Genomic DNA, 211,165 nt, shown 5'->3' with positions numbered 1-211,165 from the left:
TCCTTTGGAACCACTACATCATAAATGGCCATATGAGGACTAAAAACCATAGACGTTTGTTTTTGAATCATCGTACTCACCCACATAAATTTATTTCCTTGATTATAAAACAAAAAAAGGTAGATTTCCTCAGAATAAACTGAGAAAATCTACCTCTATTGGCCCGAAGGGACTTTTTCAGTGCCCTCTGCCCTACAGGGTCTTTTTTTGTACAATGAAATGACTACAGGCAGAGGAGAACGGAAAAATGGCTAAAAAGCTCTTTACGACAAAAGAAATAGAGATATTGTCAACCAATCCATATGTGAAATCAGTCAGTACTATCTTTTTTACGGGAATAGCCAAAAGGCATATTTATCAACGTTTAAAGATGCATCTACTAATAAGATTCTGGCTTATCATGTCTCAGACCGCATTACCATGGATATCGCTACCGATACCCTTAACAAATTGAAGAAGAATAGGAAGATTAAGTTGGCTAAAGGTGCCTTTATCCACTCCGATCAGGGAACCCACTATACACACCCAGACTTTCAAACGTTAGTGAAGAAATATAAATTGGGCCAGTCTATGTCCAGAAGGGGTAATTGTTGGGACAATGCCCCACAAGAGTCATTTTTTGGCCATTTTAAGGACGAGGCTTATATAAAGCCATGCCAGACTTTAGAGGCGTTAAAAAGGGAAATAAAAGAGTATATGACTTATTACAACCAGTATAGATACCAGTGGGATTTAAAAAAGATGACCCCTGTTCAATACAGAGATCATCTTCTAGATCGGGACACCCTCCTTTCATTTGCAACATTCTTGCAGTACGTTCTTTAGAACAAAAGTTCATCTGGATTGCTTCCGAACCGCTCATTTTTATTCAAGGCATCTATTTGATTCATTTCGTTAAGGCTTAATGAAAAGTCAAATACCTGTGCATTTTCCTCTATACGGGACGGCGTAATCGATTTAGGTATTACGACGAGATTATTTTGCAGATGCCATCTAATTAACACTTGTGCTGAACTTTTCCCATGCTTCTTCGCTATATGATTAATTGTCGGCTCTTCCAAAAGATTTCCTCTGCCTAGGGGGCTCCATGATTCTACCTTGATTTCATGTTTTGCACAGTACTCACGAATTTCGACTTGAGTCAAAAGTGGATGCAATTCGATTTGATTGACGACCGGTTTCACTTCACTGTTTGCAAGTAAATTCTCCAAATGATGAACATGGAAATTACTTACACCGATTGATCTCACTTTTCCATTCTTATAAAGCTTTTCCAGCGCCTTCCAGGTTTCCAGATATTTATCTTTACCCGGCCAATGGATCAAGTATAAATCCAAATATTCCAAGCCAAGACGATTTAAACTATCATCAAATGCCTTGAGTGTCGCTTCGTATCCTTGCTCCGTATTCCACACTTTAGATGTAATGAACAATTTTTCACGAGGCACACCGCACTCCCGAATCGCCTGTCCAACTCCTTCTTCATTTTCATAAATAGCTGCCGTATCAATTGCACAATATCCTACTTCGATGGCTTTTTTGACGGACTCAACGGTTTCATTGCCGTTTTTAACTTTAAATACACCGAAACCCAACTGTGGCATTTGGACTCCATTATGTAAAGTGATCGTTTCCCCAATATTTGTAATCATTCAGTCATTCCCCCTTTACTTTTATTTACCAATTATACATCGACCGACCTTCTATTTCTAACCAAAAGCCTCTGGATTAAACGGCTTCTAAAATGAAACCGAACTCTTAAATATCCATTTATATATAACAAAATGAACAATTTCCCATTTAATCCTTCACCAAATTAAATATTTTGTAAAAAAATGACGAAACATCTATCCTTATAGATATAAAATTCGTTACAATTGAATAGCTGATTTAAAACCAAGTAAAAAAGAAGGTGCCATCTTTAAAGAATAATCAAACGTAAAACTTCCATTCTAATTAATGAAGAGTCGCAAATTGTCTTGTGCCAAATTCAATGGCCACAATCCAAAGTTACATTACATACTTGAAATTAAGGGAGTCTTCCATGTATGAATAGCATATTCATCTTAACCGCGCTAATTATTATTTTTGCTTTGGTCTTTGACTTTATCAATGGTTTCCATGATACGGCTAACGCCATCGCTACAGCAGTATCGACCAAGGCTCTAAAACCACGCCATGCAATCATCATGGCTGCGGTCATGAATTTATTAGGAGCGCTGACGTTTACTGGTGTAGCGCATACCATTACGAAGGATATCGTTGATCCCTTCACATTAAACAATGGCTCTTATGTTATCCTTGCTGCTCTTATTTCGGCAATAACATGGAATTTAATCACTTGGTATTTTGGCATTCCAAGCAGTTCATCCCATGCAATCATTGGTTCAATTGCGGGAGCTGCCATCGTGGCAAGTGGCTTCGATGCAATTAAATGGAGTGGATTCACTAAAATCATCCAGGCATTGATTCTTTCCCCTATCCTTGCCTTTACGCTTGGATTCATTGTGTACAGTATCTTCAAGGTGATTTTTAAAAATAATAATTTAGGAAAGACCAATAAGCGGTTCAGGAGAATACAAATTCTCACGGCCGCCATCCAGTCTTATACACACGGAACGAATGATGCTCAAAAATCCATGGGTATCATCACGATGGCATTAATCGCTAACGGATATACCTCTAACTCGGAAGTCCCTTTCTGGGTACAATTATCCTGCGCAATAGCCATGGCGCTTGGTACATCAATCGGAGGCTGGAAAATCATCAAAACGGTTGGCGGTAAAATCATGAAAATACGGCCGGTAAATGGGGTTGCTGCAGATATGACTGGTGCAGCCATCATTTTTGGTGCCACCTTCCTGCATATGCCGGTCAGTACGACACATGTCATTTCTTCTTCCATACTTGGGGTCGGTTCTGCACACCGCATTAAAGGGGTAAAATGGGGAACAGCTAAAAGCATGTTGATCACTTGGTTCATTACCTTGCCGATTTCCGCTTCATTAGCTGGAATTATTTATTATTTCATTGCTTTATTTTTATAAAACCTTGAGTCTTTCCATATCGGAAAGGCTTTTTTCTACGGTTGCAAGTGTAACTGTTTACCATTTTTTACTTATCCTTGTTTTTGTATGTAAAGTTTTATTAAGATTTTGTAAATTTTCGTCGAAAAACCTTCCCTGAAACTACATGAATTCGTTACAATCAATTTGTTAATACTAAGCGTACGACTAAAAGTGCGCAAATTTGCATGACTAATTGGGAGGCTTTAACATGGCTTTTAAATCAAAAAAAGACAAATTCGCAGTAATGCTTTTCAACATCGCTCAAAACCTTAAAGAAGGTGCTGACTATTTCGCGGATTATAAACTGAAAAACATCTCCGATCTAAAAGTATTTTCAGATACGATGAAAGACTATGAGCATAAAGGCGATTCAATGGTTCATAACGTGATTAAAGAGCTGAACAATGCCTTCATCACTCCTATCGAGCGCGAGGATATCCTTGAATTAACCATGAGAATGGATGATGTCATAGACGGTTTGGAACACTGTTCCGCATTATTCGAAATGTACTCAATTGTCAATGCAGATGAGTATATGCTTAAGTTTGTGGATGCAATCAAAGAGTGTACATACGAGATTGAAATAGCTGTCGATACACTATCCACAAAAAAATTGCCAATGATTCGTGAAAATGCAATCAAAATTAAAGATCTTGAATCCGTTTGTGACGGAATCCAACGTCAATCGATCAAAAACTTGTTTACGGTAGAAAAAGATCCAATCAGGATCATTCAATATAAAGAAATTTACGAAAGCCTTGAAGACATCGCAGATCATTGTCAAGCAGTGGCCAATACACTTGAAACAATCATAATGAAAAACGCCTAAGGAGTACCAATAAATGGATACTTTATTAATTTTAACAATATTAATCGTTTTCTTTGCTTTAGCATTTGACTTTATCAATGGTTTCCATGATACAGCCAATGCAATAGCGACTGCTGTTTCAACAAAGGCCATGAAGCCTCGGCATGCCATCATCATGGCGGCCATCATGAATTTCGTCGGAGCCATGACATTTACTGGGGTGGCAAAGACAATAACGAAGGATATCGTGGATCCGTTCACGCTTCCGAATGGTTCATATGTAATATTGGCAGCTCTGCTCGCCGCAATCATATGGAATCTTCTTACCTGGTATTACGGAATACCAAGCAGTTCCTCCCACGCATTGATCGGTTCGATTGCAGGTGCGGCAATTGCTGCAGCAGGATTCGCCGGCATTAAATGGGAAGGATTCTTGAAAATTCTTCAAGCTTTGATCTTCTCCCCGTTAATTGCTTTTGCAATCGGGTTTATCGTATACAGCATCTTTAAAGTCGTCTTTAAAAACAATAACCTGACAAAAACAAACCAAAAGTTCCGTACTATACAGATTGCTACTGCAGCGCTTCAATCATATACCCACGGAACGAACGACGCCCAAAAAGCGATGGGTATCATCACGATGGCCCTTATTGCAAATGGGTATGCAAACAGTTCTGACATCCCCTTCTGGGTTCAATTTTCCTGTGCGTTAGCGATGGGGCTTGGAACTTCCGTTGGCGGATGGAAAATCATTAAAACAGTTGGCGGTAAGATTATGAAAATCCGCCCTGTCAATGGTGTTGCAGCGGATTTAACCGGAGCCTTAATCATTTTTGGCGCGACCGTGATACACTTGCCAGTAAGTACGACCCATGTTATTTCTTCTTCGATTCTTGGAGTTGGTTCAGCCCACCGTGTGAAGGGTGTAAAATGGGGAACGGCTAAAAAAATGATTATTACCTGGTTCATTACCATTCCTATCTCGGCAACACTAGCAGGTTTGATTTATCGTTTGATTAATTTTCTATTCTAATATAAAAAAATCCCTTCCGGTTCCCATCGGTAGGGATTTTTTGTTTTCATCCAAAAAGCATCTTTGTAATTTAAGGATTTATCAATGCTTATTCATAAGAAATCGTATAAAATTCAAGGAGAAGGAATTTTTTTAAGCGAGGGGCAAAATAAATATGAAGGAATTCGAAAAAAATAGAGATATTTTTAAAGACCTTTATGGAGATATGATGGAGTTTGCCGATAGAGTCAGTTCTGTTTTAGGTTGCCCCATTACAATCGAGGACGGTAACCACCGCTTACTTGCATATAGCACACATGATGATACTACGGATCAGGCTCGTATCATGACCATTATCGGAAGACGTGTACCCGAAAAGGTCATCAACAGTTTATGGAAAGATGGTTTCATCCCAGCTTTATTGAAAGAAAATGCCCCCATTAAAATAGGGGCCATCAATGATGTTGGTCTAGGTAACAGGGCTGCGGTTTCCATTCGGAAAAATAATGAAGTCCTTGGATTCATTTGGGCCTTGGAAGTCAATGAACCTTTCTCCGGAGAAGATATGGAATTCCTGCAATTCGCTGCCAAGGAAGCAAAAAACCAATTACAGCAATTGCAATTGAAAAAGAAAAGGAAAGAAGCGGGGCATCAAGAGTTCCTTTGGCGCATGTTGACTGGACACTACCAAGAAGAATCTGAAATAAATGAAAATTTCACGAAATTCTCCATCCATGTTCCCGTAGTTTTTTCCATTTTGGTATTCGAATTTCCTAAAGAGATCAATCGCGAAGTGGAACGCTACATTTCATACATGTTAACGACTACGCAAAAGATAAACAGTTCCTTATTTGCCATTGACCATAACAAGCTCATTCTTTTCGCAGGAGCCAACCAGGAAAATAGCCCTTCTTTCACTGCATCGATTTATGAATTCATTCCTTTTTTCATACTGGAAATGAAACGGCGTTTCGGAGTTGAGCATATCCTTGGAACGGCTGGCAATATGTATAAAAACTTAATGGATGTTAAATCAAGTTACGAAGAAGCACAATACACCCTGAAAATGAAGAATATTTTCCCTGATGACATGAAGCTCATTTTACATTATGAAGAACTTGGAATGTTTCAAATGATTGAAGCGCTCGCAAGCAACAAACAACGTCATGTTCATCCTTCCATATTGAAGCTAAAAGCATACGACATGAAAAACCAGACGGAATTGCTGCAGACACTCACTGTCTACCTAGAGAAAGACTGCAACCCAAATGAAGCTTCTAGAAATCTTCATATCCATGTGAATACATTGAATTACCGATTAAAACGAATCTCAGAAGTGGGAAACATCCGGTTAAAGGACCCCATTCAAAAAATGTCCCTGTTTCTTAACATAAAACTTGAACAATATGATGAATTTTTCAAGAAAAATTAATGATATATTCCTTGATATGGAGTTGATCATATGAAACTTGAAACAAAAGAAGAACTTGAAAAAGAATTAAAGATCATAGAAAAATGGGAAAAGGATCAGAAAGGGCTATGGTTTTGGGAACGGATTGGGCGAATCCCCTTCAAACTATTGGACAAATTGACACCGGATTTCATTCAGAAAAAATTGGGTGTCATGCTTGATGAAATCGGCAGCTACATTCAGAACGGCGGAAAATATCTAACGAAAGAAGCTCATATTCTAAGTCAGCTACAGGCCAAGAATCCCGAGGTGAATATTACTGCCCTGGAAGATGTTTCAGGCATCCCCCTCCATACCATGGATAGCGTGAGTCAAGAAATTAAAAATTCAGGCAGCAAATTGGCAACGGTTCAAGGCGCCACTACCGGTATTGGCGGAATCTTCACCATAGCCATCGACATCCCGCTTCTTCTCGGCATGTCGATCAAAACACTTCAGGATATCGCCATCACTTATGGCTTCAATCCAAGTGACCGTCAAGAGCGTATTTTCATCGTCAAATGTCTGCAATTCACAACTTCGGATGTTGTCGGCAAAAAGGCCCTATTAAATGAATTGTCGAAAATGAACCTGCCTGATTCAGAATCAAAAAGGGAAATGGCATCCGAGCTGCAAGGATGGCGAGAAGTCGTTTATACATATCGTGATCAGTTTGGCTGGAAAAAGCTTCTGCAAATGGTTCCGGTTGCTGGAATTATCTTTGGTGCCCTGACCAATCGTTCCATGATTGCCGATATGGCCGATACGGGAATCATGCTTTATAAGAAAAGACGAATTTTAGAGCGCATTCAAGAACCTATAGCAAAGAATTAGAATTCAGCGTTATATTTTCTCACGTTTATAATTTGAATCAAGTACCTTGGTACTAGGTAAGTCCATCTTTTTTGAAACTGCATTTGTGGAATTCCACAAATACACCTTTTTCATTTATCTGATTTCCACATACTAACTGTTTCTTTTTCCAACTATACTTGAGATACAAATAGTAAAACATATTATTGGAGGGATTAAGATGAGAATAGGAATTCCAAAAGAGATTAAAAACAATGAAAACCGTGTAGCTATCACTCCAGCTGGGGTTGTAGCATTAGTCAATGCGGGGCATGAAGTATTAATCGAAATGAACGCAGGTCTAGGAAGCAGTTTTACAAATGAATCATACCAAGAAGCTGGCGCTGTTATAGTCGAGGACGCTGCAAGCGTTTGGTCAAGCACAGAAATGATCATGAAAGTAAAAGAACCTATCTCATCTGAATATAAATATTTCCGAAAGGATTTAATCCTTTTCACATATTTGCATCTTGCGGCTGAACCCGCACTAGCTCAGGCCCTAAAAGAAAGCGGTGTCTTGGCCATTGCTTATGAAACAGTTGCAGTGAACCGCACACTACCTTTATTGACACCAATGAGTGAAGTGGCTGGACGCATGGCTGCACAAATCGGTGCTCAGTTCCTTGAAAAAAATTACGGTGGCAAAGGAATCCTCTTAAGCGGAGTTCCTGGAGTGAAACGTGGTAAAGTCGCTATTGTCGGCGGAGGTATGGTTGGAACGAATGCAGCTAAAATCGCTATTGGATTAGGCGCAGATGTTACCATTCTTGACTTAAGCCCTGACCGCCTTCGTCAACTTGATGATATTTTCGGAAATGAACTGACTACACTCATCTCCAATCCTTATAATATTGCAGAAGCAGTCAAAGATGCTGATTTAGTAATCGGTGCTGTATTGATTCCAGGTGCTAAAGCGCCTAAACTCGTTACAGAAGAAATGGTTAAATCGATGTCCCCAGGTTCAGTCATTGTCGATGTTGCAATCGATCAAGGCGGTATCTTTGAAACGGTTGACCACATAACAACACATGATAACCCTACTTATGTTAAACATGGAGTAGTGCATTACGCAGTAGCGAATATGCCAGGAGCGGTGCCACAAACCTCTACAGTTGCTTTAACTAACGTAACAGTACCATTTGCACTGCAAATCGCAAACAAAGGTGCAATCAAAGCGATCCTTGAAAATAATGCACTTGCAAAAGGCGTCAACGTGGCAAACGGTGAAATCACGTTCGAAGCAGTTGCAACAGACCTAGGCTACAATTACGTAAGTGTTGATAACGCATTAAACCCAAATAACATTAACGCTTAATATAAAATAAGAGTCCAGACACACATCGTGTCTGGACTCTTATTTTTTGGACGGGACTCCCCTTAAGGATGTCCCTATTCGTACAAAATTTTTAATAAGTTGGATTTTCCTTCGTTTCGGTCGATTTATCTGGATGAAGGTCGGAATTTTTAATGCAAATTAAGATTGATGTTATACTAATCAACCATAATAGACTATTCCTCTAGTCTGCGAAAATTTTCCCGGGATTCATTATTCCTTTAGGGTCCAATGCCTTTTTGATGGTTTTCATCACTTCATAAGCTGCGCCATGTTCCCTTCGCTGATACTTTGATTTTCCAAGGCCGACTCCATGTTCACCAGTACATGTACCGCCTTTCGTTAACGCATATTCAACGATTTCTTCATTTAACCTCTTCGCTTCATTAACTTCTTCAGGATTATTTAGATCGATCATGAACAACACATGATAATTCCCGTCACCTACATGTCCTACAATCGCTCCCTCCACTTTTGATTGTTCGACTTTCTCCCTTGTATCCAATATGGCATTCGATAATTCATTAAGTGGCACACTTACGTCGGTCACCATCAGTTTCTTACCAGGGGCACTGTGAATGAATGCATACGCGAGATTATGGCGGGCTTCCCAAAGTGCATTCCGTGCTTTTGAATCCGTTTCAAACTGAATATCCCCACTTCCAAAATCACTTACGATTTCCTTGGCAAATTTGACGTCCTGTTCCAGTCCTGCAAAATTACCATGAAACTCCAGGAATAAAGTTGGTTTGACATCATAGGATTTGTCCATGAATTGATTAACTTTTTTTATGGACTCGGCATCAACTAATTCAATTCGTGCAATCGGGATTCCAGCAAGCATGATTCCCTTAACCGCAGATACAGCCTGTTCTACGGTTGGAAATGAGGCTCTTCCTGCCATGGTGACTTCAGGAATGCCGTATACCTTTAATGTCAGTTCAGTAAATACACCTAGCGTACCTTCCGAGCCGACAAACAAGCCATTCAAATGAATGCCTGAAGATGATTTTGTCGCTAAACTTCCGGAATGGATCACTTCACCGTTTGCTAAAACCACTTCCAAATTCCTGACTTGATCGCGCATAATCCCATATTTGACCGAGGTCGTCCCACTTGCATTCGTAGCTGCCATCCCTCCCATTGTTGCATCTGCGCCAGGATCGACGGAAAAGAACAAACCGTATTTTTTTAATTCTTTATTGAGGTGCGTCCTTGTCACACCTGGCTGAACCTTCACAAGGAAATCATTTTCCCTGATTTCCAATACTTGATTCATCAATGACAAATCCAGGGAAATCCCCCCTTTGACCGGAACGACATGCCCCTCCAAACTTGATCCTAATCCAAAAGGAATGACCGGTATTTCATGCTCATTCGCATAACGCACGACTGCACTGACTTCCGCAGTATCTCTTGGGTATATGACCATATCCGGTAAATGCGGAGTATGATATGATTCGTCATGGCTGTGCTGTTCCAATAAAGTCTTATTCACTGTTACTTGTTCTTCCGTCAGTATCTTCCTTAGATCCTCTATATAGCCATTCATTCTGCATCTCCCTCTCTTTCACTAAACATTCTGATAATAACATGTAAAAAAGGAGATTGCCCGCTTGGAGGCAATCCAGCCTTCTTTACTTGCCAAACCCTTTCGTTTTATCCGTGCAGGCCTTCATTGCTTGTAAAATGCTGGATCTAAGCTGATTCTTCTCTAAAGACGCTACTGCGGATATCGTTGAACCACCCGGGGTGCAGACATCATCCTTTAAAGAGGCTGGATGTCTTTCCGTTTCAAGTACCATTTTAGCAGCTCCCATTACAGCCTGTGCTGCCATTCGATATGCTTGTTTCCGTGGTATGCCATCACGGACCCCTCCATCTGCTAGTGCTTCGATGAGCATGTAAACATAAGCAGGTGACGAACCGCTGATGGCTGGTACAGCATCCATCAAATCTTCATGCAGGATTTCCGTTTTACCGAAGCTATTCAGCAGTGCAGTCACATCCTCTATATCAGCACCCGTAATTTCATCATTAATGCTCATAGCCGTCATGCCTTCACCGACAAGCGAAGGGGTGTTTGGCATCGTCCGGATAACCTTCACTCTTTTTCCGAAGCTATTCTCAACTAGAGATATAGTGATTCCAGCTGCCATTGTAATGATCACAGCGTCATCTTTAACATGGTTCTTCATTTCTTCAAGCACTTGCTTATGCATGGAAGGTTGAATCCCTAGAAACAGAAAATCGGCAAAACCGGCAACTTCTTTATTCTCCAAAGTTCCTTTAACCTTATATTTCATGGTGATTTTAGTTTTAGTTTCGACACTCGCTGTACTGACCATGATTCCATCAGGGGAAATGACCTCTGCATGCAACATGCCCTCAAGCATTGCTTCCCCCATTTTACCGCATCCAATAAACCCGATTTTTTTATTCATATCTTACACTTCCAATCATAAGTTCATCTATATTCCTTCTTATTATATCGGATATGGTAAATGGAAACACACTTGCGGGTATTAAGTCAGGAAGGATTTAGTGGTTTCTGGTCGAATTACTAATATGATATGAATGAAACTACCTTTATATTAAAGAACTCACTCCTTCATGCAACATTTTTTGCAAAAAAAATGTTGACTAATTGGTCACTTCAGATTTATAATTTTGACCTACTAGTCACAACCTAATAAATGAATATAGATTAAGGAATGGAGAAATAGTATGCAAATTGAGAAAAAAGCGGTCAATACCAAGCTTGTCTTAACAGGATTGATCATTGGAATGTTTTTCAGTTCATTGGAACAGACGATTGTCGGGACGGCAATGCCGACAATAATCGGGGAATTGAATGGTTTTACCATCTTTGCATGGGTAACGACTGCCTATTTAATAGCCTCAACGACAGTTGTACCGATTGTTGGAAAGCTATCTGATTTATATGGCAGACGTTCCCTTTATCTGCTTGGTACGATCATTTTTACTATCGGTTCGTTTTTATGTGCCACTGCCACTTCGATGGAGCAATTGATCATCTACAGGGGTTTGCAGGGAATCGGCGGCGGAATGATCATGCCCTTGTCCCAAACGATAATCGGCGATATATTCTCTGCGGAACAAAGGGCCAAATGGCAGGGTGTATTTGGAGCCCTTTTTGGTTTAAGTTCTGTCATAGGTCCTTTTCTGGGCGGCCTGATCGTTGACCATATCAGCTGGCATTGGATTTTTCTGATCAATGTACCGACGGGCTTATTATCTGCCATTTTGATTTATCTCGGCTTGAAACATGAAGGCATTCGAAAATCTGAGAAAGTGAATATCGATTATCTTGGTATTTTCACCTTGATTCCTGGTATTGTCCTGTTATTATTGGGCTTAACATTCGGTGGTGATAAGTTCGAATGGAAATCACTTGAATCTCTCTTGATTTTCGGCAGCACCCTCGTCTTCATTACCCTATTCATTATTTTTGAAAGAAAAGCAGTTGAACCGATCCTTGATTTATCCCTCTTTAAAAATAGAGTTTTTGCCACCACGAATATTTTGGGATTCTTGCTGGGCCTTGGCATGTTCGGGGCAATCATGTTCGTCCCACTGTTCATGCAAGGCGTACTGGGAGTTTCACCGACAAAAGCGGGATCAACCATGACTCCGATGATGATTGGTATGATTCTTTCCAGCGTCATTGGCGGGCGGTTACTGTTGAAATTCCGATTTCGTACCGTGCTTACCTTTGGAATGGCCTTTGCGACGCTCGGCTTCTTCCTAATGAGTACGATGGACGATAGTACGACTATTTTCACTGCTTACTCATTCATGGCTGTCCTTGGGATCGGAATGGGTCTTGTCATGCCGACATTGATGATTGCCGTTCAAAATGAATTTCCAAAATCACAGCTAGGGTCTGTTACAGCGGCTTCGACCTTCTTCCGATCAATAGGAGGTACGATGGGCATCACAATTTTGAATGCCGTCATGAACCATAATCTTCAGCAAAATATGGATGATGCGGTCGTAAGTCAAAAGAACCCTGTATTGCATGAGGCACTGAAAGCATTAGCCGATAAAACGGATAAGTTATTCAACATCATGCTTTATCCTGAACACCTTAAAATGCCGGCAGAGGTCAGCAATGTCCTTTTAAAAGCAATTGAAAATGCTTGGATTGATGCATTTTCCAGTGTTTTCGTCACAGGTATCTTTTTTGTTTCCGCCGGAATATTAGTGGCACTTTCCGTGGGTTCGGGCCGAATCAAAAAAGATCAAGAAACGGAAAAAGAATTAGGTTAAAAATATGCCCGGGACCGGCTGATTATATCAGCCGGCCTTTTTAATTTCCCCACATTCCTATGTTTCTTTTTCATCGATAAGGGAAATTTACCTGTAAGAGACTAAATGGAGTGATACTATGAACATGATAAACCATTCGATTTTGCCTGCGGACTTTTATCAGCAGCCCACGCTTGAACTGGCAAAATCCCTTCTTGGCTGCCTGATTGTAAAAGAAACTGCGGATGGAACCGCTTCTGGATTCATTGTTGAAACAGAGGCTTATATGGGACCTGTGGACAGGGCCGCACATAGTTTTGGAAATAGAAGGACTAAACGGACGGAAGTGATGTTCGGTGAGTCCGGTTTAATTTATACATACGTCATGCACACACATACACTGGTCAATGTCGTAAGCGGCGGGCCTGAAAATCCGGAGGCCATTTTAATCCGGGCGGTTGAACCCTATTCAGGATTTCAGTTAATGCATGAAAGACGCGGGATTGCCGATATTCATAAATGGACCGATGGACCTGGGAAGCTAACCAAGGCACTGGGCATCACCATGGATGATTATGGTCGGTCCTTTACTAATCCTCCTCTATATCTTGCTGCCGGAAAGCAACCTGAACACATCTCTAGCGGGCCCCGCGTCGGAATTGATAACTCCGGGGAAGCAAAAGATTATCCGTGGCGTTTTTGGGTTACCGGCAACCCCTTCATATCCCGCAAGAACCTAATTAAAAAAGGATGACCGGAAAATCTCGGTGATGAAATCCCCTCTAAGTGAATGGTGTAAAAGGCTACAGGTATTCTGTGGATGTTACCCTAACACTTTGAGGGGATTTTACTATGTTCATAAGATATCACTTCTTAGTAAAAGACAATCGATTTTACTAAGAGGAGTAATTTCTACCAGTCGGAGAGTTCTTTCCCAGACGGTCTGATTAATGGGCAGCGGGGAAAAGCCGAAAAAATAATGGGCTCCTCATCTCGAAATCCATTTCAAAAGGTTGTGGATGAAAGCACTGTGAATGTATGTAGAGTCAGTCGATGACACATAAGGAACAAAGTGTTAGTTGAAGTAATTACTAATCCTTCTTTTATTAGTGACAACTAATAACTTGTCACAATTCCGTCTCCTTTTTCTTCTTTCAAAATAATTCGTTACATTACAATTAAATTTATTTACAATTTTCGCCTAAACATTCAACTTCCAGCCTATTACATCAATAATAATTAATTGACTTCCTTATATTACGAATCTAATATAGTTAAGTCAGCAACATGGAAGGTGGTTTATGATGAACGTTCAGGCCCTTTTGCAAATGAATACAATTTTTATTAGTATCCTAATTGAATCCCTTCCCTTCATTCTTCTGGGAGTCCTTATATCTGGAATCATCCAAATGTTTGTGTCAGAAGAAATGATCGCAAGGATTATACCGAAAAATCCGATTTTATCAGTTCTATACGCAATAGGTGCAGGGGTCTTTTTTCTTGCATGTGAATGCGGGATCGTCCCGATTACCCGCCGGTTGATTGCTAAAGGGGTTCCTCTTTCAGCGGCCATTGCCTTTATGCTTTCTGCGCCTATTCTGAATCCGATCGTCCTGTTTTCCACCTATATTGCGTTTGGTAATAGCTGGAGCATGGTTTTCTATCGTGGCGGCATTGCATTAGTGGTCGTCTTGATCATTGCATGCATCCTATCGTTTCAATTTAAGACAAATCAGCTTAAACAGGAACTAATCGAACATACACATCACAATAAACATACATTTAAAGACAAGATAACGGGGATGTTTAAACACTCGATTGAAGAGTTCTTTTCTGTTGGAAAGTACCTAATCATTGGTGCACTTCTGGCAGCTGCCATTCAAACCTTTTTGAAAACATCCCTATTGCTAGAAATTGGTCAAGGTAAATTATCCGGGAATGTAGTCATGATGGCTTTGTCTTATGTCATGTCCTTGTGTTCACAAGCAGACGCCTTTGTTGTAAGTTCTTTTAGAAGTACCTTCTCGCCCTCTTCACTAGTTGCTTTTCTTGTATTTGGGGCCATGTTTGATATTAAAAATACGATCATGCTTTTAGGTACATTCAAAACAAAATTCGTATTATGTTTGATGGCTTATATATTTATTTCCGTCCTGGGTTTAACTTTATTGTTTATTTCTTAAAGAGGGTGTTTTATATGGGAAGATTATTCATATTACTTGGACTTACATTTTTATTCATGCATCTACACGCCTCAGGGAATATATCGAAATACATTAATATGGAATATTCTTATGTTTCACAGATTGCTATCTATGTACTGGCTGTTTTCACTTTGATGGGATCTTACTTATATTTTAAAGAAGGAAATCAAGAAGAGTGTGAAGATTGTCAGTGCGGTCATGATCACTCCCATGAAAACAAGAAATGGAAAAAAAACCTTACTTACACGCTATTTTTAATTCCCATTTTAACCGGCCTCTTTTTGCCTGTTGCCACAATGGACTCCAATATCGTAGAAAAAAAAGGATTTCATTTCCCCGTGTATGATGACTCAGATGAATATAGCCAGCATCAATTTCTGCAGCCGGATACGAGTCTTTATTATGGCAAGGATGACTATTTAACTTTAATGGATCACTCGCTCAAAAGCTTGGTCGATCGTGATAGTCTTCATTTAACCGATGAAAACTATCTTACCGATTTAGAAGCCATCTATTACTCCCCTGGAAAGTTCACCGGTAAACAAATTACTTTAACCGGATTTTCGTACAATTCAGATGAGCTAGCCAAAAACCAGGTATTCCTGTTTCGTTTTGGGGTCATTCATTGTGTCGCAGACTCTGGGGTATTCGGTATGCTAATCGAATTTCCTGAAGGAATGCATCCTAAAAATGATGAGTGGTATTCCGTGACGGGTGAATTGGAATCCATTTATTATCAGCCGTTTAAGAAAACCATTCCCATACTCAAAGTATCATCACATAGCAAAATCGTTGAACCTGATGATCCCTACGTTTATAGACAATATTAAAAAATTAATCAAGGAAAGGTAAGGATATGTATTCTTACCTTTCTTTTTAATTACCCGGCCCTAAACTTCCATTTTATGCAACGAACTTCAAGGAGAATTGTTATCCATTCCTACGGCCATATCCTGTATTTTTGAAACTATCTTTGAACCACCCCAACCTACTTTCTTCAATTAATATAATCTGAATGTGCCCTATTTCATTGCATTTGAATCCCACTCGAGGTGACTAGACCACATTTACCTGCAACAGGATAACCTGAAAAAGGCGAATTTCATTTATTTTCTGAATGAACTTTTTTTTATATTGTCATGTTTTTTATATTTCATAGCCTTATAATATAAATGCTACATATTTTTTTACCACATCAGGAGGAACTTTCCTAAATGAACAATTCGAAAAACTCTTTTATTCTTGCAGGAACTATTATAGGTACCCTTGTGGCAGGAACTTCTGCTTATGCTGGTTCTTATCAAGTCAAATCAGGGGACACCCTTGATAAAATTTCTAAAGCTAATAATACAACTGTCCAAGAGTTAAAATCTCAAAACCATTTGACCAGTTCCCTTATTTTTCCCGGCCAGGTCTTGAAGGTCAATAGCCTTAACAACCATACAGATAAAAATATAGACAAAACCGAAAAATATGTGGTTAAACTGGGGGATACTTTATCTAAAATTGCTAAAAGATATAACCTTTCCCTTAGTGCTTTGCTTAAATTAAACACTAATATTTCTAATTCTGATCGTATTTATATTGGACAATCCATCCGTGTTTCCGGACAAGCTCCTGCATCTAGCTCTACGGCTAAAAACAGTAATTCAAGTGATACATACACAGTCAAATCAGGGGACACCCTAGACAAAATTGCTAGGGTCAATAATATGACTATCCAACAATTAAAGTCTAAAAACAATTTGACTAGTACTCTTATTTTTCCCGGACAAGTTTTGAAGGTTAATACCCTTAACAACTATACGAATAATAGTAAAAATACAACAGAAGTTTATGTGGTTAAACTAGGGGATTCCTTATCGACCATCGCTAACAGATATAATCTTTCCCTTAGTGCCTTACTTAAAATAAACCCTAATATTTCTAATTCAGATCGTATTCGTATAGGCCAATCCATCCGTGTTTCCGGGAAAGCATCTGCATCTGCAACTAAAAACCCGTCCAAATTGTCTTATTCTGCCAAAGCGGATCAAGTTTTGGCTGCCGGCGCAAAATATCTAGGAGCCAAGTATGTTTACGGTGCGAGCACTTCACGTACTGACATATTTGATTGCTCTTCATTCACATTAAGAGCGTTCCAAAGTGCAGGTATTTCCTTGCCTCGAAATTCAGTGGCACAATCACAGGCTGGTACGGCTGTATCTCTGAAAGCCCTTCAAAAAGGGGATTTAGTGTTTTTTGATACCAATAATAATGGTGTAATTAATCATGTAGGAATTTATGCCGGAAACGGTCAAATGCTGAATGCTTCCACATCCAAAGGTGTTTCCTACGCTAACATTAACAATTCTTACTGGGGACCTAGTTTTGTAAATGCTGTCCGTGTTATTAACTAAATGATGATGGCAATAACTATTGTTGGTTAAACATTCACTTAAAAAAAGTTTATAACAAATGGAAAAAGCGTGTTTTGATAAAAAGATCAAACACGCTTTTTTGATCCAACATTACCATTTATCACCGGTTACAAACGTTCAATCAATCGCTGTCAATTGTCAACGGAGGAAGCTGTTAAAGCCCAGAAGAGTGATTTCTGAACACTGGCTTTCAGCACGTACCAGTTGATTCAAAGTAATCATTTCAAGTTGATCTCGCTGAATAGAATCATGTTTAGAAAGCATCCTAATCACCTCAAGTTTTAATACTCCTATTTTAAAACAAAAAAGAATGTAGGCAAAAGCGGTTATATTTAATTGTTAAAACAAAGTTGATTGGAACGGGTGTGCGAGACTCCTGCGGGAAAAGCGCGTCCTATGGAGACCCCACAGGCGCAAAGGCGCCGAGGGCGGACCGCCCGCGGAAAGCGAGTGCCCTACGTTCCAATCAACGTTCGAGTTTTAAAAACTCTCAAAAAAAATGTAGACCAACTCGATTTTCATCGAATTAGTCTACATTCTGAAGCCTTCTCCGATAGAAGGCCTATTGGTATTAATTTTGTTTTTCCTGCTTCTCAAGATACTGCCTCATCTTATTAAGATACTCTGGTCCATCCATTTGATCTTTTACGATCATTTCTATAAGGCAAAGTTTTTCGGCGTTCATGTCCTGAGCCTTTTTGATGGCATCATCCAGTTCACCATTCGTCCTGACTCTTGCAGTGAAAGCCTCCTCGCCAAATGCTTCGGCTAGCTTTGTATAATCCCACTCTGGTATCTCGTTATATTTCTGTTTTTCTATATCGACTTTTACGTTTAAGAATTTTTCTATCGTATAGCCGTTATTGTTGAGGATAAACACAATGGGTTTGCAGCCGTTCTCCAACATCGAGCTTATTTCCTGTGCTGTCAGCTGTATCGAGCCGTCACCAGTAAACAAAAGTACACGACGGTTTCTATCCGCTATACAAGCCCCAAAAGCAGCGGGTGTCGCATAACCAATACTCTGCCAGCCTCCCTGAGCTATATAGGTCGCCCCTTTTGGCAATCTAACCTGTGACATACCATAAGAGAATGTTCCTGTTTCAGTGACCACAATGTCATTTTCCTTCAACATTTGCTGAATTCGAGGATAATAAGAGGCCGCCTCCAGTGGTGCTGATGGGTCTTCAACCATTGTGTCATACGGAAACAAGGTTGTTCCAACAGATTCTTTCTGCCGGTAGCCAATTTCTTTGAGAGCATTTAGAATATCTTCAGCATTGACATTCATATAACTGGCAACTCCCACTTTTAATGAGTCAGGTTGAACCTCTATCATTTTCAGTGGATTAAGCTTTGCTGTACCTTTGGATGTATTGACGTCTGACCAAACAGCTCCAACGGCTATGATGAAATCCGCTTCTTCAACAGTCTGGGTTACATCCTTACTTCCGAAAGCTCCGCCGTAAACACCAATATACAGGGGATGACTCTCATCAAACCCGCTTTTCCCCTGCATTAACGAAGCGACTGGAACATTTAACTGCTCAGCCAGCTGCTGCACGGACCCTTGCAAGTTATAACGGAGTGTTTTCATATCTACAAGCAGGACTGCTTTTTTTACATCCTCTAACATTTTCCTTATATTCTCCACTGCTGACTGCAATGCATCGTCATTCGTTTTGGTCTTATTTTGGGAAGGCTCGGTGTGGGAAATCACCGGCTTTGTAACGAGATCGATGGCCACTACCAAATAAACGGGCTTTTTCTTTTCCTTCGCAATTCTGATCGCTTCCGGTATCTCCCTAGCCGCGTTTTCTGGTGTAAGAATCGCCGTATAACTGGTGATATGCTCATAAACCTTACGGAAAACATCGAAATCTCCATTCATTAACGTATGATGGACAAGCTCCTTCTCCTTTTGCATCATGGACTTTGGCGAGCCGACAATATGAATGAGCGGCACATTTTCACTGTACGCACCAGCGACTGCATTGCATGCACTCATCTCACCAACGCCAAAGGTGGTGATTAGTGCCGACATGCCCTTCACCCGGGCATAGGCGTCCGCTGCGTATCCAGCATTGAGTTCATTTCGTCCATTAATGAACTCAATCCCATCGTAATCTTCCAAAGTATCTAGCAATGAAAAATTATAGTCTCCGGGCACACCAAAAATCTCTGTAATGCCCTCTGCTTTTAGGCAGTCGTATAAATATTGTCCCAAGGTTCTGTTTCCAGCCAAGTTAATCACTCCTTCATCGATTCATCTCTACTTTATTAATACCCAAACATAAGTAGGTTAACCGTATAAGTATCCATTTAAATAAGAGCTGCCTTCGCTAATCTATTAATCTAATTTCAACTTTGATAAATGAAGCAGGTGATATTGTCCTAGAATGGCGTGAAAATCTTTAACCACTCAAAGGGAAGAGGATGCTTTTGAAGGCGTTGAAGAAAATTTATTATGCCCCAACCATTCAAAAAACGAACCGCTACCCTAAAGCTACTGCCTACTATAAAAATACGGATTTCAAAAAAATGATTCAATTCCAAATCAAAGAATCTGAAAATTCTTGATTTCACCTCTAATATTGATTTATATTTGAATCAACCGAAAAAGCGTACAAGGGGGAAAATAATGAGTGAAAACAATGTAAAAAGAGTTTTGGAAACCATCATCAGCACATCGAATAATAATATTACCGTGACTGATGAAAAAGGCTTCATTTTATTTACGAATCCTAACCATTGGTGGATTTATGGAATTGAACCCGACCATTATCTTGGAAAATCCGTTTACCAGCTTGAAACGGAAGGAATCCTTACTCCTTCAATATCTGCCATGGTATTGAAAGAGAAAACACCTGTCCAAATCATGCAGCATACGAAGACGGGAAAGATCGTCATGTCGACTGCCTATCCCATCTTTGATGATGATGGTGAATTGATTCGTGTCGTCAGTTATGCCCAAGATCAAACTGAAATCAGGAAACTTCAGGACCAGTACGGCCAATTGGAGAAAAAAATTCAAGAATATCAATCGGAGGTCGAGGAACTCAGGGAACAGGAGGAGCTGATCTATCGCAGCAAGGAAATGCGGCAAATCGCCAAAACGATACTCCGTGTTTCCACAACGGATGCCACTGTCATGCTTCTTGGGGAATCGGGGGTGGGCAAGAGCGTTTTCGCCCGCCGGCTCCATAATCAGAGTTACCGCAGCAAAGAGCCATTTATCGAAGTCAACTGCAGTACCATTCCAGAAAGTCTCTTTGAATCTGAAATGTTTGGATACGAGGCGGGATCCTTCACCGGTGCGCAAAAGCATGGAAAGCAAGGGCTGATCGAACAGGCAGATAATGGAACCTTATTTCTGGATGAAATCGGGGAGCTCCCCCTGGATATGCAAGTGAAATTATTAAATGTCCTGCAAGAGAAGACTTTTAAAAGGGTGGGCGGAAAAAAAGAGCATAAAATAGATTTCCGGCTTGTAACCGCAACGAATCAAAACCTTGAGGAAATGGTCGAAAAGGGAACATTCAGGCTCGATTTGTATTACCGCTTAAATGTGATTCCCGTCCAAATACCGCCTTTACGGGAAAGAAAAGAAGATATTGCCATCTTAATCAATCATAATCTCGAAATCATCAACAAGAAATACAAAACAGATAAGAAGTTGCATCCTTCCACTTACGAAATCCTGATTCAGCATAAATGGTCAGGGAACGTGCGTGAATTGGAAAATCTGATTGAACGGCTCATTCTGACCTCGGAAGACTCCATCATTTTCCCAGGCTTCCTCCCCTCCCATTTACATGGACAAGTATCTTTGGAGAAAAAAGATGATACCTTAATGATCGACCAAATGATGGTTGAGGATCGTGATCTCAATACCGCTCTTGAACAAGTGGAAAAATGGATGATGATGAAAGCGAGTAAACAATGTAAATCCACATATGAAATGGCAAAATTCTTAGGTATAAGCCAGCCTTCAGTCGTTAGGAAAATGAAGAAATATAAAGGTCAATTACCCATTAAGTAAAAGTAAACTAAAAGAATATTTCACTGCAACCTAATAGGAGACCTTCACATGAAGGTCTCTTATTTCTCTTATTTATTTGACACGCCTGCCGATTCAAATGTTGCCATTTCTTTAAGGACCAATGTCGCTGCCTTTAGGATGGGGTATGCCACTGCGGCCCCTGTTCCTTCTCCGATTCTCATTCCCATATCGAGTATCGGCTCCTTACCAAGCAATTCTATGGCTGTTCTATGACCTGGTTCAGCCGATCGATGTCCAACAAACATATAATCTGCTGCATGTTCGGCTAGGAGGTTGGCCAATACAGCGGCCGTGGTTGTAATGAAACCATCAACAAGAATGGGTATACGGTTATTCGCTGCAGCGATCATGGCCCCAGCCATACCTGCAATTTCGAATCCACCGATTTTCATCAAAATATCGATTGGATCATCAGGACTAGGTTTTCTTAATAAAATCGCTTCTTCAATTATTCTTTGCTTATGTAAAATGCCTTCAGACTTTAAACCTGTTCCCTGTCCCACTAGCAATTCGGAGCTTTTCCCGCTTACGACGGAGATTATGGCGGAACTGGATGTCGTATTTCCGATTCCCATTTCACCAAGAATCAGGCAGTTCACTCCACGGGCAATCATTTTCTGTGCACGATCATATCCAATTTCAAGCGCTTGAAGTGCTTCTTCCTTTGTCATCGCATCTTCTTTATAAAAGTTTCTAGTTCCACGGCGGACTTTTCTCGAAGTTAATTCCGGAGCCTCAATATCTCCATCGATCCCGATATCAACAATGTCCAAGTAAGCATCTATCGCACGGCTGAGTACATTGATGGCAGCTCCATCATTCAGGAAATTGAGTGCCATTTGTTCCGTCACTTCTTTTGGATATGCCGACACCCCTTCTTCCGTAATTCCGTGGTCGGCTGCAAACACGATAACACCCGGTTTAGAAATGTCCGGAAAGGCCTCTCCTGTCATCTTGGCCAATTCGATTATCCATTCCTCAAGTCGCCCTAAACTTCCCTGAGGAAGCGTCAGTGAATCGACATGGCCTTTTACCTGCCGTCCCATATCTTCATCCAGCATCGGGATGGAAATGGCGGTTAACCCATTCGTCATATTAAAAACCTCCATAATCCAAAATGAAAAACCTTAACCATCGGAAAAGGTTCTTACCCATCATTTTCTATAAATACAACTTAGTCAATCTAATTATCCTCTAAACTAACTTGTGACACACTAAGATCATTTACTTCGGCACTCCTATTTCATTTAATGGATAGATGCGAAATTCCACTTTGCCCACAAGTGATTCCTCTGAAATAAAACCAAATCTTCTTCCATCCCAACTGTTCCTGCGATTGTCCCCCATGACAAATAAGTGACCAGCAGGTACCTTGGATTTCCCAAGTAAATCATTCAGGGTGAAATTCTCCGTCAGATTTTCTTCAGGTGGAATTTTCTCTTTTTTCGTTTTCAAATATGGTTCTGTATACTTTATTCCATTAATAAACAGCCTATCATCTTTCATTTCGACACTGTCACCTGGTAAACCGATCACCCTTTTTATATACTTCTCATCTGCGTCCGGTGCATTAAATACAACCATATCGAAACGTTCTGGCTTTCCGATTTTAGTTACCACGAGCCGGTCATTGTTTTCATAAGTCGGCTCCATTGATTCACCCTTGACGGTAACTGGCGTAAATAAAAACTGTTGGCAAATAAACACGATCATGAAAGCGAATAAGATAGATTTCAACCAAGAGAACACTTCAGTTTTCATATCATTCTTCATAAGGACTCCTCCCATCCATTTTGAACGGCTAACATTTGAAACCAATCCATGAAGCGTCAAGACCAATTTTTCAGCTCTGTTAATCCCTTAATGCTGAGTTTTGCCGGTCGGTTCTTAGAGGAGATATTCAAAAAGAATTATCTGGAAAAATTGTAACATATCCATTTATCGCTTGCGAGAATTAATCATTTTTATTAACTGGAGCGCAGAGCAAATCTAAAAGTATATCGAAAAAAGGATAGCGAATTTTAGCTATCCTTTTACTGGTATCCAATCCTTGCTCCAATGTTGAACCTTAGTATTTATTCCAAGTCAATAAAGTATCAAGTGGCAAACGTACTTTTTCAAATCCTGCTTTCATTCCTTTTCCAAGGGAAATTAACATGACGGGTTTGAAGTTTTCAGGTACATTGAATGCATCCACAAATTTGGCTTCATCGAACCCTCCCATTGGGACTGTATCATATCCTTTTGCTTTTGCCGCTAACATGATCTGCATAGAAACCAAGCCACCGTCAATCATGGCTACACTTAAAGCCTTTTCAGCAGAAAAATTACCGTAATTATGCATGATCGAAGCCACATATGGCTCTTTGATTTCATTCTTCATGATTCCTTTATTCACCAATTCACCATAAATCCGCTCAGCATTTTTGTAACCTTCTATATCAGCTAAAACGGCAATGACAGTAGAGGCATCAACAATTTGTTGTTGGTTTTTTGCGATGGGCAGCAATTCTTGTTGGGTTTGCTTATCTTGAATCACAAGGAATCTCCATGGCTGTAAGTTGGAAGAAGACGGTGCTTGAATCGCAATCTCCAGGATTTCTCTAATTTCTTCTTCAGTCATCACGTATTCAGCATCGTATTGGCGAACAGATCTCCGTTCTTTTGCTACCGTAATGAAGTCTGTATCAGTAAGGACCTTCGGCTTTTCAAGCGGTATATTCAATTCTTTCGATTTATTTAGGTACTCTTCTTTACTCATTATATTTTTTGTCATGTATAATGACCTCCATTTAACTGTGTTTATTACAGGAACAGTATATTACGAATACTGTTCTTTTGTCAAACACAGTTAAAAAAAACGAAACCCTATTAGTTTCGTTTTCTCAGGTTTAAGATTTTGATAGTAAATCAGCAATCGTCTTTTGTTCCAAGCCCTGTATAATCCAGCTCTCCATCTCGTTTTTCAAACCGCATAAAGCTTGGCGAGAAGAAGGTTGAAAGCATTTTTTATCATTCACATCAAGGAAGCCCTTTGAAAAAGGTTCGGATTTAATTGCTGCGTATATATCTGCAAGTATGATTTGTTCGGGATTTTTGGCTAGTGAATATCCACCATCCCTGCCTTCCTTCGCTTGAATCAGCCCTGCCTTAACTAAATTACTTAATATTTTTCTGAGAAAACCCGACTCCGAATCAAGCTTATCGGCCAATTTAGTACTATTACATAATCCATCCTGATCAGCAAGAACAAGCAGAGCTTGTACTGCAAGACTAAACCACATTATACTGGAAACCTTTTCAGACATTTCTTTCACCTCTCTTCTACTTTAAACTATTTTTCAAATGCCCGCTTCCTTTTTTGGCTTTATTATGGAGAAGCATTTCCACAGTGGTTTGAAAGAAGGGCGAATCGGTGAAAAATTATTTCCTAAGCATCCTTTTTTCCTTTCATTTAATTTCCAATTATAATAGATAAGTGAAACTTATTAACATGATTATCCATGAAAAATAAACAATCGGAGGTAATGAAGATGAAAGTTGTTGCAATAGTGGGAAGTATTCGGAAAGAGTCTTACAACCTAAAGCTTGCCAAATATATTCAAACTAGATATCAAGATCGTTTTGATCTCGAAATCTTAAACATTCGGGACCTTCCTTTTTATGATCAAGATATTGAAAATGATCCTCCTGCAGTCGTTAAAGAATTTAAAAGCAAAGTGGCTGATGCAGACGCAGTCCTATGGGTAACACCTGAATACAATGCGACGATTCCAGGCGTATTGGGCAATGCCATCGATTGGTTGTCACGTGTGGATAAAGTCTTGATCGGCAAACCTTCATGGATCATGGGTGCATCAATGGGGCAATTAGGAACGGTTAAAGCTCAATTGCATTTACGTGAAATCCTATTCGCTCTAGGCATCTCCTCCCCGCTCCTTCCCGGGAATGAAGTATACGTTGGAGCCGTGCATGACAAAATCGATAACGAAGGCAGTCTTACACATGAGTCGACTGTCCAGTTTATCGATACGGTCGTCGATAACTTCATTAGCTGGTATAATCACCATACTCGTTAATGCTTTTAAGACAAGAATCCCAGCAGATCGATCCTGCTGGGATTCTTGCTGCATCATTCATTAGTTAAATGGGCCTTGATGGCAGCGTTCCCCCTACCTTTTCCTAGCGGATGCATTATCCTCTTCCAGCTTGGAACGAAGGATATTTGGTCATTCCGCCATCAGCGAATAGAGTGATGCCCGTTACATAACTGGATTCTGAAGAAGCCAGCCATACAGCAACCGCGGCAATTTCCTCTGGCTTTCCGATATACCCCATTGGAATCATGCTTTCCAGATCCTTTTTCTTTTCGGGATCTTCAAGCTTGTCAGCATTTATTGGCGTGGCTATGGCTCCAGGCCCAATGCTGTTCACACGAATTCCTTTCGGTGCATACTCAAGCGCCAGGGTTTCCGTAAGCAACTTCACACCGCCCTTGCTTGCTGCGTAGTGAACGAATAAGGGCCAGGGAATCATCTCATGTACACTGGACATGTTTATCACATTCCCTTTAACATTGTTCTCGACAAAATACTTGATTGCTTCACGGCAGCCTAAGAAATTACCTGTTAAGTTGGTATTGATGACTCTATTCCAGTCGCTTAACGGCATTTCGTGCGATGGTACAGGATTTTCTATTCCTGCATTATTAATGAATATATCGAGTTTGCCGAATTCCTTTATCGCAGATTGAACAAGGTTAATCATATCTTCTTCAACCGTGACATCGCCTTTCACTGCAACAGCTTCCCCACCATTGGTTTTGATTTCTTCCAATACACTATCCGCTTCCTCTGATTTATTGCGATAATTAACCACGATCTTTGCCTTTTCCTGTGCAAAGCGAATCGCCATCGCTTTTCCCAACCCAGTGGATGAACCGGTTATCACAACGACCTTACCTTCTAAATCTGTATACATTTCATCGCCCTCCAATTAACTTTTTGCCAGTCCGAGCATAATCCCGGCTATGATGATCAAGATAATTCCAATAACGATTCCAATCAGTTGACGTTTTGTTTTCTTTTCACGTAAAATGATGATCCCGCCAAGAGTTGAGATGACTATGCCCATTTGAGATAGGGAAAAACTCGTTGCGACTCCCACACGAGGCTGGGAAATGAATAAAAACATGTTACCTGCTGCCCATATCAATCCGGGAATGATATTGCGAATCGCATATTTGTTAAACGGTTTATGTTTAAAAGTCAATAACAGACCGCCTATTACCATACCAATCGCTTGGGGGAACAACGCCGACCAGCCATTAACATCAAAAAGACGGGCAACGACCACATAGACCAAATAACCAAACGTCGAGATGAGGAGAATAACAATTCCTTTTTTCAAGTTTCCCTTTTTCCCCTCTTTTGACTCTTTATCTTCCAATGAAGTCAGGACAATACCAATAATAATGAAAACTAAGGCCAAGACCCCTAAAATGATCGATTTCATTGTGGACCATTCGTGAAAAACAATGACTCCGAATAAGGTGGTTGATATGAGCTGCATTCCGGTTGAGATTGGCATCGTTTTAGATACGCCCATTAAATCAATGCTCTTAAGCTGATTAGCTTGTCCAACAGCCCAAAAAAGACCAGAGACAACCCCTACTCCAAACACCAAAAGAGACAACTTAATATCAGCAAAAATAAAAACCCCAATTGAAAAGATCAAGGCACCAATCGTTGTACCTAATGTTTGACTATAGGGTCCCCCACCTAGTTTCACATTGAATAAAACGATGCTTCCCCAGAATAATGCCGGCAAGAGAGCTAATAATATATCCATCTTCAACCCCCATATGTAAGTTCAAATCCAAAGCAGGAAATTTTTTATCTTCTTTTAATATGTTCGCATTCTTTGAATTGAGTCTTGGTAATTTTATGAAGTATCCTTTGGTTGAAGGAAGGATTGATTTAGATACATCAGTCGCAAAAAATGGTCGATACAAAAAGGGCTACCCTCGCAGTCCTCAGACTGTAGACAAACTCGATGAAAATCGAGTTTGTTTACATTTTTTTATGGCTTGTACAATTTGAACATTGATTGGAACGTAGGGCACTCGCTTTCCGCGGGCGGTCCGCCCTCGGCACCTTTGCGCCTATGGGGTCTCCCTTGGACGCGTTTTTCCCGCAGGAGTCTCGTACCTTCCGTTCCAATTAACTTCGTTTTAACTTTTTTGGTTATGGTTCAGTTTTACACTCTACACGTCCACGAACAAAAGAAGGATTCTTCTGCAAACATGATTATCCATGAATGTAAAGAAGTTGGACAATTGGACATGGCAAGGTCCAAGAATGGCTTATGCACGATAACTGGCCTTGTAATTGGCTTTTTCACTTTTAGCAGGAATAGGGATAAGGACGTTAAAAAGGAAGCTACAGAATCGGCAATCTCAAGTGCAAAGTTAGATAATATTGGACAATCAATTGATTCAATTAGAATTGATTTTAAGGCAAGTGATCAACGTTGGACTGCCTTATCTGAAAGAGTTATTCGAAATGAAGAAAGTGTGAAACAAGCTCATAAACGAATTGATCAATTCGAAAAAAAGGAGAGATTTGATATGGATAAAGCAAAACAATATGTAGCATTGATTGGCGGTGCATTGGGTGCACTGCTTTTATTTTTTCAATCGCTAGGTTATCAGGTTGAATGGTTCAATGAGATTACAATCAACTCATTTATCAACTTCCTTACAGCTGCCGTTCCCTTGTTTTTGCTTTATATGGTGTTTATAAAAATCAATATTTAGTAACTAAGAAAGCTCAAAAGCAAGAAGAAGTTTTAAAAAAACAAGGATTAAAATAGGCTGCCCATCGGGTGACTTTATTTTAAATTAAAAGGAGACGATGAAAATGACAGTAGCATTGCAAACTTTATTAGATCGTTCAATTAAAAACATGGGGTCCGGTATCAATTTAATTGTGAAAGCCTCTGCATTAGAGATGATTAAAAGGGCTTATAAAGAAGGAATTTACACTCAAATCAGCGCAGGTTATCGCTCCATGGAAGAACAAGCTTCACTATACGGTCAAAGACGTCTATATTATAGTTACCACGGTAACAATTATGGTAATCTAGCTAAGCCAAAAGTGACAAACGCTTTGCCAGGACAATCTTTCCATAACTTTGGTGTAGCGATAGACTATTTCCTTGTAAGTGATGACGGAAAAACACCCTTGTGGACCATTAATACTAAATGGAAACGTGTAGCTGCTATTGGTAAAGAATTAGGATTTAAATGGGATGGAGATTGGACAGGCATTAAAGATTATCCTCACTTGGAAATGACGGGTGGATTAACCTATTCACAGATGCAAGCAGGCAAAAAGCCAAGTCTTTCTTTAAAATTCAAAGCTGATGCTGGAACTATTGTTATTGATCCACCAAAGAAAGAGGTGGCATCTGAGGTTAGTAAAGAATCTTCCAAGAACAAAGGGGATAAGCACTATCGTTTCCATTCAAAAAACATTAAATAGTCGTTATAAAGCTGGTCTTGTTGTGGACGGATATAATGGCCCTAAAACCAAATCAGCACTTATCAAAGCTTTACAAACGGAACTTAATAAGCAGTTCAATAAAAAACTTGTTGTGGATGGTAAATGGGGAGCTAAAACTAAGGCTGCCATTGTCACTTTCCAAAAGGGTGCAAAAGGCAACCTCACATGAATTCTACAGGCTACGCTTTACACCAAAGGTTACAACCCTGGATCACTGGATTCCATCTTTGGAAAAGGTACTGGAACGGCATTAGAAAAGTTCCAGAAAGCTAAAAAGATACCTGCAGATAAAAAGGCAGGTAAAGCAACTTTCACTAAATTGTTTGCTGCATAAAAAGAACGTTCAGATTTGTTTTTTATTATTCAATTTAATAATGAGTTTAAATATAATAATAATTGACATTAATATTATTATACCAATCAAAGTTTTTTGACCAAAATCGAAGAAAATCATACTTAATAATACTATAAGAACCAAAAGAGTAATTCCATTGCGTTTAATAAATTCCATATATAAAGACCTCCTAATAAAGTTGAAAAGTAGTAAAAAAGATATATTTTTGATAATATTACCATTTTCATTCTATATACACCACTTGATTTATACGAAAATCCTCACTGGAGCCCATATTCTTATTAATCTGTTGGGTCCATACATATGCGGAAACTGCAGCTGTCCAGTCAGGATCTTTCTTGAAATCTGAATTTAGAACTGAGAAACTTTCACTCTGTAAGAAATTAGTTTCTTTTGAATGCAAGTAAACTTTGATATTTATGTTCATTTTTTTACCTTAAAGAAGGATCGTACCAGCGTTCACCAATGATCATATTCTCACCTTTCCTTGTATAAGTGAATTTCGCTATATTTTGACCTTCTAAATGATAAGGTGCTTCCCAGAAAATCGTCACCTCACTGATATCGTCCTCTTTGGCAAGATTAGCTGCTAAATCCTCACTATACATCTCAAGTAAGTTCTTAGTCCTCTTTTCGTTGTTCATAGCGTCAAATTTCAAATATGGTAAAACTATATAACTCCCATCATTTAGACCTAAGTTTTCGTTAACTTCCATATCACTAACAGTCGTTTGGCTATAGTTCTTATCTATAATGCTGTTAATTGTTTCTTCGATTTCGTCTTCCCTGGTCGTTTCCGTATCGGGAAACCATTCTTCCTCTAAATCTTCTTCCTGGCTTTCTTCACTCTGTATCGTCTCGTTAGTTGAAATAGAATTTTTTTCAACTACAGGTTCTTAAGTAATCCTAAAAATCTCAACATTTCTTTCCCCCATCTACTTGATCATGTGATAATTCCTCATCGTCTTCATATAAATCATCGACCTTCACACCTTTAGCTTATCTGTAAGATATTTCAATTTTAGGATATATTCCTATATTTATCCATATGGAGATTTGGAATGATAGAAATCCTATAGCGCCAGCTGCATATTTACTTTCTAGCTAATATTAAAAGGAGACCTATAGTATTACGGTCTCCTTTTGTGTTCTATGGAACTAACGCACCAGTTAGTTGATGAACAAAATAACAAATACTATATGTATCCTCACTCTAACGGTTTCCAATTTGGATCCTTTATATCGGAATGATTTGGTTTTCTTACGTTTTCCGAAAAATCTAGATCGCTAACGCCAAATTTTATAAAGTTTTGTTGTGACTCTCTAAAAGAAATTTTATTTGCACCGTCTTCATCTGGATATTCATATTGGTAATTATCATCTTCCCAAAAACAAATTCTACAAATATCATATGTTCCTGGGGGTTCTTCATCTAATGTTTTATATCCACAAAAAGGACAAGTATATTTCATACAATCACCTCGACAATTCTTATGAATTTGAATTCTACTATGATTTCTTATGCAACTATCCTGCCCCCATAAGAAAAAGAGCTGCTGAAGCAACTCCCTTATTGAAGTAAAGCACCTTTTAGTTTTATAAGAAAGGGAACCTTCTTCAAGAATCTCGCCCTTTAGCTGAAGATGCATGTTTTTCCAAGTTAAAACGATGCCTCATCATTCCATTGGACAGGGGTAACCATACCCTTCTCAAAATCACTTCGTAATATCCCATAACCGATGGAATCCAGATATTCATTCGATTCAGTCTTCCAACATGCTCTATAGTGGGCTTCCTTAAGATAGCCACATGTACGAAAAACCTTCCTCATCGGTATATTGTCTTGCCTTGTTTGTCCTTCGATACGGATGATTTTTGGATAGGTATTGAATACATGTTCAGTAAGCCAACAAACAGCCTTTTTGCCAATCCCTGTTCCTCTGTTTGCAGTCTTGATTCGCAAGTCAAACATAGCCGACTGATCTAACAAGTCATAAACTCGAATAAGTCCCACATTTTTTATTGTTTGCGGGTTTTGAATCCAGAATGTACGACTCTCATCGCTATGATAATTACCTTCGTCGATAGCAGAAATGATTCGATCTCTTGTAGGAACAGGATTTACGTAATAATCCCATCTGTCTGATGTCAACCAATCAATAAGCTGCGTTTTTTCGTCAAGTGTAAACGGAACGAAGGTAAGTGCTTCTGTGCTATAACTAGACATTCAACAACCTCCCTATATTTTAAGGATGCAATGTTTACTAATTATCTCAGCCATATTAGGTTGAGTAAATAGTTTCACAATCACCTCCAAAAGTTAACACAGATTTTAAAGGCTGGCTCAACAATCTGGCCCAATTGTTGAAGAAAGATCAAACAGCACTCTTCAACTATCCTGCCACGTTAGTTCCATAAGAAATAAGATCCATGGCTAGGAAAAACCCTATCTGTGATTAATTAAGATTGTCCATAAAATCAGCATCAAAGTAAAGATCATTCATAAGCTTATTCACAATACCATACAGTGGGTTCGTAGAGGCCAATCTCTTAATCTTGAGCAAGATTCAAAGGGAGTTTCAAAAGGGGTTCGGAATGTCTTAATTCCGAACCCCTTTTGTCTACAGTCTGAGGGCTGCCATCTCCGCCCTTTTTGATAAGTGAAAATGTTATTCCTCCATGGCCCCATCCAGTTATCCACCATGTTGATGATGATGCATGTCCATTTCCGGATCATTCCCGACCTTGAAAAAATCGCTTTCCCAAGCAGCAGTCGTTCCGATGATGAGGATGGATAACAAGAGAGTCAGGAAGAAAGGAGCAAGTTCCCTCACTCTTTTTGTTGGATCCATCTCTTTTACATCCTGCCTTTTTATAAAAAATGTCACAAATAATATACTGGCAAGATAAATTAGATCCATCGAAGCGAGCATGAAAGTTTGTGAGTCAAGAGGCAGCATGACCCCAAGCATGGCGCCCATCATCGCCCCCATCAGAGATGTTGATAGAGATTCCATTACCGCAGTTAAACCGAATGGCCTTCCAATGATGAAGGCTGCCACGGCACATATTGCGATGGCTACAACAGTTAAAACCGCCAGCATTCCGGGAAACAAGAATGCTAGGATTAAACTCAAGGTTAAACTTGTCGTCATGCTTAACATCATGACCATGCATTTACCAAGGCTCGTGCCAACATTATCTTTATTCCGATTGGCTTTTTTGGAAAAATAAAACGTATATGCCCCGACTATGATAAAACTGGTAAGCAGCAACATTTGATTCGCTTCCCTTCTAGTAAGAGCTATTTTTGTGGGACGGCTGATTCTTTAATGACAGGAAGAGTTATTATCCATATGGCAAGCCGATTTTTTTGGTTTTGATGGAGGCACGTCAAGAGCCGGATTCCGATCGAAAAAGCCTACTGGTTTCAAAATGAAGCTAATATATGCAGTCGGCATGACCGGCCAATCCTCAGGTCGGGTTATATGATGGTGACCCATGTTATACCAGACCACAACGTCATCTTTTTCAATGGAGCGATCGGCTTTAACCCACTCTTCCAGCCCCTCTCCCCCTGCATGTTGGTTCGGATACCGTCCTGATGCAAATTGTTCTTCCGGATCGAATGGCGTCACCCAAAAATGATGTTTTAAGAATCCAGCCCGTTTTAAAAGGGGCGAATCATCATCGGCGAACGGGAAACAATTTTCACCTGCGAACAATTTATAACCAACAGGTTCTCCCATTCTATTCGTTTTTGATGGATTGACAATCTTCCAGAAGCGCGCAGTTCGCAAATCCAGATCTCGAACTGCCTCCGATTCATGTTTTAGCAGAGTCGAAACCGGGAAGAAACCATTGCCATATGGGTTGTCCGGCCCCTTCTCCATCCTTTTTGTATTGACCTCATAGACTGAATTATTACTTCCGTCAACCATCATATCCAGCCTCATATTGAAGAAATGCTGATGATGTGCTGCAAATAATTGAGGAGCAACCAAATTGCCGTGTGGATGCTTTTGGCCTGGTTCGATGGCTTGTGTATGCAATATGCCTGTCAATTTCACTTCAAACTGTATCGTCCCGTCTTGAAAGAAATACCAATAGAATCCATATTCATAATTTCCGACTGTCGAGATGCTTGATAAGACCAGTCTTCTTGAACGGCGGACTTCAACATGACCGGTCCTCCAATCCGTATGTTTCCAACCAATTCCAAAGTCCTCCTCATGTAAGCAAATGGCATTTTTGATATGAATGACTTCCCCTTTACTATCCACCAGATTCGCATCAAAGTACTTGATCTCACCTAGACAGTCACATCCAAGTTCCAGTGAATTAGCCAACATGCCGATTCCGTATTCCCCTGCATCGAAAGCATTGTTCCTGTTCACAGGATCTGTTGGGTCACCATAAGGCACCACCATTTCGGATAAAGATGCTCTATAGAGGATTGGTCGCTGCACTCCGTCATCATTGTAACTGACCGTATGAAGGACAAGACCTTCACGAGAATTGAAACCAAAGCGAATCTTCCATTTTTGCCAATCGATCACATGGCCTTTTGTCGTGAAACTCGGACCTTGCGATTGGATGATTTCTAAAGGCTTTACATCCTGCCTCATTTTCCCGACCTGATCGGGTGTATAATTTCCATCAAGCGGCGGAAACGGTATGACACCTTTATCCATAATCTTGATGACTTCCATCTTATTTAAATCTACTAGGACATATAACCCTGAAATGGGGCGTGCATACCCATTATCATATAATGATGTACGGTAATAGCATAAAGCCCTTACGATTCGAACGTTCTCTTCTTCTTCAATACCAAAATTCCCCGCAGACCATGGATCTACCATAATATTGTCCATATTCGTAAGCCCCCTTTTAGCAAAGGCCTCTATCATCTCCGGGTGGCTTTTAACGACTTCTTGACACTCCATGAATTCATCTGCCATAATGGATGGCTGCACCCCCGGAATCAGTTTCCATGATTTTATATTGCCTTCCGTTAAAGACACGACAGCCTCATATGTCTTTCCTTCTTTATTATGGAGAACGATACAGAATGCTTCTCTCTTGATTTGTTCTTCATCCTGATAATTCAAAACAATGGATTTTGCCGGTTCCAGTAAGCTAATGTTAGCAAAACGGTATTGGTCATCCATTCCTTTATCACGTTTTAAAATCTTGACCGTCAACTCAAGTTCTTCTGCCGATAATGGATCAAGCGGATGATTTTCCCTCGTTACTTTCAAGTTTGATGTTTTTTCCATCGTACCCTCTCCTTTTAGGTAAAATATCGTTCTATCTATTTCGGTCATCTTTTCTTTCAAACTGACTTCCAAATTCCAACGTTTTTTATTTGCCTATTGCATCCTTTTTTTCGATAGTTGGCGTTAGCTCATTTCCTATCTTTTCTCTTTCTTTTGATTCTGCTATGAATATTGAAATAATTAATAATACAGTAGCAATGATATCTACCGTTCGTAATTCATCACCTAGGAATAACACGGCATATAGCATCGCAGTAATCGGAATGATTGCCGTTGCCATCCCTATGGTGCTTGCTGGTACCTTTGGAATTCCTAAGTACGTAAATACATAAGCAAGCACCCAACCAAGCAATGAGTACGCAATGACAGCACTCCATAAACTGGGCGTCAGTTTTCCCCAATCAAAAGATATTGCCTCATAAGCAGCCACTGGCAAAGTAGTTAGCAGCCCCATTAAGCATAGTCCTGCTGCCATCGTCACCGGGGGCACCTCCACTGCGAATTTTTTTGCATATACAAAAAACAATCCCAATGAAACAACCGCCAATATCATGAAAGTAATCCCTAATGCACTGGATTCCCCCTCCGTACTCGCACCTGCGAGCTCCATTATCAGAACAGCTGAAACAGCTAGTATGATGGATAAGCTCTTACGAATGTTCAAGCGCTCTCCCAACAATATGAAGGAAAGAACTAAAGTTACGGCAGGCACCATGCTATTGATGATTCCAGCAGCTATTACACTAGAGTATTTCAAACCATATAGGAGGAATACCGTATATAATGTCACCGTAAAAAGAGATTGCATGAATATTCCAAAGTACGTTTTATACCCGAACTCTTTCCACTTGATTTTCTCGTAAATTTTCGCTGATGGCAGTAAGATGATACAAGCGATGGCAAGCGTTATGGCTGTAAACAGCCATACGGGAATGGTCGCCATTGCGACACTGCCGGCCGGGATCGAGAGACCTAAAACAATCATATTCAATATGATGAAGATATAGCCAATATTCAGTGAACCCCACCCCATTCATACGGTTTATCAAGCGGAATCCTGGAAAGGAAACTTAGTTAACCTGCAAGCGAGGAAGTGATGAATAGAACGCTCACTCCCCTTACACCCCATACCAATTCAAGCCTTGCTCGTTCAAATCGATCCATACATTTTTTGTTTCCGTGTACATATCCATCGCATGGATACCCAGTTCCCTTCCAAAACCGCTTTGTTTCCTTCCGCCAAAAGGAGCTGCGCTATCAAGCATGCTAAACGTGTTCACATATACCGTTCCCGCTTTAAGCCCCCTTACCATACGATGCGCTCTTTTTAAATCATTGGTCCATACACCTGAAGCCAACCCATACAACGTGTCATTTGCCTTGTTCAATGCATCCTCCTCATCCTTGAACTTGATCACCGACAAAACCGGACCAAATATCTCTTCACGGGCGATTGTCATATCATTTGTGACGTTCTCAAAAACAGTGGGCGTGAAGAAATAGCCATTTCCTGCCTCCCTGTTTCTTTCGCCGCCGATGACAAGATTAGCACCCTGTTCCAGACCAGCCGCTACGTATTGTTCAATTTTGTCTAATTGTTGTAAAGAAACTTGCGGACCCATTTGGGTCGTTTGGTCTAAAGGATTCCCTACACGAATCGATTGTGCTTTCTTCACGAATGAATCCATGAATCGATCATATATGCTTTCTTGCACAAAAAGTCTTGTACCGGAGGCGCAAACCTGACCTTGGGCGAAGAAGATGCCAAACATGGATCCATTCACTGCATTTTCAATGGAAGCATCATCAAAAACTATATTTGGTGATTTGCCCCCTAATTCAAGGCTTATCGGTTTTAAGTTCTTACTTGCTGCTTGCATGATGAGGCGGCCAGTATGAGTTGAGCCCGTAAAAGCGATTTTATCGACGTCAGGATGGGAGGAGAGGGCCTCACCCGCCACCTTCCCATATCCAGGAATGACATTGATGACTCCATTTGGAATTCCGACTTCCTGAAAGATTTTAACCAATTCCAGAATGCTTACCGGAGTTTGTTCTGCTGGTTTGATTACGATCGTATTGCCTGCCGCTAAAGCAGGCGCAAGCTTCCACATCGTCAACATTAGAGGAAAGTTCCAAGGTACTATGGCTCCAACGACGCCGATGGGCTCCTTCAGGGTAAAATTGAACCGGTTATTAGGAGAAGCAAGGGTGCTCCCCTGGACTTTATTTGCTAATCCTGCATAAAATTCAAGCACATCTATCATGGCTGGCATTGCAATGAATTTCGTTTCGTTGATTGGCAACCCGTTATCCTGTGATTCAACTTCGGCTAGCATTTCGGCTTTTTCCCAAAGGGCCTGTGCCACTTTATTTAGCAATCTCCCTCTATCTCCCGGTGTCATTTCAGCCCACAGGCCTGATTCAAATGCCTTTCGTGCAGCTTTTACTGCCAAATCAACATCTTCCGGACCAGCCTCAGCAACTACAGCATTCACTTCATCCGTTGCAGGATTTAGTGATTCAAATGTTTTTCCGGATAAAGAATCAACCCATTTCCCATCAATGAACAATTGATATTTCTTCCCCATCATCATTCCCCTTTCGAGTGGAAATTTCTTAAACAGCCATTTCTATCTATTAAAACAATAAGGCTACACACTTTATTTTTATTGTAAAAATCGGAACATTTTGAAAATTTATAACACAATAAAAAACCAAACAAAATAGATCCTCGTCATCTTGAACGGGATCTTGTCACTAGAATCACTATATATACCAGGAAACAAAATATTGAACTTAATTGGTTTGATCAGACAATTTCTTTGAGACGGTATGCATGAATTTATTAGGAGTCAGATAACCAAACTTTTTAAATTCATTAATTAAATGTGATTGATCATAAAATCCATTCTCATTAATTACATCCCATACTGTAAGGAACTGTTTGTTCAATATCATATGCAGGGAGTTCTGGAACCTCACTATTTGGCTAAATAATTTTGGCGGCATTCCTACATGAGCATCGAATTGCTTTCGCAAGTATCTTGTAGAATATCCTGTCTCAACAGCCAACTGGTTCATATTTACATTTCCTTTAGTAGAATATATTTTATTCAAGGAATAATCTATTATTGCAGGCAAATCATTACATGCAAATATATTATTCCCTATTTCTTCTTTGAAAAGTTTTATTCTTCCACGAAAACCCTGTTCATTTATTAACCTTTCCATAATGGTAGGTTCAATTGTGATCATATCAGCTAATGGAATTTGGCAATCAATCACTTCCTTCATGGAATATTTAAAATGCTGGGTTTCTTGTTTAGGTAAAAACCTCACACCGAAATATTCACAATTAGCCTGAAAGTTTATCTTTTTGTACTTTAGGACAGTCCCACATACATTTGCGGCGGGTCTAACGGGATCGCAATAAAATAATATATCTATGCACCCATCTGGAATAACGGACATGGGATCCATTAAATCTTGATTAATTTTAAATTGATAGAATAATGTAGTTGAATAGTCTGAATTTCTTTGTTTATATTCTATATAGTAATCCGTAAGTGTCTCGAATTCCGGTTGAAATGGAAAGTAATCAAAGTTTTTGAAACTCTGAATGATGCTCAACAATCATCACGCTCCTATTATATTACATTATCAGACCAGAAAACTGGAATTCTTAATTCGGAGTACTTACCTATTTTCTTTTTGCGGATTTACAACGGTTGAATGGTATCTATATACTTCACATTTCAGGAACTTTATCATTATTTCAATGCCTGGCATTTCCAGCATGAGCGTGTTGTTTTTATGTTTTCGACAAGCATTTCCAAAACCCTTTTAAGTGATAAAATTTATTACATATACTGCTTTGAACTACGGTAAACATGAAAAGAAGCAAACCGTGTAAAGGTTTGCTTCTTTTCATTTAGATAATAATGGAAATTACTTTTTCAAATGATAGGGCACTGTCGCAACAACTACATTTCTTCTATAAAGTAAGTAGGCGCGGATCAGTAAACTTGATTGGTTATGAAGAATATTGTGCCAGGCCTTCTTCGGAATGAATTGCGGGATGATCACTGTAACTCTATAGTTGGATTCACTCGCCTTATGTTCAACTGTATCCACAAATTTAGTTAATGGCTGAATGATACTTCTATAATAAGAGTTAAGTGTGACGAGTCTAACATCTGGCTGCCACTTTTTCCATTTTTCTTCAAATTTCTTTTCATCTTCTCTTTCAAAAGCAACATAAACGGCAATGACCTGATGTGCTGATAGAGATTTAGCATAATTTAAAGAGTTCTCAACCACATGAGTTATACCAGCCACAGGCACAATAATGATATTACCTTCTATTGGCAAGATGGGCTCACAAGTTGTAATCCTTAGCTGGTCACCAACTGCTTCATAATGCTTCCTAATTCGATGAAAAATTAATATGATGATAGGTAAAAAAATCAAAACAGGCCAAACGTGAGTAAATTTGGTTAAAAAGAATATCATCGTGACGATAAAACTAATAGTGGCACCAATTGTATTAATGGTTAATTTCATGACCCAGCCTTTTGGCTTTTCGCGAATCCATTTGACAATCATCCCGGTCTGGGAAAACGTAAATGGAATAAATACCCCTACCGCATAAAGTGGAATAAGATTTTCTGTATGTCCCCCAAATGCGACTATTAAGATGATGGATGCAAGTCCTAGTATGATAATTCCATTGGAATATCCTAATCTGTCCCCTCTAATCGTAAACGCCCTTGGTATGAATTTATCTTTTGCAAGATTCACCGCAAGCAAGGGGAAAGCGGAATAGCCAGTATTGGCAGCAAGTATCAGGATCAATGCAGTCGTACCTTGAATGAAGAAATACATGAAATTCCGACCAAAGATTACTTCAGCAATCTGCGAGACGACCGTCACCTTTGCGCTAGGAACAATGCTTAAATAGTAAGCTAAGAATACGATTCCCGTAAATAATACAGCCAGTAAGGAACCCATAGCTATTAAAGTTTTTGCAGCATTATTCGGGGCTGGATCTTTAAAGTTTGGAATTGCATTGGAAATCGCTTCGACTCCTGTCAACGCGGAGCTTCCTGATGCAAATGCTCTTAGCAGTATGAATAAACTGATGCCCGCTACTGGAGTCCCGATTGGCGCGTGTAATTCCGGTGAAACTCCTCCCGTCAGGATCTTGTAAATTCCTACACCAATCAAGATGAACAATGCTAAAACGAATAGATAAACCGGATAGGCCAAAACAGAGGCCGACTCCGTAACCCCTCTTAGATTAAGGATGGTAAGCAAAAATACAAAAATGATGGCTATGACTACATTATATGAATGAAGGCTGGGAAAAGCGGACGTGATGGCATCCGTACCTGCAGAAACACTTACAGCTACAGTTAATATATAATCGACCAATAAGGATCCTCCAGCTATCAACCCTGGATTGATACCTAAATTGTTTTTTGAAACCACATAGGCTCCCCCGCCATGGGGATAAGCAAAAATGATTTGTCTATAGGACAAGATCAAAGCAGCCAACAGTAACAAAACTCCGATGGCGATGGGTATGGAATACCAGAATGCGGCAGCACCGACCGTGATCAGAACGATCAATATTTGCTCCGGTCCATAAGCAACCGAGGACAAAGCATCAGAAGATAATATCGCCAAAGCCTTTGTTTTGTTAAGCTTTTGATCACCTAGTGCATTTGATTTTAAAGGTCTTCCTATCAAAAACCTCTTTATAGAAGATAACATAAGAATCCACCACCATTTTTAAGTTATAAGTTTATGTTACACAGCTATAGTAAAAACCAGAAAAACGGAAAAATGCCTACAAGTCATAACTAAATAGACCTGTAGACATCCATTTTTTTGTCTAACAAGCTCCACCTTCCTTCTCATATAACGCTTACGAGGTTAGCTGTCGGATTCGGACCTAAGAGTAGCCCTACCTTGAAAGGATTCACCCCTTGGATTATAAATAATCCCAATAACGGGTCCCCCGTACCATAAGGTTTAAGCGATTTAGAAATACGAAACTGTTGATTATCATACTCCCGTGAAATGGAAAAGTAAATAAAAATTTTGCACAGTAAAATTTTCATTTATTGTAAGTGAGGCTTTGTTCTGACGTAAATAACATAAGTGATCCAAGCGCATGATTCGAAGGTAGGAAAAAGGTGAATAACTTGTTTAAAAAAGAGAAACTTCCCAATCAATTATTAAGAAATCCATGAACAAAACGGTGATACTTGAGGAAAAGATTACCGAATTACGAAACTGTTTAAATCTCTAATTTATCAACGGTTCACCTTTCTTATTAAACGGATCTGCCCCCATTCGATAGGTTTACAATAAACTCCGTGCTGAAAATCAAAAATTCGCTTCTCGGAATCCACTTTGATTTCCATCCATTTTAAAAGGGGCATTCTTTGATTCTAATTAGTTCCTTCCTTCTTGAATTGTTCCTAAATTGCTTTTTTTAAAGACAAAGTATTTCTGGCCAATATAGTTCAGTACTGTATAAAAGATTGTTCCAATAAGTACAGCCACATTTTGCTGTATGGAAAAATGAACGGATCCTTCCAAGGATTTTGCGATGGCTTGGCCTAAAGAATATGCGGCGGAATAACAAATAAGGATGACGCAAAAGAAACGGGCAGCCCCTCTCCGCCAATCTATATCGCTTCTAAAAGTAAAAGTCCTGTTCAACAGAAAACTCGTTACTGCTCCCGTACCATTGCCGAAAAAGGTCGAGAGCCAGTAAGATAATTCAAGAACATTCATGAGAAAAAGCATGATGGAAAGTCCAACCCCTGTATTGACTATTCCAACCAATAAAAAGCGGATAAAGGAGTTAGTGTGTTTTAGATAGTTTTTCAATACTTGTCCGTTCATTATCTAGTTGCTCCCGTTTTTTTAAATCGAGCGGATTAAATAAATCCAGATCCACAATATATTTAGGCCGGCGTTTAGATTCATTATAGATTTTACCGATATATTCCCCAATCAAGCCGACAGCAATCAACTGAAGTCCGCCGATCAACCATATGGAGGTAATTAATGAGGTCCAACCAGTTTCGGTCTGCCCATAAAACTTTAACCATAAAAAGTATGAACCAAAAAGTAAGCTAATGAAAAAGGAAAGACATCCTAGCCATAATACAAGCCGGATCGGTGTGACTGAAAAGGAAGTAATGCCATCAAGAGCAAAAGCAACCATCTTCTTAAATGGATATTTCGTTTCTCCAGCCAATCTTTCTTTGCGGTCATAATAAACAGAGTCCGTCTTAAACCCAATAAGCGGGACGATTCCCCGTAAAAAAAGGTTCGTTTCTTCAAATCGTTCCAACTCCACGATTGCCCTTTTGCTCATTAGCCTGAAATCTGCATGATTATAGACAAGGTTGACCCCCATTTTGTTCATCATTTTATAAAAACCAGTTGCAGATGTTCGTTTAAAAAATGAGTCAAGGTCCCTTTTCTGGCGCACGCCATATACAATTTCACATCCTTCAGTGAATTTCCGAATGAATTCAGGGATGACTTGAATATCATCTTGCAAATCTGCATCAATTGAAATCACACAATCCGAGGCTTCCTTAGCTGTTAACAATCCGGCAAGGAGTGCATTTTGATGGCCTGCATTCCGGGAAAGCTTTAGCCCACGAACAAATTCATTGTTAATCGTTTCCTTATATATGATCTTCCATGTTTGATCTTTGCTTCCGTCATCAACCAATAGAATTTTACTTTGACCAGAAACTACATTTTTTTCGACTAACCCCTTCACCAATCCACAAAGCTGGGAAATGGTATCCTGCAAGACACTTTCTTCGTTATAACAAGGTACAACAATCGTCACTATCGGTGAATTCACTATATCCCCCCCTTTTTCAAATGACTCTGTATAAATGAATTTTCCATACGGTCCCTTTCTTTGTGAAAATCCTATCCAATTCCAACCCGTTTGCCTTCGCGTTATTGATTGGTATGGCAGAAAAAATATACTTGCCGCCTAATCCTTTAAACGCATCTACATTAAGCTCCAAATTATCCAACTCTTTCTTCGAGCCTTTTTTGAACATATAATGCTTACCAAGCTCATCAACAAATAGGTAACAACGTCCTCCCCATTCATCAAAGTAGATTCTGATGTTTTTATTCTTAGCCAATTCGTTTTCAATTATTTGACGAAATTGATGTTTGTATGTAAGCGGATAGAAATTGTTATAGCTATCGAGCGTGTAAAACCCATTAAATTGGGCGATAGCAGGATGTAGACCAATGCTTGCAACCCGATATTCTTCTTGTGGGAGGCCAATATGCTCTTCTATATCCTGAAAAAGGCTTTCTGCATAGAACTCTTTAAAAGATGGTTTTTTATTGTAAGTGATTTCTTCATTGAAACCCATTAAAACCATAACTTGAACGGCAATGAAGATTGAAAGGGTTTTCTTAGCAAATTCACTGTGTTCCCAGATGATTTTTATGGCGAGCGCAAACCCCAAGTAAATCACCATCGGCCTTAAAAAGTGAAATCTGGCAAAATTAAAAGTATCCAAGGTGTGGAACCTTTCTGTTAAAGGAAGCCATCCTTTATAAAACCAAAATGCATACCACGCGGAGAGCATAAAATTCAAACCGAACAAAAAAACAAAAACCTTTTCCTGTCTCCACAGTTTTTTGATCAAAATAATATAAAGGGCAAAAGCTGTTATCGGCAGGATGATAAGTGCATGTACAGTCATGACATGCGTATGTCCAAGAACGAAATTTTTGAAAGTAAGCTTGATGACCCACTCGAGCGGTAGCTTTGCGTGAAAATATTCATCCCTGCTGTTTGGCTCCGAATCAAAAATGAAAGAAGCGATCAAACGATACTCAACAAGACCAAAAATGAAGGTCATATAAACGATTGAAAGAAAAAACTTTAAATTCCATCCTTTTCTCCTAATCACATCCGTTATCCAAAGAAAGCCCATTGCAACAAGGAAAAAGAAAAAGCCAAGCACGATGCTTGAATAAAGAGGTAAAAGTGTAAGGACCAAATAATTCCTCCACGAGTGGTCCTTGTTACGGATATTCAAAAAAGCCCAAAGGGCAAGCGGCATCCCAAGCGTACTGAGCATTCCTGATGGCCAAAATGGAGTAAGGGAAAAGGCTAAGGATGTTCCTACCCTAATCCACCCCGATTGGCGCCCTGTAACGAAGTGTTTTTTTAATAGGATATACATACCAAAAAAAGCAATAAATCTTGTTAATGCCTGACTTATTGCATATGCAACCATTGTCGGAAAAAGGGCATGCAGCCACACGATAATACTGAATTCACTGCCAAACGCATTTCGGGGCAGCCCATTCATAATCTGTGGAATTTTGGCATTTATTGAACCAAATAACTCACCGCTTTCTGTAAGCACTTTATACCAGGCAAGGTTGGAATCCAAATTATCATGTACACGAATATGCGCATTTTCTCCAAGGATGAATAGGGGAGAGAGATATAAAATAATGACGAGTAAAGCATAAAGGATTTGTTTTCGCTCTTGTTTTTCAATTGGCAAAATATACACCTCTTGACGAAATTCATATATCCATAATATTTGCTTCAATGGTAAATCTATTCTTTTTCAGAAATTTATTTTCACCTTTTTTTGATATAGGTCAACCAATGACTACATAAAATGAAGGGTAGAACAAAAAGCGGAATAAAAGAACCTTAAAAAGGGGCTGGGCTATGATAAAGAAAGCCGTGATTCCAGCAGCCGGTTTAGGAACACGATTTTTACCTGCTACAAAAGCTCAACCAAAGGAAATGCTGCCGATTGTTGATAAGCCGACCATTCAATATATTATCGAGGAAGCGGTACAATCGGGGATTACAGATATTATCATCGTTACGGGGAAAAACAAACGTGCCATAGAAGATCATTTCGATAAATCCATAGAGCTTGAAATGCTACTACAAAAGAAAGGACAAAATGATCTGCTTACAATCGTGGATAACATTTCTAATATGGTGGATATTCACTATGTAAGACAAAAGGAACCATTAGGTCTGGGGCATGCAGTTTTATGTGCCAAAACTTTTATTGGAGACGAACCTTTTGCCGTCCTGTTAGGTGATGATATCGTGGATAGCCGTGTCCCAGCCTTGAAACAGCTAATGGAACGGTATAACAAGGTTCGAGCGAGCATTATCGGGTGTAAAGAAGTGTCACCTGCCGCAGTCTCAAAGTATGGGATTGTAAATTTCCAAGAACAATATGAGGATTTATTTCTGGTACGAAACTTAGTGGAAAAGCCAAAAGTTGAGGAGGCTCCATCAACACAGGCTATTATTGGCCGATATATTTTATCACCTGCCATTTTTGAAACCCTTGAAACCGTACAGCCCGACTGTAATGGGGAAATCCAGCTTACCGAAGCTTTAGACCTTTTGCTGGAGAAGGAACCAATATATTCTTATATCATCGAGGGAAATCGATATGACGTCGGGGATAAATTCGGCTTTCTTCAAGCTTCAATAGATTTCGCCTTGAAACGACCTGAACTTCGTGATCAGCTAATTTCTTATTTAAGACAGTTGTTTCCTTAATAAGGAGAATAAAAGCCTATGCCCAATTACCAAGAGGTGATTGGGTTATTTTTTCATAACTTCTTGCATTTTTCATTCGATTTCTTTGATAATGAATGATTTTTTGAGTTTAGTCAGCTCCATTATATGACCCTAATATTGAACAGAAAAAGAATAATTTATTGTAAGTGAGGTTATGTTGATAACATATATCAAACACATGAGATCCAGAAAGGATTGCAGAGAATCACATGCATAAAAAAAATAATCCGATAATATCCGATGAATTTTTAGATAGTGTGGTTAAGGAAATCAATGAACTATTTGGTGGACCCATTAATGAAAAAAATGATTGTTTCCAGGATGGGGACGATGAAGAAAGAAGTTAAAGCGTCCTTATCCACAACAAGGAGTTTCCTCTACTGGGAAATTATCGTACATCTTCTGAACCTAGGCTCAAAAAAACTCTGGCGCTTTTATCCAGAGTTTTTTTATGGCTAAATGCAGGCTCACTTCCCTTCTTTTCCTTTATATAGCAGTAAAAAAAATTTAACTGCCCTTTCATTATGACTTGTCCAAACCGATTTAGCTTATCCTCATAGAATGATTACATATATTACTTTAAAGAAAGGGGTCAAACAACATTGAGCCACACTGATGATGTCTCCTTCAATTCTCAAAAAGTGCCAAAGGGAAGGCTGATTTCCGGACATACAAAGGAGTTTCAAACAGATGCCCTTGGCTTTCTTACCCGATTGGCCAAGGAATTTGGGGAGGTTGCAGAATTCCGTTTAGGACCATTCCAAAATGTTTACCTCGTTTCCAACCCTGATTTAATAAAACAAATACTAGTAACAAAACAAAAATCCTTCGTTAAATCAAAGGACTTCAAAGTTTTAAAACCACTTATCGGTGAAGGTCTGCTTACAAGTGAAAAGGACTTGCATATGCGCCAGAGAAGGCTTATTCAGCCCTCTTTCAAAAAGAATCATATTAGCCATTATGCCAAGGATATAATTGATACCACAATGGCTAATATATCAACTTGGGAACATAATGATGAACGGATAATTACAAAGGATATGATGGACATCACTCTGGGGATAATCAGCAAGACCATGTTCAGCATGGAATTCACGGATGGCTCTAAAATTGTAGGGAAACCGCTGGAAACTGTATTAAAAGTTGCAGTCAAAAGAATGAGATCGCTTTTCCGTTTGCCATTATGGGTACCAACTAAAATCAACCGTGAATATAAAAAGGCGATAAAAAGCCTTGATAAAGTGATTTACAGCATTATTGAAAAACGGAAGACCGACACAGTAAAACATGAAGACATGCTTGGAATCCTGATGGATGCTCGTGATGCCGAAGACGGATTAGGAATGACAAACCAACAGATACGTGATGAGTTAATGACCATTTTTCTTGCAGGTCATGAAACGACAGCAAATGCTCTTTCTTGGGCACTGTACGCACTTTCAATGCATCCTGAAATTCAATCTAAGCTTTTCAGTGAAGTAGATAGCATAATTGGTCGTAGGACACCCAGCCCTGACGATTATATGAAATTACCATACACTCAAAATATCATACATGAAACACTTCGAATGTACCCGCCAAGTTTTATGATATCCCGGGATGTGGAGGAGGATGTCGTTTTAGGAGGATATCACTTTAAAAAAGGCGATATGGTTGTAATAAGTTCTTATGTGATGCAGCATGATCCAAAGTATTTTGAACAACCGGATTCTTTTATTCCTGAGCGATTTGAAAACAACTTTTTGAAAAACCTGCCTATGTTCGCTTACCTTCCATTTGGCGGAGGACCCCGGGTTTGTATCGGCAATCATTTTGCCATGATGGAAGCAGTGCTTGTCCTGGCTTGCATTTCTCAACGATATAGGATAAAGCTTGCACCTGACCATCATGAAGTAACCCCACTTCCGTCCCTTACGCTCAGGCCTAAGAGTGGGCTGCGCATGGTCGTAGAAGAAAGAGATGCAGAAGCCTTCGAACCTGGATCATCCAACTTTTAAATGAATATGAATGATTCCCCATAACAAAACATTATGATTCTCTTTTAAGAGACTGGCCTATTTTTTGAAAGGAGGGATCAAAAATGTATATGCACCATTCACCAATGATGGGTATCATCCACACTGAATTACAATATTTAGGGATGGCCTCGCAGGTATATTCCGGCTATTTAGAATTTATAAGGGAAATTGATCCGGTACAAGAATCCGAAGACCAACAGCCGCTTCCTCTCCCCTTTTTATATGAGAACGAATAGTCCCATTAGTCATTTCCCACTCTAAACCTTATCTGTTATAGAAAAACCGACCTATCAAGGTCGGTTTTTTGTTATTCAGCAGTATGTTCCATATCCGTAACCCTGGGCGCCCCCTCCGCCAAATCCTCCGCCGCAAATGCTAGCTCCCACAATCACTAAAAGAATAAACAAAACGACTATAAAGGCGAAACCTCCGCCAAATCCAAAACCGCCATCACAACCACAACCTGACATATATGAACATCTCCTTATTCGTTTTTATAAAAGGACTTGAACTGGTTACATCATCTTATTCACTACCAAACAAAATGACAGTGAAAATGCAATTTAAGATAATTTTTTTTACTCTCGTTCAATATGTATTTTTTTAGAATCGATGCAAAATCAGCTTTTTCCAATAACCTCCGATATTTTAAATAAAATTGCCCACATAATTTTTTTCATTCCATTCATAAAAAGTCACTTATTAGACTTTATTTCATAAAATTCAAATACTTTTAGATAATAAAGAAAAGTATTCTTTGCTGATGTTCACTTTCCGTATCCCTGTTTAAATTGACATTTTCCCGAATCAGGATATATTAACAAAGTTTTTATACATAAAAGCGTTCAATTGTATAAAAAGAAAGGCATGAATAAATTGGAAAGGACTCATCAAGATTTAAAAAGGGCCTATGCCAAGGCATTATTTATTGTAATGGCAGCATTAGGGGAGATGGCAACCGCTTTTCCAAATTTGAACGTACAACATCTCATTATCGCGATCATAGTAGAAATAGTCGCGGCAGAAAGCTTTCTACAATATTGGTTTCCTACCATTATGGTTATTAAGTATACTTGGCGCTTCAGTAATAATAGGAATAAATTTGTCTCAAGTAAAATACTATGGGGAGCTCGAGTTTTGGTTTGCAGGTATTAAAATAATAACTTTAATAGCTTTTATTATTTTAGGAGCTTTGATCATGCTAAATTTTTCGAACCAAATGGTTCGCTGGCACCAGTTGATCTAAAGTAATCAACGCTGAATAGAATCATGTTTAGAAAGCATCCTCATCACCTCAAGTTTTAATACTTCCATTTTAAAACAAAAAAGACTGAAGGCAAAAGAGGTTCTAAACTCAATTTTCATCGAGTTTGTCTACAGTCTTAATCCCTGAATTTATTGATTTCAGGGATTTTTTCTTTTTCAAATTCTTATGGGAAATTGAAATTTGATTTTACAAAATACTCTTATGCAACAACATTCTTTATATATATTAAACATACATATGTTAAAATAACCAATGACCCGATCATCCTACAAATTCGAGGTGTATATATTGTCCATATCTAAAACAAATCGCTTATCACTTGTAGAGCAAGTGGTTTCCCAAATCGAATCGTTAATCGAATCAGGTGAATGGGAAATTGGCAATCAGATTCCTCCTGAAATGGATTTGATCCAACAATTCGATGTAAGCAGAAATACATTAAGAGAAGCTGTACGATCGCTTGTTTATGCAGGGCTTTTAGTGACGAAACAAGGAAAGGGAACATTCGTAAAGTCATCCAGTGCCTTGGGGGCGGCATTTCAAAGAAGGATCCAGCAGTCAAGTTTATTAGAAACATTGGAGGTCCGTCATGCCCTTGAAAGAGAGGGAGCTCAGTTAGCTGCACTAAGACGTAACCAAGGAGATATAGAAAGATTGCGGTTTTATATAACAGCATGCAGTAATGCTGCAAAAGCAAAGGATATCAAGGCTTACGAAGAAGCGGATATACAGTTGCATAAATCGATTATGGGTTCATCACATAATGATTTATTGATTGATTTGTACGAACATATGGAAGACTCCCTTCATGATTCCATCCATCAGATAGTCGAGATGAGTTCTGATGCAAACCTTCATTTGAACATCCATTGCAACCTTGTAGATGCCATCATCGAGCAAGATGTGAACCGGGCAATCGAAACAGTGAATGAATACATTGCACAATTCAAAAAATCTTTAGAGTAAGTACGGAGGAAATTATGGGCATTCATCAAGCGGCAAATAAACTGGAACAAACAAAAATGGATATTAAACCCCGGTTGGGACTTCTCATCATCGGGATCATTCTTCTTGGAGCCAATCTACGTGCTCCCTTAACATCTGTTGGCCCCCTTGTCACTTCGATTCGGGATAATTTAGGAATTTCCAATACACTATCAGGTTCCTTAACGACATTGCCTTTGCTTTCTTTCGCATTATTATCACCATTTGCGCCTAGGATAGCACGCCGTTTTGGAATGGAGCTCACCCTTTTCCTTTCCTTGATATTATTAACAATCGGGATTGGGATACGCTCCCTTGGCGGCGTATGGACATTGTTCATTGGGACCATTTTAATCGGGTTGGCCATCGCCATGGGCAATGTATTGTTACCCAGTCTGATAAAACATAACTTTGCTAGGAATATCGGTTTGATGACAGGGACATATGCAGTTTCCATGAATTTATGTGGCGCAATAGGTTCCGGGATCAGCATTCCCATTGCTTCTTCATCGGGTATGGGTTGGGCCGGTGCCCTTGGATGCTGGGGAATTCTATCTCTTATTACGGTTTTCTTTTGGATGCCGCAATTAAGACGGCCATTCCATTCAGGTAAGGATGTACAAACGGCTCAAAAGGTTAAAAACATTAACTTATGGCGTTCTGGGCTAGCCTGGCAGATTACTTTTTTCATGGGATTGCAATCGTTTATCTTCTATACAGTAATTACCTGGATGCCCGAAATTCTGGAGCAAAAAGGCCTTAATGCTGATGAGGCTGGCTGGATGCTATCCATCATGCAGCTTGCCGTCATTCCTATAACATTCATTGTGCCAATTTTAGCTGGTCGATTACAAAGTCAGCGCCTGTTAGTGGTCCCACCTGTCATTTTCATTATTACCGGGATATTTGGCATATTGTACGGAAGCCCTGTATTCATACCAGTATGCATGATCCTGATCGGAATTGGCGTCGGAACCATTTTCAGTTTATCCATGATGTTCTTTAGTCTTCGAACACAAAGTACCCATGAAGCGACAGAATTATCAGGAATGGCTCAATCATTCGGTTATCTCTTAGCTGCCATTGGACCGGTATTATTCGGATTACTTCATGACGTTACACACAGCTGGACAATTCCCTTATTTATGTTGGTCGTTATTTCGGCACTTATTTTCATTGCTGGAATGCGTGCAGGAAAAAATGAATATGTAACAACTCATGAAAGTCTCTAATTAAATTTTGTAAAAAAGACCCTACTTACAGGATAAAGAACCTGTGAAAGCGTTAGGACAACGTGTTATCGAAGTAACGAAACGAATGATATAAGTTTCGTGTATATGAAAAAAGCCATTGCTCCTGTTGAGCAATGGCCTTTTCGTATGTAATTCCTGAATCTTCAAAAAAACCAATCATTAAAAAAAAGACGTACAATGTGAATCGCACGCCTTTTTAGCCTACAGTTATAATGACTTGAAAATCGCCATCTCCACGTTCCCTTTTTTATGCATACTTCTTACTTTCCTCGTCTTTAAAAAAGCTCTTCATTGCGTGGAAAACATCTGCCTTTTGCTTAAGGATATAATATCTGAATTTTTCATTTTCGATATTCTTATAGGCTGTCATCAATGTAAAATGACGATTGTATTGATTGACCTGTTAACCCTATATACAATATGATTACCTATAACTAATACCTTTGCTCCTTGCATCCCACTAAGTTCATTACCTTAATACACCATACACAACTTCAATGTTAAATATTCTTTAACTCCAATCCTAAAAGATATTATAGGATGAAAAAAATATATAGTGTGCTTCTTCGACCAATAATTAACAAGATTTTTTGTTTAATGAAATATATAAGCCTGCTTTTCATCATCATAAGAAATAATTCACGTAATTTACAATTCCTTATAGATATACCATCCAATCCAAAATCAAGATTACTCTATGATGTTACTTGAGTGTGCTCCCGCTTAATTAATATTTTCAAACGCGATATTAATTGATCAGCAATAATTTTTGCTTCTTCTGATGTTTCTGCAACAGTAATAACATAACCTAGTCTATCATCTGAACTCTGAGGAATCAAAATACGATCACCTGGATTACATGTTATCTCTAATCTAGATAAATTTTCATGTTCTAGAACTTCTTTGTCTCCAATAATCTCTAATAATTCTCCCTCTACTTCACTTGTTAAATAGGCAATTGCAGACCCCTTTTGATGTTTTTTAGAGAGATCAATAGGTGAATCAGTATAGTAATTCACAGTATTCTCAAAAACATCTAAACCAAATGAGAGTTTCAACAAATCAGATGATATGTTGTCACCTCCGGGTCTACCATTTACTTCTATTATTTTAGGTCCATTGCTTGTTACTTTAATTTCAACATGACTAGGTCCATTTACTAATCCAATAGCTTCAAGAGCTTTTAATGCTGTTAAAGTAATTTGTTCTTCTAAGTCCTCGTTAATAGGTGCAGGCAAAACATGCATTGTCTCAACAAAGTACGGTAAATCAGACGTTTGCTTTTCCGTTACTACACTTAGAATAGGTTTTCCATCCAATAAGAAAAGTTCTACACTAAATTCATTTCCATCTAAATATTCTTCTATTAGATATTCATCTCTAACATTGAAGTCCATATAGGTATATTTAAATTCTTGAATTTTCTTCATGGAGTTGTAAAGATTTTCTTTATCTTTTATAAAAAAAACATTCTGACTACTTGCAGCATTAGTAGGCTTTAAAACTACGGGAAATCCTATACTTTCTGCAGCAATTAAGGCATCATCATAAGATTGTACCTTTTTAAATTTTGCACTGGGTACACTATGCTGTTTATAAATTTCTCGAGCATAATCTTTATTCCTTGCTAGAAATGCAGCGTTATAGGTTACATTTTTCAAACCTAACTCTTCAGCTACTTTAGCAGTAATAGCGGATGCGAAGTCAGTAGCCGGTATTAAAGCATCAATTTTATTGTAATAAATGGACTCTTTAATAGCTTTTAATACCGAATTCACATCTCTGATATCAGCTTCAATGAGATCATGAAACACATCTTCATATCCGTATACTGTTGGATTTTCTACTGATGACACTACACATACTACTTTATATCCTTTCTTATAAGCAGCTTTTGCAAAACTAACACCATAAAAACTTGGCTCGACTAACACAACTGTTTTTCGATTCATAGCACATTCTTCCTTTCATTATAAAATATCTACATAGTTAATAACTTTTTTTCATTTTGTATTTCACGAAGTTGTGCAAATGCCTTCTCATTACTAAAGCCAAGTTCCTCTAAAACTTCAGTATGGGTTCCTCCAAATGAAGGCCATGAATTCCCGCAGTCATGCGAATATACTTTACAATCAGGCATTAATAAAGATAAATAAGAAGCTGTGCTACCTGTAGCTCTATGTTCTTCAATAACAAGAAATTTCTCAGAAACACTTCTCAATTCATCAGTATAACTTTCTAAGTTTTCCCTATCTACATAACAGAGATGTGCATGAACAACATTATTAGCATTATTATATAATTCTTTTGCTATTTCAGTAGCCTGCTCACCAACTGATATAATGCATAAATCTGTTTTACACCTCTGATTATCTTGATATAATATTTTTTCACAACTATCCTGCTCAGGTCTTGTCATACTTTTAAAGGTATCGTTTCTAGATAATCTAATATAATAAGGATCTGGAGAAATAGAAGCTTCTTGAATTACTTTTCTTGTTTCTTCTTCGCCATGAGGACAGGCAATTTTGATGTTTTGAAATGACTGTATTATAGCAATATCTTCTAGACTATGATGAGTTGATCCAAACCATCCCCCAGAGACTCCCCCATAAGCTGCAACAATCTTAATATTCTTTTTCATATAACCCATAGCTAATTTAATACTCTCGGCTGCTCTAAGAGCAGAAAACGATGCAAACGTTGAGAAAAAAGGGATTAAATCCTTTTCAGCCAATCCTGCAGCCATATCTATACTAGCCATTTCAGCAATTCCTAAATTAAAAAACCTATTAGGTATTTCATTTTGAAATATATGATCTTTCCCACCTAAATCTGCTTCTAAACATACTATTTTTTCATTCATCCTAGCTATATTAGTTAATTCATCTCTATAAGCATCTCTTCCTGATAAGCTCATCTTATTCCTCTTTTCCATCTAGATGATAGATCACTAGATATCTTTGCATAATGGGCATTAGGGTTTCCTTCTATAGCTTTAACACCTTTACCCTTTACTGTTTTAGCAAGTATAGCTAGAGGCTTGTTAGAATTAGAGTAATCTAGAGATTCAATAATTTGTGGAATGTTATGTCCATCGATTAGTAAGACATTGAAACCAAAAGATTCAAATCGTTCTTTAAGATTATTTATAGGAGAGATATCATGAATGAATCCATCATTTTGAGCTCCATTACAATCTACAATATATATTAGATTATCTAAAAACTTCGCCTGGATAACTTGCATAGTTTCCCAGCATAGGCCTTCCTGTAATTCTCCATCTCCTCCAATTACTATAGCTTTTCCTTTTGTCCCTTTAATCTTCTGTGCAAGGGCACAACCAGCACCATAAGAAATGCCATGTCCTAAACTCCCTGTAGAAAATTCAATATTCTCAATTTTATGATTAGGGTGTCCTGTGAATAAAGAATCCTTCTCCCCATAAGATTTCGAAGGATCATCATTTATCTTTTGAAAAACATACATTGCTGCGTATAAGGCTGCAGCAGCATGCCCTTTACTTAAGATAATGGAAGAATCCTTATCTTCCCCATATTGTGCGTAAGCTCCTATCAATAAATCAATTACAGATAAACTACCTCCGATATGGCAACCTTTATTAGAAGCTGCCATATCTATGATTAGTTTTCTAGCTGTTTTAGCTTTATCGATTAAATCATCAACCTTAAAACTAGTTTCTAGATCTTTTATGATATTCATCATACCTCTCCTTGTAATAGAAACCATTTATCAATAGAATCTTTAAGAATTTGTCTAGTGTTTAGAATTTCAGTATTCTTAACAAATTCTTCAGAAGTATGATCTAAGCTAGAATCTCCAGGACCATACGCTACCATTGGTATACTGTTCCAAGATACAGCTAATGTATTCATATCACTTGTTCCACGCTTCTTTAAATAATTTACCTTTTTTCCATTTTTAGAAAAACCATATACAAAAGACTTAACTAACTTACAATTTCTAGCATTAGAAAACCCAGGTGTCGCTCTTAATATTTCAATATTTACAAATTCACCAAAATCAAAATTTAATTTTTCGTTATAGTTCTTACCTGCTTCTGGAGAAATTCTAAAATTCAGAATTCCTGTAGCATAATTAATTCCTTCTTGTTGATAACTGTTAATCTTAATTAAAGAGGATAGATTTTTAGAATCAACCTTCTCAACTTTCTTTCTTATATTATCTACAACAGAATATAGTAAATCTACTACACTCATAGCGTCTTTTCCTGCAGTATGTTCTTGTGGCTTTGTTATAGTTATTTTAAGTTTATATAATCCATAGTAACCCAGTGTCAAATTCCCTTCTCCACTAGGCTCCCCAATAATAACAGCATTAGCTTCATAATTGTCTTTAACAAAATGTGCACCCTTTGAAGAAGAAACCTCTTCCTCAACTGCACCAATTACAATTAAACTTCCGTCTTGTGGTACATCAACTTTTTCTAGCATATATAAAAAATTTACAAACGAACTCTTGGCATCTACTACTCCTCTGCCATGAATACCATCTTCTATATTCTTGACTTTCCAATTATATGGAACTGTGTCTATATGGCCTAAAAGCATTAACTTATTAGGACCATTCCCTTTTCGAAAGACTAAATTTCCCACCTTATCAATTTCTCCTGTGATGCTATCATGTTCTATATTATCAAGAACAAATTGCGCAAATTCTCTCTCATTATGAGAAGTTGAAGGAATCCTAATACATTTATTTAAAAGTTCTAAGTCCCCTAGATTTTCAGGCATATCCCAAAACCAAGTCTTTCCTTTACCTTTTAATGTATGAGGGCCAACTATACACACATCGCATATTCCATGTTTTAAGCTCCAGTAAGCCGCACGGACTTTTTGTTTCATCTTACCTCTTACAGATTTTAATTCCTCATCTAAATAAATATTTTTTATTGTCGAAGAGTGATCATTTATATCTTGTAAAATTCCCGGAGTTGATGTAACAAAACGTATATGCTTAGCTTTCATATCTGTAGCTAAATGAGCTGCCAACATATCAGCGTCAATATTTATATAACAATGATGATCTGTATCATATATAGGAGGGCTAACACACACTACATCGTAAGCCTTTAAAAGAGAGTACAATAATTCATTGTTTGATTTCTCATAGTTTCCAAAAAATGAGTCCCTTACAATAACAGCTTTATTATTAAGTACAGCCTTCAAAGGTTTAGCTTTCTTTCCAGTAATTACTTTATTTTCACCTCCCAATTGAGTGAACACACTTAAATTATATTTACTTAACTCTCTTTTCACTTTGGGAAATATAATATCTCTATAAGAATCTAATATGATAGGCATTTCGGTAGGAGAACAGTATCTTACCTCATCTCCATTAGGCAAAGTTAAGAATGGCATCTTTCGTTGCATAAGATTATATTTTTGTTCAATTGCATCCGCTCCTCCTGCCACAAGCAAAACCTTATATCCATCATCTACAATATGTTTAATTTCTTCAAAAATAGAATCATCTTTTAAAATGGTACTACTCCCTAATTTGATGACAAAAATATTATCCATCAAGGCCAAACCCCCTCTGCTTGCAGATTTAATCCCATTTCTTCAGGTAAATCAAAGTATAAATTTGCAGCTTGTACCGCTTGTCCAGCTGCACCTTTTAATAAGTTATCAATGCTAGCTACTGAAACACAGTTTCGATCTTCTATATAAACTCCGATCTCGGCATGATTTGTTCCAACTACAGTTTTAATCATGGGAGAATTAATACCAACTTGGTTTGTTTTAAAATACTGTATAAACTTATGCTCATTATAAGATTTATAAAAAGCTTTTCGTACATCCCCCTCTGTTACATTTTCTTTTAACTTAGAATATGAGCTAACCATTATTCCTCTTGGTAAACTTAGACTATAAACAGAAAAAAACAAGTCTAATTTTTCATTTGATAAATAATGGTTAAAAGCATATTCAATCTCAGGTTTATGCCTGTGTCCATGTAATTTATGGGGTCTAAAGTTTTGTGCTCTTTCAGCATGGTGTTCTTTACTATTTTTACCACCACCACTAGAACCAGTCTTAGCATCTATAATTATATTACTCTCTACCAAACTTTCTTTTACAAGAGGATACAAAGAATAAATAGACGCTACGGCCATACAACCTGGCAAATTAATAATTTTAGCATCTTTTACTATATCTGATAGTTCAGGAATAAAATAATGCGTTTTAAAATCAGTTGCATATTTATGGGTTTCTGGATAAAAAAGGTGGCTCAATTCAGTATTACCTAATCTATAGTCTCCACTAATGTTAAATAAATACTTGGTTTTAGGAATAATGTTCTCAATATACCGAGGAAGCACGCCTGTTGGAAGACAGGCAAAAATAGCTTCGTAATTCCCTTCAAGATCCTTTATACTATTAAATCTAAGCTTTTTAGATTTGTAATTGGCGAAAGACCGCATACTTTTTTCGACAGACTCACCAGATTTTGATTCAGAAGAAATAAATGTAACTTCAAAAACGGGGTGTTTTTCTAATATTCTGTATAATTCCATTCCAGTAAACCCGTTGCCACCTATAATTGCTACCTTTAACTTTTCCATTTACATTCACCCTAACCTAGCATCTTTTTCATAAGATTTTTTTGTAGAATCATACTTTGCTACTAGTTCACGGATAGCTTCTGGGTTAGAATCAATTTTTTTAAATACTAAAGCATACGATTGAATTCTCTCATATTCAATCGGCGATCTTAGTTCTCTACAAATGGTTAAAGTTGAACGTAACATTTGCAGAGTAATAGGAAATTCATTAATATCATAGTTATCTCGATTTGATAATGAGAAAGGATAGTTATTACCAAATCCTTTTTTATTCTTAAATGGCAGGTGACCAGGAATAGGGGTATTCTGCCACTCCCTTGCAAAAACGCCTTCTTCCATTAGAAGTTCTTGGACAGCTTCCTTAACTTTATAGTCTTCTAAGTCCTCCAATCCTAATCTTTCCGGAGTCAATTTTATTCTATACATATTATAACTATGAACATAACCTTCAGGAACAAAAGGTCCTTTGAATAATTTTGTTTCTGATAAAGCTTTTGTTAGATATTTTGCATTCCTAGCTCTAATAGCATCATAGTAAGGCAACCGTTCTAACTGACTAATACCAAAAGCGGCAGCAATCCATGACATTCTGTAGTCTATACCAGAATCATTCAAAAAGTCTAATGCTCTTTGATAATCTTCCTCGTACTTAAAAAAAGCGATACCGCCCTCCCCACCTACAGGAAAGTTCTTATCAGCCATTAAGCTTTGTCCGGCACCGTCTCCCATAGAACCACAATACTGATTATTGATTGACGCCGAATGGGCATGGGAAGCATCTTCTACTAATCTTAACGAATGTTTATCACAAATAGATTTAATTTTATCAAGTGTAGCTGGTAATCCATGAACATGTACTGGCATAACTGCTTTCGTTTTCTCAGTAATAGCCTTTTCAATTGCAGATGGGTCCATACAATATGTTACTGGATCAATATCAACAAATACAGGAATAGCTTTCGCTGCAACAACTGCTTGGGCCGTGGCAATGAATGTGAATGCTGGAACAATTACTTCATCACCTGGTTGTACACCAACCCCTACTAATGCTAAATGTAAACTGGAAGTACCACTTGCTGTTGAGATAGCATAATTAGCTCCTACGTAATTTCGATATTTCTCTGTAAATTCATTAATCACATCTTTAGGGTTTCTTTGTATAGAGATTTGCATTTGTAGTATGTCTTCTTTTGTAATTACAGGGAAAATCGTTTTTCTTAACTCCTCTGGTATTATTGGTGGCCCACCTTTTAATGCAAGTTCGTTATAAATCCATTCTTCTTTCGGTAGCTCTAATGGTCTTTTAATAAAATCAGTTTTCATTTACTTGGTCCCTCCTTAATATTGCTAGCTTGACACACCCGGCAACTAACGGGCTTAATCTATAATTAAATTGAACTCCTGGTTGTACTTCTAATTCTGTCTCTTCTTGTGTCCACATTGTTTTTAAATCAAATGCTCCAAATATTTTTAGCCTTTCGGATTTCTTCCATGCAAGCTCATCATTAGTTGCTAAAGCTGCACAGGGCCCAAACCCTAATCCAGTAAAATCGATAATAATTACATCTGAATCCAATGATGATACCAAAGTATCTAGATCCTTTAAATTATCCCAATCTATATAAACACGTTCAAAGGAATTCTTTTTATTATCTTCAGTAATAAGATCAATCCCTAGCCAGTTTATGAACCTTTCTTCTTGTAGAGAAGGTTTACTTAAATATGATTTTTCACCATAAATTATATCTTGCCCCCATAGGGCCCCATTAATTGCTCCTGTATAACTATTAAAAAGCACTGCATATTTTTTATTTAAGATTTTTTTAACGCTATTTTCTAACCCTTTAAGTTCATTTTCATTCTTTTCGATACTCATAATAACACCACTATTTAATACTCTTGAGAGTACAAAAGAAATAGAAAAGTAATGTTCTTTTGTAAGTGTTTTTTCTGTTGTACCTAACTCATAATGCAATGTTTTCTCTCCCAACATTTTTCTCCTCCATAACTGTATTTATATTTAATGATTCACAATATATTTGAATATACGAAGCTATATACTTTGCTACATCTATACCATGTATTTTCCATGATTGAGCGAACTCTGGGTTGTGATTAACTTCACAAATTTTGTAAGTAGAATGTTGAAAATCATAAAATAAATCTATTCCATAAATTCCTTCACCTAAGATATTACAAACTTTCTTGCAAATAGCTTGCATTTCTTCACAAATATTTATAGGTTCAATTTGTGCTCCTAAGTGTGTATTTGTAATCCAGGAATCATTGGAGATTCTTTTAAAAGCTACTATTGGTTGATCCCCAACTACGACTACCCTGATATCGTAATCACCTTTATGAATATATTCTTGCGCTAAAACTGGGAAATTATTGTTACTGATATCTGTTGATTCTCTAGCTGCCATCCATACATCGAGATTTTCTTTCGTGTCAATTTTGGCAATTCCTCTTCCCCATGAGGAACTTATAGGTTTTATCACAAAACCATCCTGAAAATAAGTTTGGGCGTTTTTCAAATCTTCAAAAGTAAAAGCAATCTTATATAATGGCTGAGGTACCCTATTCTTTTCAAATAAGATCGCTTGTTTAGCTTTATTGGTACATATGGAGATTGAATTAGCGGAGTTAACTGTAGGAATTCCAGCTAACTCCAATAATTCAGCTCTTTTTAAAGCTTCTTTTTGGGATAAGTTTCTTAATAAAGCAATATAATTATTTTTTTGATTAATATTTAGAGGTAAAGATGCTGAATCCAAGCAAATTTCAACTTCGAATCCCAAAGTTTCTAAATAGAACTTTATTCTCTTTTCCTCTTCTCTTAATCTTGTTACACATAACAAGATCTTATTATATTTTTGGTCAAACATAAAATGATTACTCACCCCATGTTTCTTCAATTTCTGGAGCTAGACCAATAGAGATATTCTCTCCTACTGTTTGAACTTCATGTTCTTGTCCACAAGATGTACACTCTACTATTTCTCCTACTATTACATCTTCTGCTACCTGTAAATCATCATTACAAACTACACAATTTAATTTTGACATTATAAAAACCCCTTTAATTTATATTATTTTTAATATGTAGATCTAATCTATTAAGTTGTTCGAATAAATTCACTTTATTCATTGCTTCAAAAACTGAGAAAGTATCTATCTTTTTGATTGAACAATATTCATGGATTTTATGTATAGGGAATAGTACTTCATCTTCAGTTTTTCCTTCTAAAAAGCTTCTTTTGTGAGAGTTAAACTCTTTTTTAGAAGCTCCCCATGTCACAGAAAGCATATACTGTTTATTAGCAAGAAGCCCTCCCTGGCCGAAGTCATTAGATTTTCCAAAGAAAATTCCTGGTTTGTATACATCATCTATATATTTTTTTAAAATACCTGGTATGGAGAACCAATATATAGGGGTCTGTATGATAATGATATCAGCATTAAGAAACTTTTTAATTTCAGTATTTACTTCATATCCATCTAAAACTTTTGTATAGGCTACAGTGTGCTTGTCTTGTAAGTTTGTAATAATCCTCTCACATATTACAGACGATAGATTCCCTTCTGCCCTATTTGCATAAAAATCATGCCCATTGATAATTAAAATATTGCTCAATGTATTTCCTCCTTTCGAAAAAGAAACAACTTAAACAACACACCTAAAAAATCCCATAATATTACTTTAATTGAAATTTATGTATCAACCTCCCTTTTCATTTGTCACTTTATATCATTTTTTTGAAATAGTAAAGATTAAATTTCCATTATTTTTCTCTAATACCTAAATAATCATATTCGAATCCTAGTTATATCAAGATTTATATATATTTTATTTTTTTTGTTTTTTTTTAATACAAATAGACCTAATTAGGTATTTTTTGTATTTTTTTGTAAATATATAGCATTTTTCACTTAGCCATTGAGGATATATTCAAACATATAAACAAGGGAAATTCCGAAGCAGGTGTTGATTAATTTCGTTGCCGTAAATTTTAAGAAGTTCGCCCATTAGAAATATAGTGAGCGGTTAGAGTTACTCACTTAACCTGAGTAAGATTAAAGAAAATTAAAAGGGGTTCGGAATTAAAACATTCCGAACCCCTTTTGTCTACCACTAAAAATACGGGTAGACCAATATAAGTCATAATTGAATTTTTATATACCGTCACCAAATAAAAATGCCGTTACACTTTGAAAATTTTTACTTTTAACAGAAAAGTGATCTCGTGTTAATTCCATAAAAGCTTGTAAAGGGACAGATATATATTTATCTTTGTGTACCACCATTTTTGTTACTAATAAAGGTAATTCCTCATCCCATAAAATTTCGACTAATTCCCCTTTTTCTAAATCATCCTTCACGGTCATCTCTGGGAGAAGTGCAATTCCTAAGTTTGCACTTACACATTTTTTTATCGCCTCAATACTAACGAACTCTATGGTTTTATCTAAAGATAGGCCTCTTGAATGAAGTAATTGTTCAAAAATCATACGGTAAGAACATCCTTTTTCTGTTAAAAGAAACGTTTCGTTTTCTAAATCTTCTGGATTAATTACAGTTTTTGTAGCTAAAGTGTTTTGAGGAGATGAGACAAGGGTCAGCTTCTCCTCTAATAATGTTTCAGTGTGCAATTGTTGGTTTACCTTTACTGTATCTATGAGAAAGGCTATATCTATCTTCCCTTCAACTAAATCTTCAGTAGCTTTTGTATCAGAATGAGCCGGCTTAAATATTAAATTAAGTAATGGATACTGAGTTTTAAACTCTTTTAATAGAGAAGGTAGTCTGTAAGTACACTGACTCTCTTGAGCACCAATTGTGATAGTACTTGCTAATTGATTCAAAGAAATATTATTCTTGGCTTCATGCGATAACTGTAAAATATTATCCGCGTAACCTTTTAATTGCTGTCCAGATTGGGTTAGTATCAATCGCTTCCCTAATCGTTCAAATAAAGAAGTTCCTAATTCAAGTTCTAGAGACTTTATCTGAGCTGTAACACTCGATTGAGCATAATTTAATATTTTAGCTGTCTGGGTGAAATTAAGAGTAGTACAAGCAACTTGAAAAGTACGTAATTGTTTTATTTCCATGTAAGCCTCCTGTATATCTTCGATCAACTATTTCGATTGATACCATTTGAATTTTCAGCTTTTAAAAACTTTCACTCTATTTTATCATGATTCTAAAGGGGATGAAGCTTTAAGGATATTATTGGGTGCGTTGATTACATTAAACATAAAAGTCAATTAGATAGTACAAAAAACATAATATAATTAAATATAAACAAAGGAGTTTAAATATGGTATATAACATGTTGAAAGGAAAGAATTTTAGGAATTTTTTCCTTTCAGATATAACTCAAGGATTTGGAGTTGGGATGAGCACGATTGGAGCTAACTGGTTTCTACTAGATAAGACAGGTTCAGCTACTGCCGTTGGTTTGCTACTGGCAATTAACGTAATCGCTGGATTTTTAGTATTTCCACTGGTAGGAACATTCACAGATAAATTCAATCGAAAAGTAATTATTATGTGGACCCATTTAACAAGGGCAGTTCTAATATTTATTCTGACAGCCCTATTTTTCATAAGTGGCTTTCATCCGATTTACTTATATATATTTACAGTTATTAACGGAATTGGATGGACTATTTATATGTCTGCATCAAGAAGCCTGATACAAGAGATACTTCCTGAGGATGAATACTTTAGTGGTAACTCATTAATAGAGATTAGTTTGCAGGTAGGTATGTTTATGGCTGGGGCTGCATCTGGCTTCTTATATAAATACTTTGGCTTTGAAATTATTCTTCTTATCAATTCGATTGCTTTTATGATAAGCAGTATAGCCCTACTAAGAGTTACTTATAAATCAGAGATTGTATCGGAAGTAAATGAATCCTTTCTTAAAAGTTTCAAGGGAGGATTATCTTACTTAGGTGGTAAGAAGCTTTTATTTATATTTGGCATAGTTTCAATAATTCCTCTAGTATCCACTATGATTTTTAATGTTATAGTACCCAGCTATGTAAATGATTCATTAAATGCAGGATCTGTAGCTTTTGGTATAGCTGACATGTTTTACGGTATTGGGGGATTGGTGTCAGGATTTTTAGCAGCACCTTTGGCTAAGCGTTTTTCCTCTAAATATATAATATTTTCCTTCTTCGGAATAGCAATTATTATTATGACCGTTTTAACTATAAATAAATATATAACTATTTTATTTATAGGCAGTTTTTTAATTGGTTTATCAAATTCCTCCCTAAGGATTCTCATGAATTCTTTGTTAATGAAAATGGTCGATAAGCGTTTTATGGGAAGAGCAATGTCAGTTTGGATGGCTATGTCGTTACTATTTCAAGCGATCCTAGCCTATTCTCTAGGTAGATTAGTTGATTATTTTTCTCCAGCAATTGGATTTTTGTTCATGGGGGTACTAATGCTTGTAGGTTTTATTCTATTTAATTTAATTATAAACTCTTCATTTCTAAAGCAAATAAATGAAAAGGCAGAAGATACAGCTTCATAACAATAGAGTCTGATCCAAAATAGTTTTTTTAAAAAAAAACACAAGGATATGGATTTAACAATATTCTTGTGTTTTTCATTTTATAAAGTTTCACTTCAATTTTTTTAGGAAGTTTCTTTTTTATCCAAGTATCTTCTATTTTATCCGAGTTTCTTCTATTATATAAGAAAAAAAAAATAGCTTCTTCATTCCTGATATATAGTTTGTGCAAACTCATTCATCCCCATTTTTTTATTTCTCAACATATAGCTTAATTAGACACCTGATATATATATTAGCTGTGGCAGAATCAAAAAGTAACGAACTCAATAACTTGCCAGTTTTCCAGATGCGAAAATTATAATTATGACTCTCGATAACACTCTTCTACCGCAAATACCGTTTATTATAACACTTTATTGCCTTTTTCCAATATTGAAACCATTTTTTCTCTATATTCATATACACAAGTGGTGAATGGATAACTATAGTAGTGTCCCCATATTAGAATTTCTTTAAATCTGCCCCCCTTGATACATCTATATTCGATAATAAAGATGTATGTGTCAATACCGGTTTACTTTTCCCCATTTTCATCGGAATAAAAATCCCCATTTCTATCGATTAATTAGATATTTTCGATGGGATTATTCCAGCTTTTTTCTTTTCTTTGAGACGATAAGACTCCCCTTTAATATTAAAAGTAACCGAGTGATGAAGGAGACGATCTAGAATCGCTGTGGCCAATACATCATCACTAAATACTTTTCCCCATTCCCTGAAGGATTTATTAGACGTGAGGATCATCGCTCCATTTTCATATCTTTTAGATACTACTTGAAAAAATATATTGGCAGTAAGTTCATCAAAAGGAAAATACCCTACCTCATCGACGATGAGTAAATCGGGACGGCTCCATTTGTTAACTAGGCGGTGAATTGTCCCTTTAGATTCTGCCTTTCGGCATTCTGATACCACTTCATCAGCTGTTAAAAATAAGGAAGAATATCCTTGTGTAAGGGCTTCAATAGCGAAAGATATGGCCAAATGAGTTTTCCCTACTCCTGGCGGGCCTAATAGAATCCTATTTTCCCCGTTTGCGATATACCGACAAGTCAGGGTTTCTTTTACACGTTGCTCACTTACACTAGGTTGAAAGGTGTAGTCAAAATCATAAATGGTCTTCGTATAAGGAAGCTTGGCACTCTTCATTCTTTTATATAAGAGATTCGTCTGTCTAGCTTCAAAACGACGCAGCCGCAAGGTTTAAAATTTCTTCTCCAGCGTTAATTTGGACGTGAAGAAAAAATTTTCATGCTTATGGATTAGATGCCCTAATAAAAAGGGAGATCATCCATGAAAAAAAGGAACCCATCCATCCAAACAAGTCGAAGGTTCTGTTGAATCGCTTGAAGAACGAATTAAACAACTGGAAATGGAGAATGCGTAATTAAAAAAGTTGAATACTTTAGTTCAAATGCAGGAAAAATTATAACCAAAATCAAAGCACAAATAATTTATGAACTAAAGTCCATTTATGAGGTCGTGGCCTTAATTAAAGTCGCTGGTATTCCACGTACTATTATTGAAAAAACGCTTGAATCGGGAAGATAAGTATTCAAAGGTAAAAGCCGCTATTCAGTCTATCTATCATGACCATAAAGGACGTTACGGGTATCGTCGTATCACAAAAGAGTTAAAAAAATATGGTTTTTCTCACAATCCAAAGACCATCAACCGCCTCATGAACGAAATGGGCGGAAAATGTTTATTCCGAATGAAAAAGTATCGTTCTTATAAGGGGCATGTTGGTTGAATTGCCTCCCATATTTTACAACGTGATTCTCAAGCAGAGAAAATGAATTAAAAATGGGTAACGGACGTAACAGAGTTTCATTTATTTGGGGAGAAACGCTACTTATCCCCTATCCTTGATTTATGTAATGGTGAAATTATTGCCTACAAAGTGATGAAACGGCTCGTACCAGAAGATACAGTCATCCTTCATTCGGATCAAGGATGGCATTATCAAATGAAGAAGTATCAAAAAACGTTTAATGACTCCCAAATTCTACAAAGCATGTCCCGTAAGGGAAATTGTTTAGATAACGCAGTCATGGAAAACTTCTTAGGCTTGTTAAAATCCGAATGGCTTCATCTCCAAGAATTTGATAGTATGGAGCACTTTGAAAAGGAATTAGATGATTGTATTTATTACGATAACCACAAACGAATGAAGGTAAAATGAAACGACCTGAGTCCGATAGAATACCGAACTCAGGTCTTAGAAGCTGCTTAAACTATATGTCTAACTTTTTTGGGTCAGATCACCCCGCAGGCGCTAGCCGAGGGCGGACCGCCCACGGCTAGCGAGTGCCCTACGTTCCAATCAACGTCCAAATTGTACATCCATAAAAAAATGTAAACAAACTCGATTTTCATCGAGTTTGTCTACAGTCTAAGCCATTGCTCCTGTTGAGCAATGGCCCTTTCGTATGTAATTACTGAATATGTAAAAAACCGATGATTTGAAAAAAGACGTACAATGTGAATCGCACGCCTTTATAGCCTACAATTATATTGACTTGAAAATTTCCTTCTCCACGTTCCCTTTTTTATGCATACTTCTTACTTTCCTCGTCTTTAAAAAAGCTCTTCATTGCGTGGAAAACATCTGCCTTTTGCTTAAGGATATAATACCTGAATTTTTCATTTTCGATATTCTTATAGGCTGTCATCAATGTAGAATGACGATTGTATTGATTGACTTCCCCATACCCGAACATATTGGAAACCTTCATTAGTTCTTCAACAAGCTTAACGCATCGAACGTTATCTGATGTGAGGTTATCACCGTCGGAAAAATGAAACGGATAAATATTGAACTTCGCAGGGTCATATTTATGATCAATAAGTTCTAATGCTTTTCGGTATACGGACGAACAAATCGTACCCCCGCTTTCCCCTTTTGAAAAGAAATCCTCTTCCGGAACCACTTTCGCTTCAGTATGATGGGCAATGAACTCGATTTCAACCGTTTCATATTTTGTCCGCAAGAAACGGTTCATCCAAAAGAAAAAGCTTCGAGCCATATATTTTTCCCACAACCCCATACTTCCAGAAGTATCCATCATTGCCAGCACGACTGCTTTAGAATCAGGTTTCTGGATCTCATTCCAGGTTTTGAATTTAAAGTCTTCCTTATAAATAGGATGAAAACCTGGGTCCCCGCTTAAAGCGTTCCGTTTGAAAGCCGATATCATCGTTTTCTTTTTATCGATATTTCCCATTAAGCCTGTCTTGCGGATATCGTTGAATTCGATATGTTCAAGCGTGTGCTCTGCCTGTTCTTTCTTCTGGAGATTAGGCAGTTCCAATTGGCTGAACAGGGCTTCCTCTAATTCCATCATCGATACTTCGGCTTCATAATAATCCTCACCGGCCTTATCACCTGCACCCTTGCCCTTTCCGGCCCCGGCATCGGACGGTGAACCATCCCTTGCAACCACATCCCCCACTTTACTGTCTCCATCGCCTTGCCCTACATGTTTGTTTTTATCATAGTTATAACGAATTTTGTATTCATCCAAGGAGCGAATGGGAATCTTGATAACATCCCGGCCATTAGACATTATGATGCTTTCTTCTGAAATTAGATCAGGCAAATTATTCTTGATCGCTTCCTGCACCTTTTCCTGATGACGTTGTTGATCATCATAGCCTTTCCGATGGAGGGACCAATTTTCCTGTGAGATAACATATTGTTGATTATTCTCTTCCGACATTCTCTTCCCCCCTTAAAAATGTTTGCACGCTTTTCATCATTCCTTCATATAATAAATTAGTGTGGAAAGCCCACATCATTCCGGTTTCCCAATGAAAAATACTATGCAAAAAAACGGATTAAAAGAAAAGTATTACTCTATCTTATGCAGCGGTGCAGGATAATTTACCACAAAATTCAATAATGGACGTTTGCCTAGGAACTAGACAAGTCATGACATGGACATAGGATCAAATATTTTTTCTAATGTTACTGTAAAATAAGTATTTATAAAACGAACAGACTTAACAGTCTGTTCGTTTCAGTTTGTAGACAAAAGGGATTTTAATTTTATAACAAAGTTGATGGAACGGAAGGTACGAGACTCCTGCGGGAAAAGCGCGTCCAAGGGAGACCCCACAGGCGCAAAGGTGCCGAGGGCGAACCGCCCGTGGAAAGCGAGTGCCCTACGTTCCAATCGTTCGAATTGTACAAGCCATAAAAAAATGTAGACAAACTCGTTTTTCAGCAGGCTTCATTTGTCAGATTGGTTATTAATGAGGTAACTTAAAATATCTTTTGATGTTAGCCGGGGTACAAAATTTAAAAGCAGAGACATATAAGTACATATCAAAAATAGCAATGAACATAACAAAAGGGTGCTCCAGTAATTTTTCTGGACACCCTTTTACACAGATAGAATGATTCTGGTTGTGATATTCGTCAATCTTTATCTGCCTCAATTTCATGTTGAACTGTACCTGGGCGTTTATCCCACTCTTTCAATTCTTCATTCGTCCTTTGATTTTCCATCTGCTTCCCCAGTTCTTTCATCTCTTCATAATCCTTGGCCATGGAGCTGTTTTCCGGAACATGTTCTTTTTTCAATTCCTCTTTACTCATTTAACATCACCCCTACTTATTGATACCCAATATTTCCAAATCCAAAACGTAACATATCCAACGGGAAGATGGGGTATAGATAAGACATTAGGAGCAAATCTAAGGAGGTGCAAGAATTATGCAAACAACTACACTTTATGTAAAAGAAGCAACGTCAGAAGGTCCGATTTTAAATCTAGAGTCCATACTTTTAAAAACGGAAGGCGTGGATCGTGCGATCATCGATGTTGATGATGGGGAAATTAAAATCGATCATAGCGAAGACCAACTTTCACCCGACCAACTTATCACACTTATTGAGCAGTATGGCTTGAATGTAACTAAATAGGAATCAAAAATGCCGGGCTCAGCAAGGCCCGGTATTTTTTTGATTTTAAAATATCCGATGCCGCCTTAACCTTCAGCAGTTGAAAGGAATCGTCTAGATTTCCTCCTAATCCACTTTTCAAGCATTTTACCTTTCCTAAAAAAGGATATAAACCCCCACCCGATAGGGGGCAGGGGCAAGAAAGTATGGATTTACCGATTTAACAAGCTGCCCACATAGCGCAGCAAATCATTGGCTGAAGTGGAATTATAACCGTGCTCATCGATAAGTCTCGTAATGACTTCGTTCACCTTCTTCAGTTGCCTTTCGTCTGGTGTTTTCGTTGAAGTAGTGATCTTGACGACATCCTTCAAATCCGCGAATAGTTTTTTCTGGATCGCTTCCCGTAAACGATCATGTGAATTATAATCGAATCGCTTGCCTTTACGCGCATATGCAGAGATACGAATCAATATTTCTTCGCGGAATGCTTTTTTGGCATTCTCGGAAATTCCAATTTGCTCTTCAATTGAGCGCATCAATTTTTCATCCGGGTTAATTTCTTCCCCAGTCAAAGGATCGCGCAGCCTTGATTTATTGCAGTATGCTTCGACATTGTCCAGATAATTATCCATAAGGATTTTCGCAGACTCTTCATATGAATAGACAAATGCCTTTTGCACTTCATTTTTTGCAATGGCATCATATTCTTTACGTGCAAGGGAAATGAAATTCAAATACCGCTCCCGAAGTTCGTTCGTAATGGACGGATGCTGATCAAGACCCGCTTTTAATGACATAAGTACATCCAATGCATTTATGGATGGATTTTCCTTACGAATGATCGTAGAGGAAATTCGGTTAATCACGTAACGTGGATCGATTCCGCTCATGCCTTCGTCCTGATACTCTTTCTTCAATTCATTGATGTCTGCGGAATTAAAGCCTTCCACATTTTCCCCATCATATAGCCTCATCTTTTTCACTAAATCTATATCGCCCTTTTTGGGGTCCTTCAAACGGGTCATGATGCTGAAGATTGCCGCCACCCGTAATGTATGCGGAGCAATATGAACATCTGAGACATCACTTTCATGAATCATTTTTTCATAAATCTTTTCTTCCTCGGTAACCTTCAGATTATACGGAATAGGCATGACAATAATCCTGGAATGCAATGCTTCATTTTTCTTGTTGGAAATGAACGCTTTATATTCCGTTTCATTCGTATGGGCCACGATAAGTTCATCTGCACTGATCAATGCAAAACGGCCTGCCTTAAAATTCCCCTCTTGTGTCAATGAAAGCAAATGCCATAAGAACTTCTCATCACATTTCAGCATCTCCTGGAACTCCATCATCCCGCGGTTCGCCTTGTTCAGCTCGCCATCAAAGCGATAGGCACGCGGATCCGATTCAGATCCATATTCAGCAATCGTCGAAAAATCGATGCTGCCCGTCAAATCAGCAATATCCTGTGACTTAGGATCAGAAGGACTGAATGTTCCAATTCCAACACGCTTATCCTCTGAAAGGAAAATACGCTCGACCATCACATCTTCAATCCTGCTTCCATACTCCTGTTCTAACCTCATTACATTCAGGGGCGATAGGTTTCCTTCAATCCGGATGCCGTATTCCTCATAAAAATCATCCCGTAAATACTGCGGAATGAGATGCAGTGGATCTTCATGCATCGGGCATCCTTTTATTGCATAAATGGCACCAGAATCTTTTAAAGAATAATTTTCAAGTCCACGCTTCAGTAAAGAAACGAGTGTAGACTTCCCTCCTGAGACCGGACCCATGAGAAGTAAAATCCGCTTACGGACATCCAGCCGCTTTGCCGCCGGATGGAAATATTCCTCGATGAGCCTTTCCAGTGAATCTTCAAGCCCAAACAACTGACCGCTGAAAAAATTGTATTTCTTTGACCCATTTACTTCCTCTATCCCTGCATCTCTGATCATGTTGTATACACGTGAATGAGCAGATTGAGCAACTAATGGCGTTTCTTTCAATATTTCTAAGTACTCTGCGAAGGTGCCTTCCCACTTCAGCTTCTGTTCATCTTCTCTAAATTTTTCGATTTTCTTTAAAATATCCATTTAAGGATCCTCCCCCTGTCACTTTCAGAGAATACTTAAATCTATGCTCCAAGTCTGACAAACATGTCAGACTTTAAAAAGTGTCCGGGCATTGTTTAGAAAGCTCCTTCACGCTCCATATATCGAAAAAGGCTTCATCAGTGAACAATTGATGACAAATCGGCTGACAAGAAAAATAGTGTGCACTCCTGCTAAAAATTAGGGTATACTAAGCCTATACTTAAGTGGGACAATATGGGTAAAGGGAGGTCACATTATGGGCACAATTATTATCGTTGCAGTTGCTATTACATTTTTAGCTGCTATCTTCACTGCTGGTTATGACGATAAACCAGGTGTGAAATAAAGAAAGTTTTAAAGCCTTTCTTACTTCCAAAAAAGGGGACAACAAATTAAATTTGCTGTCCCCTTTTTTTTGCACATCCATCCATATAAATAGAAAAAAGTCCTTTCGAACCTGAACTATACCCCGGAAGGATTCTTTATCTTTTAAAATAAATTATCAATGAAGTGTCTTCAAATTTTATACAGCGTTCTTTTTTTCCGTTTGAGATACGATGTCGTTCTTCAATGATCTCAAGTCGTCGTTCACTTTTTTTCCTTGTTCCAAATATTCTGTTTTGAATCCACTTTTTATTGCCCAGCTATAAAACACTAGTGATAAACATGTAATGATGACCATATCCCAACCAAATGGAATTACGTTTAGTCCACCAAACTTTTCACTGCCTAAGTATGAAATAGTCATCATACAGATTAAATAAACAACCATCCAAAGCCCTGCTGAAAAGTTTTGACGGAATCCCTTCCATTTAATTTTTGCTTGATAATAGAAATAAACGGGAAGACCGATCATTATGATAAATAATACTTGGCCTGTCAGTGGCCATCTTGCCCAATATAGAACCAAAGAAGCAAAAACAAAACCAAGTGGTGCAATGATGCTTAATCCTTTTAGACGAAATGGCCTGTACAAGTTATGACCTGTGCGCCTTAATGTCATAACAGTAACTGGACCTGTAATATAAGAGACTAAAGTGGCAACCGAAATAACCTCGGCTAGTACGCCCCAGCCTCTAAACATGAATAAAAATAAGAAAGATACACCTAGATTTAAAAACATGGCTTGACGCGGGATACCATAAAGAGGATGCAGTTTTCCAAACACGCTTGGTAAATATTTATTCTTTTCCATTCCATAAATCATTCGTGACGTTGTCGCCGTGTATGTTATTCCTGTTCCTGATGGAGACATAAAAGCATCAACGTATAGTAAAATAACTAACCAGTTTATGCCTAAAACAATTGCTAAGTCAGCAAACGGAGAATTGAAATTCAACTGATGCCATCCGTTCACAATCATCGACGGATCAACTGCTCCAATAAACGCAATCTGTAATAAAACATAGATAACCGTTGCAATTAAAATGGAGCCAATTACTGCAATTGGGATCGAACGTCCAGGATTCTTTGCCTCGCCTGCCATATTAATCGGACTTTGAAAACCGTTAAATGCAAAGATAATTCCAGAAGTCGCTACAGCAGTAAGTACACTTGCCCAACCATTAGGTGCTATACTCCCTGCTGATGTAAAATTGGATGCATGAAAACCAGCAAATAAAAGTGATCCAATCGTAAGTCCAGGTATAACAATCTTAAAAACTGTAATAAATGAGTTAGCTTTTGAAAACAAACTAACTGTCCAGTAATTTAATAAAAAGTATACAATCAGTAATGCAGAGGCAATTGCCAAGCCTCCCCCAGTAAGACTCCCATTTTCTACTAAACCATGTGTCCACTGCGCCCATTCCCATGGCCATGAGCTCATATATTGAACAGAAGCAATCGCTTCAACGGGAATTACAGAAACAATTGCAATCCAGTTTGCCCAACCTGCAAGAAACCCTATGAACGAACCATGAGAGTATTGCGTATATTTCACCATTCCCCCAGCTTCAGGAAACATTGCCCCTAATTCACTGTAAGAAAGTGCAATAAATAAAATAACAACCATTCCTATAATCCAAGAGATAACGGCAGCTGGACCTGCGATTTGTGCCGCTCTCCAAGCTCCGAATAACCAACCTGATCCAATAATAGATCCGAGTCCTACCATCGTTAAAGAGAACGTTCCCATCTTACGCTGCAAATTATTCATATGTTTATCACCATGCTTTCCAAAAATTCATTCCTTTAAATAACGTTTTAAAGTAACTGCATTAATGATTTTTGCTAGTGTCTAAATACAGCTTAATGTAATCGCCGCGGTTAGATACCTCTTGTTAGAGCCTAGTCATTTGATGGGGAAATCTTGAGGGTGCCCCCTTTATGAGAACAAATTATTTCTGATTTTCAGAAAATGCTTAGATCCCATTCTTGCGCCATGTGTTTCAATAACATAACACCTGTCACGCTATTCCCATATTCATCAATTGCCGGTCCAAAAATACCAATGCCACATCCATCTTGAAAAGGCATTCCGCTTCTGGCACTTGGAGGAACTAGTGCCATAATCCCACCGGATACTCCACTTTTGGCTGGCACCCCAACAAAAGCCGCAAATTTCCCCGAAGCGTTGTACATTCCACAAGTAAGCATTAACGCTTTAGCTAGTTTAGCCACTTTTTTAGGGAGAACTTGTTCTTGACGAATAGGATGGTATCCATCTTGTGCGAGAATCAGTCCAAACAGGGCTATGTCTTCTGTGGTTACTTCTATGGAACATTGCTTCAGGTAAACCTCTAAAGCTTCCTCTACATCGGATTCTAAATAATTCATCTCTTTTAAATAGTGCGCTAAAGCTCTATTTCTGTGAGCGGTTAGCAACTCAGATTGAAACACTTCCTCATTGATGATTGGGCGCTTTCCTAACAAATTTTCAAATAATGCGAAGAGAAATTCTATTTTTTTTTGTGAAGACTCCCCCGGGAGAAGCGAAGCTACAGTAATCGCTCCAGCATTTATCATCGGATTAAACGGTTTTCCTGGCTTATGCATTTCTAAACGAATGATTGAATTGAAAGCATCCCCAGTTGGTTCCACATCGACCCTATCCAACACATAAGGAATGCCGCAACCCAGGCATGCGGCTATAAAGCTAAGCACTTTTGAAATACTTTGCAACGTGAAAGGGACTTCCCAATCCCCTGACTTTATCATCGTTCCACCTGGCTCTAGTATGCAAATACCTAACTGCGATAAGTGTGTATTTCTCAACGCAGGTATATAATTGGCGGTTTGTCCTTCAGTAGCATAGGATCTGTAATTTGCTACCCATTCATCTAAGCAGGCTTGCTTTGGACTATTAACATGAATGTTAAAATCTTTTGTCAGTTCTCCAACCACATTCTTCCACCTCTTCAATTGTTGTGCTTTACTAATGGATTAGATGAAAACATAATGAATATTCTAAATATTATTAAGCGCTTTCAAAAGTTTTTACCTACCTTTAATTTAAAACGGGAACTACAGAATCTTACAAAAATCTACAAAAATCTAAAAAATAAAAATCCTTTAAAAGCAGTTACTATTTTTTGTGGATAGAATAAAAGATTGGTTTTTCCATAATTTGACCAAGCCGTTCTATTAAGGAACAAAGTAAGCATTGTATTGAAGCCGCTGAAACTGTATACTGATTTTTTTAAACAAATTGGGAGGTGAGCACCTTGAATCTCGGTACGTTGATGAAAAAAGAGGTCAATATCCTTGCTCTGATGTTGTTAACAGTGCCATTAGCAGGTGAATTGAGTTTTTATCCTTTAAATGAAACGTTTCGGATAAGTTTTGGCCCGCCTGCACTTTTCTTCTTTTTACTATTATTACAGAAAACACCTGCCATTTTATCGGGCGCCCTGACAGGAACGATGGTTGTGGTATTTCGTATCCTAATAGACTTCTTCATGCATGATAATTTTCACTGGGCGTCCACTTTTCAAGAACATTGTCCCAGTTTTTTCTTTTATTTCACCTATTCCTTTCTTTTTTATTTAGTGAAAATCAACCGCTTTCAAAACCGGTCTTTGATTATTGGATTTATTGGCCTCATTATCGAAATATTGTCCGACTCTGTAGAATTAATCTTTCAATATATTGTATTAGAAACAACAATTACGTTAGGTTCACTAAATGAGATGATCGTGATTGCATTCGGACACAGTTTTATCGTTTTAAGCTTTTTTAATATGATGAAACTTTATGAGGCACAATCAAGAGAAAGACAAATCAGAAAACAAAATGAACACATGCTGATGCTCATTTCCAATTTATATGAGGAAACGATTCATTTAAGAAAAACATTAGAAAATGCAGAGAATATTACAAAGGAATCGTATGATTTGTATCGCGATTTAAAAGAACGGGAAAAGCACCCCCACTTTCTTACACAGCAATATAGTCAAAAAGCATTGCGCATCGCGGGTGAAATGCATGAAGTTAAGAAAGATAATCAACGAATTTTTGCTGGTCTCTCTAAATTGATTTCTAATGAGAGTTTTAAGGATTATATGGAACCTGCTGAACTTATTCAATTAATTATCCGAATTAATGAAAAATATGCCTTATCACTTGGAAAGGATATTCAATTTGAATACTCTTTAGATGTAAACACCGATTCACAATATCATGTATATACCGTATTATCTCTTTTCAATAATTTAGTCGCTAATGCAGTGGAAGCAATTAAAGAAAAGGGAATCGTTAGTTTACGTTTGAGTGAACTTTACGATATCGTAGAATTTAAAGTTGCTGATAATGGACCTGGGATCCCTAAAAAATATCAGACCGTTATATTCAAACCTGGATTCACTTCAAAATATGATCATTTCGGGACACCTTCAACAGGGATTGGACTCTCATATGTTAAAGAAGTTGTGAAAGAACTGGGAGGGGATATCCTATTAGAGAATAAGATTGACAGCGGCGCTGTTTTTTCAATTAAGTTACCAATCCATAAGTTGATCCAGAAAGGATGATTTCATGCGTTTTTTTATAACTGATGATGATTGTGCTATACGTTCGAACTTAAGCCAAATAATAGAGAACGAAGATTTAGGAGAAGTGGTAGAGGAAGCGGAAGATGGCAGTCAATTAGAAGGACATATTTTGAATTTAAAACAAATTGATATATTATTTATTGATTTATTAATGCCCATCCGGGATGGCATCGAGACACTTCGTCATATAAAAAGTACATTTAACGGAAAAATAATAATGATTTCACAGGTTGAATCAAAAGAGCTGATTGGTGAAGCATACTCACTCGGAATCGATTATTATATTACTAAACCAATTAATCGCATTGAAATATTAACAGTTATCCGAAAAGTCATGGAACGTATTCATTTAGAAAGATCGATCACTAATATCCAAGCCTCTTTAAATAGTGTATTGAATTTTGAACAGCCAAAGGCTGATAAATCAAGTAATTTTAATGAAAAAAGTATAAAAGAGGTGGGAGAATTTCTTTTATCAGAATTAGGGGTTGTCGGAGAAAATGGGGCAAAGGATTTAATTGAAATGCTTCAATATTTATTCATGTATGAACGGACATTTACTTTTGAACAGCATTTCCCGACTCTTAAAGATATTTTTGTAGAAATCACAAAGAAAAAGCTCGGAACTTCAGCTTTGCAGGCTGATATCAATCGAGAAATAAAGGCTGCCGAACAGCGGATACGCAGAACGATTAACCATTCATTAAATCATTTTGCTTCCCTCGGTTTAACGGATTTTTCAAATCCGAAGTTTGAAAATTACGCTTCTAAATTTTTTGATTTCACAGTCGTTCGCCAAAAAATGAAAGAACTGCAAAATGATTCAACTATAGTTCTTACACCAACCCGGGTAAATACAAAAAAGTTTATTCAAGTATTTTATTTCGAAGCTAAACGATTGAATCCTGATGAAATAATTAGATATAGATAAACCGTGATTTTAAAAAAACTATGGAAGCACTCCAAAAAAGCATAAAATCCCCTGAGAATTATCAAGGGATTTTAGCAAGATCTTATTTTTTCAACAATAAATACATAAAATAAGGAGCACCGATCAATGCAACCATGATACCTGCAGGGATTCCCTCGGGTTCAACTATATTACGGCCTACCGTATCGGCAAGCAGCAATAGCCATCCGCCGATCAAAATGGCAACTGGAATGAATAATTGATTTCGAGGTCCGACCAAGGATTTTGCTATATGCGGGGCCATGAGTCCAATGAATGCAATTCCGCCTGTAACAGAAACGGCAGCCGCAGCCAGTGCGACAGCTGTGATTAGCAATACGATCCGTTCCTTTTCAATCGATACACCCACTCCAATTGCGACAGGTTCACTTAAACCAAGCAGATTCAAACGATTTGCTTTATATAAAGTGAATGGAATGAGGATGATTAACCATGGAAGAACCGCCCAAATGAAGGGCCAATCCGTACCCCATATATTTCCCGCCAACCATTTTGCAATGAAATCGACTTTTGCCCGTTCCGCTGATGAAATGAGGACAATCATCAAGCCTGAAAGCGCCATTGAAAACCCAACGCCAATCAAAACTAACCGAACGGGTTCAAGGCCACCCCTTCTCTTAAATGAGAGTATATATATTAAACAGGCCGTCAGTAACGCGCCTATAAAAGCGACAAGTGGGATCATGTAAACAAACGAACCTGCGTCAATCGGGAAAAACAAAAAGAAAGCGGCAATGGCAACACCAGCTCCTGAGTTGATTCCGATGATTCCGGGATCGGCTAAATCATTACGTGTGATTCCCTGTAAAATGGCTCCCGACAGTGCAAGGGCCATGCCTGCTAAAAGGGTAATGATGATTCGCGGTAATCGGACGGAAAATAAAATGAATTCCTCTTTAAACGTCCCTTGCCCGAAAAGCGTTGGAATCAGTCGCCCTAAAGAAAGATTCGAATACCCAGTACATGTCCCAATAATGATCGTTATGATTATGAGTGCGAATAATGCACCCAATATCAATCGCTGTTTTTTGATTAAAGCTGGCTGGATCATGAAAATGCTTTACCTCCTTTACGCACGATTAGGAGGAAGAAAGGTAAACCTATCATCGCAACAACCGCTACCACAGGTGTTTCATATGGAGAATTTATTGTCCGGCCAATCGTATCGGCAAGAAGCATGAACGTGGCACCTAAAATCGCTGACATCGGCAGGATAAATCGATAATCCGTACCAACGATTGCCCTAACCATATGGGGGACCATTAACCCGATGAATACCATATTCCCAACAAGAGCAACGGCAGCACCGGCTAGGAGAATGATGACTACGAAGAGGACCGCCTTTATTTGTGTTGTCTTTTGACCTAATCCTACCGCGACTTCTTCACTTAAGCTAAGTATTGTGAGCTGTCTAGAAAAGATAAATGAGATCAGGATGCCTATTACAATAAACGGGACGATTACACGGAGCTGCCCCCATGATGTTCCGATATTCCCGCCTGCAGTCCACATCGAAACATCCTTTGATACTTTGAAATAAATACCCACCCCTTCTGAAACGGCAAATAGGAATGCAGAGACTGCAGCACCAGCCAATACGATCCGTAAAGGAGAAAATCCTCCCTTTTTCATCGCACCTATGCCGAAAACCATGATAGCCCCCACTGCGGATCCAATAAAACACGCAGTCATGATTCCTAAGTTATTAGCTGAAGGAATAAATGCCAAAGTTATGGCGAGACCTGCATTGGCACCTGCCGTCAATCCAAGCAACCCTGGATCAGCAAGTGGATTTCTAGTCATTCCCTGCATGATGGCACCAGAAACGGCAAGTGCTGCACCAACAAAGATTGCACCCACTTCACGAGGGAACCGGATTTCCCGAATGATGGAAATCTTATCACCGGTAGCATTTGATGTCAGTGCTTGCCAGACATTTTTGACGGTAGCATCTGCCGCACCAAACGCCATCGAAATAAAGAACATGCCCATGAATACAGCAATCCCAATGATCAGTTTATATATAAATGGGATGAAACGTTGATTCTCATTAGTCATCTGTCTCTCTCATCTCTTTATTTATAGAATAAAAGGAGAGGAATTGGAATCCCTCTCCCTCGCTGTATTATTTGCCTAGAAAACTTTTGGAAAAGAAGTCTAATTGGTAATCTAATGTTATTGGATCATTGAAGTAGAATTCTTTCGCATTAGCTTCAAATAGTTGATTGTTTTTAACAGCAGGAATGTTTTTATACGTATCTGTTTGTTGGAATGAATTATCCTCATCTTTATTATTACTCAAAATCACATAATCACCAGCATAGTCTGACAGAACTTCTAAAGATAAAGCAAAGTAACCATCTTTCAACGCCACTTCCTTTACTTTTTCAGGCATGGCCAATTTCATTTCTTGATAAAGGATTTCCGTTCCACGGCCCCAATTATCGCCAAATACATAGAACTGTTTGTCAAACTTTTCGAATACGGAAACGGTAGTATCTTCACCGATTTTAGCTTTTATGTCTTCACCGGTTGTTTTTGCACGTTTTTTGAAATCATCCACCCAAGCTTGGGCTTCTTTTTCTTTATTCAAAAGCTTACCAATTTCTATGTGCTGTGTTAAATAGTCTACTTTTCCGTATGTATACGTTACGGTTGGAGCAATTTCATTTAATTTATCGACATTTTTAATCGTTGATAAACCAATGATTAAATCCGGATCCAACTCGATGATCTTTTCCAGGTTTTCGTCCGTCACTTCTTCGACATCCTTTAGTTCTTTAAAGTTCGGGTTCATTTTAGACCAGGAATCAACCCCTACAAGATTAACATCCAAAGCCATTACGTTACCTGCGAAAGAAGATAGTACGACTACACGCTTAGGATTTGCAGGCACTTCGATAGGCCCATTTTCAGATTGGTATGTGATGGTACCTGATTTTTCCTTTTTGGAATCGGAGCTTTTTTCTTTTTTGGTCGACTCATTACCACAAGCACTAATAATTAACACTAACAGCAGTATAAACGGGATCATTATCTTTTTCATTTGATGTCAAGTCTCCTTTTAATAAATTGTATGTGCTGCACATTGGTTTGTTCGTTCGTTGATCTCGTCCGATTACCGCATCAATATGGAATACTTCCTTAAGCACTTCATGAGTGATGACTTCTTCACAATCTCCCGCTTTGACTATTTCCCCGCCTTTTAAGGCAATGATATAGTCGGCAAAGCGTGCAGCTTGGTTTAAATCATGAAGGACCATAACAATCGTACGTCCCTGTTCTGCATTCAGCCTCTGTAATAGTTCTAAAACCTCTAGTTGATGCGCCATATCCAAATAGGTGGTCGGCTCATCGAGGAAGATGATTTCCGTTTCCTGGGCAAGGGCCATTGCAATCCAAACACGCTGGCGCTGACCTCCTGAAAGAGCATCCACCGGACGGAACTTAAAGTCTTTCGTACCGGTCACTTCAAGTGCCCAATCAATCACATCATAGTCTTTTTGGGTCAGACGCCCAAAACCTTTTTGATAGGGAAAGCGCCCATATGATACAAGCTCGCCAACTGTCAAACCACTTGCACTCTCGGATGTCTGCGGAAGTATGGCCATTTTTCTTGCAAGGATCTTAGTGCTTTCTTTTGAGATATTCACCCCATCTAAAACAACCGTACCTGATTGGTTTGGAATGATCCGGGTGATCGCTTTCAAAAGTGTGGATTTCCCACATCCATTTGAACCGATGATCGTTGTGATTTTTTTATCTGGAATTTCCACACTGAGATCTTTTACAATTAAATGTTCACCGTACCCAATATTTAAATTCTCTGTATATAGGCGAACCATTTTTTAACCTCCATTTACTGAAAACTAGGTAAGTAAAAACTCAATTGAAAATGATTATCATTCCCACTACCTTAATACTATAATTCTATCTAAATATATTGTCAATAGTTAGTTCATGGGTATATAAGAAGAAATCCTTATAAGATTTTTGGCTGAAACGTTTTACCAATTGATAAATAAAAACAGTAAAGATCCCGGAAATATTTCCGGGATCTTTACTGTTTGGCTCATGCTCAGGATTTTGAAAGATGTCCCTTATGGGAATGGCATAATCCTGATAGGTCATTTTCATCAATCAATGTTTCTTAAATCCTTGCTTCTCCACGTAATCTTTCATGTACAACCTGCTTTTCTTTCCAAGCATGCCAGCCATTTGCTCGGTCCAGGTGTCTTTTCGTTTACCTTTAGTCCGGCGTTCGTAATAACTGGAGATCGTTTCATTGTACTCTTCAAGTTGTCCGATGAACTCCTGCTTATCCTCCTGATATCCATTTTCATGATAGATATTGGACTGCGGCAAACGCGGCTTTTTATCCGAACGGTTTTTCGGATATCCAACCACTAGGGCGAATAATGGAATAACCCGATGCGGTATATTCAAAACCTCAGACACTTCCGGGAGATTATTGCGTATCCCGCCGATATAGCAAATGCCAAGATCCATCGATTCTGCGGCCAATGCTGCATTTTGAGCCGCCAGAGCAGCATCAATACAGGCAACCATGAATTTCTCCGTACTTTCAATCGATTCAGTCAGATCCATGTTTTCCATTTCGGAAACCATATCCTGACGATATAAATCGGCGCAAAAGACGAATAGATGTCCATTCTTCTCTACATAAGATTGTGGTCCGGCAAGTTCAGCAAGCTTGGCTTTCTTTTCCGGATCGGTTATCCCTATGATTGAATACGCTTGAATATAACTTGAAGTCGATGCAGCCTGGGCACATTCCACAATCATATTGATTTGTTCCTCAGACAATGGCTTGTCCTCAAAAGAACGAATGGAACGGTGATCTAAAATCTTCTCAATTATTTTATTCAAAGCTCTCACCCCTATTGAATATGTACAGTAAAAAACCCATCACCGGGGCTGAAATCCCCCCGATGACAGTAAGGTAGTGCTGACACTCAACCCTTTGTTTTCAAATCCAATTCACGGTAATTTTGCTGTCTTAAGGCTTCATAAATCAAGATGGCAGCCGTGTTCGATAGATTAAGGGAACGTACTTTATCCGTCATAGGAATCCGCAGGCACCGATCCATATTTTCTTGGATCAGCTCTTTAGGGAGACCCGTCGTTTCACGGCCAAAAATGAAGTATATCTCACTGTCTAGATCACTGTAATCGAAGCTGGAATGCGGCTGCTCTCCGAATTTCGTTAAGTAATAAAATTCACCGCCGGCATTCTTTTCGTAAAACTCTTCTAACGAATCATAATAATGGATCTTTACATTCTCCCAGTAATCGAGCCCGGCCCGTTTGAGCTGTTTGTCATCCGTTGAGAAACCAAGCGGGCGAATGAGATGTAAAGACGTATCCGTTCCTGCACACGTTCTTGCTATATTGCCTGTATTTGCTGGAATCTGTGGTTGATATAAAACTACATGTATTGCCAATTTTTTCACCTCGAACAATTAATAAACTCATAAAAGCCATTATATCAAGGGATAAGCGTAACTTCAATTAAGTATTTTTATCCCTTGAATACGGTTTTGAATACGGGTATTAAAAATTTACATATTTTGCGAATCTTTCCCCTGTATTTTTTTCGTGGTTAGGAGATACATGAGTATAGATATCCATAGTTACCTGTATATTGGAATGCCCTAGTCTTTTCTGCACTACTTTTATATCCGCTCCACTTTCAAACATTAGTGAAGCATGGGTATGGCGAAAACCATGTATAGTAATCTGTTTTAAACTAGGGAATTTTCTATATAATGAGCCTAGTCGATAATTTGGTCTATAAAGATAAATATATTTACTTTCACCAGTAGAGCAAACTCCATTAAAGACAAGCTCACTTCCGCTTGCTTCACGGATACCTAACATAAGTTTTTCCTTTTGTTGTTCAATTTTCCACTTCTTTAAAATTGCCAACGTTTCTAGATCAATACCTATTACACGATTAGAAGTATTCGTCTTTGGTGATTGAATTCCATGTTTACCTTTTATCCTTACGAGCGTTTTATTGATATTGATTGTACCACTCACAAAGTCTATATCATCCCAAGTTAAAGCTAGTATCTCCCCTTTTCTTCCACCTGTAAAAGCTAATAAGCGAAAAAAGGTAATCCATATTGGCTTTTCAACTTGCTGCAAACATTCAAAAAAATATTTAAGTTCCTCTTTGGTATAAAAAGCTTCTTTTTTTGCAGGAATTGGCTCTTTTTGGTCTTTTGGAATGACGACTTTATCAAAAGGATTACTATCACATACTTCTATTCGGATTCCTTGATTAAATACCATTTTTGCATATGTTCTAAGATTTCGAACCGATTTAGTTTTAAAGTCACCAGCCCACTTGTTGATAAGTTTTTGAAAAGCAACGTGTTTAATTTTTTCTAATTTTAAAGTTCCTAACTTAGGTAAGATATGATTGGCAAATAGAGCCACAACCCTTTCATATGTTGTTGGTTTTATTGTATGCTGATACTGTTCAATCCAATCCTCATATAAATCCTGAAAAGTATTAATATTATAGTTAACACGAAAGCCGTTCTTGTCCACATCTAGTTGCAACCTGGCTAGAGCGAGATTGGCTTCTTTTTCTGTTTTAAAACCTCTTCTTGTTGTTCTTTTCTCTTTACCTGTTAACGGGTCTACTCCAAGATACGCTTGAAATAACCACGCCTTTGTTCCATCTTTCTTTTCGTATTGTTTTGTTACTGCCATTTATTTTTTCCCTCTCTTTTATCCGTGTGGGACACTGAATAGAAGTAGAGGATTATTCATTAATATGAAACAACTTCAAAATTTGAGATACCAAGCTTACTCAGTTTCAAAGCTCATTATCGTTTGTCATCATACTTTTCATTTCCAAACAATACAGATGCAAGTTCAAGCACTTTTTTTATATCTTCTTTGTCTAAATTAGAAATAGTAACGAGTAAGTCTAGTTCATCTCGGGTACTTACTTTAATTTCAATAGGCATTATTGCCTTCTTAATAAATTCATCATCATTCATTGCGTCATCTAAACTTAAATACTTCACATTTTCGGAAACTCCCATAATGTAACCTTCTGTCACACCGAAGTATTCACTTAATTTAGTCCAAATGGCTGTATCTCTAGGAGTAGTACCTCCATTCTCGTAGTTCGTCAACATACTTTGCGAAATTCCTAATTAAAACCGATTAAATACGCTGGTATCCTTCACGACAAAGATATTGATGAGAACAATTCTCCAATAAAACCACATATCCATGTGATGCTGCAATTCGAAAACGCGAGAAGCATTGATAATATTGCAAAAATACTAGGTGACAAACCTCAATACATTCAACAGTGGAAAGGCGATTCTACAAATGGTTATTCTTACTTAATTCACGCTACAACTGCTGCACAAGAACAGTATCAGTATGATCCAAGTGAAGTAATCGCCAATTTTGATTATCAAAACCTAATGAAACAAACAAAAGCAAATATGAAATATATATCAACTGGAAAAGATGAGCTTATTATCAAAGGGCTTTTAGATAAATTATATAAAGATGAAATTACAAAAGAAGAAATAGAACAACAATTAACAGGCTCACAATACGCTAAGGCAAAAAATCGTATCGACGCTGTTCATCAAAAGCGTATGGAAATAAGAGCAGAAGAATGGAGAGAGTACCTAAGAAATAACGATTTATCCATAGAAGTGATTTGGATATATGGAGCTTCGGGAGTTGGAAAAACAAGGCTGGCAAAAGATATTGTTTCTAAGCATGATGAAGATTATTTTATTACCGGCTCTAGCCGAGACCCCTTCCAACATTATCAAGGTCAAAAAAAAATTATCTTGGACGAACTAAGACCATCTACATTTCAATACAGTGATTTACTGAAAATGCTTGACCCGTTTAATGATGATGTGATGGGAGCAAGCCGATATTTTGATAAGCCACTCACTGCAAATACAATTATTATCACTTCTCCATATAAGCCAAGAGATTTTTATATAAGATTGATAGAAGAAGCAAGGAGAGTGGACTTGGACATAGATTCTTTTAAGCAACTAGCAAGACGATTAGGTTTAGTTTTGTATCTTAGTAAGGAGTACATACAAGTTGCCTTTTATGATGACAAGCTAGACAACTTTATTCTTGAAAAGTCAAACAAAGAACCCAAACCCTTATATCACAGAAACAAAAGATGACATCATCTTACAAAACTTAAAAGCTGAAAAGCTGTATAAAAAAGTAATCAGTGGAATTAAAAAATAGCAAAAAAAGAAGAAAAGTGCAATTGAATGTTTATCTCTTCTAAAAATATTTTGTATTAAGTCCAATCATATAATTAAAAAACTCCAATATCCCACAAAAAACTTAGAAAATCATTTTTAAATTTTTTAACAAGTCTTATTTAGTATGGAATAAACAATAAAGCCTGTACAAAGATTTTAGGAATCCTGTGCAGGTTTTGTTGTTGTTATAAATATGTACTGAATAATCTTACTTTTCCAAGCCGTTTTCGATTCCATCAAAAAGCTCTGAAATCTCCTCTTTTGTACAGTTGAAAAGCCGAAAAAGTTTTGTGAGCATTTCTAGACTTGGTCTTGTCTTTCCATTCTCCCACTTTGAAACACCTTCCCGTGTGATATTTAGGTATTTTGCAACTTCCATCTGAGTATAGCCTTGTGATTCTCGTTTATTACGTAACCAGTTTTCAAATTTCATACCCCATCTCCTTAGTAAATAAAATTATAATTGTTTCTCATTGGTTTTATTGACTCAGGGGAAGTAGTTGTTCAAGTTATCAATTATGGAGATTCCATCCCTCCTGATGAACTGCCTCATATTTTTGATATGCTTTATACTGGTGACAAAGCACGTACTCATCAGGAAAATAGCACTGGACTTGGTTTATTTATTGCGAAGAATATTGTCGAGCAACATGATGGAACGATTACTGCTGAGAGTAGTATCATACGCACGATATTTGAAGTTCGTTTACCTATGGAAAGTTCACCAAACAATCAAATTTAAAATCCAAGTAAAAGATTTAAGAAAAATTTAATATTTACCCCACTTTTTATTTAAGTAATTTTTCCTATTCTATAAACATGTTACGCCAAGGAGGAAACTAAAAATGAAAAAGTGGGGATTTTTATTAATCTTGGCATTATGCCTGGGTTTTGTTTTTAATATATTACCATTATCTCAAGATAAAATAGAAACTCAAAAAGATGAACAAAACGATAGAGGTACATTGGATAATAGAACGGCATCCGAAAGCATCCAAAAGATTTCCCTTACGGAAGAACAAATCTATCAAGGGAATCTGCTTTTGGTTAACAGTGAATATCCTGTTCACCAAGTAGGTGTAAAATCGGACATCGTAAATTTATTTACGCACAAAGAATTAACGAAGGGCTATGGCTTACTTGATAACGAAATTAAATTGTCAGAAGAAATCGCTGAAAAATTTTCAGAGATGATAGCAGTTGCTAAAAAAAATGGGGTTAGTGATTTTTTAATTACTAGTGGCTATCGAGACTTTGATGAGCAAGCTAGCCTTTATGAGGAAATGGGCTCTGACTACGCTTTGCCAGCAGGTTATAGTGAACACAATTTAGGCTTGGCACTTGATGTAGGGTCTACTCTAATGAAGATGGAAGAAGCACCTGAAGGAGAGTGGATAGAAGAAAATTCTTGGAAATACGGTTTTATCTTACGCTATCCTGCATATAAAACGGATATTACAGGAATTCAATATGAACCATGGCATATTCGCTATGTCGGTTTGCCTCACAGTGCAATTATGCAGGAAAAGAATTTAGCTTTAGAAGAATATTTGGATTATTTAAAAGAAGAAAAGAGCATTTCTATTAGTGTTGATGGAAAAACATATACTATTTCCTATTATCCAATTTCACAAAACAATACCATTGAGGTTGATGTACCAGCGAATGGCGATTATGAGATATCAGGTAATAATGTAGATGGCGTGATTGTGACCACCTTTTCCTAAATTAGGATTTAAAAGTGAATAATCGGGAATATATTATAAGATTAAGTTAGGAGTTGTATTTTATATGCCTACCGCATTAGTGCTTATATGGCTATACCGTTTTATTTGTACAATTATTTTATGTGTGGTCTTTCAAGTTGGAGTTTTAAGAAAGGAAAAGCAGTTTTCCCTTAAACATTTTCTCTGGGTATATGTTTTTCTTTTCTATCTTACGCTCGTGTATATGATAACTGGAACGGGCTCTATATGGAGTATTGGAAATTACGAGACATTATTTCGCATGAGTGAAATCAACTTACACCTGTTTGATTCTGAAGGCATGACTACGTACATTTTGAACATTATTCTATTTGTGCCATTAGGTTTTTTATTACCAACTATTTGGTCGCTGTTTAGATCACTGAAAAAAGTTGCGTGTACTGGATTATTTTTTTCATTGGCTATTGAACTAAGTCAATTGCTAAATTCTAGAATTACAGATATTGATGATTTACTTATGAACACCCTAGGGGCGGTTGTTGGGTATTTAATATATCGTGTTTTATTTGTAATGGTGCTTAAAAGAGGAGAAATAAAAACTGATAGTAAATCCCCTTTAGTAGTAAAATACGAGCCTGTTTTTTATTTAGTTTGCTCATTTATGGGTATGATATTATTCTATTATCAAAATCTAATTTTCTATATTTTATTCAGATAAAATATAGAAAATTAGAAGCTAACGACCTTTCTATGGAGCAGATTGCTTGTTTTTTCTACCGTGCTTTCGCTTGGTGAACTTGCCAAAAAATTTATTTACCAATACGAGAAAACAATATATAAAGCAAAGTGGAGTCACCTACACAAAAAAGAGCTATAAAACTTATCAAATCAAGGTTTACAGCTCTTCCCCATCATCATATCCCATAAATTTATCTACATACTGCTTCATCATTTTATATACTTTTATTCACTGCCCCACACGGATAGTTTTTGAATACGGATTGAATACGGTTAGACGGATTCAAGTGAAATTCTATAGAATGTTAAAACTAAAAAGAAGTAAGAAATAATGCTTATAAAAGCCTATAAAATCACCATTTCCCCTTCCCTAATACTACATGTATTGCCACTTCATATTCACCTCTAGTTTAAACTTCACTTTAATTATAGCATTAAACAAAAAAGACTAAAAACCAATCACCCTCCATCCAAAATCACAAAGAATTTATAAACGATGTTCGGTGTATACCTACTCGAATCCTCATACGTCCAATACCGGTGACGGCTATTCATCGTATGGGCATTCACAAGCGGCATCCCATCCTGATCCTTCGCCGTTACGATCAAGTTATGATCAAACCTTCCGTCCCCTTCAAAATCTATACAGAGGATATCACCCAAATTCAATTCCTCTGCTGTCTCCACCTGCTTTGTCCTGATGGCATTCCCGGATTTTAGCAGATGATATAAGGAATGTGCCGTCGTCCAAGTGTAACTCCAGCTTTTTCCTCTTATCCACCAGCCCTTACTTTTGTTTGGCGCCCCCCACATCGGAATTCCTCCCGCATGTAGACATTGTGAAATGAAATTCGTACAATCATCAGTAAATTTATGATACCTTGGATTGAATTCATTCCACCAACGCTCGGCATATTGGACGGCCTTCATCCGCTCATACTGATATGCAAGACGATTTGCGCCGGCATCACATTTTGGTGGTGCCTCTTCCGTTTCAAAGCTGGGAAACACCTCACATTCATCCACTATATACCCATTTCGAAACCGAGCCTCCCTTTCTTCCATTTCTTCTTCAATATAAAATGAATCCTCCTTTTTCAATAAATATTGCAGGTGCACTTGATAAGACAGGACTGTATCCATGTCTTCCTTTCTCTTCGAATGAACCTTGCCTGCTGCATTTACCCGAACAATTTCCGCAGCACGGTTCCTCATCAATTCCTTTTTCAGATGTAATTTCCTTTCACTCCGTTCCTGATTATCGGACGTATAAAACTCCACTCTTTCTTGTAAAAGTCGTTGCAATTGATCCCTCAAGTTCATGCCCTCCTTCTTAACATCTATGCTAATGTGTATGTGCGAGGGTACTATTGATGACACGAATTATGGGAAAAAAGCAAGTAAGTCAGTTGACTTACTTTAACTATATTACAGGCATCACTATCGGCGCGGTGGCTGCTTCCATCACAATTGATACAAGTATTGATATAGCTGTCGCCTTCGTTCGTTTAATCGGTTGGTCAGTACTCACTATTCTTGTAAGCTTTATTAAAAATCTCCAAAAGCTCGTATAATACTTGACGGCGAACCTACAAATTGTAATCAAAGATCCTAGAGAAAATGTTGAAAGGGGAGAGATTAAACATGGATGACCTTAGCATGTTATTTCGAGAACAAAGCATATTCTCCATGCAAGAGGTAGACTATGCCGTTTTAGAACCCAATGGTCAATTGTCTGTCTTAAAAAAGTGGATAGCCAGAGTGTTTCCAAAAAGGATATTACTTATGTGAAACCAATTAGCAGCCCAATAATATCTCTTTTTAGGTACCCGCAGGTATATATAAATATATATAAAAACAAATAATTTCACCATAAGAAATAGCGTAGCAACTAGTTATTTAGAATGGCAAGAATCCGAAAGAAGTGGTGCTGCAGCTAAACCTTAAGTATGAATTGGTAGATACCGTAACAAATATACCCGTATCACGACAATCTTATTACGAGAATGTAAGTTCTGCTGATAGTCGATACTGGTTTTATCTGCTGTTCAATAATGTCGTTACTACTACAAAAGACTACTACATAGTGGTTACTAATCTTGGGAGCTATCCGGTTAACTTTAGTGGTAACGTCTAAAAAAGAGAAAGGGGCAGTCCCAAAAGTCATTTACGCCTTTTGGGACTGCCTCTCCATCTTAAATATCATTTTGTTTCCAAGGTAAACTGCAGTCCCTTTTCAATTTCCGCCAGTACCTCTTCATCTGTTTCCTTCATTCGTGCTTCTTCCAGAACGGAAACGGACTGCCCCCGACCAATTTTCCCAACCGCCCATGCCGCCGTTCCCCGTATGACGGGCCGCGGATCATCCTTCATGACCTGGATCAGTTCGGGCAATGCCGTTTCATCTTTAAAGTGGGCCAAAGCTAAAATGGCATTTCTTTGGATTGGTTTTTTACCGCGCCAAGAGCCAGATACATGGCCGTATGTCTCTTTGAAGTCCCGATTTGAAATCGTAAGCAGAGGTTTCAACAGCGGTTTCGCTAACTCGGGGTCGGGTTCCATTTCTTCATGAAAATGAAAATCCATTCCTTTGTTTTTCGGACAAACGGTCTGGCATGTATCACATCCATACAAACGATTACCTATTTTCGTCCTGAACTCATCCGGCAGGAAACCCTTTGTCTGGGTTAAGAATGCAATGCAACGCTTGGAATTTAGCTGGCCACCCTGAACGAGCGCACCTGTCGGGCAAACATCTACACATTTATTGCATGTCCCGCATTGATCCTCCATCGGTTGATCCGGTTCAAATGGCAGGTTGGTAATCATGTCTCCCAAGTATACATAAGACCCGAATTCCGGAGTGATGATCATACTGTTTTTTGCACTCCAGCCAATTCCTGCACGCTCAGCCACTGCCCTATCTGACAATTCTCCGGTATCTACCATTGACTTCACCACTGCTCCTGGCACTTTATCTTTAATGAAAACCTCAAGTAACTGCAATTTATTACGAAGAACGGTATGATAATCCGTTCCCCAAGAAGCCCGGCAAAAGATCCCGCGCCGCTCACTTTTTGTGCTTTGCGGAGCATCCTTCAATTTCGACGGATAAGCAAGTGCAATCGAAATAATGGATTGCGGTTTTTCGAATATCAATTCAGGCCTGACCCTTTTTTCTATATCGCCTTCTTCAAACCCTGACTGATAATCCAGTTCCTGTTGACGTATCAGGCGAGCTTTCAATTCGGCAAAAGCCGTGGCTGATGTAAAACCGATTTTATCGATGCCGATCTCTTTACTATATAAAATCACTTCTTGCTTGAATGCATTCATATCCATATTAATCACCTACGTTCATTCAGTATTCCAATCGAAGCTTGTATCCATTTCAAACCATTGCTATCTATGATAAACTAATTGCAATCATTTTTGGAGGTGAAACGCTTGGAAATTACCGTATCAGCTAATCTTAGCAGTAAAATCCCCCAATTCAAAGTTGGGATCATTACATATGAAAACATCGAAGTAGGTCCCTCCCCGCAAATGGTGAAAGGGAGACTTCAACTATTTCAGGAAGCTCTTTTCTTCGACCTTGAGGAAAAGGAATTGACCGACTTTTCCGGCATTAAAGTGTGGCGAGAGATTTTCAAGGCTACAGGGACCAACCCGTCACGGTATCGCCCCTCCGTGGAAGCCCTGTACCGCCGCGTAAAAAAACAGAATTACTTGACACCCATCCATTCAGCCATAGATTTGAATAACTTCTTCTCCCTATTATATGAAGTTCCGATCGGCATTTATGATGGGGAAAAGTTATCAGGAGACATCTTGATTAAGATTGGCGAAAGAACGGATGGTTATGACGGTTTGAACGGCCGCTTGAATTCCATGGAAAATATGATTACATCAGCCGATCATGAGGGCGCATTCGGAAGCCCCTACGTTGATTCAGAACGCACGAAAGTCACCGAAGAAACGAAAAGAGCCATCCAAATCATTTATTTACAACCCAATACTCCAATCACAGAAGCACATCAGCTAACAAAATCGTTGATGGACATGTTCCTTGAAATCCACGGTGGTGAAGGGATTTACTCGATTGTTGAAGGCTAATCAAAATTGAACGGAAATAAACCCTTTCCACAATCGGAAGGGGTCTTTTCATGATTTTATTCCGTTATGCTGAATAGCTTTGATTAACGCTTTTTTTCGGTATAAAATACATGGCAGCCATTGTAACAATTAGTATTATTATACCTTGGGATACGAATAACAATCTTGATGATATCAATTCACTCAATATTCCAAGCATGACCAATAAAGCAAATAATGAAACAAAGGTGTTATAAAAGGAGTGAACTCGTCCTTGAACTTCTATATCCACCTCATATTGTATAGTTGTTAAATAGGCAATACGGGTTTGAAATGTGCAACCTACCAAAAAATACCCTAAAATGCCTGTAAATAGATTAAATGATAAAGAGAAGAACAAGATACTATATCCTAAAATTCCAATTCCCCATTTTTTTACAATAACAGGTAAGATAAATCCCCCCGCTATCGCTCCTAGTGCAAAGCCTGCATCTATATATCCAAATCCGGCAGCCCCTACTTTTAGAACATCTTTTGAGAAGATCGGTAATAGAGAATTTATCGTTCTAAGGGAAAGTGGATAAGAAAGCATGATAACATAAAGAATCCAAATTTGTCTATTATGTAGAATATATCGGTACCCCACCTTTAATTCTGCAATGAATTGTTCGAAAAACTTGGTATCTTTTACTTCCATACTCTTTTTTTGTTTAGTTATATAGTTAGATTTCGGCATTAATAGCCGCTCATTTTGTTAACGCATTACTATAATAGTTTTTCATTACCTCTTTTGACCAATGGGGCTGTTTAACTTGGCCAATTGGACCAAATTCAGCCATATAAGGTTTAATATCCAAAACAGGCGTTTGATCAATGGCATCCAAAGCTTTGACAGTTATCTTTAGACCTTCTACTTTTATCAACTCACATCTTGACACACCAATCTGATTAGGCCGGGCCTTGGCCCTCTGAGAAAAGATACCCACCTTTGGCCAATCAGTTCGATTTCTTGGATGCCTTGCATTGAACTGAATTTTTTCAGGGTCCACTTTATTCATATAAAATATGACTTCGATATGTGAAAATTGTTCTAACCCAAACAGGCAATCTTCTTTGAATTTGGAACGATCCAAAATTATCTCGGAAATTACTTCTCCCCAATAATCATCTTCTAAATTGACTCTATTATTTTTGATTAAACCTATTGGTTCTAAAAGTAGTGACATTTCGCTTCCCCCTCTATATGCAAAATTTTAAATTTAAAATGGATTCATTGAACAACCATTAGTTCCCTTCCCACAATTCTCCTCTTACCATTAAATGACCAGGCTCTATTCGAAAACATGAAATATATATACTTTCTTTATCACAACTGCAAGCTTGGGTAATTACATTACTAATAATCTCTATAATCCCTTTTATTTGTTGTTTATTATAAGAATTTTTACAATAAATCATTATCATTAAATATCACTTAAGATATTTGTATCCGGGCAAGAATTTGGACTGTAGAGTTTAATGATGGGCATGATCATTTACCTTTTCAGCCAATATTAGGTTTGTTTTGATGGGAAAATAATATTCATTCTCGATCTTTTTAATACTCATTTCCTCCAAATAATTCAATGGAGCATCATTTAATGCTTCCTAAATGGCAAGTTCTGCCTGAATCCCTGAACTTGCTATTTCACACCAACGTTTTACCGGAACTCCTGTTTGAGATTCTGATTGATCCTTTTTTATTTCAACATCCTTAAAGTCGCTCTGATCAAATATACGCTTCCAATCTTCGGCACTATAACTTTTAATGTGAGTGGGGTCATGTAAAAGTTCTAGTATATGATTAAATTTATCAATCTCATGATTATCATATCCAGCTAAATCTATAATGATTACATGCCCTCCAGGATTTGAAATCCTTGTTCACATGCTTACCTCTAATCACTTTCTGTAAAAAGTTTTAGATGGAGACGAGTTATGAATTAAAAAACGATGGGTAATTTAAGGCTTTTTAGCAATTGTTAATGGAACAGTAGGACATGCCCAGCTTTCTGCCTTGGAGTTCTATAGAATCATTTTGTCATGAGTCTTAATTCACAAATTGGATGTGGTTTATTATGAATCACGTATATCCATTGTTTGGCCACTAAAATGATTCCTTTTAAATAGAGATGGAAAGGGCATTAAAGTCTCCCTTCCCTGAAGAAGACTAAAATGAGCGGGGGGACAGTAAAAAAGCATACACCTGTCCAAATTGATTCTACAAATGTAGGTAATCAATTTTGAACAAGTGTACGCTTTATGAATTTATTACCATTTTTTTTAGAATGGTAGGATCTTTAAAAAATGTTTTATTATATTAGTGCTCCAGCTCATCAGAAACACCGAACTTTGTTACGGTAGAAGTAATCAAGACCTTCGTATTATTAATATCCTTCATCTGTTCCCAATTCTTCAATCTCTCCACGAAATTAAGTATCGAAATTGGAACAGATACCTATGCAATGGTTATCTTTGCCCATAATAATCCCCCATCCAGTCTTATCAATTCGTTAATATGTAGGTAAAAAGAGATGGTTATGACATTTGGACAATAAAAAAATCCCACTGTAAACAGTAGAATTCTTGTAATAATATTTAAACGCAAAGCTTCGTTCTCCAGGTAACGAAACCCTACGTTATGAGTATGTATTGGAGCGGGTGAAGGGAATCGAACCCTCATCATCAGCTTGGAAGGCTGAGGTTTTACCACTAAACTACACCCGCATATCCTTGTAGAACTTTGTCGAATCACCAACAAAATTAATTATATAGTTTAATGTGAAAAAATGCAATAGTCTTTTAAAAAAAAATTATAATAAATGTATTGTTACGTTAATATATTCATTCACTCTAGTAAAGATGTTAAAAAGTCCCCTGATTCAGAGAACTTTTTCATCCTATGATGATTTAAGACCAAATGACTTCCATTAATCGCGGATAAACCTGCTGTGCCGTTTCAAGCAGCATGATTAACTTCCTGAACGCCAGATCCGGTATGATATCCCCCTCAATGGAGTATGAATACCGGATGGAAATGGTCCCATTTTCTTCATAAAGCTTGGAATACCTAAAATTAGCATTATATTCATTCAACAGTGTATGTACATCCTGTTTCTTTTCAGGATTCTTCAATTCGGCGACATTAAAGCAAAATAAGTCCGCCACATTTTCATCTTGATTGAATGCAAATACTAAAAGGACCTTCCACCCGTCCTTTAACTTTTGCTCAGCCCTAAAAAAGGTGGTGCCATCTTCATTCAACTCATTCATATAGATTTTCTCACTTGTTAAAAAATCACGAAATTTAGCAACGTTTGACATGGTTCATCACCTTTCTGTTTATAAGTACATTTTATAATGAAAACTGGCATTTTTACAGACTTTTCTATAATACTTCCAATTTCCTCCTATTAACAGAGGCATGAAACACTCATTAAATGAATGGGAGTCAAATTGCTTTCATCAATTGTCTAACTTTATTGGGTCAGATCGAGTTTTTCTACAGTAGTCTGGGATTATATTATGAAAAGGAAAACGGCCTTTCCCCGATTGAATATCGAAAAAAGGCCGCTTTTATTATAAACTGCTTAAAAATCACAACAAAGGATCTTCCTCAGCTTTATTTCCGCAATACTTAGAGTTGAGCGAATTTAGGTTCCGCAACTTTTACAAGCTGCTTACCGAGGTTCGTTCCTTTAAACAAACCTAAAAATGCATCAGGTATGTTTTCAAATCCCTCAATAATCGTTTCCTCATATTTCAACTTTCCTTCTTGGAGCCACTTGCCTAAATCTGTCGCACCCTCTTGGAATCTAGCAGCATAATTTCCAACTGTAAAACCTTTCATAAGTGCACTCGTTTTGATCATCGCCGATTGCAGACGCGGTCCTAGATCTTTCCCTTCTGCATTATACGAGGAAATCGCTCCGCATAATGGAATTCGGGCATTCGCATTCAAAAGTGTGAAAACAGCATCTGTCACCTCGCCGCCCACATTATCGAAATAAACATCGACTCCATCGGGAACAGCATTAGCTAAATCTGTCTTAAAACTATCTCTTTTATAATTTACGGCTCCATCAAATCCGAGCTCTTTCGTTAAGTACTCAAGTTTTTCATCTGAACCAGCGATGCCAACAACCTTCGCACCTTTAATCTTAGCAATTTGTCCGACTACTGAACCAACTGCTCCAGCCGCTCCTGAAACCACTACAGTTTCACCTTCTTGAGGTTTACCAATATCAAGCAAACCAAAGTAAGCAGTTAAACCGGGCATTCCAAGAATCCCTAAATGAGTTGTGACGGGAGCCACCTTGGGATCAATCACACGGACTTCTTTTTCGGTGACAACTGTGTATTCTGCCCAGTCGATATTCCCAACAACGACATCCCCTTGTTTGAAGGAATTCGAGTTGGATTCAACAACTTCAGCAACAACGCCACCCGTGATGACCTTATTCAATTCAAATGGCGCAATGTATGATTTGGTATCTTGCATTCTTCCACGCATGTATGGATCGACAGATAAATATAGCGTCCGTACTAAAATCTCATTATCTTTTGGTGTGGGAACTTCACTCTCAACAAAGTTAAAATCTTCTTTCGAAGGCATACCTTTTGGACGGTTTGCCAGGGTGATTTTTTGTTGTTTTGTTTGTGTCATCATTCGTTCCTCCTTGATTCTGAATGCGTAATATCGAAAAGAAGCGTATCACTGTTGAAGTTCATAGGTCAAAGAATATGATTGCCTTTTGCTTCCATAACATTCTTTATGTAGCCTTTCCTGAAAATAATAAACTTGCTACGACCAATTATGTCCCGTGTTTTTCATTCATATAAATGTCATGAGGAAAAGGCTTTGTTACCTCCAATATTCGTTTTAAGAATAAATAATGTACGTAGACTTCTACAATATACGGTTCTTCCTGGAAAATTTAACGGCCTTTCCCCGTTTGGATACCGAGAAAAGGCCGCAGCTTGAATTTATTGGTCTGCTTGGCAAATGGTCAAGCTCAGCAGTTACCTTTTTTCTTCTTATTTATATTCCTGGTTTTAAACGTCAGCCTGGACAGTTTGCACTGCAATCATCGAGACTATGTTCGCCCTTGAAAAATCTTTGCAAGCATATGTGAACTTGGTTTAATGGATGGTCTACATCAATTTTGAAATAAACATCGTTGCAATTCCAAAGTAAATAAGTAACGAAAGTATATCATTCAGTGTTGTAATTAGCGGACCAGAAGCAACGGCGGGATCGATGTTGAATTTATATAAGATTAGAGGAATGATGGTCCCAGCTAAGGTCCCAATAATTAAGGTCATGACTAATGAACTTCCAACCACTAATCCCAGGACGGGATTCCCCTGCCAAACATAAGCTATGATGGAAATTAATATTCCACAGGTAATACCTATTATCAATCCAACTTTCAGTTCCCGTATAATAAGTCTGGTTACGACTCCTTTATCCGTATCACTAGTGATTAGGCCCCTTACAACAACAGCTAAAGATTGGGTACCTGTATTTCCAGTCATCCCTGCAATCATCGGCATAAAGAAGGCAAGTGCAACAACTTTGGACAATGTTTCTTCAAAACCGCTTATAATAGTTCCAGAAACTAATCCGATAAACAAAAGTAAAATAAGCCAGGGCAGCCGACGATATGCGGCCACGTGCGCCTTCGTGTCAAAGTCTATAGCTTTACCGGATGCCGATAATTTTTCAATATCTTCATTCGCTTCCTTAATGACAACATCAATAATATCATCGACGGTTACAATTCCTAATAACTCATTATTTTTTTCAACTACAGGAATTGCTAAAAAATCATATCGCTCAATAACGCGAGCTACTTCTTCTTGGTCTTCATCAGCAGATACGGAGATAACCCGGCTATACATAATATCTTGAATTTTTTCAGATTCATCATTTATTATTAAATCCCGATATGACACAACACCTACTAATTTTTTATCATTATCTATAACATAAAGATAGTTGATCGTTTCCGAAAACTCCGCAAAGATTTTCAGTTTTTCAACAGATTCACGAACCGTATAATGTTGGGGAATCCATACAAAACGGTTTGTCATTATTCGCCCGGCCGTTTCAGGGGGATAATTCATGATATTTTGAACGATCTTTGATTCTTCTTGTTTCATACCTGAAAGAAGTTCTTCGATTTTTCCAGGGGATAGGTCCTCTAACAATGAAGCTAGATCATCATTATCCATTAAATCCATTACATGGCCGGATTTCTCTATTCCTAATTTACTAAGGATTTTTAATTGATGTACTTTTTCAACTTCTTGAATCAGTTCAGCGATTTGTTCTGAATCAAGTAATAACAAGAAACGTGTATGGTGTTTTTCTGGAAGTCCCTCAAAAATTCGCGCAATGTCATATGGTTGGAGTTCTTCTAATATTGCTTGAAATTCTTTCTTTTTTCCTTCTTTTAAAACTTTTATGATTTGTAAAGTTATTTGATCTTCCGTCAGGACTTTTATCATTTCGTCACTCACTCCTTTTTAGGGGAGTCAAAAATATTCCCCTTAAATATAATAAGAGTAAAAAAAATATTATTATTCCCCATCCAAAATCTTGTATTTATTCAATTTTCACTAAGTTTTGAGTATATCGTCGTGAATAAGGATCCACTATCCTCACCTCCAGGAAAAAAATAAAAACACCTCCATTACAAATGAAGGTGTCAAAAATACGGTATATATGCGTACATTGTCTGGATGACAAATAAAACAGTCGTATATGACTGAATGACAAATACATAGCATAAATCCAGTTCCTCCATTCGTAGAGCTTTAGCACTGTGTGGCATAGGACAAAGCCAGCTACATTAAAAACCACCTTATGTCGATGGTTTCTGTTGACCCATTGGCGTCTTTCGACATTTTTGGGCAGTAGCGTATCTCCTACACAGGAGCCTCACCTAACGAGGATATTTAATTTACACATCTACTCTAAAAGAGTTTCTTTTAGAAGTCAATGTTTGATTTATAAATAAATCTGATATTTACCTAATATCGCTACCGCTATGAGGGTAGTAAATTTTTTAAAAATCTACCTTGAGAACAGTACCATCCTTAATATTAGGTACACGTTTATGGAAAAATAAATATCACCTTAGGGGGAAATATTGGAAATACATATTAACATTTACTTATAATGAAGGCTAATAGAAGTGATTCAAATATCAATAATGAAGAGTGACTGAAACAGAAAACCACAATAAAGTTCTAATAACGAAAGGAAGTTGCTCAAATGAAAAGACCTTTTACGATTATATGTATCATCGTAAGCGCTTTTCTATTAATGGCAGGTTGCAGAATCAAGGAGGCGGAACAGGTGGATGAGAATTTGAAGGAAGTGGGCTCGTTGAAAGATATTGAAGGTAAATGGGAAGGAGATATAAAGATTCCCAATCAACCCCTTCCAATTATTGTTCATTTCACGAAGGAAGATGGAACGATAAGTATTCCTGTACAAGGATTGAACGAATTCCCCTTAACAAGTGTAAAGTTAAGTAAATCAGATTTATTTTTTGATATGAAAATTCAAAATCAGCAAATAACGTTTGATGGGAAAGTCGATCAGGAAAAGATTTCAGGAACATTTGCTCAGAATGGGCAAGAGTACCCCTTTGAATTGCTTAAGAAATCCAATCAGGAAGTTGCAGAAAGAGAATCAGGTGAAGTTGTGCAGGCCAACTTGAAGAAAGGAACAATTAATGGCCTTTTAGAAACACCAAAAAATGAAGGCCCTTTTCCTGTGATGATTATAATTGCGGGTTCGGGTCCGACTGATAAAGATGGGAACACCATTGGAAATCCCGGGAAAAATAATAGTTTGAAAATGTTAGCCGAAAGTCTTGCAGAAAAAGGTATTGCAAGCATAAGGTATGATAAGCGCGGAATAGGGGAAAATATGAAATTGGCAGGAAAAGAAGAGGACCTGAGATTTGAACAATATATTGATGATGCAGCTGCTTGGGTTCAATTTGCTAAAAAGGATGGGCGTTTTTCCAAAGTTGGCATCATCGGCCATAGTGAAGGTTCTTTAATTGGAATGGCAGCTGCAAAGAAAACGGAGACAGACATATTCATTTCATTAGCGGGTGCAGGCGAACCTATAGACCAAGTACTTGTTAAACAGCTTGAAGAGCAGTTGACACCGGCGTTATTAACGGAATCCAAGGATATACTGACAAATCTAAAACAAGGTAAACAAGTCGAGACTGTCAATGCGGACTTATATAGTGTATTCCGGCCTTCTGTTCAACCCTACATGATTTCTTGGATTCAATATAATCCTATAGAATTAGTAAAAGAACTACAAATCCCAGTTCTAATCGTAAACGGGAATAGAGATATTCAAGTGGCTCCCAATAATGCAAAAGCGCTGCATAAGGAAAAAGGCGATTCTGAATTACTGATAATTGAAAAGATGAATCATATATTGAAAGAAGCCCCTGCAGATCGAGAGGGAAATCTAGCAACCTATACAAATCCTGAACTACCATTATCACCTGGATTGGTGAATGGAATTCTTGAATTTTTAAACAAACATGATATCACCAGTAATGATGATCCATTAAAATGATAATTGAGAATTGGGTCTCCCGGGGTTTGCAAAGATGTACCAAATGATCATCCTGCCTCCGATATTAGGGTAAATACTGAAAGTCCCTAGCTAAGAAAAAAACACATAACTTCAGCAGGAGTATTCTATATTGCATTACTACGGTCAATATTTCGGTAAGTATAAATCAGTTATTTTTAAAATAGAAACAGGGAGCCAAATTTATTGGCTCCCTTAGTTTGTAGTTTATTCCCTATAAAAGAGAGGATATCTCCTTGCCCATCTTTCTATTTGTTTTGATGGGTTACACTATATATTATAATTAAACTTTAATAAAAGAGTGAAGTATTGGCGTATAACGAAGAGGCGCCGCCAGAGTGCACAAATAGAATGTTATCGTCCGGCTTAAAGGTGCCTTTTTGTATTAAATCAATAAGTCCCGCTAATGCTTTACCTGTATATACCGGATCCAACAAAATCCCTTCTGTTCTGGCCATGAGCTTGACAGCTTCCACCATTTCAGGCGTAGGCAAAGCATAACCAGGTCCGACATACTCATCAAAACACATAACAGCCTCACGAGGAATTGAATTCGGAACGCCGATGTGTGCTGAAGTTTCTTTAACAAGCTGAAAAACTTTCTCTTCTTGTTCGGCTTTTCCTCTGCTTACGTTTATTCCGATTACCGGTATCTTACTTTGATTTCCATAAAACCCAGTCACCAAACCTGCATGCATTCCCCCGCTGCCGCTTACACAAACAACAGCATTCACATTGACTCCTTGATCAAAGGACTGTGTCAAAATCTCCTGAGCGCAAGCAACATATCCCGTTGCACCAATTGTATTCGATCCCCCAACCGGAATTATATAAGGTTTATTTCCCTCTTCCGTTACCTCTTTAGCTACTTTCTGCATTTCTTTCATCAAGTCAGTTCCATTAGGTACAACCTTGATTTGTTCAGCGCCTAATAAATGATACAGAAAATAGTTACCGTTAAAATCCGGCTCTGAACTTTCTGAAAGGCCCTCTTCCAACACAAGGATGCAATTCATTTTCTCTTTAACGGCAGCGGCTAGTGTTAAGCGGCAATGATTTGATTGAATGCCTCCACATGTAATTAACGTATCCGCACCTTTTTCCATTGCATCGGCTACAAGGAACTCTAGTTTTCTTGTTTTATTTCCACCAGCCGTCAGCCCAAGTAAATCATCTCGTTTAATATAAATAGAAGGGCCCCCAAGTACTTCAGAAAAATGATGTAATTTCTCAATGGGTGTATTTGTTGGTGTATATCGACGTCTGGGAAATTGCGCTAAATTCATATTAATTCTCCTCCTGTATTCTCTGTCTAGGAATACCCTATATAAATTAAAGAAAAGAGAATATCAATTTGACGTTCTCTTTTCAATTATTATTATTAGATTATAGCAACTGCTTCGATTTCAATCAAAGCATCTTTAGGTAAACGAGCAACTTCAATCGCACTTCTAGCAGGATAATCATCCGAAAAAAATTCTCCATATACATGATTCATTGCAGCAAAGTGACTCATATCACTTAAAAAAACCGTTGTTTTTATTACCTGCTGTAAGCTTGCTCCCGCCGCTTCTAAAACCTGCTTAAGATTCTCCAATGACACCCTTGTTTGCTCCTCAATATTATCAGGCATCTCTCCCGTTTCAGGATAAATTGGAAGCTGCCCAGAAGTATACACTACATTTCCTACTTTTATACCTTGTGAATAAGGACCGATAGCCTTGGGGGCTTCATTGGTTATGATTGTTTCTTTTAACATATAAACCACCTCTTTTTTTTGTGTGTAATCCTATTAAAAAACGGAATTGAATTTAATTTCCCTTTGAATAAAACGCTTACATCAAACACAAGCCTTCCCTCTTATTCTTTACGTTCAAAATCACACTCCATCAGAGGAACTATTTTTGTTTTCTTAATGATTTTATAACCAAGCCAGAGAAGCAAGAAAATAGGAAGACCTATATACGTCGCTATAATTTCTGCCCAGCTAATTTGATCTCCGTAAAAAAAAGTCTGCCCAAAAATGAAAACCACAAAAAATAACAGCGTGATAACCGGGCCCAGCGGGTACCATTTGGCTTTAAACGGCAATTCATTTAGATCTCTGCCTTGGGCTACATAGGCTTTACGGAAGCGGTAATGACTAACGGCAATCCCGAACCATTTGATAAATCCGGTAAGGGCTGAAGCATTTATCAACCAAATGAAAACTGAACCATTTCCAAAAAGGGAAGCCAAAAAAGAGGCAAGTCCTATAAAAGCAGTTGTACAAAGGGCCCACATCGGAATTCCCTTCCTGGTAAGCCGTGCAAAGATTCGTGGTGCCTTTCCTTCTTTCGCCAGTGCCCATAGCATACGTGAAGAAGCATACATTGCTGAATTTGCTGCGGATAAAACAGATGTAAGAAGCACTGCATTCATGACGGAAGCAGCAAATGCCAACCCAGCTCTCTGAAGAACAAGAGTGAAGGGGCTGATAGATACATTTTGAACGCCTGATTTAAGCAGGTTTGGATCCGTATAAGGGATAATCAAACCGATAACAAAGATCGTCAACACGTAGAAAATAAGGATTCGCCAGAAGATTGACCGAATCGCTTTCGGTACGTTTTTCGATGGATTTTCGGTTTCACCGGCTGCCGTCGCAATCACCTCAGTTCCCTGGAACGCAAAGCCCGCGATGAGCACTACACTAAAGATAGATACAAGCCCGCCATGGAAAGGAGCATCTCCTTGGGTAAAGTTACTGAACCCGACCGCATGTCCTCCCATAATTCCAAAAATCATGGCAACCCCAATAACGAGAAAGACGATGATCGAGATGACCTTAATGCCGGCAAACCAGTATTCACTTTCCCCATATGCCTTGACTGATAAAACATTTAAGATGAGCAACAAACCCAGAAATAGTGCACTCCACAAGATAGAAGGTGAGTCCGGAAACCAATACTTCATAATAAGAGTAGAGGCCACCAAATCTGCAGGAACCGTTATCGCGGTTGTATACCAATAGTTCCAACCTAACGCAAAGCCTAACGCAGGATCAATATACTTTGATGCATAGATGTCAAAGGCTCCCGGGACCGGTAAGAAGGCCGATAGCTCTCCTAAACTATTCATAACAAAATAGACCATGATTCCTACCAGAATATATGCAGCAAGCGCTCCCCCCGGCCCCGCAGTGCTAATCGTCGATCCGCTGGATACAAACAATCCAGTTCCAATAGCGCCACCTATAGCCATCATCGTTAAATGTCTGGATTGCAGCTTCCTTTGTAATGATCCTTTCGAATTTCGCTCTTCTAGGGTGTTACTTATCTCCGCTTCTAATTTCCCCATAGTGTATCCCCCTGTTTACTCATAGTTCAAATACAATTTGTATGCAAGGTTCATCTCGCTGTTATTTAGAAAAGTATCTTTATCTATTATTTTTGGAACTTTCAGTTATTTTACATAATACCTCTGCCGTCAGCTTTTGTCCTCACCCTTCTCAAATTCAGGCGAGAAAATGATATGCACTCTCCCGCTTTTATTTTTAAGAAACTTTAATGAGAAAAATAGATATTTTCTATGAAGTCAACATAATTTATATTTTTCCAACTTACGATAAAGAGTAGACAGGCTAATCTGTAGTTCCCGGGCAATTTGTTCCTTATCATGCCGATATTTTTCAGCCAGGAAATAGCTCTGGATTACGTCTTTTTCATATTCAGAAATCATTTGTTCTAAACTTAACCCTCTACACTCTACAGAAAGATGATCCTGTTGAAACAGATAGTCAGGTAAATCATGAAAGGAGATGATATCTGATTCAGCCATATTTACCATATATTCTACGGCGTTTTCCAACTGCCGTATATTCCCCGGCCAATCATAGCTTATAAGCCATCGCTCCAGCATGGGGTCAAATCTCAATGGGTGCCTTTGCAAGACCTTACAATGTTTATGCATGAAATGTTCAAGATACAAAGTGATATCATCACGCCGCTCTCTTAAAGGTTTGGTATGGAGGGGGATGACATTGAGACGATAATATAAATCTTCGCGAAAAGTGCCGTTCCGCACCATTTCCTCCAGGTTTTGGTGAGTGGCTGCAATCACCCGTACATTAATCTCGATTGCTTTTTTTCCACCGATTCTTTCAATCTCTCTTTCTTGTAAAACCCGTAATAACTTTGGCTGCAAGAAAAGCGGCATATCTCCAATTTCATCAAGGAAAATGGTCCCGTTATGTGCTAATTCGAATTTCCCCATTTTCCCATTCCGCTTTGACCCGGTAAATGAGCCACCCTCATAACCAAACAACTCACTTTCCAACAAGCTTTCAGGTATGGCAGCGCAATTAACTGCCACAAATGAATGCGTCCGCCGCTTGCTTTCAAAATGAATCGCTTTGGCTATTAATTCTTTCCCCGTTCCGCTATCTCCCCTAATCAAAACAGTGGAAGGACTGTTTATAATCCTTTTAGCTTTCTTAATAACATCTTTAAGCCCGGAATCTTTTCCAAGAATGTTTTCAAAAGTAAAAACCTTCGGGGGAATCGGAATCTCTTCTTGAATTTTGCAACCCGGTTCCTTCTCAGGGTCCAGCATTGCTAATTTATTGACCAACAATGTACTAACATAGCGTAAAAACTGTATTAGATTCTCTGATTCTATAATCATTTTCTCCTTTTGTTCATGGGAAAAACCAATCATGCCGATGACGCCAACTGGTTTGTCTTGCTTTACAATAGGAAACCCGATGGTAGCGAGTTCTTTGCATTGATTCACGAATTTACAACTCCTGCACTGCGACTCATCTCTTTTCACATCGTAAACCACTCCAGGCTCCCCTGTTTCCAATATCATTCTGAAAAAGGAGCCTTCCGGAGCCGTTTTGCCAATGAGATCTTTATAGTAGCCAGTTCCGCTAATGCGAACGCCCTTTTCATCAAGCACGGTTATATCCAGACCAAGGATTCCTGCTGTGTTCTCAGCGTAATCTTGAATAAACTGCTGTATGCCGATAAAGCCTGCCATATTATCCTCCTCTGCTATAGCGTTAATGCAATAATAAAATAATTTTATTATAGAATAAATTCTACGCTTTACACAAAGAGGAGATAGCTTTTTCTATGCCACCTAAAGCATTTTTCAACATCGAACACGGACAAGCAATATTGAGCCGCATGAACCCTTCACCTTCCATACCGAAAATGAGCCCTTCATTCATTGCAACCCTTGCTTTGCGTAACATAAATTCATCCAATTCTTTAACTGAAAAACCCAGTTCCCGGCAATCCAGCCATACAAGGTATGTGCCTTCCGGCTGGATAACTTTAATTTGCGGGATGTTTTTGCTGAAGTAATTCAAAGTGAATTCCAAATTCCCCTGCAAATATTCAAGGAGCTGATCCAGCCATTCTTCTCCGTGTCGGTAAGCAGCCTCTAACGCAACAACGCCAAATATGTTCGGCGAACCAATGGATAATGTATTAAGTTCTCGATCATACCTATCGCGCAGTTGTTGATTTGGAATAATGATACTTGACGTCTGTACACCCATCAGGTTAAAAGTTTTGCTTGGCGCAATGCAGGTAAGAGAATGATTTGCAAACTCTTCTGATATAGAGGCAAAAGGAATGTGAGTATGTGTCTTATAAACAAAGTCACAATGAATTTCATCTGCCACAACGAGAATGTTATGCTTCATGCAAATCTGTCCCAATCTCGTCAATTCTTCTTTGCTCCATACCCTTCCAATCGGGTTATGAGGACTACACAAAATCAACATTTTTACCGTTGAATCTATCTTTGCCTCTAGGTCTGCGAAATCTATGGAATAATGTCCATTTTCAAGCTTAAGCGGGTTGTTTACAACTTCACGGCCGTTCGCTTGAATCACACGGGCAAAATGATGGTATACAGGGGGTTGGATAATTATTTTGTCCCCTGTCTGAGTGAAGGACTGAATCGCCAACGATAGGGCTGGAATCACGCCTGGGCTGTGGGTAATCCATTCTTTCTCAATGGACCATTGATGTCTTCTTTTTAGCCAACTTACAATGGATTCCATATACGAGTCCGGTCTAAGTGTGTAGCCATATACACCGTGCTCCACACGCTGTTTTAATGCTTCGATGATAGGTTGTGGAGACTGAAAATCCATATCGGCCACCCACATCGGTATAACATCCTTTACCCCAAATTGATTTTCAATATTATCCCATTTTTCACAATCAGTGTTCAGTCGACGGATTTCTTGGTCAAAATTGTATTTCATCAAGTATCTCTCCTTCTCATGTTCGCTTGTGTACCTTGCCTCTTTATATATGCAATTGCCATGCCAACCCATTTCTTCTATAAAATCTCCTAATTTTTATAGAATTTCTTGATTAAACTCCCTAACACCGCGGTCATTATTTAAAAACTTTTCATCCTAGCATTGGCACATTTGCAACTATGGTAAGTATTTTCGCATGTATGATAAAATTCAAAGAAATCATTTACCATCTCTAGTAGGGCGCAACTTCTTCTGTTTTTTCCATTCCTCATAACCGCCTACAAGGTTTTGTATATCTTTAAAACCATGAACTTGTAGAAGGCTTGCAGCTATGGCCGATCTTCCGCCGGTTTTGCAATAAACCAAAATTGGTTTATCATGCGGAATTTTGTGTGCCTGTTCTTGTAAATGACCAAGCATCACATGCTTCGCCTGCGGAATATGGCCTTCCTCCCATTCGCCCTTGCTTCTGACATCAAGCAAATATATACGGTCTGATTGAATAGCGCCATCTAACTGGTCCATTGTCACTTCTTCATACTTCATTACACGCGAATCAATTTCTCCTTCCATCTCATTGATATATGGTTCCATTGTTGCAACCACGTGATCCAATCCAATGGACTGAAGGTCATTCACAATAATTTCCACAACATCATTGCTTGCCAGAAGATATATAGGTCGGTCATAGTCCAACAGCCATCCCGCCCAGGTTATAAATGATTTGTTATAAGGGATATTAATTACACCTTGTATATGCTTTTTAGCAAATTCACTGACCGGACGTGTATCAATTACAATTCCCTGTTTCGTCCATTCCTGTACAATATCTATCGAAACCTCCATATGAAGTGGCGCTGCTATACTTCGAATTTGCTGCGGTCCCTCTTTATTCAACCGCTTCATCATTGAAAAATAAGGGGGTGCCTCCGGCTGTCCAGCCAACAGTGCTTCTATAAAGCGCTCCTCATTATCATATTGCAGTGCCCAATTTGTCCGTTTTTCATATCCGATGGTTGACGATGGGATTGCTCCTAACGCTTTTCCACAGGCACTGCCCGCTCCATGCCCTGGCCATACTTGCAGATAGTCAGGAAGATTTTTAAACTGCTGCAGAGACCGATACATCTTGCGTGCCATTTTTTCCGAGGACCCTTGCACCCCTGCGGCTTTTTCCAATAAATCGGGACGCCCTACATCACCGACAAATACAAAATCTCCAGTAAATATCCCGATTGGATCCTTGGTAACTGTACCCCCATCTGTTATAAGCAGTGATATATGTTCAGGTGTGTGTCCTGGTGAATGAATCACCTCAAAATGGATATTTCCAATCTCAAATACAACTCCATTTCTCAGAAAGCGGTGTTCATACCCAGTTACATACCCATATTTCCAGTCCGGCCCTCCTTCATCAGATAAATACAATGTTGCCCCAAGCCTTGAAGCCAGCTCCTGTGAACCAGACAAAAAATCGGCATGGATGTGTGTTTCCGTTACACCCACGATCCTCACACCATTTGCTCTTGCCGTTTTTATGTAAGGTTCTATATTACGTGACGGATCAATAATTATCGCTTCGCCAGTAGCTTGACATCCCACAAGGTATGAAGCTTGGGCCAGTTTCTCATCATAAAAATATTTAAGCAACATAAATCTTCCTCCTTTTTTTATGGATAACAGAAATACTATTACATCATACCTTTAAGCATCCCATTCCAATACATAACGGGAAGCAAGTTTTTCTTCAATACATACATACTGAACCTCTCACGGGATTGATCGATAGGAAAGGTTTCTTGAGGCTGTAAATCATAATCGAATTCAGCCAGTATAAGCCGTCCGTATCCAGTAACAAGTGGACATGATGTATAGCCGTCATATTTATGAACCATTTGTTTGGCACGCATCCGATGAAGTAAATTTTGCACAAGCACGGGCGCTTGTTTGCGAATAGCAGCCCCTGTTTTTGACGTAGGCAGGTTTGTGCAATCCCCTATGCCAAATATATTGTCAAAGTGTTCATGCTGCAGCGTATATTTGTCCACAGCCAGCCACCCATTACTAGCAGCAAGGGAACTATTCTTGATGAAATCCGGGGCGCTCATCGGCGGTACCACATGAATCATGTCATATTGCATATTCACGCGTTCTTTTGTATTTAGATTTTCAAATGTCGCCCGTTTTTTATCACCATCAATTTCAATGAGATGATGCATAAAACATGTTGTGATTTCTTTTCGTTCAATTATTTTGTTTAGTGCCTGTTCATATTTTTTTACATTGAATATGGATGGGCTGCCTGAAACAAAAATAACCGAAGATTGCTGGCGAACTCCTGATTTTCTGAAATATTCTTCCGCCAAATACATAATTTTTTGAGGAGCACCACCGCATTTTACTGGAGTATTCGGATTGGTAAAGATGGAAGTCCCGCCCTTGAAGTTTCGGATCGCCTCCCAAGTGCTATCAACATAATCATAAGAGTAATTACTACATACCCCATTCTTTCCAATACTCTCTTTTAACCCTTTGATTTCATGCCAGTTAATTTGAATCCCGGCAGCGACAACTAAATATTCGTAGTGCAGTTTGTTTCCGGATGCTGTTACAACAACATTTTCATCGGGCTGAAATGTGGTAACCGCATCCTGTACCCATACGGCTCCTTTCGGAATAACAGATGCCTCTTCCCTTTGTGTCACAGTTTTGTCAGCTTCGCCTGCTCCTACAAGTGTCCATAACGGTTGATAGTAATGTTTCGTCGCAGGGTCAATGATGGCAATGTTGCCGCTCAGAGCGCTTGATTCACGCAGGAGACGTGCCGCGACCGTAATTCCTGCACTGCCGCCTCCTACAATCAAAATTTTGTAATGTGTCTCATTATTCATCTTTGCCATTCTTAATCACCTCATATCAATTTTATAAAGCAGCCTCACCGATCTAACGCTTTAGCATTTACGATTAGCATGAAAATGGCGACCGACATAATAACAGCAGAAAATACATAAAGCGTTCGTTGCTGTTTACTTTAGCGTGCTGCCAGCCAAGCTCCTTAATGTACCTCCTCCAACTCCCGCTCTAACAAATGCGAACATAATCTCTTGAAGCAAAAAAGTTATTAAAAGTTTTATATTCTTCTCTTGCGTCCCTATACGCTGTTTAGTTATGCAAAAAAATAAGTTGATAAAATCGGTGATTTGAATATATCTCCATAAATATTTAGTGACTACTCAATATTTATTGGCTTTTAGATTAATGCGGGTGATACAGATTGTTATAACCCTGATTAACGTTACATGGTAGAGCGCTCTAATTGAGCTTCAATATTAGATTTGTTTGGAAGCGGCACGAAATCTTTTTGGATAGGCGCCCCCCCCAATTAAATACTAGTAAATGATTATCTTTCTAATTTTCTACTTTCCTCAACGATTTGATTGAGAAACCGTTCAACCTCTTCCTGGCTTTTTCCGAGTTTACTTACAAAGCGATTAAGTTCCTTCCCTTCTTGAAAAGCAATAAAGCTTGGGATTCCATACACATCTAGCTTCTCTAATAATTCCGGAAAATGGTCTCGATTTACTGCAATCATATCTATTTTTTCTTTATACGCTTCTTCTATAATTGGCATGAATAAATTGGTATTCTGACAGTCTGGGCACCATTCAACATAAAATTTGGCAACAACTGGTTTTGTTGATAAAATCGCCTCATCAAACTCTTGCTTTGTTTTGATCTCTTTCATAATTACAATCCTCCCTATATTTTGTTCTCAATGTCATACTGATTGTCTCGATTACTTGATCACTCTTGCATCAAGATATCTTTCGCAATCCAGAGCAGCCATACATCCAATTCCTGCAGCAATATTGCATGCGGTATTTATGACCCGCAGGCAATTACACCAGGAATATTTGTTTCTGTTGTACCAGGATTCACTAAGATATATCCCATTCGTCCATTTTGATTTGATTGCCTAAAAAGATGTGTTCGTTTTATGCCCGATTGATATGAAAATACCATCAGATTCCGGAATTTCCTTTTTTCAGTTTCGCTGTTTTCTACTTTCAAGCCAGTAGCGTGTCGTTCTCCTGCACTAACTTTTTCAGGAATGTAATGTAAAGTCTACGTAATTTTCAGAATATTTTACATCCGACAATAGTTCCTGAAACAATTGAGAGGAGCACTTGAATAAGTGTCATTCTTTCCTGAGACCCTTACCAATAAAGCTTTAGTAATTGGCGATTCATCACTCCCTACTTTCTCTATTTACTCATCATTTAATCAAGCAAAAACCATGCCAACTAATTTTCTCCTGTAAAACCGCTTTGTTTGTACACTTCACTCTTTGGAAATTCCCATTTTTGCTATCACTTATATTAAAAAACCTTTATTATCAGGCTTAAAGCCTTCCTAGGACTAGGAAGGCTTTTTGCAACTGTGATAAAACCAATTATTAAAGTGATTATCTAACATTTAAAGTTAATAAGTATTTTCCTTAAGTCTCGTATAACTGAAATTGACTAGCCTGTCCCTATATTGCATAAGATAAAGAGCTGATTTCACAGCCCTTTCATGAACCATTGCACCTGTTGATCACCCCGGCTCATCCTTCATATTTAACAAATATTCTTCAATTTGCTGCTTGCTTTTTAAAATAACCATTATCTTTTCAGGCTCACTTCTTTGAAGATTTGCAAGTCTTTTTTTCATTTTTTTCTTACGTGGAGAGTAGGTGGTCATTATAAATTTAACAAACTGCCAGTCTAATTTTTCATGACAGCCTTCACCCATATCAGGTCTTGTTTTCCCTATATAAGACAACCAACGTTTTACAACACGGTAAAGGCAAACACGGAGTGGGAGTTCTAAATAAATAATCGTATCGGCATGCTCAGAACGTAAGTCAAAAGAATTACTATAATTACCTTCCATTATCCACTTGCCATCACTCAATACTTCCTTCTGAGCAGAAATAAAATCCTCTAAAGGAGCTTCCACCCAGCCAGGCCTCCAGTAGAATGTATCCAAATGATGTACAACAATATTTAAATTTTCTCCTAGTCTTCTTGCAAAAGTAGATTTTCCGACGCCCGCGGATATTCCTATAACCATAATACGTTCCATTGATATACCAGCTTTCTCACTTTGGGTATTGGGAATGATTGGTTGTTTCATCATTCTTTCTTCCCTTTAGCTCAATAAGGAAAAGGCGACCCTTCATAATGAAGAATCGCATCAGTAAAATGAAAGAAAAAAATGATTGGTTATTTCGTACACTGACATTTAAAAAGGCTATGTTTTTTCTCTATTAAATAAGTTGCCCTAAATGTTTCTTTGCCTCGTAATCAACAAGTTTTTCATCATGCTTAATTCGTGCCAGATAATCTGGGTTGGCGATAAGCGGACGTCCAATCGCCGCAACGTCAATGGTGCCCTTTTCTAGTGCGGCTTCTGCTGTTTCAGGATCTAGCCCTCCCACACCAACTATAATTTCATCCCAGTGGCTGCGTACCAATTCATGCATGGTCAATCCCCTTGCAATCGGTTTGGTAAATTCCATCGTGGACGGGTGAATCATTTTGACTCCTGTTTCTTTAAACGCTTCAATAAATAATTGGATCGCTGTTTCAGGGTCTTCCCACATGTAAGACGGCTGGTCAATTTTCAAAGCCGAGAAACGAATAATGGTACGTTCCACTCCAACCGTATCAATAACAGCTTTTAGCACTTCCTTCATAAATGTCAGACGCTGTTTCAAATCACCGCCGTACCGATCCGTCCTTTTATTGGAAGTGTCAGAATTGAACTGGTCTATTAAGTAGCCATGTGCACCATGAATTTCAACGCCGTCAAAGCCAGCATCCATCGCATTCTTTGCAGCTTTTTTATATTGGTTCACCACTTCTACAATATCCGTCTCTGTCATTTCTTCAGGAATATCAAAAGGTTTTCCGAATCGTGAAACCTTTCCTTCAGCAGCGATAGGAGAAGGAGCCTGCGGAGATAGTCCTCCTGCAATTTCATGATGGCTTGCACGGCCAACATGCCAGATTTGTGCAATGATCGTTCCGCCTTCAGCGTGTACAGCTTCCGTTACTTTTTTCCACCCATTGATTTGCTCTTGAGTATAAATCCCGGGCACCCCAGGATTACCTTTTGCTCTTGGTGAAATCACGACACCTTCTGTAATGATAAGCCCGATTCCATCTTGAGCCCGTTTTCGGTAGTATTCTACGGTCAGGTCATTCACTACACCAGTTTCGTTATCGGCAAACGACCGTGTCATAGGAGCCATTGCCGTTCTTGTTTTTAAGTTCCATGCACCTATTGTTACAGGTTCAAACAGTTTAGTTTTTACTTTTTTCATTTAAATTCCTCCTGTTAACCACTTTACCTGAGCTAACTTTTAGTAACTATTATTGTGTAAGATTATCCGATAAGTGGTTAATTTTCAAATAATTCACTCTGTATTTAATACTATTTGATAAAAAATGGTATTAAAGACCAATAAAAAGCATTTATTTATTACCAATCAGCGGCTGGTTCTAAATTGCTTTTTTCCAAACAAAAAAGCCAGTCAGAGAAAACCTTTTCCCTGCTGGCTAATGGATCTTTTTTCATTATCTTTTTAGTCACGTGCTGTTCTGATAAAAAACGCTACGATCAAACCAATGATTGCAAGGACCAGACCGAAAATGAAGGCATCTTGAACGCCTGCAGTCAATGAACCGCTAATGACTGATGGATCGAACGGATTTTCTGCATTTGCCATATATTTTTTTTGGGATGCTGACATGATGGTAATGGCAACGGTTGTCCCGATGGCTCCCGATACTTGTTGCAATGTATTCATAAGAGCCGTTCCATCCGGATAAAGGTTTTTCGGCAGTTGATTCAGCCCATTTGTCTGGGCGGGCATCATGACCATCGAAACACCAATCATTAGGAGAGTATGCATGACGATTACCATAATGATAGATGTTTCAGTCGTTACGTTCGTCAAAGTCCATAACATGGCAATCATGATAATGAAGCCTGGAATCACTAGTCCTCTTGGTCCGAACTTATCAAATATTCGTCCAGTAACCGGAGACATGATACCATTAAGCACTCCACCCGGTAAAAGTACCAGACCAGCTGAAAACGCGGCTAATGCAAGCCCGGTTTGCAGGTATAGCGGTAAGAGAATCATGGATGACATGATGATCATGAAGGTGATGAAGACGGTTATTAACCCTAAAGTGAACATGGGATATTTAAAAACGCGCAAGTCAATCATCGGTTTATCCATATTGAATTGTCTTACAGCAAACAGGAATAGCGCTATAAGGCCGACAATGATCGAGGATAGAACTATCGCATTACTCCATCCTTGTTCCCCAACAATACTAAAGCCATAAACAATTCCTCCAAAACCAATGGTCGATAAAATAATGGATGGTACATCGATTTTAGGTTTGGTGATTGTTGAAACGTTTTGCATATACTTGAGACCGAATAGTAAAGCAATCACAAAGAATGGCAAAGACACCCAAAAAATGTAATTCCATTTCAGATTTTCGATAATCAAACCTGAAACTGTCGGTCCGATAGCTGGGGCAAACATGATCACCAGCCCCATCAATCCCATCGTCGCTCCCCTTTTATGGATCGGGAAAATCAATAAAATGGTATTGAACATGAGAGGCAATAAAAGACCCGTTCCGATTGCCTGGATGACACGAGCTAGCATCAAGATGCCGAACCCAGGTGCAATTGCTGCAATGAGCGTCCCAATGATGGAGAACACCATTGATGCGATGAATAATTGACGAGTATTGAACCACTGAATCAGAAGTCCCGAAACGGGAACCAATATCCCCAAAGTTAATAAATAACCCGTTGTCAGCCATTGCACGGTGGAAGGACTGACATTGAATTCCTGGATTAAATCCCCCAGCGCCATGTTTAAAGCCGTCTCACTGAATAACCCAATGAACCCTGCAATTAAAAATGAAATTAAAATGGGGGTCGTTCTAATGACTTGGTTTTGCTGCTGTGTTGCATCTGTAGACATAAAATGATTCCTCCAATTACTGACTGTTCGATCAAAGCAAAAAAAATTTTCCGTATGACTTATTTATTTATCAACAATAATGGTATCTGTTCCGCAATGGCTTGGAGAGGTTTCCCGTTTTTCGCCGTTAAGGATAAAAGGATACCGCCCTCAATTAAAGCATTAATTACGATACTCAATTCCTTTGCCCGTTTCTCACTGAATTCCGCTTCGAGTAATTTCTTTACATATATGGATTGCCACTCTTCTATCGCTTCTTGACAGGCCGTTCTTATCGGCTCACTCGTCGTATATGTTTCCGCCGCTATCGTCCCGATTGGCAGGCCTAATAGATTTTCACTTTCACCAAAAACCTCGGATAATTGAAAAATATGAGCCTGAATCGCTTTAATAGGGTCTTCGATTTCATCAAATCCCCGTTGAATTTCAACTATCACGAATTCTTTTGTATGAATAATCGCCTCTATCGCCAATTCTTCTTTGCCTTTCGGAAAATAATGATACAGCGAACCTTTTGGGATACCACTTTCCTCAATAATATCCTTAAGTCCTACACCATAATATCCTCGTATGCGAAAAAGTCGGGAAGCAGCTTCAATAAGAATGTCTTTCGAGTTTCGTTTTTCTGCCATAGCTGGATCACTCCTTGAAATTATATCAACCGGTCTATTAGAGACTATACTTGTATATTATTGTTTTGTCAAAGTAGATGGCAGCATATGGAATGGTTCTCCTCATAGGCAGAAAATCCGAAATATCCCAACGAAGTTATTCAGGCATAAATTGAATCAAAGAAGAACGCCTCATTTGGCGTTCTCTGTATAATCTATTTCACCCCGAGCAAATTTGGTAAAAAAGTAGAAATTGCTGGTATATACGTAATGAGAAGTAGAACCGCTATTGCTGAAATAAGAAAAGGTATAATCGCTTTGGATATGCTATGAAGTTTTACATTCCCAATGCCGCAAGCAACATAGAGATTAATTCCCACTGGAGGTGTAAACAACCCAATGGCTAAGTTTACAGTCATAAAAATCCCGAATACCGTTGGATCGATATTAAAATAAAGGATGATAGGAATCAAGATTGGAACGAAAATGTAAAAAGCCGAGATAGCATCGATAAAAGCACCGGCAATTAACAGAATCACATTTAAAATCAACAATATTATTATTGGATTAGAGCTCACTGATAATAAGGAATTAGCCATGGATTCAGCAATTTGTTCTGTTGTAATAATATATGCGAATAAGGAGGCAGAGCTCACAATTAACATTATGACTGCTGTTTGAGTCCCTGATTCATAGAGAATTTTGTAAATACTCCCGATTTTCAAATCTTTATAAATGAAGACACCGACAAAGAACCCATAAAATACAGCCACTACTGCCGCTTCTGTCGGGGTAAAAACACCTCCATAAATCCCACCCAGAATAATGACAGGCATTAGTAGTCCCCAAATAGCCTCTCGAAAGGCTTTAAATACTTCTTTGGGTGAAGCCTTTCTTTCACTAATCAAGGTAGTAGCTGCAATTTCATCTTGTGCATCTATAGACGAGAATCTTAGCATATCCTTTTTCTTCGAATATATGGCTGCAAATATAAACCCGATGCCTAAAAGGAGCCCTGGAAGAACACCAGCTAGGAACAGCCGCCCGATTGAAACATTCAATTGGTCTCCTGCAACAATAGCGAAGACAATCATAGCGATACTGGGTGGAATGACAATTCCTATTCCTCCTGAACTGGCTAATAGCGCACTCGCTGATTCTTTTCTCATCCCACCTTTAACAAGAGCTGGTATTAAAATGCCGCCGATTGCCGCAACGGTAGCTGGGCCAGATCCAGAAATGGCCGCAAAGAAAATGGCCGTTATAACAGTAACCAGTATAATGCCACTTTTAAAGTGACCTACGCAAACATGTGCAAAATTAATCAGTCTTTTTGATATTCCTGCATATTCCATGATTACACCCGCAAGAATGAAAAAAGGGATGGCTAGCAAAGTGAATTTACCTGTGCTTGCAAATAATATATCTGGTAATAATGTAAAACTTGAAGCACCCCAGTTTATGAAAAGAACGGTAATAGAGGAAGCAGCTAATGCAATGGCTATTGGGATTCCGATTAAAACTAATACCGCAAAAAGACCGAATAAGATTAGTGCGTTCATATATCAATCCCCTCTCTTCTAACTAAACTTCTCCACTCTATCACTCCCGCTTCCACTGAACGATAGAGACAAAAAATGCAACCAATGGGAAGAAACATCGAAAATACCCATTGCTGCCATCCAAGTGATGGCGTAATCAGATTTCTATCCATCTGAAATTGCATCATATCGTAGCCATAGAAAACGAGTAAGATAAACACGATTGAGATGATTGAGGTTCTTAATAAAATAAGTGCTTTTCTTGTTATCAAATTAGACTTTTCATAGAGTAAGGAGAATCCCAAATGAGCATTTTTTCTCAAACCCACAGCCGCACCTAAAAATGTCAATAATACAAAAAGGTTTATTGTTATTTCCTCGGTAAACGATAGGGAATAATGAAAGAAATATCTCGAAATTACATTTCCAAAGGTAATCACGGCCATCCCTAACATTGTTACCGCAAGGATGAAATTCTCTATATAACCAATCACTCTTGACATAAACAATCACCTCCGCTTTTAATTACATTCATTTTCTAAAAGTATCCAGTAAGTCTGATCCCCATTCCGATTCATAATTGTCATAAATTTTTTCTGACGCTTTCCTGAAGGCTTCAATCTCATCATCCGTTGGATAGACAAAATCCATTCCAGAGGCTTTTAATTCTTTCATTTGCTGTTTTTCTTTTTCCCTTGAAATTTTAATTTGATATTTATTGGCATTTTTTGCTGCTATTTTAATAATTTTTTGGTCGTCTGGGTGGATCGAGTCAAATTTTTCTTTATTCATTCCTAGAATAAGTGGGTCATATGAGTAATTCCAAATGCTGATATACTTCTGAACCTCCTCTAATTTAGAAGACTTAATTACATCAATAGGATTTTCCTGACCATCGATCGTTCCTTGTTGAAGTCCTGTAAACACTTCTGAAAAAGCCATGGCTGTAGGGTCTGCATCTAATTCTCTCCATAAATCCATATACATTTTAATTCCGGGAATGCGAACTTTCAGATTCTCGATATCTTCGGGAATTCTAATTGGTCTTACATTGTTCGTTACTTGGCGGAAGCCGCTCTCACCAAACCCTAATGGTTCGATCCCATTATCAGAAAGGATTTCTTTTAGTGCTTCCCCTCCTTCACCGTGCATTTTTTCATCAGCTTCATCCAGATTTTTAAATAAAAATGGTGCCGTAATAACACCCAAACGCTTTTCAAAGACCGAATAAATAATAGGTGAATGGTAGCTTAAATCTGTAGAACCTTTTAATAGCATCTCTACACCTTTAGCTGGATCTCCAGCAGACAACTGTTCATTAGCATATAATTTGATTTTAATTCGTCCATCAGTTTTTTCCGCCACTTCTTTTGCAAAATGCTCTGCTCCTAAATACCAGGTTGACGATTCACTTACCGTAATAGACATCTTTAAATTATGACTCCCTTTTTCATTTGACGCTACCGTCCCAACACTCTGACATCCGACCATCACCCCCACCAAGATAACGCTTACAAAAACACTCAGTATTTTTTTCATTCCTGTCCCCCCTGCTTACATTTTGTTGAATACTATAATCTTCACCTCTATCTGGATATTAGCCTTTCAAGAATCCTCATACCTTCTTCCTGAATAAGTTCGCTCTTTCATGGCTCTCTTCCCAATCCATTTTTAACCTAATAATGGCGGATTATCTCTAATTTCACACGAACCAGTAAACAGAATCTTCTATTTTATGAAGTTCAACCTTTTGCTCTATGCTAGGTTCATCGACGGCCAAACGAGCAGTTATGCGATGACCTTCAGCAAGATCCACTAGAATAATATGATAGGGGGCATCGGAGGAAAACTTTTCTGGTGCACTATAGATGGTCGTATATGAGTAAATCGTTCCTTTTCCACTCATCTTTTTTTCAATAAGTCCTACATTATAGCAATTGGGACAAACGTACTTGGGCGGTACAAAAGCTGTACTGCATCTATCGCAGAAAAGTAATTTAATATTCATGTTCAGGCACGGCTCCCTTCAAAGATGTGGACAGTTGAGTAGGCTCCTGTCCCCCCTAAATTTTGTGCAAGTCCTATTCGGGCTCCATCCACTTGATTTACAGCGCTGCCGCGAAGCTGACAAACAATCTGAATAATTTGCGATACACCAGTAGCTCCAATTGGGTGACCACGTGAAAGCAATCCGCCGCTTGTGTTGACTGGGACACTCCCGCCATGTTTAGTAAGGCCCCGTTCAATTGCCTGCCATCCTGTTCCCTTTTCAAATAGACCCAAGTCTTCAATGGCTAAAATCTCCGTCATGGCAAAACAATCGTGAAGTTCGACCACATCCATTTCATCCGGTCCAAGGCTTGCCTGCTCATAAGCCTGACGAGCGGATTCCCGTATCGACACTACCTCTAATAAATTGGGAATATCTTGCATAAGCGGCGGTCCAGATGCTTGACCGGAAGCAAGGACTTTGACCCCCTTATCCCCTGCAGTAAGGATGACAGCTGCTGCTCCATCCGTTATGGGCGAACAGTCGAATAACCCAAGAGGAGCCGTTATCGGTCGTGCCCCCATAATTTCTTCCAAGCTTGTTTCTTTTCGAAACTGTGCTTTCGGATTATTCATGGCATATTTTCTGTTTTTCAATGCAACCCTTGCAAGGTGTTCCTTCTCTGCACCATATTCATACATATACCGGTTAGCGACAACACCGAAAAAACCAGGGAATGTTAGACCTGAAATCCCTTCATTTGAATCATTATCCATAGCTGAATTAATGGCTTGAGTCACGAGATTCGTCGGGGCATGGGTCATTTTTTCGACCCCTACGACCAATACGGTGTCATAAATACCAGCAGCAACCATAAGGTAGGCTTGACGAAAAGCGATACCTCCAGAAGCACAGGCTCCTTCCGTCTTCGTAGTAGGTATAGGACCCAAACCTAATTCCTTTGACAAGATGGAACCAATAATTTCTTGCCCAGCGAGCTGGCCCCCTAAAAAATTCCCTGCATAAATCGCATCCACTTTTGGTTTTCCAGCATCAATCAAGGCATCTCGACAAGCAGATACAGCAAGTGATTTAAGGGATTCTCTCCGTTTCCCAAATTTGGTCATTCCAACTCCTGTAACTGATACTTTCTTCATACCCTCCTCCTCCAATACGATTCGCGAATTTCTTTCCGTAAAATTTTGCCGTATGTGCTTTTTAACAGACTCTCTACGATAAAAATCTGTTTTGGTTTTTTAAAGCTGGCCAATTTACTTTTACACAGTCCAACAAGCTCTTGCTCCGTCACGTATTGATCCTCCCGAAGTACAACATGAGCGCAGATTGCTTCTCCCCACTTGTCGTCAGGTATCCCAAATACACAGGTTTCTTTTACAGCTGGGTGAAGATTTAAAACCTCTTCCACTTCACGGGGATACGTATTCGCTCCTCCGCTAATGATGACATCTTTCTTTCGATCCACTATATATAGGTACCCCTCTTTATCCATCCATCCAAGGTCCCCTGTATGCAACCAACCATTCTTTATTGCCTCTGCAGTAGCCTCTTCGTTTTTCCAATATCCTTTCATGACCAAAGATCCCCGGCAAATGATTTCACCAATCTCACCTGAAGGAACTTGCCTGCCATCCTCATCTACAATTTTCATATCGACAAACGGTCCTGTCGCACCTGAAGAAGCTAGCCTATTTCTTAGCCCGTGTCTTGGCATGGCGGTAATTGTCATGGGGGCTTCTATCTGACCATAAGTTTCTATAATTTTAGGTCCGAGTATGTCTAAAGCCATCTTTATTTTTTCAGCGGCCATTGGTGCTCCTGCCATATTAATGGTTTTTAAAGAACTAAGATCTCGCTTTACTAAGCTTTCTTCATGAATCATTAAATTGACCATCGTGGGAACAAGAAAAAAAGTGGTAATCCTTTCTTTTTCAATCGACTCGAGAAAATGTTCGGGCTCGAATTTATTAAATATCACTTGTTTAAGCCCTAAAAACAATCCAGAATGTGCAAGAAAATTAGAGCCATGAGTAAGCGGGGCTACGTGTCCTATCACATCATTTTGATTGATTTCACAAGTCGTGATCAAGGAAAGGGAACTAGAGATAAAATTGCGATGCGTCAACATAGCACCTTTAGGTCTTCCTGTTGTACCTGATGTATACATAATGGCATATACATCCTCTTCATCAACAACCACTTTTGGTTCATCAATTTCGAAAGCTGCTATCCACGATTCATATTCCTTCCCTACTCGGATAACGGAAATTTTTACGTTTACATGCTGAATTAAATGATTCTCACCGATTAATAACTTTGCTCCCGATTCTTTCAAGACATACTCATGTTCATTAGGATGGAGCCTATAATTCATTGGAACCTTGATCAGTCCCGCTATCGCAATGGCTACATCAAGTTCGATATGCTCCATACGATTCGACATAAGGATAGCTACCCGATCTCCTTTAGCCAAACCAGATGATAGTAATGCATTTGCTAAGCGCAAGGAGCGTTCTTTTAATTGTAAAAAGGTATAATGTTTTAACCCATCAAATAAAGCTTGTTCCTTTGCATACATGCTGAAAGTCTTCAAGTAAATTTGTCCCAATGTCTCCAACGCCCGAACCTCCCTGATTAAAAGTGATGGTTTGAAAACCTAACTGTGGTTTGAATGTACGTACTGCCTCAATGGCTTTTCCAACCTGGATGTTGAACTCCACTGTAATTAGGGTTGGATTTTCCCCTGGTAGGATATGGCCGCCAAAAATGGATCCTTTTTGATCCCCAAAGATGCCGTGTAAATGGAAATCCGTTACTCCGTTTCCCTTCTCACATAAAAATCCTGTTGCATTTAAAATTTCAATAGGCCCTTCTTTTCTTATGGCTTTACTATAAGACAGACCATCTAAATCATTTTGAATGTAAACATAAGTAGCCCGTGATAAAGAACCGATGCATGTGACCACTCCAGATTGAATGTTATATTTCTCATACTCTTGTATAATGCCTTCCATTAAATCTGTACCCATGATTAAAGAGCCAAAGATACATCCGTTCTCTTCGTCATAAATAGAGTGGTTCTTAGGTTTTTCACTCATATATTTTAGTCTCCTTTCTTAGGCAATGACCAAACCCCCACAAACTCGAAGCACCTGTCCAGTGATATAATTCGAAGCTGGGGATGCAAGATATAGAACAGCTTCGGCAATGTCTTCCGCTGTACCCATCCGTTTAATCGGCTGATTGTCTAATGGGTAGTTTAGGCTTTGTGTCATGTCTGTCTCTATTGCCCCTGGGGCCACACTATTACAATTTATCCCATGAATCCCGACCTCTTTTGCAACCCACTTACTAAAAGCGATTACACCGCCTTTTGAAGCCGCATACGCAGGACCTGAACGCCCGGTGTCAGACCCCTCCAGATTGGAAATCGGTCCTCCCATAATTCCAGATATCGAGCTAATATTTACCACTTTTCCGTATTTTCGCTTCATCATATGGGGGTGGATGGCCAACTGAGTAAATAAAAATGTTCCTTTCAAGTTGGTATCTAAATCTCTATACCAATCCTCATCAGTAAAGTTTTCCAACCCCTTACGACCGCATGTACCAGCATTATTAACTAAAATATCAATCCTCCCCCACTTATTAACGCTTTCATCGATAACCGACTGGACTTCCTTCCTATTACGAATATCGATTTGGAAAGACAAGGTCTCGCACAATGGAAAATCTTCTTGGATTTTCGTAAGGATGTCATTAGCTGACAGCAAATCGACAATCACTACATTTGCTCCATTTCGAGCTAAGGTATATGCACATGTAGCACCAATTCCACGCGCCGCTCCAGTTACAATCGCTACTTGTCCTGTTAAATCTTGTTTTTCATTCAATCCTGTCATACCTCTCCACTCCTGATTATAAAATTTTGTTTTTTATACAGCTACATCAGTAGGTAATCTAAAAAAACCAAATAATTTCTCTCTTAAGTAAATATGCTTAGCTCCTTCCACCTTTTCTCATATTTTTACTTATGCAACATTTGTGCCAAAATCAAATAATCCATTTTTAATGCATTCGAGAGAAGAGAAAAGTGGATATCATAAGTTTGAATAGTAACAAAATTCAGATTTTATTCTTGTAATAGCAATTCTGCCATGGCAAAATTGCTATTAATATGGCATTATTGCCATATTCGGAAATGGAGGAGAAAGAATGCAACGCTCTGAACAAAATCAAGATAAAATGCCCGTAATCAAGACAGCTGCTAATTCCGAATTACTTCTCGAGAAACTGATAGGAAGTTCATATGATGGGATAACGATAACTGATCCACAAGGATTTACTATTTGGTATAATGAATCATTTTTACGCATTTCAGGTTTGCAACCTGACCAATTAGATAATCACACGGTATATGAACTTATCGAAATGGGTTTGTTGGCTAATTCAGCATCAAAGGAATCCATTTTAAAGAAGAAAACCGTCACCATGGCCGTTACATACTTAACAGGAATAGAAGCATTGATTTCCGCTTCTCCTATTTTCGATAATGAAGGTGAATTAGTATGCACAATTGGAAATGTAAGAGATTTAACGGAACTTAACCGGCTTAAACATCAGTTAGATGAAACGTATGCTCTTACTGAAGGATACAGGCAAACACTACAAGAGGTTCAGTTAACAAGTGCGGATGGCAACCAAATCATCTATCGAAGTTCATTAATGGAAAAAATCGTTACTCTTGCTCACAAATTCTCTGCAGTGGATACCCCTGTTTTAATTTTAGGAGAATCGGGAGTTGGAAAGGATGTATTGGCCAACTACATCCATTTCATTAGTAAACGGGCGACTGAAGGTACCTTCGTAAAAATAAATTGCGGAGCGATCCCTGAACATTTACTTGAGTCAGAGCTATTTGGATATGAAGCTGGCGCCTTCACCGGTGCGGTTCGTCAAGGAAAAGTTGGACTGTTTGAAGTGGCCAATAATGGTACCATCTTTTTAGATGAGATCGGAGAAATGCCTCTATCGCTTCAAGTGAAACTATTAGGGGTTTTACAAGATATGAAGATTCAAAGAGTGGGAGGACATAAACAGATTCCAATTGATGTAAGAATCATAGCTGCCACAAATGCAAATTTAGAAAAAATGATAATTGAAAAAAAATTTCGGGAAGATCTCTATTTCAGATTAAATGTTTTGGCCATCAACATCCCCCCTCTTCGAGATAGACCGGAAGATGTATTTGCTCTTTTAGTTCACTTCCTTGATATGTTTAACACCAAACACAAAATGAACAAGTCCTTTTCTCCTTCATCCATAAACCTTTTACTTTCTTATCAATGGCCAGGAAATATCCGGGAATTAAAAAACTTAGTTGAACAGCTTCTCATCATATCCGATGAGAATGTGATTAATGAATCATTAGTTCCAATCAGAATTCGTAGTCAAAGAAATCTAAAACAAGAAACTCTACCAGATGATTTTGTCCCAACAAATACTGAGATGCCTTTAAAGAAGCTAATCAATGAATACGAAAGGAAAATTCTTTCTTATCATTTATCGAAATATAAGCCCATGAAGCTTTGTGCAGATGTGCTAGGGATTGATCTAACCACTTTGGCCAGAAAGAAAAAGCGATATAATCTTTGAAAGCATAAAGATCTCTTATTTGGCAAACTTATGATGAATAACGGTCTACTTCCCAGCATAGCTACATGAAGTTTTTATCCGAAAACCAAATAAATATATTGAACTAATAAGAAAAGTCGATTTCTCTATAATAGAAATCGACTCAGTTTGTAGACAAAAGGAGTTCTATCTAACTGTTACGACAAAGTTGATTGGAACGGAAGGTGCGAGACTCCTGCGGGAAAAGCGCGTCCAAGGGAGACCCCACAGGCGCAAAGGCGCCGAGGAGGCTCCCGGACCGCCCGCGGAAAGCGAGTACCTGGAGTGGAAATCAACGTTCGAATTTTTTTAAAACCCTTAAAAAGACTGTAAACAATATCGATTTCTCTATAATAGAAATTGACTTACAAAAATAACACATCATAATAGCCCAATTGTTATAATTTTGATGATTGATTCTGCTATGCCAGATAAAAATAAGTAAGTTGAATCATCAAGGATAGTCTGTTATAAGCTTAAACGAATAGAGAATGAAACCTGAGGTAGTACTAATTTATTAAGATTGAAGCATAAGTCTATGCAGTATTCAATGCGGGCCTTAAGTTCAAGAGTATCTTGTTGCAAGGCGATTAAAATAAGACCTATACAACAAAAAGAACACCTTATATTGGTGTTCTCTGCAAGTTTGAGGAAATCATACCTTCTATTAAAACCCGGTATTTTTTAAAACGCTTCCATTAATCAAACACAGCGGCCTGGCTTCTCATAAACATATTCGTTATCTTCAAGGATTCTTGTCATGATTTTTGAAATCAAGAATAGCAATTACAAACATGCCAAAGCTTAGCATTAGGGAAATAACTTCGAAAGTACCCATTCATACACCGCCTCCTTACATCCAGCTTTTCCTTATCAGAGATTGTCCTATACAAGAAAAACATGAAGGCAGTACCTTTTATTCAAAAATAAAGCAAACCCCAATCAGGGTCTGCCCTCCTACTCCATTCGTTGAGGCCTTCCTTTTCATAGCCCATTCCTGTTAATAACCCAGTCCTTTTTCCACCACGTTCATGAGGGGCTTACCGTCAGGAAACAGCTTTAAATTTTTCAGGAATAACTCCATTAAACGATCTAGATGTTTGGCAGAGTTGTAAGCATTATGTGAGGAAACCATGACATTTTCCAGCTGCCAGAAAGGGTGATCCTCAGATAAAGGTTCTACTTCAAACACATCGAGCGCCGCTCCTGCTATGTGCCCATTTCTCAAGGATTCAATTAAATCTTCATCCACAATCGTATTACCACGGCCGACATTAATTAAATGGCTGCCTTTTTTCATTTTTTTTATGCGTTCTTCATTTAAAAAATAAGAGGTATCTTTCGTAAACGGGAGTGCCAATAACGGTCATTCCTAGTCCTTTACATCTCTTTGCTATCTCAAAGCCAATATCACCATACCCAATTATCTCCACTGTTGAATTCTCAAGGTCTTTCACAGGGATATCAACCCAATTTTTGTTTATTTGATTTCTGATCATTGTCGGCACACCTCTTGCTAACGAAGATAGCATCGCAATTGTATGCTCGGCTATCAGGACAGATGAGCAGCCTTTGACATTAGTGATAATGACATCGCTTTTTTTGATATCTTCATTCAGCATGGCCTCCACTCCCGCACTGTCCGAATGGATCCATTTAATTTTTGGGGTTTTTTTAAAAATGCTAAGATTATCATGGAGTCCCAGCGTATAAAGGATATCAAACTTTGATAGATCCACTGTTGGCTGCGGTTCAGGTTCGCCGAATTCCTATGGTTTTTTTCGATAACAACTTCAGAACAAATCTCCTTAAACTCATCGATGTATTTCTCCGGTATATCGACCCTGATATAAAGTGAAGGTGCTATTTCCTTAGAATCGGACATTATTAAACCTCCTCAAGAACCTGCGATTCCTTTTTCCCTCTTTGATGAGCGCAATCCGTTTAATGTTTCGTGTCTATCCCTGTGCTTTATAATCACTTCAAGAAATCCGGTTGCTCTTTTCTAATTCTATCCCAAAGAGGCTGAAAACTCAGCCATCCCTCATATTCCGTTCCCGTTTGTTCTGCTGTTAATTTTGCATACTCCTGTTCTATAGAAATGGGCTTACCTACTGATTCAGCCATTATCTGTGCTTGACATGAACGTTCCATCGTTATGAACCACCAAGCAGCTGAATCTACAGATTGGCCCACCGTTAACAATCCATGGTTGCGGAGGATGACAGCTTTGTATTGACCTAGAGCCCTGGCAATGCGTTTCCCTTCTTCAGATGCATAAACCACACCAGTAAAATCATCAAATAATGCATGGTCATTGTAAAATTGGCAGGCATCTTGCGTAATCGGATCTAACAGTCTCCCTAAAGAAGACCATGTCTTTCCATAGACCGAATGAGCATGTGCCGCTGCAATGGCATCCGGTCGTGCTTTATGAATTTCCGAATGAATGGCAAAAGCAGCACCATTCACTGAATGTTCACCCTCTACAATATCACCTTTATGATTAACCAATATAAGATCTGAAACGGAAATTTGACTAAAATGCATCCCAAACGGATTGACCCAGAAATGGTCTGTATATTTTGGATCACGGACCGTAATATGGCCAGCTATCCCTTCATCGAAACCAAACTTTGAAAAAAGACGGAATGAAGCTGCCAACCGTTCTTTCCTGTGATTGCGCTCTTCTTCCATTGAATTGAATGTTGCGGGTTGCAGGGAAATTGTCTTTGTCATTTTTCTTTCCTCCTTGATTCTTTTCTGTTTTTTGGGGTGAACCATCAATTAGCCAGGGTGTCCATGTCAGCTTTACTCTTAACATCATGCCTTTCCTCACTTTTGTTCTCGTGATGATTTTTCGAACTTAGAAAAGTAAGTGTGGTGATGACGGCAAAACTAGTAGCGAGCCCGTACAGAATTGGTTGAGTGGAGGAAGGTCCATTTATCACCAATCCAACAATAATAACGACCATGCTGGCCAGGATGGAGTAAAATGCGGCTGTAGCCGTGACCCTTTTCCAAAAGAAGCCAAGGATGATTGGAAAGAACACAGCACCGGATAAAATTGCGTAAGCTACATCCAATGCAACTAAAATATCTTGAATCCATATCGAAACGATTATGGTCAATACACCAATTGTTAAAGTCGTAAGCCGGGATGTTTTTAAAAATTGACGTTCACTCATTCCTGGCCCGATATATTTTTTAATGATGTCATTAACAACTAAAGTGGAAGAAGCAAGCAACGTTCCTGAAGCTGTGGACATAAGGGCAGATACCACACTCGCAATGACAACCCCCAATAGACCAGGAGGCAAAGTTTCCATCGCTATACTGGTAAAAGCGTTTTGTGGATCTCCTAAATTAGGAAGGATAATAAAAGCGCACATTCCAATGATACTGATTGCTATCGCATAAAAAACACTATATATCCCCGCTCCAACCGTTCCGCCACGAGATATCGTTTTGGTTCGTGCAGTAAAAAGACGCTGCCAGATATCTTGTCCAACAACAACCCCTAAAGTAAATAGTAAGAAGTATTGAAAAATTGTCTCTCCGCCAATGTTGCCTAACTCGAAATGGGATGCAGGGAGATTTTCATTAAGCGCTCCCCACCCTCCAGCCTTAGAGATGCTCAATGGAAGCATGATAAAGAAAATACCGATCGTCATGATGACGAATTGCACGACATCAGTCATGGTTACTGACCACATACCTCCTAATATTGTATAAAATAAAACGATTCCACCCCCGACTATCATGGAAACCGTTAAATTCCAGCCAGCCAAAACATGTAATATCGTCCCCATCCCAATCACTTGCGTCACAGTCAACATGAAAGTATAGATAACCGAGACCAGGGCACTGATCAATCTTGTTTGAGAATTGTAGCGCTTCTCTAGCATTTCACTGATCGTCAGTACTTTTAAATCAAATATCTTATTTGTTAAAAACAACCCGATAGCAATAATGCCAAGCCCTATCATCACCACTAGCCAAATACCGGATATCCCAAACTGATAACCTAACTTTGCTGTTCCTAGAGTGGAAGCCCCCCCTAATATCACTGCAGCTAAACAGGATAAATACATAAAATGCCCTAGATTACGCCCTGCGACAATGAAATCATCTGCCGTTTTTGCCCGTTTGGATCCGATTACTCCCACAATGATTAAAACAGAAAAATATAGAATCATGATCGATATATCCAAAATATGCATTTACACATCTCCTTTTGGGGTTCTCTTGTTTTATATCGCTTTGTAAAGGGGGAAGGAATGGATTTCACCGTTCCTCCCTTCAATTTAAATAGGGAACTAGTTGTTAAGCTGTGTTTCCAGATCTCCCGTTCTCTCTATTTTCTCCAGTTTCCCTTTCTTTGCGAGAGCGATGAGTGTGATGAATTCATAGACAATATTAGCCGCGGCGGCAGCCGTGATTTGTCCGTGATCGTATGATGGTAAAACCTCAACAAGATCGAATCCTACAAAATCTATATTCGTCAATCCTCTTACAAAGGCTAAAGCATCATCAATGCTTGCCCCTGAAACCTCAGGGGTCCCCGTTCCAGGTGCATAGACGGGATCTAAAAAATCAATGTCAAAAGATAAAAACACCGGGCCCTTCGCGACACGCTCATGAATGACCTCTAGCATCTTTTCGACCCCGATGCGTTTATAATCGTTCGTCGTATAAACCCCCAAACCTAAATTCCGGGCATCCTGAAGATCTTCCGGTCCGTAAAGACCACCCCTCATTCCAATTTGAAGAGATCGCGATATATCGATAAGACCCTCTTCTATTGCCCGGCGAAAAACGGTTCCGTGATTATACTTTTGGTCGAAATAACTATCCCAAGTATCGGAGTGAGCATCGAATTGAAGCAAGGCAACTGGACCATGTTTTTTTATGATTGCGCGTAACTCCCCTAGAGTAATAGAATGATCGCCTCCTAATGAAATGGGAATGATCCCTTTTTCAATGACGGGGGTAAGCTCTTCTTCTATCTTTTTATAGGTTTCAGAAATATAACCAGGAATGATCGGAATATCCCCATAATCAATCCCTGATATATAATCAAAAATATTAATATCTTGTTCTGGATTATAAGGACGTAAAAGGATTGAAAAATCGCGAATGGCTTCTGGTCCGAATCTCGCACCCGTTCTGAATGATTGCCCGGAATCAAAAGGAATTCCCGTAATGACAAAATCCATATGTTCATCTACCTGTTCAACAAATGGAAGCCGCATAAACGTACGTACTCCGCAAAAACGGGGTGATTTGAATGAGTCTTTCGGTTGATACTTCATCATGTAACATCCTCCTAAATTTCAACTTATTTTCACTACATTGCAATTTCATGATGTTATATGAACTTCCATCTTTTCTACACTAATAACACCCTTGTTTGGAAATTCTCTTCTTACCTTTTAGATAAGCAAGATTCACGCCAACTATTTCGCTGCGGTTTATAAGGCTTTTCAATATTCTGTTTCATCAAATGATCAAAGACTTAATCATTTTCTTATTTTTTGATCTAATTTTTGATTATTCCGACTTTTTGATTTATATTTTAATTAATCATCATCCCAAAACCAAAAGGAGCGGAACTCATGTATGACGATATGCTGGAGGAAGAACTTAATAAAATCATTGAAACATCGAATAATAACATCCTCATTACCGATCAAGATGGAATCATTTTATATTCCAATCCAAAGCTTTGGGAGATTTATGGTATGGAAAGTGACTCTTATATCGGTACCTCTGTCTATCAATTAGAAAGGGAGGGCCTTCTCACACCATCCATCAATGCGATTGTTTTAAAAGAAAAGAAAGCGAAGCGTATAATGCAACATACAAAAACAGGTCATGTTGTCATTTCGACTGGCTATCCCATTTTTAATAAGGACGGACTTCTCGTTAGGGTAATCAGCTATGGTCAGGATCAAACCGAGATTCTGCAATTGCAAGATCAATTTGAGCAATTACAACGAAAAGTAAAAGGCTATCAAACCGAAGTCGAGGATTTAAGAGAAAAGGAACTGGATTACCATGACATGATCGCTAGAAGTAATGAAACGAAGCAGATTTTAAAAACGATCCATAATGTTGCAAAAACCGATGCCACGATTCTCTTATTAGGACCATCCGGGGTAGGGAAAAGTACTTTTGCCCGTGCTGTTCATGACCAAAGCAACCGAAAGAAAGAACCTTTTATCGAAGTGAATTGCAGCACGATACCTGATAGTTTGTTTGAATCCGAAATATTCGGCTATGAGCCGGGGTCATTTACAGGGGCAGATAAACAAGGAAGGCAGGGCCTGATTGAGCAGGCTGACAGCGGAACTCTTTTCTTAGATGAAATCGGGGAACTCCCACTTGCCATGCAAGCTAAATTACTGAAAGTGTTACAGGAAAAAAAGATAAAGCGCATCGGCGGAAAAAAAGAAAACCATATTAACTTCCGTCTGGTTGCAGCAACTAATCAAGATTTGAAGGAGATGGTAAGTCAAGGCAAGTTTAGATTAGACTTATTTTACCGTTTGAATGTGATTCCCATCCAAATTCTAGCTTTGCATGAACGGAAAGAAGATATCCCCCTCTTAATACAACATTACTTACAGAAAACCAATGAAAAATACCAGAAATTCAAAAAAATCCATCCATCGACTTATGAAGTTTTGACCCATTATAATTGGCCCGGAAATATACGAGAATTAGAAAACCTAATTGAACGGTTAATCCTGACCATTGAAGAGCCAAATATATTTCCCGAACACCTTCCCCAATCCATCACAGGGCAAATAGAACAGCCTGAAGACTCCACTTTCTTGGCAATTGAACAAGAATGTGAAGAGAATTTCGATTTAAAGAAGACACTGGAAAAGGTTGAAATGCAACTGATTGAAAAAGCATGGAAACAATGTAAAACCACCTACGAAATGGCAGACCATTTGGGCGTCAGTCAGCCAACGGTCATCTATAAATTAAAGAAATACAAAAAGTATTTTTAAATTCATCTGGATTAAAATCCTTGAAACGATGAATGGTGTTCCTTAGCCTTTAGTAATAAAATGCCATTCAAGCTAAGGGAGCTTTTGAAACCTTATATGCCAGTTGCCATAAACCAATGACAATAACAATAAAAAAGCCATAATACATACAATAATCAATAAAAAAATCCACATTCAAGATGAATGGGATTCACAAATATCTTTTATGTTTTCATCTAATTAATGTTAAAGATTTGCAGGCTTATATTAACTAAATGAATGATCGTCAGTGAAGCTCCTGCTCCAAAGACAACGGCGACCTCTAGACCAAATACCTGAAGGGAGATTGTATCATCTGCTTATAAATTAACACCCACATCATTATTATAATTAGAAATTGAGTCTGCAGTTGATAATATGGAGCTGCGAATAGGCGCAGCACCCTTTAAAATCAAATCAACCTCGAACCAACAACAATTCCTTCCAGTTGGCCTGTTGTTGATCCTGTCGCCCAGTTAATCCCGCTCGGTTGTTCCTGTATTTTTCCTTTTTCTTTTTTTTAGATATATCAGGACATAATTGGAAAAATCTCAAATATATATCAGAACGAATTTTTTCATTTCAACGGTTCCGCCTAAAAAAACAAAAGATATTTTACTATATCAACAGAATAGAATTACATAACCTAATCAAATCTGAATACATCAACAAAAAGAGGCACCCATAATGGGAGCCTGAATTTTAGTGAAGGTAAAGCTATTGTATGTAAACGAAGACCATTCCGCATCTCTATCCGATGCGATAGTTGCGAAATAAGATATTCTGCCCAGTCACTTTAGAGATATCTTTAAGCCTTTTAATGCGTTTAATGAGGCTTTGACTTAAGGACACTGACTTAAAACTGGAAATGCCAAAAACAAAATAAAAATGAATCAGGAAGTCATGCATAATTTCCCGATTCATTTTTGACATTCATTTACCTTTTATCTTTAATGCTTTTGGGAACATAGTCATTCAGTTTATTAAATAAAGAAGTAATGTAGGAGCTGAGCTCGAATCGATCCTCCTGAATAAATTCAGCCAACGACACTCCATCCTTTTTCATATCTTTTCCCCCTTTTAGCATTCTATCCTGGTGTATATACCTTCCAGCCTCAGCCTCCACTACCTGTGAATCCAGTCATTGGCGCACTTACAATATCTACTCTCCATCGTTTTCTTTATTTGATTATCATGATTACATAGGAAAGCGCTTACAATGTAAAGTATTATAATACTATGGATTCCTATTTACTTATGTTTCAGATTAAATAAAATTTCATCTTCATCATATTTATATTATCAAGCTGCACTGGCTTCTATATGCGTATGAGCTTTTCTTTTATTTCATAACTACTTGTCTTTTTCACAGTGTGCAAAATTTCATGAAATGCCCTTCAATATTTCAGTTAAACGTATGAACTCATCCTTATCATGATTCTTTAATGAATCATCGATCTCTTTTTCGATTTGTGCTTTCCGGTAATCACTAAGGGCTTTTTTCAAAACCATTTCAGCTATCTCTTCAGGTTCCAGCGATGTTCCTGGCAATTGCTTCTCCATACGAAACCAACTCCTTAACCTTTTTTCTATTATACTAAGTAACTTGGAGATTATTATTATTTATTAAAAACTTATCCTTTCTGTTTTTTTATTTCCTTATCCACATGATTTCCACATCGCCAATCTTCTATACATAAAAAATACTAAATGATTTGAAGTGAATGTTATTCTCCTCTTAAGTTAAAAATTTTCCCTTGCTTTGGCTTCACCATTTTATCCGTGAAGGTCTGATTTGTTTATTTCCATTACTTTAGAATTAATTATATTCGAATACAGCTGATAAGAGCTAAGTTATTCGCTTCATTTTTTCTGAAAAATCAGAAATATATTGACTGTGATGAATAACCCCTCTAAAATAATCTAAATAATCCAGTTTTTTACTTATATTTCTAACCATCGATTTTGTTCATTCAATGTAAGTGCTTTATTTATGAAACCATTTTTGAGGTAAAACTATGCATTAAAGGAGCATTATCCATGAAAAAAAGTCGAGTTCTTTTCGCTAGTTTAGCCGGTTCCGTTATCGAGTGGTATGATTTTTATTTATACGGGACAGCAACCGGCCTAGTTTTTACAACTCTATTCTTCCCCAATCATGATCCTGCAATTTCACTTCTTCTCGCCTTTGTCACTTTCGGGGCAGGTTACGCAGCCCGTCCAATCGGGAGCATCCTCTTCGGTCATATGGGTGATCGCATCGGACGGAAGTCAGCACTCATGTTTACACTAATCGGCATGGGCGGGAGTTCAATGCTTATCGGTTTTCTGCCCACATATGCCCAGGTTGGTTTGGCTGCACCCGCTATCTTGGTAGTGCTGAGGTTGATTCAAGGAATTTCCTTGGGAGGTGAATGGGGCGGAGCCATCCTATTGGCAACGGAATCTGCTCCAAAAGGTGTCCGTGGATTATATGGATCCATTCCCCAACTAGGGGTTCCCATCGGTTTAGTTGCCGGTTCGTTCAGCCTAACCCTTATAAGTTCCTTGACAACCGATGCCCAATTTTTATCTTGGGGTTGGCGAATTCCCTTCCTTTTAAGCGGTGTACTGATTGCATTGGCAATCTGGGTAAGGAGTGGAATTGAGGAAACGACGGAGTTCCAGCAACAGAAAGATAGCGGTAATCTTGCAAAGGTTCCCATTATTGAAACGTTGAGGCACGATTGGAGAAGTGTCCTGCAAGTAATCGGACTAAAAATTGGGGACGGGTTCTTCAATGTATTCATCATGTCCTATGTTCTCGTCTTTACCACAATGTATTTTGGTTATTCACGAGATTCAGCCTTGACCGCTTTAACGATTGGCTGTGCTACAATGCTAGTTACCATTCCTGTCATTGGTTACATTTCTGATTTTATCGGTCGAAAAATCATCTATTTGGGGGGCCTGATTCTCCTTTTCATCTTGGCTATCCCTTATTTCACAATGATTGGGCAAGGTGTCGGCTGGTTCTACTTTATGCAGGCAATTGTGCTTGGAGTCATCTGGGGAGCCATTTTTTCTACACAAGGAACATTATTCTCAGAGCTCTTTCCAGCAAAGGTCCGTTATACTGGATTATCCGTCGGATATCAGGTCGCGGCAGCCATTGCAGGTTTCGGTCCCCTCATATGGACCACCATGGCGGAATCATATGGCCCATCCCCTTTGGTATTTGGCGGATTCATGATGGCAGGCCTCGTAATCTCCCTAGCACTCTGTCTGCTATTACCGCATTCCAGTAGAATGATCGAAACGGATCAAACTCTTAAACCCAATGAGCTGGACTTGAACTGACTCTAAAATCCCTGGCATAATTGAACTACCCACCACTTATCGACTTTACAGTCTGATTGAAGTGGGGGATTCCTAAGAACATTAGCCTATCGGCCAATTTATAATTAGGCTATCCCCGTAGTTCCTACGGTTAGAAGCCTTATGGCTTCGTTCATTAGATTGAGTCCTGCGTTAATATCTCGATCGTGGTGAGTAGAACAAGAAGGACAATCCCATTCACGAAGATTCAGATGTTTAACGTCTTTATTTTGGTACCCGCAGCCAGAACACAATTGGCTAGAAGCAAACGTTTTAGATACGGTCACGATTTGTTTACCATACCATTTTGCTTTGTATTCCAACATTTTTTTGAAGTGGTACCAAGATACTTCACTAATCGCTTTAGCTAGTTTGTCATTTTTCATCATATTCGACACTTGCAAGTCTTCCATTCCAATAACATCGTGGTTTTTGATGATTTCGGTTGAGACTTTATGTAAGTAATCCATTCGGGCATTTGAAATTTTCTCGTGTAGGATGGTCACTTTTCGTTTTTGTTTTTGATAGTTTTTGGCTTCAGCCAATGGTTTATTTTGATTCAAGGCTATTTCTTGTCGCCTTGAAAGAATCCGTTGTTCTTTGGCCAACTTTTTTTCGACCGTCCGGAAGAATTTTGGGTTTTGATAGACCGTACCATCTGAAAGGATCGCAAAGTTCTTCAAACCAAGATCTACACCGCACGAACGATTCGTTTTAGGAAGTACGGGTACATTGGTTTCCGCTAAAACGGAAATGAAATATTTACCCGAAGGGTTCCGCCTGATTGTGGCATTGATGATTCGCCCTTCGACTTCGCGGCTTTTAGCAAAACGAACGAGACCTAGTTTGGGCAATTTAATTTGGTTTCCAATCATTCCGATATTTCCATTCGTATGTTTAGTCGTGTAGGATTGGACCGGATTCTTTTTCGATTTGAAGCGTGGTGACTTGTTTTGTTTTTTATAATATCGACTATAGGCATCAGCTAAATTTTCCACCGATTTCTGTAAGGCTATACTGTCTACTTCTTTCAGGAAAGCATACTCTTTCTTTAAAGCGGGAAGTTCTTTGATTGTTGCGTATTTTTTCACAAAAGAGCCTTTCCATTCATTAGAGGGTAATTGGCCGTTTTGCTTCATTTCTTCACAGATATACCAGTAAGCATCTTTCTCATTTTGTTTGCCTAAAAAGAAGTTATAGACAAAACGAGAACAGCCAAACGTTTTATTGATAAGAACTAATTGTTCTTTCGTTGGATAGATTCGGAATTTATAAGCCTTGTTTACGACCATTCATTTCACCCCCTTATTGTTATTATCAACCAGGGAACGTACGTTTGTCAAAAGAATACTTTGGCTTAGACCAACCGCCATTCATCTCCCCCTTACCGTTGGGCTCTCGCCCTTCGAACGCTTGAAGAGGGAGTCTTCTGGCGGGAAATGATAAAAACAAAGGCTGCATGTCCTATCACTGGACAAGCGGCCTCTATTTTTTGGAACGCGGATAACTCTTTAAACTTCCTAACTTCCTACAATCCCTAAAAGATCAGTCAGCTTCCGGATTTCATAGGTTGGCTTGATTCCTAGAACATTATCCTTTTGATGGGGATTGTACCAGCAGGTGTCCATTCCATAATTCAATCCACCCTGTATATCTGATGTCAAGGAGTCACCCACTATCAATGCTTTCGATTTATCTGTGATCTTTAACTTGGAAAATGCATAATCAAAAATCCCTTTATCAGGCTTCTGAAACCCAGCCTCTTGGGAAACTATCAAATGCTCAAAAGTATGGCTAAGAGGAGAACCCCCGATTCTTGCTGTCTGCACTGACGTAAAGCCATTTGTTATAATAGCCAGCCGGCATCCTTCAAGCTTCTCGCAAACCTCTACAGCCCCTGGCATTAGATGTATTTCCTTTCCCAAATATCCCAGATACGCACGGCTGAATGCATCCGCATGGATATCAAGCCCATGCTTAAGGAATAACCGCTTAAACCTTTCCACTCCCAGATCTGTTATATCAATAAGTCCCTGTTCCAGATCTCTCCATAATCCTTTACTGATTTCTTGATAGCATCCAACATAATCTTTTACCCCCGTGGGCAAACCGAACTCCAAAAAGGCTTCCTGCAGTGCCTTTTTTTCCGATATTCCAAAGTCTAGCAATGTATCATCTACATCAAATAAGATAATCTCGTATTTCATCGCTGCCTCCCATAATCATTTTAGTCCAACTTAACACATTTCCTTTAATTACGTATTAATCATGCAAATTCATGGTAAATATATTCTGCAATCTTGGAAAACTACAAAAAGGATAGCTTCAAAAGGCTATCCTTTTTGTATAGTTCTTTATAGAAGGTGCACCTCAGTTCTTTATCGATAGTGATGGAAGATAAGGAGAATAGGATGGTTTCTAATATACCACGCATCCTTTGATCAAGAAGTGATTATTCGTTTAACCGGCTCTTCTTCCTGAATCATTCGTTGGTCTTTTCTTGTGAAAGCACTGACAGCCAGCATGATGATAAAGTTAATGGTAATGGCGACGATCCCTATATCAAGATCCTGTATGAAATGTGGTGCCTTCGGTAATAAAGTGGCCATTGTTGCCTCTGCCAGAGTAAAGTAAGCGACCAACACCACCCCTAAAATCATTCCTGCAGATGCCCCGGCTTTACTTACCGGATTTCTCTTAAGCAAGCTGAATACTAAAGGAGGGAAAATTTGCAGGACAAAACTGTAAGCCATGGTCAGTAACGCAATCATCGTATTACCTCCATAGAATGTAAAGATTAAGGATACGAATGATACGATTGGAACAAATATACGGGTTAGTTTGGCAAGCTGTTCATTCGTTGTGTCAGGCTTAACAGCTTTATAAATATTCTTTGATAAAATCGTGGCTGCCGTCAAAATTAACATCGAGCATGGTACAAGGGCTGCAAGCATGCCTGCTGATCCGACAACGCCAACAATCCAGGGCGGGAAAGCATCTTTCGCGATTTTAAATAAGGCAAGGTCCGTATCTCCGCCTTGTAGATTCGGTATCTGCAAAACCGCCGTAAAACCAATAAAAAGAATGAAGACCAGAATGATTTGATACAGCGGTAAAATGGCAGAGTTTTTCCTGAGAGCTGATTCGTTTTGGGAAGATAAACTCGCTCCAAAGCAATGCGGCCACATATATTGGCCCAATGCGATAGTCAGGCAAAGGGAAATATACCAAGAGATGCTAAACCCTTCATCCGGAAGCAATAAGAATCCCGGTTTAGTTGCTTCTAGAGTTTCGAACATTGGTTGTATTCCACCGAAGTAATGTATTGGCAAATAAATGCCCAAAAACACAATTACGACAAGAATGAGGATATCTTTCAATACTGCCGTCCAAGCCGAACCATGAATACCTGACACATATACAAAAACAGTTACGCAGAGCATTCCGATCCAAACAGCAACCGTTGGGGGAATCAATCCATATGATGCTTCGGAAACGATGATTTGAAAGCCTTTTAATTGTAATACGATATAGGGAATCATTGATAGGACCCCAATAACAGCAACCAGAAGTCCCAATGGCTTACTATTATACTTTTTTGTAAAAAAGTCAGATTGAGTCAGCACATTATGTTTTTTCGCATAGCGCCAAATAGGGGGCAAAATCCAGAAAGGAACGATGTAAGTAAGAGCGCAAAATATATAGATAGTGGGACCGCCCATACGGTATGCCGCTCCGCTGGCGCCAAGAAACACAAAAGTCGAAAACATCTCTCCTGCCATCAGAACGAACATGATTAAAGAACCGAAGTTCCTTCCCCCGACTGCCCACTGGTCAAGCTTCATTTCGCGCCCCTTTTTTGCGCGGATACCTAAGTAAAAAGCCAAAACAAGAGTCATGATGATGATTAATATGGAACTGTTCATTTATTCTCCTCCTTTTTATCACAGATCACACTGCTAATATAAAGGCAGATGGATGTCAAAATAAGCCAGGCTGTGGACCAAAAGATAATGAAAGGCAAACCGAATATATATGGCTCCACACGGTTAATCACGGATAATGAGCCAATCGCGGGTATGACGCTGAGCAACACAATGATTTTCTTCAAATTGAAGTCCCCCCTCTTAATAAATCTGTTAATGAAACGACTGTGAAAGCGCTTAAAAAAGTGAGTTATGCACCTTGTTCGTTAACCACCTTTACAATGGCACTAGCTTCACTACTAACCTCAAAAAAAAAACAATATTACAAATTTTCAAACTACTATTATCGTTTCTCTCTAAATTAAGGTTGCAGGTCGGATTCCAGTGTAATCACCTTTTCCTTGGCGTACATATAGCATAAGAGACAAAATTATGCATCATCTGTTATGTCATTTCCTTATGCCTGGAATCTATTATATTGGATGAACTTATCCCCCTTCCTTTTATTATTTGCAAGAGTTATGCCAACCGCTTTTATTCATAGCCATTCACCCTATAACCTTATTAATACTAGTGATTTAAGAATCCCAATGGCCTTAATATTTTGTTTTTTTAATATTGATCATCTGTTTCCTGAGTTTTAATCACCTCACCTGAACTGTTTTTAACTCATTAAACAGGTGACAATGTTGAAAACAAAACATAAGGAAGTCTCCTCCCTGCATTTATAATCATTTTTCACTTGTAGGAATAATTGGCAATAGAATGTGAGAAGGAAATTCCCTGCTATGATAAATCGTTTGTCTGGCCGTTTTTGTTTCACTGCTTACAATCATTGATTTCCCTGTATTCGGGTTGGGTGCATATTGTGGGAAACTGCTTGATGAAATTTCAAGCAAGATTCGATGACCTGGAAGAAATACATTGCTTGTAGCCCACAAGTTAATTTCGTATTCAACGATTCCCCCATCCAGTTCTTTTTCAGCTCGATGGCCGTTCCGGTATTTTGCGTTGACGATTCCCTCGGTTAAAATAAGCGCTGTGCCATCCGGTGATTCATCCACAAGCTTTGCAGTAAAATCAGTGTCCGCTGCGTCAGTTGATGCAAACAACTTCACTTTAACCGGACCTGTTACTTCAAGTGCTTCTTTCAATGGCTCAGAAGTATAAACAAGCACGTCGTTCCGCTTTTCGATTTCGCTCTGATCATATGGCCCCATTGTAAGCGGGCCGGAAAAAAGTGTAGCTCCACCCTTTGTCGGTACAGGGTTTTGGGGATCATATATATATGAATCCGTCTTTTCACCCTCCTGCTCATTTCGGCTTAGGCGCCCATCACCTGTTTTCGTATTCGCTTTTCCATTACTGTGCAAATAATAACTCGTATATTCAGTCCGTTCAAGTGGCCATTCCATTTCATCACGCCATACATTAATCCCCATCACAAATATTTTCACGGGCGCTTCCTTCTCAATACCATTTTCGATGCCTTTTAGCCAGTGATTGAACCAGCGAATATGAAGGGTGGTAATATCTTCCTCAAGGTTAATCCAATCCCCGGACGCGTGCACTCCAAAAGAGCGTTCACCCTGGACCGAGGAAAAAAGGCCATGGCTCCATGGACCAACAATTAGTTTTTGAGTATTGCTTAGTTGGCCATTCACTTTATTCATTTCCACGTAATTTTCCAGAGTAGGGCCGATAAAACAATCATACCAACCGCCCAAATGAAAAGCAGGCAGCTGTATCCTATCAAATCTCCCAGTAATACTTGAATTCTGCCAATAGGTTTCGTCTTCGATTGGGTGATTCAAATGTTCAAAGAAAAAATTATCTTCGTCCAGAACCTTTAATGGCGGCCAATCATTAATAGGTGCATATGCATACAATTCCTCAATATTGTTGAGGGAGTCAGCAAGCATTCGAAATTCTGAAGACATTTCCTTATTTTTTTCATACTTCCGCTTCAGCAAATCAGGCACAATCGATTCCAATGTCCACGTTTCAAATAGTCCGAGAGCAAAAGCCCCATTACGATAAACCGTACCATTTCTTTGGTCATTCAGCGTCATTGCTGGAAAAATGGCGATTAAGTGTGGAGGTTTTTTTTCTGCTGCAAGCAGCTGCGTGTATCCATAATAGGATAGGCCAAACATGCCCACTTTTCCCGTGGAATACGAGAGTGAAGCCGCCCATTCCACTGTGTCGTATCCATCATCTGCTTCCTGGCTGAATGGCCGGAATTCTCCTTCTGACTGAAATCGTCCTCTCACATCCTGTACGATGACAACGAACCCATTTTCAACAAGACGATGTGTGTCCAAATAACGATGTGAATAGAGCGGTAAGTCCTTACTGTACGGAAGCCTGGTCAATAACACCGGAAAATGCCCAGTCAAATTAGGTCTGTATACATCCGCATAAAGTACGGTGCCGTCCCTCATCGTGCATGGCACATTTTTTTCGACAACTATTTCAACTTTTTTCATCATGACCGCTCCTCTTAGCTATACCATTGTTTTGAGTTAACTTTGACTTTGTATTAATGATCCCCATTCCGTGTTCCTTTCGTAAAAACAAAGAGACCAAGTGCTTTTCTTTCCAAGCCTTGGCCTCTTCCTTTTTTATAAACGATTGGCTTAACACTTGGATGCATCATTATATTCCGGTGACCATTCAAGTATATTGAATGATCCTTTATCAATTCACCGTCAGACCTTGGATAAAATGATTGACTCGATGATTTCCGCTACCCGGTCCCCCACTTCAGAAGTGGATGCCGTGCCATTCATATCGGGCGTGAGCACCCGGGCCTCCACGAGCAGTTGCTCAATCGCCTCAAGAACAATCTTACCAAGTGATTCATAGCCAAAAAAGTCAAGCATTTGGCTTGCTGACCAAATGGAAGCGAGCGGATTTCCGATACCTTTTCCTGCAATGTCAGGAGCTGAACCGTGAATTGGCTCGAACATCGATGGAAATTCCATTTCAGGATTAATATTGGCACCGGCAGCAAGTCCGATCCCTCCAGCAAGCGCGGCCCCTAAATCCGTTAAAATATCACCGAACAGGTTCGAAGTTACAACGACTTCAAAACGCTTCGGATCTTTTATCATCAGCATTGCCGCTGCGTCGACAAGATATGAAGCCGTTTCGACTTCAGGATATTCCCTGCTGACCTCTTCGAATACTTGATCCCAGAAAACCATTGAATAATTCAAGGCGTTGGCTTTGGAAATGCTCGTCAGCGATCTGCCTTCTTTTTTTGCGGTTTCAAAAGCATATCGGATGATCCTTTCCGTCCCTTTACGGGAAAACACACCGTTTTGCAACACCACTTCGTGTTCCTGACCTTTAAACAGCCAATCTCCTGCACCTGAATATTCACCTTCACTGTTTTCGCGGATGAACAGCATATCAATATCTTCACGTTTCACATCAACGAGAGGCAAGTGAGCCCCTTTTAACAATGTAACGGGCCGGATATTGACATACTGATCAAAACTTTTGCGGATTTTCAATAATAGGTCCCATAGTGAAATATGGTCTGGAACGCCAGGAAACCCGACCGCCCCCAAATAAATCGCGTCAAACGCTTTCAGCTTATCGATCCCATCAACATCCATCATTCTACCATTTTCGGCATAAAATTCGCAGCCCCATGGGAAGAATGTGAAATCCAATCTAAAGCCTGAATCAAGTTCAGCCACTTTATTTAATACTTTTATCCCTTCATTAATCACTTCAGGGCCAATGCCATCTCCTGCGATGACCGCAATTTTGAATTGTTTCATAAATGAGCTCCTCAATTTCAGTCTTGGTTCCAAACGACCAATTTCATTTCGGTCATTTCTTCCACAGCATATTTAATGCCTTCACGGCCAGTCCCGCTTTCTTTTACGCCGCCGTATGGCATTTGATCGACACGATAGGTTGGCACATCATTGATGATCACACCGCCTACATGCAATTCCCGTGAAGCGTACAATGCGTTTTTCACGTTGTTTGTGTATATCCCGGCCTGCAATCCAAACCGGGAATCATTCACTTGATCGATCGCTTCCTTCACTGAACCTACTTTATTAACAATGACCACCGGAGCAAATGCTTCCTGGCATGAAACTTTTAGCGTTTGATCCGCATCCGTAATTATTGTCGGTTCAAGAATGTCACCTTGCAATTTGCCCCCTGCTGCGATTGTTGCCTTACTTCCTTTAGTTTCATCAATCCAGCCCAGTACACGGGCAGCTTCCCCTTTGGAGATTAGGGAGGAAATATACGTATCCGGATCCAATGGGTCGCCAATTCTAAGTTTTTTGGCGGCTGCAGTGAACTTTTCGACAAATTCTTCATACACTTCTTCATGTGCATACACACGTTGCAGTGAAATACAGACTTGCCCCTGATTGGAGAAAGCACCCATTATGCAACGATCGATAATTTTATCGATATCTATGTCTTTATCAATGATTAATGCCGAGTTCGAGCCAAGTTCCAGGGTGGTCTTTTTCAGACCCGCTTTGTTGCGGATGCCGATTCCAACGCTTGGGCTGCCTGTGAATGTGACCATGCTTACTTGATCGTTTTCTACAATCGCTTCTCCGACCGTACTGCCCGGACCCGTCACTACATTTAATACGCCAGCCGGCAGACCCGCTTTTTCAAAAATTTCTGCGATGAAAAGTGCGGAAAGCGGTGTTTGCGAAGCTGGCTTCAAAACAATGGTGTTCCCTGCAGCAATCGCCGGTCCGACTTTATGCGCCACTAAGTTCATCGGGAAGTTAAACGGGGTGATGGCACCAATGACCCCGATTGGCTCTCTTAACGTGTAACCAATTCGGCCAACCCCGCCTTTGGCCGCATCAAATGGAATCGTTTCACCGTGAATCCTTTTAGCTTCTTCAGCCGAGAACTTATACGTTTCGATGGTCCTTCCAACTTCCGCTTTTGCGAACATGATCGGTTTGGCAGATTCACGAGATATGATTTCTGCCGCTTCATCAGCATTCTCGATTAATAAAGTGACAGCCTTCTCCAATATATCCGCCCTTTGATAAGCAGGCATTTTTGCCATGACTTCGCGTGCATTGTAGGCGGCTGCAATCGCCTTTTCCGTCAGCTCTTTATCCGCCATGGCAATTTGGGCGATTTCTTCCCCCGAATAAGGCGAATATAGCGGAGCATAGCTTACCGTTTCCATTTTTTCACCATTGATCATCAAATATTGTTTCATTGATTTGAATTGATCCGCTAATTTATTCATTTAGGGCCTCCAATACCATTTCATGAAATTGAACAATTGCTTTTTCAGAAGAAGAATATCTGCCTTTGTTAAAGGCACGGGAGCGGAAACCTATTTGTTCCAGCTCTATAAGTTCCACATCTTCCTGTCGGACTTGTTCGGCAAACGTAACAAGATCTTTCTCTTCCTGAGTCAAATTCTCATCGCGGAAATAATATGTGTAAACAGCCAAAGTCGTTTCGTGATCAATTGGAACCATTTGAATGGTTGCCATATTTCCGGGACCTGGATAAATGGTCAACATCAAGTTTGGCCACAGCCAGAAAAAGGAGCCACCTTGCATTTCCGCCTGATTTAAATCGACCGTTCCATAATTTTTATCCGGTTTAACGATCGAACCTTGCAGTGAATAGTTATCGCAAGTAATGATTTGGTAATCATCCATATCAAGTGCTGCAACAAAGCTTGGATGAGCTACATGGCAATGGTCACATTCTAAATAGTTATCTATGAACGCTTTCCAGTTTGCCTTGATCACCCTCGTTTTTTGGCTTGTTCTTTTTAACTCGCTTAAAAACGGGTATTTACTTAAACGGTCAAAGAAATCGCCGTAAGATTCGCTAAGCGGTTTCGCATTATCATCCAAGTTTACAAAAATTAAAGATTCCATGATTTCCATGCGAACGGAGCGTAAACAGGCATCTTGTACACAGGCTTCATCTTCGCCTTTAAAATTCGGAGCTTTGTTCAATTTCCCATCCAATTTGAACGTCCAACCATGATAACTGCATTGTAAAATTTTCTTCTTGCCTGATTCACTTTTTTCAAGCTTAGTCGCACGATGCGGACAAACGTTATAAAAAGCGCGGATCACCTCGTCCTGGCCGCGGTTCACTATGATTGGCTCGTTGGCTACTTCTGTCGTAAAGAATGATCCCACTTTTTCCAATTGGCTGACATGACCTACAAGCTGCCAAGATTTAGAGAATACTAGATCGATTTCCTTTTCGAGAACTTTCGGGTCTGTGTATTTGTCATATGTCAATGTTCTTTCAAATGTACGATTTGTTACATTTTCCACTTTGTTATAAGCCATCATTCATTTCCCCCTAAAAAATGATTACAAGCATTCCAGTCATACTGGTAGATTGGTATTTCTTAATTGATCCAACCTTCCGCTTCAACCGGCTGTCACTGGTATATTGGCGAAAGGTTCTGTGGCCAACTTAATCGAATCTGTCGGACAACCATCAAAAGCATCTTCCAAGTCCTCCTCCAGATCTTCGGATACTTCGGTTATTCCTGTGTTGGCATCCAGGATTGAAAAAGCGATTCCTTCATCGTTATAATCGAAAATTTCCGGTGCAGTCGCTCCACATGCCCCGCAAGCGATACATGTCTCCTGGTCAACTACTGTGTATTTAGCCATGTGGTTTCCCTCCCCCCATTTATATAATTAAACGGACGTTGTGCTTTTCTCTTTTCCTCCCATTGTGCTCGTGCTGTGCAGCGGCTGAACTTTCGCACTCGGGTCGATATGAACTTTTGCATTACTTACTGCTGTAGGCGCTTCACCAAACCCGCTGGCAATCAGCTTCACCTTACCTTCGTACGTGCAAATATCCCCTGCGGCGTATATGCCTTTGATATTCGTTTCCATTTTAGAATTGACAACAATGGAATTGTTTTCAATTTCAAGACCCCAATCCTTTATTGGCCCTATTGATGATACGAATCCATAATTGACTAGAACGTCATCGACTTCCAATTCAAGCGACTTTCCACTCTTCGCATCCGTCACAATCACTTTTTCTATATTTTCATCTCCGATCAATTCGGCTGGGAGATAAGGAGTCAAGACCTCCACATTGGATTGTTTCAAACGCTCTACACTGTGTTCATGGGCACGAAATTTATCCCTGCGATGAATGAGTGTCACTTTTTCCGCTATCGGTTCAAGCATTAGCGACCAGTCGACTGCCGAATCACCGCCACCGAACACAACCACTTTCTTATCAGCGAATTGACTCATATTTTGGACGAAATAATGAAGGTTGGCATTTTCAAACCTTTCTTCGCCTTCCATTTTTAGTTTCCGTGGCTGGAATGCCCCGTTACCAGCAGTGATGATTATTGCTTTCGTATAATGTGTTTCTTCGGATGTCGTAATGGCAAACAACCCGTCCGAAGTACGAACAATGGTCTCTACAGATTGATTAAGACAAATATCCGTTTTGAATTGGCCCATTTGTTCCAGTAATCGATTGATGAGCTCTTGGGCCTGTATTTTCGGGAACCCTGCAATATCATAAATATATTTTTCAGGGTACAAAGCAGATAGCTGCCCTCCCAATTGTGGGAGACTTTCGATAATTTTCACTGAAGCTTGGCGCATTCCCGCATAAAAAGCGGTAAATAAACCAACCGGTCCTCCACCGATAATAGTGATATCAGAGATCTCAAACTTTTCTTCCAAACTCATTCCCCCCTAGATGTCTTACACTAGAATTCTGCTATGCTAAGATGTCGATTCATGCAATAATTATTGACATGCAAACCTAGCCAATTGCAATTTAACCAATTGATAATTTTATATAATGCAATATGCGTGCCAACCTAGGAAACCGCCCTTAATAAACAAAATATTTAGAATTTTTTTTAAAAACGCTATCATTTCGAGTTATAATAAACTCAAAATTGATGAAACCTTAATCAAAATTCACTCATTCCCTTTTGAAAAGTGAGGATTACCCTATGAAAAGTACGAATTCTACTGACAGTGTCGAGATGACGCTCCAAACTCTATTAAAAATTCTTGATCATTCCTCAGATGAGATTTTCGTCCTTGACGGCGAAAAGCGGATTCTTTACGTCAACAAGGCATGTGAGCGCCATTATGGGCTGAAACCTACTGATGTCATTGGCAAATATAATGTGGACTTATTTGAAAAAGGGTACTGGAAACCCTCCATCGTGCCTGAAGTATTTAAAAGGAAAAAACCTTGCTACATGAAACAACAAACGTATATCGGGGCTGAATTGATGACATCAGCGATTCCAATTTTAAATGATGCGGGGGAAATTGAACTGGTCGTCACTACATCGACAGAAACCCAAACGTATAAAATGTTAAAAGCAAATGAAGCTAGTGGTGAGTCAAAAGTCACTCAAGACGAAGATGAAACGGGGAGGTTCATTACTAACAGCGGTAAAATCAACCGCATCCTCACTTTTTGTGAAAAAGTGGCGCCGACCGATTCTACGATATTAATCCAGGGGGAATCCGGAACAGGAAAAGGAGTGCTTGCCCATTTCATCCACCGGATCAGTAAGCGGAAAAGCAAACCTTTCCTGACGATCAACTGTGCAGCCATACCGGATGAGCTGCTCGAATCTGAACTATTCGGCTATTCAAAAGGTGCTTTTACCGGTGCGAACAAAACTGGAAAACTCGGATTGATTGAATCCGCAGATGGAGGCACTGTCTTTCTTGATGAAATCGGGGAAATACCGCTTGCTCTCCAGGCAAAGCTTCTCCAAGTAATCCAGGACAAACAATTCATTCCCGTCGGCGGCAATGAAATGAAAAAAGTAGACATCCGCATCGTCGCGGCCACAAACCAGAACTTAATAGAAATGGTCAATGATAAAAAATTCCGGGAAGATTTATTTTACCGTTTGAATGTGATTGATATTCAATTGCCTCCATTGCGGGAACGCAAGGAAGATATTATTCCCCTTACTTACAATTTTTTAAATAAGTTCAATGAAAGATATCAGGAAAATAAAGTCATCTCAGAAGAATGCTTGAACCTATTAATTCATTATTCATGGCCAGGCAATGTACGCCAGCTCGAAAACTTGATTGAACGGTTGGTCTTAATAAGTGACTCAGTCATCCTTATGGCCGACTTGCCTGAAATGATTACCGAAAACGTTGAACAAGTCACACAGATTGATCTCCCCACTTCTCTCGATAAAGCACTTGATGAAACGAAACGGATATTGATCAGGAAATCTTACCAAACATACAAATCATCAAGGAAAGTCGCGAAGGACCTCTCTATCAGTCAAACGAAAGCTTCGGCATTGATCCGGGAGTACTGTTGGGATTTAATGAATAAATAGGTATCATGAAAAGGACAATGTTTGTCTAACCTTAAACAAGTCCATTTGCCCCCAACCGAAGCATGCTGGTTATTCGCTTCTAGTGATCGATAGTGAATGGTAAACACTTATATTCCAATTCGTATTTCACTTAGCTATTAAATTCAGGTTCGAACAGAAAATAAGAGACTTCCCTTTTGCGGGCAAGTCTCTTATTTTTATGAAGATCCAACTATTTTTTCACCTCTCGGCTTTGTACTATTTGAATCTGGTTCTTTTGTGATGCCAATTTGATTGAATTGATCATTAATGGACAGTTTGTATGTCAACGATCCTGTACCTGCTTCATCAGGCTTGAAGGTTCCTGCATTTGTCCGTTTTCCATCTTTCAGCAACCATACCTGATACACCTCGGATTCTTGAAGGCTAGGCAAATTCTGAATCTGAACGATTAACCTTCTTTCTTCCCCTTGCTGCAAAATAAATGCAGCACCGTCCGTATTCATCTTTATAGCCGACTTATCAGCAGGCTGCAAAGATAGTGACGTTTTAACCTCCATTGGCAGATTGATGGCTGCAAGTTCTTTTTTTAGTTGAATATTGGAATACAACATCACAAACGCCAAAACTAGAGTGGCCAGCAAGATACCTGAAGTTACGGGTGTAAACTGCTTAAGGAAAAAACTACTCCATTTCTTTTCCTTAAGCACCGGAATTTCATTATTAGGCTCAAAAACAAAATTCATAACCTCTGATTTCAGAGAAGAAGAAGGTTCTATTTCTTCGAAATCCCATTTCAATGAATTCCAGGCTTCCGTCATTTGTTCATACTCCCTAATGCATTCAGAGCAATGAATTAAGTGTTCCGCGAATGCCTTTTTTTCTTTTTCCCCCAGTTCACCCGATAAAAATGAAAGCAGGTTAACGCATTCTGTATTCATTTACAAACCACCTACTTCCAAATGCTTTTTCAACTGTTTAAGCGACTGATGAAGTCTGCTTTTGATGGTACCGACCGGTTCATTTTCAATTTTGGCAATTTCCGTTAGCGAATACCCTTTCCAATACAGTAAATCGATCAGTCTTTTTTGCGGCTTGCTTAATTTACTTTTTGCATCGGCAATTTCACTGGATAATAGCCCATTTTCTATATCATTATTCGGATCTTCCATGTCAATTGGATGGCTCATGTCCATTTGTTTGTTATTCCGAATATGAACACTGTCTTTACGGGCATAATCCACACATACATTCCGTGTAACGGTCAAAAGCCAGCTTACAAAGTGCCCCTTTTCGGAATTATAACTGCTTTTTGTGGTCCAGAGCTTTAAAAAGACCAACTGCACTATCTCTTTTGTTTTTTCAGCATTTCCATTTGTGAATTTAAAAATAAAACCATAGATTAATTTAATATGCCGGTCATAAAGTTCTTCCAGGGCAGGACGATGCTTTTTCATTACTAATGCCATCAATTCCTTATCAAGTTTTTCTTTCAATCGCACCTGCAACTCCTCACCAAGTAAATTTGGAAAACGAACAACAGGAACGACCACCAGTGATCGTCCCTTTTTTTCTTATTTTGGAAAAACCGTCTCATTATTTACAATATACCAAACATTTTTCACTCCTTCACCATTGACCTCCCCCGCTACCTTATCATTCACAAAATAGTAGAGTGGAAATCCTTTGTACGTTACCTGCTCTTCCGCTGTATCTTCCCTTTTAATGGTTCCAAAGTCTTTTTCCTCAAATCCCTTAGGGACAGCAAAATCCCTTTCCATGAACGGCGGCCATTTTTCCAGACATTCATCCGCACAATTGCTTTTTCCAGATTTATCGTTTTTGAAAAAGTAAAGTGTCATTCCCTTGGAATCAGCCAAGTATTCGCCTATTTTTTCACTTTCCAATAATTTTAGGGTTATTGCTTTTTCATCGGCAGTACCACTAACAACTTGATTCTTTTTGGGTGAATCTTTCGCTTCATTCCCACAAGCCACCAAAACTAGTACCATCATTAATACCGAAAAAACCATCCACTTTTTCATACACTCTCACTCCTCGCTATTCTACTTCCATCCCCATTTTTGAAATACTTGATGGGATTCTTCCGTTTTAAGATAGTCAATAAATTGTTTTGCCTTTTTCTTGTTTTCACTCTTACTTGTTATGCTTACCGGAGTTCCCCTATATAGCTTGTCTTCCTCAGGGAGTTGAACCAGGTCCGTCACATCCGACAGACGGTAATGCCAGGATTCATATGTTATCCAAGCGTCGAATTTAGAATTTGCCTTCCATAGATCGATAGCTTCTGCACTGGACTTTACTGAAATGGCAATATTCCTGCTAATTCCAGAAATAACTCCTTTTCTTCCCGCCAAATCTTCCCATAGCCCCAGTTGCCCGGCTCCATTAACATCCACAATCTTTACGCCCTTCTTCGTTAAATCCTCCAAAGACTGTATATTCTTTGGGTTTCCTTTTCTAACCAGAATTCCAGCTGCCCTCGAATACAATTCAGTAAGGCTCTTTTCATTAATGATGCCTGGATGATTAAGCATGAAATCAGTTAGCATATACTCGGAACCCCCGTAAATGATATCGGCATCCTGCTTGGCTTGATCAATCCATTTTTCTTCGGGTCCCGCTGTTACCTCAACTTTTATTCCCGTTTCTTTGGTGAATTGCTCCGCTACTTCCTTGATTGGTCCAAGAGGGCCACCTGGACCGTATACTTTTACGACATCGTTGACTGTTTGCCCCGGTTTCGAATCCATTTCCGTTGAAAATCCTACCAAGACTAACATCAATGATATCCACCCAACAAAAATGACCTTTTTCTTCATTTCTTTCTTCTCTCCTTTCTAAAAAAACCTCTGTACTATAGATAACGGGACAAACATTAAAACGGTTTGAAAAAATTGTTTTTTTAGGTCTTCAATAAATAATGAACACTATTTTTTTGGTCTATAACGAACATCACCCTACTGCCAAATAATCTGGTAAAATGATCGTCAGCGATTCTCTTTTTTCCCTCATAACAAAAAAACCATTCGAAAAGGTATCTTTTCCGAATGGGGCATACTTTAATTACATACTCTTTTTAGGTCTCTTAAACCAAGTGACAGAAAAGGTTAGCTTGAATTGCTTCCCTTACTCTGTCCATTTTTTTTACGAATAACAGCTATCACCAATAATAAAAGCGGAATGATGGTTTGCATTAAAATTCCTTGAAAAGGGTAGACGTTGATATCATTACGATTAACATCCATAGAGCTAGGAAACGACCAAAAACCGAATTCCACTATCAAAATCCCTATCGGCCATACAACAGGCCGATAGCTGGAGAGATTAAGCCACTGGGCAGTACCCAATGCAGCCGCATAATAAAACACGGAAATTTTGACAAACGCCCCTACTATCCATACGGCCATGACGGCTGACTCCAAATGTTCAAAAAAGTCGCCGATGCTGATATATCGAGATACATTCATCAGGGGATAAACCTTGGTGGCTGTTGTTGACCCGAGTACAAAAAGAACCATAAGATTCACCACCATTAACGTCATCATCACGGCAAAAACAGTCATCATCCCGGATTTCATTCCTTTTTTCATATCAGCTAAAAAAGGGAGGAGAAAAATGATCAGGAAAAACTCGCTGAACCATCCCCCCGGTGCAATCGCACCCTTGATTGGAGGCATAATTCCATTTCCCAATATCGGGAATATATTTTTGAATTCAAGATCAGGGATCAGTAAGATGATTAGGACACAGATTGGCAAAATAAATACAGGTACAAAAAATTCAGCAGCTCTCCCCAACACTTCAATACCCCCGCGTACGATGAAGGCACACAGAAGCACCATCGATGCCATGATTACGCTAATCGGGGTATTTACCAGAAAAGAGTCGACAACAAATTCTCCGTAACTTCTGAGGATCAGCCCCGTGTTCTGGATATAAAAAAACAAGAATAAAAAACCGAGAATTTTCCCCGGAATCACCCCAATAATCCGTTCACTTAATTGGATCACCGTTTGTTTCGGATAAAGCTTGTGCAGTTTAAAAGCGATATACACCGTCAGACACCCTATAAGCGCAGCAAAAATGGGGGAAAGCCATAAATCATTTTTGGCATATTTCGCTGTTATGCTTGGAACCCCGAGAAGAGCCGTTGCTACAATCGTCGGATACATCATGAGTGCCATCTGCAGTGATGAAATTTTTCCTTTCTCCATTAACTTTCTCCTTTCCGTTACGGTATGGAAAATTGAAATCACGAAACCCACTGTTTGTTTTACTTTTCCATAAACTCTCCAAACGGCTTAAAAAGAGCTTCGATCCATTTAGACGGTCCTGTCACCTGCGGGAGATTGAACATGGACAGAACCAAGCCGATGAGGAGAAGTGATATAAATGCCCGTTTGTCTATTTTGGGATTTTGTTTCATTTTCGGCCATTCAAACAAAATGATTATAGCTACAATCACGGTTGTATACAAAAGAGCCACCCATTTCACTTGTCCTTCACCTCGTTTTCAGACACCCCCGCCGGTTTGTTTATATAGCCCTGTCGGCGAATATTGGCATTAACATCGATTTCCACTTCCATCTCTGCGAATACCTCATTCCATTGGTTTTCAACCTTATTAAACTGGTTAGGATATTTCCGGTAGAATACCTTACCTAAACCCAAAATGTCCGCTTTCTTCTGCTGAGTCTGCTTAAAAGCCAGTAAAATACGCTTTTCTATACCCTTTTGATAGGCTTCTTCTGCAACCTTTATTGAGTTGGGACTTGAAAGGTTTAAATTCGTTTCATTCTGTATGACAGTTCCTTCCGTATTAATCTTCACTAACAATTTCCATTTGTCATTGATAATTTGCGGAATGATCTTTATTTGCGCTGACACTGGACTTAATGATATCTCCCCTTTCACGCCTTTTGGTTTTATGGAAACAGTGTATGATTCCATTTCATCCCTTAACCACAATAGCCCTCTAGTTTCCTTTTCCGTCATCGTCCCAGTCATCTTATCTTTTTTGAACACGGCTGTTCCGACAATGTAAGGAATCCCCTGTAAATTCTTTTCCCCTTTCTCTGGCGGCAATATTTTAATGAATGGAAGTACGGCAGCTTGAGGTTTACCCGTTAACATTTCATCCAATTTCTGTAGTGTGACCAGCATTCCAATATGTAAATCAGATAATTCCTTAAGCACTTTCGCTGAATAGCTTTCCAGCGGAGGAACTGATTCAAGTATAGGCTTCGCTTTCCCTTCACTGACATACACATTCGCTCTTTCCCTTGGCTGCGGATGGCGCAGCAAAAAATCAAGCTGTTCCTGTATCCCTTCCTTGGCTAACTGTTCACCGAATACAAATACTTTACAATGTCCCCAAAATATTTTTCGCGGAATCTTGCTTTGGAGCTTTGACAATGCCTCTGAAATATTGGACCCTATTTCTGTTCTCACCAGCGTCGTAGCCCCGCTCCCTCCTTGACTTGGTCCTCCTTGGCCCCCTCCGCTGCTCATTGATTTGGGGATGAAAACCTGGATGGATAGTTCGATTTGATTATTATCCTTCTTATCGATGGCAGCCGCTGTGACAATCGCCAAATCATTGACTTCCACTCGATCCCAGCAACCGCTCACTATCGGGTTCATTGCTATCAAAAGAATGACCATTTTCTTGAATTGATTCCTTTTTACGTTCTCCAGCATCTTTATTGGGTCCCTGACATTCTTCATTCCTTTTCACTTCCCCCTTTTGGTTTTGGCCCCTGTTCAGGTGGCTGACGGTATAGGTCAGGATTCCCTGTGAGGTGCGGACGTGTATCCATCATCCACCAAGGAGCCCTCCACAGCACATCTTTCAGCTCCCTACCTTTTAACGGACCAAATGGCGTTAAATAGGGAACGCCAAAGGAACGCAAGCTGCATAAGTGAATGACTATGGCAATGATCCCCATCATGATGCCGAGCAGCCCTAATGTACCGGCAAGCAGCATCATTGGGAAACGCAGCATCCGGATAGCGATTCCTGCAATATAACGGGGAACCATAAAAGACGCGATTCCCGTGATTGCAACCACTATGACCATTGGTGCCGAAACCAAGCCAGCTTGAACGGAGGCCTGACCAATCACGAGCGCGCCAACAATGCTGACAGCGGAACCTACCTGCTTCGGCAGTCGGACCCCAGCCTCTCTCAGGGCTTCAAAGGTAACCTCCATTATCAATGCCTCTACTACGGCTGGAAAAGGAACCGATTCCCGGGATGCAGCCATGCTTAGCAGCAATGCAGTTGGGACTGCCTCTTGGTGGAACGTCAAAATGGCAACATATAAGGACGGAAGCATAAGGGATAATAACATGAAAAAAAAACGCAACCAACGAATGAAAGTGCCCATCATGAAACGTTGATAATAATCCTCTTGTGATTGAATCAAAGAAAAAAAGGATATCGGAGCAATTAGCGTAAAGGGCGTTCCCTCTACTAGAATGACAGCCCGTCCTTCGAGCATGCTTGAACAGGCTACATCCGGCCGTTCTGTCGACATGATCTGCGGGAAGGGTGAAAACGGATTGTCCTCAATCATTTCCTCGATATACCCGCTTTCCAAAATACCGTCTAGCTCGATTCTTTCTAAACGAACCGTAATCTCCTTAATCAAGGATTTATCCACAAGTCCTTCGATATAAGCAATCGCTACATTCGTGTTAGTATATTTCCCGATTTTCATCGACTGTATTTTAAGTGCAGGACTTTTAATGATCCTCCGTAATTGAGAGGTACTGATGACAAGAGATTCATTGAACCCCTCTCTCGAGCCCCTAATTCCCCCCTCTGCGACAGGTTCTTCAATTGCCCGATTTTCCCATTTGGACAATCCTAAAGAAAACCCATCTCCCTCCCCTTCATATAGAAGGATGGGATTCCCCGCAGAAATCGATTCAATGCAATCCGCTAGCATATTCACTCTTTTCACTTTAGTAACGGGCATTTTATGCTCAAGAAACTCATTTAATGGCCGTGATACACTCGTGGATTCCTGCATGAGTGGAGATAGAACATATTCCTCTATCCCTTCAATGTCCGAAAGACCTTCAATGTAGATAAGCATGGCCCGCGTCTTTCCGAAAAGTAAGAATGGACGGAAGATGACATCCGAACAATTATCATAAACAGAACGAAGTGTTTCTACATTTTGACTGAAATTCGCATCAAGTATATCTGCCGGCTTAGAATCTTGGTGATTATTTTGTATCCGGGATTTTTTCCCTTTCGATTTACTTAACAATTTGCCCACATTACGAATCAAGCTGGTTACCCCCATTTTTTTGCAGGTCGCTCTAACTCCATTTTTCTATGTTTCTTCATAAAGGGTATTTTATACAGAAAATCCTGAGACTAACATAAATTTAATTTTCATTTAAGCAGTTTTAAAGGGTAAATAACTATTGAATAAACCAAAATCATTTGGATATCCTGTTTGTAATAAATGACAAGGGGGTATCAAAAACCGTGGCTACACATTGGCTGATCTTACATATCACTGTTTAGTATTCTGGTTCCTGAACAAGATTCAAGAATAACTATAAAAGGGTTTCTTAAAATAAAAATCTAACTTATAAAGTAGGGGTTATTTTTTAAAGGATTATAATCGCTTTAAATGCCTCTGCTTTTTTACCTTTTATAAAAGTTTCATGGGCACTAAAGACTAAAACATTAGAAGATAGGAGGATTCTATGTCATTCTTAATCGCTTTGCTCGGATTATTGGTTTCCACAATAATTGCAACCATATTGAATGCCATATGGCCTCGTTTTCCGCTTCCAATATATCAGATAGTCATGGGAGCAGTACTTTCATTGTTACCACTTCACTTATCGTTGGATTTCCATTCAGAATTATTTATGATCTGTGTTATTGCTCCGCTGCTCTTTACAGAAGGAAAAAATACATCCCGTAAAGAAATGCTTGAATTGCGTAAGCCTATTCTGTTATTGGCCTTTGGGTTAGTATTTGTGACTGTTTTTGCAGGAGGTTTTTTCATCCACTGGTTAATACCGGATATGCCGATGGCCGTTGCTTTTGCTTTAGCAGCCACAATTACCCCTACGGATGCGGTAGCGGTACAATCGATTACAAAAGGATTGAAATTGCCAGGAAATATGATGCCCATCCTTGAAGGTGAATCACTTTTCAATGATGCTGCTGGAATCGTTGCTTTTAAAGTTGCCCTGGCAGCTGCCTTAACTGGAGTATTTTCTATAAAAGATGCTTCGCTTAATTTTATATTTGTAGCTTTCGGCGGGATCTTTATAGGTATCATATTGGGCTATTTAATCGTTAAATTACGATTATTTTTACGGGTACATGGACTTGAAGAAATCCCCATGTCTATTGTTATTGAGCTAATTACGCCTTTTGTCATATATATGGTAGCTGAAGAATGCCATGTTTCCGGAATCTTGGCAGTTGTTGCAGCAGGTGTAATTCATGGCATCGAGCGGGATCGCCTTCAGAGTTCCACAACTAAATTGCAAATAGTATCAACTAATACATGGTCTGTATTAGGTTATGTTTTGAATGGACTTGTATTTGCTTTGTTAGGGTTTATGTTGCCGAGTGTTTATCAGGAAATTGAGTCCAACTTAAATAGGGGTAACCTTTTTGGGATAAGTGTCTTGATTGTTCTTTTATTATTGGTGATCCGTTTTATTTGGGTATACATTCTGCATGATACTTTTACGAAAAACAGAGTGCATCCATTAGAGCAATTCATTATGTCCAGGGTTCATCCAGAAGATAGCAAAGACACCGATGAGGAGAATGTATCAAGATCACGATTTGCATTTCTGACATCCGTTTGCGGCATTCATGGAACCATTACATTAGCTACAGCTTTATCCATACCATATTTTATGCCGGATGATACTTTATTCCCGATGCGTAATACAGTTTTGTTTATCGCAGCTTGCGTTATATTGTTAAGCGTCACATTTGCTACGGTTCTCTTGCCATTACTGGTCAAGACACCGATTGAATTCAAGGATGAACGCCTAACCTCTGAGGAGGCTTATAAAATTGTTTTAAATAAGACGATCAATCAGCTGAGCAAAGAAGCAACAATGGATAATCAGAAAGCGGTCCATCAAGTAATGGAAGATTTAAATGAACAACTGATAGATTTGGAACGGGGAATAACGAAAAGACCGGATAATCGGACTATACGCGATTTAGTGAAGCTAGGGGCCAGTAAGGAATTGGACGTCGTTTCTGGATTAGTCGAAAAAGGGACTATATCTAAAACAGCCTTTGACCTTTATAAAGTCTATATTTCCAGAACCTTAAATTATATGCAAAAATCATCCCTGAAAAGGATTTGGATCAATTTGCAGGCCATTCTTTTCAAGAAAAAGATCAATGTCAAATGGGATAAGAAATGGGAAGCGAAATTAGAGGACTCCATCGTTAAAAATGCGGACCTGATCCGGGAGTTCCGTAAAGCGCAAAAAGAAGCTTCAAAGGAAGCCATTTTATTGATCCAACAACAAACTACACCTGAAAACCGTCATGAAGTCATGCTTGTCATTCAAAGATATAATCGTTATTTGAATCCATTCGGAACATTAAGTGAAAAAGAAGCAAATCGCCTTGAAGAGATGGTGGGTCATTTTCAGTTGAATGCGATGCAACTCAAACGCGATATCATTCAGCAAATGGTTGAAGATGAGCAAATATCCATGCAAACAGCAACTGAGCTTAGACAAAACTTAATCTATGATGAAATGATAATGATACAAAATTGATAAATTATAAAGAGACACTGATACAACAGGAGATCGGTGTCTCTTTATTTAAATCCAAAGGGGGGGTGAATGCCACAGGAAAAATGAAATGAGAGACCTGCTATAGATCGAGCAGGTATTAGGGCTTTCATGGGAAAACCAGAAGATTTCAGTTTAAGTTGGTACGGACTCTTCATGTCATCTGTTCCCATTATTCTTTTTGGGGTTCTTGTTTGGTCACAATTGTAGAAGTTAAATCACCGTTTTGCAGATTTAAGAGAGCTTCCCCTTTTTATTGTAAAAGCCGTAGTTGATACAGGTATCATGAAGCCGGCGGTGTATAAAAATGTCTTTCTGTCGGTTTATTTTTTTCTTACGTTACTCTAACTGATCAATCCCATGTGTCAATCCACTCTCAATTTCTTCTTTTATCAAGTCCATCATTCAATATTTTCACCTGGAAGCGAAAGTAGAGATAGAATACGGTCCAGATAATCATATAGAATGGTATGAAAATCCCAACTCCTATAGCTATTCCTTTTAAGCTGAATGGAATCCAACCAACAAAAAAGGATAATAGGAAGTAAAGAATGCTGACAGTCAGGAAGTGCAGAATGGTTTGAGAAAATAAACTCCATTTTTCATTTTCAAAGATGATTGTTGCCGTGCTGAAGAACCAGCCACATAATAAGCAGCCTATCGCATTTTTTACAAAAATTTCACTGTCTAATGCTGTGATCTCCCCAAAAGCGATCACTCCAAAACACGTCAGCACCATCACGAGTGCCCCAAAGCAAATCCCAACAAAGCTACGGAATAATAGTGTTTTCATCATAATCCCTTCCTTTTCCATTGAAATGCTTTCTTGATCCCTTGAACATAGTGCCTAGAAACATATTCTTTTTCCCCTGATCGGAAATACACACATAAGGTCCCGTTGAAAGATGCCTCGAATCTGCTTAACTCATCCAAATTGGCAATCACTGACTTGGACAATCGCACGAATTGATTACTAGGAAGGTCCCTTTCCAGTTCATATAACCTTTCTTTCATTTCGAAAGTACCCTGTTTCGTCCGCACCATTATGGAATCTTGCTCTGTGAACAAACAGATAATTTCTTCTGCCCGGAAGACATGCTGCATTTCTTCTTTCCTACCAACAAAATACGGTCTTTTCCTTTCCTTCAAGCGCTCCATCAGTTCCTGCACTTCCTCATTCCATTCGTGATTCCGGATAAGCACCTCTATCGCCTTGATCTCCTCATCTATCTCTACGTTTATTTTCATCTCTGCGACCTCCCTTTGCTTATAATGTAAGTATATTAATCTCTTGATATTTCGCTTGTGATTTCCAGCTACATGCCACTTTATAGCGATAACATGCTTGAAATGGATACTCAGATACACTAAATAACCGTCCAAATAATTGGACGGCCCTTTGATACTAAAAATCTAATTCTGTATTTGAATGCGTTTACATTAATTAAGACCTCTCTTTGCTTGTAAAAGTACTTGGCATCACAACAGCGATTACCTCTCCACGGGCGCAAAGTTTATCGATCGCAAATACCTCTGTTTCGATTCTCCATTTCTTTGGATGAATTTCATGAACAGTCCCAACGGCTATTAATGGCACATCATTGGGAGTTGGCTTTACGAATTCCACTTTCAGTGAAGCTGTCACGAACCTGGGAGGCTCCACTCCATCTCCAACTTCATGACCATTTTTACGATGCATTGCAATAGCAGCGGAACCTGTTCCATGACAATCAATTAAAGATGCAATCAAGCCGCCATAAACAAAGCCTGGAATGGCGATATGCTCTGGACGTGGTGTATAAATTGTCCTTGTTTGCTCTCCTTGCCACCCCGTACGAAAATGATGACCCTCTTTATTTAAACGACCACATCCATAACACCATGCAAACGCATCTGGATAATCATCTTGAATCGCTTTTAGCACATTCTCCTCCATCATCTCTCCCCCCTTTTTCAGAATATTATAACATCAATGAAGGGTAATGGGTCAATTTGGATATTCCCTGACAACTTATTGACGAAGCTGAAATTGTTTATTTCTATAATTTAATTTTGGACCATGATGTGAATATGAACGGTCAGAAAGAATTAATAGAAAAAGGTCAAATGAGTGATGCATTAAATTACCTAGGTAGCCATCAAAGTATTGAGATTTTTGATGCTGCCTGTATACATATTGTCCATCAAGCCAGGGGTTTCTCTGGTTTTTATTTATATGCATCACTCTTTCAACTAAATAGGTATTATGTTGAAAGAGTGGATTTTAAAAATATTTGTCCCCTTCTTTGCAAAATACGACACAAAAGTGATGTCTTTCCATGCTATGCTTTTAACAAATAAATAAGGGGCTGCAACCATGATTAAAAAATATGCCTTCATTTTACTTGCTAGCTTAATATTAATTGGTTGTTCTTCTCAATCAAGTGTAAAGGCATCTAAAGAAAAGACTTCTAAAGAAGAATCTGAACTAAACGATCCCGCAGACGTTATTTACGAAACAGACCAAATAAAAATCCTAAACATAAAGAAACAGTGATACTTGAAATCGAATCGAAATAGTATTTAAAAAGAGCGACTGCATTTAATTCGCAATCGCTCTTTTTATTTATTTTACCTGGTAGTATAGTAGTTTTCAGCTGTGTAAATAGGCCAGTCCCAAAACACTACTCCTTGTGAAATAATGTAGCGGTCTAAGAAAATTTCGAAATTAAGATTTGGAGTTACAAGTTCTGTGAATTCCAAAATGTTAAGGTAATTTGGATCCCCACCCTTTAGTTTTTCTGTATCTAATATGAGGTAGCAATCACCCAATAAATGCCCAATCGGAATCCCCCGTCCCTCCATTAACTCAAGTTCTTGAGCTTCCTTTACTTCATTTAAACTAAATAAATGGAGACCACCCCCTATGTTAATATTGTCTTCTTCGATCAATTCATATATTCTTGCCCCATTATGGAGTGTTAAGAATGCCATGTAGTCTTCAGGAAGCTTGACGTTATTTTCCCTTTCAAACATTTCTATTTCAGTTGTCTGTATTGGAGCATTAAAGGAACAAGAAACTTTACCAACTTCCCCTTCGTGTGATATTGTCTTCATTTGATTGTTGTTATTCAACAACTTCTTAAGTCCAGATAGGGTGTTGTGCACGAAATGACTCATTTTACTTATCCCTCCAAAATTACATTAATATGAAGCCCACCAAGGAGATACTCTTTTTCGATGGAGATCTGCTGTCAACGGGAATACATTAGACATCGAATTCGTTCCACCATATTCTAATGGCAATTCATGATGTGCTTCAAGCCCAGTCCAAGTTGCGCCCCAGCCTGGATCTCCATATTGTTTAATATACCATGTCCTAAATTTTCTCTTAAGATTGGTATCCCTCTTAGTTCGTTTATCTTTTGGTACTACCTTAATATCAGCTTTTGTCGGTTTCCACATAGTTGTATGATTATGTGAATTGTATATTTCAGGGTAAACGCTTGTCTTTTTATTAACTAATACTTCATCTGTTTCTCCATCATTAGTTCGTGTACCAATACCATTCCAGCCCACCGTAGTTTTATGATAGCTCTTGTAGAAATTCGTAGTTTTATTATTATAAGTTTTTGATGATTTTTTACCAACTTTTAAATCTGCACCTGTCCACTTCGTATCAAATTTGGTTACTTGAGTATATTTACCATACTGATCTTTACCTGAATAAAGTTTTCCACCTGTCCATATGACATACGGTTTTTTCCCGGTCATTATTTCAATTCTAGATGAAATGGTAATAGTTCCTTTTGTAGCATCATATAGCGTTTCATGGGCTACTCTCACGAAATTGGCTGGCGCATTAGCTTTAGCTGTCATTCCATTACTATTAGACTCACTCTTTTTAGTATTTAGCTTCTTGTTGCACCTTTGCTATCTACTGCAAGGTCTTCATACTCTTTCTTTTTAACTACTTTAGAGTCAGATACAATAAACCCATCATTACTTGTTGTGGCAGCACTAGCACTATCTCCACCTGTAAAAGGAAAGAACATGCTTAAAGCAAAAACAATTGATAACAAAACTCCGGTTAACTTCTTCAACCTTATCATACTCCTTTTTGTAAATATTTTCCAACAATGTATATATTACTGTAAAATATTCCTATTTTCCTTTGATTTCGATAAAATAAACTAATTTAAAAGTGAATTTTTATGAAGGAATTTGTGAATTTTTGTAGAATGTCTTTTAAATTTCAAAGAGATAAAGTATAGAATTGACGTTTAAAGACTAAAAGGTTTTATTAAGAATGTAAGTTACCTCACAACTTTTACCTTCACACCTCCCGTGAATCCAACTTGATTAAACCTACCTTTACCTTAGTTCGACATTTTATTTTCCTCCCTCACACGAAGAAGGCAGCTACCCCGGCTGTCTTTTTCATATTTCAAAAAACCAAGAAATAATTTACTTATTCTGGTATTATTTGCATATGATACATAAGTACTTTGAGGAGGTTACAAAATGATGTTGGGAGTTCCACTTCTTATTGCATGTGTTCCAGGGATAATGATAATACTTTTATCTTGGTGGTTTAGGAAATTAAACCTCTCTTTATTTGTAAGGCTATTGCCAGGCGTATTAACATTTATAGCTTCAATTATTTTGTTTTACATTAGTTTTGAGTACATTAGGGGATTTGAAGGAGCCGCATATGGAATACTAGCTTTCTTTTTACTTCCCTTTGCAATTGTGGCTTCAATTATTGCAAGTAAAAACAAAGGTGTACAAAGCTAGAATTTTGTTCGGATAAACTATGAAAGTAGGAATATATACAATGACTAAAGCGAATAAGAAAACAATTGGTGAAATGACAAATAGCCGGATGCGCTGGGCCTTTGACCCCTCCACTCGAGTTATTAAAAACAAAAAAGGCAAAGGTTCCTATAACCGAAAAAAAGAGCAATCCTATTGAGGATGCTCTTTGCTTCGATTAATTGTCTTACTCTTGATCTCCCATTACCAACCTCCGGTTGACCCAACTTTGAAATCATTTGTATAATCCATTGAGGCAAATATCTTTTCCTTGGTTTCTTTGTTGTGGCCATAAACAACTACTGTAGCTATATCATCATCATGAATCTCCGTTTCTTCCGGGACAAACTTTATATCTTCCTCAATAGCAAAATATTCTACAGCCATCGCCCTGGCTTTTTGTTCAATCGCTTTTTTATCCATGCCTGCCTCCTTATTGCATCCCACTAATAATAGTATAATTGCTAAAAAAACACCCAGATATTTCCTCACCTTACTCGCCTCTCTCTAGCTAATACTCTAAAATCCAAGTATACAGTTATTGGAAATGAGTAGCAATTATGGGTAAAGTACCGGATAAGGTTTCTCATGAGTTAAGTAAAGTTGCATACAATATAAAGCCCGCAACCTACGTTGATATTAGGATAGGTGGCAAAAAACAACGCTGGGAAAGAGTATCGAATAAAGATTTCGTCCTTCATGATAAAGATACCAGCTTTGATGCTGAAGTATATAAAAATGGTGAAGATATAGTTATAGCCTATAGGGGCACTCAAGGATTTAAAGACATTTATACAGATATAAACTACATTGCTTTTTCAAATACACCTGTGCATACCGGAAAACACATTGATCCAGACAATCAATTTAAGCAAGCCGAACAATTAGTGAAAGATGTAAAGAAGCAAAGTCCTAGTAAAAAGATTCATCTAACCGGTCACTCTTTGGGTGGTGCACTTGATCCTATGCAGGAGCCATTCACGATTTAGAAGCTGTCACCTTCAGCGCACCAAGTGTGGTGCATTTGCTACCGGAGGATCTACAAGAAGATGTTAAAAAAGGACGATTTGATAAAAGTATCATTAACTATGTTCACCCAAAAGATACTGTTGGAGCAGGAGCTTTTGATGCGTACGAAAAACACATTGGCTCTACCTATTATCTAGGGATGACTTTTGATGTAGAAAATCATGAACAGCCCAATCCTTTAGTTAGACTCTATAACTCTATAACCGGTGATAAGAAATCACAGGAAGAATATTTTCATGGTATGCAGCATTACACCTTTGATAAATTTGGGAACCTCTCCGCCTCATTTCTCACTAATGCACTAACTGGCAATAGAGAATGGCATTCTCCAAGATACGCTTCCACAGATATCACGACAATTGAAGTTGTACCGAATGACTTAATATCACTATCAAAAGAGTTAATCGAGATTTATCAACGTGTAGATTCTGTATTTGATGGAGCTCGCAACAAAATTAATTCCCTCGAATCGATTCAAAAGAATTCAGGGGTCCAGGCTGAAGCATTACATGCAATCAGTGAGTTTCAAAGATGGTTTGGTGAAACCACTAATGATTTGTCTAACACGCTAAATAGTTCTGCTGAAATGTATGTGCAAGCGGATAAGTTGCCATGAGCGAAAAAGAAAAATTAAAAGCGGAATTAGATAACCTCTCCATGTTGAGTAACATATTAACAAGTTTGATTGATACCCTTGAAGCGGACTTAAATTTAACACAAGACAAAGTAGAATACGTATCTACTTGGAAAGCTGGAAAAGCTAGAGATTCTTACTTGGATTTTATGTCTACTTATTATTCTACTTTTGGATTCCACTTATTGAAGTTGAACGATATATCCTTAGATGTAACAGACGCAAAAAAATCAATAAGATTTGAACTAGCCAAGAGATGCTAAAGAAAACATAAAAAGAGCAGGCCATTTAAGGCTTGCTTCTTTAAATATCTTCTAATTCTTCATGTCGGTAAGGAAGTTCAAGTTCAAGTAAAATCGGTTCCTGGTCCCCTGCTGTTTTCAGTATTTTTTACATATACAGCTTGCAGCGGTTGGAAGTTATCTGTTGAAAAATTAAACTTCTCAGAAAGGCCTTCATCAAAATACAATTCGTGTTTTGCTGTATAATCATTAAATGGTGGACAACCTACCTGGTGTTGTAACTTTTGGAGAACCAACACTAGCAAACCTTCGATCTGTTCCTTCTAAAGAAAACTTCGTTACAAGTTCAGCAGTATCTTGTGAATACTGTTGGTACTCAACTATGACACCCTGGAACCCATTACGGAACCAGTACGGCAGCTTACTTTGACTTGCAGCTCTGTAATCTCTCTCTTAGGGAAAGAGAATACTAGCATGGAAAAGGGTTGATTAGTAATGGTAATCTCGTGGACGCATTGCTTTTTGGACGTATCAACAACAAGGATAACGAAGTATTTTTCTACTAAGTCAGTTGCAGGCTTCCCTTTTTAAAAGTTAAGCCTTTTTCTTAAATCCCAATATTTAAAAGTCATTTTCCCCATTTTCGACTTCGAAAGTGAATCGTATTTACGTCCAAGTGCTAGGTTTTGTTTTTCTAACTTGGTAATTTGTTTAAGTTGAACTGCGTTCAGTTTTTTTAATTGTTTTACTTGTTTAACAAATTCTTTATTTTTCACTTTCAAATCAATGTTTTTATTTTCAACAATTATCCGGTCTTTCATTGGAACTTCCACATCTTTTGGTTTTAATTTAGGAGTGCCATTGGTTTCAAATCCTATAGCTTTTAGAAACGGCATGTTATTTTTAAAATTTTGTTCAAAATTCCCATAACTTTTTTGGATGTGGAGAAATGTATAACATCCAGATTTTTTTGCTGAAGTGATTTGACCATACCCAGACAGTTTAAACAGTTTTTCGACCCGTTTTAATTCTTCAGGTATGTTTTTCACGATATAGGTGAAAACTTCGTTAACATTAAACTCTGCAGGCAATTTTTTCACTTTTTTTGATGGAGCATGCTTATTCAGTTCATCAAAGTCTTCTTCATCAATATAAAAATACACGTTTCCGCTTTGATTCACATAATCAGTTATACGTCTACTCCATAATAGCCCTTGCAATTTTTTTAATGCTTCCGAAAACAAAAACTGCCTGCTAACTTGATACATTCGTTTTGCCGCAAACTCATATATATCCTGATTGCATAAAGCTAATTTGACTACGTCACGGAAATCCTTCTCTGTAACAGCATATAACGGGTAATCTTCGCCAAAAAGCTTTATATGCATTTGGGTTGGATTCATTATTACAGCCTTCCTTAAAATCCCATACTCCAATAGCTTTGTAGACAGTTCCAGACTGCTGTCCATTTCCTCACTTCTCCAGGTTATTCCAATATCACCGTTCACGATTAATTGTTGGGCATTCTCCCTTGTCAATGCCCCGTACCATGTAAGCCCATCTGTATTTTTAAGGAGGTAAGCCGCTTCTTCTTTAAACTGAGAATCATCTTTAACCCATTTGAATTTATCCCCCGCCACATCAAGTGATAGATTCGGAATCTCGCGTTTTAATTCTTTAAAAGCAGTAATGATGGGAATGGTCTTCCAATCTGGGTCGAATTTCCCTGTATATACAAGTTTGTTTTTTAACCTGGTCTGCCCTTCAGCTGATTCAACGTTCGGTATCATCGGGGTAAGCAGGGAAACTTTGTTTTTTTCTTTATTCAACTTAAGAATCTCTATGACAAATTCGCACATCTCTTCTGTTTGACATAAGAAATACGCACACTGATCATATATATTTTTGATGCTCTCAAACTTTTCTTCATTAACATCCTGGCCGATGTGAGTCAATCCTGTAGCATATACTAATGTATTCTTTATAATATGCTTATGCTTTGCTATTTTTTCAACAGTCTCAATGCTTCTAACAAATAGCCAATCATATCCCTTTTGACTCCAATAATGAGAAATGAGCATTTCAGCTATATCAAAATCAATGACACCTTTTTTCACCCATTCATCATCGCTGGCACTAAAAAAAGGATCAACAAAAGGATTGAGAATGGTTATATTATCAAATTTCTCTAGAGGCTGAATTAAGATATCACGTTTGAGCGGGCTAGCTAAAAGTAAGTCAACTTCGATGTTGGAATCTAACGCAATGGTTGATGCTAAGGAAGATAAAAATACTGCAGATCCATCCATTGAATTCATGTCAATAAAGCCAAATAGAAGTACCTTCATTTTTCTGTTTTCAACTAGTTCATGTGAATTCAAAGTTTTCACTCCAATGACTGAAATCTGATATGAATTTTTATTTTTTTATTTGTTCTTTAATAGATGATTTAAGTGCAAGATATTTTAACGTAAATTTCCCTGCATATGTAACGTTGAATTTATGTTCTAATAACTTAAGTCTTCGTATCTCTTTGTTAAGCTTAATATTTTCTTTTTGGGCCATCTTACTTTTTTCTAATTCTTCTTGCAGCATATTATTTTCTTTTGTAACGTTCTCAATAATGTTTTGCTTTTCAGCGTTATTGCTCTCTATGAGCTCCAATGTCATGGACATCATGTCTTTCATTTGTAATTCAAGTTCCTCATACATAGTTTTCCAATATTCGTTTCGTTCGTCCATATTGAAAAACCCCCCCCTCCATTAACCTTGGATAAGCTCCAATTCTCTTTTAATAACAACATCTACGGCGCATTTATCCCGAATAGACTGAGATGCTTGTTTTGACACTCTTAAAAATACGTCCGTGTTGTAATATAAACGCTCTATTGCATCCGCAATATCGATAGGGGACTCAGGTTTTGTAAGAAGGCCAGAAACGTCGTGTTTAACGAATTCTGGAATTGCCGTAATATCTGTTGAAATCGGCACTAGCCCACTGGACATGGCCTCGCACATTGAAACACCTTGAGAGTCCAAACGGGTTGGGCAAAGGAAAATTCCAAACTCCTTATGTAATGCAGCGATTCGCTCTTGAGATATGAAACCTTTATGAATAGTTACATTCTCAAAATTCCGGATTGGCTCAACGGTTTGATCGAACAATTTTCCATCACCATAAAAAGCAAATTCTAATTTATCGAAGCATGGTCTCTTTGATAGTTCCAGCACTGCTTTCACCGATAAATCATTTGCATATTTTCTTGAAGCGTACGGCCTGATTGAAAGGACTTTTGTCCGCATTTCAACTGGCTTTTCTATAAAGGCGAACAGATTGTCATCTATTACATTGGGAATGATTACTGAATTTTTCGATTCTGCCCTTGCGTCACATTCCGCTATATGTTCTTTAAACCATTTGGAAATATGAACAAAGGTTGTATCCAATTCATTCGTTTGATAAAACCAATTCATAAAAGAAAGCTGTGCTACATAATAGTCGTCCGACATTTCAAGTATCTTCCGTAAGCTTTCAGGGCTTTCAAGAAAATTAAACCATCTTCTATGCCATGCCTCCGTTTCAAATCCATGTATCCAGGTGATAATCGGTAAATCTTTGTTCGCTTCTTTTATCGCTTGTACCATTTTTGGATTAACAAAATGAATGAGCGCTTTTTTATGTACCTTATGATTTAAGAAAATGCGCAGATGTTGTTCAGTTCCTCGGTAAACAGGCACATCTTCATACGTATACTTTTCTGCTTTTTTATAGGCAGGATGTAAAACAAAGACATCAACCTTCAAACCCTCATCCAGATAAGCCTTGACTCTTCGATGGATGAACCCATTCCGATATAACTGATCTTCATGTGGATAAGCATTCGTAATGATTATATATCTATCTTTTTCACTAAATGTAAGCTCATTTAGATTTATAGATTGCTCCATTTTTGTTCACTCCTACTGTCAAGTCATCTTCAATCAGCCTGCTTACTCATCTGGGAAATGAAAGATTTTTGGAAGACCCTTTTCCAATCACTTTTTAAAACCGTTAATCGATTATAACAAACATGTATTACTGAATATTGACATCAATATGAGAAATCTGTAAATAAAAGTAAAGTTTTTATGAACTTTTATAGGTTTTTGTAAAGGAAATGGACAAAACCGTACCCTTTATTTCAGTAATGACATGGGATTGAGCGAATTATCAGTATTTTCACGAAGAAAGGATGGCATGTAAACCGTAAGCCCGAATTATAAAAAATAGCGTACCTACCAGTACGCATGACAAATAGCCGTATATCACATTTTTTTCAATCGAATATACCGCTTACATGCTGACTGGATCATTATTGCCCAAAGCATGGCGAAGCCATCACCGTCAAAATTATAAACATTTATAACGGTCTTTACTCCATCCAGAAAACAAGAAAATCGAATCTATACGTATCAAGCTCTTGAATCATTGTGGCAAGCCCACCAATGCCTTTTCGCATATCGGTTTTTCCGCAAATGATGTAGATATTTTTCACCTTGTATAATCGCATTTCAAAGATTTTCCAACTCCCTAATGACCGTTTGTATAACGGCTCATCTACGCCGTCATAGAAAGATATTCAACGTTTGCCGTTTTGATCGTGCAAATGCTTGTGGAAGAATCTTTTGATGAAGTGGATGTAAAAGAACTCTTGCTATCTGGATGGAGCGTAACGGGGACAATGGTTAATTTTTGTGGTGGCATAAGAAAAGAACATCCTTAAATTGATACCTTGATCGTACCAGGAGATGCTGCACGTTTGTATGCGTTGTTTGAATGGGGCTTACAAATAACTAGCCAGAAAGTAAGACTCCGGCTGGTTGTTTGTATTTTCGATTAGCCTATTTTTCCAGTACTTCATTGTGCTGAAGCTGAACATCGCTTTGGAGGAGTTCAGGATTTGTATCAACAGGATTTTGGTAATTGTTACCAAGTAAATGGCGGACGATTGCGGATTGCTGTACGAGCTGTTCATAATACATGTTAATCATAAATTCTTGCCCCAGTGCATAGATTCATTACGAATGATAGGTCTAAGAAAGGAGATAGCCTATGCCCAGTATAAAGTTCAATCAGCTGCTGGACTTTGCAATACTGCCTGCTAAAGAAAAAATGGTAGATCCAAGGTGGCCTGATGACAGTTCTAGATGGATCAAAACGAAGCGCGTCAAAGGCGTATGTTGGCCCTACCGGATGGCGAAGGAATTGGGCTGGACCATTCACTGCCCTATCGACATTGATATCCAGCCCGTAAAAGAAATTCAAACTTCCACTAAGAATCTAACAGAGTTTGCCCGTCTCAAGCATATGGTTCCAATGGAGGATTGGGTACAAAAACAAGAAGTCATGATCGGCCTTTCCCCCGCTGGTTGGTATAAAATCCACGAGTACGAGTACGACGGATTATATTATCCGATGTTGCTTCCGAATGGAGAAGGAACATTTGAATGGAGGCAAGGCTGGAGCATAGAAATTCCAGTGAATCATTTCATCCTAATACAACCAATCGAAATGCAAGACGGGCGATTTATCGTATACCCCGGCATGCTGCACGGGCCTACGTTAGCAAGAGTTCAGGAAAGATTAGGATTGCCGCTGGCTTTTGAACCCTTGAAGGAATGTCGAATCCGAAGAGGGGAGCCGCTAGCCAAGCTTCTAGTGCTCCCCATGTCGGTTCTTTCTATCAAGAGCGAAATATCTATACCAAGTGCAGATGAAAATCCAGGTTAAGTGATCGCTACGATTGTGAACGTTACTCCTAGGTTATTTATTGGGAACATAGAAGTATTAACCAGATTCAGCACGCTATCCGGTCCCGGCGGGGTGGTAACAATCATCGTCCCTGACGTATGGATACCAACTGGCGAATTCGGAGCAGCTGAAACAAAGCTGAATTGGATTTCGGTGCCGTTCAATGTCAATATGAATTGTATTGATGAAGATTGTGGTTGTGTTATTGTTATTTCCGATGCTTCCCAATTGACCAGATAGCTATGTCCACCTGCAAGAAAGATGTCTGGCGAAGGCGGCGTTTGATGGATCAATGTCCCGCTAATAACTGGCTCCATGTTAAACGGCACGGATCCTCCTGGAGGAATCGGAGCCGGTTCAAATCCCCCGTCGATTACAGCAAAATTTGAAGTGATCAGCGGTCCAACTCCTTGAGGTCCTTGGAATCCTTGAGGTCCTTGGAATCCTTGAACTCCTTGGAACCCTTGAGGTCCTTGGAACCCTTGAGGTCCTTGGATTCCTTGAGGCCCTTGAATGCCTTGAGGTCCTTGGAATCCTTGAGGCCCTTGAATGCCTTGAACTCCTTGAGGTCCTTGGAATCCTTGAGGTCCTTGAATGCCTTGAACTCCTTGAACTCCTTGAGGTCCTTGGAACCCTTGAGGTCCTTGGAATCCTTGAGGTCCTTGAATGCCTTGAACTCCTTGAGGTCCTTGGAATCCTTGAGGTCCTTGAACTCCTTGAACTCCTTGAGGTCCTTGGAATCCTTGAGGCCCTTGGAATCCTTGAACTCCTTGGATTCCTTGAGGTCCTTGAACTCCTTGAACTCCTTGAACTCCTTGAACTCCTTGAGGTCCTTGGAATCCTTGAGGTCCTTGAATGCCTTGAGGTCCTTGGAACCCTTGAGGTCCTTGGATTCCTTGAGGTCCTTGAACTCCTTGAGGTCCTTGGATTCCTTGAGGCCCTTGGAATCCTTGAACTCCTTGGAATCCTTGAGGTCCTTGAATGCCTTGAGGTCCTTGAATTCCTTGAACTCCTTGAGGTCCTTGGAATCCTTGAGGTCCTTGAATGCCTTGAGGTCCTTGAGGTCCTTGAATTCCTTGAACTCCTTGAGGTCCTTGGATTCCTTGAGGCCCTTGGAACCCTTGAGGTCCTTGGATGCCTTGAGGTCCTTGAATTCCTTGAGGTCCTTGGATTCCTTGAGGCCCTTGGAACCCTTGAGGTCCTTGGATTCCTTGAGGTCCTTGGATTCCTTGAGGTCCTTGGATTCCTTGAGGTCCTTGGAACCCTTGAGGCCCTTGAGTACCTTGAGCGCCTTGAGTACCTTGAGTGCCTTGAGGCCCTTGAGTGCCTTGAGGCCCTTGAGTGCCTTGAGGCCCTTGAGTGCCTTGAGGTCCTTGAGTGCCTTGAGGTCCTTGAGTACCTTGTGGTCCTTGTGGTCCTTGTGCGCCTTGATTACGATTTACATTCACTTTCACTTTTTGCTTTACCTTTTGTACTTGTTTAGATGAGCATCTACATTGTCTATGTCCGCACTCCGGACATTTTTTTTTGACACATTTACATTGTCTCTGTCCACAATCCGGACATTTTTTTTTGTCACATTTACACTGTCTATGTCCGCACTCCGGACACTTTTTATCTTTACCCAATTTTGCACACTCCTTTTCATAAAAAACATTACGTTATCTTATGAACCTAAGACTTATTGGAATGGGCAAAAATAAATAAAAAACACCTAATTTTTAAACACAGAACATCTTTTAAATACCTATTCTCTGTTTAACAACGGAAAGAAGAGATTGAGGTGAATCTGAGGAATAACAAGCGATCACATTGTGGGTTAAGGCGTCAGAAATTTACGGGGAGAGGTAAATCGGACGTTGAAGGATTTAGGGAAAAAAATCGCAAAATTAATATGCAGATACACAAGTTAAGAGCAAAAATAAAAAGTCCACCCATCTTAAATAATAATTTCGACCACACTATTATGTTTTCCAAACAACATTTATCTAGATGGTGCTATTAAAAAATCCGCTATTATCATCTATAGCTTGACTATACCATTACAAAAAAAATTCATACTATATAAGAAAAGGAATTGTCCAAAAAAGGAGTTGCGACATTATATGATACCCATAGATGATTGTAAATTATTAATTTCATGCTGCAATCATAAAGGTGGTCTTTATTTAGTCCAATTTAAACACCAAGAATATGAAATAAAAAAGGTTTTAAATGTTGGATGCACAGGTATTACAAAATACGGCAGCTCTTTTGTCGTACTTTCAAATTCTCACGGAATCTTTATTTTGGATGAAAACTTAAAGGTTATAAAGAATAAAGCTTTATCTACTAAATTAGATTTACATGGTATAGCAATAGATAATGATAAAGCTTATATTATTGAAACCAAAACTAACTCAATTGGTATTTATAATTTGGAAAACAATTTGGAAAGAATTGATGAAATTAGATTTTCACCTGAAAATGACGATGTTTGTCACGTCAATGATTTGTATATAGTAAATGATAAGTTATATGTATCAATGTTTTCAAATCCTCCAAGGAAAAATTTGCTCTCTTTCGCAAGTTATTTCCCTAATAAAACAATCCACAAAGGTGTGATTCTAGAATATTCTTTACAGGAAAGAAAAGTGGTTAAGGTTTGTTATGATAAATTACTTCAACCTCACAGTGTACTGCATTATGATGATAAAATGTATTATTGTGTTTCAGGTGAATTCCTAGTAAAAAGAAATGAGGAAGATGTTTTTAAATGCCTTGGTTATACCCGCGGTTTGGCAGTTAGAAATCAAACGATGTTTATTGGCCAAAGTGAAAGTAGACAAATACCGGTTTTATTAAATAAACATACGAACATATTGCTAGATTGCGGGATTTATGTTCATGACATCTCTACGAAACTTTCATCTTTTATCCATATACCGTCTGAAGAAATTTATGGAATTCTGGTTATTTGATGAACCACATGGATTTTTCCGACGGCTATTGATGTCACCTCGTTGGGGGAAAGGCTTTACATAACTTGGTAAACATATGTGAAGCAGTAACAAACCTATTTCATGACAATAGATTAATGGTACCTACCAGAAGTTTATCTAAAGTTCCCTTCATCCAGAGCGAGGTGGAAAATTAATTCCTCCCCTTCTTCCCCTTTAAATCTGTGTCCCCTATCAACAAATCCAGCCTTTTTATATAAATTTATCGCTGGAATATTCGAATGATGCACAGTTAGAATATTCTCATTTTTATTAGGGTGACTTAGTTTAATCATTTCAGGTAACAATTTTAAAGCCTTAAAAGCTAGCCCCTTTTTCTGATGGCGTGAATCCAAGGAGAATGATTTTAGAAGAATGGCATTCTCATTACTTGTAAATTTATTTCCCGCTTTATCCGTATATAAGGCAAAACAACCAATCAAATCCTCATTTAAATATATGACCATGGGGAGGTTATATTTATCCTTCCTGAAGTCTTCGATAACTTTCAAAGGTAAAGAAGTATAGATTGCTTGTTCTATAGGTAAACAATAGTTGATCATCGCTGTATAATCATTTTCCATAAAAGGTCTAATATATAATCCAGTTACCATACCTGCACCACCATTCCTTATATTTAAGAACTTATTATTCTATATTAACAGATACTAAAATTTCACAATCCTACAATTTTCAAGAAAACATATCAACAAAAAAAGGAATGGGTTTGTTTTCCATTCCTTTTTTCTTCTTATGAATTGAAGGCAAGTGCAATATGATGCTAAATCATTCAGACGCTGATAATTCACTTTCCGTTACCCATTTATGATTCTTCACTTTTTCTCCTCCAGTAGTCGGAGTGAAATCAACCATGTAAACAGTCGTTCTTTCAGCAGATTCAATTTCAGCGACTGCCCCGTTCATCCCTTCCATATGAGAGGCATTTACTGTAACCTCCGCTCCGGGTTCATACGTTTTTTCACCTGCATCTTTGATCTCTTCCTGAATGATCCATTTATGATTTTCCACCTTTTCTCCGCCAGTTGTAGACGTATACGAAATTGCATAAGCAGTCGTATCATAGGCACCCACTATTGTTGCTTTTGCCCCCTTCATGCTTTCCATATGACCTGATTCGATAATCGCTTGACTTCCAACCTCATAAGTTGGATTTTCTGCAGCTTTTAATCCTTTAGGAACATCTCCTGATCCAGAATGGTTCATGTCCATTTCACCATGTTGCTTTTCTACTTTATTTTCTTTGTTTGGATCATCGCTGTTGGAACAAGCACCGAGGGCTAAAAATAGGGCTGTTAATACTGATAAAGTTCTTTTTTTCATCATGGATAAAACCTCCTTTACGAGTTAAACCCACCTTACCAATTAAATATGCAGAAATTGTGGAGTACACTCGAGATTAAAAAAATGAGCCAGACATACTTTATGATTAGTCTTGCCCTTATATGAATGTGATCTGATAGCGTTGATCCTGCATGACTTATGAGATGGCAAATTAAAGGAAAGAAAAAAAGACGAACTTTTCTATCGCAAATAGAAAAATCGCCTTTCGTTTTATTAAGCTAAATTGCTTAGGGTTTTATTTATCCGCATACGCACAACTTAAATGGCTGACTCGGAACAATCCCATCATCAGTAGGATTAATTACGAGCCCCCTTTTGATTCCTCGATTTTTTGTATGATATGTGAGAGGTTCATAGAAGTTTGCTCTTTATAATCCCTGCCGATGGATTTGAATAACCCTTTCGCTATACCCCTTAATAAGATTTTGGTATGCTCATCTGGGATGATGGAATTATTAGGGAGACTTGATTCAGCTTGCGCCCCGCCGATCTTATTAGCTGTTTCCTTTATAAAATCAATGATTTTTATTTCATGGATTTTCCCTTCGATAATGGTTTTATAGATAATTTGATTTCTCCAAAGCTTTAGCTCAATCCTCTGTTTAGAGTAATCGAAGAGGTCTTCGGGAATATCAGCAATGCTTATTTGAATGGAATCTTTTATGGGATACAATTTCGGGTTAGGATTGATTTTCTTTATTAAGGAATGGTCAATGGTGACCTTTTCCCGTTTTATACGAGTATTTTTTGTCTCACATAGAATCAGCATTAACTGTCCGGCAATTATATTGTTGAATTCTTCTAATTCAAAGAATTCAACTAGCATTACGCTATATTCCAAAATGGTGATTGCTTCATCGAATTTTCGTTTAGTACCAGCATTTGATCTAGTAAAAACCAACCGATTCTTCCTATCCATATCCTTTTCACCCCTCTGAATCCGAATCTATAAACGGGAAAAACATCCATAGTGGATGTTTTTTACTTATTAGGTCTGAACTTGATCGACTCCGATTTACGATTACCTTTTTCTCCTGTATATTCAATACTAATTACATTAGCCAAATTGATATGTTTGCCACCGGCTTGCAGCCACGTCGCATTTTGGATTAATTGCAATTTCAGGATACTATTCGCTTCATCAGAATGTTGTTCATTCGTCTCTAACTCTTCTGTCTCACCGTTCACATAATAAAATTTATATTTTGCATTACTCATTTTCATCAGCCTCTTTTCAACTACTAATTCAACAAGGACTGACACTTGTCCTGCTTTCAGTAAAAATAGATCGTCTTTCATATCAATGAAGTCCCGTGAAAGTGAACATACTAATCATAAAAAGACTGTCAAGCACGCCTTTGATATTCAGACCGTTTCTCTTATCTATCGAAGTGTTGTTTCATTAACTCTTTAAATCGTGTTCCATCTATTTCTTCTTTCGTCACTTTCCCATTGTCCCACTGTGTAAAGGATGTATCAGTTAAAGTGATGTTCCCGCCGTTTGTCAGACGGGTGATTAATGGATGCTTATTAAATGGCGATTGGGGATTTTCACTGATGATCGTTTGGATCTCATTAAGTTCCACTACATTTTCTACGGGTTTTGAAGAATCGAATGCATACCCGATTTTCCAATCGGGGTCTTTATGTTTCAACTTTAATTCAAGGATATAATCCCCATGGTCGGTATTTTCTTTTTTTATCCTGAATTCACCATTTTGAGAAATGACCGTTTCTTCGTTCAACGGAACTGGTTTTAAAGGCAGATTCCCACCAAATCCCGTATCGACTAAATATGTTTGGTCCTCATGTTTCAAAAGAATGGTGACATGTGTCCTTCCTATGGTCATCCACCCTTGTTTATAGATGACACCCCGAACCAAGAATACATCAAAATCATTTTCCATCAGGAAAAAGTAAAGGGCTGAATTCAATTCATAGCATAATCCACCCTCATTCCTCACAAGGATTTTGTTCATGATATTCTCTTTATTGATATCACTCAACTGGGATGCCATGATTGATAAGTTTTCAAAAGGAATGGTTTTCGCTGTCTTATCAAGAATTTCATCTAATTCAGCAAATGTCAGCTTCTCATCGTCCGGAAGCCCAATTCTTTTCCTGAATAATGCATTCAGTTCATTCATTACGATACCCCCTTAAGTCAGACACCAATGAAGAGTATCCTGACTCTGTATATGTTCATTATACCTTGGCCTTATTTCATTCGCCCATAATGTTGCTTTCTTGGGCAACCTTCTCCATTCACTCACCAAGCAGCTCTCTTTATTCATTCACCCGTAAAATGATTTTACCTAAGTTCTTATTGGCTTCCATATGTTCATGCGCCCTTTTTATTTCTTCAAAAGGGAAGACACGATCCACGATTGCCCTGATTTCATTTTGGAGGAAGAACGGCATGGCCTTTGTAGCGAATTCTTCCGTTAACTCTTTTTAATAGACGTTCCATCAAATTACCTTCTCGACTACAGTTCCACCTTGAATGTCTATCAGTATCCATCTTCCATCAATCTTTATGCTTTTAAGGTTTTTCTCCCAGTAAGTAGCACCGATGAAATCCAGAATGATATCCGCTTCTAGAGAGTGACAGAAATCCAATTTATAAGCGTATGATTATTTTACTCTCAAATTTTAAATATCTTTATTTGTTTTTAAACGACTTTATTGTTTTTATACAACTTTGTTGTCAGTACATTATTTCACATTCTTCAGAAGTAAAGCCTCCTAGTCCTTTTATATAAAAAATGACCTCCATTATATATGAGAAGGTCATTTTTTTGATTAAACTTAATTTCCTGTTTGAGAGCTTTGACTAATAACTTGGCTCAAAGCTTCGTTTATTGGTGTACCAGGGCGACCAAGTAATTTTTCTAAATCGTTACTTTTTATCTCTAATCCACCATCTCCAATACCTTTTTGCGTGTTTACGAGCATAGGAAGATAGGCTTCTGGTACCCCTGCACCTTTCATAATGTCGGCATAAGTATATTTATTAATACACCTTATTCAATTAAATGGCCCGATTGCTGGACAAAATATTTTGGTGTTAATTGGATGTTGACTATGCAGAATGAACCTCGTAATGCCATTGACCTTGCACTTATTTGCATCCTTTGCTATCAATGGTTCAAGGCCACCCGTCCTAAGGGAGCACTTGCCTTGTAGCAGTGAACTTTCAATGATTCCTTCTGTAAACTCCTGTATTTCGGTTTAATCGTTCATTGTTTAGCTCATACTAATTTTTGATGAAAAAATTTAGGATGGAGCTGAATATAAAATGGAATTTGAAGCCAATAATTCTACTGAAAATGCTCTTCGTGATTATAAAGCTGGTATCGGTGTCTTTACGCATAAAATGCCCGACCTTGCTGAGAAATTCAATTCATTTACGGAAGAGTGCTTCAAAGAAGGTCAATTATCCAAGAAAGAGAAACAGCTTATCGCACTAGGAATAAGCTTATATTCGCAAGATGAATACTGTATTATCTATCATACTAAAGGATGTCTTGATCAAGGCTGCACAGAACAAGAAATTCTTGAAGCCATTGGAGTGACCGCAGCATTTGGCGGAGGGGCAACCATGAGTCAAGCTGTTACCCTCGTCCAGGAAAGCATCCAGGAAATAAATCAGATGAAACAATAATAAAGAAGGGGTAGGACAATTTGTCCTACCCCTTCTTTATGTTTTTGAAAAAGGAATCCATTTGCTTTCATGGCAAAACCATGTCATTTAATGCATGCCTTTAATGACTTATGTTGTTATTTCCTTGTGCGGGTGCATATGAATTCATCATTTGTTGCATATCCTGCTGTGCAAGCTGTGGGACTTGGTAGTAATGATGTTTGTTTTGATATAACGAAATCTCATATGCCATTTCAATGCAGTTTGGAACGGAATCTGCAAATACGCGGCGAACCACCGGATTCGTTATTTCAAGCGCAGCCATCGCTTTCATAGATGCAGCAGACTTAACAGCTCCAAGCATCAAGCCTGAAATGCATTCATCTGTAATTTCCGACACGGATTGCAAAGGTTTCTTTGGCTGGGTTGGTGTCAATCCATATATAAAATCATTTCCTTGATTCATTTTGTAGCTCTGGGTTGGTTTAGAAGGATCCTGGCCTGTTTGGAAGCACTCCAATGAAATATTATATTCATCTTGGATGAATTGGTATTGACGATCAAGAATGTCCTTCAATTCCTGGTCCTGTACATGCTGACGCAAAAGCATATACGTATTTAAAGTTCCAATCGCTCCCGACAACACTTCATGTACATCGAATACTTCGTGACCACCGTGATTCATTTGTGGGGGAATAGCACCCGTTTGCATGTTCTGGTGTACTTGACCTTGTTGATTTTGATTTTGCATTTTATTTCCCTCCTCGTTTCATCAATGATGTGAACAAGTTTAGTATGTTAAAAACCAACAGGATTATTCAATCTAAACTCTTCCGCCCTACATCACGTTGTCTGAATAAAAAAAGATGTGATGTTTTAAACTATAAACACTTTATATGTATGGGAGGATTTCAAATGACACATAAATGCTTCTATTGTACTGATGACACGGAAGAAAAAAAAATCCATGTTGTAACGTTTCAAGTTACCGACACGGATAGAAATGAAATGCTCTGTGATGAATGTTATCAAGAATGGCTACAAGGAATAAAAGGTTAATAATCATAAGCCCTCTAACGCTTCCCAAACATTAACAATGCATAAAGGGTAAGTACATGGCAACTTATCGTTTTAAAAGTTTGAATTTCAAGGAGGATGGTTTGGGTATTTTAAGCGGAAAATTACGGAGAGGTATTTGGTACATGGGCATTTCTAACAACAACAAAAGGGTTAATTGCATGTCATCAAACAATGCTCAATCACACTGGTGACAAGGACCTGCATAAATTACTTGAAGAAGTGATAAATCAAGGGAAACAGGAAAATGACCAAATTGAATTATTATTAAAAGAAAATAACGTAGGACTCCCCCCATCACCACCTGAAAGGCCTAAAGCTAATTTAGAGGATATTCCCGTTGGGGCACGTCTTCAAGATCCTGAAATCTCTGCTTCAGTATCAATCGATATTAATGCAGGATTAGTTGCTTGCAGCCATATCATGGGTCAATGCATCCGCGAAGATATTGCAGTGATGTTCGCACAATTCCATGCCAAAAAAGCGGCATTGGGTGCTGCTTTCCTAAGATTAAATAAGAAAAAAGGATGTAAAACAGGTTTGTAAATAGTAATGAAATATCCCCTTAATCATGTTGACTTTATGATTGAATGCCCCGCATGATTAAGGGATTAATTCCGATAATGAAAGGACGATTAAGGAATCACTACCATTGCAGACTTTCGATTAAGTGGCACTTTGTGCATTCTTGAATATAATCATTTTTTACAAATTCATGATTACAATTCTCCCGAAAAATGTCCAACTCTTTTTTAAGCTGTTCCAATTGAGTTTCCAACAGTTGCATTTCACCTTTTATCTGGATTACCCGATTCATCAAATTCTCCCTCTCGTCCGAATCATTGATAGATTTTTCCGTCCGTTTTCCTAAATTCATTCGCTTTTTCTTTAAGCCCTTCATCGATTACCGACTCAAAACCCAAGCCCTTTTCTTTTGCCAAATCACGGATGTCCTGGGAGATTCTCATACTGCAGAATTTAGGTCCGCACATTGAACAGAAATGGGCTGTTTTCGCACCTTCAGCCGGAAGAGTTTCGTCATGATATTCTACCGCCCTTTCAGGGTCGAGAGAAAGATTGAACTGATCTCTCCAACGAAATTCGAATCTAGCCTTCGAAAGGGCATCATCCCGTTTTTGTGCATGCTTATGGCCTTTTGCAAGGTCAGCTGCATGTGCTGCAATTTTATAAGTAATGACCCCTACTCGAACATCCTCTTTATTCGGAAGTCCCAAATGCTCTTTCGGTGTCACATAACAGAGCATGGCAGTTCCAAACCATCCAATCATGGCAGCACCAATTGCAGAAGTAATATGATCGTATCCAGGAGCAATATCCGTTGTTAACGGTCCTAAGGTATAGAATGGAGCTTCTTGACAGACTTCCAGCTGCTTATCCATATTTTCTTTAATCAAATGCATCGGTACGTGACCGGGTCCTTCCACCATGACTTGAACATCGTGCTTCCAAGCAATCTTCGTCAGTTCCCCCAGTGTTTCCAATTCAGCAAATTGGGCCTCATCGTTTGCATCTGCAATGGACCCAGGACGGAGGCCGTCACCTAATGAGAAAGAGACATCATATGCCTTCATGATTTCACAAATCTCTTCAAAGTGAGTATAGAGGAAGCTTTCTTGATGGTGGGCCAAGCACCATTGTGCCATGATGGAGCCCCCTCGTGAAACAATTCCCGTAACTCGCTTTGCTGTTAATGGGATGTACCGTAAAAGCACACCGGCGTGTATGGTGAAGTAATCGACACCTTGCTCGGCCTGCTCGATTAATGTATCCCGAAAAACATCCCAATTTAAATCTTCCGCGACTCCATTCACTTTTTCCAATGCTTGATATATCGGAACCGTCCCAACTGGCACAGGTGAATTCCTGATAATCCATTCCCGTGTCGTGTGGATATTCTTTCCTGTGGATAAATCCATTATGTTGTCGGCTCCCCATCGTGTAGCCCAAGTCATTTTCTCCACTTCATCTTCGATCGATGAACTAACAGCTGAGTTTCCTATATTCGCATTTATTTTCACATGAAAATTACGTCCGATGATCATTGGCTCACTTTCAGGATGGTTAATATTTGCCGGAATGATCGCCCTACCGCTAGCTACCTCTTCTCTTACAAACTCAGGGGTAACATTTTCCCTGATCGAAATGAACTCCATTTCTGGGGTGATGATACCTTTACGGGCATAATGAAGCTGGGTTACGTTTTTCCCTTTCATTGCACGCAATGGTTTTCTTTTCAATCCCGGAAAAATTTCGGCTTTGGATTGTGACTCCACTTTTCTATACCCATTATCTTCGGGCTTTATTTCACGTCCTTCATACTCTTCAACGTCTTCACGTTCCAGGACCCAATTGCGTCTAATCGGGGCAAGGCCTTTATGAATATCAATGGGATATTCTGAATCCGTATAGAAACCGCTTGTGTCATAAACTCTCAAAGGCGGATTCTCCTCTTCACCGAATGCACCTGTAGTAGGACTTAGCTTAATTTCACGCATAGGTACTTTAATATCAGGTCTAGATCCCTCAACATACACTTTTTTACTCCCGGCAAAATTGGACATAATTGAAACGTTCATGTCATTTACTGAATTACTCATCATGATTTCATTTCTCCTTTTTAAGTTCATTTAAAAAGGACAAAATCCAATCCATTTCGCACGAAAAAGCCGGATCTTATATTTAAGACCCGGCTAACGTTAGTATGACTACAGAAATGACCAAATGAAATGTCATTGTTTAGTAGATTCTAACTTCCCCACGCTGGTATGAACCAGATCAGGTCCTGAGGGTTAAAAAGCATAAGCGCTTCTCTCTCAGCCCAACTGTTATTGGACACCCCTAGTCTGAATAATTTAATTGATTACAGGGTAACTATATATCACCCTTTTCATTCTGTATATAATTTGAAAGTCCTAATATTTTAAGTCACCCTCTCCAAATTCGTTACTTGGAGAAGGATGACCAATTAATTTTCCAGGCTCTCAAGGATTGCGTAAAGCTCCTCTAAATGCTTGATTTCATAAGTTGGAAGCACTTCATTCCGTTCCTTATCATGGCGATTTATCCAAACCGACTTTATGCCTACCCGTGATGCTCCAAGAATATCCGTCATTAAATTATCGCCGACCATCAATACTTCATCCTTATCAAGCTCCATGATTTCCAAAGCATGCTCAAAAATGGAGGCATCCGGTTTACCTCGTCCAAAGGCTCCAGAAATGACGATTTGGTCGAAATAAGGAACTAGTTCAGGTGTTATTTCAAGTTTGGTATTTTGCAGTTCAGGAGAACCGTTCGTCAACAATAGCATTTTGTACTTCCCTTTTAATTCATCTAACACACGGAATGATTCTTCATAAATAAATGGCTTTTTACGTCTCTCGGCAGGGAAACGGTCTGCCAGTTCGAGCCCAAATGCCGGGTCATCGATCCCTAATGCCTTCAAGCCTCTCGTCCATGCTTCTTTCCGATAAGCTGGTGAAATCACGGCCATCTTCCGGAATTCATCATGATCATCCTGAAAATTTCCCCATAGACCTTCAAATGGGTTGATTCCGATCATTTGTGTAAATGCATAAGTATCGTAAGAAGAATAAAGCTCACGAGCTTCCTTCCGAACCGCTTCCTCAAACTCGTCGACATTTAAATCATATTTCTCCTTAGCCACTTCACATGTGGCCACAAAAGCCTCTTTTACACTTTTCTGATCCCATAGCAATGTATCATCTAAATCAAAAAAAACTGCCTTCACCAAAATGTCCACCTTCTATCCCTATTATTGAATTCGTAAAAATCACACTATTACAATAATAAACTACAACCAATGGAAAAAGAATAACTAATCGGAAAATGCCTGCATCTTTCTTAAGCAAAATGTTCGATGTGGCCAGACTTACTTTCTATGTTGGGAAATCCTATATTTTTGACTTATCATCTTTCGAATACATACAGCTTTCCGTTACCGGCAATCTTGAATTTTGGACCGGTGAACCCCCTTCGGATCAGCTCTTTCCTCATATAAACCATTAGGGCGGCATGACTCACGATCAGAACATCCCTTTCTCCCTTTGCAAAGACTTCATCCAATACCTTATTGATTCTTCGTTCAGCTATCTTAATTTCCGCCCTTGTCTCCTTGTTGAACAGCGAGCAGCAGCGAATCCAGATGGCCCAAAGGATAAACGGCAGCTTCACCTTCCCTTTAAGAGGGGGAGAAGGTATTTCCCGAAGCTCCTCCATCTGATGAACCGTACCTGGATAAATATGTTCAGCTGTCTTGACAGCTCTCGACATATCACTGCAATAACATTCCTGCCATTCCTCTACACCAAGTAAAGTCGTTCCATAAATAATATCCGCTGCATCATAGTCCTCAAACCATTGCTTCATATCATCCGCCGTTACAGGTTTCCCAGTAGGGAATTCATGTGCCACCTTAAAATGCCGTACCAAACCAATTTTCATTTTTTTCTCCTCTTTAACTTTTGAATTATAAAATTAACTTTCTATTTGATCCACCAACTTATATAATAGGTGATGTAAAAATTATACAAAGGTGGTAATTGAATGCTATCCAAGAATTTCACTAAGATTTTCCTTGCTGTCGCATTAACTTTTACATGCATCTCTTTTTTACTGATAAAAATCGACTCCGTCTCCGCAGCCACTACAGAAAACGCAACGGTAAACACGAAGAATTCCCCTTTATCCGTTAGAAGTGGTCCCGGCACCAGCTATAAAAATGTAGGATCGTTGGAGAAAGGGAAAGCCGTAACCGTTTATTCAAAAACAAAATCCGGCTGGTCGGAAATTCGGTACAATGGAAAAAAAGCCTATGTATCTACTAAATATTTAAAATTCAGCAATGTGAAAATAACCAAGAATAAATATAAAAATATTAGTGACTTGTCGTATCCGCAAGTATCAGGACTTAAAAGTAAAGCAGCTCAGGATCAAATTAATCAGGTGTTAACTAATCATGCCAAGGATGCCTATTCCTCTTATCTGCAAGCAAAAAAGGATAGGGAAAAAGATAAAAATGAGGAATGGTGCAAAGAATCCCCATACTCTTGCCAGTATAGTTACAGTATTTCGTATAAAGTGAAATTCAACCAGGATGAAAAGCTAAGCATTCTCATTGACGATTACTCCTATAGCGGTGGAGCTCATGGAATGGGATACACAACATCCTATAATTTTAAAGTGTCTTCCGGTAAACAGGTGAAAATCAGTGAAATCCTCACATCCAAAGTGAAATATACGAAGGTGCAGAAATATGCTTTTGACTACATGAAGAAAAGAGATAGTTATTATGTAAAAAAACAGAGCGATGTTCCCGTCAATAAGGATTCACAGTTCTATTATACAAATGGGGGGATCTATCTCGTATTCCAAGAATATGAGGTGGCTCCTTATGCATTTGGCCGCCCTGCAGTAAAAATCCCAAGTAATGTTTATAAATAATTTCGTCGCACAGGGGCTAACTCCTGTGCTTTTTAACTTTCATTCAATATATCTAACGAAAAATATAGAACCATATTTCACGGTCTGATAAGACTTCATGCATACTTACCATCGCATTCAAAAAAGTGGATTTTTTAATAATAGATAGTTGATGGGAATATGTTTTTAACCAATACCCAACTTTCTTTTATCTGATGTAAACCTAATGCGAAGAAGTTCTTTGTTAAAGGACGAGAATAAGGAGTGTGTAGAGTTTACCTGATATGGATAGATGGGACCGAATACGAAGAAGAGAAGGCTTCTTATGCCAACCAAAACAGTTTTAATATGATCCAAGAATAATGAAAATAGAGAAGGCTTTTTACCCTCTCCATTTTTTCACTTCACAAATTGGAGTTCCGTAATCGTACATCTTTTCCTGAATTTATATTTTCCGCTCAAATCACTGAATTGATAATCATTTAGTACCTTTTCCAGCTGTCCTTTTAGCTTTTCTTCCATGATAAATGAATCGACAGCCTCTTTCCAATTTTCTTTCCCGATTAACTCTTCGAATGGAATGGTAGTTAGGACTTCATCATAAATCTGGATGCTTTGATCGATGCCGAAGCTGCCATATATGCTCCCATTTTCATCAGCAAAAATATGCTCCGATTCCAGTTCCTCCACCAGCACCTCTAAAAACCCCTTTGACTCAACAGGCTTGATGGCAATCTCTGCTTCCGCCTTTACAGGCCCAAATCTCTTATCGACGATCTCTATCGTCACTTGGACGTGAAAGGAAGGGTACATTACCTCAATCCCATCACAAAGTTCCGCTGCCAAATTGTATATCATCTGAACACCCTCCTTTTATTTACTATCATTATATAATATAAATACCTCATTGCCTTATCAATAACCCTTATTCAAGATCACTTAGCATCGTTTCTTTTTTGAAGATCAACTCATCTTTTTCCCTATCATAATAATAGATTTTGAATGTTTCATCCCCGCTTAAATCTGTACTGCCAGACAACACGCCAAAATGTCCATCTCCCATATCGACCATATTGGAATAACTGGCCTGAGGATACACATTATAATCTCCACCATCCATTGGATCAATCGTCACATTCCCGGATCCACCTGAAACAAAAGCAACGATAATAGTCAAGAAAATCAGTGTAACCCTGATATTCTTCAGTTCACGCGCATAATGATCATTCATCTTTTTTCACCTCATTTATTTTTGTCTTGTTTCTAAACATTGACCTTTAAGATTTCTTTAATTAAAGTTGTTTTACCCACACCATTATGTCCAAGTAATGCATATAAACTGCCTTTTTTTAAATTAATCGTAATGTTATTTAAAGCACTACTATTACCATCTGAAACTGATAGGTTATTAGCTAAATTCGTCCTTTATAATCAAGGTTTCTTAGTAATCACCCTATTTGAAAAAAGGATAATTACTGTGAAAGGGACAGCTAATAATAAAGCACTCATAATAATATTAATGAAATTCACATCCACATCGCCACTAGAATGCAAATTATAAATAGGGAAATTTTTGAATGGATACAGTTTTTCATGTTTTACAGGATTACTTAAATTTTGAGAAAGAAAATAGAAAGATCCAAAAAAACCTATACAAGCATTTAAAATAAAAATAAACATGAAAACCCTTATTTTTTTCATATTATCGCTCCTTTAATATAGTTTCTAATACTTTTGAATCTTTTCCAAAGATTAGATTCAAAAGTTCTATTATGATCAACATAGCAATAAATAACGTTAGATAAGTGTTAGCATGGTCCTAATACAGAAGGCAATTCTTGTACACGAATAAGGTATTCCGGTGGAATACTATACGATATCAACACCAATCGCCCAAGCTATAAGTGCAGCTCCTAAAATTATTAAAATGAACACTATAGGATGTGCCAAAGCATTTGTAGATTTCTTTTTTGGTAAAAATGATTTCATAAGCATAATTATCTTCATCTGAATTTGAATATATAAATTTAGCGTAATTGAGTTTATCGTATCTAGTTCGCCCTCCCAATCCTTTTACACATTTTTACATATTACCACAAAAAACTTATTGTGGAGTTTTTTTCTCTGTATTTATCTTGAAAATTTTGGTTTTGTTTTGATATTAGGGTATTCAATGAACCATACCCCGAATAATGGACACAGTAAAAAAAGTCCCTTATTCGAGGTTTTTCTATGTCCTCATACTAGAAACCCGTTTATAATCAAAAGTCTACTAAGCCTATGAACACCTATTTCTCCCAAGGATTAAATGCCCTTCATTAAGTTGAATCCGGTTCATACAAAAAAAGCCCCGGAAAACCGGGACTCACCTATGAAACACTTATTTAGTAACCTTATAAATTCACATTGTCATTGTGCTTTTCGTGCTTATACTCTCTTAAAACCTCGTTAAATACATCGGGATAATTAGTAAACAGCCCCGTTGCACCCCATTCTAACGCTTTTTTCATGTCCGCTCTTTCATTTACTGTATATGGATGGAATTGAAGGTCATGATTTCGAACCATCTTCACATATTGTCCATCCACCTTATTGAAGTTCGGCCCCACTCCAATGGCATATTCCTTAATGGATTCCAATTCTTCATCTGAAATAGTTGCCTGATTCTTATAAGAGAAAAGTTGAACCAGTGGTAACTTTGGATTCATATCATGAACCTTCAACAGACTTTCTTTACTGAACGATTGTATGAGTACATTTTTGGTACGTCCCTTTGAATCTACCATCTTATAATCTTTCAGAACCTCTAGAAGTTCTTCTTCCATTCCTGGATATACATCAGGAGACTTTGTTTCAATATAGTAATTGGCCTGCTTGCCGAATTTCATAAAGACTTCTTCAAGAGTGGGTACCGTTAACCCTTCATATTTCTTTTTTGCCAATTGCGGATATTGTTCATTGAACCATGTACCGGCATCCAGTTTTTTGATTTCTGCAAGCGTTAAGTCTTTCACTAGACCTGTACCATTTGTTGTACGATCCACCGTTTCATCATGCATCGCTATTAATTTTCCGTCCTTAGTCATTTGGAGATCGATTTCTATGTAGTCACCCTTCATTTGTTCTCCCAATTGATAACCGGGAATTGTATGTTCAGGAGCATAACCAGAAGCACCCCGATGTGCGATATTCACAATTTTCTTCTGATAAATTGATGAGTTTGAAAGATTTTCTTTTGCTGAAGCAGCAGAAGCATCCAACGAAGTAGCCTGTAATATAAATCCAACGCTCATAATACATAAACCTAATTTCTTTATACTAGTTTTCAATTTCCCTCTCTCCCTTCTATTCTTACTTTCATTTTAGAAGGGAAATGTAAATTTACAACAAATATACTGTAAATAAACTACACATCTCTAAAAATAAGGAAAATACCCCATAAAATATTATATCCACAGAAACTATTTAGTTCTTTTCGCCTAAAATTAATACATTACCTAGTTCCATTAGACTTTCGTTAACTCATTTTACAAAGTTTTAAGTTGGGAAGCAAATTAAGTAAAGTAACCTACGTTTTTTGATTTACAAAAAACTAGTAACAGATTACTATTAAACAAACAGAATATTTATATTAAGGGGAATTATGTTAAAAAATTATCAATATTATCAAAACAAACACCGATTTATACTGAAGGCATTCATGGCAATGATATCCTTTTTACTATTAGTTGGGATTTCAGTATCACCTATAAGTTGGAAAGATAATCCCTACGATATGACATTTCAGGTCATTTTAATATCGGGAATGATAATTTCTCTGTTGTTTTTCTTAAAAACAGAAGTCAATTTCTATAAAACCCTATTCATTTCTTTAATTACTGTTTATATATATAGCAAGTTCTGGATTTTTCCAGATACCGCAATTATGCTGGCTTTTTTTGCTATAGCACCCTTGATTCCCATTTTTCTCTTTGATAAAATCGGATTTTATATTGTCGCCACTTTAAATATCATATTAGGTCCTGCTTCCATCTTGATTATTTCGCAAACGGATCTTAAATACACTTATGAATATGTTTCTTTGGATAGTTTCGGCAATACGCTTAATTTCATCGCTATACAAATCATATTGGTATTTGTATTCATAGGAACTAACAATAGAATGGAATCCACTAATGCATTCCATAAGGAAATCCAACAGGCCAAACAATTGAACTCAGTCGGTCAGCTAGCAGCCACCATTGCACATGAGATACGGAATCCCATTACAGTCGTAAAGGGGTTTGCCCAGTTATTAGATCAAGAGAAGGAACTGAATGAGACGGAAAAATTTTATGTGCAGACCATGCTTACAGAACTTGAATATACACAAGTGATAATCAATGACTATTTGTCTTTGGCAAAACCACAAACGGATAATATTCAGGTCATTCCTTTAAATTATGAAATCCAAAAGATTTCCGATCTATTATCCAGTTTCGCCAATAATCGAAACATAGGCTTTCAACTTGATTTCCGTGATGACCTACAAATCAATATGAATCCGATCGAGCTTAAACAGATACTGGTCAATATCATGAAAAATGGAATTGAGTCGATGAACAATCCCGGATTCATCAAGGTGGAAACAGAGAAGGAACGTACTATGGCAAAAATCCGAATAACGGATTCAGGAATAGGTCTTTCCAAAGAACAGCTTGAAATACTCGGCACTCCTTTCTATTCGCTTAAAGATAGGGGAACTGGTATCGGCCTGACAGTTTGTTATTCCATCGTTCAAAAATACAAAGGGAAAATCGTGGTGCAGAGCGAATTGCACAAAGGAACATCCTTCACTATTTATTTGCCCTTATATATCGAATAAAAAAGAACGCCTTCCAATAAATCCAACAAAACAAGAAAAAGGATGACCACCCTAAACCAGGCGGTCATCCTTTTCATTTAAGCTTTAAAGCTATCTTGCCATTTCAGTAAATGATTTTCTAAAAAGCGAAACAAGTCTGAGATTTTACCACCGAGAGCAAAAATGATGATGCCTATGAATACGACGTCCGTTTGCATGAATGAACGGGCATCCTGGATCATGAAGCCCCCCTCTATCCGCGCCCAACAATTCAGCAACGACCAAGCACATCCAAGCAGCACTTAAGGCTAAACGGATACCAAGCAATATGTTCTGTAAAACTGACTGAATCATGAGCTTCGTTATTTGCTCTAGACGGCCAATCTCTAAGATTCGGGCAACATTGTAGAGTTTTTTATCCACATTCCTAAGGCCCAAAAAAGTTTGTAAATATAGAGGGAAAAAACCACATAATGCAAAGCCAAGAAGAGCCCGCGTTAAACTGATTTGTAAATACATGGTCATTTCCCCTGACTGAACGAGGTCAATGAAAGTTGTGACGATCAATAAAGGTGATGAGAAAAATTGGGCAGGCAGGATGCCTATTGAACCTAATGATTGCCATGCAATCAACACGACAACGCATAGTAACAAAATCACTTCATATAATCTTCCGTAAAATACCATTCTTTGATCCAATACTTTTCTGGCTCCACTAATCAGCTTCACCATGCCCTGGCTCCCGGTATTATCAAGTTATCTTTGTCAACGATCGCCGCATTATGTAAAAGGGTAAAAAAAGAGACTGCCGATATACTTATATCGACAGTTTCTCTTCGTTTTTTTGCTTACTGGTGGCGTTTCGTTTTCATCCAGGTCTCTTTATATTATTTACCCTGAACGATTATTTCATCGATTATACCGTAATCCTTCGCCTCATTTGCGCTTAAGAAATAATCACGATCTGTATCCTTCGCCACCTTTTCGATAGGCTGCCCAGTTCTTTCCGAGATGATCTGATTGATATGATCCTTTAGTTTCAAAATCCTTCGGGCAGAAATTTCAATTTCCGTGGCTTGCCCCCTTGCCCCACCAAGCGGTTGATGAAGCATGATTTCACTGTTCGGCAAAGCGCATCTTTTCCCTTTCGTACCAGCCAATAAAAGCATGGCACCGAATGATGCTGCCATACCCGTACATACAGTTCGGATATCAGGCTTTATATATTGCATCGTATCATAAATGGCGAAGCCGGCACTGGTCGATCCCCCCGGACTGTTTATGAAGATGGTAATTTCTTTATCAGGTGCATCTGCTGCCAAGAATAACAATTGGGCAACCACACTATTGGCTAAATGATCGGTGATTTCTTCTCCAATCATGATGATTCGGTCTTTTAGTAGTCTGGAATAAATATCGTATGAGCGTTCACCCTTACTGGATTGCTCAATTACATATGGGATGGTAGTCATATCTCTTCTTCCTCCTAACAAAATTATTGGCTATGCAGCCATTGAGAGTGTGTTTGAAGGAGTGAAGCATGCTTTGGAATGAAGCGGACGATTCATCAGTTTAGGAATCATCGATTCACTGTTCAAGGATTTGAAAGATGGAATGCTTTTAATGAGGATATCAGGATTTTGGGCTTTTAAAGCCTGTGTCATCAGGGACATGAGCCTCTGTTCCTCCTCATATTGCCAATCTTCCACGCAGGACAACTTACGCTCTTCAACGTCATTGTCAAAACGCTTTTTCACACGGTTCAAGATGGCCTTTACAGCCGTTTCCGTGGTGTTCAAGTAATCTGAGATTTCTTTGGACCGATAAAGGAATCCTTCCTTTAATAGGAATACAACAGCTTGTTTCGGGGTAAGGGATTTTATAATATATTCAACCGTTTCAAAGGCATTTTCCCCAATTGACCCCTGCTGTTCGGAATCCAACAGATCGTCTAAGGATTCTTTTTTTCTTTTTCGTATCGTATCAATCCAGGAATGCCGGGCTATCGTCTTCAATAAAGGCGTTGTTATCTCCGTTTTCTTCCCATACCCCTGCATTGCCTTCAATATCGTGTCCTGTGCCAAATCATCCCCATCCCAATTATTTTGGGTCAGGAATCGGCAAAAGCGAAGCAATTCAGGATAGACTTCATCCAACATGTTGCCGTTATCCTTTCTTTCAGAAATATCTTCCCTCAACTTATTTATCATTTTTTCTCACTCCTTCAACACCCTCTATCCTATAAACGTTTCAGAAAGAGAAAAAGATATGGGGGTGAAAAATTTTTCCATCGTTCTTCATATATTCTATTCCATTTTTTCCATCGGGTTTCCTTTCATACTAAAAACCTGTTTGGTTTATGATCCAAACAGGCTAATGTCAATATTCTGTAAAATCCCTAACCTTATCCCAAATCGTATCTTGTTCCGATACATCCTTATCTCCCGGATGTCTGTGTCATGATTCCTGAATTTCAAATTTCTGGGTGACCCATAGTGACTTGGCTGCTATTCCAAGTGTTCAATGCATTCAACCGTGTATTCACTAGGTTCCATTACGTCGATTTCAATACCAAACCAACTGGAGGAGCGACTCTCATTAGCACTATCTTTACAATAGTTTACTAATGAACCGTTCGACATCACTTCCGATTCTTGATCTCCCATCTCTTCAAAATTAACTGATTGCTCGTAATGGCGTTCACTGTCAGATAACCTCTTTCCATTCTCCAGACCTGCGAACATGAACATGCAGTAAAAAACCGCAATCATAATTGCCATAGTAATCAACCTTGACTTTAAAGGCAGTAACTTTATCAATATAGCTAAAACTCTCTTCATGTTGGTTTCCCCAATCCTGCCAAAGCATAATAAATTCAGAATGAATTAATTCATCCATTAAATATCCATCAATACACTAGTTTAGAAAAACATTACTATAGACTCATTATATCAAGTTCCATTAGTTTTTATTGCTATTATTTAACCTTAATAAGAATAAACAACTAAAATACTCTGAAACCTTAAAAATGAACAGTACAAAAAATATCAGTATACTCATCAAATTGACTTCCATCCATTTCAAGTGTTAATCTTAAAATAACTAAAAAGTATACATTCAAAATACCAATTCCACTGGCGTGAACAAAGGGTGATCCAATTTGCCAAAAGAACATTTAATTGACGTCCAACCAATCAGATCATTGGAAAAATTAGATGATATGAAATGGTCATTGAAAAGACATTGCAGCGAGAGGGACTATATATTGTTCTTGTTAGGCATCAATACCGGCTTGCGTGTGTCTGATCTATTATCGTTGAAGATAAAGGACGTTAAAGGCAAGATGGCAGTCACCATCAAAGAAGGCAAAATTAAGAAGCCAAGAACAATAAAGCTTAACACTATATGTAATGAGTTAACAGCCTATATAGATACCATCAATAGTGAATGGCTATTCCCTTCACGTAAGGGTGATAAGCCAATAAGCAAGATACAAGCATACAGACAGCTTAACAAAGCAGCAGACATGGTAGACATCGAAAGCGTCGGCACCCATACCATGCGGAAAACATTCGGGTACTGGTTCTATAAACGAAGTAAGAACGTTGCTGAGTTACAAATGATCCTTAATCATTCACACCCTGTAATTACACTGAAGTACATTGGGATTACTGATGAAGGAACAGAGGACGGAAGAAATGACTTTGTACTATAGGAGGACGGAAGAAATGTCACTGACTAAATACAATGCAAAATATGAATATATCATTCGCAGCAATATTTCTGACAGACAAAAGGCATTGAAATTAGCTGATTTAATGACCGATATGGAAGGCCAGCTTAGAAATGAAATCGGGGAGCATCGGAATAAGGAAGTAAATGCTTTATATAAAAAAGTATCACTTCTATCCAACTTGTTATGATCGAGCCTGAGACCCTTGCCTTAAAAAGCAGGGTTCTTTTTGTATGTGGCTTGAATCAACATGTCTATCTTGTGTATGCAATTTGGGTCGCTTCTTAAGCCTCGGTGAATGTATTTTGCCTTTGACAATGTTGCCTGTTTTCTATTTACTCAATTTGAGTACAGATATACTTTCATCCGGTTATCAAACATGCTGAACAGCTAAAGATTGACAATCCTTTTATGGTGACTCATACTTGTAGTGTGTTAATGACAGAATATTAAGAATAATGGAGGGGTAATTATGAATAAGATTTTCGTTCCTAACGCAATCGCCACTTTAACAAGACTTTTCTACAGTTCAACTACACAGAATGAGTATTTAGCGATGCGAACCGCTCAATTCTACATTGAAGACCTGAAGTTACTACAAGACGTGGAAGCTGTTGCCTTGGCAATTGAAAATCAAAATGCTTTCGCTTTAATGTCTAAATTTAAATTATTTGATTATAAGGCTGCTGAAGAAATTGAAATTGCACTATCCTCTGCTGGCTATACGGAAGCAGAACTAAATGTTATGAATATTGAAATCTAAAATCATTGGCCAATTTTTCGGAACGAATGGTAGAGTTAGCGCTCTTTGACCCATTCGTTTTTATTTTTACCGTAACACAGAACGAATGATCCCTAAACTATCTCTCTTAAAATAAATTATGAATGAATACTCTGGCGTGTGATGCCGAAGTGTATGAAATGAAATCCTAACGCCCTTAAATGTCCTGTTGATCCTTCATCTTTGAACTGATGGGCAGCACTTTTCAAAATAGGTTTTTGTCTGACAAATCAGCACGGAATTATCTTTCCCTACTATATTCATTGCATACTTTGTAGTGCGTGAAAACACAAAAAAGCTTCACACAATTAAGTGTGAAGCTTGATGTAATAGCGTTTATTCGCTATTGGTGATACCGGTGGCCGGGGTCGAACCGGCACTCCAGAGGAACACGATTTTGAGTCCCATTAGATTCCATAAAAGCTATATAATCAGTAATATCAACGTTTGTTGAACAAACTCATTTTTATTAGTAACACGATTACTGATAATTATGCCCTTACTTCTTATAATCGTCAAGAATCAATGCATTTTCTTATTGAATTTTGCTTGCCCTAATTGTTTATATTTTTGAATGAGCACAGCTTCGAGCTTCCTTGCATCCTCTACTTTTTCGTATTCACCCACTATACGATATTCAAGTTTTCCAGATACCATTAGATGCACATGTTCCGAGTTTCTTCTATTTTTATATCGTCTGCATCTATACCAAACTCCACTACCTATATAAACAATTTCTCCTTTGAGCCAATGTTCATACACAATATATTTATTTACTTTCCTAAGCTCTTTTTGATTAAGACGATACTTTTTTATAAGTTGTTGTATCTTCTGAAAGCTTACATTGTAAATGTTAGCAATATCCTGGTTCGTCATCTTGTCTGATAAATGTTGAATTAGTTGCTCTTTTGTTAGCATCATAAAAAATCACCTCGTTATCCTTATATCTGGGGGAAACGAAGTGTAAATTAAAATGGTGGGTGCATGAATAATAATTCAAACAAACTAATTCACTTTCTTAACTAAAGCGCCCGATAATTAAACTAGGAAAAGCGACCCCAATAAGCTAATTTAAGACTTTAGTAAAAAGAATTTTTGATTATCTTTAGCCTTAAATCCAACTTTAATACCAACATCAATGCTTTCTTGGGCTTCAACTTCTTGATGTTCAACTCTATCAACTTGAATTTCTTTAATATCACTATATAAAAAGGACCTTCTGCGCCCCGATGTATAGGCAACTATTGTATCTCCAGTAGTTATAGGGATATTATTTAATTCTAAACAGATAATTTCATTATTTACAATTAATTTTGGATCATTTAACCCTATTGCATTGTATCTTATTTCATAGACTAGTGTTTCATAATAGATAATATTATATAAAGATAGACCATAGGCTTCCACAAAACGTATATACTCCAACAAATCTTGAGTACCTAGAAGATTAATTTCGGCCCCATGTGCAACATCGTTTCTCCTATTTGCCAAATCATTAAGTTTTTCTAGAACATTTAATTGTTCAGGAATTTCTACTTCGGGGTACACCTCTGTTAAATATTCCTTAAAAGGTTGCTCTTCTCTTATATTATTTGAAATTTCTATTCCGACTTGCTTAAAAAATTGGACAATAATATCATGTTTAAAATTAGCTGTATGATGAGTATAGGCATCTATATTTAAAGTATAGCTTGTAGGTGTCTCTATACATTTATTTAAATTCTTAATAACATCCTCTTTTTTTAAATGTTGGTATTTTGGTAGCGAATCAATTCTCTGTATTAGTTCTGCGGATTTATTAAAATGATTCTTTAAAATTTCTTCGGGCAACTCTCCATATGTTGAAATAATATGACTTAACAGTTCTAAATAGGACTTAATTAAAGTTTCCACAAAGCTTTCCAATAACCCATACAATGATATAATAATCGTTTTATAATTATAAATTGTTTGTTTAATATGAAAAGTTTTAAAATGTTCCTGAAAATCTTCCAATCTAAACAAATACTCTTGAATTGGAGATTCTTTATTATATTTACTTTTCAAAAGATTGGATGTTTTCTCAATACCATTTATAAAATTTCTTAAATCTTCTATTCCTTCTTGAAAAAATGTTAAACTAGCTCTCATCATCGGCCTCTAAAATATTTTCTAGGTATTTTCTAAAAAGCTCAATTCTTTTAATAACATTATTTCTATTTGTATTTCTACCTTCAAATTCTTTATAGTATTCTTCATAAAAATCAGTAAGTCCAGTAAATATTTTTTCTTTATTTTTTATAATTTTATCCTTTTTGGATAGGAATTCGCAGAAAGTATACATTATTGGATCAAAAGCAACTTTTGTAGGTTTTTTATACCAATTCCAATGGTTCTTTCTTTTTCTCCATAGATAAAAGGCATGGTCTCCAAATACCTCATAAACTAACTCAACTGTATTTTCAAAGAGGATTTTAAATTGATCTAAGACATCTTTTTCAAAACGGTTACCATATTTAAGATAAAAGTCTAAAAACTCCTTTAAGGAGGACGATTCATATTTTTCAATCTGTCTAAATGCAAAAAAACGTAAAACTAACTCTACATCTTCCATTTTCCGATATGAATCATTTTCTAATAACTCATACATAAAGTCTTCTTCAGGAATATCCCACATTCTACAGAGATATGTATTTCTAGCTAAGATTAAACAAAGTTTATTCAAAGGTCCATCGTATAGAGCATTTCTTGTTTCTTGTGCTTCTAATTTAATCCCTCCACTATTTAACCTTTCAAAAACAAGTTGTTTCATTCTTGCTGCTTCTTCAGTACTTTTAGCTGTTTCTTGTAATAGTATAATTGAAGAAAGATACCTTCTATCTATTCCTTTTTTTATTTGATCAGGTAATTCAGAATACCTAAGCCCATTTATCTCTTCCCATTCTTCTAATCCCTCTAAAGCAAATTTATCTGTATAAAACTCATAAATAGCTGTTAATCTTTGTAGCCCATCCATAACCTCGTAATAAGAAAATCTTTCTTCATACAAGAAGATAGGAGGTATAGGAACATTCATAATAAATGATTCAATGAGTTTAGACTTTCTTTCTAAATCCCACCTATGTCTTCTCTGAAAGTCAGGATTTAACTCATAATCTTCACTCTCTACCATTGACACAATTTGATTTAGGGGATATCTTGCTGATTCTGTGACAATCCTAGTATCACCTTTTAAGTATTTCTCGTTAATACTCTGAACATTTATTTTTTTCGATTTCTTTTGCTTGAAATTATTAAAATCCAATATCTCTCCTTGTAATAAGTCCATGCTTACCCTCCTTAGTTTTCATATTATAAAATCCTACAACTATATAGTTTATTATTATAAACCAATAGTACAATGGTCTACCACAATCTGGGCCGTTTGCTTAATAAAAAGGAGAAAATACTCCTCAACTACCTGCCCGTAGTTTAACAAAAGAGTCAATATTTCCTTCACCAAAACCATAAAAAAATGCCCAACTAATCAAATGACTAATTGAGCAGATGTCATCCAAGGATGGAATAAAATTGATATTTTATATTAAAATTCACATGCATTTAATTAATTTAAGATTTACTATCCACTGTTATTTTGTATTATCTCTCCAGTCCGCTATAAAGAGTAGATTATCTTTATCTAAATGAATCACTTTTTTATTTTCCAAAATAGTTTGTGTAGTTTCATCGTAAATTTTAATCACATCTATTGCAATAAACGTTTGTTTATCAATTGTACTATAGATTTTAATTATTTCTTCAACTACTGATTTTTCAACGTTCTTAAATAAGAAAGAGTCATGAATAATAAAAGGTAATACCGTCGAAGTAAATATAACTAAGTCAAATATAATTAAATTGGCATATGCATTACCTGTCCCCGTATTATCTACAAAGTTATATTCATACTTGGAAGTAGATAATTTAAGTATTGGTGGAGTTCTTTGTTCATTATGTACTAATGTATAAAGATTTTTCAAACCGGAATTTATACTTTCAGCTATTTTATTGACTAATCCATCTTTAAGTTGCGTTAATTTTTCTGATTTCTCATCTATATTTTTTGATAAGGATGCTAACTTTTTATAATAACTGTTCTGCAACTGTAAGTTTTTTAATATCGAAGATATTTCAACTAGCCTATCAATATAAATACTTGTTTCTTCATTTGGATTTAAAATATTCTCTATCCTGTTATTCACATCCCTGATTTCTTCCTCTAAGGTACTAATTTTTTTACTTAATTCTTTTTTCGCTTTTTTTAGTTCATCGCTTAAAATCGAACTGATTCCTTCATGAAACTCTTCAATCTTTTCTAACTTTTTTATATTTACATCAGGGAAAAATTTTATTAGACTTTCAAATCTCAGTTCTTTTGAATTTGATATCGTTTTGTTAGTCCTATTTAGCCGAGACTTATAATAATCTCTTTGATCCATTATTATTTTCTTTTTTTCTCTCAAGTCTAATATTTCATCAGATATAATTTCTGAAATATTAATTGCAGGACTAAAAACACTCTTGGACAAATTCTCAAGTTCTTGCTGTAATTTATCTATTTCACTGATATTTTTTTTATATATAGTTTGATTTATTTTTGGGATAACGTCCATTTTACCTGCTTTGTTTATTACATTTTTAGTATCAATAAGTGTTTTGATTTCTTTATCTTCTATTTCTATCTTTTCATACTGATTAAATAATTTAATTAATCTTGTAATCGTATCCAGATTTTTTTCTGAACTAACTGTGTGAAGAGGTTTCTTGACATCATAATTATCTTTCCCCCAAACTCTTGAGAACAAACTAACTGCGGACCTAAAAGATAAACCATTAATAGCTATACCATAGTATTCCTTTAAAATTTTACGATAATCAGCAATGCTAATATCTTCCTGTTTTTTATAATTTCCATTACAATTAAACACAACATCAGGCCGCTCAGTACCTCTGCAAAAATAAAATCTCTTTTCCTCAAATTCAAGCATAAAGTAAAACTCATGATGTCCCAAATTAATGATAGCATCGTTGTTATGCGATAAGTAAGTGTCACCTCCAAATATAAAATCAACAATCATTAACAAGGTAGATTTACCTATTGAATTTGAACCCTCATTGTCGCCCATTACAACATTTAGACCTTTATGAAATACAATTTTCTTATTCTTGAATTTTTCACATCTAATCTCTTTTAACATACTTTACTACCCCTTTTTCAAAGTCTACTTGAATTGAATCAAGTATATATAGAACGTCTAAAGAAAAAATAAATTCATCTATTTCTTCAAAATATTCTTGGGTACTTGTGTATAATTGTCCTACTGACAATTCTCCTCCGTTTAATTCATTTAGAATGAATGTCATCTTACCTATAATAGATTCGCTAAACCTAATTACTTTATTAGGAACAATCATCTAAAATACCTCACAGTTCTGTATAAAAAATGAAATGATTATACCACACGCGTCTTTGGTACTATTCTCAGTCTTTTTAGATAGCCATTCAGTAAGTTGTTCATAAACAGTTTGCTGAGATGTTTCAGTTTTTTTTAACTTTAAATAAAATGTTCTAATCTGTGAAGCGATTAACTCAAAACTATCTGGTTCTTGCTTATCAAGTAATGTAAATTGTTCTCTAATATATATGTAGTAATCTGTAATGTCATTTCTTATTTTCCGTTTAGTTATTCCTGTTAATGTGTCGTCAGATTTCTCATCAAGTTTTAAAGCATTCATACCTAGAGCACTAAAATTCCCTTCATGTGAATCTTCTATAAGCTTAAATATAATTTGCTTTATTTCGAGTTCTATTTGATAATCATGATATTTGTCTCTTGCTTCAGCTCTTGCAATTAACATTTTTTTCAAATTATATAATTTCCTATATTCCTCAACAGTCCTAGGATGATCGAATTGCTTATGGCATCGCCTACAAAGAGCTATAAAATTATTCAAGTGGTTTACATCTTCATGAAGTCTTTCTTCACCCTTTAATATTTCAGCTTCTATAGATGTGGGGTTTAAAGGATATATATGTGCTGCTTCAAACCGCTTTTTCTTTTGACCACTTTTCTCATACATTAAAGTTATTGAACATAGTGGGCATAAATTCTCAACTTCAGATAGAAGCATCGCAGATTCATTATCAGTAGGATTTCTTCTGGTATTTGACATATAACACCTCGAATTGTTTTCCATTCCTTACATTTTTTAAATAGAATAAAATAACTTCAATACCCTTCTTTCTTACTAAATTTCATATAGCTATATTACCATTATAAGTATTTTCTAGGCTTAATTACTAGATATTAAGTTATAATTAATATACTTATTAAAAATTGGAGATGACAAAATGAAAACAGCAGAAGAAGTTTTAAAATTGATTTCTGAGTTAAATAATGGTGAAAAGATTAATCTTTTAAGTGCTATGTATGACAAATACTATGATGGTGGTGGGGCAGTTCGTTATAGTGAGAGAGATAAACAGAAAAAGGATACTGATGATTATTAATCGAGCCAAAAGCTCGATTTTCTTTTTTTTGCTAAAAAAATATTGTTGATATCTGTTCAACTAACGGAGTTAAGATAAGTTCAAAGGCATCGTAACAGTCAGCAATAAATAAAAACAATTCAAAAACCGGATTTGGGATGATGTCAACGGTATGCTGATATTTGATTATAGAATAATTAAAAGAGTTAATACGGTGCGTTTTAATAGTTTAACAAGATTTATGATTAAACATATTAGGGTCCTTGTTACCGTCCAATCTGGGCTAATCTATGGACCCGTTTTTTATTGTATTTTCCACAATTCAAAATATTGTTCTAACACTTTTCTAATTTTAAAATTGTCCTTGTATCTTAGTGCCATTGACTGGATATACTGCCCATGAGTCTTATCTACTTTGTCTTCGATTTTCAAGAGCCAGATCAAAGGGTCAATTACTACTTTTTCTTCGAGGATCCTAGCAAATAAAGTTTCTATATGCATCAAAATTTACCACTAAACAAGCCAGTTAAAAAGTCAGACCTTTGATTATCCTCTTTACTTTCAATTTTTAGTCTCATTGAAGAATCAAGAGCTAAAATTTTGTATGCTTCATTTACCTTTGCAGTTGCCTTGTTCATGACTTCAATTGCGGGGGAAATTTTCAGGCCATGAATTCCATTTATCACGGAGCCATGTTCCATGATTTTTTTTTGAGAATCTTCAATTAGAGCCAAGTTAAAAGACAATTGTTCTACAATAAATTTGTCTGTTTCTTGAAATCGGTCAATTTTTTTCAATTCATCTATGATAAATTCGTAATATTCTTTTGCTGTATCGTTAAATCTGACTGGTACGCTCATTTTTATCACCCTTTACATTTTTTTACACAAAAGACCTAAACATAAAAAAAGCCCGATAGTGTGAACGGACCTTCCCAAGTTATAATTAATCAATGTGTGATTTTTTCTAAGTAAATAGGCGGATATATTCACCCACTTATTATGTTTAAAACATAATCTTGTTCATATTAGTTCGAATAAAGTTAAACGATATTGGACTTAACTGTTGTGCTAATAAGACCTTATTTACTGCATTGTGTAGTTCTGTTTTACTTCTAATAGTATCTTTTAAAAGGAATACTGCGACCTTGGCGACAAAGAACCTATAGTCTTCTTCACGAAGGATTGCTTTAAATCTATCTACACCTAATAACTCTCCCAACATTTTCACTCCCATTACTCTTAATAATAGTTTAGAGAACCGAAATAATCTTTGGTCTCTAAACTATCACCTTTATCTAATTCAATGTTTTAAACGATTATCAGCTTAGTTAAAGCATCTGGATTGTAAACTGCCCCATCCACATAAACATCAAACACGAAGCCTATAGATCCTTGAAGTGCATGCTGGGAATCTCGAACGGTGGTCATTTGAGCACCCTTTTTGACCATTACTGCATATCCATCTTGTAAACTACCAACAATACAAGGAATGTCTCCTGCATCACCAGCATCAAGAGAATCTGTGATAATGACTCCTAATCCGAAAAATGTATAAGTTGGTTTTCCATTTCTGATGCCGTTTTGTACGTAGAAATTACCTGCTGCATCTTTTATCTTAGCAACTCGATTATAGAAAGGTCTGGACATAATGAACTCAGAACGCTGTAAGTACTCCGGATGGATTGACAAAGACATGTCTAATAGGGTTTCTAGTAGTTCTTCATCTGTCGCTGTAACAGACAAACTACGTGTACCAATTTCATCATTAGGAACAATACCAGCGAATTCTTCTACTAAGGTACCACGTAAAATTGAACGTTCAATTGCTTTGAAAGTTCGTTTTGCTAATAACTTTGTAATATAATCAGCCATATTCATAGCGGCGTCGTTTATCAACTGATTTGTAAGGGCAATATAAGCACCAGCTCGTTTTTGATTCAAAGTTACTTCCCCAAGAGAAAATGCTTCTTCAATTAAAGACTGACCTTCTCCAACAAACGCTGCCAATCCAACCGATGTTTCACGAGGAATTTTTACTGAACCACTCACAGTTGGAATCTTTCTTGCCTTTGCAAACACTTGGGAACTTTCTTCCAACTTCTCTACGATCATATCCGAAACTGTTTCTGGAATTACTGACCCATGTCCATTTGTCATTTCTAAAGAGCGAAGACTATCATTAAATTCTCTGACTTCTGTTATTTCTCTTTCCTCAACTTCATTTCTGTAAGTTTGTCCATATCGATGTTCTGTTTTCATAAAGTTTGTACTCTCCTTTTGTTTGTTTTTGTAATATTCCTTCTTGTCTATCGATACTTGCATAATGGAAGGAATTTCTACGTCCTCCAACAAATCAATTCCTCTAGCTGCAATTGAACTTTGGGAATAAGCTGGGTCTTTCACAACTGATACTTCAAATAGTTCAAGTTCTTCAATGGTCCTTTCAAAAAGACCAACACCATTAGATTTCCAGCTGTCTTTCACAGTCCTGAAACCAAATGACATATTTTTAAAAATCCCAGAATTAATTAGTTCATAATAATCTTTTCCCCACGATGTTGGGGTAATGGTAGCTTCCATATAGAGTCCTTCATTATCCTCAAGAAGTTTTAAAGAATCATTTTTAGTTGATGCTAAGATTAATTTACTATTATGTTCAGCAAGAAAATCTATATCATGAGCAGCCTTGTTAATTGCTCTTTGAAATGCTCCCTTTGTAATTTTTTCTACAAATTTTTTGGATACCCCAAGAACATTACTTAATTGACCAGTTTTATTCACATAGCCACTCACCGTCATAGTCCCGTCTTTAATTGAATGTAATTCAGTATTTTGAACACGTAATTCCATCTTCATTTTTTACTTCCTTTCAATTTGTTTTTTGAGACTGCCACCAAAAGCAGTTGAATGTAAAATAAAAATAAGCCATGTCCGAAGACATGACTCATTGACCTGAGTTACACTACTCACCTTTTTAAGAAAAAAATCAGAAAAATAGAACTTATTCTGTAAGTCCACTTATTTTAGTTACTGCCTTCTAGCAGCACGAAAGTATGCTTTAAAAAAGGAGAACCAGAATATGGAGACCGGTTCTCGTAAATAGGAGGAAACGTGAATGAATTTAAATACCTAAATTGAAAGGGAACTCACTGTTGAAATCCTTATCTATTATATATATATACAACTTGGAAATTCTAAACAGAATAAATGAACTTTTTCTAAAAATTAGAGACTTTTTATCTCATTTTATACGTTTAAATAGAAACGAAAACTAGGTTCAGCAAAAATCCGGAAGACCGAAGTATTCTACATTATTTTGTTTCTTTTTCCATAGCTCGTATGGAGTTACATAGATTGGGGTTGAAACTCCATTCTTCTTTTCAACTTGATCTTTATAATCAATCAATCCAATATCTTTTAATTGTTTCTTTAGTTTGAAGAAAGTTGCTTTACTAATATTCAATTTTTGTTTAGCTTGGAGTTCTGTAAATATGATAAAGACTTCTCCATTTTTATTTGTATATTTTTTTGCGTTTTCAGGCCTCTTTGAAAGTCCGACCTGATTGGCCATCATTGAATATAGAATGATTCCATTAGCATTTAAAACTCGCGTTTTTTTATCAGAAAACATTTCATAATATACTTCAAAATAACTAGCGCCTCTTTCATATAGTTCGTTCATTGATGTGTTCCTCCAGTAAAAAATATTTATGATTTCTAACTCACAATGTATTTATATCTGGGTTGAATAAAATGTAAACTATTATGAAGGGCTATTTATTAATTTTATAATATCTTACAGCGTGAAGGTTTCCTTCATCGCATATATAAAGTTATTTATTAAAGTTAATTATTAAAGATAATTAGAGTATACTTTTAATACTACTTTTGAAAAAAAATATACTACTCTGTTACAAAAAGTATACTGCATTTTTTTTAAAAAAGTATACTACCTTCATCTAGCCTGAATTTTTGATCCTACGGGAAACTTATAATATAAACATCCACAAAGAAAAAGTTAATTTCCTCTGAAAGCTATCTCAGACATCGTTTTAGTTTAAAAGAATAATTTCTAGGAGGCTTTCGAGGAGACCTATATAAAACATTGGTTAGATAGTTAAAGTCCAGCGCAGGTCAACATAGGCCTCTGAGGATAGGTACAAACCAGTATATTAGTATATTAGTAATCTAAAATGAAAATTTATTATTACTTGTTCAACATAGAAGAATTTTTAAAGAAAAATATGGTAAATTAACATAATAGCAAGTCTACTAGGAGGATTTTAATGATTAATCAATATTATAGGAATTTTACCATACTAACGGGAACAGCTATTTTATTCCTGGCGATTCTTAGAGCCTTCGGAGCTTTTGCACCTAGTATTCTAGTAATGTTTTGTGTATCAGCTGCTGCTTTAATGTATTCTCTTGTTGATTTGATATTGGAATTAAAAAGTGGTATATCCAAAAAAATTGTAATTTCACTTGATATCATAGCAATAATTTTTCTCATTTTGTCTTTTACAACTAAAGGTATGAATAAGCTTTTTAGTATCGATAAACTGATAATTCCCTCTGAGGTTGTTACCTTATTAGCTTTTGGAGTCGTTATTCTAACAATTGGAATTAAAGACAAAAAAGCAATTTCTGAGACTATTGAATCTATTAAGAGTACAATCTATATAGATAAAAATAAAAAGTTTTCTACTTTAGATAGTGACGTTGCAAAAGAAACTATGCAAGAATTAGCTAACTATGAATATAACACTGTATTTCACCTCAACAAGGTAATTCTTGAATTGAAAAAATATGATGGTTACGTTCAGCAATCATCCACAATACACGATGGCTGGTCTATATTTTCTGATTGCTTTGAATACTACCGAATAACAAATGAAGGCCCTTTTTATGACCATGGCCTTAACACCCTTTTCTGGGTTTTCGATGAACACCTCACCTCCGCTGCTTCTATATTTTCTAATCTTTCACAACCTGAAAGAACTCTTAAAATAGCTGATATAGTAATGTTTAAAGAAAGCTTTAGTGTACACAGATATGTAAGAATTAGAAATCATAACTCTTCAGAAGATTATGACAAGGCATATCAACATATTACTGATGCTCTAAAAAGTTGGAATGAGCTTAAATCCATCGCTGGAACAAAATACGAATCACTAGGTACCATTGATCTCTCTAATCAAGAATGATATTAAGACGCCAGTGTTTTAATTGAAAAAATAACTCAGACCACAATCAAGTGGTCTCTTACTTTTAAAAAAATATCGATAATTGGATTTTATAAAATATTGATTTTTTGCAAAAAAAGACCGTGCATTAAGCACCCTTTATGGGTACAATAACAAAAGTAAAGGAGGATTAATATGAGCGTTCGCCCACATCCTGTAGTATGTTATAAAAGGTTAGACGATGATACCGAAATAATCGTTCGGAGTTTCACTCATACAGCTGAAGCATTGAAATGGGCAAAAGAGAACAATATCATGTCTTCTGGTTCAGTGGGTTTTACTATCATGATGAATGACTATCTTCCTCCAAATCAATCTAGGGTAAAAAAGTACCCGAATAGACATTTATATAGATTTGCTAAAGTTTAATATATCTTATTAAAATAAATCTTGTCCCATATAGCACATTTCAGAATTTATTAGTAATTTATATTTACTTAATACTCCGAGGCCATGCCAGACTGATTACGAGCCTCTGGGAGCTATTCTAATTGCTTACTTAGCTTTCAACTTTTATTTAAGGGTTATAGATAAATTTAATTCTTTTTCTTTAAGCGATACAACTGGCTTATGATCTTTATTATCAACAGCAGGTTTGTGGTTATTTCTTTGTTCTTTAGTTATCAACTGTAAAATAAGTTTGTTCTGTTGTTCAATCATATTTAATTTTTTTTGCTGTTTCTCTAGTAATAACTTATGCTCTAAAACACCTTCTCTAAGTTCAGTTATTAATGGCTTAAAATATGCTTCTATATCTATGGGATTATGTATTCCTTTTTCTTTTAACAACTGTTTCACTGCTTTAGAAACTACCACTCCAGGTTCGTTCTTCATTTGAATTAAGTTCTTGAATAATACAACATCGTTTATTGTAAATGACAATTGACCCTGAGTAGTACGTCTGAACTTATATCCGTCTTTCTCGAACATTAAATAATATTTTTTTATTGTTGAGGGAGTCACACCAACAACTTTAGCTGCTTCATTTACATTGTAAGATTGATCCATAGTAACCACCCTTAACTATTATTAACTCTCTAACCAGTTATAGAATCCTTCTGGAACTTTACTCCGCAAGCTTCTAAATTCATTTATTTCATCATCATGTTTATAGTCTGAGTTATAACAAATTTTCTCAAGTGATTTATATGCATAACCCTTTATCTTATCTTCAGGTACGCTAGTCCATCTACCACTCGTAATAGTATCATCTACAAATTTATCAATTAGAATGTTCCATGATTTCTTAGACCATCTTCCAACTGTAAATTGAGTATAGAATTCATTACATGTATTAGTTAATAATTCTCTAAATTTATCAGATGTTAAAGATTCCTTGAAATTACAATTGAAATAATGATTATTTTTTTTATCTTTTTCTTTTTTATTTATATCTTTATATGCTTGGCTAAAAGGTAAAGGCTTGGATTGCCCTTTGTTACAGGCTTGCTCTTCCCTTTTGTCAAACCTGATTGATTCCGATGATGCCCTAAGCTCAATGATTTCCTGTGTATTTGGATTATTCAGGTCTCCCCTTTTGTCAGAACTGACTTCTTTTAACTGTTCTATTATCTTATTAGTTATATGAAAGTATTTTCTGGCTGGAGAACCCATAATTACTGTTTTTATATAACCAGCTTCTTCTAAGTCTTTTATCGCTTTCGCTTGCTGCTTATAAGAAAGTGCTGTCTCTTCTTGTATAGTATCGCTTGTAAGATAGAAGTATTCTTCTCCTCGATATTTAGACAGCATATTTTTACTTCCAAAGCTTTCATAACTGGAACATAACTGACCAAAAATGATTGCTCCATTTACAGATACTTCATGTGCAAGTTCTTTATTAAACATAACGAAGGCATTACCGCCAAGAATGGATAATAATTTCATGTTCTTTTTCTCCTTTTGACACAGAAAAGGAAACTTGCTAAAATTTAATTAGAAGTTAATTCTTCTGTTTTTTTGTTTAGAGATGGTAGAGCCGCCAAACTCATATACCATCTCTTTTATTTATTTTAATACACGAACACACATTCGTACACTATTATAATTTTAGTCCTTTTAAAGCTCCATACTGGTTGTGCTTTCGTTCTATATCAGGTCCCCATAAGTTTACATATCTTTTAGTAATGGACATATCCTGGTGACCCAATAGAGTCATTAGACTGAAAGCATCTATCCCTGCTACAATCATTCTCTTTGCCATGGTATGACGAAAAGTATGCGGACCTACTCTTTTACTGATATTGGCCTCTTTTCTATACTTAGCAAATCTTGTTTGAATACTATGTGGATTTAGATCTTTATCATCTCTATTGATGAACAGCTTTTGAGTTCCTACAGCCCCTCTAATTTTTATATATCGCTTTAATTGTTCTTGCGTAGTCTCTGATAAATATACCGTTCTTTCAAATAAGTTTTTGGTTTTTCTAATAATTAAATGGTTGTCTCTTACGTCTTCTACTTCAATTCCTATTAATTCAGACAAACGGACCCCCGTATCTAAGAAAACTAACAAAATTACTTCGTCTCGAAATCCTACAAATGTTTTTTGTTTTCTTATCGTCTTAATTAATAACTCAATTTCTTTATTGTCTAACGTTTCTATAGTCTTTTGTCTATCTCTCAACAATTTAATATTCTTCATTGGATTCGTTTCTAAATGCTTATTTTTATACAGAAAATTATAAAATGATCGCAGAGCACGTAGCCTAGTATTAATAGTCGTCACTTTTATTAACTTTTTACTATTTATAATTAATTCTTCTAAATCTTTTTGTTCGCACTCAACTAACGGTTTATTGAGATTTTTTATAGCAGCTTTAAATTCATTCTTATAATAGTCAATTGTTGCTGGCCGTAGATTCCTTAAATAACAATCTCTATAGAAAACTTCAAAAGCTTCTTCGTCGTTTATTTTCTTTATAATAATTTTTAATTCTTCTTTTGACAGTTCTCCTCTTCTTCCCATAATTACCTCCTGAACTTAAGCGCGGCATACGATTCGAGGCACACGATTCTGAGTTATTTTTGCCGTATTAAGAAAACAGAAAAAAGATCTCAACATAATCGTTGAGATCTTGATTCTACTAGCTTTCATGATACCGGTGGCCGGGGTCGAACCGGCACTCCAGAGGAACACGATTTTGAGTCGTGCGCGTCTGCCAATTCCGCCACACCGGCATGTATGTTGGAGGCGGCAACCGGAATCGAACCGGTGGTAAAGGTTTTGCAGACCTCTGCCTTACCGCTTGGCTATGCCGCCAACGTTTTTGGAGCGAAAGACGGGATTCGAACCCGCGACCCCAACCTTGGCAAGGTTGTATTCTACCACTGAACTACTTTCGCATATGGCTGGGCTAGAAGGGATCGAACCTTCGCATGACGGAATCAAAATCCGTTGCCTTACCGCTTGGCTATAGCCCATTAACGTTGTATTCATTATACCATGATTTATTAAAAATGGGGCGACTGATGGGAATCGAACCCACGAATGCCTGAACCACAATCAGGTGCGTTAACCACTTCGCCACAATCGCCATTATAAGATTGAAATTGGCAGGGGTAGTAGGACTCGAACCCACACTGGAGGTTTTGGAGACCTCTGTTCTACCTTTAAACTATACCCCTGTAAGATGGTGGAGGGGGGCAGATTCGAACTGCCGAACCCTAAGGAGCGGATTTACAGTCCGCCGCGTTTAGCCACTTCGCTACCCCTCCGCATATGGATGAAACATGGTGCCGGCAAGAGGACTTGAACCCCCAACCTACTGATTACAAGTCAGTTGCTCTACCAGTTGAGCTACACCGGCACTACTATGGTGGCTCAGGACGGAATCGAACCGCCGACACAAGGATTTTCAGTCCTTTGCTCTACCGACTGAGCTACTGAGCCAAGCAATAAAAATGGCGGTCCCGACGGGAATCGAACCCGCGATCTCCTGCGTGACAGGCAGGCATGTTAACCGCTACACCACGGGACCATAGATTGCGGGGACAGGATTTGAACCTGCGACCTTCGGGTTATGAGCCCGACGAGCTACCGGACTGCTCCACCCCGCGACGTTAATAATGTTGCTATTAGGCATCAGATTTTCGTGTTGAGTGTTTCAATGGGATGAATAATCAATCCATCGTGTAGAAACAACCTGATTTTATTAAAAATGGTGGAGGATGACGGGATCGAACCGCCGACCCTCTGCTTGTAAGGCAGATGCTCTCCCAGCTGAGCTAATCCTCCAATATGTTGTCTAAATGGTGACCCGTACGGGATTCGAACCCGTGTTACCGCCGTGAAAGGGCGGTGTCTTAACCGCTTGACCAACGGGCCAGGTGTAAAATGGCGGAGAGCAAGGGATTTGAACCCTTGAGACAGGGTTACCCGTCTACACGATTTCCAATCGTGCTCCTTCGGCCACTCGGACAGCTCTCCAATAATGGCTCCGCAGGTAGGACTCGAACCTACGACCGTTCGGTTAACAGCCGAATGCTCTACCACTGAGCTACTGCGGAACAATATAAGCTTGGCGACGTCCTACTCTCACAGGGGGAAACCCCCAACTACCATCGGCGCTGAAGAGCTTAACTGCCGTGTTCGGAATGGGAACGGGTGTGACCTCTTCGCTATCGTCACCAAACATTGTTAACATTTTTTCAAGACATATATTATTATAACGTCTTTTTGAGAAAATGCAAGAAGAAATTTTCATTCCTTCAAAACTAGATAATAAGAAGGTATTTCATTTTTTAAAAAGCGTTGGTTAAGTCCTCGATCTATTAGTATCAGTCAGCTCCACATGTCGCCACGCTTCCACCTCTGAC

204 protein-coding genes, 16 tRNA genes, 1 rRNA gene, 9 pseudogenes and 3 riboswitches are annotated in these 211,165 nt (G+C 38.1%); of the genes and pseudogenes, 62 read left to right on the top strand and 168 right to left on the bottom strand.

Annotation, left to right across the window (positions count from 1 at the left end; translation table 11 throughout):
- Nucleotides 1–321: 321 nt before the first annotated feature.
- Nucleotides 322–825: pseudogene (locus ACQKKK_RS17915) on the top strand (IS3 family transposase); the annotation flags it as partial.
- Here the strand turns inward: ACQKKK_RS17915 and ACQKKK_RS17910 are convergent.
- Nucleotides 822–1,652 carry an aldo/keto reductase gene (locus ACQKKK_RS17910; RefSeq protein ID WP_427617810.1) on the bottom strand — a complete coding sequence of 277 codons (831 nt, stop codon included), beginning with the start codon at nucleotides 1,650–1,652 and terminating at the stop codon, nucleotides 822–824. The pseudogene ACQKKK_RS17915 and the gene ACQKKK_RS17910 sit on opposite strands and share 4 nt — an antisense overlap.
- A gap of 396 nt (nucleotides 1,653–2,048) precedes the next feature.
- Between ACQKKK_RS17910 and ACQKKK_RS17905 the strand changes: the two genes are divergently transcribed.
- The 6 genes from ACQKKK_RS17905 to ald all read left to right on the top strand — a co-directional run bounded on the left by ACQKKK_RS17905 (nucleotide 2,049) and on the right by ald (nucleotide 8,505).
- Nucleotides 2,049–3,047, top strand: coding sequence for an inorganic phosphate transporter (locus tag ACQKKK_RS17905; protein ID WP_427617808.1), 999 nt, complete (start codon nucleotides 2,049–2,051; stop codon nucleotides 3,045–3,047).
- A 229-nt stretch (nucleotides 3,048–3,276) separates the two neighbouring features.
- The gene (locus ACQKKK_RS17900) at nucleotides 3,277–3,897 is read left to right on the top strand and encodes a DUF47 domain-containing protein (protein ID WP_427617806.1); all 621 of its coding nucleotides are present in this window, start codon (nucleotides 3,277–3,279) and stop codon (nucleotides 3,895–3,897) included.
- 13 nt (nucleotides 3,898–3,910) lie between these two features.
- Complete coding sequence (locus tag ACQKKK_RS17895; protein WP_427617804.1) at nucleotides 3,911–4,909, top strand: inorganic phosphate transporter; 999 nt, start codon at nucleotides 3,911–3,913, stop codon at nucleotides 4,907–4,909.
- 154 nt (nucleotides 4,910–5,063) lie between these two features.
- Nucleotides 5,064–6,320 (top strand): PucR family transcriptional regulator, encoded by a 1,257-nt coding sequence (locus ACQKKK_RS17890; protein WP_427617802.1) that lies wholly within the window; start codon nucleotides 5,064–5,066, stop codon nucleotides 6,318–6,320.
- Between the two features lie 30 nt (nucleotides 6,321–6,350).
- On the top strand, nucleotides 6,351–7,172 hold the full coding sequence (locus tag ACQKKK_RS17885; RefSeq protein ID WP_427617800.1) for an EcsC family protein: 822 nt from the start codon (nucleotides 6,351–6,353) through the stop codon (nucleotides 7,170–7,172).
- Between the two features lie 199 nt (nucleotides 7,173–7,371).
- Nucleotides 7,372–8,505 (top strand): alanine dehydrogenase, encoded by a 1,134-nt coding sequence (ald, locus tag ACQKKK_RS17880; RefSeq protein ID WP_427617798.1) that lies wholly within the window; start codon nucleotides 7,372–7,374, stop codon nucleotides 8,503–8,505.
- A 202-nt stretch (nucleotides 8,506–8,707) separates the two neighbouring features.
- On the opposite strand, the gene ACQKKK_RS17875 is transcribed toward ald, so the two are convergent.
- Nucleotides 8,708–10,075 (bottom strand): FAD-binding oxidoreductase, encoded by a 1,368-nt coding sequence (locus tag ACQKKK_RS17875; protein WP_427617797.1) that lies wholly within the window; start codon nucleotides 10,073–10,075, stop codon nucleotides 8,708–8,710.
- Nucleotides 10,076–10,160: 85 nt separating this feature from the next.
- A complete protein-coding gene (gene proC, locus ACQKKK_RS17870; RefSeq protein ID WP_427617795.1) occupies nucleotides 10,161–10,967 on the bottom strand; it encodes a pyrroline-5-carboxylate reductase in 807 nt (268 codons plus the stop codon).
- A gap of 283 nt (nucleotides 10,968–11,250) precedes the next feature.
- On the opposite strand from proC, the gene ACQKKK_RS17865 reads away from it, so the two are divergent.
- The 5 genes from ACQKKK_RS17865 (at nucleotide 11,251) to ACQKKK_RS17845 (ending at nucleotide 17,398) form a co-directional block, all read left to right on the top strand.
- Nucleotides 11,251–12,816, top strand: coding sequence for an MDR family MFS transporter (locus ACQKKK_RS17865; RefSeq protein WP_427617793.1), 1,566 nt, complete (start codon nucleotides 11,251–11,253; stop codon nucleotides 12,814–12,816).
- A 124-nt stretch (nucleotides 12,817–12,940) separates the two neighbouring features.
- Nucleotides 12,941–13,549 carry a DNA-3-methyladenine glycosylase gene (locus tag ACQKKK_RS17860; RefSeq protein ID WP_427617842.1) on the top strand — a complete coding sequence of 203 codons (609 nt, stop codon included), beginning with the start codon at nucleotides 12,941–12,943 and terminating at the stop codon, nucleotides 13,547–13,549.
- Between the two features lie 547 nt (nucleotides 13,550–14,096).
- Nucleotides 14,097–14,978 (top strand): permease, encoded by an 882-nt coding sequence (locus tag ACQKKK_RS17855; protein ID WP_427617791.1) that lies wholly within the window; start codon nucleotides 14,097–14,099, stop codon nucleotides 14,976–14,978.
- A 14-nt stretch (nucleotides 14,979–14,992) separates the two neighbouring features.
- Nucleotides 14,993–15,829 (top strand): TIGR03943 family putative permease subunit, encoded by an 837-nt coding sequence (locus tag ACQKKK_RS17850; protein ID WP_427617789.1) that lies wholly within the window; start codon nucleotides 14,993–14,995, stop codon nucleotides 15,827–15,829.
- A gap of 384 nt (nucleotides 15,830–16,213) precedes the next feature.
- A complete protein-coding gene (locus ACQKKK_RS17845) occupies nucleotides 16,214–17,398 on the top strand; it encodes a LysM peptidoglycan-binding domain-containing protein (RefSeq protein ID WP_427617787.1) in 1,185 nt (394 codons plus the stop codon).
- Between the two features lie 592 nt (nucleotides 17,399–17,990).
- Here the strand turns inward: ACQKKK_RS17845 and ACQKKK_RS17840 are convergent.
- On the bottom strand, nucleotides 17,991–19,673 hold the full coding sequence (locus ACQKKK_RS17840) for an alpha-keto acid decarboxylase family protein (protein WP_427617785.1): 1,683 nt from the start codon (nucleotides 19,671–19,673) through the stop codon (nucleotides 17,991–17,993).
- 188 nt (nucleotides 19,674–19,861) lie between these two features.
- On the opposite strand from ACQKKK_RS17840, the gene ACQKKK_RS17835 reads away from it, so the two are divergent.
- Complete coding sequence (locus ACQKKK_RS17835; RefSeq protein ID WP_427617783.1) at nucleotides 19,862–19,999, top strand: hypothetical protein; 138 nt, start codon at nucleotides 19,862–19,864, stop codon at nucleotides 19,997–19,999.
- A gap of 61 nt (nucleotides 20,000–20,060) precedes the next feature.
- Complete coding sequence (locus ACQKKK_RS17830) at nucleotides 20,061–21,461, top strand: sigma-54 interaction domain-containing protein (RefSeq protein WP_427617782.1); 1,401 nt, start codon at nucleotides 20,061–20,063, stop codon at nucleotides 21,459–21,461.
- 68 nt (nucleotides 21,462–21,529) lie between these two features.
- Here ACQKKK_RS17830 and cobT read toward each other — a convergent pair whose 3' ends face one another.
- The 4 genes from cobT to ACQKKK_RS17810 form a co-directional block, all read right to left on the bottom strand.
- Nucleotides 21,530–22,576 (bottom strand): nicotinate-nucleotide--dimethylbenzimidazole phosphoribosyltransferase, encoded by a 1,047-nt coding sequence (gene cobT, locus ACQKKK_RS17825; protein ID WP_427617780.1) that lies wholly within the window; start codon nucleotides 22,574–22,576, stop codon nucleotides 21,530–21,532.
- Between the two features lie 130 nt (nucleotides 22,577–22,706).
- Nucleotides 22,707–23,255, bottom strand: a complete 549-nt coding sequence (gene lepB / locus ACQKKK_RS17820) for a signal peptidase I (RefSeq protein WP_427617779.1) — start codon at nucleotides 23,253–23,255, stop codon at nucleotides 22,707–22,709.
- A 295-nt stretch (nucleotides 23,256–23,550) separates the two neighbouring features.
- Entirely contained in the window at nucleotides 23,551–24,258 is a 708-nt protein-coding gene (locus ACQKKK_RS17815) for a nitroreductase family protein (protein WP_427617777.1), read from the bottom strand.
- Between the two features lie 115 nt (nucleotides 24,259–24,373).
- A complete protein-coding gene (locus tag ACQKKK_RS17810; RefSeq protein ID WP_427617776.1) occupies nucleotides 24,374–24,790 on the bottom strand; it encodes an Rrf2 family transcriptional regulator in 417 nt (138 codons plus the stop codon).
- A gap of 225 nt (nucleotides 24,791–25,015) precedes the next feature.
- Here ACQKKK_RS17810 and ACQKKK_RS17805 point away from each other — a divergent pair, with 225 nt between their 5' ends.
- Complete coding sequence (locus tag ACQKKK_RS17805; RefSeq protein WP_427617774.1) at nucleotides 25,016–25,561, top strand: NADPH-dependent FMN reductase; 546 nt, start codon at nucleotides 25,016–25,018, stop codon at nucleotides 25,559–25,561.
- A gap of 115 nt (nucleotides 25,562–25,676) precedes the next feature.
- On the opposite strand, the gene ACQKKK_RS17800 is transcribed toward ACQKKK_RS17805, so the two are convergent.
- Nucleotides 25,677–26,462: an SDR family oxidoreductase gene (locus ACQKKK_RS17800; protein WP_427617772.1), complete on the bottom strand. Its 786-nt coding sequence runs from the start codon at nucleotides 26,460–26,462 to the stop codon at nucleotides 25,677–25,679.
- 15 nt (nucleotides 26,463–26,477) lie between these two features.
- Entirely contained in the window at nucleotides 26,478–27,332 is an 855-nt protein-coding gene (locus tag ACQKKK_RS17795) for a RhaT/GlcU family sugar-proton symporter (protein WP_427617770.1), read from the bottom strand.
- Nucleotides 27,333–28,226: 894 nt separating this feature from the next.
- On the opposite strand from ACQKKK_RS17795, the gene ACQKKK_RS17790 reads away from it, so the two are divergent.
- Genes ACQKKK_RS17790 through ACQKKK_RS17780 form a run of 3 tightly spaced genes read left to right on the top strand, consistent with a single transcriptional unit; the run spans nucleotide 28,227 to nucleotide 29,216 of the window.
- Nucleotides 28,227–28,355, top strand: coding sequence for a phage holin (locus ACQKKK_RS17790; RefSeq protein ID WP_427617840.1), 129 nt, complete (start codon nucleotides 28,227–28,229; stop codon nucleotides 28,353–28,355).
- 47 nt (nucleotides 28,356–28,402) lie between these two features.
- A complete protein-coding gene (locus tag ACQKKK_RS17785) occupies nucleotides 28,403–29,026 on the top strand; it encodes a M15 family metallopeptidase (protein ID WP_427617768.1) in 624 nt (207 codons plus the stop codon).
- A gap of 22 nt (nucleotides 29,027–29,048) precedes the next feature.
- Nucleotides 29,049–29,216 carry a peptidoglycan-binding domain-containing protein gene (locus ACQKKK_RS17780; protein ID WP_427617767.1) on the top strand — a complete coding sequence of 56 codons (168 nt, stop codon included), beginning with the start codon at nucleotides 29,049–29,051 and terminating at the stop codon, nucleotides 29,214–29,216.
- Between the two features lie 174 nt (nucleotides 29,217–29,390).
- Here ACQKKK_RS17780 and ACQKKK_RS17775 read toward each other — a convergent pair whose 3' ends face one another.
- The 13 genes from ACQKKK_RS17775 to ACQKKK_RS17715 all read right to left on the bottom strand — a co-directional run bounded on the left by ACQKKK_RS17775 (nucleotide 29,391) and on the right by ACQKKK_RS17715 (nucleotide 44,268).
- Nucleotides 29,391–29,558 (bottom strand): hypothetical protein, encoded by a 168-nt coding sequence (locus tag ACQKKK_RS17775; RefSeq protein ID WP_427617765.1) that lies wholly within the window; start codon nucleotides 29,556–29,558, stop codon nucleotides 29,391–29,393.
- 275 nt (nucleotides 29,559–29,833) lie between these two features.
- Entirely contained in the window at nucleotides 29,834–30,046 is a 213-nt protein-coding gene (locus ACQKKK_RS17770) for a hypothetical protein (RefSeq protein ID WP_427617763.1), read from the bottom strand.
- A gap of 564 nt (nucleotides 30,047–30,610) precedes the next feature.
- On the bottom strand, nucleotides 30,611–30,874 hold the full coding sequence (locus tag ACQKKK_RS17765) for a CPCC family cysteine-rich protein (protein ID WP_427617762.1): 264 nt from the start codon (nucleotides 30,872–30,874) through the stop codon (nucleotides 30,611–30,613).
- A gap of 188 nt (nucleotides 30,875–31,062) precedes the next feature.
- Nucleotides 31,063–31,629, bottom strand: coding sequence for a GNAT family N-acetyltransferase (locus ACQKKK_RS17760; RefSeq protein ID WP_427617760.1), 567 nt, complete (start codon nucleotides 31,627–31,629; stop codon nucleotides 31,063–31,065).
- Between the two features lie 466 nt (nucleotides 31,630–32,095).
- Nucleotides 32,096–32,680 carry a hypothetical protein gene (locus ACQKKK_RS17755; protein ID WP_427617758.1) on the bottom strand — a complete coding sequence of 195 codons (585 nt, stop codon included), beginning with the start codon at nucleotides 32,678–32,680 and terminating at the stop codon, nucleotides 32,096–32,098.
- Nucleotides 32,681–32,731: 51 nt separating this feature from the next.
- Nucleotides 32,732–34,684, bottom strand: a complete 1,953-nt coding sequence (locus ACQKKK_RS17750; RefSeq protein ID WP_427617756.1) for a primary-amine oxidase — start codon at nucleotides 34,682–34,684, stop codon at nucleotides 32,732–32,734.
- A gap of 85 nt (nucleotides 34,685–34,769) precedes the next feature.
- Complete coding sequence (locus tag ACQKKK_RS17745) at nucleotides 34,770–35,717, bottom strand: DMT family transporter (RefSeq protein WP_427617754.1); 948 nt, start codon at nucleotides 35,715–35,717, stop codon at nucleotides 34,770–34,772.
- A gap of 85 nt (nucleotides 35,718–35,802) precedes the next feature.
- Entirely contained in the window at nucleotides 35,803–37,275 is a 1,473-nt protein-coding gene (locus ACQKKK_RS17740) for an aldehyde dehydrogenase family protein (RefSeq protein WP_427617838.1), read from the bottom strand.
- A 208-nt stretch (nucleotides 37,276–37,483) separates the two neighbouring features.
- On the bottom strand, nucleotides 37,484–38,320 hold the full coding sequence (locus tag ACQKKK_RS17735; protein WP_427617752.1) for a helix-turn-helix domain-containing protein: 837 nt from the start codon (nucleotides 38,318–38,320) through the stop codon (nucleotides 37,484–37,486).
- Between the two features lie 315 nt (nucleotides 38,321–38,635).
- Nucleotides 38,636–40,462: an APC family permease gene (locus ACQKKK_RS17730; protein WP_427617750.1), complete on the bottom strand. Its 1,827-nt coding sequence runs from the start codon at nucleotides 40,460–40,462 to the stop codon at nucleotides 38,636–38,638.
- 135 nt (nucleotides 40,463–40,597) lie between these two features.
- Nucleotides 40,598–40,740, bottom strand: a riboswitch (cyclic di-AMP (ydaO/yuaA leader).
- A gap of 409 nt (nucleotides 40,741–41,149) precedes the next feature.
- Complete coding sequence (locus tag ACQKKK_RS17725; protein ID WP_427617749.1) at nucleotides 41,150–41,605, bottom strand: GtrA family protein; 456 nt, start codon at nucleotides 41,603–41,605, stop codon at nucleotides 41,150–41,152.
- Complete coding sequence (locus ACQKKK_RS17720) at nucleotides 41,565–42,587, bottom strand: glycosyltransferase family 2 protein (RefSeq protein ID WP_427617747.1); 1,023 nt, start codon at nucleotides 42,585–42,587, stop codon at nucleotides 41,565–41,567. The genes ACQKKK_RS17725 and ACQKKK_RS17720 overlap by 41 nt, the downstream gene beginning before the upstream one ends.
- 16 nt (nucleotides 42,588–42,603) lie before the next feature.
- The gene (locus tag ACQKKK_RS17715; RefSeq protein WP_427617836.1) at nucleotides 42,604–44,268 is read right to left on the bottom strand and encodes a DUF6044 family protein; all 1,665 of its coding nucleotides are present in this window, start codon (nucleotides 44,266–44,268) and stop codon (nucleotides 42,604–42,606) included.
- A 179-nt stretch (nucleotides 44,269–44,447) separates the two neighbouring features.
- Here ACQKKK_RS17715 and galU point away from each other — a divergent pair, with 179 nt between their 5' ends.
- The 3 genes from galU to ACQKKK_RS17700 all read left to right on the top strand — a co-directional run bounded on the left by galU (nucleotide 44,448) and on the right by ACQKKK_RS17700 (nucleotide 47,583).
- Nucleotides 44,448–45,308, top strand: coding sequence for a UTP--glucose-1-phosphate uridylyltransferase GalU (gene galU, locus ACQKKK_RS17710; RefSeq protein ID WP_427617745.1), 861 nt, complete (start codon nucleotides 44,448–44,450; stop codon nucleotides 45,306–45,308).
- Nucleotides 45,309–45,931: 623 nt separating this feature from the next.
- The gene (locus ACQKKK_RS17705) at nucleotides 45,932–47,326 is read left to right on the top strand and encodes a cytochrome P450 (protein ID WP_427617744.1); all 1,395 of its coding nucleotides are present in this window, start codon (nucleotides 45,932–45,934) and stop codon (nucleotides 47,324–47,326) included.
- 83 nt (nucleotides 47,327–47,409) lie between these two features.
- Nucleotides 47,410–47,583, top strand: coding sequence for a hypothetical protein (locus ACQKKK_RS17700; RefSeq protein WP_427617742.1), 174 nt, complete (start codon nucleotides 47,410–47,412; stop codon nucleotides 47,581–47,583).
- A gap of 117 nt (nucleotides 47,584–47,700) precedes the next feature.
- Here the strand turns inward: ACQKKK_RS17700 and ACQKKK_RS17695 are convergent.
- Nucleotides 47,701–47,817 (bottom strand): annotated as a pseudogene (locus tag ACQKKK_RS17695) (YjcZ family sporulation protein); the annotation flags it as partial.
- A gap of 451 nt (nucleotides 47,818–48,268) precedes the next feature.
- Between ACQKKK_RS17695 and ACQKKK_RS17690 the strand changes: the two are divergent.
- The 3 genes and pseudogenes from ACQKKK_RS17690 to ACQKKK_RS17680 form a co-directional block, all read left to right on the top strand.
- Nucleotides 48,269–48,548: pseudogene (locus ACQKKK_RS17690) on the top strand (amino acid permease); the annotation flags it as partial.
- Nucleotides 48,549–48,902: 354 nt separating this feature from the next.
- The gene (locus ACQKKK_RS17685; protein WP_427617740.1) at nucleotides 48,903–49,580 is read left to right on the top strand and encodes a FadR/GntR family transcriptional regulator; all 678 of its coding nucleotides are present in this window, start codon (nucleotides 48,903–48,905) and stop codon (nucleotides 49,578–49,580) included.
- Nucleotides 49,581–49,594: 14 nt separating this feature from the next.
- Nucleotides 49,595–50,830, top strand: a complete 1,236-nt coding sequence (locus ACQKKK_RS17680) for a CynX/NimT family MFS transporter (RefSeq protein ID WP_427617738.1) — start codon at nucleotides 49,595–49,597, stop codon at nucleotides 50,828–50,830.
- Between the two features lie 268 nt (nucleotides 50,831–51,098).
- Here the strand turns inward: ACQKKK_RS17680 and ACQKKK_RS17675 are convergent.
- The 12 genes and pseudogenes from ACQKKK_RS17675 to ACQKKK_RS17620 form a co-directional block, all read right to left on the bottom strand.
- A pseudogene (locus ACQKKK_RS17675) lies at nucleotides 51,099–51,254 on the bottom strand (sporulation protein YhbH); the annotation flags it as partial.
- Between the two features lie 292 nt (nucleotides 51,255–51,546).
- Nucleotides 51,547–52,803, bottom strand: coding sequence for an ATP-grasp domain-containing protein (locus tag ACQKKK_RS17670; protein ID WP_427617737.1), 1,257 nt, complete (start codon nucleotides 52,801–52,803; stop codon nucleotides 51,547–51,549).
- A gap of 29 nt (nucleotides 52,804–52,832) precedes the next feature.
- A complete protein-coding gene (locus tag ACQKKK_RS17665; protein ID WP_427617735.1) occupies nucleotides 52,833–53,771 on the bottom strand; it encodes a transketolase in 939 nt (312 codons plus the stop codon).
- Nucleotides 53,768–54,577 carry a 1-deoxy-D-xylulose-5-phosphate synthase N-terminal domain-containing protein gene (locus ACQKKK_RS17660; RefSeq protein ID WP_427617733.1) on the bottom strand — a complete coding sequence of 270 codons (810 nt, stop codon included), beginning with the start codon at nucleotides 54,575–54,577 and terminating at the stop codon, nucleotides 53,768–53,770. The genes ACQKKK_RS17665 and ACQKKK_RS17660 overlap by 4 nt, the downstream gene beginning before the upstream one ends.
- Nucleotides 54,574–56,415, bottom strand: a complete 1,842-nt coding sequence (locus ACQKKK_RS17655; protein WP_427617834.1) for a M20/M25/M40 family metallo-hydrolase — start codon at nucleotides 56,413–56,415, stop codon at nucleotides 54,574–54,576. The genes ACQKKK_RS17660 and ACQKKK_RS17655 overlap by 4 nt, the downstream gene beginning before the upstream one ends.
- Nucleotides 56,415–57,461, bottom strand: a complete 1,047-nt coding sequence (argC, locus tag ACQKKK_RS17650; RefSeq protein WP_427617731.1) for an N-acetyl-gamma-glutamyl-phosphate reductase — start codon at nucleotides 57,459–57,461, stop codon at nucleotides 56,415–56,417. Before argC ends, ACQKKK_RS17655 begins: the two co-directional genes overlap by 1 nt.
- A gap of 6 nt (nucleotides 57,462–57,467) precedes the next feature.
- A complete protein-coding gene (locus ACQKKK_RS17645) occupies nucleotides 57,468–58,784 on the bottom strand; it encodes a DegT/DnrJ/EryC1/StrS family aminotransferase (RefSeq protein WP_427617730.1) in 1,317 nt (438 codons plus the stop codon).
- The gene (locus ACQKKK_RS17640; protein WP_427617728.1) at nucleotides 58,774–59,454 is read right to left on the bottom strand and encodes a degT/DnrJ/EryC1/StrS aminotransferase; all 681 of its coding nucleotides are present in this window, start codon (nucleotides 59,452–59,454) and stop codon (nucleotides 58,774–58,776) included. The genes ACQKKK_RS17645 and ACQKKK_RS17640 overlap by 11 nt, the downstream gene beginning before the upstream one ends.
- The gene (locus ACQKKK_RS17635; RefSeq protein WP_427617727.1) at nucleotides 59,426–60,349 is read right to left on the bottom strand and encodes an ATP-grasp domain-containing protein; all 924 of its coding nucleotides are present in this window, start codon (nucleotides 60,347–60,349) and stop codon (nucleotides 59,426–59,428) included. The genes ACQKKK_RS17640 and ACQKKK_RS17635 overlap by 29 nt, the downstream gene beginning before the upstream one ends.
- Nucleotides 60,350–60,356: 7 nt before the next feature.
- Complete coding sequence (locus tag ACQKKK_RS17630; RefSeq protein WP_427617725.1) at nucleotides 60,357–60,530, bottom strand: lysine biosynthesis protein LysW; 174 nt, start codon at nucleotides 60,528–60,530, stop codon at nucleotides 60,357–60,359.
- Nucleotides 60,531–60,543: 13 nt separating this feature from the next.
- On the bottom strand, nucleotides 60,544–61,098 hold the full coding sequence (locus ACQKKK_RS17625) for an NAD(P)H-dependent oxidoreductase (protein WP_427617723.1): 555 nt from the start codon (nucleotides 61,096–61,098) through the stop codon (nucleotides 60,544–60,546).
- 539 nt (nucleotides 61,099–61,637) lie between these two features.
- Nucleotides 61,638–62,576: a LysR family transcriptional regulator gene (locus ACQKKK_RS17620; protein ID WP_427617721.1), complete on the bottom strand. Its 939-nt coding sequence runs from the start codon at nucleotides 62,574–62,576 to the stop codon at nucleotides 61,638–61,640.
- A gap of 209 nt (nucleotides 62,577–62,785) precedes the next feature.
- Here ACQKKK_RS17620 and ACQKKK_RS17615 point away from each other — a divergent pair, with 209 nt between their 5' ends.
- Complete coding sequence (locus ACQKKK_RS17615; RefSeq protein ID WP_427617719.1) at nucleotides 62,786–64,018, top strand: MFS transporter; 1,233 nt, start codon at nucleotides 62,786–62,788, stop codon at nucleotides 64,016–64,018.
- Nucleotides 64,019–64,621: 603 nt separating this feature from the next.
- Here the strand turns inward: ACQKKK_RS17615 and istB are convergent.
- Nucleotides 64,622–65,260 carry an IS21-like element helper ATPase IstB gene (istB, locus tag ACQKKK_RS17610; RefSeq protein WP_427617718.1) on the bottom strand — a complete coding sequence of 213 codons (639 nt, stop codon included), beginning with the start codon at nucleotides 65,258–65,260 and terminating at the stop codon, nucleotides 64,622–64,624.
- A gap of 322 nt (nucleotides 65,261–65,582) precedes the next feature.
- Between istB and ACQKKK_RS17605 the strand changes: the two genes are divergently transcribed.
- Nucleotides 65,583–65,813 (top strand): IS3 family transposase, encoded by a 231-nt coding sequence (locus tag ACQKKK_RS17605; RefSeq protein WP_427617716.1) that lies wholly within the window; start codon nucleotides 65,583–65,585, stop codon nucleotides 65,811–65,813.
- Between the two features lie 63 nt (nucleotides 65,814–65,876).
- Nucleotides 65,877–66,245 (top strand): annotated as a pseudogene (locus ACQKKK_RS17600) (transposase); the annotation flags it as partial.
- A gap of 367 nt (nucleotides 66,246–66,612) precedes the next feature.
- Here the strand turns inward: ACQKKK_RS17600 and yhbH are convergent.
- Both yhbH and ACQKKK_RS17590 read right to left on the bottom strand, forming a co-directional pair.
- Nucleotides 66,613–67,782 (bottom strand): sporulation protein YhbH, encoded by a 1,170-nt coding sequence (gene yhbH / locus ACQKKK_RS17595; protein WP_427617714.1) that lies wholly within the window; start codon nucleotides 67,780–67,782, stop codon nucleotides 66,613–66,615.
- A 701-nt stretch (nucleotides 67,783–68,483) separates the two neighbouring features.
- Entirely contained in the window at nucleotides 68,484–68,663 is a 180-nt protein-coding gene (locus ACQKKK_RS17590; RefSeq protein WP_427617712.1) for a hypothetical protein, read from the bottom strand.
- A gap of 118 nt (nucleotides 68,664–68,781) precedes the next feature.
- Between ACQKKK_RS17590 and ACQKKK_RS17585 the strand changes: the two genes are divergently transcribed.
- Nucleotides 68,782–68,991, top strand: a complete 210-nt coding sequence (locus ACQKKK_RS17585; protein WP_427617710.1) for a heavy-metal-associated domain-containing protein — start codon at nucleotides 68,782–68,784, stop codon at nucleotides 68,989–68,991.
- Nucleotides 68,992–69,182: 191 nt separating this feature from the next.
- On the opposite strand, the gene ACQKKK_RS17580 is transcribed toward ACQKKK_RS17585, so the two are convergent.
- The 3 genes from ACQKKK_RS17580 to ACQKKK_RS17570 all read right to left on the bottom strand — a co-directional run bounded on the left by ACQKKK_RS17580 (nucleotide 69,183) and on the right by ACQKKK_RS17570 (nucleotide 74,411).
- Nucleotides 69,183–71,078 (bottom strand): PrkA family serine protein kinase, encoded by a 1,896-nt coding sequence (locus ACQKKK_RS17580; protein WP_427617708.1) that lies wholly within the window; start codon nucleotides 71,076–71,078, stop codon nucleotides 69,183–69,185.
- A 523-nt stretch (nucleotides 71,079–71,601) separates the two neighbouring features.
- On the bottom strand, nucleotides 71,602–73,236 hold the full coding sequence (locus ACQKKK_RS17575) for an APC family permease (protein ID WP_427617706.1): 1,635 nt from the start codon (nucleotides 73,234–73,236) through the stop codon (nucleotides 71,602–71,604).
- A gap of 194 nt (nucleotides 73,237–73,430) precedes the next feature.
- Entirely contained in the window at nucleotides 73,431–74,411 is a 981-nt protein-coding gene (locus tag ACQKKK_RS17570) for a glutaminase (RefSeq protein WP_427617832.1), read from the bottom strand.
- 323 nt (nucleotides 74,412–74,734) lie between these two features.
- Here ACQKKK_RS17570 and ACQKKK_RS17565 point away from each other — a divergent pair, with 323 nt between their 5' ends.
- Both ACQKKK_RS17565 and ACQKKK_RS17560 read left to right on the top strand, forming a co-directional pair.
- A complete protein-coding gene (locus ACQKKK_RS17565) occupies nucleotides 74,735–76,048 on the top strand; it encodes an ATP-binding protein (protein ID WP_427617704.1) in 1,314 nt (437 codons plus the stop codon).
- Between the two features lie 4 nt (nucleotides 76,049–76,052).
- The gene (locus ACQKKK_RS17560) at nucleotides 76,053–77,000 is read left to right on the top strand and encodes a response regulator (RefSeq protein WP_427617702.1); all 948 of its coding nucleotides are present in this window, start codon (nucleotides 76,053–76,055) and stop codon (nucleotides 76,998–77,000) included.
- An 82-nt stretch (nucleotides 77,001–77,082) separates the two neighbouring features.
- Here the strand turns inward: ACQKKK_RS17560 and ACQKKK_RS17555 are convergent, their stop codons facing one another.
- The 8 genes from ACQKKK_RS17555 to ACQKKK_RS17520 all read right to left on the bottom strand — a co-directional run bounded on the left by ACQKKK_RS17555 (nucleotide 77,083) and on the right by ACQKKK_RS17520 (nucleotide 84,217).
- The gene (locus ACQKKK_RS17555; RefSeq protein ID WP_427617700.1) at nucleotides 77,083–78,090 is read right to left on the bottom strand and encodes a FecCD family ABC transporter permease; all 1,008 of its coding nucleotides are present in this window, start codon (nucleotides 78,088–78,090) and stop codon (nucleotides 77,083–77,085) included.
- A complete protein-coding gene (locus ACQKKK_RS17550; RefSeq protein WP_427617698.1) occupies nucleotides 78,087–79,097 on the bottom strand; it encodes a FecCD family ABC transporter permease in 1,011 nt (336 codons plus the stop codon). The genes ACQKKK_RS17555 and ACQKKK_RS17550 overlap by 4 nt, the downstream gene beginning before the upstream one ends.
- 67 nt (nucleotides 79,098–79,164) lie before the next feature.
- A complete protein-coding gene (locus ACQKKK_RS17545; RefSeq protein ID WP_427617696.1) occupies nucleotides 79,165–80,085 on the bottom strand; it encodes an iron-hydroxamate ABC transporter substrate-binding protein in 921 nt (306 codons plus the stop codon).
- The gene (locus ACQKKK_RS17540) at nucleotides 80,036–80,884 is read right to left on the bottom strand and encodes an ABC transporter ATP-binding protein (protein ID WP_427617694.1); all 849 of its coding nucleotides are present in this window, start codon (nucleotides 80,882–80,884) and stop codon (nucleotides 80,036–80,038) included. Before ACQKKK_RS17540 ends, ACQKKK_RS17545 begins: the two co-directional genes overlap by 50 nt.
- A gap of 295 nt (nucleotides 80,885–81,179) precedes the next feature.
- Entirely contained in the window at nucleotides 81,180–81,929 is a 750-nt protein-coding gene (nfsA, locus tag ACQKKK_RS17535; RefSeq protein WP_427617692.1) for an oxygen-insensitive NADPH nitroreductase, read from the bottom strand.
- An 86-nt stretch (nucleotides 81,930–82,015) separates the two neighbouring features.
- A complete protein-coding gene (trmL, locus tag ACQKKK_RS17530; RefSeq protein ID WP_427617691.1) occupies nucleotides 82,016–82,504 on the bottom strand; it encodes a tRNA (uridine(34)/cytosine(34)/5-carboxymethylaminomethyluridine(34)-2'-O)-methyltransferase TrmL in 489 nt (162 codons plus the stop codon).
- Between the two features lie 109 nt (nucleotides 82,505–82,613).
- Nucleotides 82,614–83,783 (bottom strand): tyrosine-type recombinase/integrase, encoded by a 1,170-nt coding sequence (locus ACQKKK_RS17525; RefSeq protein ID WP_427617689.1) that lies wholly within the window; start codon nucleotides 83,781–83,783, stop codon nucleotides 82,614–82,616.
- A gap of 116 nt (nucleotides 83,784–83,899) precedes the next feature.
- Nucleotides 83,900–84,217 carry a hypothetical protein gene (locus tag ACQKKK_RS17520; RefSeq protein WP_427617687.1) on the bottom strand — a complete coding sequence of 106 codons (318 nt, stop codon included), beginning with the start codon at nucleotides 84,215–84,217 and terminating at the stop codon, nucleotides 83,900–83,902.
- Between the two features lie 27 nt (nucleotides 84,218–84,244).
- Between ACQKKK_RS17520 and ACQKKK_RS17515 the strand changes: the two genes are divergently transcribed.
- Nucleotides 84,245–85,252, top strand: coding sequence for a Rep family protein (locus tag ACQKKK_RS17515; RefSeq protein ID WP_427617830.1), 1,008 nt, complete (start codon nucleotides 84,245–84,247; stop codon nucleotides 85,250–85,252).
- A gap of 295 nt (nucleotides 85,253–85,547) precedes the next feature.
- Here ACQKKK_RS17515 and ACQKKK_RS17510 read toward each other — a convergent pair whose 3' ends face one another.
- Nucleotides 85,548–85,772 carry a helix-turn-helix transcriptional regulator gene (locus ACQKKK_RS17510; RefSeq protein WP_427617685.1) on the bottom strand — a complete coding sequence of 75 codons (225 nt, stop codon included), beginning with the start codon at nucleotides 85,770–85,772 and terminating at the stop codon, nucleotides 85,548–85,550.
- A gap of 42 nt (nucleotides 85,773–85,814) precedes the next feature.
- On the opposite strand from ACQKKK_RS17510, the pseudogene ACQKKK_RS17505 reads away from it, so the two are divergent.
- From ACQKKK_RS17505 to ACQKKK_RS17495, 3 genes and pseudogenes are all read left to right on the top strand, one after another.
- Nucleotides 85,815–86,081 (top strand): annotated as a pseudogene (locus ACQKKK_RS17505) (ATP-binding protein); the annotation flags it as partial.
- A gap of 103 nt (nucleotides 86,082–86,184) precedes the next feature.
- Nucleotides 86,185–87,066 carry a VanY-A/VanY-F/VanY-M family D-Ala-D-Ala carboxypeptidase gene (gene vanY / locus ACQKKK_RS17500; RefSeq protein ID WP_427617683.1) on the top strand — a complete coding sequence of 294 codons (882 nt, stop codon included), beginning with the start codon at nucleotides 86,185–86,187 and terminating at the stop codon, nucleotides 87,064–87,066.
- 64 nt (nucleotides 87,067–87,130) lie between these two features.
- Complete coding sequence (locus ACQKKK_RS17495) at nucleotides 87,131–87,763, top strand: VanZ family protein (protein ID WP_427617681.1); 633 nt, start codon at nucleotides 87,131–87,133, stop codon at nucleotides 87,761–87,763.
- A 479-nt stretch (nucleotides 87,764–88,242) separates the two neighbouring features.
- Here ACQKKK_RS17495 and ACQKKK_RS17490 read toward each other — a convergent pair whose 3' ends face one another.
- Entirely contained in the window at nucleotides 88,243–89,100 is an 858-nt protein-coding gene (locus ACQKKK_RS17490; protein WP_427617679.1) for an amidase domain-containing protein, read from the bottom strand.
- Nucleotides 89,101–89,156: 56 nt separating this feature from the next.
- On the opposite strand from ACQKKK_RS17490, the gene ACQKKK_RS17485 reads away from it, so the two are divergent.
- The gene (locus tag ACQKKK_RS17485) at nucleotides 89,157–89,357 is read left to right on the top strand and encodes a hypothetical protein (RefSeq protein ID WP_427617677.1); all 201 of its coding nucleotides are present in this window, start codon (nucleotides 89,157–89,159) and stop codon (nucleotides 89,355–89,357) included.
- Between the two features lie 46 nt (nucleotides 89,358–89,403).
- Nucleotides 89,404–89,574 carry a YetF domain-containing protein gene (locus tag ACQKKK_RS17480; protein ID WP_427617675.1) on the top strand — a complete coding sequence of 57 codons (171 nt, stop codon included), beginning with the start codon at nucleotides 89,404–89,406 and terminating at the stop codon, nucleotides 89,572–89,574.
- Between the two features lie 411 nt (nucleotides 89,575–89,985).
- Here ACQKKK_RS17480 and queG read toward each other — a convergent pair whose 3' ends face one another.
- Nucleotides 89,986–91,125: a tRNA epoxyqueuosine(34) reductase QueG gene (gene queG, locus ACQKKK_RS17475; RefSeq protein ID WP_427617673.1), complete on the bottom strand. Its 1,140-nt coding sequence runs from the start codon at nucleotides 91,123–91,125 to the stop codon at nucleotides 89,986–89,988.
- Nucleotides 91,126–91,230: 105 nt separating this feature from the next.
- On the opposite strand from queG, the gene ACQKKK_RS17470 reads away from it, so the two are divergent.
- Nucleotides 91,231–91,899 (top strand): B3/B4 domain-containing protein, encoded by a 669-nt coding sequence (locus ACQKKK_RS17470; RefSeq protein WP_427617671.1) that lies wholly within the window; start codon nucleotides 91,231–91,233, stop codon nucleotides 91,897–91,899.
- Between the two features lie 64 nt (nucleotides 91,900–91,963).
- Here the strand turns inward: ACQKKK_RS17470 and ACQKKK_RS17465 are convergent, their stop codons facing one another.
- The 6 genes from ACQKKK_RS17465 to mgtE all read right to left on the bottom strand — a co-directional run bounded on the left by ACQKKK_RS17465 (nucleotide 91,964) and on the right by mgtE (nucleotide 98,430).
- Nucleotides 91,964–92,614 carry an MFS transporter gene (locus ACQKKK_RS17465; RefSeq protein WP_427617669.1) on the bottom strand — a complete coding sequence of 217 codons (651 nt, stop codon included), beginning with the start codon at nucleotides 92,612–92,614 and terminating at the stop codon, nucleotides 91,964–91,966.
- Between the two features lie 10 nt (nucleotides 92,615–92,624).
- Nucleotides 92,625–93,104 (bottom strand): SAM-dependent methyltransferase, encoded by a 480-nt coding sequence (locus ACQKKK_RS17460; protein WP_427617667.1) that lies wholly within the window; start codon nucleotides 93,102–93,104, stop codon nucleotides 92,625–92,627.
- A gap of 1,466 nt (nucleotides 93,105–94,570) precedes the next feature.
- A tRNA-Gly gene (locus ACQKKK_RS17455) sits at nucleotides 94,571–94,644 on the bottom strand.
- 183 nt (nucleotides 94,645–94,827) lie between these two features.
- Entirely contained in the window at nucleotides 94,828–95,241 is a 414-nt protein-coding gene (locus tag ACQKKK_RS17450; protein ID WP_427617665.1) for a YbjN domain-containing protein, read from the bottom strand.
- Between the two features lie 313 nt (nucleotides 95,242–95,554).
- On the bottom strand, nucleotides 95,555–96,583 hold the full coding sequence (locus ACQKKK_RS17445; protein WP_427617828.1) for an NADP-dependent oxidoreductase: 1,029 nt from the start codon (nucleotides 96,581–96,583) through the stop codon (nucleotides 95,555–95,557).
- A 488-nt stretch (nucleotides 96,584–97,071) separates the two neighbouring features.
- Nucleotides 97,072–98,430 carry a magnesium transporter gene (gene mgtE, locus ACQKKK_RS17440; RefSeq protein WP_427617663.1) on the bottom strand — a complete coding sequence of 453 codons (1,359 nt, stop codon included), beginning with the start codon at nucleotides 98,428–98,430 and terminating at the stop codon, nucleotides 97,072–97,074.
- Between the two features lie 286 nt (nucleotides 98,431–98,716).
- Nucleotides 98,717–98,882, bottom strand: a riboswitch (M-box (ykoK) riboswitch).
- A 317-nt stretch (nucleotides 98,883–99,199) separates the two neighbouring features.
- On the opposite strand from mgtE, the gene ACQKKK_RS17435 reads away from it, so the two are divergent.
- Nucleotides 99,200–100,537, top strand: a complete 1,338-nt coding sequence (locus tag ACQKKK_RS17435; protein WP_427617661.1) for an alpha/beta hydrolase family protein — start codon at nucleotides 99,200–99,202, stop codon at nucleotides 100,535–100,537.
- Between the two features lie 308 nt (nucleotides 100,538–100,845).
- Here ACQKKK_RS17435 and ACQKKK_RS17430 read toward each other — a convergent pair whose 3' ends face one another.
- The 20 genes and pseudogenes from ACQKKK_RS17430 to ACQKKK_RS17335 all read right to left on the bottom strand — a co-directional run bounded on the left by ACQKKK_RS17430 (nucleotide 100,846) and on the right by ACQKKK_RS17335 (nucleotide 122,941).
- The gene (locus tag ACQKKK_RS17430) at nucleotides 100,846–101,841 is read right to left on the bottom strand and encodes a D-cysteine desulfhydrase (protein WP_427617659.1); all 996 of its coding nucleotides are present in this window, start codon (nucleotides 101,839–101,841) and stop codon (nucleotides 100,846–100,848) included.
- Nucleotides 101,842–101,936: 95 nt separating this feature from the next.
- The gene (locus ACQKKK_RS17425; protein ID WP_427617657.1) at nucleotides 101,937–102,314 is read right to left on the bottom strand and encodes a RidA family protein; all 378 of its coding nucleotides are present in this window, start codon (nucleotides 102,312–102,314) and stop codon (nucleotides 101,937–101,939) included.
- Nucleotides 102,315–102,415: 101 nt separating this feature from the next.
- On the bottom strand, nucleotides 102,416–103,894 hold the full coding sequence (locus ACQKKK_RS17420; RefSeq protein WP_427617655.1) for an amino acid permease: 1,479 nt from the start codon (nucleotides 103,892–103,894) through the stop codon (nucleotides 102,416–102,418).
- A 237-nt stretch (nucleotides 103,895–104,131) separates the two neighbouring features.
- Nucleotides 104,132–105,577 carry a sigma-54 interaction domain-containing protein gene (locus ACQKKK_RS17415; protein ID WP_427617653.1) on the bottom strand — a complete coding sequence of 482 codons (1,446 nt, stop codon included), beginning with the start codon at nucleotides 105,575–105,577 and terminating at the stop codon, nucleotides 104,132–104,134.
- Between the two features lie 61 nt (nucleotides 105,578–105,638).
- On the bottom strand, nucleotides 105,639–106,820 hold the full coding sequence (locus ACQKKK_RS17410) for a MalY/PatB family protein (protein ID WP_427617651.1): 1,182 nt from the start codon (nucleotides 106,818–106,820) through the stop codon (nucleotides 105,639–105,641).
- 219 nt (nucleotides 106,821–107,039) lie between these two features.
- A complete protein-coding gene (locus ACQKKK_RS17405; RefSeq protein ID WP_427617649.1) occupies nucleotides 107,040–108,473 on the bottom strand; it encodes an MBL fold metallo-hydrolase in 1,434 nt (477 codons plus the stop codon).
- Between the two features lie 38 nt (nucleotides 108,474–108,511).
- A complete protein-coding gene (locus ACQKKK_RS17400; RefSeq protein ID WP_427617826.1) occupies nucleotides 108,512–109,711 on the bottom strand; it encodes an FAD/NAD(P)-binding oxidoreductase in 1,200 nt (399 codons plus the stop codon).
- 509 nt (nucleotides 109,712–110,220) lie between these two features.
- Nucleotides 110,221–110,565, bottom strand: a complete 345-nt coding sequence (locus tag ACQKKK_RS17395) for a thioredoxin family protein (protein WP_427617648.1) — start codon at nucleotides 110,563–110,565, stop codon at nucleotides 110,221–110,223.
- A gap of 851 nt (nucleotides 110,566–111,416) precedes the next feature.
- Nucleotides 111,417–111,947, bottom strand: coding sequence for a topology modulation protein (locus ACQKKK_RS17390; RefSeq protein WP_427617824.1), 531 nt, complete (start codon nucleotides 111,945–111,947; stop codon nucleotides 111,417–111,419).
- Nucleotides 111,948–112,131: 184 nt separating this feature from the next.
- Nucleotides 112,132–113,178: pseudogene (locus ACQKKK_RS17385) on the bottom strand (alkene reductase); the annotation flags it as partial.
- A gap of 273 nt (nucleotides 113,179–113,451) precedes the next feature.
- Nucleotides 113,452–114,879, bottom strand: a complete 1,428-nt coding sequence (locus ACQKKK_RS17380; RefSeq protein ID WP_427617646.1) for an MDR family MFS transporter — start codon at nucleotides 114,877–114,879, stop codon at nucleotides 113,452–113,454.
- A 59-nt stretch (nucleotides 114,880–114,938) separates the two neighbouring features.
- Entirely contained in the window at nucleotides 114,939–115,511 is a 573-nt protein-coding gene (locus ACQKKK_RS17375; RefSeq protein WP_427617644.1) for a TetR/AcrR family transcriptional regulator, read from the bottom strand.
- A gap of 194 nt (nucleotides 115,512–115,705) precedes the next feature.
- Entirely contained in the window at nucleotides 115,706–117,052 is a 1,347-nt protein-coding gene (locus tag ACQKKK_RS17370; protein ID WP_427617642.1) for a TRAP transporter large permease, read from the bottom strand.
- A complete protein-coding gene (locus tag ACQKKK_RS17365) occupies nucleotides 117,049–117,534 on the bottom strand; it encodes a TRAP transporter small permease (RefSeq protein WP_427617640.1) in 486 nt (161 codons plus the stop codon). Before ACQKKK_RS17365 ends, ACQKKK_RS17370 begins: the two co-directional genes overlap by 4 nt.
- 28 nt (nucleotides 117,535–117,562) lie before the next feature.
- A complete protein-coding gene (locus ACQKKK_RS17360; protein ID WP_427617639.1) occupies nucleotides 117,563–118,570 on the bottom strand; it encodes a DctP family TRAP transporter solute-binding subunit in 1,008 nt (335 codons plus the stop codon).
- A gap of 163 nt (nucleotides 118,571–118,733) precedes the next feature.
- Nucleotides 118,734–119,039, bottom strand: a complete 306-nt coding sequence (locus tag ACQKKK_RS17355) for a Zn-ribbon domain-containing OB-fold protein (protein WP_427617637.1) — start codon at nucleotides 119,037–119,039, stop codon at nucleotides 118,734–118,736.
- Nucleotides 119,040–119,041: 2 nt separating this feature from the next.
- Nucleotides 119,042–120,178, bottom strand: a complete 1,137-nt coding sequence (locus tag ACQKKK_RS17350; protein WP_427617635.1) for a thiolase C-terminal domain-containing protein — start codon at nucleotides 120,176–120,178, stop codon at nucleotides 119,042–119,044.
- Nucleotides 120,175–121,656 carry a class I adenylate-forming enzyme family protein gene (locus ACQKKK_RS17345; protein WP_427617633.1) on the bottom strand — a complete coding sequence of 494 codons (1,482 nt, stop codon included), beginning with the start codon at nucleotides 121,654–121,656 and terminating at the stop codon, nucleotides 120,175–120,177. Before ACQKKK_RS17345 ends, ACQKKK_RS17350 begins: the two co-directional genes overlap by 4 nt.
- Nucleotides 121,589–122,137, bottom strand: a complete 549-nt coding sequence (locus ACQKKK_RS17340; protein ID WP_427617631.1) for a PPC domain-containing DNA-binding protein — start codon at nucleotides 122,135–122,137, stop codon at nucleotides 121,589–121,591. Before ACQKKK_RS17340 ends, ACQKKK_RS17345 begins: the two co-directional genes overlap by 68 nt.
- Nucleotides 122,138–122,155: 18 nt before the next feature.
- Nucleotides 122,156–122,941, bottom strand: coding sequence for an SDR family NAD(P)-dependent oxidoreductase (locus ACQKKK_RS17335; protein ID WP_427617629.1), 786 nt, complete (start codon nucleotides 122,939–122,941; stop codon nucleotides 122,156–122,158).
- 313 nt (nucleotides 122,942–123,254) lie between these two features.
- Here ACQKKK_RS17335 and ACQKKK_RS17330 point away from each other — a divergent pair, with 313 nt between their 5' ends.
- A complete protein-coding gene (locus ACQKKK_RS17330) occupies nucleotides 123,255–124,694 on the top strand; it encodes a sigma-54 interaction domain-containing protein (protein ID WP_427617627.1) in 1,440 nt (479 codons plus the stop codon).
- A 763-nt stretch (nucleotides 124,695–125,457) separates the two neighbouring features.
- Here ACQKKK_RS17330 and ACQKKK_RS17325 read toward each other — a convergent pair.
- The 6 genes and pseudogenes from ACQKKK_RS17325 to speB all read right to left on the bottom strand — a co-directional run bounded on the left by ACQKKK_RS17325 (nucleotide 125,458) and on the right by speB (nucleotide 130,030).
- Complete coding sequence (locus tag ACQKKK_RS17325; RefSeq protein WP_220126990.1) at nucleotides 125,458–125,550, bottom strand: putative holin-like toxin; 93 nt, start codon at nucleotides 125,548–125,550, stop codon at nucleotides 125,458–125,460.
- A gap of 162 nt (nucleotides 125,551–125,712) precedes the next feature.
- Nucleotides 125,713–126,211 (bottom strand): annotated as a pseudogene (locus tag ACQKKK_RS17320) (NAD(P)-dependent oxidoreductase).
- 116 nt (nucleotides 126,212–126,327) lie between these two features.
- Nucleotides 126,328–126,597, bottom strand: a complete 270-nt coding sequence (locus ACQKKK_RS17315; protein WP_427617625.1) for a hypothetical protein — start codon at nucleotides 126,595–126,597, stop codon at nucleotides 126,328–126,330.
- A gap of 92 nt (nucleotides 126,598–126,689) precedes the next feature.
- A complete protein-coding gene (locus tag ACQKKK_RS17310) occupies nucleotides 126,690–127,496 on the bottom strand; it encodes a class II aldolase/adducin family protein (RefSeq protein ID WP_427617822.1) in 807 nt (268 codons plus the stop codon).
- Nucleotides 127,496–128,935, bottom strand: a complete 1,440-nt coding sequence (locus ACQKKK_RS17305) for a sodium:solute symporter (RefSeq protein ID WP_427617624.1) — start codon at nucleotides 128,933–128,935, stop codon at nucleotides 127,496–127,498. Before ACQKKK_RS17305 ends, ACQKKK_RS17310 begins: the two co-directional genes overlap by 1 nt.
- A gap of 96 nt (nucleotides 128,936–129,031) precedes the next feature.
- Nucleotides 129,032–130,030: an agmatinase gene (gene speB, locus ACQKKK_RS17300; RefSeq protein ID WP_427617622.1), complete on the bottom strand. Its 999-nt coding sequence runs from the start codon at nucleotides 130,028–130,030 to the stop codon at nucleotides 129,032–129,034.
- Between the two features lie 300 nt (nucleotides 130,031–130,330).
- Between speB and ACQKKK_RS17295 the strand changes: the two genes are divergently transcribed.
- On the top strand, nucleotides 130,331–131,734 hold the full coding sequence (locus ACQKKK_RS17295) for a sigma-54 interaction domain-containing protein (RefSeq protein WP_427617621.1): 1,404 nt from the start codon (nucleotides 130,331–130,333) through the stop codon (nucleotides 131,732–131,734).
- Nucleotides 131,735–132,689: 955 nt separating this feature from the next.
- On the opposite strand, the gene ACQKKK_RS17290 is transcribed toward ACQKKK_RS17295, so the two are convergent.
- Nucleotides 132,690–132,818, bottom strand: coding sequence for a hypothetical protein (locus ACQKKK_RS17290; RefSeq protein ID WP_427617619.1), 129 nt, complete (start codon nucleotides 132,816–132,818; stop codon nucleotides 132,690–132,692).
- Between the two features lie 317 nt (nucleotides 132,819–133,135).
- Entirely contained in the window at nucleotides 133,136–133,315 is a 180-nt protein-coding gene (locus ACQKKK_RS17285) for an IDEAL domain-containing protein (protein WP_427617617.1), read from the bottom strand.
- Nucleotides 133,316–133,792: 477 nt separating this feature from the next.
- On the opposite strand from ACQKKK_RS17285, the gene ACQKKK_RS17280 reads away from it, so the two are divergent.
- Nucleotides 133,793–135,091: an MFS transporter gene (locus ACQKKK_RS17280; RefSeq protein WP_427617615.1), complete on the top strand. Its 1,299-nt coding sequence runs from the start codon at nucleotides 133,793–133,795 to the stop codon at nucleotides 135,089–135,091.
- 104 nt (nucleotides 135,092–135,195) lie between these two features.
- On the opposite strand, the gene tnpB (ACQKKK_RS17275) is transcribed toward ACQKKK_RS17280, so the two are convergent.
- From tnpB (ACQKKK_RS17275) to ACQKKK_RS17230, 10 genes are all read right to left on the bottom strand, one after another.
- Complete coding sequence (gene tnpB / locus ACQKKK_RS17275) at nucleotides 135,196–136,401, bottom strand: IS200/IS605 family element RNA-guided endonuclease TnpB (protein WP_427617613.1); 1,206 nt, start codon at nucleotides 136,399–136,401, stop codon at nucleotides 135,196–135,198.
- Nucleotides 136,402–136,629: 228 nt separating this feature from the next.
- The gene (locus tag ACQKKK_RS17270; RefSeq protein ID WP_427617611.1) at nucleotides 136,630–137,316 is read right to left on the bottom strand and encodes a YjjG family noncanonical pyrimidine nucleotidase; all 687 of its coding nucleotides are present in this window, start codon (nucleotides 137,314–137,316) and stop codon (nucleotides 136,630–136,632) included.
- A gap of 234 nt (nucleotides 137,317–137,550) precedes the next feature.
- Nucleotides 137,551–139,035 (bottom strand): sodium:solute symporter family protein, encoded by a 1,485-nt coding sequence (locus tag ACQKKK_RS17265; protein ID WP_427617609.1) that lies wholly within the window; start codon nucleotides 139,033–139,035, stop codon nucleotides 137,551–137,553.
- Complete coding sequence (locus tag ACQKKK_RS17260; protein ID WP_427617607.1) at nucleotides 139,032–139,220, bottom strand: DUF3311 domain-containing protein; 189 nt, start codon at nucleotides 139,218–139,220, stop codon at nucleotides 139,032–139,034. The genes ACQKKK_RS17265 and ACQKKK_RS17260 overlap by 4 nt, the downstream gene beginning before the upstream one ends.
- Nucleotides 139,221–139,766: 546 nt before the next feature.
- Complete coding sequence (locus ACQKKK_RS17255) at nucleotides 139,767–141,527, bottom strand: CocE/NonD family hydrolase (protein ID WP_427617605.1); 1,761 nt, start codon at nucleotides 141,525–141,527, stop codon at nucleotides 139,767–139,769.
- Nucleotides 141,528–141,746: 219 nt separating this feature from the next.
- Nucleotides 141,747–142,829 carry a tartrate dehydrogenase gene (locus ACQKKK_RS17250; RefSeq protein WP_427617603.1) on the bottom strand — a complete coding sequence of 361 codons (1,083 nt, stop codon included), beginning with the start codon at nucleotides 142,827–142,829 and terminating at the stop codon, nucleotides 141,747–141,749.
- A 17-nt stretch (nucleotides 142,830–142,846) separates the two neighbouring features.
- Nucleotides 142,847–144,298, bottom strand: a complete 1,452-nt coding sequence (locus ACQKKK_RS17245; protein ID WP_427617601.1) for an aldehyde dehydrogenase family protein — start codon at nucleotides 144,296–144,298, stop codon at nucleotides 142,847–142,849.
- Nucleotides 144,291–145,373, bottom strand: coding sequence for an aromatic ring-hydroxylating oxygenase subunit alpha (locus tag ACQKKK_RS17240; RefSeq protein ID WP_427617820.1), 1,083 nt, complete (start codon nucleotides 145,371–145,373; stop codon nucleotides 144,291–144,293). The genes ACQKKK_RS17245 and ACQKKK_RS17240 overlap by 8 nt, the downstream gene beginning before the upstream one ends.
- Nucleotides 145,374–145,457: 84 nt before the next feature.
- Nucleotides 145,458–145,706, bottom strand: a complete 249-nt coding sequence (locus ACQKKK_RS17235; protein WP_427617599.1) for a ferredoxin — start codon at nucleotides 145,704–145,706, stop codon at nucleotides 145,458–145,460.
- Between the two features lie 27 nt (nucleotides 145,707–145,733).
- Entirely contained in the window at nucleotides 145,734–146,753 is a 1,020-nt protein-coding gene (locus ACQKKK_RS17230; RefSeq protein ID WP_427617597.1) for an NAD(P)/FAD-dependent oxidoreductase, read from the bottom strand.
- Nucleotides 146,754–147,031: 278 nt separating this feature from the next.
- On the opposite strand from ACQKKK_RS17230, the gene ACQKKK_RS17225 reads away from it, so the two are divergent.
- Nucleotides 147,032–148,405, top strand: coding sequence for a sigma-54 interaction domain-containing protein (locus ACQKKK_RS17225; RefSeq protein WP_427617595.1), 1,374 nt, complete (start codon nucleotides 147,032–147,034; stop codon nucleotides 148,403–148,405).
- A 197-nt stretch (nucleotides 148,406–148,602) separates the two neighbouring features.
- On the opposite strand, the gene ACQKKK_RS17220 is transcribed toward ACQKKK_RS17225, so the two are convergent.
- The 8 genes from ACQKKK_RS17220 to ACQKKK_RS17185 form a co-directional block, all read right to left on the bottom strand.
- Nucleotides 148,603–149,325, bottom strand: a complete 723-nt coding sequence (locus ACQKKK_RS17220) for an anti-sigma factor domain-containing protein (RefSeq protein ID WP_427617593.1) — start codon at nucleotides 149,323–149,325, stop codon at nucleotides 148,603–148,605.
- A complete protein-coding gene (locus ACQKKK_RS17215) occupies nucleotides 149,326–149,880 on the bottom strand; it encodes an RNA polymerase sigma factor (protein ID WP_427617591.1) in 555 nt (184 codons plus the stop codon). It abuts the gene before it with no gap.
- A gap of 78 nt (nucleotides 149,881–149,958) precedes the next feature.
- Nucleotides 149,959–150,429 carry a hypothetical protein gene (locus ACQKKK_RS17210; protein ID WP_427617589.1) on the bottom strand — a complete coding sequence of 157 codons (471 nt, stop codon included), beginning with the start codon at nucleotides 150,427–150,429 and terminating at the stop codon, nucleotides 149,959–149,961.
- A 21-nt stretch (nucleotides 150,430–150,450) separates the two neighbouring features.
- On the bottom strand, nucleotides 150,451–151,227 hold the full coding sequence (locus tag ACQKKK_RS17205) for an extracellular solute-binding protein (protein WP_427617587.1): 777 nt from the start codon (nucleotides 151,225–151,227) through the stop codon (nucleotides 150,451–150,453).
- Nucleotides 151,228–151,515: 288 nt separating this feature from the next.
- Nucleotides 151,516–152,622, bottom strand: a complete 1,107-nt coding sequence (locus ACQKKK_RS17200; RefSeq protein ID WP_427617585.1) for a GerAB/ArcD/ProY family transporter — start codon at nucleotides 152,620–152,622, stop codon at nucleotides 151,516–151,518.
- A gap of 59 nt (nucleotides 152,623–152,681) precedes the next feature.
- Entirely contained in the window at nucleotides 152,682–152,903 is a 222-nt protein-coding gene (locus ACQKKK_RS17195; RefSeq protein ID WP_427617583.1) for a hypothetical protein, read from the bottom strand.
- On the bottom strand, nucleotides 152,900–154,135 hold the full coding sequence (locus tag ACQKKK_RS17190; protein WP_427617581.1) for a Ger(x)C family spore germination protein: 1,236 nt from the start codon (nucleotides 154,133–154,135) through the stop codon (nucleotides 152,900–152,902). Before ACQKKK_RS17190 ends, ACQKKK_RS17195 begins: the two co-directional genes overlap by 4 nt.
- The gene (locus ACQKKK_RS17185) at nucleotides 154,132–155,724 is read right to left on the bottom strand and encodes a spore germination protein (protein WP_427617579.1); all 1,593 of its coding nucleotides are present in this window, start codon (nucleotides 155,722–155,724) and stop codon (nucleotides 154,132–154,134) included. Before ACQKKK_RS17185 ends, ACQKKK_RS17190 begins: the two co-directional genes overlap by 4 nt.
- A 412-nt stretch (nucleotides 155,725–156,136) precedes the next feature.
- Between ACQKKK_RS17185 and ACQKKK_RS17180 the strand changes: the two genes are divergently transcribed.
- Nucleotides 156,137–158,203, top strand: a complete 2,067-nt coding sequence (locus ACQKKK_RS17180; RefSeq protein WP_427617577.1) for a Na+/H+ antiporter — start codon at nucleotides 156,137–156,139, stop codon at nucleotides 158,201–158,203.
- 394 nt (nucleotides 158,204–158,597) lie between these two features.
- Here ACQKKK_RS17180 and ACQKKK_RS17175 read toward each other — a convergent pair whose 3' ends face one another.
- The 3 genes from ACQKKK_RS17175 to ACQKKK_RS17165 form a co-directional block, all read right to left on the bottom strand.
- On the bottom strand, nucleotides 158,598–159,017 hold the full coding sequence (locus tag ACQKKK_RS17175) for a DUF3021 domain-containing protein (RefSeq protein WP_427617576.1): 420 nt from the start codon (nucleotides 159,015–159,017) through the stop codon (nucleotides 158,598–158,600).
- Nucleotides 159,014–159,469 carry a LytTR family DNA-binding domain-containing protein gene (locus tag ACQKKK_RS17170; RefSeq protein WP_427617574.1) on the bottom strand — a complete coding sequence of 152 codons (456 nt, stop codon included), beginning with the start codon at nucleotides 159,467–159,469 and terminating at the stop codon, nucleotides 159,014–159,016. Before ACQKKK_RS17170 ends, ACQKKK_RS17175 begins: the two co-directional genes overlap by 4 nt.
- A gap of 196 nt (nucleotides 159,470–159,665) precedes the next feature.
- Nucleotides 159,666–160,157 (bottom strand): PaaI family thioesterase, encoded by a 492-nt coding sequence (locus ACQKKK_RS17165; protein ID WP_427617819.1) that lies wholly within the window; start codon nucleotides 160,155–160,157, stop codon nucleotides 159,666–159,668.
- Nucleotides 160,158–160,577: 420 nt separating this feature from the next.
- On the opposite strand from ACQKKK_RS17165, the gene ACQKKK_RS17160 reads away from it, so the two are divergent.
- Nucleotides 160,578–160,757, top strand: coding sequence for a hypothetical protein (locus ACQKKK_RS17160; protein ID WP_427617573.1), 180 nt, complete (start codon nucleotides 160,578–160,580; stop codon nucleotides 160,755–160,757).
- Between the two features lie 74 nt (nucleotides 160,758–160,831).
- On the opposite strand, the gene ACQKKK_RS17155 is transcribed toward ACQKKK_RS17160, so the two are convergent.
- Genes ACQKKK_RS17155 through ACQKKK_RS17145 form a run of 3 tightly spaced genes read right to left on the bottom strand, consistent with a single transcriptional unit; the run spans nucleotide 160,832 to nucleotide 162,303 of the window.
- The gene (locus ACQKKK_RS17155; protein WP_427617572.1) at nucleotides 160,832–161,380 is read right to left on the bottom strand and encodes an SMI1/KNR4 family protein; all 549 of its coding nucleotides are present in this window, start codon (nucleotides 161,378–161,380) and stop codon (nucleotides 160,832–160,834) included.
- 24 nt (nucleotides 161,381–161,404) lie between these two features.
- Nucleotides 161,405–162,079 (bottom strand): HNH endonuclease signature motif containing protein, encoded by a 675-nt coding sequence (locus ACQKKK_RS17150; protein ID WP_427617570.1) that lies wholly within the window; start codon nucleotides 162,077–162,079, stop codon nucleotides 161,405–161,407.
- Between the two features lie 32 nt (nucleotides 162,080–162,111).
- Nucleotides 162,112–162,303 (bottom strand): hypothetical protein, encoded by a 192-nt coding sequence (locus ACQKKK_RS17145; protein WP_427617568.1) that lies wholly within the window; start codon nucleotides 162,301–162,303, stop codon nucleotides 162,112–162,114.
- A gap of 421 nt (nucleotides 162,304–162,724) precedes the next feature.
- On the opposite strand from ACQKKK_RS17145, the gene ACQKKK_RS17140 reads away from it, so the two are divergent.
- Nucleotides 162,725–162,997, top strand: coding sequence for a YesK family protein (locus ACQKKK_RS17140; RefSeq protein WP_427617566.1), 273 nt, complete (start codon nucleotides 162,725–162,727; stop codon nucleotides 162,995–162,997).
- 40 nt (nucleotides 162,998–163,037) lie between these two features.
- The gene (gene arfA / locus ACQKKK_RS17135; protein ID WP_427617564.1) at nucleotides 163,038–163,175 is read left to right on the top strand and encodes an alternative ribosome rescue factor ArfA; all 138 of its coding nucleotides are present in this window, start codon (nucleotides 163,038–163,040) and stop codon (nucleotides 163,173–163,175) included.
- 44 nt (nucleotides 163,176–163,219) lie between these two features.
- Here arfA and ACQKKK_RS17130 read toward each other — a convergent pair whose 3' ends face one another.
- Nucleotides 163,220–163,438: a hypothetical protein gene (locus tag ACQKKK_RS17130; RefSeq protein WP_427617562.1), complete on the bottom strand. Its 219-nt coding sequence runs from the start codon at nucleotides 163,436–163,438 to the stop codon at nucleotides 163,220–163,222.
- Nucleotides 163,439–163,575: 137 nt separating this feature from the next.
- Here ACQKKK_RS17130 and ACQKKK_RS17125 point away from each other — a divergent pair, with 137 nt between their 5' ends.
- The 3 genes from ACQKKK_RS17125 to ACQKKK_RS17115 are packed head-to-tail and all read left to right on the top strand — an operon-like array spanning nucleotide 163,576 to nucleotide 164,941.
- Nucleotides 163,576–164,004, top strand: coding sequence for a lipase family protein (locus tag ACQKKK_RS17125; RefSeq protein ID WP_427617560.1), 429 nt, complete (start codon nucleotides 163,576–163,578; stop codon nucleotides 164,002–164,004).
- Between the two features lie 35 nt (nucleotides 164,005–164,039).
- A complete protein-coding gene (locus ACQKKK_RS17120) occupies nucleotides 164,040–164,660 on the top strand; it encodes a hypothetical protein (protein ID WP_427617559.1) in 621 nt (206 codons plus the stop codon).
- Nucleotides 164,657–164,941 carry a hypothetical protein gene (locus ACQKKK_RS17115; protein WP_427617557.1) on the top strand — a complete coding sequence of 95 codons (285 nt, stop codon included), beginning with the start codon at nucleotides 164,657–164,659 and terminating at the stop codon, nucleotides 164,939–164,941. The genes ACQKKK_RS17120 and ACQKKK_RS17115 overlap by 4 nt, the downstream gene beginning before the upstream one ends.
- A 566-nt stretch (nucleotides 164,942–165,507) precedes the next feature.
- Here the strand turns inward: ACQKKK_RS17115 and ACQKKK_RS17110 are convergent.
- The 6 genes from ACQKKK_RS17110 to ACQKKK_RS17085 form a co-directional block, all read right to left on the bottom strand.
- On the bottom strand, nucleotides 165,508–167,301 hold the full coding sequence (locus tag ACQKKK_RS17110; protein WP_427617556.1) for a hypothetical protein: 1,794 nt from the start codon (nucleotides 167,299–167,301) through the stop codon (nucleotides 165,508–165,510).
- Between the two features lie 37 nt (nucleotides 167,302–167,338).
- Nucleotides 167,339–167,662 carry a hypothetical protein gene (locus ACQKKK_RS17105; protein ID WP_427617554.1) on the bottom strand — a complete coding sequence of 108 codons (324 nt, stop codon included), beginning with the start codon at nucleotides 167,660–167,662 and terminating at the stop codon, nucleotides 167,339–167,341.
- 21 nt (nucleotides 167,663–167,683) lie between these two features.
- Nucleotides 167,684–168,868, bottom strand: coding sequence for a glycosyltransferase family 4 protein (locus ACQKKK_RS17100; RefSeq protein WP_427617552.1), 1,185 nt, complete (start codon nucleotides 168,866–168,868; stop codon nucleotides 167,684–167,686).
- 464 nt (nucleotides 168,869–169,332) lie between these two features.
- The gene (gene tnpB, locus ACQKKK_RS17095; protein ID WP_427617550.1) at nucleotides 169,333–169,470 is read right to left on the bottom strand and encodes an IS66 family insertion sequence element accessory protein TnpB; all 138 of its coding nucleotides are present in this window, start codon (nucleotides 169,468–169,470) and stop codon (nucleotides 169,333–169,335) included.
- A gap of 47 nt (nucleotides 169,471–169,517) precedes the next feature.
- A complete protein-coding gene (locus tag ACQKKK_RS17090; RefSeq protein ID WP_427617548.1) occupies nucleotides 169,518–169,664 on the bottom strand; it encodes a hypothetical protein in 147 nt (48 codons plus the stop codon).
- A 137-nt stretch (nucleotides 169,665–169,801) separates the two neighbouring features.
- On the bottom strand, nucleotides 169,802–169,951 hold the full coding sequence (locus tag ACQKKK_RS17085; protein WP_427617546.1) for a hypothetical protein: 150 nt from the start codon (nucleotides 169,949–169,951) through the stop codon (nucleotides 169,802–169,804).
- A 61-nt stretch (nucleotides 169,952–170,012) separates the two neighbouring features.
- Here ACQKKK_RS17085 and ACQKKK_RS17080 point away from each other — a divergent pair, with 61 nt between their 5' ends.
- The gene (locus tag ACQKKK_RS17080; protein ID WP_427617544.1) at nucleotides 170,013–170,690 is read left to right on the top strand and encodes a hypothetical protein; all 678 of its coding nucleotides are present in this window, start codon (nucleotides 170,013–170,015) and stop codon (nucleotides 170,688–170,690) included.
- Here the strand turns inward: ACQKKK_RS17080 and ACQKKK_RS17075 are convergent.
- On the bottom strand, nucleotides 170,687–172,165 hold the full coding sequence (locus ACQKKK_RS17075; RefSeq protein ID WP_427617542.1) for a hypothetical protein: 1,479 nt from the start codon (nucleotides 172,163–172,165) through the stop codon (nucleotides 170,687–170,689). The genes ACQKKK_RS17080 and ACQKKK_RS17075 overlap by 4 nt on opposite strands.
- Nucleotides 172,166–172,816: 651 nt before the next feature.
- Here ACQKKK_RS17075 and ACQKKK_RS17070 point away from each other — a divergent pair.
- Entirely contained in the window at nucleotides 172,817–173,671 is an 855-nt protein-coding gene (locus ACQKKK_RS17070; RefSeq protein WP_427617540.1) for a DUF4915 domain-containing protein, read from the top strand.
- 134 nt (nucleotides 173,672–173,805) lie between these two features.
- On the opposite strand, the gene ACQKKK_RS17065 is transcribed toward ACQKKK_RS17070, so the two are convergent.
- From ACQKKK_RS17065 to ACQKKK_RS17035, 7 genes are all read right to left on the bottom strand, one after another.
- Nucleotides 173,806–174,303, bottom strand: coding sequence for a GNAT family N-acetyltransferase (locus ACQKKK_RS17065; protein WP_427617538.1), 498 nt, complete (start codon nucleotides 174,301–174,303; stop codon nucleotides 173,806–173,808).
- A 172-nt stretch (nucleotides 174,304–174,475) separates the two neighbouring features.
- The gene (locus ACQKKK_RS17060) at nucleotides 174,476–175,030 is read right to left on the bottom strand and encodes a YdhK family protein (RefSeq protein WP_427617817.1); all 555 of its coding nucleotides are present in this window, start codon (nucleotides 175,028–175,030) and stop codon (nucleotides 174,476–174,478) included.
- Between the two features lie 322 nt (nucleotides 175,031–175,352).
- Nucleotides 175,353–175,970 carry a hypothetical protein gene (locus ACQKKK_RS17055; protein ID WP_427617536.1) on the bottom strand — a complete coding sequence of 206 codons (618 nt, stop codon included), beginning with the start codon at nucleotides 175,968–175,970 and terminating at the stop codon, nucleotides 175,353–175,355.
- A 62-nt stretch (nucleotides 175,971–176,032) separates the two neighbouring features.
- The gene (locus ACQKKK_RS17050; protein WP_427617534.1) at nucleotides 176,033–176,350 is read right to left on the bottom strand and encodes a hypothetical protein; all 318 of its coding nucleotides are present in this window, start codon (nucleotides 176,348–176,350) and stop codon (nucleotides 176,033–176,035) included.
- Between the two features lie 80 nt (nucleotides 176,351–176,430).
- Nucleotides 176,431–177,198 (bottom strand): arylamine N-acetyltransferase family protein, encoded by a 768-nt coding sequence (locus ACQKKK_RS17045; protein WP_427617532.1) that lies wholly within the window; start codon nucleotides 177,196–177,198, stop codon nucleotides 176,431–176,433.
- 139 nt (nucleotides 177,199–177,337) lie between these two features.
- Nucleotides 177,338–177,472 carry a zinc-binding dehydrogenase gene (locus tag ACQKKK_RS17040; protein ID WP_427617530.1) on the bottom strand — a complete coding sequence of 45 codons (135 nt, stop codon included), beginning with the start codon at nucleotides 177,470–177,472 and terminating at the stop codon, nucleotides 177,338–177,340.
- Between the two features lie 387 nt (nucleotides 177,473–177,859).
- Nucleotides 177,860–178,042, bottom strand: coding sequence for a hypothetical protein (locus ACQKKK_RS17035; protein ID WP_427617528.1), 183 nt, complete (start codon nucleotides 178,040–178,042; stop codon nucleotides 177,860–177,862).
- Between the two features lie 307 nt (nucleotides 178,043–178,349).
- On the opposite strand from ACQKKK_RS17035, the gene ACQKKK_RS17030 reads away from it, so the two are divergent.
- Nucleotides 178,350–178,715: a carboxymuconolactone decarboxylase family protein gene (locus tag ACQKKK_RS17030; protein ID WP_427617526.1), complete on the top strand. Its 366-nt coding sequence runs from the start codon at nucleotides 178,350–178,352 to the stop codon at nucleotides 178,713–178,715.
- 100 nt (nucleotides 178,716–178,815) lie between these two features.
- Here the strand turns inward: ACQKKK_RS17030 and ACQKKK_RS17025 are convergent, their stop codons facing one another.
- On the bottom strand, nucleotides 178,816–179,445 hold the full coding sequence (locus ACQKKK_RS17025) for a spore coat protein (RefSeq protein ID WP_427617525.1): 630 nt from the start codon (nucleotides 179,443–179,445) through the stop codon (nucleotides 178,816–178,818).
- A 164-nt stretch (nucleotides 179,446–179,609) separates the two neighbouring features.
- On the opposite strand from ACQKKK_RS17025, the gene ACQKKK_RS17020 reads away from it, so the two are divergent.
- Entirely contained in the window at nucleotides 179,610–179,753 is a 144-nt protein-coding gene (locus ACQKKK_RS17020) for a hypothetical protein (RefSeq protein WP_167555965.1), read from the top strand.
- Nucleotides 179,754–179,873: 120 nt separating this feature from the next.
- Nucleotides 179,874–180,317 (top strand): annotated as a pseudogene (locus ACQKKK_RS17015) (DUF3231 family protein); the annotation flags it as partial.
- 100 nt (nucleotides 180,318–180,417) lie between these two features.
- Here ACQKKK_RS17015 and ACQKKK_RS17010 read toward each other — a convergent pair.
- From ACQKKK_RS17010 to ACQKKK_RS16995, 4 genes are all read right to left on the bottom strand, one after another.
- Entirely contained in the window at nucleotides 180,418–180,588 is a 171-nt protein-coding gene (locus ACQKKK_RS17010) for a hypothetical protein (protein WP_427617523.1), read from the bottom strand.
- Nucleotides 180,589–180,610: 22 nt separating this feature from the next.
- Nucleotides 180,611–182,392, bottom strand: coding sequence for a phosphomethylpyrimidine synthase ThiC (gene thiC, locus ACQKKK_RS17005; protein WP_427617521.1), 1,782 nt, complete (start codon nucleotides 182,390–182,392; stop codon nucleotides 180,611–180,613).
- Nucleotides 182,393–182,527: 135 nt separating this feature from the next.
- A riboswitch (TPP riboswitch) is annotated at nucleotides 182,528–182,642 on the bottom strand.
- A gap of 115 nt (nucleotides 182,643–182,757) precedes the next feature.
- Nucleotides 182,758–183,546 carry an HAD family hydrolase gene (locus tag ACQKKK_RS17000; protein WP_427617519.1) on the bottom strand — a complete coding sequence of 263 codons (789 nt, stop codon included), beginning with the start codon at nucleotides 183,544–183,546 and terminating at the stop codon, nucleotides 182,758–182,760.
- A 176-nt stretch (nucleotides 183,547–183,722) separates the two neighbouring features.
- Nucleotides 183,723–184,256: a histidine phosphatase family protein gene (locus tag ACQKKK_RS16995; RefSeq protein WP_427617518.1), complete on the bottom strand. Its 534-nt coding sequence runs from the start codon at nucleotides 184,254–184,256 to the stop codon at nucleotides 183,723–183,725.
- A 102-nt stretch (nucleotides 184,257–184,358) separates the two neighbouring features.
- Here ACQKKK_RS16995 and ACQKKK_RS16990 point away from each other — a divergent pair, with 102 nt between their 5' ends.
- Nucleotides 184,359–185,255, top strand: a complete 897-nt coding sequence (locus tag ACQKKK_RS16990; protein WP_427617516.1) for a PdaC/SigV domain-containing protein — start codon at nucleotides 184,359–184,361, stop codon at nucleotides 185,253–185,255.
- Between the two features lie 378 nt (nucleotides 185,256–185,633).
- Here the strand turns inward: ACQKKK_RS16990 and ACQKKK_RS16985 are convergent, their stop codons facing one another.
- The 5 genes from ACQKKK_RS16985 to ACQKKK_RS16965 all read right to left on the bottom strand — a co-directional run bounded on the left by ACQKKK_RS16985 (nucleotide 185,634) and on the right by ACQKKK_RS16965 (nucleotide 188,527).
- Nucleotides 185,634–186,092: a hypothetical protein gene (locus tag ACQKKK_RS16985; RefSeq protein WP_427617514.1), complete on the bottom strand. Its 459-nt coding sequence runs from the start codon at nucleotides 186,090–186,092 to the stop codon at nucleotides 185,634–185,636.
- 67 nt (nucleotides 186,093–186,159) lie between these two features.
- On the bottom strand, nucleotides 186,160–186,465 hold the full coding sequence (locus ACQKKK_RS16980) for a hypothetical protein (protein ID WP_427617512.1): 306 nt from the start codon (nucleotides 186,463–186,465) through the stop codon (nucleotides 186,160–186,162).
- Nucleotides 186,466–186,497: 32 nt separating this feature from the next.
- A complete protein-coding gene (locus ACQKKK_RS16975; RefSeq protein WP_427617815.1) occupies nucleotides 186,498–186,599 on the bottom strand; it encodes an ATP-binding cassette domain-containing protein in 102 nt (33 codons plus the stop codon).
- A gap of 66 nt (nucleotides 186,600–186,665) precedes the next feature.
- A complete protein-coding gene (locus ACQKKK_RS16970) occupies nucleotides 186,666–186,935 on the bottom strand; it encodes a hypothetical protein (RefSeq protein WP_427617510.1) in 270 nt (89 codons plus the stop codon).
- Between the two features lie 692 nt (nucleotides 186,936–187,627).
- Nucleotides 187,628–188,527, bottom strand: a complete 900-nt coding sequence (locus tag ACQKKK_RS16965; RefSeq protein WP_427617813.1) for a glycerophosphodiester phosphodiesterase — start codon at nucleotides 188,525–188,527, stop codon at nucleotides 187,628–187,630.
- 350 nt (nucleotides 188,528–188,877) lie between these two features.
- Between ACQKKK_RS16965 and ACQKKK_RS16960 the strand changes: the two genes are divergently transcribed.
- Nucleotides 188,878–190,098, top strand: coding sequence for an ATP-binding protein (locus tag ACQKKK_RS16960; RefSeq protein ID WP_427617508.1), 1,221 nt, complete (start codon nucleotides 188,878–188,880; stop codon nucleotides 190,096–190,098).
- Nucleotides 190,099–190,242: 144 nt separating this feature from the next.
- Here the strand turns inward: ACQKKK_RS16960 and ACQKKK_RS16955 are convergent, their stop codons facing one another.
- The 4 genes from ACQKKK_RS16955 to ACQKKK_RS16940 all read right to left on the bottom strand — a co-directional run bounded on the left by ACQKKK_RS16955 (nucleotide 190,243) and on the right by ACQKKK_RS16940 (nucleotide 192,917).
- Nucleotides 190,243–190,809 carry an ABC transporter permease gene (locus ACQKKK_RS16955; RefSeq protein ID WP_427617506.1) on the bottom strand — a complete coding sequence of 189 codons (567 nt, stop codon included), beginning with the start codon at nucleotides 190,807–190,809 and terminating at the stop codon, nucleotides 190,243–190,245.
- A gap of 155 nt (nucleotides 190,810–190,964) precedes the next feature.
- Nucleotides 190,965–191,549: an ATP-dependent Clp endopeptidase proteolytic subunit ClpP gene (gene clpP / locus ACQKKK_RS16950; RefSeq protein WP_427617504.1), complete on the bottom strand. Its 585-nt coding sequence runs from the start codon at nucleotides 191,547–191,549 to the stop codon at nucleotides 190,965–190,967.
- 30 nt (nucleotides 191,550–191,579) lie between these two features.
- On the bottom strand, nucleotides 191,580–192,287 hold the full coding sequence (locus ACQKKK_RS16945; protein WP_427617502.1) for a sigma-70 family RNA polymerase sigma factor: 708 nt from the start codon (nucleotides 192,285–192,287) through the stop codon (nucleotides 191,580–191,582).
- A gap of 297 nt (nucleotides 192,288–192,584) precedes the next feature.
- Nucleotides 192,585–192,917 (bottom strand): hypothetical protein, encoded by a 333-nt coding sequence (locus ACQKKK_RS16940; protein ID WP_427617500.1) that lies wholly within the window; start codon nucleotides 192,915–192,917, stop codon nucleotides 192,585–192,587.
- Nucleotides 192,918–193,297: 380 nt separating this feature from the next.
- Here ACQKKK_RS16940 and ACQKKK_RS16935 point away from each other — a divergent pair, with 380 nt between their 5' ends.
- The 3 genes from ACQKKK_RS16935 to ACQKKK_RS16925 all read left to right on the top strand — a co-directional run bounded on the left by ACQKKK_RS16935 (nucleotide 193,298) and on the right by ACQKKK_RS16925 (nucleotide 194,573).
- Nucleotides 193,298–193,792, top strand: a complete 495-nt coding sequence (locus tag ACQKKK_RS16935) for a tyrosine-type recombinase/integrase (protein ID WP_427617812.1) — start codon at nucleotides 193,298–193,300, stop codon at nucleotides 193,790–193,792.
- Between the two features lie 13 nt (nucleotides 193,793–193,805).
- Nucleotides 193,806–194,000 carry a hypothetical protein gene (locus ACQKKK_RS16930; protein ID WP_427617498.1) on the top strand — a complete coding sequence of 65 codons (195 nt, stop codon included), beginning with the start codon at nucleotides 193,806–193,808 and terminating at the stop codon, nucleotides 193,998–194,000.
- A gap of 282 nt (nucleotides 194,001–194,282) precedes the next feature.
- Nucleotides 194,283–194,573 (top strand): hypothetical protein, encoded by a 291-nt coding sequence (locus ACQKKK_RS16925; RefSeq protein ID WP_061461756.1) that lies wholly within the window; start codon nucleotides 194,283–194,285, stop codon nucleotides 194,571–194,573.
- Nucleotides 194,574–195,113: 540 nt separating this feature from the next.
- Here the strand turns inward: ACQKKK_RS16925 and ACQKKK_RS16920 are convergent.
- The 6 genes from ACQKKK_RS16920 to ACQKKK_RS16895 all read right to left on the bottom strand — a co-directional run bounded on the left by ACQKKK_RS16920 (nucleotide 195,114) and on the right by ACQKKK_RS16895 (nucleotide 200,783).
- On the bottom strand, nucleotides 195,114–195,512 hold the full coding sequence (locus ACQKKK_RS16920) for a helix-turn-helix domain-containing protein (protein WP_427617496.1): 399 nt from the start codon (nucleotides 195,510–195,512) through the stop codon (nucleotides 195,114–195,116).
- 150 nt (nucleotides 195,513–195,662) lie between these two features.
- Nucleotides 195,663–196,724, bottom strand: a complete 1,062-nt coding sequence (locus ACQKKK_RS16915) for an MAE_28990/MAE_18760 family HEPN-like nuclease (protein WP_427617494.1) — start codon at nucleotides 196,722–196,724, stop codon at nucleotides 195,663–195,665.
- Nucleotides 196,711–197,898: a DUF262 domain-containing protein gene (locus tag ACQKKK_RS16910; RefSeq protein ID WP_427617492.1), complete on the bottom strand. Its 1,188-nt coding sequence runs from the start codon at nucleotides 197,896–197,898 to the stop codon at nucleotides 196,711–196,713. Before ACQKKK_RS16910 ends, ACQKKK_RS16915 begins: the two co-directional genes overlap by 14 nt.
- 301 nt (nucleotides 197,899–198,199) lie before the next feature.
- Complete coding sequence (locus ACQKKK_RS16905) at nucleotides 198,200–199,807, bottom strand: DUF2326 domain-containing protein (protein WP_427617491.1); 1,608 nt, start codon at nucleotides 199,805–199,807, stop codon at nucleotides 198,200–198,202.
- Nucleotides 199,791–200,024: an ABC-three component system middle component 7 gene (locus tag ACQKKK_RS16900; protein ID WP_427617489.1), complete on the bottom strand. Its 234-nt coding sequence runs from the start codon at nucleotides 200,022–200,024 to the stop codon at nucleotides 199,791–199,793. The genes ACQKKK_RS16905 and ACQKKK_RS16900 overlap by 17 nt, the downstream gene beginning before the upstream one ends.
- On the bottom strand, nucleotides 200,025–200,783 hold the full coding sequence (locus ACQKKK_RS16895; RefSeq protein ID WP_427617487.1) for an ABC-three component system protein: 759 nt from the start codon (nucleotides 200,781–200,783) through the stop codon (nucleotides 200,025–200,027).
- 178 nt (nucleotides 200,784–200,961) lie between these two features.
- On the opposite strand from ACQKKK_RS16895, the gene ACQKKK_RS16890 reads away from it, so the two are divergent.
- Nucleotides 200,962–201,120: a hypothetical protein gene (locus tag ACQKKK_RS16890; RefSeq protein WP_427617485.1), complete on the top strand. Its 159-nt coding sequence runs from the start codon at nucleotides 200,962–200,964 to the stop codon at nucleotides 201,118–201,120.
- 479 nt (nucleotides 201,121–201,599) lie between these two features.
- Here ACQKKK_RS16890 and ACQKKK_RS16885 read toward each other — a convergent pair whose 3' ends face one another.
- From ACQKKK_RS16885 to ACQKKK_RS16875, 3 genes are all read right to left on the bottom strand, one after another.
- The gene (locus ACQKKK_RS16885) at nucleotides 201,600–201,959 is read right to left on the bottom strand and encodes a P27 family phage terminase small subunit (RefSeq protein ID WP_427617484.1); all 360 of its coding nucleotides are present in this window, start codon (nucleotides 201,957–201,959) and stop codon (nucleotides 201,600–201,602) included.
- A gap of 450 nt (nucleotides 201,960–202,409) precedes the next feature.
- Nucleotides 202,410–203,957, bottom strand: coding sequence for a phage major capsid protein (locus ACQKKK_RS16880; RefSeq protein ID WP_427617483.1), 1,548 nt, complete (start codon nucleotides 203,955–203,957; stop codon nucleotides 202,410–202,412).
- A 421-nt stretch (nucleotides 203,958–204,378) separates the two neighbouring features.
- Nucleotides 204,379–204,783 (bottom strand): replication initiator protein A, encoded by a 405-nt coding sequence (locus ACQKKK_RS16875; protein WP_427617481.1) that lies wholly within the window; start codon nucleotides 204,781–204,783, stop codon nucleotides 204,379–204,381.
- A 604-nt stretch (nucleotides 204,784–205,387) separates the two neighbouring features.
- Between ACQKKK_RS16875 and ACQKKK_RS16870 the strand changes: the two genes are divergently transcribed.
- Entirely contained in the window at nucleotides 205,388–206,308 is a 921-nt protein-coding gene (locus ACQKKK_RS16870; protein WP_427617479.1) for a hypothetical protein, read from the top strand.
- 174 nt (nucleotides 206,309–206,482) lie between these two features.
- Complete coding sequence (locus ACQKKK_RS16865; protein WP_427617477.1) at nucleotides 206,483–206,716, top strand: hypothetical protein; 234 nt, start codon at nucleotides 206,483–206,485, stop codon at nucleotides 206,714–206,716.
- 144 nt (nucleotides 206,717–206,860) lie between these two features.
- Here ACQKKK_RS16865 and ACQKKK_RS16860 read toward each other — a convergent pair whose 3' ends face one another.
- The 19 genes from ACQKKK_RS16860 to rrf form a co-directional block, all read right to left on the bottom strand.
- Complete coding sequence (locus ACQKKK_RS16860) at nucleotides 206,861–207,355, bottom strand: hypothetical protein (RefSeq protein WP_427617475.1); 495 nt, start codon at nucleotides 207,353–207,355, stop codon at nucleotides 206,861–206,863.
- Nucleotides 207,356–207,376: 21 nt separating this feature from the next.
- A complete protein-coding gene (locus ACQKKK_RS16855; RefSeq protein ID WP_427617473.1) occupies nucleotides 207,377–208,234 on the bottom strand; it encodes a hypothetical protein in 858 nt (285 codons plus the stop codon).
- Nucleotides 208,235–208,388: 154 nt separating this feature from the next.
- Nucleotides 208,389–209,315 carry a tyrosine-type recombinase/integrase gene (locus ACQKKK_RS16850; RefSeq protein ID WP_427617471.1) on the bottom strand — a complete coding sequence of 309 codons (927 nt, stop codon included), beginning with the start codon at nucleotides 209,313–209,315 and terminating at the stop codon, nucleotides 208,389–208,391.
- 131 nt (nucleotides 209,316–209,446) lie between these two features.
- Nucleotides 209,447–209,527, bottom strand: a tRNA-Leu gene (locus ACQKKK_RS16845).
- Nucleotides 209,528–209,535: 8 nt separating this feature from the next.
- A tRNA-Cys gene (locus tag ACQKKK_RS16840) sits at nucleotides 209,536–209,609 on the bottom strand.
- Between the two features lie 8 nt (nucleotides 209,610–209,617).
- Nucleotides 209,618–209,692: transfer RNA gene (locus tag ACQKKK_RS16835), tRNA-Gly, on the bottom strand.
- Nucleotides 209,693–209,695: 3 nt separating this feature from the next.
- Nucleotides 209,696–209,770: transfer RNA gene (locus ACQKKK_RS16830), tRNA-Gln, on the bottom strand.
- Nucleotides 209,771–209,807: 37 nt separating this feature from the next.
- Nucleotides 209,808–209,883, bottom strand: a tRNA-His gene (locus tag ACQKKK_RS16825).
- A gap of 17 nt (nucleotides 209,884–209,900) precedes the next feature.
- Nucleotides 209,901–209,974 (bottom strand) — tRNA-Trp (locus tag ACQKKK_RS16820).
- Between the two features lie 6 nt (nucleotides 209,975–209,980).
- Nucleotides 209,981–210,064 (bottom strand) — tRNA-Tyr (locus tag ACQKKK_RS16815).
- 16 nt (nucleotides 210,065–210,080) lie between these two features.
- A tRNA-Thr gene (locus tag ACQKKK_RS16810) sits at nucleotides 210,081–210,156 on the bottom strand.
- A gap of 7 nt (nucleotides 210,157–210,163) precedes the next feature.
- Nucleotides 210,164–210,239 (bottom strand) — tRNA-Phe (locus tag ACQKKK_RS16805).
- A gap of 12 nt (nucleotides 210,240–210,251) precedes the next feature.
- A tRNA-Asp gene (locus ACQKKK_RS16800) sits at nucleotides 210,252–210,327 on the bottom strand.
- Between the two features lie 5 nt (nucleotides 210,328–210,332).
- Nucleotides 210,333–210,406: transfer RNA gene (locus tag ACQKKK_RS16795), tRNA-Met, on the bottom strand.
- A 102-nt stretch (nucleotides 210,407–210,508) separates the two neighbouring features.
- Nucleotides 210,509–210,584 (bottom strand) — tRNA-Val (locus ACQKKK_RS16790).
- Nucleotides 210,585–210,599: 15 nt separating this feature from the next.
- Nucleotides 210,600–210,674 (bottom strand) — tRNA-Glu (locus ACQKKK_RS16785).
- Nucleotides 210,675–210,684: 10 nt separating this feature from the next.
- Nucleotides 210,685–210,776 (bottom strand) — tRNA-Ser (locus ACQKKK_RS16780).
- A 5-nt stretch (nucleotides 210,777–210,781) separates the two neighbouring features.
- Nucleotides 210,782–210,856: transfer RNA gene (locus ACQKKK_RS16775), tRNA-Asn, on the bottom strand.
- A 9-nt stretch (nucleotides 210,857–210,865) separates the two neighbouring features.
- Nucleotides 210,866–210,981, bottom strand: a 5S ribosomal RNA gene (gene rrf / locus ACQKKK_RS16770).
- Nucleotides 210,982–211,165: the final 184 nt, after the last annotated feature.

Source organism: Peribacillus sp. NPDC006672 (assembly GCF_050274955.1).
Classification (GTDB): Bacteria; Bacillota; Bacilli; order Bacillales; family DSM-1321; genus Peribacillus.
The sequence above is the reverse complement of the archived record's forward strand: the minus strand, read 5'-3'. Positions and strand labels throughout refer to the sequence as shown.

Excerpts from the sequence above, each read along its gene's own strand:
- ACQKKK_RS17910 (WP_427617810.1), bottom strand. The coding sequence starts at position 1,652 with ATGATTACAAATATTGGGGAAACGATCACTTTACATAATGGAGTCCAA.
- ACQKKK_RS17905 (WP_427617808.1), top strand. The coding sequence starts at position 2,049 with ATGAATAGCATATTCATCTTAACCGCGCTAATTATTATTTTTGCTTTG.
- ACQKKK_RS17900 (WP_427617806.1), top strand. The coding sequence starts at position 3,277 with ATGGCTTTTAAATCAAAAAAAGACAAATTCGCAGTAATGCTTTTCAAC.
- ACQKKK_RS17895 (WP_427617804.1), top strand. The coding sequence starts at position 3,911 with ATGGATACTTTATTAATTTTAACAATATTAATCGTTTTCTTTGCTTTA.
- ACQKKK_RS17890 (WP_427617802.1), top strand. The coding sequence starts at position 5,064 with ATGAAGGAATTCGAAAAAAATAGAGATATTTTTAAAGACCTTTATGGA.
- ACQKKK_RS17885 (WP_427617800.1), top strand. The coding sequence starts at position 6,351 with ATGAAACTTGAAACAAAAGAAGAACTTGAAAAAGAATTAAAGATCATA.
- ald (WP_427617798.1), top strand. The coding sequence starts at position 7,372 with ATGAGAATAGGAATTCCAAAAGAGATTAAAAACAATGAAAACCGTGTA.
- ACQKKK_RS17875 (WP_427617797.1), bottom strand. The coding sequence starts at position 10,075 with ATGAATGGCTATATAGAGGATCTAAGGAAGATACTGACGGAAGAACAA.
- proC (WP_427617795.1), bottom strand. The coding sequence starts at position 10,967 with ATGAATAAAAAAATCGGGTTTATTGGATGCGGTAAAATGGGGGAAGCA.
- ACQKKK_RS17865 (WP_427617793.1), top strand. The coding sequence starts at position 11,251 with ATGCAAATTGAGAAAAAAGCGGTCAATACCAAGCTTGTCTTAACAGGA.
- ACQKKK_RS17860 (WP_427617842.1), top strand. The coding sequence starts at position 12,941 with ATGATAAACCATTCGATTTTGCCTGCGGACTTTTATCAGCAGCCCACG.
- ACQKKK_RS17855 (WP_427617791.1), top strand. The coding sequence starts at position 14,097 with ATGATGAACGTTCAGGCCCTTTTGCAAATGAATACAATTTTTATTAGT.
- ACQKKK_RS17850 (WP_427617789.1), top strand. The coding sequence starts at position 14,993 with ATGGGAAGATTATTCATATTACTTGGACTTACATTTTTATTCATGCAT.
- ACQKKK_RS17845 (WP_427617787.1), top strand. The coding sequence starts at position 16,214 with ATGAACAATTCGAAAAACTCTTTTATTCTTGCAGGAACTATTATAGGT.
- ACQKKK_RS17830 (WP_427617782.1), top strand. The coding sequence starts at position 20,061 with ATGAGTGAAAACAATGTAAAAAGAGTTTTGGAAACCATCATCAGCACA.
- cobT (WP_427617780.1), bottom strand. The coding sequence starts at position 22,576 with ATGACGAATGGGTTAACCGCCATTTCCATCCCGATGCTGGATGAAGAT.
- lepB (WP_427617779.1), bottom strand. The coding sequence starts at position 23,255 with ATGAAGAATGATATGAAAACTGAAGTGTTCTCTTGGTTGAAATCTATC.
- ACQKKK_RS17815 (WP_427617777.1), bottom strand. The coding sequence starts at position 24,258 with ATGACAAAAAATATAATGAGTAAAGAAGAGTACCTAAATAAATCGAAA.
- ACQKKK_RS17810 (WP_427617776.1), bottom strand. The coding sequence starts at position 24,790 with ATGTCTGAAAAGGTTTCCAGTATAATGTGGTTTAGTCTTGCAGTACAA.
- ACQKKK_RS17805 (WP_427617774.1), top strand. The coding sequence starts at position 25,016 with ATGAAAGTTGTTGCAATAGTGGGAAGTATTCGGAAAGAGTCTTACAAC.
- ACQKKK_RS17800 (WP_427617772.1), bottom strand. The coding sequence starts at position 26,462 with ATGTATACAGATTTAGAAGGTAAGGTCGTTGTGATAACCGGTTCATCC.
- ACQKKK_RS17795 (WP_427617770.1), bottom strand. The coding sequence starts at position 27,332 with ATGGATATATTATTAGCTCTCTTGCCGGCATTATTCTGGGGAAGCATC.
- ACQKKK_RS17785 (WP_427617768.1), top strand. The coding sequence starts at position 28,403 with ATGACAGTAGCATTGCAAACTTTATTAGATCGTTCAATTAAAAACATG.
- ACQKKK_RS17775 (WP_427617765.1), bottom strand. The coding sequence starts at position 29,558 with ATGGAATTTATTAAACGCAATGGAATTACTCTTTTGGTTCTTATAGTA.
- ACQKKK_RS17770 (WP_427617763.1), bottom strand. The coding sequence starts at position 30,046 with ATGAACAACGAAAAGAGGACTAAGAACTTACTTGAGATGTATAGTGAG.
- ACQKKK_RS17765 (WP_427617762.1), bottom strand. The coding sequence starts at position 30,874 with ATGAAATATACTTGTCCTTTTTGTGGATATAAAACATTAGATGAAGAA.
- ACQKKK_RS17760 (WP_427617760.1), bottom strand. The coding sequence starts at position 31,629 with ATGTCTAGTTATAGCACAGAAGCACTTACCTTCGTTCCGTTTACACTT.
- ACQKKK_RS17755 (WP_427617758.1), bottom strand. The coding sequence starts at position 32,680 with ATGTTGCTGCTTACCAGTTTTATCATAGTCGGGGCATATACGTTTTAT.
- ACQKKK_RS17750 (WP_427617756.1), bottom strand. The coding sequence starts at position 34,684 with ATGGAAAAAACATCAAACTTGAAAGTAACGAGGGAAAATCATCCGCTT.
- ACQKKK_RS17745 (WP_427617754.1), bottom strand. The coding sequence starts at position 35,717 with ATGGGGTGGGGTTCACTGAATATTGGCTATATCTTCATCATATTGAAT.
- ACQKKK_RS17740 (WP_427617838.1), bottom strand. The coding sequence starts at position 37,275 with ATGGGGAAGAAATATCAATTGTTCATTGATGGGAAATGGGTTGATTCT.
- ACQKKK_RS17730 (WP_427617750.1), bottom strand. The coding sequence starts at position 40,462 with ATGTTATCTTCTATAAAGAGGTTTTTGATAGGAAGACCTTTAAAATCA.
- ACQKKK_RS17725 (WP_427617749.1), bottom strand. The coding sequence starts at position 41,605 with ATGAACGGACAAGTATTGAAAAACTATCTAAAACACACTAACTCCTTT.
- galU (WP_427617745.1), top strand. The coding sequence starts at position 44,448 with ATGATAAAGAAAGCCGTGATTCCAGCAGCCGGTTTAGGAACACGATTT.
- ACQKKK_RS17700 (WP_427617742.1), top strand. The coding sequence starts at position 47,410 with ATGTATATGCACCATTCACCAATGATGGGTATCATCCACACTGAATTA.
- ACQKKK_RS17680 (WP_427617738.1), top strand. The coding sequence starts at position 49,595 with ATGGGCATTCATCAAGCGGCAAATAAACTGGAACAAACAAAAATGGAT.
- ACQKKK_RS17670 (WP_427617737.1), bottom strand. The coding sequence starts at position 52,803 with ATGAATCGAAAAACAGTTGTGTTAGTCGAGCCAAGTTTTTATGGTGTT.
- ACQKKK_RS17665 (WP_427617735.1), bottom strand. The coding sequence starts at position 53,771 with ATGAGCTTATCAGGAAGAGATGCTTATAGAGATGAATTAACTAATATA.
- ACQKKK_RS17660 (WP_427617733.1), bottom strand. The coding sequence starts at position 54,577 with ATGATGAATATCATAAAAGATCTAGAAACTAGTTTTAAGGTTGATGAT.
- ACQKKK_RS17655 (WP_427617834.1), bottom strand. The coding sequence starts at position 56,415 with ATGGATAATATTTTTGTCATCAAATTAGGGAGTAGTACCATTTTAAAA.
- argC (WP_427617731.1), bottom strand. The coding sequence starts at position 57,461 with ATGGAAAAGTTAAAGGTAGCAATTATAGGTGGCAACGGGTTTACTGGA.
- ACQKKK_RS17645 (WP_427617730.1), bottom strand. The coding sequence starts at position 58,784 with ATGAAAACTGATTTTATTAAAAGACCATTAGAGCTACCGAAAGAAGAA.
- ACQKKK_RS17640 (WP_427617728.1), bottom strand. The coding sequence starts at position 59,454 with ATGTTGGGAGAGAAAACATTGCATTATGAGTTAGGTACAACAGAAAAA.
- ACQKKK_RS17635 (WP_427617727.1), bottom strand. The coding sequence starts at position 60,349 with ATGTTTGACCAAAAATATAATAAGATCTTGTTATGTGTAACAAGATTA.
- ACQKKK_RS17630 (WP_427617725.1), bottom strand. The coding sequence starts at position 60,530 with ATGTCAAAATTAAATTGTGTAGTTTGTAATGATGATTTACAGGTAGCA.
- ACQKKK_RS17620 (WP_427617721.1), bottom strand. The coding sequence starts at position 62,576 with ATGGAAATAAAACAATTACGTACTTTTCAAGTTGCTTGTACTACTCTT.
- ACQKKK_RS17615 (WP_427617719.1), top strand. The coding sequence starts at position 62,786 with ATGGTATATAACATGTTGAAAGGAAAGAATTTTAGGAATTTTTTCCTT.
- yhbH (WP_427617714.1), bottom strand. The coding sequence starts at position 67,782 with ATGTCGGAAGAGAATAATCAACAATATGTTATCTCACAGGAAAATTGG.
- ACQKKK_RS17590 (WP_427617712.1), bottom strand. The coding sequence starts at position 68,663 with ATGAGTAAAGAGGAATTGAAAAAAGAACATGTTCCGGAAAACAGCTCC.
- ACQKKK_RS17585 (WP_427617710.1), top strand. The coding sequence starts at position 68,782 with ATGCAAACAACTACACTTTATGTAAAAGAAGCAACGTCAGAAGGTCCG.
- ACQKKK_RS17580 (WP_427617708.1), bottom strand. The coding sequence starts at position 71,078 with ATGGATATTTTAAAGAAAATCGAAAAATTTAGAGAAGATGAACAGAAG.
- ACQKKK_RS17575 (WP_427617706.1), bottom strand. The coding sequence starts at position 73,236 with ATGAATAATTTGCAGCGTAAGATGGGAACGTTCTCTTTAACGATGGTA.
- ACQKKK_RS17560 (WP_427617702.1), top strand. The coding sequence starts at position 76,053 with ATGCGTTTTTTTATAACTGATGATGATTGTGCTATACGTTCGAACTTA.
- ACQKKK_RS17555 (WP_427617700.1), bottom strand. The coding sequence starts at position 78,090 with ATGATCCAGCCAGCTTTAATCAAAAAACAGCGATTGATATTGGGTGCA.
- ACQKKK_RS17550 (WP_427617698.1), bottom strand. The coding sequence starts at position 79,097 with ATGACTAATGAGAATCAACGTTTCATCCCATTTATATATAAACTGATC.
- ACQKKK_RS17545 (WP_427617696.1), bottom strand. The coding sequence starts at position 80,085 with ATGAAAAAGATAATGATCCCGTTTATACTGCTGTTAGTGTTAATTATT.
- ACQKKK_RS17540 (WP_427617694.1), bottom strand. The coding sequence starts at position 80,884 with ATGGTTCGCCTATATACAGAGAATTTAAATATTGGGTACGGTGAACAT.
- ACQKKK_RS17525 (WP_427617689.1), bottom strand. The coding sequence starts at position 83,783 with ATGGCAGTAACAAAACAATACGAAAAGAAAGATGGAACAAAGGCGTGG.
- ACQKKK_RS17520 (WP_427617687.1), bottom strand. The coding sequence starts at position 84,217 with ATGTTGACGAACTACGAGAATGGAGGTACTACTCCTAGAGATACAGCC.
- ACQKKK_RS17510 (WP_427617685.1), bottom strand. The coding sequence starts at position 85,772 with ATGAAATTTGAAAACTGGTTACGTAATAAACGAGAATCACAAGGCTAT.
- vanY (WP_427617683.1), top strand. The coding sequence starts at position 86,185 with ATGAAAAAGTGGGGATTTTTATTAATCTTGGCATTATGCCTGGGTTTT.
- ACQKKK_RS17495 (WP_427617681.1), top strand. The coding sequence starts at position 87,131 with ATGCCTACCGCATTAGTGCTTATATGGCTATACCGTTTTATTTGTACA.
- ACQKKK_RS17485 (WP_427617677.1), top strand. The coding sequence starts at position 89,157 with ATGACACGAATTATGGGAAAAAAGCAAGTAAGTCAGTTGACTTACTTT.
- ACQKKK_RS17480 (WP_427617675.1), top strand. The coding sequence starts at position 89,404 with ATGTTGAAAGGGGAGAGATTAAACATGGATGACCTTAGCATGTTATTT.
- queG (WP_427617673.1), bottom strand. The coding sequence starts at position 91,125 with ATGGATATGAATGCATTCAAGCAAGAAGTGATTTTATATAGTAAAGAG.
- ACQKKK_RS17465 (WP_427617669.1), bottom strand. The coding sequence starts at position 92,614 with ATGCCGAAATCTAACTATATAACTAAACAAAAAAAGAGTATGGAAGTA.
- ACQKKK_RS17460 (WP_427617667.1), bottom strand. The coding sequence starts at position 93,104 with ATGTCACTACTTTTAGAACCAATAGGTTTAATCAAAAATAATAGAGTC.
- ACQKKK_RS17450 (WP_427617665.1), bottom strand. The coding sequence starts at position 95,241 with ATGTCAAACGTTGCTAAATTTCGTGATTTTTTAACAAGTGAGAAAATC.
- ACQKKK_RS17445 (WP_427617828.1), bottom strand. The coding sequence starts at position 96,583 with ATGACACAAACAAAACAACAAAAAATCACCCTGGCAAACCGTCCAAAA.
- mgtE (WP_427617663.1), bottom strand. The coding sequence starts at position 98,430 with ATGATAAAAGTCCTGACGGAAGATCAAATAACTTTACAAATCATAAAA.
- ACQKKK_RS17435 (WP_427617661.1), top strand. The coding sequence starts at position 99,200 with ATGAAAAGACCTTTTACGATTATATGTATCATCGTAAGCGCTTTTCTA.
- ACQKKK_RS17430 (WP_427617659.1), bottom strand. The coding sequence starts at position 101,841 with ATGAATTTAGCGCAATTTCCCAGACGTCGATATACACCAACAAATACA.
- ACQKKK_RS17425 (WP_427617657.1), bottom strand. The coding sequence starts at position 102,314 with ATGTTAAAAGAAACAATCATAACCAATGAAGCCCCCAAGGCTATCGGT.
- ACQKKK_RS17420 (WP_427617655.1), bottom strand. The coding sequence starts at position 103,894 with ATGGGGAAATTAGAAGCGGAGATAAGTAACACCCTAGAAGAGCGAAAT.
- ACQKKK_RS17415 (WP_427617653.1), bottom strand. The coding sequence starts at position 105,577 with ATGGCAGGCTTTATCGGCATACAGCAGTTTATTCAAGATTACGCTGAG.
- ACQKKK_RS17410 (WP_427617651.1), bottom strand. The coding sequence starts at position 106,820 with ATGAAATACAATTTTGACCAAGAAATCCGTCGACTGAACACTGATTGT.
- ACQKKK_RS17405 (WP_427617649.1), bottom strand. The coding sequence starts at position 108,473 with ATGTTGCTTAAATATTTTTATGATGAGAAACTGGCCCAAGCTTCATAC.
- ACQKKK_RS17400 (WP_427617826.1), bottom strand. The coding sequence starts at position 109,711 with ATGAATAATGAGACACATTACAAAATTTTGATTGTAGGAGGCGGCAGT.
- ACQKKK_RS17395 (WP_427617648.1), bottom strand. The coding sequence starts at position 110,565 with ATGAAAGAGATCAAAACAAAGCAAGAGTTTGATGAGGCGATTTTATCA.
- ACQKKK_RS17390 (WP_427617824.1), bottom strand. The coding sequence starts at position 111,947 with ATGGAACGTATTATGGTTATAGGAATATCCGCGGGCGTCGGAAAATCT.
- ACQKKK_RS17380 (WP_427617646.1), bottom strand. The coding sequence starts at position 114,879 with ATGTCTACAGATGCAACACAGCAGCAAAACCAAGTCATTAGAACGACC.
- ACQKKK_RS17375 (WP_427617644.1), bottom strand. The coding sequence starts at position 115,511 with ATGGCAGAAAAACGAAACTCGAAAGACATTCTTATTGAAGCTGCTTCC.
- ACQKKK_RS17370 (WP_427617642.1), bottom strand. The coding sequence starts at position 117,052 with ATGAACGCACTAATCTTATTCGGTCTTTTTGCGGTATTAGTTTTAATC.
- ACQKKK_RS17365 (WP_427617640.1), bottom strand. The coding sequence starts at position 117,534 with ATGTCAAGAGTGATTGGTTATATAGAGAATTTCATCCTTGCGGTAACA.
- ACQKKK_RS17360 (WP_427617639.1), bottom strand. The coding sequence starts at position 118,570 with ATGAAAAAAATACTGAGTGTTTTTGTAAGCGTTATCTTGGTGGGGGTG.
- ACQKKK_RS17355 (WP_427617637.1), bottom strand. The coding sequence starts at position 119,039 with ATGAATATTAAATTACTTTTCTGCGATAGATGCAGTACAGCTTTTGTA.
- ACQKKK_RS17350 (WP_427617635.1), bottom strand. The coding sequence starts at position 120,178 with ATGAAGAAAGTATCAGTTACAGGAGTTGGAATGACCAAATTTGGGAAA.
- ACQKKK_RS17340 (WP_427617631.1), bottom strand. The coding sequence starts at position 122,137 with ATGAGTGAAAAACCTAAGAACCACTCTATTTATGACGAAGAGAACGGA.
- ACQKKK_RS17335 (WP_427617629.1), bottom strand. The coding sequence starts at position 122,941 with ATGACAGGATTGAATGAAAAACAAGATTTAACAGGACAAGTAGCGATT.
- ACQKKK_RS17330 (WP_427617627.1), top strand. The coding sequence starts at position 123,255 with ATGCAACGCTCTGAACAAAATCAAGATAAAATGCCCGTAATCAAGACA.
- ACQKKK_RS17325 (WP_220126990.1), bottom strand. The coding sequence starts at position 125,550 with ATGGGTACTTTCGAAGTTATTTCCCTAATGCTAAGCTTTGGCATGTTT.
- ACQKKK_RS17315 (WP_427617625.1), bottom strand. The coding sequence starts at position 126,597 with ATGTCCGATTCTAAGGAAATAGCACCTTCACTTTATATCAGGGTCGAT.
- ACQKKK_RS17310 (WP_427617822.1), bottom strand. The coding sequence starts at position 127,496 with ATGGTTCACCCCAAAAAACAGAAAAGAATCAAGGAGGAAAGAAAAATG.
- ACQKKK_RS17305 (WP_427617624.1), bottom strand. The coding sequence starts at position 128,935 with ATGCATATTTTGGATATATCGATCATGATTCTATATTTTTCTGTTTTA.
- speB (WP_427617622.1), bottom strand. The coding sequence starts at position 130,030 with ATGATGAAGTATCAACCGAAAGACTCATTCAAATCACCCCGTTTTTGC.
- ACQKKK_RS17295 (WP_427617621.1), top strand. The coding sequence starts at position 130,331 with ATGTATGACGATATGCTGGAGGAAGAACTTAATAAAATCATTGAAACA.
- ACQKKK_RS17290 (WP_427617619.1), bottom strand. The coding sequence starts at position 132,818 with ATGAAAAAGGATGGAGTGTCGTTGGCTGAATTTATTCAGGAGGATCGA.
- ACQKKK_RS17285 (WP_427617617.1), bottom strand. The coding sequence starts at position 133,315 with ATGGAGAAGCAATTGCCAGGAACATCGCTGGAACCTGAAGAGATAGCT.
- ACQKKK_RS17280 (WP_427617615.1), top strand. The coding sequence starts at position 133,793 with ATGAAAAAAAGTCGAGTTCTTTTCGCTAGTTTAGCCGGTTCCGTTATC.
- tnpB (WP_427617613.1), bottom strand. The coding sequence starts at position 136,401 with ATGGTCGTAAACAAGGCTTATAAATTCCGAATCTATCCAACGAAAGAA.
- ACQKKK_RS17270 (WP_427617611.1), bottom strand. The coding sequence starts at position 137,316 with ATGAAATACGAGATTATCTTATTTGATGTAGATGATACATTGCTAGAC.
- ACQKKK_RS17265 (WP_427617609.1), bottom strand. The coding sequence starts at position 139,035 with ATGAACAGTTCCATATTAATCATCATCATGACTCTTGTTTTGGCTTTT.
- ACQKKK_RS17255 (WP_427617605.1), bottom strand. The coding sequence starts at position 141,527 with ATGATGAAAAAAGTTGAAATAGTTGTCGAAAAAAATGTGCCATGCACG.
- ACQKKK_RS17250 (WP_427617603.1), bottom strand. The coding sequence starts at position 142,829 with ATGAAACAATTCAAAATTGCGGTCATCGCAGGAGATGGCATTGGCCCT.
- ACQKKK_RS17245 (WP_427617601.1), bottom strand. The coding sequence starts at position 144,298 with ATGAATAAATTAGCGGATCAATTCAAATCAATGAAACAATATTTGATG.
- ACQKKK_RS17240 (WP_427617820.1), bottom strand. The coding sequence starts at position 145,373 with ATGGCTTATAACAAAGTGGAAAATGTAACAAATCGTACATTTGAAAGA.
- ACQKKK_RS17235 (WP_427617599.1), bottom strand. The coding sequence starts at position 145,706 with ATGGCTAAATACACAGTAGTTGACCAGGAGACATGTATCGCTTGCGGG.
- ACQKKK_RS17225 (WP_427617595.1), top strand. The coding sequence starts at position 147,032 with ATGAAAAGTACGAATTCTACTGACAGTGTCGAGATGACGCTCCAAACT.
- ACQKKK_RS17220 (WP_427617593.1), bottom strand. The coding sequence starts at position 149,325 with ATGAATACAGAATGCGTTAACCTGCTTTCATTTTTATCGGGTGAACTG.
- ACQKKK_RS17210 (WP_427617589.1), bottom strand. The coding sequence starts at position 150,429 with ATGAAAAAGTGGATGGTTTTTTCGGTATTAATGATGGTACTAGTTTTG.
- ACQKKK_RS17205 (WP_427617587.1), bottom strand. The coding sequence starts at position 151,227 with ATGAAGAAAAAGGTCATTTTTGTTGGGTGGATATCATTGATGTTAGTC.
- ACQKKK_RS17200 (WP_427617585.1), bottom strand. The coding sequence starts at position 152,622 with ATGGAGAAAGGAAAAATTTCATCACTGCAGATGGCACTCATGATGTAT.
- ACQKKK_RS17190 (WP_427617581.1), bottom strand. The coding sequence starts at position 154,135 with ATGAAGAATGTCAGGGACCCAATAAAGATGCTGGAGAACGTAAAAAGG.
- ACQKKK_RS17185 (WP_427617579.1), bottom strand. The coding sequence starts at position 155,724 with ATGGGGGTAACCAGCTTGATTCGTAATGTGGGCAAATTGTTAAGTAAA.
- ACQKKK_RS17180 (WP_427617577.1), top strand. The coding sequence starts at position 156,137 with ATGTCATTCTTAATCGCTTTGCTCGGATTATTGGTTTCCACAATAATT.
- ACQKKK_RS17175 (WP_427617576.1), bottom strand. The coding sequence starts at position 159,017 with ATGATGAAAACACTATTATTCCGTAGCTTTGTTGGGATTTGCTTTGGG.
- ACQKKK_RS17170 (WP_427617574.1), bottom strand. The coding sequence starts at position 159,469 with ATGAAAATAAACGTAGAGATAGATGAGGAGATCAAGGCGATAGAGGTG.
- ACQKKK_RS17165 (WP_427617819.1), bottom strand. The coding sequence starts at position 160,157 with ATGGAGGAGAATGTGCTAAAAGCGATTCAAGATGATTATCCAGATGCG.
- ACQKKK_RS17160 (WP_427617573.1), top strand. The coding sequence starts at position 160,578 with ATGATTAAAAAATATGCCTTCATTTTACTTGCTAGCTTAATATTAATT.
- ACQKKK_RS17155 (WP_427617572.1), bottom strand. The coding sequence starts at position 161,380 with ATGAGTCATTTCGTGCACAACACCCTATCTGGACTTAAGAAGTTGTTG.
- ACQKKK_RS17150 (WP_427617570.1), bottom strand. The coding sequence starts at position 162,079 with ATGACAGCTAAAGCTAATGCGCCAGCCAATTTCGTGAGAGTAGCCCAT.
- ACQKKK_RS17140 (WP_427617566.1), top strand. The coding sequence starts at position 162,725 with ATGATGTTGGGAGTTCCACTTCTTATTGCATGTGTTCCAGGGATAATG.
- arfA (WP_427617564.1), top strand. The coding sequence starts at position 163,038 with ATGACTAAAGCGAATAAGAAAACAATTGGTGAAATGACAAATAGCCGG.
- ACQKKK_RS17130 (WP_427617562.1), bottom strand. The coding sequence starts at position 163,438 with ATGGATAAAAAAGCGATTGAACAAAAAGCCAGGGCGATGGCTGTAGAA.
- ACQKKK_RS17125 (WP_427617560.1), top strand. The coding sequence starts at position 163,576 with ATGGGTAAAGTACCGGATAAGGTTTCTCATGAGTTAAGTAAAGTTGCA.
- ACQKKK_RS17115 (WP_427617557.1), top strand. The coding sequence starts at position 164,657 with ATGAGCGAAAAAGAAAAATTAAAAGCGGAATTAGATAACCTCTCCATG.
- ACQKKK_RS17105 (WP_427617554.1), bottom strand. The coding sequence starts at position 167,662 with ATGGACGAACGAAACGAATATTGGAAAACTATGTATGAGGAACTTGAA.
- ACQKKK_RS17100 (WP_427617552.1), bottom strand. The coding sequence starts at position 168,868 with ATGGAGCAATCTATAAATCTAAATGAGCTTACATTTAGTGAAAAAGAT.
- tnpB (WP_427617550.1), bottom strand. The coding sequence starts at position 169,470 with ATGCGATTATACAAGGTGAAAAATATCTACATCATTTGCGGAAAAACC.
- ACQKKK_RS17090 (WP_427617548.1), bottom strand. The coding sequence starts at position 169,664 with ATGCCACCACAAAAATTAACCATTGTCCCCGTTACGCTCCATCCAGAT.
- ACQKKK_RS17085 (WP_427617546.1), bottom strand. The coding sequence starts at position 169,951 with ATGATTAACATGTATTATGAACAGCTCGTACAGCAATCCGCAATCGTC.
- ACQKKK_RS17080 (WP_427617544.1), top strand. The coding sequence starts at position 170,013 with ATGCCCAGTATAAAGTTCAATCAGCTGCTGGACTTTGCAATACTGCCT.
- ACQKKK_RS17070 (WP_427617540.1), top strand. The coding sequence starts at position 172,817 with ATGATACCCATAGATGATTGTAAATTATTAATTTCATGCTGCAATCAT.
- ACQKKK_RS17065 (WP_427617538.1), bottom strand. The coding sequence starts at position 174,303 with ATGGTAACTGGATTATATATTAGACCTTTTATGGAAAATGATTATACA.
- ACQKKK_RS17060 (WP_427617817.1), bottom strand. The coding sequence starts at position 175,030 with ATGAAAAAAAGAACTTTATCAGTATTAACAGCCCTATTTTTAGCCCTC.
- ACQKKK_RS17055 (WP_427617536.1), bottom strand. The coding sequence starts at position 175,970 with ATGGATAGGAAGAATCGGTTGGTTTTTACTAGATCAAATGCTGGTACT.
- ACQKKK_RS17050 (WP_427617534.1), bottom strand. The coding sequence starts at position 176,350 with ATGAAAGACGATCTATTTTTACTGAAAGCAGGACAAGTGTCAGTCCTT.
- ACQKKK_RS17045 (WP_427617532.1), bottom strand. The coding sequence starts at position 177,198 with ATGAATGAACTGAATGCATTATTCAGGAAAAGAATTGGGCTTCCGGAC.
- ACQKKK_RS17040 (WP_427617530.1), bottom strand. The coding sequence starts at position 177,472 with ATGCCGTTCTTCCTCCAAAATGAAATCAGGGCAATCGTGGATCGTGTC.
- ACQKKK_RS17035 (WP_427617528.1), bottom strand. The coding sequence starts at position 178,042 with ATGAAAGGTGCAGGGGTACCAGAAGCCTATCTTCCTATGCTCGTAAAC.
- ACQKKK_RS17030 (WP_427617526.1), top strand. The coding sequence starts at position 178,350 with ATGGAATTTGAAGCCAATAATTCTACTGAAAATGCTCTTCGTGATTAT.
- ACQKKK_RS17025 (WP_427617525.1), bottom strand. The coding sequence starts at position 179,445 with ATGCAAAATCAAAATCAACAAGGTCAAGTACACCAGAACATGCAAACG.
- ACQKKK_RS17020 (WP_167555965.1), top strand. The coding sequence starts at position 179,610 with ATGACACATAAATGCTTCTATTGTACTGATGACACGGAAGAAAAAAAA.
- ACQKKK_RS17010 (WP_427617523.1), bottom strand. The coding sequence starts at position 180,588 with ATGAATCGGGTAATCCAGATAAAAGGTGAAATGCAACTGTTGGAAACT.
- thiC (WP_427617521.1), bottom strand. The coding sequence starts at position 182,392 with ATGATGAGTAATTCAGTAAATGACATGAACGTTTCAATTATGTCCAAT.
- ACQKKK_RS16995 (WP_427617518.1), bottom strand. The coding sequence starts at position 184,256 with ATGAAAATTGGTTTGGTACGGCATTTTAAGGTGGCACATGAATTCCCT.
- ACQKKK_RS16990 (WP_427617516.1), top strand. The coding sequence starts at position 184,359 with ATGCTATCCAAGAATTTCACTAAGATTTTCCTTGCTGTCGCATTAACT.
- ACQKKK_RS16985 (WP_427617514.1), bottom strand. The coding sequence starts at position 186,092 with ATGATATACAATTTGGCAGCGGAACTTTGTGATGGGATTGAGGTAATG.
- ACQKKK_RS16980 (WP_427617512.1), bottom strand. The coding sequence starts at position 186,465 with ATGAATGATCATTATGCGCGTGAACTGAAGAATATCAGGGTTACACTG.
- ACQKKK_RS16970 (WP_427617510.1), bottom strand. The coding sequence starts at position 186,935 with ATGAAAAAAATAAGGGTTTTCATGTTTATTTTTATTTTAAATGCTTGT.
- ACQKKK_RS16965 (WP_427617813.1), bottom strand. The coding sequence starts at position 188,527 with ATGAGCGTTGGATTTATATTACAGGCTACTTCGTTGGATGCTTCTGCT.
- ACQKKK_RS16960 (WP_427617508.1), top strand. The coding sequence starts at position 188,878 with ATGTTAAAAAATTATCAATATTATCAAAACAAACACCGATTTATACTG.
- ACQKKK_RS16955 (WP_427617506.1), bottom strand. The coding sequence starts at position 190,809 with ATGGTGAAGCTGATTAGTGGAGCCAGAAAAGTATTGGATCAAAGAATG.
- clpP (WP_427617504.1), bottom strand. The coding sequence starts at position 191,549 with ATGACTACCATCCCATATGTAATTGAGCAATCCAGTAAGGGTGAACGC.
- ACQKKK_RS16945 (WP_427617502.1), bottom strand. The coding sequence starts at position 192,287 with ATGATAAATAAGTTGAGGGAAGATATTTCTGAAAGAAAGGATAACGGC.
- ACQKKK_RS16940 (WP_427617500.1), bottom strand. The coding sequence starts at position 192,917 with ATGAAGAGAGTTTTAGCTATATTGATAAAGTTACTGCCTTTAAAGTCA.
- ACQKKK_RS16935 (WP_427617812.1), top strand. The coding sequence starts at position 193,298 with ATGAAATGGTCATTGAAAAGACATTGCAGCGAGAGGGACTATATATTG.
- ACQKKK_RS16930 (WP_427617498.1), top strand. The coding sequence starts at position 193,806 with ATGTCACTGACTAAATACAATGCAAAATATGAATATATCATTCGCAGC.
- ACQKKK_RS16925 (WP_061461756.1), top strand. The coding sequence starts at position 194,283 with ATGAATAAGATTTTCGTTCCTAACGCAATCGCCACTTTAACAAGACTT.
- ACQKKK_RS16920 (WP_427617496.1), bottom strand. The coding sequence starts at position 195,512 with ATGATGCTAACAAAAGAGCAACTAATTCAACATTTATCAGACAAGATG.
- ACQKKK_RS16915 (WP_427617494.1), bottom strand. The coding sequence starts at position 196,724 with ATGATGAGAGCTAGTTTAACATTTTTTCAAGAAGGAATAGAAGATTTA.
- ACQKKK_RS16910 (WP_427617492.1), bottom strand. The coding sequence starts at position 197,898 with ATGGACTTATTACAAGGAGAGATATTGGATTTTAATAATTTCAAGCAA.
- ACQKKK_RS16905 (WP_427617491.1), bottom strand. The coding sequence starts at position 199,807 with ATGTTAAAAGAGATTAGATGTGAAAAATTCAAGAATAAGAAAATTGTA.
- ACQKKK_RS16900 (WP_427617489.1), bottom strand. The coding sequence starts at position 200,024 with ATGATTGTTCCTAATAAAGTAATTAGGTTTAGCGAATCTATTATAGGT.
- ACQKKK_RS16895 (WP_427617487.1), bottom strand. The coding sequence starts at position 200,783 with ATGTCAAATACCAGAAGAAATCCTACTGATAATGAATCTGCGATGCTT.
- ACQKKK_RS16890 (WP_427617485.1), top strand. The coding sequence starts at position 200,962 with ATGAAAACAGCAGAAGAAGTTTTAAAATTGATTTCTGAGTTAAATAAT.
- ACQKKK_RS16885 (WP_427617484.1), bottom strand. The coding sequence starts at position 201,959 with ATGAGCGTACCAGTCAGATTTAACGATACAGCAAAAGAATATTACGAA.
- ACQKKK_RS16880 (WP_427617483.1), bottom strand. The coding sequence starts at position 203,957 with ATGAAGATGGAATTACGTGTTCAAAATACTGAATTACATTCAATTAAA.
- ACQKKK_RS16875 (WP_427617481.1), bottom strand. The coding sequence starts at position 204,783 with ATGAACGAACTATATGAAAGAGGCGCTAGTTATTTTGAAGTATATTAT.
- ACQKKK_RS16870 (WP_427617479.1), top strand. The coding sequence starts at position 205,388 with ATGATTAATCAATATTATAGGAATTTTACCATACTAACGGGAACAGCT.
- ACQKKK_RS16865 (WP_427617477.1), top strand. The coding sequence starts at position 206,483 with ATGAGCGTTCGCCCACATCCTGTAGTATGTTATAAAAGGTTAGACGAT.
- ACQKKK_RS16860 (WP_427617475.1), bottom strand. The coding sequence starts at position 207,355 with ATGGATCAATCTTACAATGTAAATGAAGCAGCTAAAGTTGTTGGTGTG.
- ACQKKK_RS16855 (WP_427617473.1), bottom strand. The coding sequence starts at position 208,234 with ATGAAATTATTATCCATTCTTGGCGGTAATGCCTTCGTTATGTTTAAT.
- ACQKKK_RS16850 (WP_427617471.1), bottom strand. The coding sequence starts at position 209,315 with ATGGGAAGAAGAGGAGAACTGTCAAAAGAAGAATTAAAAATTATTATA.